Here is a 230,686-nt window from a genome sequence, read left to right as displayed (position 1 = left end):
GGCGAGGTGCTCGAATCCCAACGCTTGGGTGATTTTTATCTGATCAGGCTGGAACGCGCCAAAGGGAAGTACGATATAAAAGCCAATGCCTATGACGGTGTCATCGACTCCATTAAGCGGACACAGGCTTATACAGATGCGAAGCAGGAGCCCCAAGACCACAATCCTGGTAACTCACCAACCAGAGACACATCGAATCCAGCTAATAAACCTGACCCGGTTTCTCTCGTTATTACAGAGAAAGAAGCAGCCAAGCTTGCTGCCAAAGCAGTTAACGGAACATCCGATGATATTGAGCTTCATCGCAACGACAAAGGCCTCTACTATCTGGTTGAGGTTGAGGTAAAAGATGGGCGTGAAGCAGTAGTACAGGTCAATGCAGTATCGGGCTCTATCGACTCTATAACGTGGGAAAAAGAAAAACAGGAGCACAACGAATCATGACGACTTGATGATCATCTCAGCTCATGTTTTCTCATAGTTTTCTCATGATTCTATTATGTTCCTCTCATGTTCAAGAGATAAGCTGTATTCATGCTTATAGCACAAGGAGGAATTATGTAATGAAAAAAAACTATACATTAGGAATTATGGCAGCCACGGTTCTGCTTGGAGTTACAGTTACGGGTGTCTCAGCGAATGCCGTATGGGCCGCTAAACCTACGGGCCTTATTGGAGCGACCGCCGCTGCCAACATTGCCAAGAAGGCTGTGGGGAATAATGCACAAGTTGAAGATGTCGAACTGGAGCGCAAGAACGGAAAAGTCTACTATGAGGTGGATCTCCAGCAAGGGGATAAAGATTGGGATATAGATGTTGATGCTTATACTGGGAAAACCATCCGTTCCCATTCTGAGCTTGATCATGACTCGAATGACGAGTCCTCCCTTAACAAGCCAAATCACATCACCCTGACTGAAAAACAGGCTGGACAAATTGCGCTTAAGCACGTACCCGGGAGTACCCTTTTGTCTTCTAAATTGGATAAGGAAGATGGACAGTTCATCTACGAGGTAAAGGTACTCACCAACGAAGGAACCGTTGAGCTTGAAATCCATGCATCATCTGGCGCAATCGTGGATACAGACGAAGATGATGATGACAACGAATATTAATCACCCAGGTCATAATCAGGGTAACTAAATACAGAGCTAATTAAAACGGAGCAGCGAACTTTCGCTGCTCCGTTTTTTTGACCAATGTGACATAGGAAAAGAACGAAGATGGCTTCATAAAACTGCACCTATTATTTCTTCATGAATAGACTGATAACTAACAGAGGATTACCTTTTTCTTCAATCCAAAGTCAAGTGAGGTTCTTATGGCGAAATCCTATACTAAAGCACAGATTCGCAAAATCACCCGTCGTTTCGGCCTGATCCCGTTAAAATCAAGCTTAGTCTCATCATTATACCGAAAAAATGCAGTGATCCAGGTGAAAACGAAAAAGGGAACTTATGCATTAAAGCCCTTTAGTCGTACAAAGATGGTCCGTTCAAATACGATTCAACAGATGGAACGAGCTGCGAGTCATATAAGGCTTTTGAAAAAGAGAAAGTATACCTACATGCCCGCATGGCTCCCCACTCATTCCGGCAAGTTATGGACTCTACATCAAGGAACGCCATTTTATGTAAGTCAGTGGATCAAAGGACGGGGACTGGAAACCGCTGAAGATTTCGAAAAACTGGGGCGGGCACTTGCCACACTTCACGCCACCTCCACCGGCTTGCATCGGATGGATAAAGGAAAGTCCCCTCCGACCATTCAACAATTGCGGATATGGAAAAACCAGGATCGTCTTTTTCAAAGAAAAATGATAAAAAACAGTCGCCATGATAAAACGTACCGCAACTGGTACAATGCTCACGGCGAAAACTGCAAACGTTTATCCAGGCGAGCATGGAAGGATTTGCAGGATGCATCCATCATAAGGCTGCTTCGGATGGAACATCGGCATCCCTCCTTGATACACAGTGATATCACTACCCCAAATGTCATTATTTCGGATGACGGTCATCTCAAAATCATTGATTGGGATCGGGCTAAAATCGGCTCAATCTATGCTGATTTGGCAAAGGCCCTTATGAATACTACTCAATTCAATCCTGAATTTGTGCAATCCTTGCTGAAGGGATACCAAAAGCGTAAACCACTAAGCCGTACTGAACGGAAGATTGTTACAGCTTTATATAAACTACCACGAGAAGCCTGGCATGCTTCCCGACACCCGAATCGTTCAAGAGATCGCGAAATCCTGGACAATTGGGATCAGTCGTGGCCTCTTCGATTACAAATCATCCATATTTTGCAAGAGTGGGCTCATGTATAAAAGAAAGTGAGGATCAAAATGTCGATTTTATCGAACGTTGAGCAGATGTACGGAATTAAAATTCAGCGTACCCGTCAAATGAAGGACATTCACAAGATTGAGACCGCTAATACGACTTATTGCTTAAAACCCTACAAATTTCCGGAAGAAGAGATCCGTTTTATTACACGTGTCTTGTCCTACTTGGATGAGCGCGGGTTTACACGCAGCCAAAAGGTCTATCCAACAATACAACAAACGGCTTACATGACCTATGAAGGTGTTTCGTATACATTAACCAATTGGGTTCATGGACTCAGACCAGAATTCACAAAAAGAATAGACTTCAAAAAGGGAATTGCTACTTTAGCCAAATTCCATTCCAGTGCCGTTAGCTTTCCTATCACTGAAGCTCCGCCATCCAGAATCCGTTATGAAGGCTTGAGCGATGAAATATCTGGATACAAAAAACGCCTCATCCCATACAGAGGCACAGCACATCTCGTAGCTCTTTGTGAAGAAGTGTCCCATCGCCTACAGCAGCCCAAAGTTAGAGAAGCCATTGCTCAGGAGCAAAAAGCCGCCGCATTTATACACGGCGACTATAATTATCCCAATCTGATTAAAGACAAACAGCTCAAAATCCATTTGATCGACTTTGAAAATTGCTCCCTACATGTAAGGATGAAAGATCTCTCCCATCTTCTTCATCGGAATTGTCTTTGGAATGGGACAAAGATGCTGCGCGCGATAGATTACTATCAACGATATCGTCCATTGAGCACCCATGATTTGCATCTGCTTCACGCACTATTGATCTCTCCCTATCATGTAGTCCGCAATATCAGAATAGGCGGCTTCCGTTCTGCCAAGCGAGTCATTCCGTCGTTCGTGCATTTGAACAAATACCGACGTGAACTTAGATCGTTATTATAATCTGTCAGCTTGGAACTAAACAAAAAAAACAGACCCGCTGAAAAGGTCTGTTTTTTTGTGTTCTGACAACAACTACAGGAAAAGCGCATGCCGCTAAAGCCAATCGACTTGCTGCCCCCATAGTACATTCAAGCCACATCTTACACCTGCAGCATTTCCGAGGAGTGCTGCAGCATTTCCAATTCCTTCACCATGTTTTCGATCAGCTTTGTGAACGAAGCCAATTCCTCTGAGCTGGAAGCCTGTTGCCGGGCACTGGCTGTTGTGGCAGCTGTTTCGGATTGCACACTGTCAAGCATACGGGCAATATCCAGCACCTTGCGCTGAATTTGCTCCTGTGCTTGCTTCGAATTGGATGCGAGCTTTCGCACCTCCTGTGCCACAATTTGAAACCCGCGCCCTGCTTCCTGCGCATGGGCAGCCTCAATCGCCGCATTCAGTCCCAGCAGATGAGTCTGATCGGACAGTTCCCGGATCGTACCGCTCATCTGCTCAATATGCTTAATCTCGTCACTCAAATGCTGTACCAATTCCTCTGTATGTTCCTGCGAAGAAGCAGTGTTGCAGGCACTCTCCGCGATATTATCCGTATTTTCCCTAAGCTCAGCAATCATCCCGGTCAAATTTTGCGCAATTCGGGACACAACGGTCAGCACCTGCGTTTGTTCGTCGGCCAGCTCGTTGATTTGTTCCTTTTCCTTTTCCTGATAAGCTTCCAGTACAAGCTGGGAATCCAGGTTGAACATTTTGGAAAGAGCATGCACAATAAAAAACCAGTCCTCTATCCCCGAACGCTTTAAAATGTCCACTGCAATATCAAGATAAGCAATGTACGTGCCCAAATAATAATCGGAAGACAATCCGATTCGGGAATGTACCTGCCCCACAAAAAGACGGTGTTCGATAAACGGATCATCTATTTTTCCATCTGCGAGAGAAAGCCAGTATTCACGTTGTGTTTGTTTTAGTCGTTCAATATTCGACCATTTGGAAATAATCGACATGAGATGCGGAACCTTTTCTACATGCTCATAAAACCGATCGACCACCTCATTCACAATAGATTGGAATAGTCCCTGATAATGATGCAATAAAGCCAAATCATCATCAGTAATACCAATATATTGTATCTGTTTTAATCTACTCTCCGCGACATGAATCATAAGTTCCTCCAAATAATAGTTTACATAGATTTTACATTACCATATTTATCGGCAACTTTTTAAAAAATGTTAAAAAAGCAGAAGATTGATTATGATTTTTTTCATAGCAATTTCAGAAAATATATAATCACAACTGCCTGATGATACAAAAAAGAATCCGGCAGCACCTGAAATCCCCTGTGCTTGCCGAATTCCCTCTACGAAACACGTTGATCGGATACCTCACAACCGTGTGGCACCATCCAGATCAACCCATGGTTTCACCATACTGTACTTGTTTATTATTTCGTCTTACCGATTCAGGAGGCTACCTACATACCTCAACAGATCGTTAGCGCTGGCTCCTGTGTAGCCATGCTCCTCAATCAATCGCTTAATCACTTCATTCATCCGTTTGAGCTGATTAGCGTCAGGCGTTTTGGTCGAAGTCGTAATCTTCACAATATCCTTCAAATCGGCGAACAGCTTCTTCTCAATGGCTTCTCGCAGCCGATCATGATGATGATACTCAAACTTCCGTCCCTTGCGAGAATACGCGGAAATACGGATTAATATTTCTTCACGGAACGCTTTTTTCGCATTTTCCGATACCCCGATTTGCTCCTCAATAGAGCGCATGAGCCGCTCATCCGGGTCGAGTTCCTCATCTGTGAGTGGATCGCGAATTTTCGCCCAATTGCAAAAAGCTTCGATGTTATCCAAATAGTTGTCAAACAACGTCTTGGCTGATTCCTCGAAAGAGTACACAAAGGCCTTCTGCACTTCTTTTTTAGCCAATTCGTCATATTCCTTACGAGCCACGGAAATGAAATTCAGATAGCGCTCTCGTTCTTCCTTTGTGATGGAGGCATGTTGATCCAGACCATCCTTAATTGCTCGTAAAATGTCCAGGGCATTGATGGATTCCACATTTTGCTTAATCAATGCACTAGAAATACGATTAATGACGTACCGCGGGTCTACCCCGGACATACCTTCCTCCAGAAACTCACTTTGCATTTCTTTCAGATCGGCTTCCTTGTATCCTTCGACCTCTTCACCGTCATACATGCGCATCTTTTTGACCAGATCCATCCCCTGTTTCTTCGTCTCCTTCAAGCGGGTAAGCACGGAGAAAATGGCAGCCGTTCGCAGCGCATGAGGCGCAATGTGGATATGTTTCATATCACTTTGTTCAATGAGCTTGGCGTAAATCTTTTCTTCCTCAGATACTTTCAGGTTATAAGGAATCGGCATTACAATCATCCGTGATTGCAACGCCTCGTTCTTTTTGTTTGCAATAAAGCTTTTATACTCGGATTCATTGGTGTGAGCCACGATCAGTTCATCTGCACTGATGAGCGCAAACCGCCCAGCCTTGAAGTTTCCCTCTTGGGTCAGAGAAAGCAAATTCCACAAAAACTTCTCATCGCATTTCAGCATTTCCTGAAACTCCATCAGTCCACGATTCGCTTTGTTCAATTCTCCGTCAAACCGATACGCACGCGGGTCAGATTCCGAACCATACTCCGTAATCGTGGAAAAGTCGATGCTGCCCGTCAAATCAGCAATATCCTGTGACTTCGGATCAGAAGGGCTGAACGTACCAATACCAATCCGGTTTTCTTCCGATATAAATACCCGCTCCACGCGGACCTTTTCAATATCGCCATCAAATTCCGTGCGCAATCTCATCTGGCAGGATGGGCAGAGATTACCTTCAATCCGTACACCCAGCTCCTTTTCAAAATCGGGACGCAGCTCATGGGGAATCAGATGAAGCGGGTCCTCGTGCATGGGGCAGCCTTCAATCGCGTATACAGCTCCCTGATCCGTTCTCGAAAATTTCTCCAGACCACGTTTTAGCAACGTGACCAGTGTCGATTTCCCCCCACTGACGGGTCCCATCAAAAGAAGGATACGCTTGCGCACATCGAGCCGCCTGGCTGATGAATGGAAATATTCCTCCACCAACTTTTCCAGCGCTCGATCCAGTCCAAAGATCTCCTGCTCAAAAAATTTGTATCGCTTATGTCCCCCAACCTCTTCTACACCAAAAGATTCAATCATCTTGTAAACCCGTGCATGAGCTGTCATCGCCGGCGTCGGGTCTTTCTTGAGTATCTCAATATACTCTCTAAAAGTGCCGCTCCAGGCCAGACGGTTGTTTTCCGCCCGGTACTCCGCAACGCGTTCAAAAATATTCATGCTCGGTTCCTCCCATGACTGCGTAATGACTATCCTCCACTCCTGATGATTATGGCTACACTCGTCACGCCTTTCAGGATATGATGCAATCCCCTTAAAAAAAGTGTAATACATACCTATGCAGATTGATTTAAGAATTGACCTATTTTTTATGACAGGTCTCTCTGCTTTTTCGAAAAAACCAAGGGATACACTGTGCTAAAATATACAACAACGACGCGGACCTGACGCATTATGGTACAATATAAGCTCGGAATAATGGGATAAAGGAGCGGGAGAAGTCATGGCGGTTCGGCATGAGACGGAGCTGTACGCTCCGGTGAAAGCCTTTTTTGAGAACTTGGGATATGAAGTCAAAGGAGAGGTACGCAACTGCGATTTGGTGGGTATCAAGCCAGGGCAACAGACACCACTGATTGTGGAAATCAAAAAGACGTTTAACCTGGCGCTTGTGCTGCAAGGCATGCAGCGTTTGAAACTAAGCAGCAATGTATATGTAGCTGTAGAACGGAATCGTGCCAAAAAAGGGGCAGTCAATCAGCGCTGGAACGAGCTGGTCGGACTGTGCCGCCAGTTAGGACTTGGCTTGCTCACCGTCACCCATTTTAAAACTAAGCCGCCGCTCGTTGAGGTACTGTGTAAGCCTGCGGCGCCTAGCGACAATGTCCACAATGCAGCAAAGGTACGCCCCGGCTCGCGCAAGGAAAAGCTGCTGCGGGAATTTCACGCACGCAGCGGTGACCACAATATCGGCGGCAGCACCCGACGCAAGCTGGTCACTGCCTATCGGGAAAAAGCGCTGCGTGTAGCCGTAGCCTTGCAGAGCTTGGGGGAAGCCGCTCCGGCGCAGCTCGCCCGCATAGCAGCCGTCAGCACAGCTGCTGCCGTACTTCAGCACAACTACTACGGCTGGTTTGAGCGCGTATCCCGCGGCCGCTATCGACTGACTCCGTTTGGCGAAGCTGCCCTGAACGAGTATGCGGCAGTACTGCAAGAGCATGGCATTAAAACGGCCACTGGAATGGATGCAGAGCTTGACGAGGACAGTGGACAGCGCCAGATTGCGGAAGCGCCATTCACTTACTCCACTGTTGCTGCGGAAGCGGAGGATGACTGACATGGGGCGATGGTTTTTGCTAGCTCCGCGCAGTAAATTCACTGATCGTCTCACCGATCAGATTCATGCCCATAAGCAATTGCTCACGGCCCGGATGGCTAAAATTGAGTCGGATATGGGACGCGCCTTCACTGCCAACCGCACATAGCGCACCGGGCATAAAGGCTACGCCTTTGGGTAACGCCGCCTTTAGCAGCAATGCGCTGTCCAGCCCATCGGGCAACTGCACCCATACATACATGCCACCGGACGGAATATGATACGTCACGTCTTTCCAAAACGGGCGCTTGAGCAGCTCCAAGATTAATTGAAGTCGAGTCGAATATTCCTTGTTCAGCATCGCTAAGTGCTCGTGCCATTGAAAACGCGAGCTGGTCAGCAATTGGAACAGCAGCCGTTGGTTCATCGTACTGGATTGCATATCAGCCAGCTGCTTCAAGGCGTACATCCCTTCAATTAACGGTGCAGGACCAGCAGCCCAACCCGTTCTCAGCGCAGGAGCAACTGTTTTATTGAACGAACCAATATAGAGTACTTGACCTCCCTGGCCCGCATGATCCAGCGCAAATAGTGAGGGGTAAGTCTCTGCAAATTTTCGACTCTGACCATGCGGACTCTTGTCATGGGACTCATTTTTTTGCTTCAAATGCAATTCACCATAAGAATCATCCTCAACTACTAGCACCTCATGATGCCTGCACAGGTCCAAAATTTCCTGCCGCCTTGCCGCGCTCCACAAGGAGCCCGTCGGGTTTGTAAACGTTGGCGTGGCAAAAAAAAGCTTGGGTCGATAACGGATCATTAAAGCTTCAAGCTTATCAGGAATGACACCTTCCGCATCTGATTCTACAGGAACGATCTGCGCACCCTGCATAGATAGTACTTGTAAACATCCAGGAGATGTAGGGTTTTCGACCAATACCGGATCACGCTCATCCACCATCAGTCTTATGATCAGGTCAATGGCCTGCTGACTGCCTGTCGTGAGAAGGATTTGACCTGGTGGTACTCTTACTCCTTTACGCTGTTCCCACTCTCCCGCAAGCCATGCCCGCAAAGGGAAATAGCCCTCCGGTTCACCATACTGGAGGGCGTCAGGGCCGGAGCCAAACACATCATGGGCCGCTTCTTCCAGCAACTTCACCGGAAACAGCTCTTGTGCAGGTAGTTCTTCAGCCAGAGATATAAAGGAGTGTCTTCTCGCATTTTCCCGGATATGACGCACTGGAGAAGCCAACATCGCAGCCGTTCGTGAAGCAAAGGAATATTGCATGAACATCCTCCTTCTCCTGAAAAATAGGTCATGATCTCCGGGCTGACGCGTCAGGCATATAGCTGCTTCATCTGACGCGCATATAAGGCATAACGTTCAATCGCCTGCGCCCGGCTGGACACGCCTAATTTCGCATAAATTTTACGTAGATAATTATCAATGGAGCGCCGGCTAACTTCGATCTCGATAGCAATTTTGTCATATGTAATACCTTGTACAATACGTTCCATAATAAACACTTCGGTTTGTGTCAATTCGTCAAAAGGCTCGGATGCCATTAACGGCATAAAGGGCCAGTTTCCACACCGAATCCAGTCCATTGGTAAAGAAGCAAATCCTTCGCGTAAACCGTTGATCAGATGGATTAACTGGCTCGGTGATGCCTGCTTGGATAACATTCCATTTGCTCCAAGCGAAATTAGCTGCTGAAACAACGTAATATTATCCTCATCCGTCATAATAACAATATGGCTGTCCGGAGACAAGGCCCGCATTTGTGTCAAAAATGGTTCCGCCGTTCCCTCAGGCAACCTGTAGTCCATTAAAATGATTTCCGGTCGAATGGAACAAGCCAGCTCCAAGCCTTCCGTTCCGGAGGAAGACATCCCTCTGACAAGCAAATCCTGCTGGTCTTCCAAAATAAGCTTTGTTCCCAGCATACTTGTAGGATGGATATCTATGATGACCACCTGCCATACTTTTCTCATATCTAAACCTCCTGATTTTACAAAAAAATACATAGTTAGTAGTGAAAATAATTCTAAAATTGGGGATTGCATATGTAGAAATTGCGCGAATGTGAACGTATAGGAAGCGAAAAACGTTTAAGGAAATTGTATCCTAGGACTTCCTTCCGATGCAATCTCTTTTTCCAATATTTTTATACGACTATTTCGCTTTTGCGAAATAAATAGGCCCATGATAGAATTGGTACTGCAAATAAAGACTGGAAATTTGACTTTACACGGGAGTTGAAAATCGTATGCAAGCTTCACCTGAACGTCCTCCTACCGAAGCTCGGCGGAGCAATTCAAGAAAGGGGTTACCCGTAAAGGCTTTTCTGCTATTTTGGTTCATTCTTATTATACTAGGTGCTCTCGCAACCTATCTGTATAGCAATCACTTGAAGCAGCAAATGCTAAACGAGATGCAAACCCATACAGACCAACAGATTCAAGCACTCAAATCTGACTATGAAAAGCAACTGACTGCTCTTTCCAAGGAAGTTAGCGGATTGCAGGGAAAAGTCCAGTCCTTCAATGAACTACTGACCTTTACGAAGGATAATGCAAACAATAAGACCGATAACAGCAATAAACTGTATACCCAATTAAACGAAGTCAAGCAGCAACTCAATACACTTCAGAAAAAAATGGACTTGCTAAAATGAATGTAGACGCAAAACAAGTGAACCGGTTCTTTATGTTGGCCCTTGCTCCTTTTATCGGTTTGTTGGGGTGTATTTTGTTAGTGCATCCCTCATTGAGCTTTCCTGGGTCTACTTCTTCGAGTCTGCAAAAAGCTGAAGTCACTCTACAAACGCAATCAGTAGGCAAGCAGCTTGATGAAGCCAAGCAAACGGCAACATACACCTTGTCTACGATTCACCGGACTTCTGAGCTATACAAGCAAACGACCCAAACGATTAATCAGCTTGTCGTGACTGCCTCTACGCAGTCCAAGCGGCCCGCGATCATCTATGATCGACGTATCACCGCCAAACTGGGGGTTCCCTATGAGCGGGTAGATAGCAACCGGATTACCATTGAATTGTTTAAGGTAAACCCGGGAATTTATCATGGCTACGCTATGAAGGTCAAACTTAAAGATCCTACTGCTATGAAAATGTCTTTGGGAAGTGACAAATTGGGTGGCTCCGAAACCACCATGCGTGCAGTCTTGAGACACGGAGCTATTGCAGGCATCAATGCAGGCGGCTTTGCGGATGGAGACGGCAAACGCTATCCATTAAGCACTACTGTCTTGAACGGCCACTACCTTACTGGCTTTCAGTCCAGTTTTAAGGATTTATCCTTCGTCGGACTGAGTAACGATGGCAAGCTTATCGGTGGCAAATTTTACAGTCAAGGTGCTCTTGACAGCTTAAAGCCTGCCTTTGGGGCTACCTTCGTTCCCGTCCTGCTGCAAAGGGGACAAAAAATGCCTATTCCTGACAAATGGAAAGTCTCCCCCAAGCGGGCCCCGCGTACGGTCATTGGCAACTATAAAGATGATCAGTTGCTCATTATTGTCGTAGACGGCTACAATGAAAGCGGGGGTTCGGGCGCGACGCTCGAAGAACTGCAAGGGAAAATGTACAATCTAGGTGTTCAAGATGCCTATAATTTGGACGGAGGCGGTTCCTCGTCGCTTATACTTAACGGTCGAGTCGTAAACAAACCGTCAGATGGTAATTTGCGTCCAGTCCCTACTCATTTTTTGTTCTATAAATAGCTACCTAATAGTCTACTACTAAATTAAATATGCTAGCCGACGTACGGCTCTATCCGAAAAAAAGCATCACGAACGAATGTCGTGATGCTTTTGCCTCATTTAGGAGGAATACTGTGTCATTTCTGTCAGGCATTGAGCACAAATATAACGGTCTTTGAAATCGTTCACTTGTTCTACTGACCCGCAGAATACACATTTTGGACGGTAACGCTCCAAAATAATGTGGTCACCCTGAACCAAAATTTCGACAGGATCTCCCTCATTCATTTGGTACCTTTTACGCAGTGACTTAGGCAAAACTATTCTCCCCAGCTGATCAACTTTACGTACCACACCGGCAGGTTTCATCGTGATCGTACACCTCTCCTATTGAGTAATAACTTACAAATTTCTTACCATGCGAAAAACTAGGTACAAAGACACTATTCTTTATGTAGTATTCGCTGTCTTTTTGTCGAATCCTGCTGATCACAGGAAATTTTATTACATTTTTTCATAAAATCATGAACCATATCAAAGTATGGTACAGAATGTCTATAATATTTTTATCGACCGGAAAGCCAATTATCATTAGCCCTCGCTGAGAAATTTCGCAAATTTTCGACCATACAACCTTTATTTAAGCTCCACTGTCATGTACCTTTGAGCAACAAAGGTGAAACTCTTATTAGCAACTAAGGTCCTGGTTCTTTATTCGCATTTATACTTGTTCACTCGATGCTCTTTATGATAAATCCGGAAAATCCATTTGTCTCAGCGCTTCATATACAATAATCGCAGCGGAATTCGACAAGTTTAGAGATCTTACTTTATCAGACATAGGCATCTTGATACATGTATCTGGATTAGCAGCTAGCAGCTCTGGAGGCAAACCTTTCGTTTCTTTACCAAATACCAAGAAGTCTCCATCCTGAAATGCAATATCACTATATCGCTGATTCGCTTTGGTCGTCGCATAAAAAAAGCGGCCTTCCTGATATTTCTCCTGCACTTCAGCAAAAGACTCGTGATATTCAATGTGGACAGCATACCAATAATCAAGTCCAGCCCGTTTTAACGTGGCATCGTCGGTACGGAAGCCCAGTGGCTTCACCAGATGCAGATGAGTTCCGGTTGCAGCACACGTTCTGGCAATGTTACCTGTGTTAGCCGGGATTTCCGGCTCGACAAGCACAATATGTAATGGCATCACGTTTCGTTCCCTTCATCATTAAATTCATCAGACAAATAACCTACAGTTTAACCAAAGTGTATACATTAAAAACATACACATTCTTTTATTTTAACAAAATCAGACAGATATGAACATCAAACGACAAAAATTTCAACCCACACCACTAAAAGCCTTCCCCTATACACATTCAGGGAAGGCTCTACATTTACTTTTTCGATTTTAAATATCGTGTATCGAAATATATGTCCGCGTAATTAACTGTTACGTTGCTTGAATCCGTCCATAAACTCGGCTAATGCTTGACAGTTCTCCAGTGGAACAGCATTGTAGATCGAGGCGCGAAGCCCTCCTACACTGCGATGTCCCTTCAGTCCGATAAATCCGGCCTGTTCGGATTCCTTAATAAATTGTTTTTCCAGATCCTCATTCGCGAGGCGGAAGGTTACATTCATGATAGAGCGATCAGCGCTGTCCACACAACCACGATAGAAGCCTTCGCTACTGTCAATACGGTCGTATAGCAAAGCAGCTTTCTGCTGGTTCACGCGCTCAATGCCTTCCAAACCGCCTTCTTCCTGAATCCATTTCAGCACTTCATTCACCATGTATATGGCAAAGGATGGGGGAGTATTGTAGAGAGAGTTATTTTTTTCATATGTGCTATAACGCAACATCGTAGGAATATTGTCCGGTGAGGAAGTCAGCAACTCTTCACGGGCAATCACGACCGTCACACCAGAAGGTCCCAGATTTTTTTGTGCGCCAGCATAAATCAATCCAAATTGAGTAACATCAAAAGGCTTGCAAAAAATATCGCTGGACATGTCCACAATCAATGGTACGGACCCCGTATCCGGGAATTGCTTAAATTGTGTACCTTCAATCGTTTCGTTGGACGTCATATGCACATAAGCAGTATTCTCAGGCAAGTCCAAGGAATCCACATTCGGAAGACGCATGTACTTCTCATCAGCGGAGGATGCGGCAATATGAGCCTTGCCCAGTAGCTTGGCTTCTTTATATGCCTTGTCCGACCAGCTACCTGTCATTACATAGCTCGCAGTCTGTCCTTCGCGCAAGAAATTTAAAGGCAGCATTGCAAACTGCGTACTTGCGCCCCCTTGTAGGAATAACACCTTGTAGCCTTGTGGATTGCCCAGCAGAGATAACAGACGTTCCTGCGCCTCATTATGAACAGATTCATACACAGCTCCACGGTGAGACATTTCCATGATCGACATCCCTGTTCCCTGGAAATCTACGAATTCAGCTTGTACACGTTCCAGTACTTTAAGCGGCAATGCCGCTGGTCCTGCATTAAAATTGTAGGCTCTCTTACTCAACAAATTCCCATCCCTTCTCTACTCTGGTGTGGATATTATCGCTATGATAGCAGTATTCATAAATGCGTTCAAGACTTGTATAAAAATGTTTTCAATTTCATTTATGATGTGACAAAGTTGTGAATGTTAACGTATTTAACATCTTTATTTTGTAATTTTCACTTTAATATTAAAAGGTCCCCGGCATAAGACCGGAGACCTATCTTGAATAACAACTGCTACCCGTAAGCTAGTGGTTGTTATTCAAAGCAGCTAAGCAATCAAGTTATTAGCAGTCAAAATACAGGCTATATTCGTGTGGATGAACACGGATGTTCACCGATTTAGCTTCAGAACGTTTGAACTCTACATAGTTATCAATAAAGTCCTTCGTAAATACGCCACCTTCAGTTAAGAATTCGCAGTCAGCTTCCAGAGCATCCAAAGCCTCATCCAATGAACCAGGTACGCTACGGATTTTACCTTTTTCAGCGTCAGACAGCTCGTAGATGTTGGTGTCAAGTGGACCATAACCCAATTCGATTGGGTTCAATTTGCGCTTGATACCATCCAGACCCGCCATCAGCATCGCTGAGAAGGCAAGGTAAGGGTTAGCAGTGGAGTCTGGTGTACGGAACTCGATCCGACAGCCTTTTGGAGTAACAGCCGCTACTGGAATACGTACAGCCGCAGAACGGTTACCTTTGGAGAATACCAGGTTAACTGGTGCTTCGTAGCCAGGAACGAGACGTTTGAACGAGTTTGTGCTTGGATTTGTCAAAGCGATCAATGCAGGTGCATGGTACAGAATACCGCCAATATAATGAAGAGCCATTTCGCTCAGATTAGCATAAGCACCTTTTTCGTAGAACAAAGGAGTGTCACCATCGAAAATGGATTGGTGAACGTGCATACCACTTCCGTTGTCCCCGAAAATTGGTTTCGGCATGAATGTTGCCACTTTACCATATTGACGAGCTGTGTTGTGTACAATGTATTTATAGACGAGCAGGTTATCTGCTGTTTTCTTGAGTGTGTCAAAACGGAAGTTGATTTCCGCTTGGCCTGCCGTAGCTACCTCATGGTGATGGCGCTCAATTCTCAGACCTGCTTCTTCAAGCAAACGGCACATTTCACTACGGATATCTTGTTGGGTGTCTACTGGCGCTACAGGTACATATCCGCCCTTCACTCCCACTTTAAAGCCCAGGTTGCCGCCTTCTTCCTTACGGTTCGTGTTCCAAGCTGCTTCCTCGGAATCTACGAAGAAGGAGGAGCTATTCATGCCGCTTTCGTAGCGAACATCATCAAAGATGAAAAATTCGGACTCAGGTGCAAAAAATGCTGCTGTGCCCACTCCTGCGGATTGCAGAAATGCCTCAGCTTTTTTTGCAATGCCGCGAGGATCGCGGTCGTATTTTTCGCCATCTGGCGTAGCAATGTCACACAGAATATTCAGTGTAGGATGCTGAGTGAAAGGGTCGATAAAAACCGCTTCTGGATCGGGCAGCATAACCATGTCGGATTCCTCGATGCCACGATAGCCGGGAATGGAAGAACCGTCGAAAGCAACACCGTTAACAAATGTTTCTGCATCTACTTCGGAAGCTGGCAATGAAATATGGTGAGCACGACCAGACAAATCTACAAAACGAAAATCTACCCACTCAATATTATTTTCCTGAATTGTTTTCAATACGTTTTCAACGGACATGTCTTCTTCCTCCCAATTTTTCCGAACATTAAGTCTTATACAACCCTGAAATGTTCATGATCGAATGTTTTTTTCTGTCGTCATTATAAATCTCAAACATGACACGGGTCAATAGCTATGTAAGGTATTTTTTAAACTAATGTTAGATATGCTTACGCCCTTGATAACATTTGAATAGCACAAAAAGCCCGAAACATCGGGCTTTTAGGTAATTTAAATCTCATTACTGCGTTGCAGCAAAACTTTTATGCATTAATGTTAAACATTGGTTTTAAGCAATGGTACTAGGCGTGTGAAATGTTTTCCCCACAGCAGGAGCCAATATTTCCAAATCTTTCAGCAAATCTGAAAATTGATCTGGGAACAGGGATTGTACACCATCCCCCGTCATCGAGTTATCGGGATCTGTATGCATTTCAATAATTAGTCCGTCTGCTCCGGCAGCGACCGAAGCCTTCGTCATAGGAACAACCAATTCACGTCTACCCGTGCCATGACTAGGATCAGAAATAACCGGTAAATGGCTCAACTGTTGCAACACAGGGATCGCAGACAAATCGAGTGTATTTCTGGTGTAGGTTTCAAATGTGCGGATACCGCGCTCACACAGCATAACATTCGGATTGCCCCCTGCCAAGATGTACTCGGCAGCATTCAAGAACTCGTCATAAGTCGAGCTAAAGCCGCGTTTGAGCAACACTGGCTTGCCGCAAGTACCCAACTTACGCAGTAGATCGAAGTTTTGCATATTCCGTGTACCTACTTGCAGGATATCGGCATATTCCGCACAAATGTCTACGTATTCAGGTGTCATGACCTCTGTGATGGTCAGGAGGTCGTGCTTTTGGCCTGCTTCAGCCATCATGATCAAACCTTCTACACCAGTTCCCTGGAAGCTATAAGGCCCTGTACGCGGCTTAAAAGCACCTCCACGGAGAACTTGCGCACCTGCTGCTTTGACCAATCCAGCAATTTCATCTATCTGTGCAGCAGATTCAACGGCACATGGTCCACCCATAATGACAAGCTCGCCCCCGCCGATATTTACACCTTTAATGGAGATAACCGTATTTTCCGGATGAAAATCACGGCTGGCCAATTTGTAGGACTTCGATATTTTAACCACATTTTCTACGCCTTTCATTTGACGCAGATGTTCAGCCAGCTTGGGCTCTACGCTACCAATCAGTCCGATGATCGTGCGATCCGATCCCCTTGATACATGAGCCTGCAATCCTTCTTTCTCAATAACTTCAACAATAGCTTGAATATGTTCTTCAGGTGTTTGAACACCAGCGATAACGATCATTTTTTTCTTCCTCTCTATGACACATATTTTATTAACCCATTATAGATTGATATTATGACACTTAGACGCTTGTTCGCTTTTAAGCTTTTATTCGTTAAAGCAACTATACCTGTTTTAGCTATACTCGTCAAGGCTTAATTATCCCGAATTATTCAATATTCTAACTTAGTGAAGCTAACCGAATAATATCTATAAATTAAAACAATTTAAAAAGCCGCTATCCGGATGGTTGTATCCGAATAACGGCTGTAATCAATCACAAACTATTTCGTCGTTTTTGACTTCTCCCGTACAGGAGGCAGCAGTTTTTTCATATCTATGGTTCGCTGAATCTCCCACGTATCCGGGTTAGCCGCATCATACTGCTCCAAATACGTGATAACCTCTTTGGTAATCAGTGTCGGCGTGGAAGCCCCAGAAGTCACAGCCACTTTGACTACGCCCTCAAGCCACTCCCTCTTCAGCTCGGTCACATCAGAAATACGATAAGCTGTTGTACCAGCAATTTCCTCCGAAACCTGAGCCAATCGGTTTGAATTGTTACTGCGCGGATCACCGACAACGATCACCAGATCCGCCTGTCCAGCCTGCTCAGCTACCGCTTCCTGACGTACCTGCGTCGCCAAACAGATTTCATTGTGTATCTCAGCACCTGGGAACTTCTCCAGCAGCTTCTTCATAATGTGCTTGATGTCCCATTGACTCATGGTCGTCTGATTCGTAATAAGGATTTTGCCAGCTGGTAACGTAAGACTGTCGATTTCTTCTTCCTTTTCAATCAGATGAACATGGTCAGGAGCAATACCGATAGCTCCCTCCGGCTCTGGATGATTCTTTTTGCCAATATAAACAATCTGATAGCCTTCGGCAGACTTCTCCCGAATCAGATCATGCGTTTTTGTGACGTCAGGGCAAGTCGCGTCTACCGTAGTCAACCCCTTGTCTCGTGCCAGCTTGCGAACCTCTGGTGATACGCCATGAGCAGTGAAGATAACAGTGCCGCTCTCTACCTTGCTTAAAATCTCCATACGGTTCGGGCCGTCCAGTGTAATAATCCCTTCGTCTTCAAAGGAATTGGTGACATGACTGTTATGCACAATCATGCCTAATATATAAATAGGCCGGGGTAAGTCCAGATTTCTGGCTGCCTGACGTGCCAATACCATGGCATCGACTACGCCGTAGCAGTAACCCCGGGGCGAAATTCTGAGTACTTCCAAAATGAGCCCCCGCTTTCTTCGACACAGTATACAGCTCCAAAACTGGTAGCTGTGGGCTTCCACGCCTCTACCGGCCAATTCTATGATGTAGTTGCCTTCCTATTATAGCCTATTCCAAAGGCGCGGAAAAGCTGACCGGAAGCCAGATGACAAATGTCGTTCCTTCTCCTTGGCGCGTAACCACTTCCACAGACCCGTGATGTTCATCAATAATCCACTTGGCAATAGATAGCCCCAACCCAATTCCCTCCGTCACCCCGCGTGACTCATCTGCCCGGTAAAAGCGGTCAAAAATAAAGGGAACCTCACTCTTATCCATTCCAATGCCCGTATCACTGATCCGTAGCCCCACCTGTCCTTGATAAATAATGGCATCAAATCGGACTGTGCCTTCAGGTGTATATTTGAATGCATTATCAATGAAAATGAATAGCATTTGCTGCAAATAATCCTTGCTGCCATCCATATAAATACCATTCAGCAACGAAAAATCTCCCACATTCCATTCGGCCGTTCGCTCTAAAAACTGAGCACGACGGGCAACCTCACTTACAAGCGGTTCCAACGCAACGGGAGTCTTATCGAACGTTTTCCCTGTGTCCGCTCTCGCGAGTGACAACATATCACTCACCAAACGGCTCATCCGTTTGCCTTCATCCGCCATGTCATTTAATGCCTCCATAGAAAGCTCGCGAATCATCTCTTCATCCATATTCGGTCGCTCTCCTGGTTCGGTAGTCCACATTTTGAGCAAAAAATCAACGTTGCCACGGATCGTCGTTAGCGGCGTACGAAGCTCATGGGAAGCATCAGCCACAAAACGACGCTGTGCACCGTACGCATCTTCCAGCTCCTTGTAAAACACCTCTGTACGCCCCAGCATGTTGTTAACCGTCCCGATTAATTGTCCAATTTCATCTGGTGGTCCGTCATATTCAATCCGTACACTCAAATCATTACTGGATTGAATCTGATTTGCCCCCTCAATGACCTTGACCAGCGGCTTCATAGACTTGCGAGCCAGAAAGAGACCTGAGGTCGCAGCAGCGAGTAATGCAAACAACGAACCGTATACAAGCACATTTTGTAACCTGTTCATGAGTCGATCCTGAGAGCCCGTGAATTGTCCTACCTGTAGCAACCCGACCACCAACCCCAACTCCTCGGACTTAATGGGCTGTTGATAAATCATAAAGGAATCCCCATTTACGTTCACACGTCGAATCCCCTCATTTTGAACTGCTCCTGCCGCTGTAGATGGAACAGGGAAGGTGATATTGAGGTCTTTCATATTTTGGGTGGTTTTGGTAACCCCGGACGTATAATTGTAAATTTGTACATATAGCTGTGAGTCATCTATTCCACGCCCCTGCTCCAATCCTAAATCCAGGTTAGGGACTTCAAACAATCCCCCTTTAATAATAAGGCGTAATTGCTTGTTAATCTGTGGCGCCTGAGTCATAAGCTGACTTTTCACTTCATTATATGTGTAGTAATATACTAGTCCGTAAATAGCCAGACCAAAAATGACAAGTACAATAGCCAAGATGCTCGAATACCAAGCTGTCAGCCGCCACCGAATAGACATATTACACATCACCTCTTAAAATATAGCCAGCTCCCCGAATTGTACGAATGAGTCGTTTACCGCCATCCTGCTCCGTTTTTTGTCGTAGCATGGCAATATATACTTCCAGCACATTCGATTCTCCGCTATAGTCATAGCCCCAAATTTTGTCCATAATCAGATCACGCGACAGAACACGCTTGGGGTTTTGCATGAACAAATGGAGCAGTTCAAATTCTTTGGCTGTCAGTTCCAAGCGTTTGCCGCCACGAACCACTTCACGGGATTCGTTATCCAGTTGTAAATCCTCGAAGGTAAGCCGATTTCCGTTATTGTCCTGTTGTTCGGTTTTACGCCGCAAAAGCGCTCGCACTCGCGCCAGCAGCTCCTCCAGAGCAAACGGCTTGACGAGATAATCATCGGCCCCTAGATCCAAGCCCTTAACCCGATTCTCAACCTCATCCTTGGCTGTAAGCATCAGGACAGGTACCGTGCTTCCACCCTCCCGCATGCGACGGCATACCTCAAAACCATCGACCTGCGGCATCATTACATCCAGCACGACCACATCAGGCTCAGCTGTCAGCATTTTATTTAATCCCTCTGCTCCATTGGCGGCTGTCAGCACTTCATAGCCTTCAAATGCCAGCCCTCTGCGTAGCATGGAAACAATTTTTTCATCGTCATCAATAATCAGAATAGTAGAACGCATACACGATCGAACTCCTTTATCTCTTCTTTTCCCTCTATTGTAGCAGGAGTAGACGCGTGTAGCATCTGGCTGCTCCATACAGCAAGAAACGGAAGGGATCTTCCTCTTCCGTTTCTTGCGTGCACATGTTCATTTTTGTAGAGTTATCAGCTTATTGCTGAAGCGTCGAGCTAAAGTCATTTTTGTTGCCTATTTTCAGCTGAACATCTTTTTTCTGCCCAGCTCGTTCGATGTTAAGCGTCAGTGCTGTACCCACTTTTTGTTTTTGAATGAACTGGATCAGCTCTTGTGATGTGCTATAAGGCGTGCCATTGGCTCCGATAATCACATCGTAAGGACGCAGATCGGCCTGATAAGCTGGCGATTTGTATATAATATCCCGTACTACCGAGCCTTCGGTTAGGGATGTGCCCAATTCTTTGGCTACTTCAGGACTCAAATTTAACAGACTTGCACCAATGAAAGGTACAGGTTCTTTCGGGATAGGCTGGTTATTTTTCAGCTTATCGACGACTTCCAAAATTGTATTGGACGGAATCGCAAACCCGATTCCCTGTGCGTCTGCACTAACAGCTACGTTCATACCGATAACCTGCCCTTGCAGATTTAACAGCGGTCCGCCAGAGTTACCAGGGTTAATGGACGCATCCGTCTGAATGAGATGCTTGTATTGCGTCGGTTTTCCAGTCGATTCACTATTAATGGTGATCGTACGTTCTTTCGCACTTAGCACCCCGGCTGTTACCGAATGCTCAAAGCCTTCAGGGTTGCCGATTGCGACCATCCACTCGCCGACTTTAGCGTTATCGGAGTCACCCAAAGTTACTGTCGGAAAGTTGTTTTTGCCTTCAATTTTAAGTACCGCCAAATCAAGATCAGCATTTTTGCCCAAGACTTTGGCTTCGTAAGGCTTATTAGTTCCCTCTACTGTAACCTGAACCACACTCGCGCCTTCAACAACATGGTTGTTGGTTAGGACGTAACCCGATTTATCAAAAATAAAACCGGAACCAATACCAAGCGGAGTCAGCTGCCCGCTGTTGCTACCTTCATTTTCATTACTGTTACCGCTACTGCCACTGTCACCATACTGATTACCGAAAAAGTATTGATACAGCGGGTCATTGTAATAAGGGCTGCTTTGTCTGCCGCTGCTACCACTGGTTTGTTTGGCAAGCGTTTCGATTTTGACGACTGCCGGACCAGCCTTGGCCACAACAGATTGAACATCAGCGGTACCTGAAGGCATCACAGCCGGAACTGCGCTTGGAGTCGAGCCAGTTGTTCCTGAATTAGTCGTTTCTCCACTTTCAGCTGCCGCCGAAGTTAACGCCGTCTCGGGTGTGAACATATTTGTTCGGTCAGCTGTGTACATCAATACCGTAATGACCAGCATCCCAGCCAAAAAAGATAAGAAAATTGTTTTCACCTGCGACTTGGGCTTATTCGGTTTGAATTGCCAGTTGCCACCATTCCGACCCGAACCATCCTGTTGCTCAGGCATAGCGCGATGGTATGAGGGAGGAAGAGGTCTCACTGCCTGTGGTGGCGTAATCTCAACATCCTTTTCCACCGACTGCCCTTCCTTACGTTGTCCGTCCGATTGAACTGAAGAAAAAGGGCCGTAAGAATAATAATATGAGGAACCGTTCGAATCGTTTTGCCGAGTTGCATTATCGGTATCAACCTGATCGTTGTCGTTCCGGCGTCCGGAGTTATTATTTTTAAATTCGTCCATTGTATATCTCCTCCCAAACCCTATGCTTCAAGGTGGTGTTGTTTAACTGACTTTATTTTGCACTTTAAACCTTAATTCCACCTTAAAAACAATTAAAAAGGAGATAAAACCTTAGACCTATTGTACCTATTCACTTTCACTTAAAACGAAATGCCCCGGATATAATCCGGAGCATTATCAATTGTATATGCTTTTTTATTTCGTGTTAAAGTTTTCGTCGAACTTTTCGTTCGGTGTTTGAGCATTGTTTTGAACTTTGTTGCGACTGGAGTTTTGAACTTTTTGAGCTACAGCGCCTGTACCGCCTTGTTCTGTTGCAAATTCTTCATCATACTTCTCATTTGGTGTCTGAAAGTTGTCTTGAATTTTATTTTGTTCAGACTGCTTTACCTTTTGTGAAACGACACCAACCGTATTGTCTTGTGCAAATTCCGCTTTGAACTGATTTCCTGCGCTTGCCTTGAAGCCTTTGTTCGTGAAAGAACTTCCGCCTTGATTTGGCATAATTCTCAACCTCCCAGTATGTTTTGCGGGATAAGCTCATCCCGCAACATAGTATGTGATGTTGGAAAAAACAATATTCAAGGATTATATGGAAGCATCCAGTGTCGCGGTCGGAATAGTTTTATGCGTTTCTATCACCTTTTGGAGCGATTTGACCATCTTTTCTGTACATTTTCCGTTCCCTTTTTTTATAATTTGAACATCCACATCTTTCTTGCCCCATTCAGAATATACCTGCCGGGTTGTTTTAAAATACAAGTCAATTTTATTGCCCTTAATCGCAGAACCTGTATCTGCTACAATCCCGTATCCATAACCTGGAATGTACAATATGCTTCCCAAAGGAAACGTTTTGGGATCAGCCGCAATCGTAGACAGTGTGTTCTTGTCACGACGCACTTTTACACCGGAATACGTAATACCGTAACCGGGATGACTTGGCCGTTTGCCAGTCGATTCATAGCCTGCTGTATATCCTGTTGCCGTGACCGTCATGGTCGTAATAACCTGCTCTTCGCGTGGAGCTAAAACAGGTGTGGACTGCCATTTTTTATGCTGGACCGGTTCTTTGTGACCGTAAACTTCATTGCCGGGCAATACCAGACAGGTTGCAATTAACACGGTTCCCAAAATCCGTTTCCATACCAACATGGATCTCATAAAAAACCTCCCCTTGAGGCAAAGGCTTTCCAGAAATCCATTAGTTTATACGAACAGATTATTATTTTTGAACATCCTGACCTGGATAAAGTCTGCTCAGTTTCACTTTATCTTCAAAAATATGCAGGAGTGTCCGCACTATGGGGGTGTGTTCATCGTCTGTGTGCAATATAATGGAAGCAGGAGAAATCGAAATAAGGGTGCTCACGATTCGATCCTCGACCTCCATTTCCAATTCAATGCCTGGCATCTCGACAATGATGTCATCTGCATCAGGAATCGGTATGGGCACCATGGCACTATCCAGAATCGTAAAATTATGTCCGCCTTGGTGAAGTACGTGTACGAGCGGAACTTTGCTTTCCTGAAAAAAAACAAAATATTTAAGCAGCCCCATAAATTCTTCGTATTGCCGATCTGCCCAGAATTCTTCCATAGCATAGTCGACGATTTCTTCAAGCTCTTTTTTATACGCATGGAGCCTAAATTGAATCAGCCCTTCCAAATTGATCACACGAAGCTCCTTGAAATCCTTCTCCAGGAGAGTAGTCAGCTTACCATGACGCTTCAAACGACCTCTGGGGCCATCATCGTTTAACAGTGAACGAATCATACTGCGAATTTGCTCTGCATCCTCTTTCTCCAGCAACGAACAGGCTTTGGTGAGAATGAGATTGAGCAGCCCCCACTCCTTGACTTCGATAATATAATCCGCTATTGCCGAAGACATGATGCTGTATACACAGGGGAGAAAGCTTTCAAACGCCGAATTGCTTTCTGTGCCCTTGCAGGTCCATGCCACTTTGTTATCCAGCTGTCTGAAAGTGAATCGAAATCCGCGCCGTGACATATGTAGTCCCTTTGTTCTACTTTTGACCACTTCGTAAAACCGGTCGGTTTCCTGATCTCCGTCTGTATTGGTCCACACTGTAAACAGTTCCATTGGCTCACTCCTTTCGATCACTGCTTTCAGTATATGGCGGCCTCTGAAGGGTTATACGAAGTGAACGACTGGAAACAGAAAGACATATTCAAAAGAGGATGATCTGGTTTCAAAAAGCCGGTTGGCGTGTTATAAACATTACTGTGATATAGGAAAAAAACCGAAAGACGTTTGAATATTTAGGGTGGGGTATGTTAAGGTTATAGTAATATGAATTTTTCACAAGAGGGAGGAGATAAGATGTCAACGATGCTGAACATGCTGCGTACATTCATGATCGTCATATTGAGCCTCGTTCAGATTTTGTCCCTTCCTGTGACGTTTCATGCGGAAGACACCACTCAATCCCTTCAGTTTACGGCGGGATCTTCTCTTATGCCTCATGCTGATATTTCCTCGTTAGAAACAGACTCTCACGGTCTGGAGCATCATTCCAAACCAGCTATACGCAAGTCCTCCCCTTTACTTCATCTGGTGATCGCTGCGGCCAAATCACTTCCCTTTGTCATTTTGATAGCGCTTGTGCTGCTATTGAGCATCCCTAAACTACGTCTGCCTTTTATTCCTGTCATTTGCAAACTAAAGAAGCAATTGTACTTGTTCCCCATCAAATTTACCTCTAGTTATGTGGCTTAACCTCCCTTTGCATGCACATCACCACATTTGCATGTCTATTTGTTAACCTGTCCCAATAAGTGTAATACGTAAAGTCTATTTATCAGGTTTTTTATGTTAATTTATAAAATTTAATACAAAAAGAAAGTTTCCATGTCACTCCCAAAGTATGTGATTTATTTCCCATACCATTCATTTAAATAACGTATCATACAGGAGGCTTTACAAATGGATATTCGAGAGTCTATTTTGCCAGGAATCGGGATTAAGTATCGAATAGATGCAGAGAGTGGCGACCGAATTGTCATTATTATTCATGATGATGGCAGGCGCGAGTTGTATCACTTTGATTACGAGGATCTGGAACAAAGTATTTCTATGACAACCCTGAATGATCAGGAAGCGCGATTGGTAGCCTCCATCATCGGTGGTATGACCTATAAGCCCAAACAGCTTGAAAGTGTAGAAATGACGTTTGACGATTTTATTATCGAATGGTATAGAGTGGAATCTCATTATGCAAGTGTCGGCAAATCCATCGGTGAGCTGGATGTAAGGCAAAATTCGGGAGCCACTGTTATTGCCATTGTGGAGAAAAAAGGAAAGAAATATGTAAATCCTGGTCCTGAAGTGATGATTAACGATGATGCCACTGTAGTCGTTGTTGGGGAACGCGATCAGCAAAAACGCTTTAAACAAATCCTTATGAACGGAAGCGGGTGATTGGATGGATCATCTGGTATTTGAGGTTGGATTGGCTATTGCTCTCATCGCTGCAGCCGGACTTATTTCCTCCAAACTGCGCTTCTCGGTCATCCCTTTTTATATCCTGATCGGAATGGCAGTTGGGCCACATGCGATGGAGCTATGGCATTTTGATTTTCGCTTTATCGAAAGCGCCCCATTTATTGATTTTATGGGAAGAATCGGAGTGCTGTTTCTTCTCTTCTACTTGGGTCTCGAGTTCTCAGTAGGTCGGTTAATTAAATCAGGCCGTTCCATTGCCGTGGGCGGAACCATTTATATTGGCATCAATTTTACACTGGGGCTGGCTCTTGGCTTCCTGAGCGGCTTTCCTGTAGCAGAGACACTGGTTATCGCCGGAATTACAACAATATCATCCAGTGCTATTGCTGCGAAGGTGCTGGTAGATCTCAAGCGGACCGCCAATGCTGAAACTGAAATGATTTTGGGCATTATTATGTTCGAGGATGTTTTCCTCGCCGTATACATCTCCATCCTCTCCGGATTGGTTCTTAGCGATTCATCCTCGCTCGGTGGTGTGCTGCTATCAGCGCTAATCGCGCTAGGCTTTATGCTTGCAGTCATTATTATCGGCCGTAAGGCCGTCCCTCTGTTAAATCGGATTCTCCGTATTCGCTCCAATGAGGTATTCGGACTTGTTGTTTTCGGCTCTCTGTTTCTGGTGGCTGGTTTTTCGGAAACGATTCATGTGGCGGAAGCTATCGGCGCCCTGTTAGTCGGTCTGGTACTGGCCGAAACGGAACATGCCAAACGTATCGAGCATTTAATTGTTCCTTTCCGCGATTTCTTTGGCGCCCTGTTTTTCTTCAGCTTTGGATTATCCATTGATCCACTGTCCCTGGGAGGAAACGCGATATGGCTTGCACTGGCAGCAGTCGTCCTCACGTTGTTTGGTAACATTTGGGCAGGAATGCTGGCTGGGCGTACGGCCTCCTTATCTCCCAAAGCGTCAGCAAATATCGGCCTGACCATTGTGGCACGGGGTGAATTTTCGATTATCATGGCCAACTTGGGTAAAGAAGGCGGTTTGCTTGATATTGTTCAACCCTTTGCAGCCATCTATGTACTCATACTGGCGATTCTTGGACCACTTCTGACAAAGCAGTCAAAACCTATTTTTAATATGTTAAACAAAATATTTAAGTTCAAGGACCCCCGCCTACGAAAGGAAGAAAGTAAATCGGCGTAATTGTAAAAGCTGGATACGACAATCCATAGGAGGGAAGGCTATGCCGCACGCTGTAAAACATGCCGAAACTCTATGAGGCGGCTTGTCAAGCCCGCTTCAGGAGATGCGAGCAGGTTCCCTGTCTTTTATACGGTGATTGGCGGAATTACGGCATCCGTCGGTCTGGAATTGTTTTTGCATCCGCATGATATGATCGCTGGAGGCGTCACGGGGATCTCTAGACTCATGTCGCTTTATACACAAGAGCATTTTGGGTTACTGCTATTCGTTTTGAACTTGCCACTCATGCTGCTGTATTCTCTGTCTACTCACAAACCCATGTTGCTCCGTGCACTACCCGGCTTGTTCGCCTTTTCGGGCTCAGCCATTATTCTTTCGCCTTTTCCGGCAGTGAGTGGCCATCCGGTCGTATGCGCTTTGGGCGGCGGAATCTGTATAGGGCTTGGCGCAGTGCTGGCAGCTCGTCACGGTGGTCTGCTCGATTCACTAGGACTTAACGAGTCAGACGATGGCCGTCCATCCACATTATTGCTAACACATCGCAAGATTCCGTTAATACAGATTGTTATGCTGTGTAATGGTCTGCTGCTCATTACGGCTGGCTTTGTGCTAGGCTGGGAGCCAGCTCTCTATTCAGCCTTATCCTGCCTCGCCGCCTATGAAACGACCCGGCTGATGTTTACTGGTCTGACGCGTATGGTTTGTGTTGTCAGCAAGAAACAGCAAACCATCGAAGATGCCATATATCGCAGGCTGCGTATACACAGCACGCCTGTTGTAGACTCTGCCCAGATAGAGGGCAAGATTAAAAGCGAATCTGAGGATAAAAAAGAACAAATGGTCATCGTTTACAGCGTTCATCTGTTGGATTTGCAGCGCTTTAAGGCAGTCATCCAAATGGCAGACCCGCAGGCTGAGATCATGTATATGAAACGATGGAAAGCTTAGCAAAGTAACACATCAAAAAACGCTTATCTACACTAATCCTTGTACATAGATTAGTGATGGATAAGCGTTTTGTAATTAACAATATATTAACGGATATTAATTTTGCATGATAAAATCATGTTCAATACTGCTGGCACTGTCAAAAGTACGAATAATATCATAACGGGTATTGCGCTGTGCTGGAACGTGACCCGTCTCGCGGATCAACTGTAGAATGGATTCAATGTTAACCTTATACGTTGCGCCTGCAGCGGAAACTACGTTTTCCTCAATCATGGTGCTGCCAAAATCATCGCAACCGTAGTACAACGATTTTTTACCGATTTCAGGTCCCATGGTTACCCATGAAGACTGAATATGCTTGATGTTATCCAATACAAGACGACTGATCGCAACGGTCTTCAAATATTCCTCTGGCGTCTGGCGTTCCTTCTTCAGATTGGTGTTGTCTGGCTGGAAGGTCCAAGGAATAAAGGCCAAAAATCCTTCAGAATTATATTTGTTTTCAATGCATTCGTCCTGAGCATCACGAACACGCAACAAATGCAGCGCACGCTCCTCCATCAACTCGCCAAAGCCGATAACCATCGTAGCAGTCGTGTTCATCCCAACCTTGTGAGCCGTTTGCATCACATCCATCCAATCACGCCAAGAGCCTTTGAGACGGCTAATTTTGCGGCGTGTGCGGTCATCCAAAATTTCTCCGCCTCCACCCGGAAGCGAATCCAATCCAGCTTCATGAATGGCTCGAATCGTGTCTTCCATGGATAGACCGGATTTTTCCTTCATTTTGTGAATTTCAGCTGGCGAGAAGGAGTGCATCGTAATATCGGGAAAACGCTCCTTGATAGCTTTCAGCAAATCCGTATAATAACTGAACGGCAGATTCGGATTCACACCGCCTTGCATTAGAATTTCGGTGCCACCTACATCCTGCGTTTCCTTGATCTTCTGAAAGATCACCTCGTCCGGCAAAACATAACCTTCATCAGAACCCGGTCTACGGTAAAAAGCGCAGAAGCGACAGTATACGTCACATACGTTCGTATAGTTAATATTTCGTCCGATGACGAAGGTTTTAATGGGATCGGGGTGCATGCGATTCATAACTTTATTCGCCGCATGACCTATTTTTTCTACCTCATCTGATTCGAACAAAGCAACGGTATCCTCTAAATTCAGGCGTTCGCCGCGTAGGGCTTTATCTAAAATATGGTCGATTACACTCATGGTGTATCCTCCTTCGCTGTCACAGGGCGACGAAATGAAAGACAGGACTTATGAACGAGAATGCTTTCACAAACCTGCGTTCGAACCCTGCCGTAATGTATGTTCATGACTGGCCTTGTATGTTGTCTGTGCTATTTAGCATAGTAAAACCTAATGATAATACTAACATATCTTTAGGTAAGGAACCATACTTATTCCCGCTTCTTTCTGCTTTTCACCTAGGAAAACAGGCAACTGCCAAGCTTATCTCAACATTGCATATAGACAAGAAATAGGAAAACAGAACTGAAAAGTGCATTTTTTCACACTGTCCTTCATGTCATTCTTATAGAAAACAGCAAGCCTCCTGAATGAATGGAAACTTGCTGTTTAGTACTGTACATATTTGCTCCCTGCCTGAAAACGACAAAGATACTACTGATGTGCTAACGCTCTAGCGCAGCGCCTCATCCAGATCACTAATCAGGTCGTCAATATCCTCCAGACCTACGGAGAAACGAAGTAATCCGTCCGTAATCCCGCGCTCCAATCGTACACTATGGGGCATAGCCGCGTGTGACATCATCGCCGGATACGACAAGATGCTTTCCACAGCTCCCAGACTCACCGCTACAATTGGAATACGTACGCGACTGAGGACTTCTTTTGCACGCTCACCAGAACCCACATCAAACGATATCACTGCACCATAACCGCTGGATTGACGCTCATGAACTTCACGTCCTGGATGATTCTCCAGACCCGGGTAGTACACCGCCTCAATGTCATTGCGCTCGTTCAGCCAATTGGCGAGCTTTGCTGCACTCTTTTCGCTGTGAGCCATACGAGCCTCCAGTGTCTTCATACCGCGCATGAGCAACCATGACTCCTGCGGAGCCAGCACGGTACCCAGTCCATTTTGGAGCTGCTTGATTTGTCTCCCCAGCGATTCGGTACGTGCTACTGCAAGTCCTGCCAGCACATCGCTGTGTCCGCCCAGAAACTTGGTCGCACTGTGCAATACAATATCGACACCCTGCTCAATCGGACGTTGATAATAAGGTGTCATAAAAGTATTATCCAATAGCGTCAAAAGTCCGTTATCCTGTGCCCAAGAGGTTATTCCTGCTACATCGGTAATTTTGAGTGTCGGATTGGACGGGGTTTCCATATATACAGCCCTTGTATTCTCCTGCAACGCCTCTTTCACATGGTTGAGGTCCGTCATGTCAACGAAGGTCGTTTCGATATTCATCCGTTTCAAAATGGAGGTCAGCAGTCGATATGTTCCTCCATATACGTCCTCGGAAACAATGACATGATCTCCAGCAGACAAGAGCATAAATGTAGTAGAGATGGCCGCCATACCTGATGCAAAGGCAAAACCGCTAGCTCCGCCTTCTAATAAGGCGATATAATCCTCCAAAGCTTGTCGTGTCGGATTACCTGAACGGCTATAGTCATGCTGTGGAGGATTAAAAATATCATGATGGTGAAAGGTAGAAGCTTGATAGATCGGGACGCTCGAAGCCCCCGTAACACTGTCAATTTCAGAGCCGAAATGCAGCAGCTTGGTAGCGAACTTCCGCTCTTTGTCCAGATCCTGGCCGATCCTTCTCGCATCCTCTATCATTGCTGCTCCCCTCCTTCTACTTCTTGACGTGCCGCTTCCAGCGCCGAACGCAAATCTTCAATTAGGTCGTCTGTATGCTCAATGCCGACGGAGAAACGCAACAGCCTGTCATCTACCCCGACTGCATCCCGAATTTCTGCTGGTATGTCCGCATGTGTCTGCACAGCGGGATAGGTCATTAATGATTCCACACCGCCGAGACTTTCCGCAAACGCAATGAGCTTAATGTGACGAAGCAAAGGCTCCACATAACGAGCATCCTTTACTTTAAAGGAGAAGATACCCGTATTTCCGCTGGATTGTTTATTTTGAATCTCACGACCTGGGTGGCCTTCGAGAGCTGGATAAAATACTTCCGCCACCGCCGGATGCGTCAGTAAATAGTTAGATAGCACTGTTGCATTATGCTGATGTCGGTCCATACGCAGCGCTAACGTCTTCATCCCCTTCATCAACTGATAGCAGTCGCTCGGGGAAAGCACGGCCCCTATGGAATTGTGCAGGAAGGAAATTTCAGCTGATAGCTCTTTGCCTTTGGTTACGATCAACCCTGCCAGCACATCGTTGTGTCCGCCCAAATATTTGGTTGCGCTATGTACCACAATATCCGCGCCCAGCTCCAATGGCCGCTGGAAATATGGGGTTAGCAGCGTATTATCTACAATGGTAAGCAACTGATGTTGTGATGCCCACTCGGCAACCGCTCGAATATCAGTGATCATCATTAACGGATTTGTAGGTGTTTCTATGAATACAGCTTTGGTATTCGGTCGACATGACTGTTCGAGTGCTTCAAGATCATTCGTATCCACATAACTTGCTGTTACACCAAATTTAGATAAAATACGCTCCAGCAAGCGATATGTCCCGCCATACAGATCCAGCGATACAATGAGGTGATCTCCCTGTCCAAACAATGCAAATACCGTTTGCAGCGCCGCCATACCTGAGCTACATGCAAAACCTGCATCACCCGATTCAAGTGCTGCAGAAGCCTCTTCCAGTACCTTTCGCGTAGGATTGATCGTCCGAATGTAATCAAATCCTGTGCTTTGACCTAGACGGGGATGGCGGAACGCCGTAGATTGGTAAATCGGGTAATTAACAGCCCCGGTTACTGGCTCCTCTACTGAACCGATTTGTGCCAATCTGCTTTCGATTTTCCACTGTTTCTCACTCATATGAATCCTCCTGTTAACTTCCATAGTGGGTGCTATAACATATCCTGCAAAAATGGATGTCAAAGACTATACTGCTGCGCTACTGCAAGGTGGTACTGTACAAGGGTAAACTACAAGCCCCTTTTTAAATCTGGGGCCCGATATCGTAAGGTGTTTCTTGGTATACATAATAGTTCAGCCAATTCGAGAATAATAAATTGGCGTGTGCCCGCCAGATTGAGGGTGGTGTGCGCTTGGGATCATCATTAGGAAAATAATTTTTGGGGACTTCAATATCCATTCCTTTGGCCACATCGCGGTCGTATTCCCATTTCAGGGAAAGCGGGTCATATTCAGAGTGCCCAGTTACAAAAATTTGTTTACCGTCAAGCGTGGCTACGAGGTACACTCCAGCTTCCTCGGATTCGGATAAAACTTCTAATTCGGCAATATGATCAATATCTTCCCGCCGAACCTCAGTATGTCGGGAGTGAGGAGCATAAAACAATTCATCAAAGCCGCGTAGCAATTTTACTTTAGGTTTAATCACGGTGTGTGGAAATACGCCAAAGCATTTGTAGTCGAGCCCGTATTTAGGGACATCGAAATGATGGTATAAGCCTGCCTGTGAGGCCCAACAGATATGCATGGTCGAAGTTACATTCGTTTTCGTCCATTCAAAGATTTGCTGGATCTCCTCCCAGTAGTTCACATCCTCAAACTCAAGCTGTTCAACCGGGGCTCCTGTAATGACCATGCCGTCAAAACGACTGTTCTTGATCTCGTCAAACGTTTTATAGAACATGTTCAAATATTCTTGCGATGTATTTTTGGATACATGAGATTTCATGTGCACCAGCGTGACGTCCACTTGCAGCGGCGTATTGCCGACCAAGCGCAACAGTTGGGTTTCCGTCGTCTCCTTTGTCGGCATTAAATTCAAAATGGCGATACGCAACGGACGAATATCCTGATGATAAGCCAAGCTTTCATCCATTACGAAAATATTTTCGCCCTCCAGCACTTCCTTGGCAGGTAGCGTGTCTGGGATTTTAATCGGCATGTAAACTCACTCCTTGTTCGGTAAGTTTTGCGAAAATCGTCTTGTTGAGATGCCGGGCATATAATAAAAAGACCTTTCTCAGGTTAGAGAAAGGTCATATTTGTATCCATATGCGCCTCTCTCATCTGTCAGGGCAACGCTCTTTGTACAAAGCGCGCGTCCTGCAAGAATTAGCACCGTGCGATTAAAATCGCCGGTTGCCGGGTATCATCGGGCTAGTCCCTCCACCTGCTCTTGATAAGATTTCGCTATATTCATTTTAGGTTCACAAAGTTCTTGTTGTTCACTTTAATGCATCGGCTGGGCTTCGTCAAGATGGGACTTTTAAATTTGTACCCTGCATTCACATTTTGTCTACCTTTTCCATAGGTTAAATCATATCCCTCCTATCGTTGAAGCTCTTGCCACTACTGTTGATTTAGCCCATGATTTTGCGCTTGAAAGGCCGTAGGCCGAGCGTTATACTATACAAGTGCTATTAGGCAAAAATATGGAGCAGTAGTGCAGATTTGAGTGTTTCCTGCGATACTGTGGCAATCTAAAAAAGAACATTTGAGAGGTGAATCCGGAATGGAAGGCGACCCGAGTCCGAATAGGCGGCGATCCCTGAACAACAGCATAGGAATGACTTCAGCTTGCCGAAAGACGGGACGCCAGGCTCTGCATGCTCCAAAAGCCTCCGGCTTTTGATGGGAGTGCACGCTTACCCGCACCGGCTAACTGGCTAACTGAGTCCATTCCTTATGCTTAAGGTAAACGTATTTCCGTTACGACGGAGCATAAGGAGTGACATATATGAAAATCCGTTTGGTCAACAACGGGGTTTTTACCCCTGTCGAAGAAATTGAAATGGCGCTTACTGCACCGGCAGAAGGTTTTTATTGGATTGATGCCGATGTCGATGATTTGGCAGTGCTTCAGCCTTTATTTTCCATGCATGATCTTGCAGTAGAAGACTGTTTGAGTGAAGAAGAACAGCGTCCGAAGATTGAAATTTATGAAAGCCATTATTTTATCGTTGTAAATAGCATTCGTTTTGATGATGAAGAAATATTTTTGCGAGCTTTGAACATTTTTCTCGGCCGCCATTTTATCATTACGGTGACCAAGCAGAAAATAAATGAGCTTCGTACCCTCAAGCCTATGCTGTGGGAGCAAGAAGTCAGCCAGCCTGACCGTTTTATGTATCTGTTGGTCGACTTGATTGTTGACAACTATTTTCTGGTTGGTGACCGGATTGAGGTCCGCATTGAGAAGCTGGAAGAAGATATTCTAATGCATACGAAAAAGTCGCATTTGAACGAAATCATCGGCTTACGAAGTGAGATTCTGTGGCTGAAAAAAGTGCTGGGTCCACAAAAAGAAGTCATCAATACCCTGAACAAACGGGATTTGCGGCTCATCGACGATCAATTGCAAAAATATTTCAGCGACATTTATGAAAATGCTGTGAAAATTTCGGAGACTTTTGAAACTTACCGCGACTTGATGGGTAACCTTCGAGAAGCTTATCAATCCAGTATCGCCAACCGTGCCAATGAAATTATGCGTGTGTTTACGGCAATTACGACCGTATTTATGCCATTGACAGTCATTACCGGAATATATGGGATGAACTTCGATAATATGCCTGAGCTTCATACACGTTATGGCTATTTTGTCGTCATTGGTATTATGGTGGCATTAGGTGTCAGTATGTTCTGTATTTTCCGCAAGAAAGACTGGGTTTAAAAAGAACAGGGGGAAAAGTACCGAGTTGGATACTTTTTTCGATTTTCAGCTTGGTCATAAAAAGCAGCAGCCGTGTCCTGTGTGGAACTCGCTGCTGCTTTTTAGTATGTTGAACCCTGAATGTACTTTAATACTTCAGCTTTATTCAATCAGTTCTATATTATCCAACATGTCGGTCGGGTACCTGCTGATGACGAAACCGTATACGGATCAGACGCAGACGCTCGTAAATTTGATCCAGTCCTGTTTCGGTTGCCTTTTCTTCCCCATACACTTTCAGCATGACGGGCTTGAGCAGCGCATCCCCCAACTCTTCATAAGCAGACCAGATGGCTGCCTGCTCTTCCTCAGATACATTCACCAATTCCTTGCGGATCAGCTTCTCCATATCAATGCCATCCCTGTCCAAATGCTCCACAGCTTCAATCATCTCTCTACGATGCAAACCTGTCTTCATTCCGATATGCTCCAGTGAAAGACCGTCCGAAATGCCTTCGATAATCGTTCTAGTTAGGCTGAATTTGTTCAGCTCCTGCCTGTACTGGTTCTCTTTTTGCTTGTATAGCCATGACAAAAAAACTTCTTCTTCCAGCGTCTCTGTTACCCAGTTTAACGGAAATGGTGTGGTCCGGTCATTTTGTGTCGTAATAGCCAATAGCTCCGTCCCATATTGCGACACTTTACCCTGCCCCATACCAGGCAGTTCCAACAGTTCTTCTTCGGTATGGGGAAGATAGACGCTAATGAGTCGAAGCAGCCGATTCGTAGCGATAAAATAAGGTGCTTTTCGTTCCGTTGCTGCCTTTTGCCGTCTCCACATCGTCAACTGCTCATACACTTCATCACGTGGAAACAAATCACTGTAGCAATACAGCTTTTGCAGCGTTTGTCCTCGTCCTGATGATCCTTCTTGCTCATGAAATACGCCATGGATTAAGGGCCTATAGCCCTCAGCCATTTTGAGCGCCAGCTCATGACGGTATACATGTAGTAATTCCTGCCACAAGCTGCCCTCATACCAAAGGTCGTCTATACTTTCATCCGGGACATGCTGTGTGCTCCAGCCTGCACTCCATCCCCCTTCATGCTGCCCAATCCATACCTGAGCAAAGTCCTCATAGCCCTGTTCATTTCGTTTGGACAAGCGATTTAAAAATACAATATCCATGATTTCTTCCTCCCTCATATCGTTGAAAGACAGTCCCGCACAACACAAAAACGCAAAAAAAAGCACCCATCCTGCGTATTCGCAAGAAAGGTGCTTCCCTTTTTGAGCCGTACTATACTGTTGCCTATATAATAACCGTACCTTGGAGTGCCGTCAACCATAAATTCTAATGATTCAGCTTTTCCTTTGCCAATGCCAGAGCACCGCACAATCCAGCATTGTCACCCAATCCCGGAGATACGATATATTGCTCAATATCTGTTGCCAGACTCGAATGCTGTACGTATCCGTTCAAAAGTTCTTGAAGCTTGGTACGAATGAGCGGGAACAGTTGGTCCTGCTTCATCACTCCCCCGCCCATAATAATTTTTTGCGGTGACAGGATTAATACATAGCTCATTAAAGCCTGTGCCAGATAGTACGCTTCCATTTCCCAGGCCGAGTGATCGACAGAAAGCTCATGTCCTTTAACCTTCCATCTTTTTTCGAGCGCAGGACCTGCTGCCAGTCCCTCCAAACAATCTCCGTGATAAGGACATGTCCCCTCGTAAGTATCTTCTGGGTGACGACGTACCAGAATATGCCCCATTTCCGGGTGGGATAATCCATGTATCAGCTTTCCACCAACCAAAGCACCCGCCCCGATGCCTGTACCTATCGTAATATACAGACAGTTGTCCAATCCTTTGGCGGCACCCCAAATAGACTCACCAAGTGCTGCTCCATTCACATCCGTGTCAAACCCCATAGGCACATCAAAATGCTCTTTCAGTTTGCCAATCAGATTGTAATTTCCCCAATGTGGCTTTGGCGTTGTTGTAATATAGCCATATGTATCACTACCTTCGATAGGATCAATCGGCCCGAACGAGCCTACGCCCAATGCTTCAATGCCCTTGCCTTCAAAAAATGCGATGACATTCTCCATTGTTTCTGCTGGGGTGGTTGTTGGAAAGCTCGCCCGTTCCAGTACCTCTCCACGTTCGTTGCCAATTCCACATACAAATTTGGTACCGCCTGCCTCAATTGCTCCCAATACTGTCATAGTTGCTGTTGTCCCCTTTCGATAATCCGGTTCTCTCTCCACTATATTCACCTGAAATGTACCTGAGGTCAATCCCCTTATTGCAATTGTATATAATCCTTCACATGACTATATAACTCCGTCGACATATGGGTATATAAATAAGGACACTAACGCACCAAGCGTCAGCATCCCTATATTACTTACTTTACTTAAATTGTCCGTATCAAGCCTAACAGCTTTATTAAGATCCGGTTGCGACACCCATCAATGTACACAAGCTTTTCATTTCAAGCTGCTCAAACTTGTCTACAATTTGCACGTGATCCAGCGTCAGCAGACAGCTATCCAAAGCACATGCTACAGGTACACCACAGTGAATTTCAGCAAGTTTGCGTGAAAGATGCAGCATATCCAAATCACTCTCAATTTTTTTACGGACCGAGGGTGTTAATTGATCCAGATTCTCCAGAATGCCCTCAATAGAGTCGTATTCCTGAACCAGCTTGAGTGCCGTTTTCTCGCCAATACCTCGTACTCCGGGATAATTATCGCTTGCATCCCCCATCAGGCCTTTAAGGTCCACCACTTGACGTGGCTTAAGCCCTTTTTCAGTCAGCAGGGTCTCCGGGGTGTATACCATATAATTGCCGTGCCCTTTTTTCATAATAATGACCCGTGTCCGCTCATCCACTAATTGAAGTAAATCATGATCTCCTGAGAGAATCATTACATCCATGTCCTCATTTTGCGAATAATGACGTGCAAGCGTACCGATACAATCATCGGCTTCAAAGCCTTCCGCTCCAATGTTGGGAATGCCGAGGCTGTCCGTCACTTCACGAATCAATGTAAATTGGGGAATCAAATCATCCGGTGCGTCGGCTCGGTTTCCTTTATACGCAGCAAAATGTTCCCCACGGAATGTCGTTCCGCCCATATCCCAGCAGCAAATGACATGTGTAGGATTAAACGTTTGGACTGCGTCCCAAAAATATCGAATAAAACCATATATGGCGTTCGTTGGCACCCCAGCTTTTGTACGACGGATATAACCGTTTGCGGCGGTTGCATAATAAGCGCGAAATAGCAGGGCCATGCCGTCAACCAGCATTACGGATTGTTCATTGCGTTGTGTCACAGATTGTATTGCTCCCATTCATCATAATATTTAACCCCCACAGTATAACATATCGTGAGTGTAAATTGGGCGTTATTGAGCTTCCCATGTGCCCTCAAATGTTTCCTCTTTGAATCCTATCGTTACTTTGTTCCCGTCGGTTACAATCGGGCGTTTGATTAATCTACCATTCGAGGATAAAAGCGAAATTTGCTCTTCACGACTCATGTCTCCAAGTTTATCTTTCAGCTTTAACTCTTTATACACCTCACCGCTTGTATTAAAAAACTTTTTTAGCTCCAGCCCGCTTTTTCGAATTAAATCTTCCAATTCCTCCGGGCCGGGCGGCTGTTCAAAAATAGGAATAAGTTCCGTCTCATGTCCCTTGTTTTGCAGCCATTTCACTGCATTACGGCAGGTACTGCATTTAGAATACTGATATACTTTCAGTTGGCTCATCGCTAGATTAACCTCCATTTGGTTTTGATAGCTTATTTATATTTTATTCTGAAAAATATTGCGCTCTTAATAGCTCCTGCATTTCAGCCATATCTTCAGGTAGAGGAGCATAGAACGTCAGCCGCCCCCCGGTTACAGGATGCTCCAAGGAAAGCTCTGAGGCGTGCAAGGCTTGTCGAGGCATCCTGGCATCAAGCTGATCATATCGCTCACGTTGCGCAGCATCATCGGGTGTAATCCGGTACATTTTATCTCCGATCAACGGACAACCGATATAAGTCATATGCACTCGAATTTGGTGCGTACGCCCGGATTCCAACTTTAGTCCGATGCGACTTCCCCCGTTCCACACTTCCTCCAGCTTATACAGCGTAAGGGCAGGATAACCATCCGGGGTCACCATACGTAAATGCGGATTATCCGGGCTGCGGTCAATTGGTCCGTCTACCTTACCTTCCTGCAGCTCAGGACGCCCATGCACCAGAGCCGTATAGCGCTTATCCACCGTTCCCGCAATCATCTGCTCAGAAATATGCTGGTGTACATACGGATTTTTGGCTACTACCAGCACACCCGTCGTCTCTTGATCAAGACGATGAACAGGACGAAACCGGAACAGTTCTCCCTTGGCCTGCCAATAATGCACAACCCCATTAGCCAGTGTTCCTGTGTAATGACCGTGAGTCGGATGGACAATCATACCCGCCGCCTTGTTCACCACTAACAAATGTTCATCCTCAAACAATATCTCAAAAGGAATGGGTTCAGGTAAAATATCATCAGAACGCTCGCGCTCCATGCGAATTTCTACTTGATCCCCGGACTTTACCTTAACGCTGATGTACACACGTGTCCCGTTCAGCATAATACCTTGCTCGGTCAGCTTGAGTTTGGATATTAACTTTCGAGAAATGTTCATACGTTTTTGTAAAATAGTCTTCAACAGCATGCCCTCCTCCTCAGGAGGGATCGTATATACGATAGGTTCATAGTACAAGCTCATCACAAATTCCCGGTTGCCTCCTTATTTGCGGAACACTTTTTTGCTGCGCACATATTCGACATCGGGCACACCCTGACGGACATTCGCTGTGCGAGCAACGGCAAAGAAATAATCGGAAAGACGGTTCAAATACCGACGTACCGCCGGATTGATGTCCGTATGTTTACCTAGTGTAACAGCACGGCGTTCCGCGCGTCGGCAAACCGTACGGCAAACATGAAGCGTTGAGGATAATGTGCTACCACCCGGTATAATAAAACGCTCCACCTTCGGATTTTCCTCCTGACATGCATCAATCCAGCCTTCCAGTCGCTCTGCCAGCTCGTCTTTCACCTTATATTTGCTTTCACTGATTTTAACAAACGCCAAATCCGAACCACAATCAAACAGCTCCTGCTGTATTTCCTCCAATTGAGTCCGAATATTCGCAAACTTTTCCCCTTCGGCAAAGCTGATCGCTTGTCCTACAAAGCTGTTCAGCTCGTCAATTGTACCGTATGCCTCCACACGGTCATCATCTTTGGACACTCGACCTCCAATCACAGAAGTTTGTCCTTCATCACCTGTTCTGGTATAGATCCCCATATTACTCCATCCCCCTTATCATTCCGTAAGTGCTTTCAGCACCTTGATGGCTTCTTCCTTATTGCTTGTACGAGGCGGCACGGTAGCAAATAATGTTTTTGAGTTATATTTTAGCTCCTTAAACATCTTCATCTGCTCCACCGGAATTCCGAACAAATGAGTTTCCTTGCTTACATCTGTTTCTTCTTCCTCCTGCCCCTTCTTCTTAAATACGCCGCCCTCGAACACGCCCCGAGCGTACGTCTTCTTGTCAAAAGCATCATCTAACGGCAGATTCGAACCATTCTGTCCATACAGCTTCATGTCCTCTTCCGGCAAAAGAAACAGATCATGCTCCCCGGCCGCATATTCTACAACCAACTTCTGCTGGTTATACAGCGGACTGACTGAAATCTCAATAGTCGGAGCCTGTTCGCCCAGCTTATCCTTAAGCTTTTGTGCCAGCTCTTCACGGATGACTGAGGCATCCCCTTTATCCATAATAAAAATGGAGAAGCTGTCCTTGTCCCGTCCCCCACATCCAGCCAATAATACAAGTGTCAACATTCCGATAATCCATGGCGATAGCCTTTTTAGCCCTGTTCTCATATGTACGCCCCCTCTTCCATGCCATTAATATATCATAAGTTGTGAACGCAAAAAAAGAAGGCCCTACGGCCTCCTTCTTACCTTTGGCTGACTTCACACGGTTAAACCTTGCATTCCGTACCATACATTTTCATGTATTCATTGATTTTCAAATCGAGCTTGCAACTAATCTCGATGACAAGATCAGAGGTGAAGGACTGCTCTTCCTGAAACGTCCGCATCATCTCATTGCGCAGGAACAAAATTTCATCTTCTAGGGAAATGTCGTATCCTATTGAACTAGACGAATTATATCCAACATATGACATGAGCATTCCTCCTACAATTGAAAAATTGAACTTCCTGCTTTCGAATTCAAATTATAGCATAGAAATTTAGAAATAAAAGACTATTTTTTATGAATTACCCATAAAAAAATAATTTTAACCTTCTTTTCTTACTTTTTCTACAAAATGACCAATCCGATCCAGTGCCTCCGTCAGCTGAGCAACAGAAGTCGCGTATGAGCAACGAAGATAGCCTTCGCCTCCCAAACCGAACACATTACCCGGTACAGCCGCAACTTTAGCCTCTGCCAATAGACGCTGTGCAAATTCATCTGAGCTAAGTCCCGTGCTTTGAATACTAGGGAAAACATAAAAAGCCCCTCTTGGCTCATGGCACTCCAGGCCGATTTCCCGGAACCCTTCAACCATCAGACGGCGACGCTGATTATAGGCTTCTACCATACGATCTTTCTCACCCAAACCATTCCGCAAGCCTTCCAGTGCCGCAACTTGCCCCATAGAAGGCGCACACATTACGGTGTACTGATGGATTTTGAGCATAGCCGCAATCAGATCTGGATGTCCGCATGTATATCCAATACGCCAGCCTGTCATGGCGAAGGCTTTGGAGAAACCACTGACGAGAATCGTACGATCCATCATACCAGGCATAGCGGCAAAACTAACATGCTTCTCTCCATAATTCAATTCAGCATAAATTTCATCAGAAATGACGATCAAATCATGCTTTTCCACGACTTCGGCAATCGGAAGCCAATCTTCATAAGTCATCGTAGCCCCAGTTGGATTACTCGGATAGCATAAAATCAGCACCTTGGATTTAGGTGTAATTTTTGCCTCCAACGCCTCAGCCGTCAGCTTAAATTCATCCTTAGCAAATGTTTCAATACCTACCGGAATCCCGCCTCCAATTGAAGTGATTGGAGAATATGAAATGTAGCACGGCTCGGGCACGAGAATTTCGTCGCCAGGTACAATTAACGCACGCAAAGCAAGATCAATCGCCTCGCTTCCCCCAACGGTCACGATAATCTCATTTTTAGGATCATAATTAACTTCAAATTGCTCATTCAGATAATCACTAATCGCTTCACGCAGTTCTGGCGTTCCCGCATTAGACGTGTAGCTGGTAAAACCTCGCTCTAATGAATAGACACAGGCTTCCCGCATATGCCAAGGGGTTGTAAAATCCGGTTCGCCTACACCAAGGGTAATAATATCCTTGTTGCCACCCACCAAGTCAAAAAACTTACGAATGCCCGAAGATGGAATTTCGCGCACCAACGGGGACAAATAGGAACTCATGGCTTTGTTACTGTCGGTAAATGCTTCTGTTTTGAGATTCATCATGATCTTCCTTTACGGCGAAATCACCAGACGATTATCTTCCTGATGATCCTCAAAGATAATTCCGTCCTGCTTGTATTTTTTAAGCGTAAAATTAGTCTTGGTGGACAAGACCGAGTCAATAGGAGACAGTTTCTCCGACACAAAATTAGCGACCTCACGGAGGTTGCGGCCTTCAACTTCTACCAGCAAGTCGTATGCTCCAGACATGAGATAAACCGATTTAACTTGCGGATACAAATAAATCCGTTCTGCAATACCTTCAAATCCTCTTCCACGCTCGGGTGTAATCTGTACTTCAATCAAAGCAGTAACCTTTTCGTCGTCGACTTTATCCCAATTGACTACGGCGGCGTACTTAACGATTACATGTTGGTCTTCTAGCTCTTTAATTGAGGTGCGTACATCCTGCTCGTCAACCCCCAGTAAAGTAGCCAACAAAGTCGGTGTTCTTCTTGCATCTTCTTTTAACAATTCCAGCACTTTTAATTTCAAACCATTTAGCTCTGTCATTCTACATAAGGCCTCCATCGAAAGAGATTACTATACATCATACAATACGCACTTTAAACCTGCAAAGAAAAACCGTCCGCCCCGGTAAACCCGGCAGACGGACGGCTGTTATGGGAAATTGCTTCAAAAACGGAATATCCCGTTTACATATAGTAAGGGTTATTTTGGTGAGTAGGCTGCCCTTGCTGATGCATAGGTTGACCATATCCCCCCGCTGATGACGACTTTTGCTGAATGAACTGTTGGCATTCGTGTTGGGTCTTGCGAGCTTCTTGAATCTGTTTGTCCAAATCGATGCGCAGTGCTTTTGACGAAGTGGAGTACATATTGTTTTGACTCATCAGACGATACAAATCGCCTTGTAGGCGCAGCGTATCGTTCGTAAGGTCGGTGAACATCTGACGCACAGACGGACAATTGGATTCCGTTGTCGCTGTTGTATACTCTCCCACCGTGCGTTTCATATCGGCAAGAATGGTATAGAGCAAATCTTCTTCGGGCATAAATGACGTATTGTTCTGTGAAAACATCGTGATATTACCTCCTTTATTGGTTAATCCATAATTACTGCTGCGGTTGCATAGGAGCAAGCTGCTGGTGCTGTTGAAGTGCATTGGAAAGCAGGTTCAGGTGGTTCTCATGAGTTCTCGCGAATTGCAGACAAGCTTGCTGAATGGCTGGATGCTGAATGGATGCTGCTGTCGCCGTACATTGCTTGAGCAGCAGTTCTTCATTGGAAATGGAGTCCACGATGTACTCCAGCTCTTTGCCTGTCAAGGGTTGCATGTTGGTAGATTGCATAGTCTCTGTGCCTCCTTAAATGTTTTGTTGCACGCTGGTTATCTTGTCCGTTTGGCGAAATACTATGTACACATAAGAGATACTACATATTGCCTATAAGGAGTGCTGTTTATATGGAATTGATTAGCGGGAATACGTATTGGCCGAGTACCTTGGAGCAAACATCGGATTTTCCGCCTTTGGCAGAGGATTTAAATTGTGATGTACTGATCATCGGAGGCGGGATGGGTGGGTCCATCTGCTCCCGGCTATTGGGAGAACGACAGGTAGACACCGTGGTTATTGATAAACGCAAGCTGGTACATGGAAGTTCTTCGGCCAATACCGGACTGCTGCAATATAGCAATGATAAGACCTTAACCTCCTTCATCAATACGTTTGGTGAAACGAACGGTGTACTGTTTTACCGTATGTGCAAAGATGCTCTGGATCAGTTGGAAAAACTGTCTACCACGCTGGAAGTTGATCCGTCCTTTATACGCCGCAGTAGCCTGTACTATGCAAGTACATCGGAGGATGTGCAGATCCTTCAGGAAGAGTACAAACAGCTAACCCGGTTTGGATTTCCCGTCGAATACTGGGATGAGCAACAGATTGCAGCCCGATTTCCTTTTCGAAAATCAGCAGCCTTGTACACGCACGAAGATGCCGAGGTTAATCCATTTTTGTTTGCCCAAGGACTGTTGCAATCCGCCAGCCGTCTCGGTGTACGCTTATATGAGCATACGGAAGCCAAGCATTTTGAATTTAATGAAAATGAAGTTGTTTGTTATACCAGCGGTGGAATTATCCGAGCGAAAAAAATCATTTTTGCAACGGGTTATGAAACACAGGAGATTAAAACAGATCGCGGAGCCGTTCTGGAAAGCTCTTATGCTATCGCCACCAATCCCATCGGAGATGTTCCCTTGTGGCATGAGCAGTGTCTGATCTGGGAAACTGCTCGTCCTTATCTGTACATACGCTCAACACCGGAAGGACGCATCATTATTGGTGGTTTGGATGAACCTGTACTGGACGCCAATCAACGTGAAATCAGGCTGCTACACCAACAGCAAAAGCTATTGCAAACACTACAGGAGCATTTTCCCGGTGTTCCATTTCAGATCGACTATGCTTGGGCGGCTGTATTCGGCTCCTCTCACGACGGCTTGCCGTATATTGGTCCACATCCACGTTTTCCAAACTGCTATTTTTTGGAGGGTTACGGGGGAAATGGGACGGTTACGAGTATGATGGCCGCACAGCTATTGGCTGATGAACTGACGGGCACACACCGACCTGAAATGGAGCTTTATTCTCTAAACCGTACTACCAAGCCCTCGCCTGAAACAACGGAACCGATGGTTTAACATATGAATACAAAAAGAACCTCTTTCCCCTACTAATTGGGTCTGGAGGTCTTTTTTAATGTATTTTCAAACTATTCGGTTTGCTTGTGCCAGCGTTGTGCATGGGAATGAGATTTGCTCTGCTTCGTCTTTTGTTCCATTTTCAGCACACTTCGCATAAAAAACCATCCGAGCACTGGCATCAATGCAAGGCCAATCAACAACCAGATCATCGCCGTAGGAGCCTTGCTGATACTTAGGACACCCAAGAAAATGAGTGTTCCGGTCAATCGGCCTACCATTAAGCATAGTTCGCGCAGTACAACCAGTTCCACTCTCTGATTGGCATCTCCTTTACTCGTCCCCATTAAATCAAAGCTCGCAGAAATCATGGGAATTAAATATAAAGGCATAAATAAAGCGGTGCCGATCCCCATAATCAGTAGTGTGCTATACTCCATACGCCACAATAACGGTAATAGCGCGATCACCAACAACACGGCACCCAACAGCATACCCGCCGAACGATAGTGTGGCTTGAGCCATTTTCCGACAGCCCAAAAGCTGAAGAATGATACCGCCGAGGTGATAAGTGAAAACTGTGCCAGCTTCCATTCCTGTTGGGTAGCTACATATACGAGCAGCGTAATCAGGAAGGCAAACACCCCTTCACGGATGCCCTGGGCAATAAGCGATAACGACAACGGACGCCACATACTCCCTTTTTGTGACAATCGTTGCTTGGGCTCTTTCCAATTGTAATTTCCTGTCGGCTTACGTTTGCGAAGAAAGAAACTAAGCACCACTCCTACGACATAAAAGGCCAAGGAAATACTGAATATCACGCGATAACCTGCGTCATCCTCCATACGGGCAATAATCCAACCGGACAGCCAAGGACCCACTATACCAGAAAACGAGCCCAGCAGACCCACCCATCCGTTAAAATGATCACGGCTTGCCTGATCCGTGACTTCGAAAAAAATCACATTAAACGCCAGCCAGAATAAACCTAATGCTGCACCCAGCAGCATCCCGAGCGGCCATATGTAGTTCACAGCCTGCGGTCCCGTATATAACACGATCAGATAAAATAGGCCTGATAATGCGGTCCCCACGCGTAGGGCATTCATTTTGTTATGTTCCTTGACCCACTTTCCAGCCACCCAGACCATAATTCCCAGTGCAATTTGTTGACTGACATTAAACCAGCCGATCATCGCGTAATCCTGCCTGCTTTTCCACAAATACACGTTAAGAAATGTGCCTGACAATGCTGCTGCAAACACAAACAATCCATTCAAGCTTAATAGCAGAATGGATTGTCCGTTCAGGTTTGATTTCAATGCAGTTCCCCCTAACCGAAAAATCACCAATCAGCTTATTTCAAGCCAGCTTGTTCAAAGATTTCTTCGATTTAAGATGCCCGTATTGAGCTTGGGCCTATCCGGGGAATTGCTATTTAATTGTTGGAAATACCGCTGAGCTTCTCCAGCATCCGCAGTCGGTCATTCTCTGACAGTGTCTGCTGGACATGGAAGCAGCTAGGGCACACATAAACATTCAAGACGAACGGCAAATCCAGAACGGGCTTGCCAAGCGCTGGAGACATCGACGGTTCAAAACCTTCTCTGGTTACGGTTTGCGAACCTGCATGCAGCATGTACTCCCCACATTGAGAACATTCAAGAACCTCATCTTGTCTGTCGAGTATTTGTTCAGCGCCTTGTTCATAAGCCATCAGATCCGCACCGCTTTCTTCAAATTTTTGCAAAGTATGCAGCACAGGCAACTTATGAAGCTCATTATCCTGCAACAACGGTGCATCAACCGGTTTTTCAACTACGATTTCATCCTCTGCCTCATATAAAATATCCTGCTCCTCATCATCACCGAGCTGAATACTCAATGTCCGATAACCCTTCAGGTCTTCTTTTCCATGAGAGTGGGGCGCCGGGGTTACAGAAGCCACATGATCATGTTTCGTCTCTTCATGTCCATGCTCACCGGCATGTCTATGAACAGGTGGAGAAACAGACTCATCTTCATCATCGGTGATGTCAGAGTACCCTTTTAGATCATTATGGCAATAAGGACACTCTTCCTCAGGTCCTAATTCTTCATCCCAAATAATTTCCATGTTACACCATGGACAAATAGTCATTTCCAAGCTTTATCATCCTTCCGTTCCAAGCGTATACCAAGCTCTAGTATACAAGATGTGTCAAGTTACACTGGCACCGATCACATAAGATAAAGATATGGAAATAATCATGGAGAACAAGCCGACAGCACGATTATCCTCTTTAATCTGTTGATCGATAGAAAATACTGGTGTCAGAAACTCAAAAAGAAAGTACGCCGCAAGAAGCAGTAAAAAGCCAACGAACGACCAAATCATCGTATCATACACACTGGATTTGGCTTCCATTGCAAAGCGGAGTACGTTGCAAATACCGAACATTTTCCCTCCCGTAGCCATGGCTACCGAAACATTGCCGCGCTTGATCTCTTCCCAGCATTTATAGCGGGTTACCAGCTCAAAACACGACAAAAATACAATTAGCTCCAGCACCGCCACCGAGAAATAACCCAGCATCATCCCCAACGGATGTGACAGCAATTCATCAATCGCCATCTTCACTTCGTCCCTCCCGTTCTACCAATCGTTCCCGGGCAAAGCCGGCAACCCCTAGCTATTCCAATTCAGCAACTGTTACGCCTGTGCCGCCTTCATTGTAATTACCGATACGGTAGCTTTTCACATGCTTATGCTTGCGGAGGTACTCCTGAATACCGGTTCTCAGGACACCCGTACCTTTACCATGAATAATGTGTACCTGACCCAGATTGGCCAGAAACGCTTCATCCATGAAGCGGTCCACTTCCATCAAGGCTTCTTCCACGTTCGCCCCCCGAAGATCAAGTTCACTTCGTACGTTATCATCCCGTGTCCGCTTAACGCCAGTCACTGGTTTTTGAACTCTTGGAGTCGTTGTTTGTGCAGGTTGCAGTAGTTCCAGATCATCCAGACTGACCTTCATCTTCATGATTCCCAGTTGAATCACAGCTTCCTTGGTACCGGACAGTTCAACCACGTGGCCTTTTTTATTTAGACTGTGGACGGATACTTCATCGCCAGCCATGATAGAACGAGTACGCGTAGCAGCCGGGCGTTTGACGGTACTTTTTTTGCGTTGTTTCGGTTCAGCCTCATCCAGTTCTCTGCGAGCTGCAATCAGCTTATGCTCCTTAACCGAGGCCCCTTCTTCCTGAGCCAATTTACGCAAATCAGTAATGATTTTCTCTGCTTCACTACGAGCCTTATCCACGAGAACCCTTGCTTCGTCCTCAGCTTTTTCCAGCATACGGTCCCGTTGGGACTCCAGCTTATCCAGCTCCATCTGATGACGGCTACGCAATGCTTCCATTTCCTTACGTAGCTGCTCCGCTTTTTCCCGTTCTTGCTCAGCTGTCAAACGGTTCTGCTCCAGTGACGCGATCATGTGCTCAACGCGCTGGTCTTCTTCCGTTACCTCACCACGGGCATAGTCTAAAATACGCCCTGGCAATCCCAATCGCTCGGCAATGGCAAATGCATTACTTCGTCCGGGTACACCGACCAGAAGGCGGTAAGTCGGGCTTAATGTAGCGACATCAAACTCCATGCTTGCATTAATAATTCCTTTGCGCTCATAGGCATACGCCTTCAATTCACTATAGTGAGTCGTCGCAACCATGCGGCAACCCATTGCATGTATATGCTCCAAAATGGATACAGCCAGAGCCGAACCTTCCGCGGGGTCCGTTCCTGCCCCCACTTCGTCAAGCAATACAAGACTTTTTGGCGTCATATTTTTCAGGATGCTAATGATATTGGTCATGTGACTGGAAAATGTACTCAAGTTTTGCTCAATGCTCTGCTCGTCACCAATATCGGCATAGATTGCATCAAATACACACAGCTGGCTTTCATCCTCAACAGGTACAAACAGTCCAGACATCGCCATCAAACTAAGCAGACCGATTGTTTTCAGAGTAACGGTTTTCCCCCCTGTGTTCGGTCCGGTAACGATAATAGAGGTGTATGAATTGCCTAACTCCACATCAATGGGAACAACCTGCTCCAACGGAATTAGAGGATGTCTGCCCTTTTTCAGCTTCAAATATCCGCGGTCATTCATTAAAGGTAAGGTTGCCTTCATTTCACGGGCAAGACGCGCTTTTGCAAAAATAAAATCAAGATTGCCCAAAATGTCCACATCATACAGCAACATATCTGCTTGTTCTGCGACGAGTGCGGTCAGCTTTTGTAAAATGACTTCAATTTCACGCTCTTCTCTCAGCCTTGTTTCCCTCAGCTTATTGTTCATGGCTACGATGGATTCAGGCTCGATAAACAATGTTGCACCAGACCCGGATTGATCATGAACAATTCCGCCAAAATAAGAACGGTATTCGGCCTTAACCGGGATCACAAACCGATCTCCGCGAATCGTAATCAACTGATCTTGAAGCATTTTGGAGACAGTTGAGGAACGAATCATGGAATCCAGCTTTTCACGAATACGCACTTCTCCCGAGCGCAGCTCCCGACGGATTTGAGAAAGCTCTGTGCTGGCAGAATCCAGCACCTCTGCATTCTCGTCAATACAGCCTTTAATGGAGTTTTCCAAACCTCTCTGCTCCGAAAGCTGCTCACTCCAATACAGCAATGTTTCGACAGGATTTTCCTCATGCAAACTTGTCACGTATACCTGTATACGGCGTGCGGCCTGAACTGTTGTCCGAATGCCGAGCAACTCCTGCGGGCTTAACGTTCCACCAATACGGGCACGCTTCACCGCCGGAGTGATATCTACTACTCCGTTAAATGAAGGCACTCCTTTGAGGCGATCAGCAGCATAAGCCTCATCCGTGCCTTTCAGCATTTTCTTGATATGCTCCAAATCATCGCTGGGCTGTAGTCGAAGGGCTGTCTGTTGTCCCGTTGCCGTTTGGGCATAGTGACTTAGTTTATTTAGAATTTTTTGATATTCAAGGGTTTTGAAAATTTTAGAGTCCAACTTCACTACTCCTTTCACTTATATCTATATTATACCGAAAGCAGCAAACTTACGCTATTTGCCAACTCTGTTTTACACATAAGAAAGCTCTTCATGCCACACACTAACCTTTGTCTAACCCTGTAAATTCAAAAAACAAAGGAGGTTATTCCGTGAGCATTCTCGGGCACATTGTACGTTTCATCGTTGCCGCTCTGGTGCTGATGGTCGTAAGCTGGATCGTTCCCGGATTTAGTGTAGGCGGCTTTTGGAGCGCGCTGATTCTTGCCATTGTCATTGCCTTGGTTGGTTACATCATCGAGGCAGTGTTCGGCCGACGCGTTTCTCCATTTGGACGCGGTATCGTAGGTTTTCTAGTGAGCGCTCTGGTTATCTGGATCGCTCAGTATGTGGTGACCAATGTCAGTGTTTCCGTTCTGGGCGCATTGCTCGCTGCATTGGTTATCGGGATTATCGACCTGTTCATTCCGGTATCGACACCGTTTGAAGCCGGTCGCAAAGACGGGAAATAATTTCAGTAGACCCTCCCGGCAAAGCTGTCCCGAAGCAGATTTCGTCTGCCAAAGGACAGCTTTTTGCCATAAACACTTCTGAGTGGATACAATAAGCAAACAATCCCCGGCGATGAGCAGCCGGGGATTGCCATACATTTATAATCCGTATCTACTGATCCTGTTCGATAAGTTCAATCCATTCATTGTACTCCGTTTGAAGCTTAGTGTATTCTTCCTGTAATTGACGTAATTCTGTAGAAATCTTCTCCGTATTTTCCCGATCTACGTCCTGTTGTACTTGTAACAAACGAAGCTGATGCGCCGCCATTTCATATTTTTGACCCACTTCGTCCAATTCAGACTGCAAGGCCATTCGTTCCTGCTCTATGGACTGCTGTTCAGCTTTCGCCGTTTTGGCAGCTTCAACCGCCAAACGAGTCTCCTCCTGAAGCTGTTCCTTTTGTTCAACTGTTACCGCTATTTCACGTTCCCAAGATGCAAATTCTTCCTTACGGGCAGCATCTTCAGCTTCCAGACGTTCCGCTTCTGCCTTCAACTGATCGTATTTAAGTTGCCACTCCAGAGATTCTTCCTCAGCACGTTCCAGCTTACTCCGCCGTTCGTGATCTTCCTGTTGAAGCTGCTTGATATTTTGCTCTAGCTGTCCAGCTCGGCTCTTCATGCTTCCATATTGCTCCTGAAGCGATTGATACGCCTTCGCTCCCTCTTGCTCTCGGACTTTGGCTTTCTCAAGCTCATCCTGAACGCGAATCAGCTCAGGTGAAAGCTCCTTGATTCTCGCTTCGAGTTGAACTAGCCGTTGCTGTTGTGAAGCAAATTTATCATTAATAGCTTCGAGCTCAGCCGCTGCGTGCTGTAATTGCTCCTGTATCGCTTCCTTCTGTTCACGTGCTTCCAGCAGGGAGAGCTCCAGCTCATCAACTGCCAACTGGCGTTCTTCTGCAAGTTTCTTCCATGACTTCTCGCTTTCAGCTAGCGTAGCCAGCTCACTTTGCAGCTTGCGAGAAGATACGTGAGCTTGCTCCAGCAGCTTCTGCATCCGCCGCTGTTCTTCCTCCAGCTTAGCCGTCTGCTGCTGCGCAGCCTTGGCTTCAGCTTCTAATTGATCATATCGGCTTTGCAGTTCTTCACGCGCAAGCGTATCTGCCTGCTCTCGCTCTATCGCAACCTGTCGTTGTGTTTCCAGTACAGACTCCAGCTCGGACTGTTGTTGCTTCAGTACTCTTGCTTGCTCTTGAGCCTCTCCCAGACGAGAAGAAAGCTCTGTACTGCCTGCCTGTACTTGTTCTAATTGTTCCTGAAGCTCCTCAACCCGAATCTCCTGCTCCAGTGCAGCTTCATCAGCTCGTTTCTGCGCTTCCTGATGCTGTAGCTTTTCTTCATTCAACGCCAATTCAGCCTGTTTACGTTCCTGCTCCAGCTGCTCATTCAGCCCGGAGCACTTGGTCTGCCATTCGCTTACCTTCTTACTATGCTCTTGCTGCAAAGCAGATCGCAGCTTGTCCAGTTCTGTACGCTTTTGCTCCTGATGAGTCTTCTCTGCAGCTGACAGCTTGGCTTCAGCCTGTTTAGCCGCTTCAGCCACTTCCTTCTTCATCTGCTCTTCTATCTGCCGGATACGAGCATTGGCCGCCTCCTGCTGCTCTTTCAGCTTGCGAGAAGCTTCTTGACGAGACTCCTCTAATTCACGTTTAGCTTGTTTTTGTCCATTTTCAAGTTCAGCCGCTTTTTTCTCCTGCTGTTCCAGCTTTGCCTTCAATTGGGCAATCTCCTTGGCTGATACAGATTCGGTTTCCATCAGCTTCTTCTGCGTTGCTTCCTTTTCTTCCTTTAGTTGAATAAGAGATTGATGCATATCTGTATTTTTTTGCTGCTGTTCCCCTAGAGCCGTCTGGAGTTGCGCCAGATCCCCCCGGAGCTCTGCTCGTTCCGCTGCTAAGCGGTTCATATGACTCTGAATTTCCTGGATTTGTACAGCTTCCTCTGCCATATGAACCGCAGCCAGCACGGCAATTCGGGGCATATCCAGACGCGAATGAGCTTGAGAAATGCTGTGCATACGCTCATCCACGTAATTGGCAACCTGCTTCATATAATCGGTATTGCTGCCGACGAGTTTATAAGAAGTACCGTAGATCTCTACAGTGACGCGAGTACGATCTGGTGTAGTCACAATTATGCCCTCCTTCAATACTACTGTATGTTGATTCTAAGGTGTGTCCGGTACTATGGTAACCCGCCTTCCGTGAAGCGTTCAACCTTATTAGTCCGGCTTCCCCGCAGCGGGTAAATATCAGAGTAAGAGAGCTTCTATGATGATAGGCCAAAAAGCCGTATCGAACCTCTGTCACTAAGATTCGATACAGCTTCCCGCATTTCCTGCTACTTTCTCAATTCCGCTCCAAAAGTTTGTTCCAGAGACGTAACGACAGGAGTATGCGCCGCATTGATCTCTTCATCCGTCAACGTATGTTCCCAATGACGATAGGTCAGAGAGATAGCTACGCTCTTCTTATCTTCACCAAGCTTACTGCCTGTAAATACATCAAACACTCGCGCATCCTGCAATAGCTCTCCGCCTGCAGCGTGAATAACACGAAGCAGTTCACCTGCCTCAACGTCTTTATTTACCACGAGGGCAATGTCACGTTCCACGGATGGGAAGCGAGCCAGCTCTCTGAACTGAATATGAGAGTTTGCGTGTTCAACGACCTGTTGCAACGCAATTTCCGCTACATACGTATCATTCAGCCCATAAGATTGTTGAAGCTCCGGATGAATCTGCCCAATGGTACCGATCCGTTGAGAGTTCCCATTCACATCCAGCCATACCGAAGCGGAACGGCCCGGATGGTAGCTTTGCGGTTGGTCAGCCACATAACGAATGCTGGCACTCAACCCGAAATAGTCAAACACCGTTTCAAGCGCGCCTTTAATATCAAAGAAATCAACCTTTTCAGCACCAATATTCCATTGTTTTTCACGGCGTACCCCAGTCAGCAGTAGACTAAGCACTTGAATTTCCTGCGGCTGACGGGTTAATGTTTGTTCCTCTGTATAAAATACCGTTCCCATCTCAAAAATCGCCAGATTGTCTTGCTTGCGATTCATGTTGTACACTGCTGTATCCAGCATCTGTGGAATGATACTCGTACGCAAAACACTACGGTCTTCGCTCATAGGCATAGCCAAACGTACCGGATGGCTACCTTCTGTCAGGGCATTAAATAACCCCGTACTTTGCGGATGTACAAAAGAGTAGCTGATCGTCTCCTGCCAACCACCATGAGCCAGCAATCTGCGCAGGGAGCGGCGCAATGATTGCGATGCTGTCAAAGCTCCCGGAGTTGTCGGACCTTCAATCGGCGTGGTCGGGATATTGTCGTAACCATACAGACGAGCTACCTCTTCGATTAAGTCCACGTCAATGGTAATATCTCCACGGCGTGTAGGTACTTCAACTTCCAGTACCCCTTGCTCTGCGTCGCCACATCCGAAATGAAGTCTACCGAAAATCGTTTTCACCTCAAGCAAAGACAGTTCGGTTCCCAAATATCGGTTTATTTTATCTAGCGACAGCTTGATAATGCGGTTTTCAGCTTTTGCAGACGCAGATTCTACGATGCCCTGGTGTACAGTGCCTCCCGCATAACGCTGAATCAGCGCAGCTGCACGATTCACAGCAGGCACAACAGCTCCTGGATCAACCTCTTTTTCAAAACGCAGACTTGCTTCCGAACGCAGTCCAAGTTGACGGGATGTTTTGCGAACTGTACCGCCGTCAAACTTCGCAGATTCCAGCGCAATGCTGACCGTCGCATCCGTAACCTCGGAGTTGGCTCCACCCATCACGCCTGCCAATGCAATTGGTTTCACACCGTCTGTAATCAGCAGCATATGCGGCTCCAGCTTACGCTCCTGATCGTCAAGTGTAATCAATGTTTCGCCGGCACGAGCGAGTCGAACTTCAATATTTCCATTTTCCAGCTTATCCGCATCAAAAGCATGCAGCGGCTGACCGTATTCCAGCATGACGTAGTTCGTAATATCTACGATGTTGTTGATCGGACGAACACCTGCCGCCATCAGACGGTTTTGAATCCATAATGGGGAAGCCGCCACTTTTACACCTGTGATATAACGGGCCGCATAGTGCGTACACAGTTCAGGAGTATCTACCTTCACAGACAGATGATCTGCTGCTGCATTGCTAATTTCCACCAGATCCTTAGCCGGGTCAGCCAGCGAAATGTCACGTCCCAGAATCGCACTCACTTCATATGCTGCTCCGTGCATGCTCAGGCAATCCGAACGGTTGGGTGTCAGATCAAAATCCAGCACCTTATCATCCAGCGCCAGCAGCTTCGTAATTGGCATACCAATTTCAGCATCCTCAGGCAGCACCAAAATACCTTCTTGCAATTCCTTTGGAAGCAGCTTGTCATTCATGCCCAGTTCTTTGGCCGAGCAGATCATGCCCATGGATACAACACCGCGTAGCTTGGCTTTTTTAATGTGGAAATCTCCCGGCAACTTTGCCCCTACAACTGCAACAGGAACCTTTTGACCTGCATCCACGTTTTTGGCACCACACACGATTTGCAGATCTTCCTCTTGACCTGCATCGACAATACATACATTCAGCTTATCAGCATCTGGATGCTTTTCCTTGCTTTTAACATAGCCGACAACGACGCCAGTAATCCCTTGATTGCGCTGCTCGACCTCATCAATTTCTATACCCGAACGGGTGATTTTCTCTGCTAGCTCCTCCGCGCTTACCTGATCCAGCGATACATACTCGGACAGCCACTCGAATGATACTTTCATATGGGTTCACTTCCCTTGATATAGTTGTTTATTGACGCGCAAACTGTTTCAGGAACGACAGGTCACTGTTATAAAAATGACGAATATCGTCGATACCGTATTTCAATATAGCAATCCGCTCTACACCCATACCGAATGCAAAGCCGCTGTACACCTCGGGATCAAAACCGCCCATCTCCAGCACTTTCGGATGGACCATGCCACAGCCCAAAATTTCGATCCATACACGTTCGCCATTTTTCTTCACAAAAGTCACGTCTACTTCAGCACTCGGCTCTGTGAACGGAAAGAAGCTTGGTCGCAAACGGATTTCGGTCGATTCTCCGAACATTTCGCGTGCAAATTGAAGTAAGGTTCCTTTCAAATCACTCATACGAATGTCTTTTCCAATGACAAGCCCTTCAATTTGGTGGAATTGAAAAGAATGCGTTGCATCGTCATCATCACGTCGGAAAACTGTACCCGGACAGATAACCTTAATAGGCGTTTCGCCCTTCATCGCTTCCATCGCACGAATCTGAACCGGTGACGTATGGGTACGCATCAACAGATCCTCGGTCAGGTAAAATGAATCCTGCATATCCCGTGCTGGGTGATTTTTAGGCAGGTTCAATGCTTCGAAGTTATAATAATCCGTCTCTGCCTGTGGGCCTTCAGCCACTCGATAGCCCATACCTGTAAAAATATCCTCGATTTGCTCAATCACTTTGTTGAGCGGGTGCAGTCCACCTTGCGGCAACGCGCGTCCAGGCAGCGTAACGTCGATCTTTTCCGCTTGCAGACGCTCATTCGTTTCTGCTTTCGTGAACTCGTCCTGCTTACGGTTAACGACTTCTTCAATCGCCTCGCGCACCTCATTGGCTACCTGTCCAACAACCGGACGCTCTTCCGCGCTCAGCTTGCCCATACCGCGCAAGATTTCAGTCAGTGCGCCCTTTTTCCCCGAATATTTGACCCGTAAATCAGCCAGCTCCTTGGGTGTTGCCACCTTCTCCAATACTTCCAGTGCTTCTTCCTTCAAGGCCAGCAAATGTTCCTTCATTTGGATGGTTTCGCTCATCGCCTGTTCAGTCCCCTTTCTTCATATCCAGCTTTTCAGACAACAAAAAAAGGTCTTTTCTCCCGGTAAGGGACGAAAAGACCGTGGTACCACCCTCGTTAGACAATAAGCTCAGCTCACCCGGCGTCCTGCCTTACGGCAACTAGTTACAGGTGATTGTTCATGCTATGCATCATTGTCTCGCTCTGCACGTTGTAACGGTCGTGAACCGGTATCCCCTACTTGCACATTCGCCATTCACATGGCGCCTGAGGTTCAAGGAACTGCTCCGGAGCGAACTTCAACAGCCCAGTATTTGCAGAAACGCTCTCAATCCTACGGCGCTTCCTCCCTGTTCAATCGGACACTGTCTACTCTTCTCCATCAAGACATTTTCAAAAATTCGAACTATTGTTCATTATTATATGCAAACTACCGCGCTTTGGCAAGCAGGGCAAACGTTTCATTTCTTTAGATATCGAGATCATCCAACCGCTTTAGATTTGCACGAATGCGCCTGATTTCGCTCAACAACTTCTCATTTTCGTCATTCGTGCCCGTCATTCCCATCAACTCTGTAAGACGCAATTGTAATCGAAGACGTTCCTCACGCCGCTCCTGGTCTTCTGGCTCCCGTTGACGGCTCCGCTCATCTTCTTGCTTTTCGTCGGCTGTCCCCTCATAGATTTCATATCCGCCCCCCGGCTTCATATCGAGTAACCGAGTTGCCGTGTACCTCACCAGCTCCCGATCATGTGAGACGAGCACCAGTGCTCCATCATAGTTACGCAAAGAATCCTCTACAATTTCACGGGTTTCAATGTCAAAATAATTCGTCGGTTCATCCAGCACCAGCAGATTGGCTCCACTAAAGTACAGACGCAGAAAAGCTACCCTGCATTTTTCTCCCATACTAAGTGTCCCGATCCTTTTAAACACGTCCTCTTTCGCAAAAAGAAAGCAGCCTAATACCGTTCTCGCTTCTGTTTGGGTCATCGTCGGGAGCGCAAGCAGACTGTCCAGCAACGTTTGATCCTCCGGAAGCTGCTCCAACTCCTGTGAAAAATATCCGATGTTCAACTGTGGGTTGGCTGTGATTTTTCCCGTCTGCGGCTCCAGTTGACCTGTTAATAACCGAAGCAGCGTGGTTTTACCAATTCCATTGGGCCCCCGAACAGACAGACGGTCTCCACGTGCAACGATCAGATTTAGATTTTTCACAATGATACGGTCGTCGTAGCTAAAGTCAACCTGCTCAGCACGCAGCAAATATTTTGCCTGAAACCCGCTGTCACTTAATTTCATGTGCAAAGACGCAGCCTCACGCGGTTGCTCTACTCTATTGGCTTCCAGTCGCTCCAGTTCCTTCTCCTTCGCATGATAACGGGAAATATTTTTTTTAGCCTTGGCCTTATAAAAGCTCTGCGTAACGGCCATCTCAACCTTGGATGCGCCACGATGCGCCTGATGAAACCATTCCCTGTAATTTCGAATCGTTTCCTCCAACGCCTGTTTCGCCAGCTCCTGCTTTCGATAGCTGGCTTCCTGCTCTCGCAGTTCCCGCTCCTTTTGCGCTTTATATTCCTTATAGCCGCCTTTATAGCGCCCAATACCTGTCGATGTGAGCTCAACTATACTCGTAGCCACCCGATCCAAAAAGGCTCTGTCATGCGATACAAACAGCAGCGTTCCCGGATACGTAGACAGCCACTGCTCCAGCCAAAGCAAGCTTTCGGCATCCAAATGGTTGGTCGGCTCATCCAACACCAGCAGCTTCGGCTGCCTGACCATGAGTCCGGCCAATCGCACTCTCGTCTTCTGGCCGCCACTCAGGTCACCATAAGCAATGGACCACGTCTGGACAGGCATTCCCATTCGAGTGAGCGCCTTTTCCACCTCAGACTCCCAGGCAAAGCCTTGCAGGCGTTCGTATTCATCCATTAGCTCGCCGTAACGCTCCAGATGATGCTCCATATCCTTCCCAGCATCGGCTAGGTCAGCTTCCAGCTGTCCCAACGCTTGCTTGAGACGCCAATGCCGAGGGCTGGCCTGCTGTGCGGCCTCCAGTGCGGTTCGAGACCAAGCCACCGTATCCTGCTGCTTCAGCCAGCCCCGCTCTTCCAGTGGCAAATCATGCTCTACTTGACCAGAGGTTGGTGCCTCATCTCCCAGCAATATTCGCAATAGCGTCGTTTTACCTGCTCCATTTCTTCCAAACAGTGCAAGCCGTTCTCCTTCCATCACATCCAGCGACACATTCTCAAATAAAGATGTCCCGTTCCAATCCTTTACTACATTGCGAATACGCAAAATTGTTCTCATACCACGATCATCCTTTCCCAGTCCGGTTTTTTGATCCCGGAAGCAATAAAAAAAGCCGCAGAAGGCTGCGGCTTGCATACAAGGAATATAGAATGACTGTTATGAATCGTTTCAGAACATACGCTTATGAAAAATAACACCGCAAACGAATAAACCAAATCCCGTTCCGGAATAAACGCATACGTCCCTACATTCATTTTCAGACACACTTCTCCCGTTGCAGCTTACAGCCGCCTGCCAGTAACTGTGCAGTTAAGTGGGAAAATCAGTGTGCTTACTTCATCGGACGTATGGTTACCTTCCTTTTCATGGGATACTTACTTGCAGTCAGTATAGCAGATCACAACACATTTGCAAATAACCCGCGTTATTTTCCGAATACCAAAGTTGTATTGGACGAACCTGCATATTTCGTTACAAACTCTTTAGTATATTCAGGAGTCTGTACCTGATAGCTATAGTTTTTGCTTGGGTTCCAGTTGGTTACACGCGATTTTTGGTTGTTGATGGCGGGTAAACTCCCCACATCTTTAAACTCGCCATTGGCTTTATCATCAAGAATACCGCCCTTTTCACTACCTTTTCCAAAGTAGTTGTACTCAGAATAGATTCTTGCATTCGTAGCAATGGTGTAAGCAAGCTGGAAATTATTAATATAATTATTTTTAACATGGAAATATCCATATCTCATAAGTCCTGGGCCACGTACAAGCAAGTTTTCAAAGTAATTATTAGCGATCGTGATATGGGGCATACCATCATAATTTTTATTGCTATCATCAGGGTATCCCAAAATGAGACCATATTTATGATTGGCAAATTTGGAGTTACTAATGGTTACATAATCAGCCGATTGACCTATGTACAAAAGTTTGTCCAGATCCGAGCCATTCGCATTATAATTGTGACCTGCAAATGTAACATGATCAATCCAATAATTTGTACCTGCCGTAAGATAAAGTTGGATGTCATCGTTACCGTTAATGTTGGAACTGTGCTCAAAAGTTAAATTTTGAAAGATCACATTTCCCGAATTATTTGTTGTTTTCAAATGAATGTTAACCAGCTTGTTTTGCGCGTAAGAACCAATGAGTGACTTGTTGGAACCAATGTTGACCACGGTTTTAGAGGAGGCAGAAATATTTTTTTCGATTACCAGAATTTTAGGAGTTGAATCCCCTAACTGGTTTTTCAAATCGTTTAGATTATTGATATAGATGACCTGACCACCTTTTCCCCCCGTTGTGGCAGACTTCGTAGTTCCATTTTCACTTTTAGCCTGTCCGGCAAAACCAGTCATTCCATTCGTCGACGTATCTGGAAAATCAGCAGCGGCGAACGTAGAACTTGCTGGAAAAGTAAACAGCAGCAAAGTTAATGCTAAAAACAGAAAAGAAAATTTCCTCATTGCAGCTACACCATCCTTTTTTTAGTTAAATCCCAACAATGCGACTATACTTATTTTTTAGTAATTGGTAAATAGTTCTTTTTATCTGTTTATTTATAGCATATAAGCTAAATATTTTATATTTTATTTTGTGCAGCAATGTAAAAATAGTTCGTAAGAACGCAAAAAAGCCGTGATACCCCGTTGGCACCCCGGCTATAATGTATTTATCCAGCTCCAAACAAAACAAAAACCCTTGCGTCACAAGGGTTCCGAACTTCTTAAAACAGTAAGCGGGTGATGGGAATCGAACCCACGCTATCAGCTTGGAAGGCTGAAGTTCTACCATTGAACTACACCCGCATTTTATAACATCTCGATTCTTATGTATGACACGCTCAATCTATCGTCAAGCAGCTGAATCAGGATGTTATTTAGTATAACTTACCTTTCAGCAAAACGCAAGCATACTACAAACTATCCTGAGCCAGCCAATTCATAGGTTTACGTAAAAACAATTTTTCAAAGACTTCTGCCGGAATGGGGCGACTAAAGTAATATCCCTGACCCTCATGACAATCCTGTGCCTGCAAAAAATGAAGTTGCTCCTCATTTTCCACCCCTTCAGCCGTAACCTTCAGCTTCAAATGGTGAGCCATGGAAGCAATAGTAGATACAATTGCCGCATTTTTGCTGTCGACCAGTACCTCATTTACAAAGGAACGGTCAATTTTTAGACGATCTATCGGGAGATTCTTCAAATAATGCAATGAGCTATAGCCAGTTCCAAAATCATCAATACTGATTGCGACACCAATAGCCTTTATTTTTTTCAACTGTTCAAAGGCCCGATCCTTATCAAAGGTCATACTTTCGGTAATCTCCAGCTCTAGATAGCGTGCTTCAAGTTCCGTATAGGTCAAAATGCCCCGAATTACATCCACCAGCTTTTTTTGCTGAAATTGGCGCATGGATAAATTGACCGAAATCGGGATTGGTGGGTACCCGAGCTCCTGCCACTGCTTATTTTGCAGACAAGCCTCCCGTAACACCCATTCCCCCAAGGGCACAATTAAACCACTTTCTTCAGCCACCGGAATAAAATCGCCCGGCATCACCATCCCACGATGAGGATGATTCCAGCGCACCAGTGCCTCCAAACTCGTGAGCTCACCACTTTGCAGGTGGACACGTGGTTGATACACCAATGAAAATTCCTCATTTTCAAGCGCTCGCCGTAGATCATTTTCCAGCTGGAGTCTTTCATGCGCTCGCATCTGCATCGCGCTGGCATACCGCTGAAAATTCACTCCCTGCTCTTTGGCACTATGGACAGCCGTATCCGCCTGCTGAATAAGCTGTTCACTCTGATTCGCATCCAACGGGTATAAAGCTATACCAACGCTCACCGTCACATGATAAGACTCTCCATCAATATCGAAAGGCTGATCGAACAGCTTCACCATTTCATCAATACGATTTCTCATAGCATCTGTATCGTCGTATCCCGTTAGAAGAAAGGCAAATTCATCTCCGCCCATGCTAAAGACAGCTTCCCCTTCATGGCTAAAATGCCCCAAGCGTTCGCCTACTGCATACAGCAAATAATTCCCTGCCATATGTCCAAGCGAATCATTAATCGCCTTGAAACGATCAATATTTAGCACTAAAAGCGCTACTGTCTCATCCGATTTTAATGATTTGCGCAATATTTTATCTAAGCGTTGGGAAAGGCGACGACGATTGGGGAGTCCTGTTATATCATCATTATAAGCAATGTGATTAAACTCAGATTCTGCTGCCTGCTTTTCACGATAAGGAACCAGAACCATCAACCGAACCAGCCCGCTCAACATATTATAAAATGCTATCGCGTTGGTCAAAAGTCCCAGAAGGTGATTAATATCGCTCATTTGCTCAGCAAATAAATAGAACAACTGACTCACAACACACAGCCCAATCCCACGAATAATAAGCAACATGCCCAACTCTGCCGGGCGGGCTTTCCGATATTTTCTCACCCCGAAAATAAAAGTGAGCACAAGCAGTAACATCACAGCCAGATTTAACGTCCAGCCCAGGTTGCCTATTTCGTATCGTATACGTAGATCCGGTAAGCCTGCACCAAATGTCTTAATAACTCCTAGAATCAGCAAAGTGCAGCCTATCCCCGCCCACAAAGCCACTGTTTTGTATTCAGACTTCGTCTTGCTAAACGGAAGGAAACAAACACATAAGAGCAAGACAGCGGTAAAGGCACGATTTACAAACAGCAGCCATAACGAAATACCCGGAGACAAAGCAAAGTCCGTCAGGCTTACGAAACTAAACGAAACAATATGAACAAGGTAAAGCAGACCAGCCACCAAAAACGTCGGGGCAATAAGAAGCCTCTGCAAAGATAACTGTTCCAGTAAAACGGACCAGGATTGATAAAAAATAGAAAAACAAATCGCAGCACAGGCAAATCCTACAATCGGATATAACAAGAAAAAAACATTATGGGAGTATATCTTATTCAAAGTTACGTGAAATAACTGAACCAAGACAAACAAAACTATCGAAGCAATGCCGATACCTATCGTTTTTTTTACTTCCAGCCGTATACTCATTCAGCCTCTTCAGCCCCCTGCATATCGGAGATTCCGATCATCTAAGACGTTTGACAGCTTTGGAAGCCGTTGTTTAAGTCTATAGTATCAAAAATAATGTTGTATTCTGGTATATAATAGCATTTAATCTGTGAAAGGTGAATCATTTTTTTGTCTTAAATTCGTGAATTCATTTTCGCATTTACGCAAATAACCGAGCTTACAGCACCAAAAAAGCGCATCATCTTGTCAGATTATGCGCTTCAGACAACCTTTTCCAAAAAGGTGATACCTATACCCCAACGCTGCACAACATAAAAGAAATAGTATGTACAGGACCCCTCTGCGAAAACCTCCCCATATTAAACTACAGGAAGCGTAATTTTAAATTGTGTGCCACTTCCATGTTTACTGTCTACATGTATGAAGCCTCCGTGATTTTTGATAATTCGATAGCTCACAGCCAGTCCCAATCCGGTTCCACTTTCTTTTGTTGTAAAAAAAGGATCAAATAAACGCGCCAATGTATTGTGATCCATACCTAATCCGTTATCTTCAATACAAATGTGAACATAATTGCCCTCAAGCACTGTATGGATATCGATGCAGCCCTCTCGTTCCCCACCGATGCTCTCAATGGCATCCATCGCATTTTTAATCATATTGAGGATAACCTGCTTAATCTGCTTCACGTCAATGGAAACCTTCATGAGCTCATCATTTTCGTCCAATGCAATCTGGCAACCCTTCATCAATGCTTCGCTTTCTGTCAGCATCACTACCTCTTTCAGCAGACCCATCACAGATACAGCCGTTTTTTGCGGAGCCGAAGGCTTGGACGAATTTAAGAACTCATAAATAATGTCGTTCGCACGATCAATTTCTGTTAATATAATGCGAGCATACTCATCCCTGCCCAACTCCACCAAATGCGGTCGAAGCAATTGAATAAAGCCCCGGATTGCGGTAAGCGGGTTACGGATTTCATGGGCGATAGAGGCAGAGATGCGTCCCAGCATCGCCAACTTATCGTTTTGATACGCCGTCTGCTCAATCTGCTTATAATCCGACACATCCTTGACGCTAAACAAAAAATCGCCATCCATCTGATCACCGTAGGTCACTGTTATCAACCAATGCCGACCATACTCATCAATCAACTCATGATAGCGCTTTCTATGGAAGATAGTTTCTTTATAAATCCGCATGATTTTCTTCTTCTTAAACCGACTTAACTCAGGATGATGCAAAATTTGCATCAAATTGCGACCTGCTAGCGAACTCCGTGGTAGCTCCAGCAATTTCGCCATTTGCACGTTAATAAAGGTCAGTACCCCGTCACTGTCAAACAGCATGATACCACTATCCAGGTTCTCCAGCACATTTTCATACTTGTTATTGGCGATCTGTGTGGAAGGACAAGCTCCCACGGTATCAAGCAAGGCTTCTTGGAATTCACTGATCATGCCAGGCTTCCCCCTTGTTTCGGAATGACAAACTGGCCGTATCGGACGCGTAATAATCTTGAAGAAGAGAAAGGCATCTATCGACTACCCTTCAATGGTGTAGAAAACAGTTTCACAGAAATCCGACCATCTGTTTCCAATTCGAGTCTTATTTTATGATAGACAAGATTAAGGATCGCAGTCAATCGGAAAAAGTGTCGAATCCACATTTTTATCCTGTTTTCTTTCGTCATAATATCTGCGCAACATTACCAAAATGAAAGATTACGTTAGGAACAAGCGCCCTACACACCAAAGAAGCTCTCCAGAATTGAGAGCTTCTTTGGTGTGTAGGATGTCAACTGCCGCTCTTATTATGTTGAAGCCGGGATCGTCTTTGGCTCATAACGGCCAGTCTTCTCTTAAGCTCTCCCTGCCATTTTTCATCATTCATCTGTTTGGCTACCATCAATAAATCCAGGGATATGTCAATTTGACGCTTCACAATTTCAAACGCATCTTCACTTTCACGATTCACACAATTTTCAAATATCGTATCATCGTCTTCCATGACATAATCCTGAAAATCAATCTCGGTTGCCCCATCTCCATGTGCATATTCAGCCAGAATTTCATACTCATTTTCGACTTTATAATGAACTTCAATGCGACGACATACCGGGCAAAACAGCAAAGGAACATTATGAACTTGGGTGCGGTAATGCTTCAGCGTTCCCTTGGTTCCTACCATGCTTGCTCCACAGCAATAACTCATCCGGGCTCAGCCTCCTCTGAACAAAACCTGTTCTGCCTTGTTTATCTTCTACAATACCTTATTCGCTTTCATCAGGCAAAATTCCTCCAGAACACAACAACATTTCCATAATTATTTGTTACTTCACTCTGTATTGTCTCATTCAAACAGGCTATCCTCACATCTTCCGCTGCACAGAGCAGGCAAGCAAGCCCCCAATAACGGAAGAGTAACCGCTAGTTGGGGGCTTGCTTGTTTAATTTCAACTTGTGAAGCTTATATTACAGATTTTGATCGCCTGGTTTCCAGTTCATTGGGCACAAGCCACCGGATTGCAAAGCTTGCAGTACACGCAAAGTTTCTTCCACACTGCGGCCTACGTCGTTGTGGTTAACCACTTGATATTTCAATTCGCCTTCTGGATCAATGATGAACAAACCGCGCAATGCAACGCCTTCTTCTTCGATCAGAACACCATAATCGCTTGCTGTTTTTTTCGTGATGTCAGAAGCCAATGGGAAGTTCAGTTTGCCCAGACCGTTGTTTTCTTTAGCTGTGTTAATCCATGCTTTGTGGCTGTGCACGGAGTCTACACTGATACCCAGAATTTCAGTATCCAGCTCTTTGAATTGGTCAGCAGCATCGCTCAATGCTGTAATTTCCGTAGGGCACACAAAAGTGAAATCCAGTGGATAGAAGAAAAATACGAGCCACTTGCCACGGTAATCGGAAAGCTTCACCGAACCAAATTCTTGACCGTCTCCAGTCACTGTTTCCAATGCAAAATCAGGGGCGGGTCTTCCTACCAATCTTTCTGCCATAATATGAAATCCTCCTTTAAAATATGTAAGAAAAACACCGAATGTGCTTTCCTCAATCATCTGTATTGTAATGAACAACTTACTTGATAAATGTTATCATTCGCTGAAATCAAAGTCAATATTGTAACCATTACTTTTTTATAATTATTTTAAACTAGCTCGAAAATTCACAACTTATTCACATTTTGAACTTTCGAATATACAAGTAGCTCCTGATTGCTCAGGAGCTACTGTGCCAAACATCTGCCGAAAAGGCTGTACTGTATAACCTTACTATATAATAGGAAGCTTTTTTTCAGAACGGGTACATTTATGGAGCTTTTAACGAATAGCTGCTGCGATCAGATCGCCCATTTGAGTTGTCGAGATCGCTTGAGATTTATCCACCGCAATATCCGCTGTACGGTGCCCTGCATCCAGTACCTCAGCTACCGCTTTCTCAATGGCATCAGCTGCCTTCTCGTACCCGAAGGTGAGACGGAACATCAAAGCAACGGACAAAATCGTTGCGATGGGATTCGCCAGCCCTTGACCTGCAATGTCAGGCGCCGAGCCATGTACCGGCTCGTATAGGCCGAAGCTGCCTTCTCCAAGTGATGCGGAGGAGAGCATGCCGATGGATCCGGTCAGCATAGCCGCTTCATCACTGAGAATGTCACCAAACATATTTTCCGTCACGATGACGTCAAAGCTAGATGGACGACGCAGCAATTGCATGGCGCAGTTATCAACCAATACATGCTCCAGCTCGACATCCGGGTAGTCTACAGCAACCCGGTTAACTACTTCACGCCATAAACGGGAGGTTTCCAGTACATTAGCCTTATCCACCGATGCTAGTTTCTTGCGACGTTTTTGTGCAATTTCGAAAGATTGGCGCACTATACGCTCTACTTCTGTTACATTATATGCACAAGTATCGACTGCTTCCTCACCCTGAGGACTTTCTCGTCTGAACTTCTCGCCGAAATAAATGCCGCCCGTCAGTTCGCGCACCACGATCAGGTCCGTTCCTTCCAACACTTCCGGTTTCAATGTAGATGCGTCCTTGAGGCAGTCAAAGACGACAGCAGGACGAAGATTCGAAAACAGACCGAGCTCTTTACGAATGCCCAGCAGTCCAGTTTCAGGACGAAGTTCCTTTGGATTGTTGTCCCATTGTGGTCCTCCTACCGCTCCCAGCAGAACAGCATCTGCAGATTGACATACTGCCAGTGTTTCTTCTGGCAATGGTGTGCCCTTCTTATCAATCGCAATCCCGCCGAACAGCGCATGCTCCGTTTCAAATGAAAGGCCGAACACTTCTTCCGTACGTTTCAATATTTTTTCTGCCTCTGCGACCACTTCCGGTCCAATTCCATCTCCCGCTATTACCGCAATCTTTTTAACGTCTGCCATCACGTACACTCCTCTTGTTATACAGCTATACAACTGTATTTTTCATACCTTCTTTGTAACATACATGGCAGGGCTTTGACCAAGATATAGAATCTATCAATTCAATAGGCACAGCCTATAAGCTTGTTTTTTCATCAGAGAAAAAGAAAACAGGACCGGAAACACCCGATCCTGTATATACCCAACTCTAAGTCTACATAAAATTAAGATTTATAATCTACGCGATTACTGTAGTTTTTACGCTTGTCGATCAAACCATTCAGCGCATCCACGTAAGCCCGAGCACTTGCTTCCAGAATATCGGTGCTTACCCCGCGTCCCTGTACAGACAGTCCGTTTTGCGTCAGTACTACATGGACTTCACCCAGAGCGTCCTTACCATGGGTAACAGACTTGATGGAGTAATCTGAAAGTACAACGCTCTCGCTGCTGGCTTGGTCAATCGCATTATAGATCGCATCGACTGAACCATTTCCTTCAGCTTCTGTCTCGATAACCTGACCTTTATCGTCAACCAGACGCACTTGTGCGGAAGGCGTAGCCTTGTTCCCATAGGTAACAAAGATGGTTTCCAGCTTGAAAACTTCAGGTGCATCGGCCAATTTTTCTTCCAGCAATGCCAAAATATCATCGTCCGAAACTTCCTTCTTCTTATCAGCCAAATCCTTGAACTGCCCAAAAGCGCGATTCAGATCTTCTTCGTTCAATTCGTAGCCCAACTCGATCAAACGCTCACGGAAAGCATGACGACCTGAGTGCTTACCGAGTACCAGTTTGCTTTCTTTCAGACCGATACTTTCTGGTGTCATGATTTCATAGGTCGTTTTCTCTTTCAGCATACCGTCTTGATGAATACCTGATTCGTGCGCAAAAGCATTGGCTCCAACAATCGCCTTGTTGCCCGGCACTACCATCCCCGTCAAACGGCTAACCAAACGGCTCGTGCGCGCAATTTCAGACAATTGCAGAGACGTTTTGGCCTGAAAAAATTCCTGTCTCGTCTCCAGTGCCATAGCGATTTCCTCAATAGCCGTGTTCCCAGCGCGTTCACCGATACCGTTAATGGTTCCCTCAATCTGATCCGCACCGTTCAGAATGGCAGCAAGTGTATTAGCGGTAGCCATTCCCAGGTCATTGTGGCAATGTGCACTCAATTGAATCTTCTCCACATCGACCACATTTTCCTTAATGTGTTTGAATATATTTCCATACTCGTAGGGTGTCAAGTAACCTACCGTATCTGGAATATTGACGACAGAAGCCCCTTCTTGTACAGCCATAGTGACCATTTCAACCACAAAATCAAGCTCTGTACGACCTGCATCCTCCAAAGAAAACTCCACTTTAGGCAAATATTTCAACCCATAGCGTATGGCAGCACGAGCGGTTTCCAATACCTGTGCCTTCTCCATCCGCAGCTTGTGCTGACGGTGAATAGGAGAAGTTGCCAAAAAGATATGGATACACGGGTCCTGAGCTCCCTTGAGTGCCTCGCGAACCGCATCAATATCCTGTTCCCTTGCACGTGAAAGGCCAATAACCGTCGAATTTTTTACAGCTTTTGCTACTGCATTAACAGCCGCCAGATCACCCGGAGAAGCAGCCGGGAACCCAGCCTCCATACGATCGATTCCCAGCTTCTCCAACTGATGAGCGATCTCCACTTTCTCACGAGTATTCAAGTTCACGCCAGGTGACTGTTCTCCGTCTCTCAACGTTGTGTCAAATATATATATTTTGCGCAACCTAACGCACCTCCTCAGGATTAGGACCCTTAAATTACAATGCGGCTCACGCAATAAGCAGGGCCGCATTGTAATTAATATTTATAAATAATTCATGTTGTCGAGTTCATAGTACAAAAGATTATTACTTTTTGATCCAATGCATCATTTCACGCAATTGTCCGCCCACCACTTCAATCGGATGGTTAGCTTCATTACGACGAGTAGCCGTCAGGAATGCACGTCCAGATTGATTTTCAAGGATGAAGTCACGAGCAAATTTACCTTGTTGAATGTCAGTCAATACATCCTTCATGGCTTTCTTCGTATCTTCCGTTACCACGCGTGGTCCAGTTACATAATCGCCATATTCCGCTGTATTACTGATGGAATCACGCATCGTTGCCAATCCACCTTCATACATCAGGTCAACGATCAGCTTAAGCTCATGCAAGCATTCAAAGTATGCCATCTCAGGAGCATACCCCGCTTCAGTCAATGTTTCAAAGCCCGCTTTTACAAGTGCGCTCACGCCGCCACACAATACCGCCTGCTCACCGAACAGATCCGTCTCCGTTTCTTCACGGAAGGAGGTTTCAATTACGCCCGCACGTGTACAGCCAATGCCTTTTGCGTAAGCAAGACCGATTTCTTTGGCTTGACCCGTTGCGTCCTGCTCAATTGCGATCAACCCCGGTACCCCAAACCCTTCTACATAGGTACGACGTACCATATGTCCTGGGGATTTTGGAGCAACCAGCAATACATCGCTATCTTTAGGAGCTACGATTTGTCCAAAATGAACGTTGAAACCATGGGAGAACAAAAGAGCTGCGCCTTTTTTCAGGTTAGGTTCAATTTCATTTTTGTACACAGAAGCTTGAGTTTCATCAGGTAACAAAATTTGAACCACATCTGCACGGCTTGTTGCATCAGCTACGTTCAGAACTTCGAAACCGTCGTTTCTTGCGACATCAGCTGATTTGCCTTCACGCAAACCAATAACAACATTCACACCACTGTCACGCAAGTTTTGTGCCTGAGCATGTCCTTGGCTACCGTAACCGATAACGGCCACTGTCTTTCCTTTCAATACGCTGAGTTCTGCATCTTTTTCGTAGTACGTTGTAACTGCCATGGTTAATTTCCTCCTTTTAATTGGACCCTTCATAATGAGCGGGTACTCCAAGAGACTTCCCTCGTGATTAGTATCTAAAAATCTCTTCGAGCCCCCGCTCTTATGCGGGCGGTTCTTTATTGATGTAATGCGCTATAAGCGGTAATTCGTTAAAGCTCCATATTAAGCATTGCCACGTATCATAGCTGTAACCCCGGTTCGAGTCAACTCCCGAATACCGTAAGGCTTCAACAACTCGATCATGGCATCAATTTTTTCTGTATCGCCAATGACCTGTACGATCAAGCTCGTCGTTCCAACATCAATTACAGCTGCTCTGAATGTTTCTACCACGCCCATGATCTCTGGCCGCTGAGGCGGTTCTGCCTTTACCTTTATCATCGCCAATTCCCGAGCTACCATCGGCTTGGAACTGAGATCAATGACCTTGATCACATCAACCAGCTTGTAAAGCTGCTTTTCAATCTGCTCCAGGTTGTTCTCATCCCCTACAGTCACAATGACCATACGGGATAATCCAACTTCTTCCGATTGTCCCACAGTTATGCTCTCAATGTTAAAGCCTCGGCGACCGAACAGGCCGGACACACGTTGCAAAACGCCGGGTTGATCATTTACCAGTACAGCAATGGTATTTTTTGTTGTCATTTTACTCGTCCCCCATCAGCATTTGATCAATTGTCGAACCTTGCGTCACCATCGGATATACGTTCTCTTCCTTGCTGACTACAAACTCGACAACGACCGGTCCGGGTGTATCAAGCGCCTCCTGCCAAGCCCGACGTGCCTCTTCCTTATTCGTAGCACGCAGCCCTTTGACACCGTATGCTTCGGCAAGTTTCACAAAATCCGGACTTCCAGCCAGGTCAATGTGACTGTACCGATTGTCATAGATCAATTCCTGCCATTGGCGAACCATTCCAAGCACCTGGTTGTTGATAATAACGATTTTAACCGGAATGTTATTGATTGCACAGATGGCTAATTCCTGCGAACACATCTGCATACCGCCGTCCCCGTTAATCGATATTACTAATCTGTCGGGATTGGCCATCTGAGCACCGATTGCAGAAGGGAAACCAAATCCCATCGTACCGAGTCCACCAGAGGTGACCCATGAGCGTGGCTGATTGAATTTGTAATACTGCGCTGCCCACATTTGATGCTGTCCCACGTCCGTCGTTACGATTGCGCCGCCCTTGGTCGTTTCATCCAACAACTCAACAACCCATTGTGGTTTAAGCACCGTTTCAGAATCCTTATAAGAATAAGGTTTCTCATTCTTCCAATGCTGAATTTGTGCTCTCCATGCATCAGCTCGATCCGCGCGTTTCACATCCTGATTCAGCAATTCCAGCACTGCCTTCACGTCACCCACGATAGGAATATCTGCTGCAACATTTTTTCCAATTTCAGCAGGATCGATATCAATGTGGACGATTTTAGCTTGAGGAGCAAACCCATCCAACTTGCCTGTTACCCGATCATCGAAGCGGGCTCCGATACAGATCAACAGATCTGACTGTTGAATCGCCTGATTGGAGGTGTATGTTCCATGCATCCCCGGCATCCCCGTCCACAGTTCATGTCCACTTGGGAAACCACCCAATCCGAGCAATGTTGTCGTAATAGGAATTTCCGTTTTACGAACAAACTCGTAAAGTGCTTCATGTCCACCGGAGTATACAACTCCTCCACCTGCCAGAATGAATGGACGTTCTGCTTCGGAAATAGCTTGAGTTAGCTTGTCTAGTTGAATTTTGTTGGGCAGCACTTTCGGGTTATAACCCCGCATGGTCACTGGTCCCGTTTGTGGAACGAACAACGTCTGGGCTGCGGAAATATCCTTCGGAATATCAATCAGCACCGGTCCCTTCCGCCCTGTGTTGGCAATATGAAATGCCTCATGGATGATTCGCGGCAGATCCTCTACATCTCTTACCAGATAGCTGTGCTTCGTAATCGGCATTGTAATTCCCGTGATATCGGCTTCCTGGAAAGCATCCGTACCGATCAGGGAAGATATAACGTTACCCGTGATGACCACCAACGGCACCGAATCCATAAAAGCCGTCGCAATACCAGTTACCAGGTTTGTCGCTCCAGGTCCGGAAGTCGCGATACATACGCCCACTTTACCGCTCGCCCGTGCATAACCATCTGCCGCATGAATAGCTCCTTGCTCGTGACGAGTGAGGACATGCTTGAAATCCTTAAAGCCATACATGGCATCATAGATATAAAGCACTGCACCACCTGGATATCCGAAGACACAATCTACTCCCTCCAGCAACAGGCTACGGAGTAAAATTTCCGAACCTGTAATCACTTCAGGCTTCATCCACTTTTCACGTAATTCATTGGTTGACCTAACTTCAGGAATTTGTGCACTCATTGGTCATCCTCCTTTACAAAATTTACATACATCTGACATTTGTAAAAACAAAAAAACCTTTCATCCCTAGAACAGACTTGCTGTTACTGAGGGACGAAAGGCTGTAGCTTCCGTGGTACCACCCGTGTTTGCCCGATATTTCGCAATATCGAACCTTGGCAGGTACAGAAATCGCAAAGGATCTCCATATCTGGCGTCTGTAACGTAGACCGTACGATTTTCCCTAATAGGTGATTCAGCGCACCGTTAATATCATCGGGCCCAAATACTTTTCAGGAAAACAGCTCCAAGGTGAGCTCGTTAAAAAGGGATTTTGGTGAAGCTTGCAGCTAATGCCTCACTCTCTGAACAAAAGAGCCCTAATCACTTCGTCCTCTTCATTGCCGTTGAGTTCATGTCATTCTTTCAAATGTTTAGACACATTATATGTCTCTCATCTGGGATAGTCAATACCCATATTTCATAAAAATTTATGTTTCTTTTCTGAAGCACCTCAGAGTCGCACGCTTGTAAGAGGTACCCGCATATTATAAAAAAGACCACACGGTGAGACAGTGCACTCCTCCAAAGCCACGTCTTATCTTGTTAAAAGGGTAGAAAAGGAGGCCCGTTTATGATTCGAAAACGCAGCTCTCAAGATGACACCATCATCTTTCGTCTAATCGAGCAAGAGCTTGTCCCCCTATCGCATTTAAGTGCCCAAGAAATGAAACAAATACGCAAAGAATTACCCCGGCGCTTAAACCGGGGCATCACTTTTGTAGCTTGCAGACCGGATAATGCACAGGTTGTTGGCTTCATTCATGTTATGCTGCATGGCGAACTATTATACATTGATTTGATCGCAATCTCTTCGGCTCATCAAGGTATGCGATACGGAAAAAAACTGCTGGAGCATGCCGAACACTACGGACGACTACGTCGCTGCAAGCGGGCTAAAGTTATGGTGGACGAAGACAATATCAGGGGGATCCATTTTTATCTGCGTCATCAATATCAAATACTGCGATACGTAGCTCTGAGCCGATGCCATGAACTCGAAAAGTCACTGTAAAAAGTATCTTTTTCGGGCTCAAGATTTTGTATGACTAAAATAAATTAGGGTAATACGGATATCCTACTCCGGGGTATCCCCCGTCTGTATACGGGCCTGGCTGCGGACCATATCCTGGTCCTCCATAACCTGGACCGTAGCCTCCATATCCCCCACCATAGGCACCAATGTATGGAGCTGTGCCGATGGCAAGCAAGTCAAACAGCACCAGAGGAATAATCGCCTTCGTGTTTACCTTTTTCTTGCGGTTTGGTTGAAGAACCAGTCGGTTACCCGAAATGCGAATCAGCTTGCCGCTGACCTGGGAACCATCCTTACGAGTAGCAAAGATGACTTTGCCGACAAGCTTCTCCACCTGCTTTCTGGTTACTGCCTGTTTCATCGTATTTCCTCCTTCTTTCTCAACGGATGGACAGATTGAACGGCTCCTTGATAGCTCATCACCACCACAAAATAGACCGGAGCTGACAGGGGCCGAGCGTCCCGTCCAATCTGCATAGCACAGTCTATTCCATTCATGCCAGTAGCGTATGTTTAAATGCCTGCACAATATAAAAAAATCTGGTACCTGCACATGCAGATACCAGATTTTTTATACACCAGGATTTTGCGAAATTCGATTCCAGTCGCTCCGAAGCAAGATATAGACAAACTAAACCATTTCGATCTATATCTTGTTCACTGGAAGTCGCTTATGGGATTTTTGCAAAATCCTCACACCAATGTACATTTTTCAAAACATGCACATTAGCTGTCTATAAGTTTTAACGCTTGCTTGGATCATAAAGTTGACCTAAAGCGGCCGGAGCGCGTGAACGTCCGACAGCCGCTACCAGTACAATAATCGTCAGGAGATACGGCAACATAAAAATAATTTCCTGGGGAATACTTTGCGACCATGCGAACAGCTGCACATAGTTGCGAATGGCTTGTGAAAAACCAAAAAACACTGCTGCGCCAAAAGCGCCGAGCGGATTCCATTTACCGAAAATCATAGCGGCAATAGCAATATATCCCTGCCCCGAAACTGTATTGTGCGAGAACATGTTGGTTGTAGTCAGAGTGATTGTAGCTCCACCAATCCCAGCCAACGCCCCACTGATCATAACACCAATATAACGAAGACGATTTACTTTAATACCCACTGTATCAGCCGCTCCTGGATGCTCCCCAACGGAACGCAAACGCAAGCCAAACGGTGTTTTATACAAAGTAAAATAGCCAATAATAACTAATAGAATGGCTAGATATGTCGTTGGGTAAGCTTGGAAAAAGGCTTTTCCTGCAATCGGGATATCCACAAGGTAAGGGATGGATATTTCGTTGAAACCCTGAATCCGACCGGTGTCACCATCTCCCTCAAATAAAAGCTTAACCATGTACAGTGTACTACCTGCTGCCAGAAAGTTAATAACTATACCGCTTATAACCTGATCGGCTTTAAACGTAATAGAGGCTACAGCATGAATTAGCGAAACCAAAATACCGAACACGGCAGCTGACAGCACACCTACCCAAGCCGCAGAGGTGCCTCCTAGTCCAGCTTGCTCGGCATAAAATCCGCCAACACCCGCTGCAAACGCTCCAAATACCATAAGTCCTTCCAACCCGAGGTTCGTTACACCGGATTTTTCTGAAAAAACTCCGCCGAGAGACGCAAAAATAATCGCCGTCGCAAAAACGAGCGTTGTATGGATTAATTCACCAAGTGTTAACCAACTCATTTTACAACACCTTCTCTTTCTTACGCTTGGAGTAGAGCGGCTTCACAACCCAACGTACAATACCTTGGGCCGCAATGAAGAAAATAATCGAGCCAATGACAACCCGGATAATCTCGGGCGGTACATCTGCGCTAAAGCTCATCCCCGCAGAACCATACGTAAGCGTTCCGAACAAAACAGAACCGAGCAGCACACCGAATGGGTTATTCATCCCAATCAGAGCTACAGCGATACCATCAAAACCCGTTCCCGGTGATCCTGCCATGACAGATTGATAATGGAATACTCCCAGCACTTCAAAGGCGCCTGCCAATCCGGCAAAAACCCCACTAATAAACATCGCTTTTATGATATTACGATTTACATTCATACCTGCATAACGGGATGCATCCTGATTAAATCCGACAGCCCGAAGCTCATAGCCCTGCTTTGTTTTCCACATGAAAATGTAGAAAAAGACTGCTGCCAGCACAGCAATAACTGTGCCCCAATGTACCCGAGCATTCCCCATCATCTGGGACAGCCATTCGATGGAAATTGAAGCAGAAGGCTGAATATCCACAGAACGATTTTCCCCATCCATAAGTGCGAACTGATTGATCACCAAATTAGCCAAATACAGACCGATCCAGTTCATCATAATACATGTAATAACTTCATTCACACCTCTTTTGGCCTTCAAATAGCCAGCAATCGCAGCCCACAGACCTCCGAAAACTGCACCTGCAATTACAGCTAGCGGTGCATGAATGATAGCTGGCAACCCATGAAGTTTAATGCCCACAATCGAAGCAGCTGTCATACCTACCAGAAACTGACCTTCGCCGCCGATATTAAACAAACCGGCGCGGGCCGCAAAAGCAAATGCCAACCCCGTTAAAATCAGCGGAGTCATCTCACGGATAGCCTCTCCAAAGTTGTAGGAATCTCCGTATACACGGCTAAACAAAGCAGAATAGGCCACAATAGGGTCATACCCGCCAATCAGCATCACAATAGCACCCAGAAGGAGACCCAAAATAATAGAGACCAGCGCCAGTACAAAGGAGTCTTTTGTGAATATTTTCAATAGATTAGCCATTCTCTACTCCTTTCTTCACTGCACTTCCTGCCATCATCAGTCCCAGTTCCTGGTCATTCGTTTCTTCTGGCAGCACTTCCCCGACAATCTTGCCCTCATAGATGACAGCAATTCGGTCGGATACATTCATAATCTCGTCCAGTTCAAAAGATATGAGCAATACAGCTTTACCTTGGTCCCGTTGGGCAATCAGTTGTTTCTGGACAAATTCAATAGCTCCGACATCCAGACCGCGTGTAGGCTGTGCTGCAATGAGAAGGTCTGGATTTTTATCAATTTCACGCGCAATGATAGCCTTCTGCTGGTTCCCACCAGATAATGCTCTTGCCTTCGTGTGAATATCCGGTGTTCTTACATCAAACTTTTCGATAAGACTTTTGGCCTGTTTCTCTATAGCATCTTTGTTCAAGAAGCCATTTTTACTGTAAGGCGCCTGGTAATACGTCTCCAGCACCATATTTTCACTCATAGAAAAATCGAGCACCAACCCATGCTTATGACGGTCCTCCGGTATATGTGAAACGCCTGCCTCTGAAATTTTGCGTGGTGGCTGATTGGCCACCTCTTGTCCGAGCAAACGAATGCTCCCACCATCCACCTTGCGTAAGCCTGTCAAAGCTTCGATCAGCTCACTCTGTCCATTGCCATCTACTCCGGCAATCCCCAAAATCTCGCCCGCCTTGACCTGCAGGTTCAACTCATTTAGAACATTAATGCCATCCTTGTTTTTAGAAATTACATTGTTCATTTCCAGTACCGTCTGTCCTGGTTGCGCAAGCTGCTTGTCCACTTTAAAGGACACACGACGGCCCACCATTTTCTCAGCCAGCTCATTTGGGGTTGTTTCAGACGTCTTGACCGTATCAATAACCTGACCTCTGCGAATGATCGTAACCGTATCTGCAATTTGCATAATTTCTTTAAGTTTATGAGTAATAAGAATTATTGATTTGCCTTCAGCGACCAAGCGCTTCATAATGTCCAGCAACTCAGTGATCTCTTGTGGTGTCAGTACAGCTGTAGGCTCATCGAAAATCAGAATATCTGCACCGCGATAGAGCGTTTTGATAATTTCTACACGTTGCTGCATACCAACAGATATATCCTCAATTTTGGCATTCGGATTTACCTGAAGGCCGTACTGCTCAGACAACCGCTGTACTTCTGCGGCAGCCTTTTTATAATTGATTTTCAGACCCTTACGTGGCTCCGAGCCCAGGACAATATTTTCGGTCACGGTAAACGGCTGTACGAGTTTAAAATGCTGATGCACCATGCCAATCCCCAGATCAATTGCCTTATTTGGACTATCAATCTGTACGGGTTTACCTCCGATTTCAATTGTCCCTTCATCCGGCTGATACAGTCCGAAAAGAATATTCATAAGCGTAGATTTACCCGCGCCATTCTCACCCAAAAGGGCATGAATTTCTCCCTTATGCAGCTTGATGCTGATGGAGTCGTTGGCAACGATGCCGGGGAATCGTTTTGTAATTTGCTTTAACTCAACGACGGGGGTCGCTGCATCCATGAGATCACCCTTATACACTTTATAGTATGTGCTCCAATGAGCTGATTTTGCCCGTTATAATCCATATAACTCCAGACGTAAGAACAAGGCTAGTCTTATGAACCAGCCTTGTCGCCACCTATATGTTCTTCAAGCCAAACTTATTTCGAAGGAACTGTAATTTCGCCCTTAATAATTTTTTGCTTGTATTGTTCTACAAGATCAAGCACGTCTTTAGGTACGTTTTTCGTTGATGTGTCTGCCAAACCAATACCATTATCCTTCAGAGCCAGTGTCTCGACACCGCCCTTAAATTTACCGTCAATCACTTCTTTAGATACGCGTTTTACAGCTTCATCTACACGTTTTACCATCGAAGTCAATGTTACGTCGTCACCAAACTCAAGCGATTGGTCTTTATCTACGCCAATAACCCATACTTGCTGCCCTTGTTGCTTACGTGCGAGTGCTTCGTTAAATACACCTGTACCAGATCCGCCAGCTGCATGGAAAATAATATCCGCACCGCTGTTATAGATCGTCGCAGCTGCTGCTTTACCCAGGTCCGGCTTATCAAATGCACCTGTGTAGTTAACTTCCAATTTTGCATTTGGATTTACAGCTTTAATTCCTGCTTCGAATCCTTTTTCAAAACGTTTGATCAACGGGCTGTCTTGTCCACCCACAAAACCAATTTTGTTTGTTTTGGTAAGTTTACCAGCTACAACCCCCACCAAGAAGGAACCTTCATTTTCAGCAAAAACAACCGATTTCACGTTAGGCGCATCCACGACACTGTCAATGATCGCCAAGTTTTTGCTTGGGTTGTCTTTCGCTACTTGTCCAATCGCATTCGCCAGATTAAAACCGATTCCCCAAGTCAAGTTAAAATCACCCTTAACAAATTGGTTCAGGTTAGGAATATAATCTTGATCGGATTTACTTTGCAGGTATTTAACTTTAGCGCCTGATTCTTTCTCAGTGGCTTGTAGTGCCTCCCAAGCAGATTGGTTAAACGATTTGTCGTTTACTCCACCCACATCTGTAACCATGCCAATTTGGACATTCGATGTTTTGGCAGAACCACCTGTGTCTCCACCATTTGCGTTGGACGCACCTTGATTTTTGTTACCGCAGCCTGCGAGAATGACCGAGATCGCCAGCAGCATAACCAAAGACATACTGAACATTTTCTTCATGCTGATACTGTTCCCCCTTAGTGTTAGATCCCTGGACTGTCTCTTTTCTTTGAACATGTACATGCTCATGCATGTCATTTACTGACGAGACAGATCGTACAGAAGACTTACTTTAGAGATTATACAATTATGATCGGCTAAAATCTAGACAATTAATAACCTTGGGTCAATTTTTTTTAAAGTTCCATCAATGTAAGCGCTACAAAGTTAAAAAAAACATACATTCTTCCATCTCACGTCATATTTATTCGTATTTTGGAGAAAACGAAGTCTTTACCGTAACATTGAGTATGTACAAAAAAAGGCATCCCTACACAGCGTACTGCTTGGGATACCTTTTTACCACTTTCGCGGTTTCCACGCTTCATTATTAATAATTAAGCGTTGATTTTGCCTTTAGCAACAGTTGCCAAAGAGTTGAATGCATTAATATCATTGACTGCAAGATCAGCCAAGATTTTGCGGTTAATGTCCACACCAGCCAATTTCAGGCCGTGCATCAATTTGCTGTAAGACAAACCGTTCAAACGAGCTGCTGCGTTGATACGCACGATCCACAGTCTGCGGAAGTTACGTTTCGTCTGACGACGGTCACGGTATGCGTAAACAAGCGATTTCATTACCTGCTCGTTAGCTGTTTTAAAAATGCGGTGTTTGGAACCAAAATAACCTTTAGCAAGCTTCAATACTTTTTTATGACGACGACGAACGACGAATCCGCCCTTTACTCTTGCCATATTAATAGACCTCCCAAATAATGTTTATACTTCATTCATTGCAGTGCTAGTGCTATTTCAGGTTAGCAAGACCTTGTTTCAGACGTTTAACGTCCCCAGGTGCCATCTCAGGGTTAGTACCCAGAACGCGTTTTGCACGTTTGGATTTGTGGGAAAGCAAATGGTTTTTGTAAGCTTTGTAACGCATTACTTTACCAGTACCGGTAATTTTGAAGCGGCCTTTAAGGCTGCTATGTGTTTTCATTTTAGGCATTGAACTTCCTCCTTAATTTGTCATTGACTCTTTGGAGCCAATATCATAATCATGCTGCGTCCTTCGAGCTTGGGTTGGCGCTCCACGGTACAAAGATCAGCAACTTCCAATTTCACACGTTCGAGAATTTTTTGACCCACATTAGCATGAGTAATTTCACGACCGCGGAAACGAACGGAGCATTTCACCTTGTCCCCTTCATTCAGGAACTTCACCACATTGCGAAACTTGGTTTGGTAGTCATGTTCCTCGATGTTGGAACGGAACCATACCTCTTTGATGTCAACGATCTTCTGGTTTTTACGGGCTTCCTTTTCTTTCTTCTGTTGCTCATAGCGGAATTTTCCGTAATCCATAATCCGACACACGGGCGGCTTCGCTTGAGGCGCCACGTTCACGAGATCCAAGTTTGCGTCAATCGCCATTTGCAAAGCTTCACGCGTCGGTGTAATCCCGATTTGTTCCCCATTCGCACCAACTAGACGTACTTCTCTCACCCGAATCTCATCATTGATCATATGTTCCTTACTAATAACCCTCCACCTCCAGAACCTGTTATTGTTGTATTGTGTTTAAGCACAAAAAAGGGATGACGACTACACAGCCGACATCCCTGTCTGATACTCAATTCATCATGAAAGTTCAATTCACAAATCATTGGATCATGACCAGCCGGCAATACCGGGCAGGTGAGAAGTCGGACCTTCTACTTGTTAATCCATACTTTTCAATTAACATACTCGAATATCTTATCACGGTGCAATCGAGGTGTCAACCCTTTAATGAAAAATGAATGACACTGATCTTCAGTCCTATTTCACCGTCCAATTAACCTTGCTTACTTTGAACCTCTTCCAAGCGAACGACACGCGTATGCTGGGTATGGCTCCATTGCTTATTGTTCTGTGTAAAGAACGCATAGACCGTAATCGGATACCACGAAATCGCATAGATCGGGAACAGCAATAAGTACAGATATACTTTTTTGAATGTGACCTTTTCCAAAATCATTGCGATCACAAAAGTAGCAACATTCAGACCAATAGCTATAACACCAGTCCAAGCTGGTAACTGTACATAGATGTTCTCGATATTAGGTCCACCAAAGAAGGCGATATCTATCCACATCGCTACTGTCATCAAGAAGGTGAGCAGTACGATATACACGTTCAGACCATAAAGAGCCATATCGAATTTAATCAGGCTTCTATGCTTGATACTTTGCCACAGCAACGGGAAGAAATAACGACGAGCAACAGTGAAGTGACCTTGCATCCAGCGCAGACGCTGTCTTGACGAGGCCTTGAATGTCAACGGCTTTTCATCATATACCTTGGCATCGTAATTAAATCTTGGATATACGTTGCACTGTGTGCAGCGCATGGTGAATTCCAAATCCTCTACCAGACTTGTCGCACCCCAGCCCATTTCCTTAAGCAGATTTGTTTCAAAGCACATGCCTGTACCACCGAGGAAATTAGCCATGTTCAGATTGTGACGTGACAGCTGCCACAAACGGTTGATGTACCAATAAGATACCCCGTATGCCGCTGTAATCCAAGAATCCTCAGGATTCTTAGTATCAATGTACCCCTGAATAACACGGGCACCTGTACACAGATCATTGTTCATTTCACTCAAGAAATTGGTATGCGCCAAATTGTCAGCATCAAACATGACAATAGCATCATATTGGCGCGGCATAGCCCATAATTCCTTGAGCATCCACTCAATAGCGTAGCCTTTACCACGCAGATTCGGATTCGTACGTTCACAAGCATTCATGCCGTGAGCGCGAACGATGTCCGCAGTCTTATCTGTACAGTTATCACAGATTACGAACACATCGTAAAGTTCCTTCGGATAATCAAGTTGCTTCAAATTTTCCATCAATGCTCCGACAACCTGTTCTTCATTGTGAGCAGCGACTAAAATGGCAAATGATTTTTCTGGAGCCGCGTGCTCTTTCCTTTTCTTGCGAACCAATCCGAACAAGGAGAATGCAAACTGATAGACTGCGATCACCGCCAGTATGATCTGGAGCGTCACGAAAATAGCGTCTAACATGATCTCTTGTTACCCCCTTTTTATACCCCTTAAAATCTTGCGTTTGTTTGTTTTCTATCTGTGTAGCGCAAGTTGCGGCGCTTTGCGCGCCTTTTCTGTAGTTTTTGACCCGACCCTTGCTTTCTTCATTGGCTGTGCGCAGCCCCCTTTTGGCTGACACAGGAATGCCATTACGATTTTCGTTGGTTTTCAATCTTTTGTCAAAGCCCTTAAACTGGTCTCAGCAGCAAAAAAACACAACAAACTCCCGTTTGAACCGGGAATGCGGCGCTGGGCTTCTCATTCATGACGCTTAGGTCTTATTTTCATCCATTTGCTAACTTTTTATTTCTTTGGTCCCTCCTTTTTGTGGGCCAATTAGCAACCACTTCTAAACACTCTATCTTATTAGACGGATGAACGCAAAGAAAGTTATACAATTCGGCTTATATTCCATTAACATTTTTGTGTAGAATTGAACCAAGTAATTTATGAATCTTTAGTGATTCTTGAAATGAACAGCGTTTAAAAATATGATGAGAGCAAGAGAATAATTACTTATGGTCTGATTATGTCAAAATGACTCAAAATATTTGCCGACTGACCTGAACCGGCAACCGGAGGAAACCAAATGCAACGTCTAGTCGTAAAACTTGTAAATCTGGAGCAGCAGTTGTTCAAATGGATCAACGGACGCTTACACAACCGTTTTTTGAACTTCTGGCTTTATTATCTCACACATTTAGGTGGGGCTACCTTTACTATAGCCTCCACACTCCTTATTTGGTGGCTCGCTCCGAATCCGTGGAAAGATTCCGGTATGAAGGGAGCCATCGCTCTCGGGGTCAGTCACATCCCCGTAGCTATCGTTAAAAGGCTGTATCCGCGGATTCGCCCGTATTTGGCGCTACCAGGTACAAATACATTCCGCAACCCCTTGTCGGACCATTCTTTTCCCTCAGGGCACACGACCGCTATTTTTTCAGCTACCGTGCCTTTTATGCTACAGTCACCGATGCTAACACTGCTGCTGTTGCCTGTAGCGACAATTGTAGGTTTTTCTCGGATTTATCTGGGTCTCCACTACCCAACGGATGTACTCGCAGGAGCGGTCATCGGAACGTCTGCAGCAATAGGAACGGTTGCATTCTGGCCTTAAAGCCGATATGGTATGATTGAGAACATCCCAGCAGGAACAGGTGAAATGAGAGTGGCTAAAAAACGAGTGTTATTATTATCGGAAGGTTTCGGTGCCGGACATACTCAAGCTGCCTACGCGCTCTCAAGCAGTTTGCGGAAGCTTTCTCCGAATGTGCAGACAAGAGTGCTGGAGCTGGGGAGTTTTTTGAATCCAAGAATGGCCCCGCTTATTATTACAGCATACAAGAAGACTGTTGTATCGCAGCCTCGCCTAGTCGGATTGGTTTACCGTCATCAGTACAAAAAATCATTAAACCGTCTTACAACGCTCGCTTTGCACCGTCTGTTCTACACGCAGACCCGAAACATTCTCCGGCAGCTTCGTCCCGATTTGGTGGTATGTACTCACCCCATCCCAAGCGCGGTAATTTCACGTTTGAAGCGCTTAGGTTTACATGTTCCGCTTTGTACTGTCATTACAGACTACGATGCACATGGAACATGGATTAGTCCCGAGGTTGACCGGTACTTTGTATCTACGCCTGAAGTCATGCGTAAGCTGCGCGCGCGCGGAGTACCCGTCTCGAAAATCCAGGTGACCGGCATTCCCGTTCATCCAAATTTTTGGGAACATCCTGGGCACGATGAAATTAGAGAACAATTTGGACTTAAACCCATCCCGACCGTACTCGTTATGGGTGGCGGCTGGGGCCTTATGAATGACGAAGTCATACATCGTTCGCTTACTCAGTGGAGAGAAAACATTCAATTTATTTTTTGTTTGGGGCATAATGATAAAATTCGTCGTAAAATGCAATTGGATCCTAGGTTTAATCATCCAAATATTCATATCTTCGGATTTACACGGGAAATCGACAAATTAATGGAGGTATCGAATCTGCTCATCACCAAACCCGGCGGAATGACATGCACCGAGGGATTGGCCAAAGGGATTCCGATGCTGTTTCACAAACCTCTCCCTGGACAGGAGGAGGAAAATTGTCAATACTTTACGGCTCAAGGCTTCGGAGAACCGATTACTTCGCTGGATGTTGTCGTTAAATGGATGAACCGACTGCTACACGATTTTCCAGAAATCGTCCGCAAGCGACAGGAGCACGTCCATAATGTAGCGCGATATTATCCTCTTCAGAGCGCACAGAGTATTCTGGATATACTGGAACCGAACAGGGTGCTTTCCTAAAAGGAAGCACCCTGTCTTATTTTATCCGTTTGATCTGTTTTTATTTCCCATACTTTTCGAGACGTGTTTTTCCGTACTCTTCCAAAGCATCTTTGCCGATCAGCACCTCGACTCGATGAATATTCATACCTTTGCCCATGAACTTTTGTTCATATTCCGTCATGACATGCTCTTCGTTGATCCCCTCACGATGAAGGTTTAACGAAATATTCGTCATCTGCAAACCGCTATCGGCAAACGAATTCAGAGAAAACTCAAACAGTGTCTCCGAATCGGTCTTAAAATGAATTTGTCCTTTGCTGTTCAAAAGCTGACGGTACTTGTCCAAAAAACGCGGATGCGTCAAACGACGACGTGCATGCTTGGCTTTAGGCCAGGGATCACTAAAATTCAGATAAATGCGTTCAATCTCTCCTGGTTCAAAAACATTCTCGATCTGTTCAATGTTTGCCAGTGCCAATTTGATATTAGGCGGCGTATCAACCTCTGAATTACTCCAGGCCAGACGAGACTTTTCTGTTGCACGGCGAACCAGCTCATCATACATATCAAAGCCAATATAGTTAACCTCCGGATTCCGGAAGCTCATTTGGCTTATAAATTGCCCTTTACCCATACCGAATTCCACATGAATGGGACGATCATTACCAAAAACCTGCTGCCATTTCCCCTTATACTGTGCCGGCTCCAAGATGACTAGATCCTGCTGTTCTTCCAGACTTTCCCGTATTCCTTTTCTTCCGCGTAAACGCATGTTACTCCTCCATATACTCTGTTATCAAGGAAAAAGGAATTTCACCCCCGCTTGAAGATACGGAAATGAAATTCCTTTTTCAATATATTTGGATTGGGGTCCAACTAATTTAATTGTTCATAGTCTACCCCATCAGCAGGTGAAAAATCAATTGTCTTTTGGCAAGCCGCTCTGATTTTTTGACGTGCGGTCGTTCCAATCTGACGATCCTGCCCAAAACGGACACCAGTCAATGCCAACGCCTCATCAAAGGTTAACTCAACAGTAACTTTATCCATACGCGTCTTATCCTGCGCATTCATAAAAGATCACCTCACGGGTTATTTGTGATGGAACCGACGTGCACTTACCCTAAAACAGGCGATAGAAACAGCATAGCTGCCTCCCTGAAGAATAATCATTAGCAACGGATAACTTTTATCTTCAGGATCGAAAACAGTCCTTTTATTGTATGTCTGGTACCGCTTACAATATAACACATTGTGTAACCTTTTTCAATCCGCAACGCCATAAAATCCGCACATTTTATTGACTTGTTCGGTCAAATGATTCCCAATGAAGACTGATTTTTGTTACAATAGGGTGATCGTAAAAAAAGGAGTACACCCATGAAAACAGATTTATTGCCTGCTCCTCTCCTGTGGGGAGATAAACGGTTCCATACTTGGAATTACGAAATGCGTGAGCAATTTCAAAATAAAGTGTTCAAAGTCATGCTGGATGCGGGTTTTACCTGTCCGAATCGCGATGGTTCCATCGCTAAAGGGGGTTGCACCTTTTGTAGCGCACGCGGATCGGGTGATTTTGCTGGGCGTCGTCGTGATGATCTGGTCACCCAGTTCAATACGATTCGGGATCGGCAGCATCTAAAATGGCCAAACGCCAAATATATTGGCTATTTCCAAGCCTACACTAATACGTATGCTCCCGTTGAGGAACTGCGAGAATACTTTGAGGTTATTCTGGAGCAGCCAGGCGTTGTCGGTCTGTCCATCGCTACACGTCCTGATTGCCTGCCTGACGATGTAGTGGATTACCTTGCCGAGCTAAACGAACGCACGTACCTGTGGGTTGAAATGGGTCTGCAAACTGTCCATGAATCGACCTCAGAGCTGATTAACCGTGCTCATGATACTCAATGCTATCTGGATGCGGTGGAAAAGCTGCGCAAGCGGAATATCCGCGTGTGCGCCCACATTATTTATGGTCTGCCCCAAGAGACGCATGAAATGATGCTCGATACGGGACGTGCAGTAGCGGCTATGGATGTGCAGGGCATCAAAATCCACCTGCTGCATCTCATGCGCAAAACGCCCATGGTCAAGCAGTATGAAGCGGGATTGCTACGCTTTCTGGAAAAGGACGAATACGTTAAGCTGATAGTTGATACGCTGGAGATTTTACCTCCCGAAATGATCGTTCATCGGTTAACCGGAGATGCCCCACGCGATTTGCTAGTGGGACCCATGTGGTCGCTTAAAAAATGGGAAGTGCTTAATGCCATCGATCATGAACTGAAGTCATGTGAAACGTGGCAGGGAAAATACTGGAGGCAACCTTAAATGGGGTTCCTATCCGTCCTGAGCTACGCTCATCAATTGGTGGCTGCGCGGGTGCAGCCAGGTGATACTGCTATAGATGCCACCGTCGGCACAGGAGCAGATACGTTGTTTCTGGCAAAAGCTGCTGGCAAACGGGGCCGTGTCTATGGCTTCGACATCCAGCAAGAAGCACTGCATTGCGCCCGTCGTCGACTGGAAGAAAACGCTTCGCCTTCATTAGCAGAAGTATCGCTACTGCTACAAGGTCACGAGCAAATGCGGGAGGCCGTTCCAGACATGCTGCATGGCAAAGTCGCTGCGGTCATGTTTAACCTCGGCTACTTGCCTTCCGAAGGCGCCGATCCTACTGTCATCACCCATACAGACAGTACGCTCGTCGCACTTGATGCTGCCTTACAATTGCTTCGACCACGCGGCATTCTGACTGCCGTACTCTATCCAGGGCATGCTGGAGGCAGCGAAGAAGCAGAAGCCGTCCTTCAATGGGCTTCAGCTCTCCCGGTCTCCAGCAGTCAAAGCATTATTTATCGTCAATTACAACGAGCCGCTTCGCCTTACGTAGTGGCGGTTGAGAAGAAATAATGTCGGATTTTAAACTCAGGTTATGAGCGGCTTTTTTAGCCGCCTTACATATATCATTTTTCAAACTCGTTTGGGCTCTATTCATCCCAGTTTATTGCCCCAGCGGCACGTTATTGATTTCCCTATTCTGTTAGGTCGCACTCATTACTCATTATGGAGGAGAGAAATTATGCTAAAGCCATACCCGCTGCAATTTCAACCTGAGTTCAAAGAGAGAGTTTGGGGAGGACGGGCCTTAGAGCAATTTGGTCTAACCCCACCAGAAGGACATATCGGTGAAGGATGGATGATTGCCGATCATCCAAACGGAACAACAACGGTCATCAATGGTGAGCTGGCAGGCAAAGGACTAGATGAAATCCGCGAGACCTACGGGCAGGATTGGCTCGGGGCCAAGGGTGTATCGGAAAAAGGCGGACGATTTCCACTTTTGATCAAACTACTGGATTGTAATGATGACTTATCCGTTCAGGTGCATCCGACAGATGATTACGCAGGACTTCCAGCCGGAGAATTAGGGAAAACTGAAATGTGGTACGTGCTTGATGCCAAGCCAGATGCCAAGATTATTTATGGTCTGACCGAAGGTGTAACTCGCGAGAGTCTGCGCACAGCTCTTGAAAGTGGGGACATCCTCGGCAGTTTGCGCCAGGTTCCAGTCGAAGCAGGCGATACGTTCTTCATTCCCGCCGGAACCGTACATGCACTGTGTGCAGGCGTTGTCGTTGCTGAAATCCAGCAAAATTCGGATACTACCTATCGCTTATATGACTACAATCGCCCCGGACTAGACGGCAAGCCTCGTGAGTTGCATATCGAGGATTCCCTCAATGTAACCTCCTACGAGGGTGCAGGTGCAACAACGATGAAAACGGACGGCTTACAGCCTGGAAAATGGCTCCAGCTGGCTGCCTGTGAGTATTTTGTTGTGGAAAAGGGTATCGTAGATGGAAGTTGGGCACTTTCTACAACGGAAGACAGCTTCACCATTCTCGTGATTTGTGAAGGCAGTGGGACCATAACATGGAACAATAATACCGAGTCTCTTTCCTGTAAAGCTGGAGATTGCTTCCTGTTGCCTGCTAACCTGAGCGGTTACACGCTGAATGACGGAATGACCGTACTTAGATCTTATCTTCCTTAAAGCTTAAAGGATGTGATGTCTAATTATGCGGGAATACACCTTCACCATCGCTGAAAATGACGGAACAGAGCTTTTTGCCTACCGCTGGCTGCCTGATCAGAATTTGCCCATTAAGGGGATTGTTCAAATTTCGCATGGTATGTGCGAGACATCCTATCGCTACATTCGACTGGCCGAAAAGCTTACTGGTTGCGGTTATGGTGTGTATGCCAACGATCATATCGGTCACGGGCGCACGGCTGGTGATCCTGATAAGCTGGGTATGCCGGGAGCTAATGCGTTTAATCGAATGGCAAACGGCATGCTGGAGCTAGGCGAAATTGCGGCTAAGGAATTCCCTGATCAGTCTCGTTTTTTGCTGGGTCACAGCATGGGGTCCTTTTTAACCCAGAAAATTATGTATGATGATAGGCAAACGTATCACGGGTTTATTTTATCGGGAACCAACGGACGACGTGGTCTCCTAAAGCTCGGAGAGCAAGTTGCTCTACTGCAAGCCAAGCTGCAAGGAATGGATCATCGCAGCATGCTGCTCAACGCTATGGTCTTTGGCGGCTTTAACCGCGCCTTTCGTCCAGTGCGTACGGCGTTTGACTGGCTGTCCCGTGATCCTGAGGAAGTAGATCAGTTCGTACATGACCCATTATGTGGAGCTATTTGCACGACAGGCTTTTTTCTGGATTTTTTCAGGCTATTGCAAGAAATCCACTGGCCTTCCTCGCTGAAACACATCAATCCCAAACTGCCAGTTTATATTTTTGCCGGGGATCGTGATCCAGTGGGTTTGTTCGGTAAAGGTGTGTTGTCACTAGTGGAAATGTATCGAAGCCTAGAGCTTCAGGACATGGAGTATCGCCTCTATCCTGACGGTCGCCATGAGATGCTGCATGAAACAAACCGCGACGAGGTGATGAGTGACATCGTAGACTGGCTCGACCGTCATGTTAACACAGGGGTGACCTCTGTTTCCGCATTGTCTGGAGCCTTCGAGGCACCTGAACAATCAAACTCGCCCAAGTCATCAGCCTTGTGAGGAAATAAGAAAAGAAACCTTTAAAACCACGATCAAAGTGGGATTGAAGGTTTCTTTTTAATTCCTTTATATTTCATTTGGGTATAGTTTTAAAAATCACCATGCATTTCGTTCTCTCAAGGAAGTAATATGAGCTGTATGATGTTTGCCATGCCAGGCATAGATGCCGATGTTTCGTTCCAGGCGGATCGTCTGGCCCGATTCAGGATGAATAAACGATCGATGTAGCTGATCTTCTCCCAACGATCGCAACACGGTCACCCACCGTTCATGCAGTCCTTCTAGCAATTGCAACGAAGGTTCCAGTGGAAGCTCCCTGGCGTCTGGTATTTCGGCCCAACGCCCCTCATCATATGGCTTGATCGTGGGTGTATCCTCCGTCAGTGCCAGCTTAAAACGGATATAGCTGTTCATATGGCTGTCTGCCACATGATGAACTACCTGCCGAATCGTCCAGCCCCCTTCGCGATAAGGCGTATTTAGCTGCTGCTCATTCAGTCCTTCGACCGCCTGACGTAGTTGTGCAGGCAATTCAGCAATATCGTGAATCCATGCGATAAGCTGTTCTTCTGTAATGGTATCTGGAACAACGAATGATCCTATCGGATAGCGCAAGTCTTTGCCCAAAACAGTTCCCGCCCTTCTCTACATCTACTGCCTGTCATATCAGTTGCCTTATGTTATAACTATGCAGGAAAAAAAGCAGACTCGCAAGAGTCTGCTTTTGTCATACACGTAAAGAGAAGATCCACTTACCTTTATTTTATCCTTCCAGTAACAATGATTCCGGATCTTCCAGCAATTCTTTAACCGTTACCAGGAAACGAACCGCCTCACTACCATCAATAATCCGGTGATCGTAGGACAACGCGATATACATCATCGGACGATTTTCCATGCGTTCCTCGTCGATGGCAATCGGGCGAAGTTGGATTTTATGCATTCCCAAAATACCCACTTGCGGCGTATTGAGAATTGGCGTAGACAGCAGGGAACCGAAAATACCTCCATTGGTTATAGTAAAAGTTCCCCCTTGCAAGTCGGCCAGAGAAAGTGAATTGGAGCGAGCTTTGCCAGCCAAATCTGCAATGCTCTTCTCGATCTCAGCAAAGCCAAGACGATCGGCATCCCGCACAACTGGCACGACCAAACCTTCCTTGGCAGATACAGCGATCCCGATATCATAGTATTTTTTCAGTACGATATCATCGCCATTAATCTCTGCATTCACGGTAGGGAAGCGCTTGAGTGCACCAACCACTGCCTTTGTAAAGAAGGACATAAAGCCCAAACCTACATCATGTTTTTCCTTAAACTTATCTTTACGGCGTTTACGCACATCGAGAATGGCGGTCATATCCACTTCATTAAAAGTGGTGAGCATGGCAGCTGTTTGCTGTGCTTCAACAAGACGCTTAGCGATCGTCGCTCTGCGTCGAGACATCCGCTGGCGTTCCACAGGCTTGCTGTACTCCGTTTGTGCTGGAGACGGAGGCGCAGGCTTGCTAGTAGCGGGAGACGTAGGTACAGATGCTGCACGTGACACTTCAGCGCTGTTATGCGTTTTTACGTCCTCCTGGAAAACACGTCCGAGCGGGTCCTTTCCCTGTACCTGTTCAAGATCAATCCCGCGCTCACGCGCCAACTTCCGGGCGGATGGTGATGCCGTCTGGCCATTCCCGTCGCTATTCGATGAAATAGGCGGTGCAGACTTTTCTTCTGCTTTAACGCCGCCTCCTACGGAAGACGGTGAAGTCGCTACGGACGGTGCTTCAGGCGCTTGAGTCGCTGCAACTTCTCCAGCACCGGTTGATTCCGCATCACCACTGCCGCTTCCGATCAAGCCAACAGCTTCACCGATGACCACAGTATCTCCCTCCTGACGAAGGATTTTCTGGACCACACCTGCTTCTTCCGCACTAATTTCCAGATTAACCTTATCGGTTTCCAGCTCCAGTAGAACATCTCCCTGTCCTACGGAATCCCCTTCCTTCACAAGCCATTTGGAGATTGTTCCTTCCGTGATGGATTCTCCCATTGCTGGCACTATAATATCGCTCACAGCCGCTACCTCCCAAGTGTAATATTGTTTTTGGAATCCTGCTTCAACGCCGATTGAATAATTCGCTGTTGTTCTAGGCTGTGTACTTGCTGATAACCGCTGGCCGGGCTTGAACGATCTGGTCTGCCTGCGTAACGAATTTCCGCTCCCTGTGGCACTACATTCCGCAGACGAGGTTCAATGTAACTCCAAGCCCCCATATTTTTAGGTTCTTCCTGAGCCCATACGAACTCCTTAACATGCGGGAAGCGGCCGAAAATATTCCGAATTTCCTCTTCCGGGAAAGGGTATAGCTGCTCCACACGAATAATATGCAGACGCTCTTCTGCCTCATTCTTATCCTTTTCCAATGCTTCTTCGAGATCAATGGCAATCTTTCCACTGCACAGTACAATGCGCTCTACACGATCCGGACGTGCACCCAGACCAGGCTGTTCCAACACAGGACGGAATGCTCCTTCACTGAATTCGGAAGCAGGCGAAGCGACACGATTATTACGAATCAGGCTCTTCGGCGACATCATCACAAGCGGGCGGGCTTCCTCACTTTCGCTTAATGCAGCCTGACGGCGCAGCAGATGGAAATACTGAGAGGCACTGCTCAAATTAGCGACAGTCCAGTTATTTTGTGCGGACAACTGGAGAAAACGCTCCAGACGTGCGCTCGTGTGCTCTGGTCCTTGTCCTTCGCTACCATGCGGTAACAGCATCACCAGACTGGATTTCTGTCTCCATTTGGCACGGCCTGCGGAGATGAATTGGTCAAAAATAACCTGTGCACAGTTGGCAAAATCGCCGAATTGCGCTTCCCAAATCACTAACGTTTCAGGAGAATACACGTTATAGCCGTATTCAAAGCCGAGGACAGATGCCTCAGACAATGGACTGTTATGAATACTGAACGAAGCACGTGCTTCCGGCAAAGTATGCAACGGGCAATGTGTACGGCCTGTTTCAGGCTCATGCAGCACGAGGTTACGGTGAGCAAATGTAGCTCGCTCCGCATCCTGACCTGTCATACGAATAGGCTTGCCGTCTGCGAGAATGGTGGCCAAAGCCAGCGTCTCCGCCAAGCTCCAATCTACCTTTTCTCCCTCGTTCAGAGCGGTTTTTCTACGCTGTAAAATTCGATCCAGCTTCGGATATACATGAAAAGCCTGTGGCCATTTGAGCAAGTTTTCATTGATTTGGCGCAGCTTTTTCAATTCCACTGCAGTACGTACCATAGAACTCTGATTCTTTTTCGCCTTCACAGGAGTCATTTCCGGCTCTTGTTCCGGTTGATTCTTCACATGCTCATGCGCTTCCTTCAGTCTGGTTTGGACCTTTTCAATGAGGCCGGCACTAAACGCTTCATCCACAACCCCCTGCTTCATCAGCTTTTGAGTATACAATTTGCTCACCGTCGGATGATTCTTCACCTTACGATATACCAGCGGTTGTGTTGTTTCCGGGTCATCGGATTCATTGTGACCATAACGACGGTAACCAATCAGATCAATCAGAAAATCCTTCTTGAAACGATTGCGGTATTCGCCAGCCATACGAGCAGCTGCAATACAAGCTTCGGGATTATCCGCGTTCACATGCACAATTGGAATTTCATAGCCTTTAGCCAGATCACTGGCATAACGGGTCGAACGGGAATCGACACTTTCCGTTGTAAAACCCAGACGATTATTCACAATAATATGGACCGTGCCGCCATTACGGAAGCCACGCAAATTAGTGAAATTAAGTGATTCTGCCACGATACCTTCACCTGGGAAAGCCGCATCACCGTGCATAATAATTGTAGCTGCCTTGCTCACATCCAGCTTCGGATAACCAGCCTCACTGCGGTCTTCCTGTGCAGCTCGTGAAAATCCTTGTACCACTGGATTCACATATTCCAGGTGACTTGGGTTATTCGCCAATGTCAGACGGGCCTGCACCGCTCCCCCATCTTTTACAAAACGATCAGCACCCAGATGATATTTCACATCGCCAGTCCAGCCGTAGTTAATTCCTGTGGAACCTTCCGACGGGATCAAATCTTTATTCGGCGAATGATGAAATTCAGAGAAAATTTTACTGTAAGGCTTGCCCAGCACATGAGCCAGTACATTCAAACGGCCGCGATGCGCCATACCCATCAGGACATGACTTGCTCCTGCATTTGTGGTTAGACGAATAATCTCGTCGAGTACAGGGACAAGCACATCATTACCCTCAATCGAAAAACGTTTCTGTCCGACGAATGTTTTATGCAAAAACTCTTCGAACTGTTCTACTTCTACCAATCTGCCCAGCAACGACTTGCGTTCCTGTGTTGTGAGTGGCTTGGAGGACCAGCCGGATTCTGCATAGCTGTTCAGCCAGCGGCGTTCCTCCTCGTTATGAATATGACTAAATTCATAGGCAATCGGACCTGTGTATGCTACACGTAACCGTTGAATGGCTTCCCATCCGTTAAGTGTTCCCGCAGGAGCGTTATCCCATATTAAAGAGGCTGGAAAAGCCTTTAAGTCTTGTTCAGTTAAACCGTAAGATGCTGGATTAAGCAGGCGTGTATCCTGCTCTGCATCCAGTTCCAGCGGATCGATTTGGGCGGCTAAATGTCCGTATTCACGGATATTCCACACCATTTTCCCCGCTGTAACCGCTTTCTGCAATGTGTTCGAATCAAGGTGCCCCAAAGCACTTGTGGGGGGGCCTTGCAATTTGTTGTCTATCATGGAAGCAGCCGAGTATTCGGATTGTGGCGGCTCACCCCATTGATCAAACAGCTCGCGGTAAGCCGGATCAACTGTTCCGGGGTCCGCTACATACTTTTCATACTGGTCCTGCACATAACCTAGATTAGGTCCGTAATACGCCTGCCAAGGTACCTGTCTGCTGCTCTCTTCCATTGTCATCTCGTTCCCTCCGTCAAATTTTGAAATTCATAGCTGGACGGAAATCATTTTCATTTTTTTATTAAGTCTTCAATTTAAGTTGTTCACAATATGCTCACATTATATGAAATCCTTCATCAAAAGTCGAATTTCACAATTCTTATTCCTCTTCCATTGTATAAAGTTTTCTAGCTATGAGCATTTCCTTTTTCTCAACATATCCATGCGTAAATGAGATGAATCGGGCTATTCTGTAATTCTTACACCCTCATTATAGACGATTACCGTATTGATTATTTCAGACAACATATCGGACAATTAAAAGAGGCCATTCCACAAAAAGAAGAAAAGCTTTGACTGGTATAAAAAATAAAAAAGTAATCGCTACAAATGGCGAGGATTTAGCTTCATTAAGATTGAAGACTGACACCCATTTGTGAGTCAGACTCAAACACCTAGCAACTTAAATAACCAGCCGTCAGATATCAACCGACGGCTGGTTATTTAAGTTTATGTTGCTCCTCATACTACGCCAAACCATTTTGAAAACAACTTCCCAGTCCACCCCAATATGATTACGTTAACAGCAGAATTTAAAAGGTAGAGGGTCCGATACGATGCAAATTCAAACTTAAAGTGACATTAAAGTCACTTTTCTGTACAATATTCCTACTTTTCACTATTATTTTAATTAGGCATCTAAAAACCGCTTTAAAAGCGAAAGGGATGGAACTGTGACTGGATTAAAACAAGTACTCAGAAACAAGAATTATGTCAGGTTTTTTCTGGCAACCTTCGCCTCACAAATGGGAGGAATTATCGGGGTTACTGCATTCATGTTTTATTTGTTGAAACGGTTTACCAATCAGCCATACTATGCAACGCTTGCCGAGTTAATGTATTCGCTCCCGATGCTGGTAGTATTTCTCGTGGTTGGAGTGCTAGCAGATCGGATGGACCGACAAAAAATTGCTGTTAATTGTGACTGGATCAGCGCTTTTTTATCCTTATGTTTGCTTATTTTTATTTGGATCGATTCGATTCCTTTGATATTTGCCCTCCTCTTCATCCGTAGTGCTGCCTCCAAATTTTTCTTTCCAGCCGAAAGTGCCATTATACAGGGGATATTAAACGAAGATGATTACACCATTGCCGCAGGCCTCAATCAAATGATGGGGAGTCTTTTCATGTTATTTGGAGGAACTCTAGGGGCCGTCGTTTACTGGCACTTTGGAATTACTGGAGCCATCCTGATTGATGCTGTTTCTTTTATTGTGTCTGCATTGCTTATTCGTTCCTGCAAAATTCCAAAGGAAGTACGCCTTCCGAACGGGGCACATCAATTTAAACAATTAAAATTCAAACTTGTCATGATCGATTTTAAACAAGGGTTTCTTTACATATTACGCAACAGACTATTGCTTTGGTTGGTTTCAGGCTTTTTCATGTTTGGTATTTTAAATGGTGGTTTTAGCGTTTTACCGATGTTTATTCTTAAATATAAGCTAGCTCCAGACAACTATGAGCAGTATATGGTATGGACAGGTATTATTTTTGGAGCTGGTGTGTTGCTTGGTACCCTAATCGCATCTCTCATCTCCGCCAAGCTAAAGCTACACCAAATGATTGCAGCGGGAGTTCTGGTAGCCGGAATAGGTATGTGCACACTTGGATTTGTTAACCACCTCTATGCTTTTCTGATTATCAACTTTGTCATTGCACTGATACTTCCGTTCATTAACATTGGTATAGGAGGATGGCTTCCTCGTATTGTAGATCCTCAAATGATGGGACGAGTGCAAGGTTTGATTAATCCGTTAATGATGCTGTCCCAGTCTCTTACATTAGGTTTCATTGCTGTAAGCTTCCCTTCATTTATTCCAATTGAGCTCTTGTTTTTATTAGTTGGGGTCTGTACCGTTATTGTAGGAATATACTACACTATTGTGCTTCCCCGTTATGCTGATTACAGCACTTCTTCTAAAGCCCTTCAGGAATCTTTATAGTCAAATTAAAAAAGTCAAACAGCAGACCATTCCGCCAGGGATTGTTGAGTTGCCACTTCTGCCTCCGAATCCAGTGCAGAGGTGGCTTCATACATTCGTTGCATACGACTAGCTCGTCACAACCCAGTAGAGACATAGACCGATAGGATATGTAATATTCAAAAAAAAACGCCCGGCAGACGCATTAGCTGCATCAGCAGGACATTTTGATAAAAATCGGAGTAGCGGGATTCGAACCCACGACCTCACCCACCCCAAGGGTGCGCGCTACCTGACTGCGCTATACCCCGATAACTCAGTGTATGTAGATCGATGCTGTTATTTACCATTATATTCTGGTCATAAAATCCTGTAAAGGGATTATTTTCTCATTCTTCCGTTGCATTTTTAAGTTGTTTTCATTATGGTAGATACAAAAGTTAAGAGGTCAAAGACAGAGATCTTAGGAGCTAACCATGCAAAGCAAAAAAGTGCTTATACCCGTTGCATTACTTCTTTTAATACAGTTAAGTGTTCCTATGTGCTATACCTTTGCACAGGATAACCTTGTCATAGATCATGAAACGAAAGAGAGATTCAAAGAACATTATGGCTTGGATGAACCGGAATTTCCTTCATCAAAGCAGCAGCAAAACATATTATTGGGAGGTGATTTTGGATTTACTCCCTCTGGTGATGCTGTTGTGGTGGAATTGACCATATTGATTCGGTATCCGCTCATTTTTATCAGTCAACAACTGGTACATTCACTGAAATCATAATTTTTTTCTACAAGTTCCATGATATAGAGCATAAGAATCATTTATTTCGTAGCAAGTTGTCTGCCACTCGGGGTCACTTCATCCTTCTTATTGAAAAGGTTTAATTCAATGGGGCCCCTCCCATGTAGCCACAGCAGTTCATCGAATAAAAATGTCAGTCCATCCTTAGCGCGTAAGCGTTCGATGATCTCCGTGACAACTTGCATAACTTCCCCTTGTACACCCTCTGCCAGTTGCAAGCCTCCGCTCTCTCCATCCAGGAAAAGATGCGTATGATATGATTGCTCCACCTTCTTCACATGGCGCAAACACAGTATGTCATTTTCGAGGTAAAAGAAATATTGATGGTCATACAGAATCCCCTCGCATATCTCATACATATGAGGTAAATCATATGGCCCCTGAACCATGGATACCCGTTCCAATCCCATTACCCATTCTGTCATACATCCTCGCTCCATTCCTTTGTTCAAAGTTTCTTATTTGCCAATATACTTTCTTCTACAGGTAGTTTTTCAAACTAGGTGGTTGAACGATAATTAATTGCTAATTGTAAAACGTTTTGGTACGATAAGCATATTACTACGACGTTCACAAATAACATTTCAATAAACCAAATGCACATTACAGTGTTATTTTTGTTGTTTTCAGAATACATCGAACAGTGTTTATTGTCAATACTTTGATGTTGCTTTTTAACACTATAGAATGCATTTAGCTGGAGGAAAATATGATAAAGATTCATCTTTCCCGTATTATGGGCGAAAAACGAATAAATATTGCCGAGCTTTCCCGCATGACTGGATTACATAGAAACGGAATCACCAAACTTTACAACGAAGAAACAGACGGTGTGAAATTTGATACGCTAGATAAAATCTGTAAAGCTCTAGACTGCCATGTTCAAGATGTTATCGAGTATGTAGAGGATGATACAGACTAGATCCCTTCCGTTTATTTTCCCCTCCTCTCGCATTAATTGTTTTAGGATTATCAAAATAGTGACTGTTGCTAAATTTAAAGCATTTTGATACTATGAAGGCATCAACTTAGTTTACTTATAATCTTGTTAACTAGATTACTTGATTACAAATATACACTTATGTTTCATACATGTCAACTAGTTTACTTGATTACTTTTTGGAGGAATTGTTGTGATTAGATTTTCTCTTGATAAAATTATGAAAGACCGTGGACTAGAACAGAAAGATATTGTTTCTATTACGGGAATTAATAGGAATACGGTTAAAGCTTTGGCCTCCAACGCAAACGCCCGAATTGACTTTCCAACCTTGAATACACTTTGTAGAACCCTTGGTGTACTCCCTGGTGAACTGATCGAATACTTGCCAGAAGACGACGAAGAGAGCCGCTAACATGCTTAACGGCTCTTTGTTCTTTATATAATATTCAAATTTTTTACTGATCTTCCCATTCAATTGATTTCGATCATCGTAATCCCTTCCTATCGACGATTTCAAATAAACTCTTTCCATGTATGATAAATGTCAAATAAAGCATTAGGGTTACGTTGTCCCTTTAATACTGCAAACATTTTATTCGATAAAATCATGATCACATCCATATCTTTTTGCTTAGTCAAACCAGTGATAACAGGGCGATTAAGGCTAACATACGACTTGGGTTTAAAAACAACTCCCCAATCCAACCCACTGTGATTACTTTTTACAACCTCACCTAGATAAATGGCAATATCCAGTGTAAAAGCTTGGGATTTTGTGTCGAGTTTATTCTCACATATATAGCTCTTCAATCATTCTTCGGTTTCTGAATGCTCCTCATCTAATTCTGAAGCACTTTTACTTTGAATCTGTACATTCCCTAGATACCATTCCCAAATATCTATGAGCAAAAAGGTGGTTGCATTAATTTATATTCCATTTCAAAAATCCCTTCTTGCTTAGCTATCTTAATTCGAAGAAAAATTCACGGTAACACCACCTGATACTAAGATCGTTAGAAGATCCGTAAAATATTGCTGTGGTAAAAATCTATAACCTCTCTCTTCTTGATCCCATTCTTCCTCGAATCTTTCCAAGAAATAATGTACGTTTTTCCAATGGATCGTGAACGGTCCTACTGTCCCAAAACCTCCACAGAGACAGTCCGATATACTGTCCAAGCTAAATCCATAGTACCCTCCGGGCCCATTAATCGCTTCACCAAGTGCTATGAAAAATGTTGTAAAATCAGATATGTATTCGCCGTCCAAAGTGTAGACTTCTCCTCGTTTATCCAGTCTGACAAAATGATTAGATGCAGAATGTATTCTAGTCACGTTTAGCCACCCAGACCGTTCTTCTTTAGAAAAGCCTTGCCATATATTATTTTCAAGCGACTGAGCGCCCTTTAAAAACTCCCATAATCTTAATTCCACAGGGGAGGGCTTCGTTTCAAGTATACCTGTTAACTCCAGATTGAAGTTTCCTTTATTGTAGTTTAGTTTATGGATTATGTAGGATTCAGGTAGGTGATAATGATAGCTTCCAATCACTGTTTCTTCATCATTTAAAATAGCAATGTACAAGTTGTATATAGATTGTTTTAACTTCATTATGTTTTCTATGAATTCTTCATTAAATACAAATTGATCAAAATTGACCTTTTCATACGTTTCGACAATGATATCACCCGTTAAACCAACCACATCTCTACAATAGCCAACTGTGAGCCCACTTTCATCATCAATGACAGCAAATCTATATTTCATATCATATCTCCTCACAATAATTTTAAGGAATGTAGCATTTAGCATTTCGGAATAGAGCAATAATCAATTAATTTGAAGCCAATAAGGTTTAAAGTCATCTACACTTTTTATTTTTTTTAGATCTTCTGCAGGTATTGCAAAATAAATTTTCTCCTTCTCGGACTTAAATGTTAACGAAGCATCATACTTCTTTTCAACAATCCACTGCTTTATTTCCAACATCTCTTGCAGATAATGAATGGTTGAGAAGTTACCCTTAATATAAATCGAAGCTTCTGAGGAGAGTTTCTGACTAACCATAGAATAGCTTGGAACCTTATCATGGTATGTTATACCATACTCTCTAATAAGATTAACATTTACGATGACTTCGGCATCTGAACCTGTAACTTCCTTTGTTTTTTGTGTTACAGCTTTTTTTAGCTCATCCCTCCACACAGAAGAGGCGTAGTTATCCATCATTTTCCCATAATAGTCTTCATCCACCAAAAAAGAAATCCCTGAGTCAGAGATCACATTAGCTATAAATTTATCATTCTTAAAATCATAATCTATTGAATCAATTTTCCAGTTCATAGTGTACGTTTTATGTAGGTAGTCAGTGACGTTACTCCGAAATTGGACTCTTTCTATCGGACTTCCTGTTGTAATTGATACAACTGTATATGCAATAACAATGATGATCACGAATAAAACAGCTTTTTTCAGCACTCCAACCAAACCTCTCTAATAAAGAATCATGTAAAAAGTTCTAAAGATTCCAGCAAAAAGTCACGCTTATATTTGTTTTTATAATCGGCTAGCTTTCTTCTTATCATTTGTCTACATATGTCCTTTTGAGCCTCGGAGATTTTATCTTGCACGTTACTTATCAATTGATAGGATTGTCTACTCGCTTCAAAGGTATCATCCAATAAATCTACCAGCTCCACAACATGAGTAGATACATCAAAAAATTCTAAAGCATATAACAGTGTTCCCCTATTCCCCTTGGTCTTTGGATTTCTTAACAAGTCGATAAGAGGCAACACCGCTTCACTGTCTCCTAGATCAGCTAACGTAATGGCGATTACATTTCTTAGCAATACACTATCCGTCGTTGCTAAATATCTCAATAATATTGGAGTGAATGTATGATCAAGCTTTTCACCTATCTCCTCTATAATCCTTACCGCTTCCTTTAAATCTCCACTTTCTATGACTTCTTCTAAACGCATTTTGTTCATAGTTTACCACCCCACCTTATTACAATATATAGCAACTATCCAGTCTTAATGCAATTCAACAATTTACATATGATAACAATCCTATGTCTCTTTTGTATATAGCGAACATTGTCGAGACCCTAAAGAGATATCCACTCATTGATTTAAAATAAACAAAATGTTATATTGTCTATAAAATAATCATCATTTAATTGAGGTGTTTGCTAAAATGGATCATTCCGAACTATTCTGGAATGCTGGTATCGAAGAACTGAAGCGAGGATATATTCGCCAAGAAGAGCAGGTCATTTGCCTGCTGGACGGACAGCGATTTGAGCAAGGCATTATATATCAGGATCAAGGGGTATTTTATGATGCCGAGAGGTACATGCGCCTTCATATTGAGCGGACGTATGGTTCAGTCTTTGACTATTTGATCGGCTTGGACAAAAAGCTGACTGGACTGACGGATCATCAGAATCGGTTGCTTCAGTTATTTTATCAAGGCATGGGCGATGCGGATATTCAAAAGGAAACTGGAATCGGCAGCGCATCCACTATACGTAATCATCGCTTTGGTCTCAAAGAAAAAGAACGGCAGGCCAAGGTATTTCTCACATTAATGGAGCTGCTAAAGGAGAAGGACCGCCACGCTCCCGCCATTGTAGAAGTACCCATAGGAGCACGGATGGTGGACGAACGCTACAACATTACGGAAAACGAGCGGCAAAAGGTACTCACGAAGTATTTTCCGAATGGGACAGACGGACGCCTAAAGACCTTTAAAATGCAAGAAAAACACAAGCTGATTGTGCTGCGTGAAATTGCGGACCGTTTTGTAAAGGGACAAATATATCATGAGAAAGATATCAATGCGATTTTACAGGAAGTGTATGACGATTATGTCACGGTGCGAAGATATATGATTGAATACAATCTATTGGATCGTAAGCCGGATGGCAGTGAATATTGGTTGAAGGAATCTTGAATCTCAACGTTTATGAAGTCAGCAATTTGCATAATTCGATTCCCAACGCTCGTAGGTACAATATATAGACGAACTAAATCGTTTCGATCTATACATTGCTGATTTGAAAATGCTCTTGGGATTTATGCAAAATGCTCAAATAGGAGGATTCGACAATGAATCGAAGAAAAGAATTGGTGCAGCAGTACATGGAGATGAAGACAGAGGCAGGAATCTATTGCATTCGAAATACACGTAATGGGAAAATTTTCGTCTCTTCCACGCCGAATTTAAAGTCGCTGAATGGACGGCGTTTTGAGCTGAACATGGGTGGATTTAAGAATAAACAACTACAACAGGAATGGAATGAGTATGGCGAAGTTTCGTTTGAATTTGAAGTGCTGGACGTTTTGAAGAAAAAGGACTCAGCGTTCTTTGATGTCAAAGATGCACTAGCAAAGCTGGAGCAGACCTGGCTTGATCGACTCCAGCCTTACGGGGACAAAGGGTATTTGTAAACTTACCGATCCACGGGATGCTCTTCCCGAAGGTATCCAAAAATAACAGCGTCGACAAATTGACCTTTTTCATAAAAATAGTCTCTCAGGTGACCCTCTTTAGTAAAGCCACTTTTGAGTAGCAGCCGTTTGGAGCCTTCGTTATCTGGATCAATGAAGGCTTCTATACGGTGAACATGCGGCAAATGAAAGCCATAATCCACGACCACCTTCATCGCCTCCGTCATCAGACCTTGCCGCCAATATTCCGGTGCCAGCTCATAGCCGATTTCAATACGGGAGTGCTTCTTCTGCCAGTTATGAAATCCAATTGTACCCACGATCCGCTCAGGAGTTTTTTTTAACGTAATCCCCCAACGAAAGCCCTCTTGCTTCTCATATCTGGTTAGCATCGAACGAATAAATTTTTTGGCTTGCTCTACCTCTGTAAAGCTTTCCAAGTCATAATATTGTGTGACCTCATCCTTGGAGAAATAGCCGAACACATCCTCCGCATCCCCTACTGTAAGCTGTCTTAAACGAAGCCTATCGGTTTCTAAAATCGGAAACGTTTCCATTGACATTATCCATCTCCTTCACATCGAAGAACCTATCTTATCAGCCACCAGCCAATCCCAACCATCACTCCATTTATGAAGAATAATACAATACATGCTCTCCACTTGTTGCTTTCACTTGTTTGAAAAAAAACAGTCACTTTACTACGACACATGAACAACGTAAACAACAAATTCCAAATAATACGCATACCATATTTTACGTAGTATAGAGCAGGGTTTAGCTGTACACCGCCCAACGTTGGAGGGACATCCGGAATAAACAGAATTGCACACGTATAACGCATGGTCTCATATGTAAAATAAAATACTGCCAGCCACCAAGCCCACTTCTTACCAAATAACATGCCGACACCGGCAGTCGTCCCTGCCAAACCGAGTAACGCGATAAACCCTTGAAACATGCCCCTACAAATGCCTACTAACGTAGAAGCCTCATTTAATGCATTAAGCGTCAATAGCTGGGTCACCAACAGAAGTGCTCCATTAAAGATCAATAAAATGGCTGAAATGCTTACACCTAAAGGTCGTTCGAAAACCACGTTCGTTACATAATCTTCTACTTCTTTTTTCGTATACAGATCTGACACTTCTTCTACTCTCCTAACCCAAATTATATACTTCCATTTTCGGGCGGGTATAATGACAGTATGTTCTCGCCTCATTCCCATATATCGGCTTTTAGGAAAATATGATTTAATCTTTCCTGAAAATTCCGTTATCCGTAAGCTAATCATTATTATTCAGTGCAGCCATGCTGCTAATGATTATCCTCTAATGGTGTCAAATTAGCGTCATGAGAATCTCTATCATTAACAGAATCCCAAATAGAGTAATATCTATCCTTATACTACCATTCCAAGAATGAATCTGACAAATGAATAGACTACTACTCGCGCTTATGAATGTATACGCGTTATTTTCGTGGCCCTGTAACCTTCTGATGACTGGATATACTCTACTTGATAACCCATTCGGGCATCCAAAAGCTCTTCCATAAACGGAAGGCACGGACTGTAAATAAAACTCCCTCCTGGCCGAATGGCTCTAAGCAATTCCATATATTTGCGAGCATATTCATGAATATTACCATCTGCCTTCAGATGATGATGTATAAAATGATTGGAGAATGCCATATGTGAAACGATCGTTCCCCATGTACGTTCTCCAAAGGTGATCTCTAACCAATCTCCTTGAGTGACACAACCTTCTGTTTCAGCCAACCGATCTGTTCCGTAAGCCTCAATTCCACAGGCACGTAAATAAGTAACTAACCGTGCCTCAGATCCGCATCCAACGTCTAGAACAGGCTCTTGCAAACGAGCAATGTCCAATCCCAGTAGATTGGCTTGCAACTCCGGCGTATACTCCTCACAAGGTATCCAAAAGGTATACTCACACTCTGCATACTTAGCAAACATTTCACGTCCGTTGGTACGAGTTAAAAAATCTCTCAAATGCCCGTAATGCTGCTGGAGCAGCAAGTCCAGGGTTGCTCTATCTATGAATTTCTTCTGGAACAACTTTTCAATCCGGGTGAAAAGTCGATCATACAGCTCCGTAAGCTCCCTCGCATGATCTGGGTGAAAATGTAGATACTGATTGGTATTTACAAACTGGGACAGTATTTTAGCCGCTACATCCGTCACAAAAGCATTATACGTATGCTGGCGCTTCAAGCTTTGAAGCATGAGGATCAGTTCCGAGCTTCTCTGCGTCAGCCAGTACGTCATTTCCGTTGAAGGTCCTAACAGAACAGAACCCTCGCGCATATAAAATAAACTCCGATGCTGATTGTACAGGAGTTGACCGTTAATAAGATTATGAAGTTGAGCGACTGTCATTCTCGCTTCCTCCTTAAGATCCAGAACATTAAAGCCCTACCCAAGCCTCAGCAATGCTATCTTTGGGTAGGGCCAGCTTATTTTCTAAGTATACCATGACTATGGAAATAATGTTTTATTGCGAATCTTCCGCCTGTACATAAGAGGATAAAGGAATATTCAACTCACGTATTCCCTGAGCTACCAGCCGAGCTATTTGCTCCGCACCGTATTCCTGAAAATGTGTATCATCCTTCACTCCATCAGGAAATGCAGGATACACCCCTGGCTCCACATGTAAAAATAACGGGAGTGTTCCTTCCAGGCCAAGTGTATCATAGTACGCTACACTCAAGCGGCTAAGATCGACCAGTGCAACATTTGTCTCCGATGCTGTTTCCTTCATGGCCTGCACATATTCCGGGAAACTAATCCGAAACGAGACACTTGCCGCATCATAATCCCGGCGGCCAACAGGAGTAATTAGCACAGGTGTTGCACCGCGTTGGATGGCTCCTTGGATGTAGGTTTTTAAGTAAACTTTGTAATCCGCGGGTGAAACATAACGCTCTTGGTTGTTGATCGCGGCATCATTATGCCCAAACTGTATGAGCAGATAATCTCCTGGACGGATATTGCGTAAAATATCATCTAACCGCCCTTGTACCAGAAAGGTTTTCGTGCTTCGTCCACCAATAGAACGGTTCACAAATATAGGCTCATCTGTGAAGAACGGAGCAATCTTTTGCCCCCAGCCCGCCTGAGGCTTCATCGCGGATTTATAGGTTTGAACCGTAGAATCTCCCGCAAGGTATACCGAAGGATGTTCTCCAGCCGTTCGAGCATCCTTTGGAGTAATAACCAAAGCGTTAATCTTCGCTTCATTACCTGAGAAATACAATTCGAGCTGACCATCGATGAGTGCAAGTTCAAATCCAGCCTCGACAAATTGTCCTGCTGTTTTGGTAGTAGGTTCTACCTTGACGATGGACTCGGCTTTAACCGTAATGTCTGTGTTTCCGGCAGTATCTCCGGCAATTAGAGAAAGCGTGTAATCCGCAGGTGGTAAATTGACAACAAATGATGATCCTTGAACACGAACAAAATCTGAGCGTATAGCATCACTTCCACCACGATCCTCTTCATTCACTTTGGAAAGATCGGTAAATCCATAGCCTCGCTCAGGCGTGTAAACATCCTTGGCAGTGACTTGGGTGTAGCCGTCAGCTACGTTCCCAGGGCCAAAGTCAAATCGAAGAGGCGCCGCAAGCTGTCTTTCGGCCAGTGCCTGCCCTGGGATAAGTATGGTTGCAAACAACAAGCTGAACCCTGCGCATAATCCAATCATCTTACCGAACAACCTGTGACGCTTTCCCTTTTGTTTCAAGCGCAACCCTCGCTTTTCAGGTTATTTGAGTGGTTTGTCATTGTCTCTACGTGTATTGCTCCCCGCCAGCTTTTGACAACCTTGATCCAGCGCCCAGGATACCACAATGCCAACCGTGTACCTGATCAGATCCGCGGTCAGGAACCCTTTCCCAAGCACCAAGCCGCCCAGCGTCGTTGCCCGAATGTGGTTAATCCAGGGAGCCTGGTACATCTGGCTGAACTCAATGGCGAAGCAAAACAGCAAGCTGCCCCACAGGGCTACAGACAATTGACGATTCACCCACAACATTCTCAGCCCCAAATAAATCATGCACGCCCACAAGGCATCCCCAAAGTGATCAGCAACAAATTCAGGCAACCGGGAGGAGTAAACCCGGCTTCCCAAACCCAACAAGATCGTGACCAGCACAGCAATTAGGTACGCAGCGCGAGCCTTCCAGCTGAATTTCGCCTTTATTTCCCGATTGGCCTTCCTGATGACGCTCTTACGAACGCTCCTCATGCTAAATCACCTGTCCTAATGCTGGGACATCTCCGCCAAGCTGCTGGAAATTCGTAAAGCATCCTCTCTTGGATAGCGCTTGCAAGATTGCTGAACCTTTTGCTGATGTCATATTGTATGCACACCAACTTGTCTGTATTTTTCATAATATAATTAATCATAATAAGCCTCCGTAATATCGTACAAACGTATCAGCAACTTCCAAACTGTTCGTGTGAGGATACTAAAATTCAATACCACGCACCTTGGCAAAAACCATTTGGTGTACCATGCTTCCCTCTTCATCATACTCGACGTTTCTTAAAATCCCCTCCAGTGTAAAACCTGCACGTTCCGCTACCTTGGCGCTGCGCGTGTTTCTGGAATCACAACGAATCTCCACCCGATTGGCATGCAAATGCTGTATGGCAAAATCCGTAATACCGTGCACGGCCTCTGTTATAATGCCTTTTCCGGTCCATGATGTTCTGAGCCAATACCCAATTTCAAATCTTCGTGCATCCCAATCAATACGATGCAGACCGCTGCTGGCTACAAATTCTCCCGAAACCGTATCGAATATATACAACATCATATCAGACCGATCCAGAAATTTAAGTCTGGCTTGGCGCGAACGGATTTCAGATTCCTCTGCCGTAGGAAGATTTCTTGCAAACGGAAGCCAAGGCCGCAGTTCATTCGCACTCTCTCTCATCGCCTCATTGACTGCCGCCCCATCCCCCCATTGCGGAGCGCGTATGGTCAATCGTTCCGTCTGGAATTGGTCAGGGAACGATAAGAGAATGGGATTCGGTTGCTGCTCCATACTCATGATGCACCCTCCTCCTTATTCGTTGAATAACTGCGACGATCCAGCCAACCTGTGATTTCACGCAAACTCCCAATCTGATAATCCGGTACAATGCCTGTTTCCTGCCACGTCATAAAGCCTTCCAGCCAGATGGTATGCAATCCTGCACTTTGTGCACCACGAATATCATTTGTCGGGTGATCGCCTACATAACAGGCATGGCCGGGATCGACAATGTCCAGCTCATTCAGAGCCAACTCGAAAATTCGAGGATTAGGCTTCTGGATGTTGACGCCGCCCGATACGATAATAGAATCCACATAATCCCTCAGCATAACTCGGTCGATTTTCGCTTGCTGCGTGCGGAGTGAGCCGTTGGTGATAATACCCAGCTTCAAGCCACGCGACCGCAGTTCGGACAACACTTCCTTGGCCCCGTCCATCAACACCGTAAACTTATGAAATTCACCATACCAAAAGCCCAGCATCTCTTGTACTGACGTATCGGAATTTTTCAGTTCCAAGTCTGCATGCAGCTCGGTATACAGTTCCCTCTTATCCCGGTACCCGTCCTGATCCGCCAAACGTATCTGTTCAACAACAGCCGCGCGGCTCGCCGGTTCTTCTGCCACAATAAATCGTTCAATAAAGCGCTCTGTATATGCCGCAAACGCCTGTTTACGATGAATAAGAGTATTATCCAGATCAAAAATAATCGCTTCTATGGACATAAATAGCTCCCTTCCTTCATCTTCTTGCACCGATTAGGCTGAAACAAATTGAATAATTCCTATTAGAAATAAAAGAAAAAAAACAGACAAGAAAACGATGATCATGTACTTCAAGATTCTCTTGGAGGTCGACTTTTGTTCCAGTTTGATCTCGATCTGGGTCAACCTTTCTTTGATTTCTTCCAAATCCTGCTCCACCTTCACATCATGCTCCCCTTCCTTCGTTTCGACTTATTCATCTTCCTGACACTCACTCACACAAGTTGCTCCAAAAACGCACTTTTTTTACGGCATTAAAATCAATTTGTTCATAAGGCTTCTCCCCAAATTCCAGCTTGAAATACTCCTGCAAACATTCCCCATACACGATAATATCCGTTTGATACACTGAAAATACCGGATTTCCTTCTTCAGATGGCTGCTCTGGGATATATCGATGTCCGTTGATCGGGATTAGCTTGGGCACACGTAAAAACTCACGTTTACATATATCAACGGCTTCCGCCGAATCTGTCGGTTTTTCGCCCCATTCGGGAGGCCAGAATATATGCTGCTCTACATCAAAAATCATACCTTCCAGCGGCCAATTCAACCTTTGCCGAATTACCCCCATCCGCTGTGGTGACGTATCTCTCCAAGGAATAAAGCTTTTACCGATGGGAAGAACGCTCATCAGAAGCTCCCGCAAATCGGGTGGGAAGTGAATATCATACCTGCCTTCGACGTCGGTAACCTCCTGCATGGATAAGCCTGGAGCTAAGGTCACATCGTGTTTACGTAATAAATCTATGATATAAGCGATATCCATCTCTTATCGACTCCTCAGCAGCTAGCTAGTTGACCGGATTGGTCAAGAGGCCTACCAGGCTTGTAACTTCAACTTCACCAACACGGCGCGGGCCTTCCATAAAATATCCCCTTGTTCCTACCTGTATCCGGTGTCGGTGTACCTTTTCCCTCATTTCTCCAAACAAAACCCACATTCTCGCCTGTCCTTCCCGGTGAACCGGACGCTCGGTATCCATGATCAATTGACCATCTCCATCTTCAAACTCAGGATGTATGGCGTAAATCCCCGTCGTCGTGATATCATCGCTCTCATAGGCAAAATCGCAGCGGTACCCCTGAAAAGGCAGCTGTTTCCTGCCTCCTTCTTCCGGCGTGTAAAATCGATACTTTATTGTAAAATCGTGCGTATGCTGTCTGCTATTTTCATAGGGGTTCCACATTTCATATCATCCCCTTAGGTCTTTTCCAAAAATATGTACTTCTTTCTAGTGTAATTCAATAGGAAAAGAAATCCAAGACCTATCCGCAATACATTGCTGAATAAGCTTGGATTATATGAGAGTCCTTTATTATAATATATGACTTCTATACTTGCTGTCCGTTCACCTGAACATCTACGGCTACTTGCTGCCCCAACCAAGCCTGCATGCGATTCCACGAAAAAACCTGCTCCATGTGAAATACACCATATGGAAGTTCTGAACGGTACAGGGCGAGCGCTGCAAAGACGGTTGCCTTAGCGGTTAAATCAGATTGATGGTGCCCCCTCAGCCGACATTCGACCTTCGTCTCCTTGCCATTGAGCGTTCCTCGGGCATCTACCTTGACCGCTACAGCATTCCCTCCTAGATGTATCTTGCCAAAGCTGCGAACTACAGCATCACGCACAGTTTTCTGTCGGAGTAAACCTGATACTCCTATCGTTCGAAGCCCTGCCAGAAGCCGGGTGGTCAAGCGCGAATCGAAGCAAAGGCGTGTGCTAACCGTAGGAACTTTGAGCGTACGAGGAAGTGTCTGCTGATCCGAAAAAGGAAATCGATACGCCCGATGACGACCCACTCCTGCACCAAAGTCTGCTACTATTCCGTCGGTAAAGCTTTTTCGAGTCACAGGGCGTCCCTGTTCTATAACCTCCAAATCGGCATGAATCTGATCTACTGTCCACTCAATGGCAGCCTGACCGTGTCGATCCCCCAAGCCCAGCATCAAAGATATATTCAACTCATCCGTCTGATCCATGAGCTGTGTCGCTTGCAGTGCCAACAAATTGGTCAGCCCCGGAGCTAATCCTACACTTAACAGGGCTGTGGCCTGATAAGCTCGAGCCTCTTGATGACACTGCTCCACTTGACTCAAAAAGGCCGCATTCGCGGTAATATCCATGTAATGCACCCCATGTCGAAGACAGGCACGTACCAAGGCCGTATTGTCCTGATCCAGACACATGATAACCATTTTGGCTTGCTCTAATATCGACGGGTCCAACGGCTCATGGATATTAAGCTGCAGGGGCTTTATCTTACCATTCGATTGTCTACTAAATTCAGTGGCACGCTCCAGGCTACGACCTGCGGCAAATACCTTGCCGGGAAACATTTCACTTAACTCCGTGCATATAATTTTTCCAACATGGCCATACCCGCCAATGATGATGATGTTATCCTTTGTCATAAGTCGTCTCTCCCTCTTTAACCGCAAACCATGCATTTACTAAAAAAGCGCCATAATACCGGGTGATGTGGGTAAAGCCTGCCTCTATCAACAGTTCCTGTATTGCCGCATTGGACACCGGGTTTGACTCACGACCGATGGAAGCAGCGAATCGTTCCCAATCCTCGAGTGAAATGCCCTGACTCAGCATATGACCTTTCCATGCCTGCATTTGGATGGAAAAAGAAGGCTCCTGCGGATTCCCATTAATAGAAGCTAGACAAAAAGGTGCACCCGGCTTGAGTCGAGCGGATATCTGGCGTAGCAATGCCTGTTTACTTTTCAAGCTCCGAAGAAAATGAAGCACCAGCAGGCAGGTAGCAGCGTCATAGACCGGTTCTCTGCATGACTCTTCGCCGTGCTTTTCGTGCTGTTCTTCAGGCTGTTCTCCAGACAACACTTCCAACGTACCTGCAACAAACGATATTTTTGAACTGATGCCCGCATGTGTCACACGCTTACGTGCCAAATCCAGCATGTGCTCAGAGGGATCGACTGCCGTAAAGGACCATGCTTCATGGCGCCCTCCGAGTGTTATCAATTCCTGACCGCCTCCAGCACCGACAATTAGCACATTTGGATCTATATTTCTAGTATGAGCTTGTGCCTCAAGCTGTGCGGTTATCAGACAGTCTGTCATCTCATACAAATGAGCATATCCAGGTATTTTTAAAGCAATCGTATCCGCGTACTTATGCACATTCGGATGATTCCAGCTCATAGGTTGGTTTGAGTCCGTATTTCCAATAGGGGTATGTCTCATATGTGCTTTCCTCCAAACATTTAGCCTTGATCTTCTCAGACCATTCGTTTATTGTAGATTTTATTAAGAATCATTCTCAATTATAAAGACAATACGAATATCCACCATCCCATAAATGTGGGATTTAATAAGCGCGCTTGAGAATCTCCAGCTTTCACGATAGGAGTAAATGATGAACGCACACTACACGCAATTTGCACAGCTTAAGGACGCCCGACAGCAAATCATTGATCTGGGGGAAAAAGCACCCTCATCCCTAACGTACAAGCACACCCTAATCGACCGCTTGCGTACTCAGATTGCTTTCGATGCGGCGTGCTGCACCTCAGTAGATCCGCGTACGCTGCTTTCCACGGGGGCATTTACAGAGTCGGGTGTGGAGGACATTCATAACAAACTGCTGGAATACGAATATCTGCACGACGATATGATGAAATATGATCAGTTGGTGCGAGAAGGACAGTCTGTAGCGACGCTACATGGGTCTACACAAGGCCAACCGGATCGGAGCACACGATATAGAGATGTTTTGCAACCCGCCGGATTCGGGGATGAGCTGCGTGTTCCGTTTATGTACAAAGGGAGCTGTTGGGGATTTCTTACGTTGTTCCGTCATCATGGAAAGCCTGTATTCAGCGAGGAAGAGCAACAACTGCTTGAAGCATTAGCGCCGTCCATAGCCTACCATCTGCGTCAGGCCAGTGTCGGTTTATCTCCAGCCCCTGCCATGATTACGGAAAATGAACTTGAGCCAGGGGTTCTAATGCTTTCCGATAAGCTAGAACCGATCTCGTCCAATACAGTAGCAGAGCAGTGGCTACAGCTGCTTCGGCAGCAGGAGGGAATCCATGAAGACAGCCTTCCGGCTCCTGTCCGGGCGGTATGCCTGCGAGCGCTATCCACTGCCACTGCACCAGCCCGACTATGTATCCCTTCCGCAGACGCAGGCACCCCATGGGTAACCATCAGAGCCACCCTTCTGCAAGGCGGACAGGAGCATACGGGTCAGAAGCAGCTAGCCGTATGGTTTGAGGCTGCTAAAGCAACTGACATGCTACCGCTTATGACCGAGGTGTACTCATGGTCCGAACGAGAGAGACAAATTGTCCAACTCATTGTTCAGGGCTTTTCGACCAAGGAGCTGGCTAGCGCACTTCATATTACTGCCTACACGGTGCAGGATCATCTGAAAGCGATTTTCTTGAAAACAGATGTAAGCAGCCGTCGTGAGCTAGTATGGAAGGTATATTCTAGATTCAATTAACCTATGTAAAGAAGACAGATGACCCGATTAGGGATCATCTGTCTTTGCATCACTGCTCTATTTGGACGCAAGAGCCTTATTTCTTCGAAGAGGAGTTCGTATCATCGTATGACACTGGTGAGGGCTTCGCAATCCATTCATCAGCCTCAGGCTCGATATCCACGCCATTTTCCAGCTTCGTTTTCTCCATCAAGGAATCTCCGTCCTCGTCCTTCTTGTTGCGGATTTTCGCTTCGTCTTGAGTGTGGTCGCTCATGTTGATTCCTCCTTTTTTAATTTCATCTGATGGTTGTACCTTACTCATAATTACCCATTGCCGTCCTGTACAAACCTCTACACGACCAGATGCCCTTTTTTCTCCGCCGGTCCAATGGTCGCCTCAATGCCAGCATTAAACTCCAGAAAGTCGCTCTCCACTCCATCGCTGAAAATAACTCCATTTTCCGGCATCTGCGATGCAATCCGTAGCGGTTTTTCGGCTGCTACCTGACCAAACACGAGATCCGCAGCAGTCGTTCGACTGGGGAATGGTTCTCTCACCGTAAAATAAAGCGATGGCGAACTCCAAGTTGCACGATGATCATGACTCATTCCGTCTGCTGCCTCTTCCTGAGTGAAGGCTACACCGGGCATCAGCTGGCCTGGAGTCAGCGAGATTGGATGCCGTGTAGCACTGCCGACAATTCCGGCCGCTCCAGCCAGCACACTGGTCAGCCAGCCTGTCGCTCCCAAACCGGTTGAAACGATAATGCCGCTGGATGATTGTTGCTCTACCTGATCCTCCAGCCTTAGCTCATATCTCGCGGAGACATGAGTTTTGCGCCCAATGAACAAATCATTTACAGCATACAAGGATTGGCCATCATTTAATTGGGCTTTAGCCAGCGTAACCTCCTTAATTGGCCGTCTGTGCACGAACACATCCGGCACCACCCAGCGCAGGTCGGATACAGTAAACGGCAGCAATACCCCGTCCCAGCGCAATGGATCTGGATTCACACCGATAAGTGGCTGCTCGGTCAAATACTTTAACGTGTTGGCTACCAGCCCATCCTGACCCAGCACCACCACTGTATCCTGCTCACCAAAAATAAAGTTCGGCACATGCTCCCGCTCCACAATCTGAACACGACCCAAGGCTGTTAACTCCGACGTTGCCGTTGCCACCGCCCTGCGGTAATTTTCGTCCTCCAGCACATAATCACTGAAATCCGCACCCAACCGTTCCATAAAGAAGCGAGCCTGCTGCACCGTATTGTATCGGACAATCAGTTCCTCCAGTCGCGTTTTACGCTTCACCAAAATGATCTTCTGCTCTGTCATTCGGCTGCTCATCGTGTTCTTCCTCCAGACCCTCTCGATCCTGCTGATCCGCTAGCTCCCGTATCTGACATGAGACCTTGCAGCAGATCCGGCGTAATATTCAGCTGACCGATTTTGCCTGCATTTTCTGCAAGCTCCTGGAATGCAATCGCAATTAGCTTATCCGGGCTCATATCCATGTTGGCCATAGCTTGAAGTACGTTCGGCTCAACATCCTGCAACGATTTCATGACTGCTGTCAGCTCATAGGCCTTGGCATCGGCTTCTGCCTTTTTATTCGTTACGGTCAACTCAATCAGCTCGCGTTTTTTCTCCTCCAAGGCTGTGTCAAATCGTAGCTGCTCCTCTTTCATCTCGCTTTGCTTTTGCTTCACAGAACGCTCGGCATCGAGTTGAGTTTCGCGGATTTGTTTCTTTTTCGTCTCTACTGCAATCTCAGTGTTCAGCTCGTTTTCCTTCACACGCCGCTCTTGCTCAATAGATGCATTACGACGTTCATACAAAGCATGATCCGCGTTGCGAAGAATCTCTTCCCTCGCTTGAGCCTCCAGCGCTCTCATCGTCTCTTTATTGGGTAGAATCGCCAAAATCGACAGCCCCATAACCTCAATGCCGAGCTTTTCCATTTCCGTATGCTGTGCAATATCCTTCGTCATATTTTGGGCCAGACGTTCACTGGACTGAACAGCTTCTTTGAGCGGGACACGCTCCAAATACTTTTTGGTAAGCACCTTGGCGATGTTAATCACCCGTTGGGCCAGCTTGCTCGGGTCATCCGAAATGTAGCGTCGTTCCTTCAAGTCATACGTATAGTTTAAAATCTGCGTCGTTCTCCGATAATCCACAATTCGATAAGTCAGTTGCCCCTGCACCGTCACCGCCTGAAAATCATTCGTCATGTCCTCAAACATGAACGGCGCATCAATGGAAGAGACGGGCACGACAACAACCGAGGTGGTCGGGGCGTAGTAATAAAAAGATAATCCAACACCCTCTCGAACCACCTTCCCGTTTTTCACCTTCATCACATATTCACTGGGCTGAAATTTAACAAAATTAAATCCAAACATAGCCGCTTCCCCGCTTTCATTATAGTTTATGATATTTTGTTATTATCATTTTGTTATTAACAATAAAATAACACACATTTTCAATAATATCAATATGACATTTTTAAAAAAATAAAGGCCATTTCCCCTCCGATATGCTCGGTTAGAGGAAACAGCCTTATTGAAACACTTTATTTATCATCCACATTCCATTCTCTATAAAATTGCTCCAAGTACATCTCCATCCATTGATGCCGAACTTCCGCCAGCTCTCGGGCATAAGCGGTATTCATTAAATCCTTGAGTTTGAGCAGCTTTTCGTAAAAATGGTATATGGCACTTTTACCTGCGGCACGATAATCATGCTGTGAAAAGTCTTTATCCGGGTGATGCATCATACTGCCTTTTGAGCCAGCATACATAAAGGTTCTTGCAATCCCAATCGCTCCAAGAGCATCCAACCGATCCGCATCCTGCACAACTTGACCTTCCAGCGTTTCCATAGGCGGGTTTTGTCCACCATTGTAGGACATCGTAGCTATAATAGTCATCACGTGCGTGATCACATCTGGATCACTTACATGCAGAAGCAGCCACTGCTCTACTTTATCCAGGCCCGCTTGCTTGGAATCATTTAATTTTTCATCCGCTACATCATGCAGCAGTGCTGCCAGTTCACAAATAAACGAATCTGCACCCTCTTTGGCAGCAATTTTAAGGGACAGCTTTCTCACCCGGTCTATATGAAACCAATCGTGACCACTATGATCATGCCCCAACTGCTGCTGTACAAAGGGCTCCGCCTTTTGAATAATATCTGCCAAAATCGCTTCCTGTTGCTCCGTTCGTCTCTCCATATGTCACCTTTCAATCCCGTCCATACTTTCTATGGTAGGTTCGTTTAATTTTTTAATGCTTGGCCATCTGCTTACTGCGAATCATTGAGAGCGCCTTACGGGCTGCCAGTTTCCCATTCGGGCTTCCGTGCTTCACCACTTCTTTTAATAATTCGGTCGCTGGTTCATATCCATGATGTCCTAAAAGGACACATGCTCGTTCCTGTACATACATATCCTCATCGTCCAAATAGGGAAGCAATGAGTCTAGTTCGCAGGTAGGCGTGATCGCCATTAAGCTATAAAGATGCTGACATCTCACATCATCATCCACAGGTGAATCCTTTTCTAGCAAGGCTCTTAGTTCATTCATGCAACGAATATCTTCCGCTAATTGTTCTGTGCTAATGTCCTCGCCGGACGGATAATCCTTACGTAGCTGTTCCCACTCCAGTGCTGGATTTTGCTCCAACTCTGCAATCAGAGAAAACGCACTTCTGTACGCCGGTGACAAATCCGTTTCCTCGTGACTTATATAACACAACTTATATGCTAACGGCCCCTCCACATATATGCCAACATAATTAGAATGGTCATCCGTCCATAGAGGGACGATATGTTTAAATACCTCGATCTGCCCCATCCACTTGATGCCCTCGGCAAGCTCTTGCTCATTCATGAGTTGAAGCTGAACGTTCCGTCCCTCTCGTTCCTTGCTATGTACATGCAAAGCTTCCACCATGTCGTCTGGCAGATGAATTGCTAGCCGTTCAAGTACCTCTTGTAAGCTCATTTTTCACGCTCCTTATCTTCTCTACTCAAAATCTACTATATAAAACCGAAAAGGACAGGCTTTCTTCATTTTATTCTATATGGTGTATGCTATCCAACCTTTAGAACGAGAAGTCAGTAACCTGACAAAAAAAGAACCTCCAAAACCACATGAATTGTAGTCGCGGAAGTTCTTTTACATTTTCCCTGCCCTATTTCTAATCCTATATAACTTATTCCGTATTCTTACTCCACGACACCAAGCTCGCGGTTTTTTTCCTTGAATCGGCTGTTATGAGAAGATACATATGCCGCTTTGTCAGCTGCTGGATCAATGTACAGCTTGGCGCTGTTCAGTGCAAGGGCGGCATCTGTGAACGTACCGGCAATTAGATACAGCTTGCTTCCGTACTCGACAAAATCGCCTGCTGCGAAAATCCCTGGCAGATTCGTTTCCAGCTTTTCGCTCACTCGGGCATGCCACTCACCCATATCCAGTCCCCAATCCCGAAGCGGGCCGAAGTCGGATTTAAGTCCATGATTCACGATGACGGCATCGACATTCAACACCTGTATTTCGCCCGTATCCACATGACTGATCGTAACCTGTTCAATCGTCTCTCCGTTGTTGCTATGTAGCTGACTCACCGCGTATGGTGTGAGAACACGGACCGAGGATGATTTCATACGAGCTACATTTTTCTCATGTCCGCCAAAGTGATCCCGACGATGTACGACAGTCACACTCGCCGCAATAGACTCCAGCTCATTCGCCCAATCCACTGCCGAGTCGCCTCCACCAGAAATCAGGACGTGCTTGCCCCGGAATGGCTCCAGCTCTTGTACAGTATAATGCAGGTTCGTAACCTCATAGCGGTCCGCCCCCTCAATCTCCAGCTTAGCCATTTTGAGAATACCATAGCCTACTGCCAGAACGATCGTGCGTGTCCAATGCTGTTCCCCTGTGGCAGAAGTTAGCAGGAACGTGCCATCCTCTTGCCGATCCAAACCAGTGATCTGCTGTCCCAGCACAATGGCAGGCTCGAACGTCCGCGCCTGCTGCTCCAGCTGATCAATCAGCTTTTCACATAAAACCGGGGTAACCCCCCCGACATCCCAAATCATCTTCTCTGGGTATATGCGCATTCGTCCGCCCAGCTCATGCTTGGCTTCGATCAGCTTGGTTTTCATATCTCTCATTCCACTGTAAAATGCGGTATACATACCGGCAGGACCACCGCCGATGATCGTTACATCATATAATTCCAAGGACACTGTCACTCTGCAACTCTCCCTATCATAACGTAATATGTCTGCTCCTATTATAAGTGATAATAATTATCAATATCAATTAAGAAATAAAAACATGACCATTACAGAGGTTTTTGTGACCTTAGAACTACATTTTATAGGTTTATATAGCTACTGCTTCCATTATTCTCGTAGATTATGCAAGGATTGCTGCACTATCGCATGCAATGCTTTTTCATTAAGTCCTGTCTGTACAAATTGAAAACGGTGATCTGCCAATTTCTGAACTCGGTCTATGATCTGCCCCAGATGATAAGCCGTATGCTCCACCACATGGTATACGTCATACATATTTATCGCCCCCGTATGGTCCAATGCTGCACAGAAGGATGAAAAAGCTTCTTCTACCTCATCCATCAGTTGTTCCTTGTTTTGCATGGAAGGTATAAAGCTATCCTCCATTCCTTGCTTGTATGTAATCGTCGGATCTATGAGCTTGGCTGCGTTTCTGCGCACATGTACCATGATATGGTTGATGATCCCACCAATGCTATTCGTTTCCGTCTCACCTACTCGCCATAGCACCTGTTCATCCAAAAGCACAATGCATGCCCGCAACTTTACCAAATATTGATCGTACATTCTGTGCTTGGATATGATTTTAAACTCATGCATAGAAGAATCCATATATTTATTTCCTCCTTCGTCCTATCAAGTGAATTTCTCAAAAAAATTACTTCCCTCGATCATCCAATACTGTTCAGGTGAAGGTACCTCGTTCAAAAAGTTTTGATATTCCCCTTTCCACCCCGCTGAGACATAGTGTTCAAACGAGGCTGGCTCAGGAAATAGCGAATAGAGAACTTTTTCATCAAAGTTAACATACAGAGCAGGACAGAACTCCAACACTTCATCCTGATGCTGAATAGCACCATCAAGCAACTGGAGCATTGAAGTTAGTTCCCCAGTAGCCACCTTATATTCACAGATGTGATCCAAAAATGCTCCCACTGTGGTTTCATCCAAAATAGGGATACCAAACCGTTCCTCCATCTCGGTATTCAAAAACCAATACTCTCTTTCCGTCACATACCAATTCCATTCCCCTTCAAAGATAACACCAACAATGATGTTTTGCGCATATTCAGGCCATAATTTCATGAGCTTCTCGCGTTCCCTTCTTTCTCACTCACAGTTCGATCCAAAACCGGTTTACACGGTTTCCGTCTTCCTCTATGTAATCCTTGTCCGGCGTTCCGCCATTTTGTATGATTGTTTTTTTGGAGGCAATATTATCGGAGTCGCATACGACCAGGGCTCGGGAAATCCCCAGCTCTTTTGCTTTTTCTAACGCCAAGGCCAGCATTGTAACAGCGTACCTGTTCCCTCGTGCAGAAGGACGGATACCGTAACCGATATGACCTCCGGCATTCATTAGGTGTTCGTTAAGGTCATGCCTGATATTCACTGCTCCCACGACCTGTTCATTCGCATTCACAAGCCAGTATGTTGAGCTTTTGACCCAGCCTTCAGACAGGTTGATTCCATTTTCCTGATTACTTAAAAGCGACAACATACCTTCAAAATCGTACGGCTCTACAGAGATCACCCAAGGCACCATATGCTCCTGGCTCTGTTTCCATTCCTCATAAAATGAAAGATAAGCTTCATTCCAGTCCTGATCCGGCTGTACCAATCTGACGGTCTGCATCCACTCACGGCCTCCTCTTTAAACGTTCAATTCATCTGCTATTGCTTATATTTCAATATCCATGAATTTTTGCGCCCAATCTGCAAAAGAGAGCTTATTATCCCAAGTGACTCGCTTCATCGCTTTGGCACATCCCCAGTTTAGAATCTGCTGATGCAGCATATGCACCCGGAAACGCTCAGTAAATCCTTCTTTGGCTTCCATCCCTTGTGCGTAAGCAGTAAGAAAACCCTTTGCCAACTCTTCTTCGCCGTTCTCCAAATGTCGTCGTCATCTCTACACACCGTAGCTCTTAATCGTTGCTTCCAGGGTTTCATCTGTATCCGCCAGCCAAACGAAACTAACCTCAAACGTTCCCGGCTCAAAAAATAATGGAAATCTCCGCTTAAACCAATCCTGCATCGGCAGATTTAGCGCCTCCTTCATATCCACCCACAGCAATTCTCCCTCAGGGGGATTTTTTAATAGCTCACCTTCAGTGGCTGTAGCCAAATAGTTAAAGACCATATATCTCAGCCCTTGACTTGGGTCACAATATTCGTCGATTCCTTTAAATACAATTTCCTTAACGGTTAAGCCTGTTTCTTCCTTTACTTCACGAATGGCCCCATTCACAATGCTTTCTGGAAACTCTACTTTTCCTCCTGGCGCAATATAACCCGGAAACCCCTTTCGATTGGGTCTATTCATAAGCAATACCTTGCTTCCGTCTTGAATCATACACATGGTATATATTTTGTGTGTCACTTCTGTTGTCAATCCGATCATACCTTTCTTTATTCACGATTCACTATAATCTAGCTTTACTTTCACACCGACAAACTGTGGTTAAATATGGTATTTCTCATACTTTAACTCGTTATTTTGTAGAGCGCAATAACTCTAACCATAGACTAGATTAGCGGGGTAACCTGGAGCGATCACAGTCCCTCGTCAAACAACTGTAGGCCTATGATTTCAAAGGCGACACCATCGCCCACTTTAACGTTGACATCACCATTCATTTCTTCAGAATCCAAAATAAACGTAGTGTCTCCTATTACAATCTCCAGACATTCTATCCCGCCTGCTTCGCCCTGCATCACTTGATGTATCGTTCCTTGAATCCAGTAGTCGCCTAGCTTGGGTTGAGGTCGAAAAATCCCTGTCTCTTCAGTAGACTTCAGCCTTCTGAACCCTTCTATACTGGATTGAGAAGTCTCGACCGAAATGACACAGCCGGGAATCATCTTATTCAAGCTTTGTTCATACGGAACAACATACGCATATCCAGAAGTCAGTTCATGCCAAAAATATGTCCAGTAGCCGTATACTTTTTCCTTGCCAATACTACGAATGATGATATGATGATCTTTATTTATTTCCTTGATCTGTACGCGCATATATAGAGTCCTCAGTAGATACTTTTCTTATAATAATAGTGTTTAAAGCTTCTTGGAGCATCGTCAATGACACCAACGACTTCATAGCCATGCTTTTCATAGAATTCGGGCGCTTGAAAAGTAAAGGTATTAAGTTGTATAAAATTACACCCTTTATCTTTAGCAATTTGTTCGATTTCACCAAGCAGTTGTGAACCGTAGCCCTTTCCTCTGTAGCGCTGATCTACCCACAAAATATCAACCTCCACCCAGTTCCAACATAGTACACTTAGGAGACCGCCGATCACCTGACCATCTTCATCTTTGAGCGTAAGATTAATCTCTTCGTATCGGGTTCGAATATCTGCTGGGACGTGTTTCGCATTAAACTCAATCAACTTGTTTCTGACTAAACGCGCTTCATCTCTACTACTTCGATTCATCTGAGGTTCCAGCGTCATGGCATAAATCCTCCAATTTAAAATGATTACTAGCACTTACTGATTTAAATATAGAAAATAATAGGGTTAAAATACTTTCATCTTCCTACTGTTATATATTGTATATACTTTTCTATGTTTAGTCACATGATTCAATTTAGATGGACAGAATTATTCTAATCTAAATATCGCTGATTGAAAGTCGCTCCCTGGATTCATGCAAAATATTTAGTAAACGAAAAAAGCAGGCCCCTCTGAAACGGAGAGCCTGCTATCGTTTGTATCCATCGTCTGTCCTACAGGAAAAAAGATGGGATGATTAAATTGAAATATCCAGTGATTTCCCAACTCCTGTAATATCACTGCTGTTAGCACTGTTGATACGAGTCGTTTCCATGTTACTTGGAGCGGGCTTTTCCATTTTTGGAGTTGACGTGCTGCTGGATTGCGAACTTTGCTGTGCAATTTGAGCTTCAATCTGTTTAATTTGCTGTTGAAGCTGCTTCATTTTTGTTTCTTTTGTATCTTTATTATCTTTACTTTGCTGTACCTTGTAGTACTCCGCTTCAAGTTGAGCTTTTTGCTTTTCCAGACTAGCTGTATCGTTGGTACTGGATGAAGACGAAGTGCTTGCAATAGATATAGAACTGCTGGATGTGGATGAAATGTTCATACGAGATTTCCCCTTTATAAAAGTATGAGTTTACACGTGTGGGCTAACCGGTTCTAAGCTATGGTATTGCACTCTAATGACTAAGACGACGATGATACAGATTGTTCAAAAATCTTAGCGATTTCATCGAATAAAGCCGATATTTCTTCATCTGTGGCATTCGATTTGTCTGTATTTCCCCACGCGTCTTTTAATGTAGAAAGCAGATCTGTTTCCTGATCTTTGTCCGAAGCTGTTGACCCGGATATAAGACTGGAACTCAGAACGCTTTGCAAATCACTCAGCAAGGATCTTTTTTCATCTACTGTAAGCTCTTTCTCAGATGTAGTGCTGTTATCCTCTTGATTGGAAGTCTCTTGGATATTCCATGCGAATGGAGGCATAATTCCACCCATTGCCTGCATCATAGGAGGCAGACCACTGCTATCCATTTGAGGATGGGACGGGTCTCCTTCAGGCGGCGGTGCAGGACGATTATTTTGGATCGTTTCTGCTATCTTATCGAATAGCTCCGATACTTCCTCATCTGTTGCCGTCGAAAGATCCACACCGGCTAATAAATCGTTAACCGAAGCCAATGGATTCTTCGTGCTATTGGTGAGTTCATCTGTATCAGAGGAAGCACTTGAAGACATCAGATAACTTTGCAGATCAGACAACAGCATTTTCTGTTGGTCTGTAGTTAGTGCAATGGTATCCTGGTCGTCGTACTTGTAATCATTACTGTAGTTTTCCGTAGGAAGCGGAGCCTGCATTCCTCCCGTGTATTCCATAAATTCCTTGCTCAATTCGAGTGAATCGTTAGATTTCTTGTGTGTGGTATGACCCGTGGTATTTAGTCCATTCTCATTTGACTTCACCGTATTCGATTGATCATAGGAAGTCGTGATGAGATGCCTGTTAATGGATAGTGACAAAGTAGATCCCCTCTCAGTGTACATAATGTTTTTAGCTGCCCACCTACCTTTCATCGGCAGCAAATCTGAATGCAACCTGAGGGTATGCTGAATGATAACTGAATAAATACAGACTCATTAATACCACTCTTTTTTTATTTCCTAGACCATAGTCAAGGAAAATCCCCTCCGCAGGACGGGGGGATTAACCCTACTCGAGACAGGAGTAAGTAAAGGGATAATTTGTTACTCTTAGCAAAGAATAAATGAACGTATTCTAAAAATTGAAAGTAGGGGAATGATGTATGATCCGTATTAGCCATTTGGTTCACGAGAGACTTATGTTCCTATTCAAATTTTTGTACTCGCCTGCATATGTGGGTAGTGTAACACCAAGTTCCAGATTTTTAGCTAAAAATATGATAGAATCCATTCCATGGAGTGAAGTTCATGCTGTTGCCGAGCTTGGTGCTGGCACGGGGGCAATTACTCAATACATCCCGTCTGCTGCTAAATTTCAACCAAAGGTCTTACTCTTTGAAAAGGACCAGGCCATGCAGCAGAATTTAAAAAGAAGATTCCCGAATTATCTGTGCTATTCCGACTCGCGCGAGCTTCAGCTTGCTATGAAAAATGCCCAAATAGAACAGCTTGACTGCATAATTAGCGGGCTGCCATTTTTCAATTTTCCACAAGAGATGCGAAATCAAATTGTAGAACAAATTCATCTATCACTCAGGGATGGAGGAATGTTTGTCGCATTTCAATACTCTAAACAGATGAAGCAGCAGTTAGGTGAATGGTTTGATATTGAAGAAATCAAGTTTGTGCCAATGAATGTTCCACCCGCATTCGTGTATATATGCCGAAAGAAAACCTAAGAAAGGAGTACAGGTATGGACGTGGAATATTTAATTTCCATCATCGAACAATACGGCTATGCAGCATTATTCTTTTCTCTATGGCTTGGGATTGTGGGTCTGCCCATCCCGGATGAAGTCATTGTGATGACTGGCGGGGCTGTAACAAGCATGGGCATACTTCACCCGTTACCCGCTTTTTTAATTGTATATCTTGGGGTTATATCAGGCTTGTCCTTAGGTTATGTATTGGGGAGAACCGTGGGTACACCGATTCTAGAACGTTTGCGCCGGAAGAAAAAAATGGACAAGTACATTACGTTTTCGGAAAAATTAGTACATAAGTATGGAAACTTCACTATTTGCATCAGTTATTTGCTACCGATCGTCCGTCACATTATTCCATATATTGTCGGAATCAATAAAATGAGCTTCAAGCGCTATGCCCTCTTCTCTTATTCAACGGGCTTGATCTGGACGCTGATCTTCTTTCTGCTCGGACGTATCTTTGGCGATCATGTACAAGCAGCAGGAGAACTGATCCATCGTTATGGCTTGCAGATGGCATTGCTTCTCATCATGCTGACAATTATATTTTTTATAATGAAATTTGTGTGGGGGAAGAAAACAACGGAGGAGTAAAGGTTGAGCTTATTCGGCATGTTCATTTTGGCGTTACTTACCTACATGAAAAAGAAATAGACCGCCCTAACCAAAGGTCAACGGTCTATTCTCGATCTATCTTACGCGGCCGACTGCTCTTTATGCAGTTGCTGTATGCTGGAGCCGCGTTAGAGCACGGCTCCTTAATTATTCTTACCTCATTATAACCAATATTACGTAATTACGTGTTTTTATTGCTTGGATAATTATATAAGCGAATTTAAAAGTTACCTTAGTGCCACTACGCAGACGGATGGTGCTTCCCACCGCTCCCGGATTCTTCAAGTAAAATCTTTTATAGGTAGAAATCCGGGGAGGTGATGCTTCCGAAGCGAGCTTTCCTACGGAAAGCTTTTAAAGCGACCGCTTCGCTTGTACAGCACCATTCCGTCTACTCCGTTTTCCATGTACATTTCTTCAGTTCAGCTTATATAGACTTTATTCCTCACATGAAAGAACAGAGCTATAGGATCAGCCCATAATGGTCGCTTGCTAACTGCAGTTGGTAAAGATCTCATTATTCTCTTCTGTTCTAAACTCGGTTACTAGCCTCAAAATTATACTCATCCAAATCTCTTGCGTCTTTAAAATAAGCCTTAAAGCTCTGGACTACGGTTTGATCCTTACTGAGAAATAAAGTTAAGGTTGAATCCCAGCAAATAACTTCAATTTTCGCTTTGGGATGTTGCATTGTCGATTCCAGTTGCCACCAGCCCTCATAGGCATTTGAATAGGACTGCATAGCTAATGCACCAACATCTGCAGCCTCAGATTTTTCAAATCCCATGAGCATTCCCCAAATAAATTGAATCTCATATCTATGTACAAGACGTGTCAGTTGTTCCCCAGTCATCCATAACTTCGTGTTTCCATACCCGTTTTCTTCAAAAGCCAGATTCTGCTCGACATACTCCAAAAGATCGTCCGGTATCCAATTCAGTTCTAACCCAGTAAGTAGCCAATTATATTCCGTTTGGATATTACTTATGGATTCGAAAACCAACTTTAGATCAGTAAAAAAGGGAATTTGGCGTGAATTAATTAATATAGCGTTCACGCATATTCCCCCTCACACATCTTTTATTTTTATCCACACTAATTAACCCTAAGTTATTCTTGTGTAATAGAATCACCTTTCTTATCTTTTTCTTCTTTTTCTTCTTTTTCTTCAAACTCTTCAATATGCTGTTCAAGTACATATTCAATCTGTTTAGCAATTGATCGTTTGTTCTTATCAGCTATATATTTGATCTTCTCAAAGTTTTCTGGTTTTAATCGCAAAGTAAATGCTTTTTTATTCGTTGTCATTGTTTAAAACTCCTCACAATAGTGATGTCATTATTATAGCATTGTGATAACCCATTTACGCACCCTATTGACATCAAAGTGATGTCACCTTAAAATAAGATTATGATCTCACTTTGATGTCACCATAATGGAGGAAGATAAATGAAAGCTATACAAGAAGCCCTTAATCAATTCGTTTCTATTCGCCTGGAACATGTAGCTGGGTCGATGCTGGCTAATTCTCCAGAATACAAAGACTTAATGAAAGACTGTAATCAACTCTTTTCTATTTTACATGATTGCTTGCCAAAGGAATACATACAAACTCTTTACGATTATGATACCAATACTACTCTACTCCAAGGCATGGTTGAATCTATTATGTATGAACAAGGCTTGAAAGATGGCGTTTGTTTAAACCAAATTTTATCTGATTAATATTTTCACTTTAAAAAGAAACTTCTATCCCTGTTAGGAGAACTTTAGCCCAAATAATATTCTTGACCAAAACTGCGCACTCTACTTGCGTCAAAATTGTCAATTCGGCTAAATAAGTTGAACTCGAAAAATGAAACACAAAAACGGAGTAGGCGGAATGGTGCTGTACAAGCGAAGCGGTCGCTTTTGTCCCCGGATTTCCACCTTAAACAAAGACTAATTCAAGAAATCCGGGGGCGGTGGCGATGGGAAGCACCATCCGACTGCGCAGTGGCACGACAGGTAACTTTTTAGTTCAGGTTTGTCCTTTTTAGCAATACTATCCATATGATATACTATAAACTAACAACAGAATGGCTTAGATGGGCGGTCGGCTAGTCTCCTGCAAAGGAGGTGATGCCTGTGGAGGTTAAAGATACATTAATGTTGATGATTCAATTTGCAACGTTGGTGATCTTGATTATTTCCTTCAACAAAAAGAAATAGACCGCCCTCCGGAAAAGGTTAGCGGTCTATTTTACTAATCCAACCCTACAGCCACCGCCCTTATAAGCGGCTGTTGTAAAAGAGTGAGGATGTTGGTAGCATCCTTACTCTTTTTTAGTATATACTTATTAGCTTTAGTTTATCACAGGAAAAACCATATTGCCAATATGGAAAATCTTTTTAAGAGGCAGCTTTCACCCTACGTTACTTCTTTAATTGAAGCAGCTTAACCAGCTTGTCATGAATGGCAGTATTCGGGTAATTCCCGCTAAACTGAGAAGATCCGGGACCCATCGCGGTTAACGCCACATCAACAGATGTATGTCCTCCTGTGGTCCAGTCGATATAAAACTTTTCATTAGAGCCTTTTACAGTAAAAGGACCATCCTCTTTGGAGACGCCTTCACCGGATTCATCCTCCGCATCTTCGCCTTCAATCGCCAAACCGCCCGTTTCATGATCTGCCGTCACCAACACTAATGTATCTGGATGCGCTTTGGCATACTCTTTAGCTACTTTAACGGCCTTATCGAGCTGTTGCCCAGCCTTAATCGTTAACTCACCTTCATTGTCATGCGCCATCTCATCCGTTCCTTCTTCCTCTACCATCAGGAAAAAACCTTTTTGGTTTTTGGAAAGAACATCAATCGCTTTAGCCGTCATATCCGGTAAAGAAACCGTTGGGTTGTAAGAGTTACCCAGCTTGTTGTGAGCTTGAAACATCTCTTCATTGGCGAACAGCCCTAACAACTTAGAACCTTTAGCTGCTTTCATTTCTGTCTGATCTGTCACATAGCTATAACCCAGCTTCTTCGCTTGTTCTACCAAATTTCCTTGAGTTCCCTTACTAGCTTCCTCAGGATCTTCTGCCGGAGCATCTGGATGTTTGCCTACTGTTCCTGCAGGGTACCAGAAATCCTCACCACCGCCCAGAATAACATCCACCTTGCTTTTCTCCAGATACTGCTTGGCAATCTCGCTTTGAGCGGAGCGTTTTTCGACATGCGCACCAAAGGCGGCCCCCGTTGCGTCTGTCACTTGGCTTGTCGTCACGACACCTGTAGACATGCCTGCTTTTTTGGCTAGCTCCATAATCGTTGTCACTGGTTTTTTATTCAAGTCCATTCCGATCGCACCGTTATACGTTTTCACACCTGTTGCAATTGCAGTCGCAGCGGCGGCAGAATCCGTAACCAGGTTATCCCCTGAACTTGTGCTAACCAAGCCGGTTACAGGCATGTTGTCCATTTCAAGTAATCCCGATTTCCCTACCGTCGCCAAGCGAATCGCGTTGCGACTTGCTTCTCCCATACCATCGCCGATAAAGAGAATGACATTCTTAGGAGCATCGACTTTCGCTGACGAGGTTTTCAGTCCTTTGGATACCTGTGCGGTAGTAGACTTGGTACTAGATGAGGCTGCAAAAGCGTTAGGGATATTAGCAGATAACAATGGCGCACTCAAAACGGTAATGGCACCGAAAGCAAGGATACTCTTTTTCATCGAACGCTTTTTCACAAGGTCACACTCCAATAAATTTAATATTCATATATGATAAAGTAATCATATATCTGCTTTGTAAAGCATCGTAAAGCAAAAGATTACACGAATGTAAAATTTGGAGTGACCACCTGTTTTTTATAAAACAAAAGAAGACACCGACTCTTGGTTTATCAAAGTCGATGCCCTCTGGCGTCTATATTTAAATGGCGGCGATATTTTTGCCGATCGGCATGGTGTAGTAGAGCGGTTTTTGCTGTCCATTTTGCTGATAGACTACAAGCAGAAGCGTGCGGCCTTCGGCTGTCAATGGGCTTCCCCCACTCAGGATATGATCCAGACTAAATGGCAGTACATCCAGCACCGCGTGCTTTTGCAGTTCCTTTTCACTCAGCTTCAATGAAGCAAAGGCTGGAATAATCTCGCGGTATGGCTGAGGCTGTTGATTGCCTACATTCGCCTCACCTGTACTCTCCTTGCTCGCATCTGCCACTAAATCTGCAACCGCCGCAGGTGACAACAGCGCGTCCGGGTGCTGGAGAATCATTTTCATGTAGCTGGACCAATCGTCCTTCTCCAAGGTATGCTCCCACCAGATTTTACGCGGCTTGTATTTATGGTTCAGGAAATAATCAAGCTTCATCAGTCCAAGCACCATATCCATTCGCTTTGTTCCACGCGATTCCAGAAAGGACTGGAGACGCGTGAACAAGTCTTCGAGCTGATGTCCGATTTTTTGCCAGCCCTGTCCTTCCCAGTAGTCTCCGAATTCCTGAAAGAAATCAAAAGCGGACGAGAATTCACGCTCAATCAGATAGTTGACTGTATGATCCATACGATGAGAGTTCCAGTATTTCTCCAATACATCTTCCAAGCGCTTGAGCCGGACGATATCGGCAAAGGAAAGGACGTCATTGCTCAGCATTTCATACGGCGCAACATCCATATACGTATAGTTATACTTGTCTGCGTCGATACGCAGTCCGGTGCCACGCAGCATTTTGAGGAAGCCAAGTTGAAGCTCTTCCGGGCCGAGCGCAAAAACGTCATTAAACGTTTTACGGAATGTGTTGTAGTCCTCCAAGGGCAATCCGGCGATCAAATCCAAATGCTGGTCGATTTTACCGCTTTGTTTGACCTTGGTAACAGTACGGGAAAGTTTGGTAAAGTTCTGGCGACGCTTAACCAACTCATTGGTGGGATCATTCGTTGATTGGACGCCGATTTCAAATCGAAATACGCCCGGTGGCGCGTTTTCCGCCAAATAATCCAACACCTCAGGACGCATAATATCTGCCGTAATCTCAAACTGGAAGACACAGCCACGGTGATTTTCAATCAAAAATTTGAACATTTCCAGTGCATAATCGCGTTTAATATTAAACGTCCGATCTACGAACTTGATTAGGTTGGCCCCATTGTCGATCAGATACAAAATATCTGACTTTGTGCGCTCGATATCGTAATAACGCACCCCAACCTCAATGCTGGACAGACAAAACTGGCAGCTGAACGGACAACCCCGGCTCGTCTCAAAATAAACAACCCGTTTCCCGAGCTCCGGTATATCCTCTGCAAAACGATAGGGCGACGGAAGCTCGTTCAAGTCCGCTTTCGGGCGGCCGGGCATCTGAATAACCTCTTCTCCCTTACGGTAAGCCAGTCCATATACAAAATGGAACTTGCGATCCCCTTCCAGCTCCTGCAGCAGTTGATGGAATGTTTCCTCTCCTTCACCAACCACGATAAAATCCACATTCGCCAAACGCTTCATCCAGTGATCCGTATCGTAGGATACCTCCGGACCACCCAGAACAATTTTGACCTCGGGCATAATTTTTTTCAACACATCAATGACCTTAATCGTCTCTTCAATGTTCCAAATATAACAGGAAAAGCCGATGACATCTGCCCCCCGTTGAAACAAATCGGATACGATGTTCATCACCGGGTCCTTAATTGTGTACTCCGCCAGCTCGATATCAAAGTCCTTTTCACTGTAGGCTTTGAGGCATCGAATTGCCAGCGAGGTATGAATATATTTTGCATTTAATGTTGATAAAATGACTTTCATAGGTCACAACCTTTTATAGTTTGCATGAACTGTTCTATCCTTACCTTAGTATAGCTATTCAAAATCCTCGTACACATCGTCTGCATAAATCTCGTCCTCGCTTACCGTTCCCCCGATATTCCCCTGATTTTGAAAAAAATCAAGAAACGGCTTGCCGTACTTGCGGAACTTCACTTCGCCGACACCCTTGATCCGCAACATGTCTGCCTCGGATTGCGGGCTCGCTACGCTCATCTCACGCAGCGTCGCATCATTGAAAATGATATAAGACGGTACATGCTCCTGAGCGGCCAGATCGCGACGAATCAGGCGCAATTGCTCGAACACGGTTTCGTTGACTGCAGCCGGGTATGCATCGCGTCCCTGTCGTCCGCGTGAACCTGCTCCACCTGCAAAAGCCGTGGCATGTCGCACCACACGCTGCATGACTTCTCGCTGGCCTTTTAGCACTTCAGCCGCAAGCTGCTGCAAGCGTACGACCGGATATTGCCCCTCGGACAACATCAGATAGCCTTCCGAAACAAGAACATTGATAATTTCAGCAATTTCTTTTTCCGTCCGGTTGCCCATCACGCCATAGGTTGGCAGGCTGTCAAAACCATACTGCAGCACTTTTTTGTTACGCGAGCCTTTCAAGACCGAGGCGACCATCGAGACCCCATAACGCTCCCGCATGCGATGAATGCACGAAAAAATCTTTTGCGCATCTATGGTCATATCAACCAGTTCCCGCTCATCTGTACATGAACTACATATACCGCAAGCTTCATGCTCTTCCGCTTCTCCGAAATACTCAAGCTGTGCCGTACGTAGGCAACGAGTCGTGTAGCAATAATCAACCATCTGCTGGAGCTTGCGGTAGTCGTTGCGCTTGCGGTCTTCATCCTGTGGATTTTGCTCAATCAGAAACTTCTGCGTCACAATATCTTGCGGTCCGAACAGCAAAATACATTGACTCGGGTCGCCATCACGTCCTGCGCGTCCCGCCTCTTGCACGTAAGCCTCCATATTTTTAGGCATGTTGTAGTGAATGACATAGCGTACGTTCGATTTATCTATCCCCATGCCGAAGGCATTGGTTGCTACAATGACACGGATATCGTCGTACAAAAACCCTTCCTGGCTATCTGCACGTTCCTGATCTGTCATCCCGGCATGATAGCGCCCGGCTGCCATGCCTGCATCACGCAGCCGTTGGTATAAATCGTCCACGTCCTTACGTGTCGCCGCATAAATAATGCCCGATTCCCCCTCATGCTCACGGGCATAATTCAGTAAAAAGCTGCGTTTGTCTTCCCCGCGCAGCACACTGAACGCCAAATTGGGCCGTCCAAGGCCTGTAACGAACGTCTCCGGTGAGCGCAGACGAAGCAGGCGCACGATGTCATCCATGACCTGCGGTGTCGCCGTTGCCGTAAACGCAGCCACGATTGGGCGTTCATACAGCCCGTCCACGAATGGAGCCACAGCCAGATAGCTGGTACGGAAATCATGGCCCCACTGGGAAACGCAGTGAGCCTCATCTACCGCAACGCAGGAAATTGGCAACTGAGCCATTTCATCGCGAAACCAGTCCAGTTCCAGTCGTTCCGGTGCGACATACAGCAACTTCAAGTCACCATTTCGTGCAGCTCGTATGCGGTCATTCACTTCTCGACCACTCAACGTACTATTGATGTAAGCAGCAGCAATCCCCATTGTGGTCAGCGCATCCACCTGGTCTTTCATCAGCGAGATGAGCGGTGACACGACAATGGTCAGCCCCTCATGCAACAACGCGGGGATCTGGTAGCATATCGATTTTCCGCCTCCTGTCGGCATGATGCCCAACGTATCGTTGCCCTCCAGCATACTGGCCACAATTTTCTTTTGTCCCTCCCGGAAATCGGGATAGCCATAAAATTTTTGCAGCAAGTCCTGCGCCCGTTCCAATGTTGGTGCTTGTACACTCATAGTTTCAAAACTCCTCATATTTCTAGCGTCCTTGACGCATATCGGCTTTTCTTTCGTTACCTTTAGTTTACCGGGGTTCAGGGTAATGTTCAACCGCTAGAAGACTGCCAATCTGGTTTAGTCCCTTATGGCGCTCGCTGTTTTCTCATGATATAGTGAACACGGTGCCGCAAATTTGTCCATAACTATGAAGAGACACGGTTCCAAGAAGGAGAAAGAATCCATGAACAATCGGAAACCCCAACGGAAAAATCATACAAAATCTACGTCAAACGCAAGCCATTCCAAACGCAGTCATAAACCTGCCGGAAGATCTGGCTCCCATAAACCGGAAGCTCAACGGAGAACGAATGCTTTAGATAAAACCCCTGCCAAAACATACATCGTCCAGGAGCCTGCCGAGCTATTGAGCTTTTTAGTAGAACATGTGACTGGCATGGGTCGTAACTCCATTAAATCAGCACTGGCTCGTGGGCAGGTGTCCGTCAACGGCATTCCGCGTACCGTGCATAATTTTCCACTGGAGCAAGGTCAGACTGTCGCTCTTTCCAAGGAAAAAATAACTCCCGTCGTACCACTGACTGGGCTACGTATTTTGCATGAGGATGAAGCCATTATCGTTATCCATAAGGATGCCGGGTTGCTGTCCGTGGCTTCAGCGCAGGAGCAGGAAGTAACAGCATATCGCCAGCTTACGGCCCATGTGAGGCGCGAACATCCGTACAATCGTATTTTTGTACTGCATCGTTTGGATCGTGATACATCAGGAGTGATGATGTTTGCGAAAAGCGAAGCCATACAGCAGGAAATGCAAAAAGCGTGGAAGGAAGTTGTGTATGAACGAACATACATTGCTCTTGTCGAAGGACAAGTTAAAAAAGCTGAGGGTACAATCACTTCATGGCTGAAAGAAAGCAAGACGCTAAAAATGTATTCCAGTCCTTATCCGAATGACGGACAGCACGCAGTCACTCATTACAAGCTGCTTCAAGCCAATCGGCATTTTTCTTTGCTGGAAGTACGTTTGGAAACCGGACGCAAAAATCAAATCCGCGTACATATGGAGGATATCGGCCATCCAATTGTTGGAGATAAAAAATACGGTTCCAAATCCAAGTCGATTGGGCGTCTTGGCCTACATGCGAGGGTATTGTCATTTATTCATCCCGTCACCGGAGTATTGCTGCGTTTTGAATCCGACATTCCTAAAACCTTTTTGAATCCGTTTCGGGAGTAGAATTGGCAAAGCATACGGAGATTAGATGGAAAAATATAAGAGGAAATGAGGGGGCTGTAGAAGACAGCACCCTTTTTTGATTGATTAAGCGGTATACCTCCGAACACCATCAGCCATTTTCATCAACTCATCCCATATATATATGGGCGTATTACACACTGGACAATCTACCCAACCGTTTAAATAGGGTAATTGGGCAAGCAGCTTGTTCTCTTCAATTTTTTGGGCATATTCGTGTAACCACTGCATATTAGCACCTCTACGGTCCAATGAACGGGGGCTGATCGGATGGGGAACCAGATTGTCTGAATTTACAGGATCTTTATCATAGACAACCAGGGTGTCATTCTGTTCATCAGGCCAAATATAGAGCGGGGTACCGCAATGCGGACAATCCAGCGTATATTCGTCACCTGTATCGAAGCTTTGTAGCATATAAGCTACGCAGCGATAACCCTGAAAAGCAGCACCCGCAGCCAGAACATAGCGTTTACCGATATCTCCTTCGTGTTCCTTCGCATAGAGCACCATTTCTTCAGTCAATTCTGCAAGTCGGACAATGGCACTCCGATATTGCGCATAAATATATTCAGCCAGACTAGAATCCACTTTCACCTGATCCCTTGTAAATTCCAATGGAACTTTGGTATGTAGAGGATTGTTATTCTTCGCTTCGAATATTCCGCAAATGTTATATATATCTGCACGAATCCCTATATCAGAACTTTTTAACGCAATGTCTACAAGGTAAGGTACAGCCGCAAATGTACAAGTATACAACGTATTTTGGTGATACAGTTCCTCCCAATACAAGGTGTCAGCCATTTCGCCGTCATATCCGGCTTGGAGCTGCTTCAACATTTCTGGGACGTATTGAGAAGAACCGTAGGGGCCTTGGAGCAGAGTCCAGGCCGGATCGGACAAAGCCAGCATCTTGATACTCCTTTCACCGTTTTTCTTACAGTAGAGGATTTTGCAAAAATCTCATAAGCGACTTCCAATGAACTTTCCAATGAACAAGATATAGATCGAAATGGTTTAGTTCGTCTATATCTTGCACTTCGGAGCGACTGGAATCGAATTTTTCAAAATCCTGACAGTAACATGGGATCGGTTTGTAAATTAAATTTTGCTATCAAAATTCATTTTAACTTCATAATTCTCAGCTTCTTACGTTTATTTCATTATACGCACATTATTAGCTGAAGTTGCTTTTCTCGATTTACGCAATATACAAAATCACTATTTTTTCGGGTCTATAATCATATTCGGTTAAGCTTTCAGCATTGTGAAGGTGACACACATTAAATTAATGAATTACTAACCCGGTTCTTATGTTTTACTACGAGTCCTCTGTCCATTCAGTTCCTTCGCCCTATGCATAGTCTACATTATAAGTCCTGTTACTTAAAAATCGCTGAGTAAGAAATAAAGTATATATACGTTAAAATTTCCATACATGTAAAAACAAAGACGCTCCCCTGCCTGTTTTTAATTATGCCAAACGGGTAAGACATACTTGTTCAAGGCTTTAATCTAACAGCTACAGAACTGATTTTATGAATCGGTATATGAAAAGGAGTGTTGGGAATATTATGTATGAATACTGCGACTATAAGGGGAAATAGCCTATGACCATAACACCGGAACAGCGGATTACCCTGCACGGATTTAACAATTTGACCAAATCATTGAGCTTCAACATGTACGATATTTGTTACACCAAAACCAAAGAAGAACGCGAGGCGTATATTGAATATATTGATGAACAATACAACTCAGATCGGCTGACAGCTATTTTAAAAAATGTATCTGACATTATCGGCGCCCACGTACTCAACGTAGCCCAGCAGGATTATGTACCTCAAGGAGCCAGCGTAACAGTACTTATATCAGAAGGACCCATTGTGGAGGTACCGACTGAATCTTATGCCGAGTCACCAGGCCCCCTACCTGAATCTGTCGTGATACAGCTGGATAAAAGCCACATTACGGTTCACACCTACCCGGAATATCATCCAGACGAGGGGATCAGTACGTTTCGAGCTGATATTGATGTCTCTACCTGTGGGGAAATCTCCCCGCTCAAGGCACTCCACTATTTGACTCATTCTTTCGACACCGACATTATGACGATTGATTACCGGGTACGCGGCTTCACACGTGATACGAATGGACATAAGCTTTTCATCGACCATGATATCGCCTCCATTCAAAACTATATTCCAGACGAAGTGCGCAGTCAGTATGACATGATCGACGTGAATGTGTATCAGGAAAATATTTTCCATACCAAATGTAAGCTAAAACAATTCGATCTGGACAATTACCTGTTCGGCTACACCAAGGAAAGTCTGAGTGAAAAAGAGCAACAAAATATATCAACACGTCTCAAAATCGAAATGGACGAAATTTACTACGGTAAAAATATGACGTAACAGATCGAATGCGTGAAAATAAAATAGATCATTTTATAAAAAAAAGGATGATCGCTTGGACTGGAATACAGCCGGGCTTTCGTCCTTTTTTAAATACAAAATAATAGATATTACTCAACTTGATCTGTACAAGCGAGAGATTGTTCACTATGATAGGGGAAGAAACCACTAATTTAAAATATCAGCATAGATTTACATCCGTTTCCTATTGTAAGCGCAATCAATTGATCCTAAGTATGATTTTGTTATGGAAGACAAAGGAGGAATTTGTATGCAAGGCGGTATTGGCGGTAAAAACATCATTTTGCGATTGGAAATTTCCACCGGACACATCCAATTTGGTCAATTGATTACGCTGGTAAACGAACATGGCGGAGATGTGATTGCCATTGACGTCATTAGCACCTCTGAGAAGGTCACTGTGAGGGATATTACAGTTACCATTGCCGATCCAGCAGAAATCGACCGAATGATTGCTCGGATTAAAAAAGCACAAGGTGTTAAGGTATTATCCATCTCTGATCGTACCTTCCTATTACACCTCGGGGGCAAAATTGAAATGCAGCCCAAAGTCCCAATTCAAAACCGCGATGACTTATCCCGGGTATATACCCCCGATGTGGCACGCGTATGCATGGCGATTCACGAGGAACCGGACAAAGCTTTCCGCTTGACGATCAAGCGCAACACGGTCGCTGTCGTCTCTGACGGAAGCGCTGTTCTCGGGCTAGGGAACATCGGTCCCTATGCAGCCATGCCGGTTATGGAAGGCAAAGCCATGCTGTTCAAGCAGCTCGGCTCCGTCGATGCCTTTCCAATCTGTCTGGATACGCAGGACACCGAAGAGATCATTAAGGCCATTAAACAAATGGCCCCAGCTTTTGGCGGGATTAATCTGGAGGATATTTCGTCGCCACGATGCTTTGAGATTGAACAGCGGTTACGTAAAGAGCTGGACATACCTGTTTTTCATGACGATCAGCACGGCACAGCTGTCGTTTTATACGCAGGGCTGATCAATGCGCTCAAGGTTGTCGGCAAAGCCCTGTCTGACGTCAAAATTGTCGTCTGTGGTATCGGGGCTGCGGGTGTGGCCTGTACGAAAATTTTGCTATCTGCAGGAGCAGTCAACATCATTGGCGTAGATCGTCACGGAGCGCTTACAGCTGATGAAACATACGAGCATCCGATGTGGAACTGGTATGCGCAGCATACCAACCCTGATCGGCTGTCCGGCACGCTGTCCGAGGTTCTGAAGGATGCTGACGTGTTTATCGGGCTGTCGGCAGGTGGACTACTGCAACGAGAAGACGTGAAACGTATGAAAGAAGCCCCGGTGCTGTTCACTATGGCTAACCCGGTTCCCGAAATTGCGCCAGAGGACGTCGAGGACATTGCGGGTGTCATCGCCACCGGACGTTCGGACTATCCTAACCAAATTAACAATGTGCTTTGTTTCCCTGGCATCTTTCGAGCGGCGCTCGACTGCCGTGCCCGTGAAATCAACGAAGAGATGAAGCTGGCGGCCGCAGAGGCCATCGCAGGCACGATCCGTCCTGAAGAACTAAACAAGCTGTATATTATCCCTGGTGTATTTAACGAGAGTGCAGTTCAACGGGTTCGTGAAAAGGTGATTCAAGCCGCGATTGCGAGCGGTACAGCCAGAAGAGTGCCTCGGGATTTCAGATAAAAGAAAAGGATTGCTCCCCTAAATACGGGTGCAATCCTTTTTGCTATCGAAAGATCAGTCTTCATATCCGTTTTCTTTACAGCGGTTATGACCTCCATTTAGAGAACAATTGACTGGCACGCTGGGCAAACTCCTCCAGATTAAAGTTGGAGTTGTCCAGCTTGTAGTACCATTTTTTAATCGTATCCAAAATCCATGAGGGAACCTTAACCTCCGAGATACCGGAATAAAACGTATGATACGCCCACACCAAATGCTCCCAGCGCTTGTCATCGCCTTCCTTCACGTATTCAGATACATCCAATACCTTGGCACGCCCGTCTTGCATGAGTACATTCTTGAGGTGAATATCACGGGGATTCAGCCCCTTGGATCGGACAAATTCCCTCGCCTTTTCCACATCTAGAATGACCTGCTCTGGCACAGGAATTCCTTGCAGCAGACAATCCAGCAGCGTAATACCGGATTCATAACTTATGACAATATACTTGTCGCCTTTTCCGTAATAATGAGGAAAAAAGTCAGACCCTCGCAAACGCTCATATACGTCGGCCTCCGCATCTTTCTTCTCGATCGCCATGTCTGAGTACACCTTGAACGCGTAGCCTGGCAACGCATCGAGCGTAAATACGGCCGCATCTGTCCCGATGCCAATACAGCGGACGTCTTGAGTGCCTGTTTTAATGGTAACCGGATCATTATCCTCCGTACTGTATACGGTCACTTGACTTATGATGTCTTCTGCCTGCCTCCATTGTTCTACCATGCGCGATCCCCTCCTTCTCTGTTCTAAACCAATACCAATAAAGTTAGTTCTATAACAGATAAATAGTATTACGGGTTATCTTTTGGAATGGCTTCAAAATAGGTTGATTCTTTTATAAATACGGTATGTACCGTGTCTAACGAGCGTCCGGCAGAAGCAACCTTCTTAACTCTGCATAGCTTGCTGCTGTTTTATAGATCCCCAACACGTCAGTCTCCGGGGGAGCGTTCCTGTGATTGAACCAGATCACCTGCCAATTCGCAGCTATAGCTCCCGCCACGTCATTACGCCAGGAATCCCCAATGTAGCAGCAGTGCTCTGCTAACGTTCCTGTCCGTTCGTTCACTACTTCGAAAATGCGCGGATCAGGCTTGGCATAGCCAACGGTCCCAGATACAAAGATATGCTCTGCTGCAACATGATTTTCCAGTGCCATGGCCTTGATCTTGCTCATCTGGTGTTCCTCAAGACCGTTTGTAATTAATCCAACTAAAAAGCCAGCCGAGCTCAAATCATTTATTAACGAGATCGCCCCCTCAAAAGGCTCAATTCGGTACTGACGATCTAAGTATTCTTGTTGAACATGTACTGCCTGCTCACGGGTAATTTCTACCCCGAATTCTTGTAAAGCCAGAATGAAACGGCCTTCCCTCATCTCATCCAGTTCATCCGGCCCTGCCTTCCCCTCCAATAGTCCTCCTTTAGCCGATAGTACATCGCTGTAATAGCGAATACGATGGTAGGCTTTCTCATAAGGAAAACGCTCACTCAATCCTAATACTGTACGCAATGCATCGCGTGTAGGGTGCAAATGATCGTACATCGTATCATCTACATCAAAAAAAACAGCCTTCTTTTGCAAATTCATATGCCCACTTCTTTCTGTTAAATCTTCGGATGACGCTCCTTTTCACCTTGTCCTGATATTATACCCGTTGGCCTGTTACGTTGCACCTTGTCCTTCAACTGCGCATCCTGCAATCACACTTCACGTTTGCTAACATACACTGAAAAGACCGCATTTTCACAAACTCACTTTACTTCTCTACCGAGCTAACATAGGTATCTTGTCCTGCTTTGCCCGAAAGCGTTTTATTTGACAACACACGGGTAAAAGGTCACATTTTTGAAAATATTCGTCATACAGGTTTACATTTCGTGTAAAATCACGTACCTTTTAGGGATGAACGCTTTACGGATGTACTTGGATAAGGGAGGCATACACGATGGATTCCGGTTCTAACCTAGCCTATGGATCAGCTACACCTTTGATTGAGGCACTTATAGAATTTGAAAAAGAGCTCGAAGCGAACCGGCATTCTCTGAGTTTTGATTTGGGATTGATTATGGAGCAGGGCCGCGCGCCACGATATATGGCTACACCACCAGATGTTGTTCCTTTTGCCCACGCAGGGGTGGACGGAATACATTATGGCTTTTTAACGGATTTTGGGCTTGAAAAGGACCTTTCCCGGGCCCCTATAGTATGTGTATCTCCCGTCGATTGGACGGGTGTGTGGGTGGTTGCCCGTCATTTGCAGGATTTTTTAAGCGTTGTTTATACAGAGAACAGTTCATTAAAACGATACTATGCCAGTGGAGATGACTATTCTGGACATGCAGGTCAGCGACTGCCTCAGATTGTAGATGAACGCACCGCGTTTGTACGCGAATGCTTTCGCGAACGCTTTGGTATCGAACCGATTCAGGATATGGCTGCGTATATCGACAGCTTGCGAACAGAACGGAAGCACAATGAAGCAGCTCCTACGCTAAACGGGTTGGGCATTCAGTTATCTTCTTCTGCGAAGAATAGCTCTTCTATGGAGAGTGCCCTCTTGACCGTAACGGAGCCTTTCCTTTGGGAACAACAAGGCGAAGCTGTGCGTGAGTTGTTCCACAACGGTTCGCGTGAAGCCAGGCTGGCTTTTATTCGGGATGCCCAGACACGGCATTTGTTCACCCATTCTGCTCTTCGTGCTTTTGTAGCTGGACAGCTTGAGTTGATGGGTCTGTCTGAGGCCGCAACATATCTGGAAGAGTCCTACTACACCGTTATTCCCGATATGATAGAATCATGACGAAATCCTTGGCTTCCGCCTAACATAACCGCCTCTGAAAAGGCGGCTTTTTGTGCTACAATAAATGAAAATAATAGGGCCGAACGGCCCGGTACGAATGAAAGAGAGCGAGTATGAATAATCATTCCTATCCTACTCCTGAAATCATTGAGGTTTGTCTGTTGGCGGGCAAACTGATGATGCAAAATGGAGCCGAAACCTATCGTGTTGAAGACACGATGTCCCGCATTGCTTCGGCCTATGGCATATCCCAGTCCCATAGCTATGTAACACCAACTGGGATTTTTTTTGCCATTAATGACTCGGAGCCTGCCAAGCTCATCCGCATCGTAGAGCGGACCACCGATTTGCACAAGGTGACAGAGGTCAATTCCATTTCACGTAAAATCAGCACAGGTGATTTGTCTCCTCGCGCTGCCGTCAAGGAGCTTTCGGAGATTGAACGTGGCCCCCTCCGCTATTCCAACCGTGTACAGCTGATGGCTGCTGCGTTGGCCAGCGGTTGCTTCATGATCATGTTTGGTGGAGTCTGGCGAGATTTCCCCGCAGCTGTGTTATGCGGAGGTATCGGATTTGCAGCTGTACAGTATTTTCACAGGCTCGTTAAGGTTAAGTTTTTCTCAGAGTTTTCTGCATCTTTTCTAATCGGCTTGTTGGCGGCTCTATTAACGATAGTAGGCTGGGGACAGATGATGGATAAAATTATTATTGGCTCTGTCATGCCACTGGTTCCAGGCTTGTTAATTACAAATGCCATTCGTGATTTAATGTCCGGGCACCTTGTTTCGGGTCTTTCCAAGGGAGCCGATGCTTGCCTGACGTCTTTCGGCATTGGAGCTGGCGTTGCGGTTATCATTTCTTATATGTGATTCGGAGGAGATTCAAGTCTATGCTTGCACAATTATTCACAAGCTTTATTGCCACCGCTGCTTTCGGCATACTTTTCCATGCCCCCCGGCGTTCACTACTGCAATGCGGTTTTGTTGGTATGCTAGGCTGGCTTGTCTATTATTCAACCACGGACAGCATGGGGCCTGTGAGCGCCAGCCTTTTGGCAACGATTCTCATCGGCATCGTCAGTCAAGGCTTTGCGCGGCTGTACAAAATGCCTGTGATTATTTTCAGTGTGGCAGGCATGATTCCGCTCGTTCCAGGGGGAATGGCCTATAATGCCATGCGCCAGTTCGTACAACAACATTATCCTCAGGCACTGGAGCTGGCCATGAGCACGCTGATGATCGCAGGTGCTATTGCTGTCGGTTTGGTGCTGTCTGAGGTGCTTAATCAAATTTTTCACAGCATACGTTTTAAACCACAGCGCTAAAAGCGATGAAAATAGCAAAGTAAAAGAGGCTGCTCCTAAAATCATCCGCAGTGTTTGAGAAGATTTTGGAAACAGCCTTTTTCTGTACACATTACAAAGAATATTTAACTGTCATAAGCTATTATTCATCCACTCGCTTACCCAATATCGCTAAATCTCGCTCTATGCTGTCGAGCACAGCTACACGCGGATAGTATCCCCATTGCTCAAAACCAAACTTCTGCAGCAGCCCAATACTTGGCTCATTATGACCAAAAACAAATCCCAACAACGTTGTAATCCCCAGTCTCGGACATTCATTTAGCAAGTGCTGTACCAGTCGACTTCCTGTTCCTGTTCCACGAGAATCCTCATGGACGTATATGCTAATTTCTGCTGTACCGTTATAAGCTGGACGCCCATAAAAGGACTGAAGGCTGGCCCATCCGGCAATTGCACCCTTTTGTTTTAATACCCACAAAGGGCGGTGGTTCTCCTGATGAGCCTCAAACCATGGAATGCGACTCTCCACTGTCACCGGTTCCAGATCTGCCGTGACCATTCGTCCTGCGATCGTAGAATTATAAATGTCCACAATATCGGGAAGATCCTCTTTGCACGCAAATTCAATGGAAAAAGATTGGTCCTTATTCATTATTCGTATCCGCCTCCTATTGTGTGATTTATTTATTGTACAAGACAAGCGCCCGATCAGCCATATCGAGTTGTTTTGCGGATTAGTCCCAAAGGGTTTTATAATAGAGCTTGAAGATAAGGAAAAATAAAAACGAGGAAAGCGATTTAACACGATGAGACGGGAGGTATGTTTCGGAGTCAGGGATTCTGAAGCAGCTTAATATGAATATTGGAAATCAACTCTTGATTTTGAAAGTACCTATAGAATCTTTTTTTGGAAAAACGACCATTTATCCTGTGCTGCTCAAGGACGAGGATGGACTTACACTGATTGACACGGGAATGCTCGGCCAATTGGAGCCATTACGCAAGGCTATTTCAGATGTGGGTGAGGATATCAGCCGCCTGAAAAGAATTATTTTAACACATCAGGATATTGACCATATCGGAAATGTTCATGCACTACTGGACTTGCTGCCGAATACTGCCCTGTTAGCCCATAAGGATGACGTTCCTTATATGACAGGAGAGCGACCGTTTGTGAAGCTGACGTCGGAACGGATCAAACAAATGGATACTGTGCTTAAGCAGCAAGCAGAGGATATGATTCGCCGCCTGCCAGATTTGCGCTTTGCTCATATTCTTGAGGACGGTGAGCATCTGCCTTATGGTGGGGGCATACAGATTATTCATACACCCGGTCACACGCCCGGGCATATAAGTTTGTATGTGCCCGCACAAAAGCTACTATTGGCAGCAGATGAACTGCTGGTAGTCGAAGGTGAACTGGTCGGTCCTGCAGAGTCGGCTACGCCGGATATGCCGCTGGCCCTGAAGAGCCTCGATAAACTAACTGTATTGGATGTCGAGAAGGTACTCTGCTACCATGGTGGTTACTATGATCAGAATGTACAGGCACGACTGCAAACATTATGTCAGGAAAGAGAATAAGTCATTCAATGCTATAAATAATTATGTATGAAGAGCTATAATGAATAAATAGACAGAAAGGAATGAGACTTTATGAATGAGAAAATAACCCGACTGTATGATGAACTGAAGTCACAGTCTTGGGACGGCATGCTTGTGACCGATCCTAAACATATTTACTATCTGACGGGCTTTGCCAGTGATCCGCATGAGCGTTTTCTTGGTCTGGTGTTGCTTCGGGACCAAGAACCAGAACTGATCGTACCCGCCCTGGATGCAGAAGCCGCCCAAGCTGCTTCTTCTGTGACTCGTATATCCACCCACACCGATACGGACAATCCATATGATCTGCTGCGTCAACGTACAGGCACCGGTGTGAAAGCATTCGCGCTGGAAAAGGAGCACGTCTCCGTCCTCCGTTACGAACAGCTACATACTGCCATTGGCGCGGCTCAATATGTGGATCTAGGTCCAGTGCTTCAAGAAATGCGTGTGAGAAAAACTCCTGAGGAAGTGCAACGTCTGAAACATGCAGCTCGTTTGGTAGAAGATGCTCTTCGTCACGGTCTCACCCATGTGCGTGAAGGGGTGACGGAAGTCGAACTGGTGGCAGAAATCGAATACCAGATGAAAAAGATCGGCGCAGACGGCCCGTCCTTTGACACAACAGTACTGTCTGGACCCAAAACAGCCTTGCCTCATGGTGTTCCAGGCACCCGCAAGCTACAGCATGGCGATCTGCTCATGTTTGATATGGGCGTATACTCCGATGGCTATGCTTCGGATATTACACGTACTTTTGCTTTTGGAAAGCTATCGACTGAGCTGGAAACGATTTATAATACGGTTCTTCGCTCGAACGAAGCGGGAATTGCCGCCATTCGCCCGGGAGTTTCCTGCGCATCCGTAGATCAGGCAGCACGGGCTGTTGTTGAAGCCGCTGGATATGGCCCTGCCTTTAACCATCGAGTTGGACACGGCCTTGGCATGAGTGTTCACGAATATCCATCTGTACACGGAGGCAATAGCGATCTGCTTCATGAAGGCTTCGTGTTCACAATCGAACCCGGTATCTATGTGCCAGGCCTCGGCGGTGTGCGGATTGAAGATGACGTTTTGGTCACCTCTGATGGTGTTGAAGTGCTTACCTCTTTTCCAAAAGAACTTACGGTGCTGGGATAAAAACATCGCTATTCATTATATCGGTATGTAAAAAGTATGAAAAAAGGAGGGGCAACCCCAAGCCATTATGGCTTGAGGGTTTGCTCCTCCTCTTCTATAAAGCGGAAATTGCGTGCGATGTACAAAATGGGTGTACCCGCCGCGGTCAGTACAAATTTTAAGATGTAGGTGGTGAATAATATCTCGAGCCATATCCCCCACGCATAACCGTAAAAGGCAATAGTACAGAAAATGAGCGTATCTATAAACGAGCTGATCATCGTGCTGCCATTGCCGCGAATCCAGAGCTGATGACGTTCCGGAAAAAACTTGCGAATCCAGGCATACAGACGCACGTCCAGCAATTGACTGACCGCATAGGCTGTCAAGCTGGCAAGCGCAAGCCTTGGCAACAATCCAAACAGCTGTTGCATCGGTGTCTGGGCAAAATCCGTTGCAGTAGGCTGGAACTGCAGCACCATTTGCATCGTTATCGTCGTCATAATCAGAGTAAAAAAGCCGAACCACACAGCTTTACGCGCCTCTTTAGGCCCATATTTTTCATTCAGTAAGTCACTGGCCATATACATAGAAACATACATCGTATTTCCCAATGTCGTGGTAATACCGACCAGATCAATCGTTTTGGTTACCTGAATGTTGGCTAGTACAGTAGCAACACCAATCCAGGCGTACAGCCCTTTTTTACCGAACAACCGAAAACATAACAAAAAGAACATAAAATTGACGAGGACAAAAGCTGCCCCCCATAACAGATTAAACATGAAATCCTCCTAGTTTTGATAGCGCGGGATGGTTGCGAACCGCGGTTCATCCGAAGCAAGCCGGAAAAACATTATTTTAATGTATCATAGATTAGGATTCGTGAACAGCTATAATTTACACTGTCCTAAACTCAATACAAAGAGCCGACCTTATGGCCGGCTCTTTGTATTGAGTACATTCTGTACGTGTGTTATATAGGCTACAGATGCGATAGGGGAATGCATCGTACACCTTTCGTTTATCATTTACTTAGGAGTGTGCCGTTGCATCCAAATCCATGCCATGATTGTTGAACACGTCTTGATCGTTCTCCTTGAGCACCTTGCCTGAAATGAGACCTGCGGTAATAGAATCATTGACATTTAACGCTGTGCGTCCCATATCAATCAACGGTTCGACTGAGATGAGCAATCCTGCCAATGCCACTGGAAGATTCATGGTGGAAAGCACGATCAGGGAAGCGAAAGTGGCACCACCGCCTACACCCGCCACGCCAAACGAGCTGACCGTAACGACCAGAATAAGCGTGAGGATAAAATCCCAGCTCGTTGGATCAATACCCACGGTTGGAGCAATCATGACCGCCAGCATTGCCGGATAAATACCAGCACAGCCGTTTTGCCCAATAGTCGCTCCCAAGGTCGCAGACAGATTCGCGATGCCGTCGGACACACCAAGCTTTTTCGTTTGTGTTTCAACATTTAACGGAATGGTCGCCGCACTGGAACGAGAAGTAAAAGCAAAAACCAGTGTAGGCAATACCTTTTTCACATACGTCACCGGATTGTAGCCGAACAAGGCCAGCAAAATAAGATGAATGATAAACATGACCAACAGAGCTACATAAGAAGCGAGCACAAACTTGATTAGCTTCAAAATTTCATCCGGATTGGTCGTAGCTACTACTTTAGTGATCAGTGCTAAAATGCCGTAAGGAGTCAATCTCAGCACCAGAGTTACAATCCGCATCACTACAGCGTACACTGCATCGATCACTTTACGGAAGGTTTGCGCCTGTTCCGGTTTTTTACGATCCAATCCGAGCACAGCCACACCGATAAAGGCCGAGAAAATGACCACCGCCAGCGTCGACGTACGACGTGCTCCCGTCATATCCTCAAAAGGATTTGAAGGAATAAATTCCAGCACCTGCTGTGGAATGGTCATGTCCTGAACTGTTCCAAGACGCTCTTCCATCTTTAAGCCCTGTGCTTGTTCCTTCTCCCCACCTTGAATCTCAATTGCCTTTAGATCAAACGACAAGCTGGTTACAATACTAACTGAAGCAGCAATTGCCGTTGTAATCAGTAGTACTGCAATAATGGATACGCTGATTTTGCCAAGGTTCTGTCTTCCCTTCAAATTCATAATAGCCGAAATAATCGACACCATGATAAGCGGAATAACTACCATTTGCAGCAAACGGACATAACCATTACCTGCGAGGTTGAACCAATCAACTGATTTTGTAATGACCTCTGAGCCTGCACCATAGGCATATTGTAGAACAGCCCCGTAGATCAGTCCGAAGCCAAGTCCGGCAAATACCCTTTTTGTGAAGGAGATGTGCTTTTTCTGCATCCAGACCAATACGCCTAGCAGCAAAAGCAGCACGATTACATTTAAAATAATAAAGAAGGTATCCATGTATTATTTCCTCCAAACTTATACTTAATATGTTTTATAAGGTGATCCTTCAATCCGAAGATTACTATATCACAAAACCAACTATTTTTGTAGGTTTTCTAACAATAAAATAGTTAAGCAACTTCCAGTCTGGATTTTATCGAAAACGCCAAACAGCAAGCCTTCATCTTTCGAAGGCTTGCTGTTTTTTGTCCTGAACACAACGACATGTATTCATCTTAGGCGTAAAATTTTTATCAGCCGTTAGACGATCACTGTGTATAACAGTTCCTGTTCCTTAACCACTTTATGCTGATTATCAGCGGACTCCAACTCGCTAAACTGAGCTACATTCGTAACAATAACAGGCGTTATCGTTTCGTAACCAGCCTTGCGGATTTCCACCAGATCAAACTCCAGCACGAGGTCTCCTACCTTCACGCGATCTCCTGCTTTAAGATGAGGCGTAAAATGAAGTCCTTTTAGTTTAACCGTATCCATCCCAACGTGAATGAGCATTTCAAGTCCTGAATCACTCACCAATCCAACAGCATGCCCACTTTTGGAAATGGAGAACACTGTGCCATCCACTGGGGAAACAACCCGGCCTTCGGATGGTTCAATAGCCCAACCTCTACCCATGATTTCTTGAGAAAATGCAGGGTCATTGACTTCACTGAGCGGCTTAACTTCACCCATAATCGGGCTGTATACCGGGATTTTCTCACCTTTCGGCAGTGAGGACACAGCAGATTGTGCTATTTCATCTGTGGAGATGTCTCCGCCAGCGTCTGTTGTTGCTTGTGGTGCTTCTTCGTTCTTTTCATCTGTAAAGCCGATCAAATAGGTAACAATCGTAGCAACCACAAATGCAATAATAAGACCCAGGATTGCGTATAAGAAAGTCGGTCCAATAAACATCGCCAGACCAGGCACACCAACCAATCCACCCATGACATACGCTTTTGTACCAAACAAGCTCATGAAGCCCCCGCCGACGGCTCCGCCGATCAACGCAGCAGTAAATGGTTTTTTAAACCGCATATTTACACCATACATTGCAGGCTCAGTTACACCCATAATAGCTGTCAAGCTCGTCGAGAAAGCCACTGTTTTGACTTTGGCATTTTTTGATTTTAAGAATACACCCAGTGCAGCACCAGCCTGTGCCAAGTTGGCTGCTCCCATAATTGGAATCATGTAGTCAAAGCCCAACGTTGCAATCGATCCAATCATAATAGGAACCAACGCATAGTGCATACCTGTCATAATGATCAGGGAGAAGGTACCGCCTAGCAGCAGACCTGCAAGTGCACCTGTATTTTCAAACAACCAAGAGATACCGCCTGACAGGCCATTACCAATAATGGAGCCGAGCGGCCCTACAGCAACCAAAGTCAAAGGTACAATAATCAATAAAGTCAATGTCGGAACAACGAGCAACTTCAGTGATGCATGTGTATACTTATCAATGAATTTTTCAACATAAGATGCCAGCCAGACCGCAATAACGATTGGAATAACGGTCGAAGAATACGTGGCCGCTGTCACCGGAAGACCAATAAAGCTAACCTTCACGTTAGATGCCAGTAAAGCTGTAATCGTCGGGTGCAAAATGGAAGCACCAATCGCCGCACCAATAAACATATTACTGCCGAGTTTTCTAGCAGCACTGACAGCCAGAATAATAGGCAGGAAGTAGAACGCACCGTCACCTATTGCCGCTAAAATCGTATAGGTTTGACTCTTATCGGACATCCAGTTCATTGCCACTAAAAGAGCAATGATCCCTTTGATCATACCTGCGCCGGTGATCGCTGGCAAAATCGGTGTAAACATACCCGCAATAAAGTCGAACAGTTTGCTGATCGGGTTTTGTTTTTTCTTAGATGCAGTACTTGCTCCTGAGTCACTTTGCGGAGCCTTGGACATGTTGCTCACCAACGATTTGTACACGTTAGCTACATCATTACCGATAATAACCTGAAACTGGCCGCCACTCTCCATGACTCCCATGACGCCATCCGTTTTCTGCAACTGCTCTTTCTGAGCTTTCTTATCATCATGAAGGTTGAAGCGCAAGCGGGTCATGCAGTGAATGACCTGCTCTACGTTTTCTTCACCACCAACCAGTGTAAGTATCTCTTTGGATAATTGATTTCGATCCATGAGGTGTTCCTCTTTTCTTTTAAGGTATAAAATAAAATGCGCAAATGGGCAATAAAAAAACCTGAATACAGAAAGCAGACAGCTTTATAAAAAGCCAATCTTCTTTCAGCATTCAGGTTTTGCCTTCTGGTTTAGAAGTAGCAATCCTAAATCCCTGATCATACATAAAATCATTGATTTTTAATGATACGCTCGATATGAATGGTGAGATACAACATCTCATCCTGGGACAAGCTTCGACCATAGATTTTAGTGGTATAATCTCTTATTTTTTCCGCGCAGGCGTAAGCATTCTTATACTGAACCTTAACCATATCATGAAGGGAATTATCTGTATTTTGTACAGGGGTCCCATTCATTACCCGTTGAGCAAAAAATTTGAGATGTGTAATAAAGCGGTAATAGCTTAACGACTCTTCATCCAGATCCATTACAAAAAAGCGACTTACAATATTTATGATATCCTTGACAATGTTAGTCAGGGTTATCGTTTCGCGCATTTCGCTATTAAGCTGTGCATTCACCAAATGTAAGGCGATAAATGCTCCTTCATCATCTGGAAGTGTAACTCCCAGCTTGTCCTGAATCATGTGCAATGCTTTGGTCCCAATCGTGAATTCCTTACGGTACATTCGCTTGATTTCCCAGTAAAGTGCATTTTTGATATCCATACCCAAGCGATAACGCTCTATGGCAAAATGGATATGATCCGTCAGCGAAATATAGATGCTGTCATGCAACTCTACACCAAGTATCGTTTTGGCATATTGGATGATTTCATCAGAAATTTCAACATATTCAATAGGGATATCAGACATCAGGGTCATGAGTTTGCGAGAAACCTCGGTACTTTCAAGTTTGAAAATTTTCTCAATTTTCTCTTCTTCAATCTCATCGCCTGTGTTTTTTTTAAAAGCAATTCCTCTTCCCATAATGACTAATTCTTTCTGCTGTTCATCAATGACCGTTACGACGTTATTATTCAGCACCTTTGCTATCTTCATTCCATCACCTTAAGCCGCTTGGAGTAGTAAAAAAAGGCAATACCAAAACTGACACATAGTGCCTGCTTATGGTTTTGCCCGATACGCTCAGTAACAATCCACGATTGTGCAGTTTTGAATAACTGACACCATAATATCATATAAAGACTGAGGTGACAAGTTTTTTTGTAAACACTTTCATGAGGCTTTTGGGCGTTGGCACGCCTTAGCTGCCAGGGCTCTTTTCCACAACCGAGTTCGGAGAAGGAGAAGCATTCATGCCAGATGTGGACACTACTTGCGAATGCTCATCTTTTTCATCCACAAAGCCCATAAAATACGTAATTACGCCAGCTGTAACTAGTGAGATTAACATTCCCAAAATAGCATATATAAATGTAGGACCGACGAATAATCCCAAGCTGGGCAGACCTGATATACCACCAATAGCCGTTGCTTCAGTTTCAAATAAACTCATAAATGCACCACCGAGAGCCCCTCCGATCAACGCCGCAACAAAAGGCTTCTTAAAGCGCATTGTGACTCCATACATCGCCGGCTCAACCACCCCCATCATGGCAAGCAAGCCTGTCCAAAAGGCCAGCGTTTTCACTTTGACATTTTTGGATTTAAAAAGCACGCCAAATGCTGCACCTGCCTGGGCAAGTACCGCTGCCACTACCACAGGAAAGACATGATCGTAGCCCAGTGTTGCAAGCGAGCTGATCATAATCGGTACCATTATATATTGCATACCTGCCATAATAAGCAAAGACATCGCGCCCCCGAGCAGCAGCCCTGCAAACACTCCTGCATTATCAAATAGCCATGCGAGTCCATCCGATAAATGTTGACCGAGATAACCCCACAACGGGCCAAGAACGAACATCATCAAAGGTATAAAAATCATCAGAGTCAAAGTCGGGACAGCCACTACTTTAAGCCAATAGGGGGTATGCTTGTCTAACCATTTTTCCACATACGACGCCATCCAAACGACAACAAGCATTAGTATTATGGAAGAAGCAGACTGCCCGTCTATGACTGATAAGTCGCCAAAGCGAACCTCCTCACCAGACTGGAACAACTCTGTCAGGCGGGGATGCAATACTGATGCTCCGATGGCAGCCGCAACAAACATATTGCTGTTCAGCTTTCTTGCCGCACTTGCCGCAAATAGAATGGGCAAAAAATAGAATACCCCATCGCTGATAACCAATAAAATGGTATACGCCTGTTGATCAGATAACAAACTAGTAAATACCTGTTGGTCTGAAAACAAAAAACCTAAGGACATGAAAATAGATATTAATACCTTTATCATTCCCGCCCCAATCATTGCCGGCAAGATCGGAGTGAATACGCCTGATACATAATCTAATAGACGACTTATCGGATTTCTCCCTGTGGCAGCTCTGTAACTTCCGGAAGTCTGCTCCTGTTCATCTTCTCCCCTGACCTGCGAAATCATTTCTTTGGAAAGTAAATCCCGATTCATAACTACCTTTTCCCCTTTTTATATGTATATTGAAGACCACTTTCGAACTTACCAAACCAAGCTTAGAAGAATATTGTAATAAAAGCGGTATTCCTTATGCTACTTATATTACTTCTTTTTTACAATAGTTTTAAAGAAGGAGTAATCTATTCGTTTTTATGCACCTGATAATTTACATCTAACTTACATCTAAACACCTAAGACCATAGTTATATATTTTTTGTTTGTTTTTGGGCAAATATGACTATTCAACCGCCTGTTAATTATGTAAAATAGGTCTAACCTACTTTTTAGTAAATCATGGATTACTTCCCTTTCACATTCTTGTCCCTTGAATACAGCTGAAATATACATAGAATCCGAACATTTTCAGTCTTTTCTTCAAGCAAGGAGAGGAAAACAAGTAGATCATGGCGTGCCTAGTATCTTATTGGACAAGCGGCCTACATCAAGCAGGGGAATTCGTCTGATTTTATTACCATCATGTGAGAGGAGAATTTTCATGAAGAGTTTTAATCGTTCCATTGGCGCGAAATTACGAATTATGTTTTTGCTGATTCAGCTCTTTGCATCCCTTTTGTTCAGCATCAGTTTCTATGCAATATCCATGAGTATCATTAATAACAGTGTCATGCCTCAGGTAGACCAATTGCTAGAAACTGGAGCTAAAAATGTGTATCAGGATCTCAATATTTCCTTAGCGGTTCAGGCCCAACAAGGAAGCGGTTCTGATTCCGGCTCCGCTATACAGATGGAATCCTATCTTCAGGACAAGGTCGATACTCTCAAATTAGAATCGGCATATATCGCAGTAGTAAAGGATGGTAAAGCCGAAGTCGTCGCAAGGAATGTAAAATCAGTATACAAGGTCAAGGATGCACTCATTCCTGTAGAGGATATTAAAAAAGCAAAACAAGGCGAGATGAATATCAGTGAAATTTACAGCGATTCGTACGGAGTACACAAAACCGCCTTCTTTGCTATATCGGGTAGTAATCTAGTTCTGGGTGTGAACGAAGATGTCGGATTCGTACAGGAAAAATCCCAACAAATTTTATGGATTTGCATAGGTATTACAGTGGCAACGCTCCTGCTGGGCGGAATTATTTCTACCCTCGTGATACGTAAAGTTGTAGAACCCATTGCTGAATTGGTTCGTCATAGCGAAAAAATCGCTCAAGGTGATCTTTCACAAGAAGCGAAAGTTCATGGAGTCAATGAAATTGCCCAACTTGCCCGCAGCTTCCAATCAATGTCTCATAACTTGAAAGAAATGATCGGCCATGTGCTTTCTACATCCGGTGCGGTTGTTGAAGGATCGGACGAGCTGCTTCGTCGGACTGAGGCTATGAGTGTAAAAGTGCAGGACTCTACAGTTGCCGCAGAGGAAGTAGCAAAGGGCAGTACCAGCATAGCTACAACTGCTGCTGAAAATGCACAGGCTATGGAGGAAATCGCTCAAGGTGTTCAGCACATCGCCTCCTCTGCCAATGATGTATCCGATCAAATCAGTGAAGCAACGAAAGAAACGGTTAACGGTAATACGCTCGCTCAAAAAGCTGTAGCTCAAATGTCACAGGTAGGACATGCTGCCGATGAATCGCTTCGATACATCCATAGTATGAATGAGCGCTCAGAAGCCATTGGCAGTATCGTTTCGGCTATTTTCGATATTACGAAGCAAATTCAAATGTTGTCCCTGAATGCCTCCATTGAAGCTGCCCGTGCGGGCGAACATGGACGGGGCTTCGCCGTAGTAGCTGGAGAAGTACGCAAGCTTGCCGAGCAATCTAAAGAAGCCACACAAGAAATTTCTGACTATTTGGTTACCATTCAAGAAGTATCGCAACAATCTGTGGACTCTGTGACCCAGGTTAGCCGTGAAATTCATTCGGGAACGGAAATGGTTCAACAAGCGAGCTCAGCCTTTAACCAGCTAAGTGAGCTTATGCAAAAGATCAATGCTACGATTCAAACGGTATCTGCAGCAACGGAGCAAGTATCCGCCAGCTCGGAGGAAGTATCTGCTTCCGTGGAAGAGACAGCTCTCATCGCTGCCAATGCACAGCATATGATTCAAGAAATCGGTTTTAACGCCGATGAGCAACTGAATGAAATGGAAAGCCACAGCGAGGTTGTTCGCCAATTAAGCAAACAAGCAACCGAGCTGCAAAAGGCAGTTCAAAAATTTAAAATTACGTAAGCCGATACAATAGAGGATTTTGCAAAAATCCCATAAGCGACTTCCAATGGACAAGATGTAGATCGAAATGGTTAAGTTCGTCTATATCTTGCACTTCAGAGCGACTGGAATCGAATTTTGCAAAATCCTGAATAAAAAGAGGTATCTCACAGTCTTGAAAATGGCTGTAGAGATACCTCTTTATTTTTTAAAAGCGATTTTAATAATCATCCATGAAGTTTATGAATTCATTCCCATAATACGATAAATTTGCTCCATATCTAAATGAGCCCGTACCACCTCTGCGACACGGTCAAACTCTCGTTCCTTGGCTTCACGTACAGTAAAAGTGCTTTCTAAAGGTGCCAAGCCCTTGGTTTGTCGCAATCCATCCAGCCAGCACCGACGAAAACGGTCATTATCAAACACACCGTGCAAATAGGTTCCCCATACTTTACCGTCTGTCGTACCCCAGCCTTCCTCAAAAGCTGTTCCTTCGCCACGCCGGATATGGAATAACCTTTTCATTTCGCTTAGGTTAAAAGTTATATCTGTAGGTTCGTATGGTTCCGTAACATTCTCCGTAACGCCCATATGTATTTCATAGCCTTCAATGCTTGGCTTAGAGGCAGAACCCGAATCAGGCGCAGTACTAAGCAAAAGCGGGCAATGATTAGACAGGGTTCCCTGTACGCGTACGGTTTGCTTTTCCTTTAAAAAGGTCGTGGATAGAGCCAGCCAACCTAACCCTTCTGCCTGCTGCGGCAACCCAGATTCGACGGCTTGGGGATCAAATAGCGCTGTACCCAGCATCTGATAACCTCCACAAATGCCAACTAGCTGTGTGCGTCCAGTATTCATAGCCTGCCGAATGTCTTTCTCCAGACCTCTCTCACGCAATTCCAGCAGGTCTCCAATGGTGTCTTTGGTCCCCGGTAAGATAATGGCGTCCGGTACGCCCAACTGTCCGGATTCTGTGACATAACGAACACTCACATCCGGCTCTGCGGCCAGAGCATCCGTGTCCGTAAAATTGGAGATCCGCGGATATCGTATCACTGCAATATCCAGTTCTTTATCCTCTGCTGATCGCTTGGGCTTCTTATCCAGTACTACCGAATCCTCTGCTTCAATGCGAATGTCTGGTAGATAGGGCAATACACCGAGTACAGGAATGCCCGTCCGTTCTTCCAGCCAGTCTAATCCCGGTTGAAGCAGAGACAGATCACCTCTGAATTTGTTAATGATAAATCCGCGGATACGCTGTACTTCATGGGGTTCCAGTAACTCGATGGTTCCTACGAGAGAGGCAAAAACACCGCCCCGGTCGATATCTGAAATAAGCAACACTGGTGCATCCGCCCAACCTGCCAAATTCATATTTACGATATCTCGGTCCTTCAAATTAATCTCTGCCGGGCTGCCTGCCCCTTCCATAAGGACAATATCATAGGTATCACGCAACCGATTCAGAGCATCCATAACGGTCTGTTTGGCTTTTGGCAAAAAATCCTTCCGGTAATCGGAGGCGCTCATATAGGCATAAGGTACACCGTGTACAACAATTTGTGAGTGCATATCTTTGACTGGCTTAATCAGAATCGGATTCATGTCAGTCGTGGCCTCAATACCGCAGGCCTCAGCCTGCACCCCCTGAGCGCGTCCAATTTCCTTGCCGTCCTCGGTAACATAAGAGTTTAACGCCATATTTTGCGACTTAAACGGTGCGGGACGATATCCGTCCTGCGTAAAAATACGGCAAAGCGCAGTTGTCACCACGCTTTTGCCCACATCCGACGCTGTTCCTTGAAGCATCAATACGGCTGCCGGGTTCGTGCAGGACGGTTCGAAAGTTGACAATTGCCTCTTCCCCTTTAACGAATTCATTTCAAATCTGGTCACAACCCGTACAAAATTACAATAAACAACAATAAAACAGTCTCCAGCAATTCGTTTAAAGTTCCGTATATATCTCCCGTAAGTCCACCCAAGCGGCGGTTAATACGGTTTGCCGTGAAGGTTCCAACACCGTAAGCCAAGACCGGAATCAACACAAAACCTATCGAGATTGGAAGGCTCTCAGAATATGAAAGGAACGTCTGTATGGTTGATCCTGCCAACGACAGATTCCCAGTATCCCTTGTTGCTGTAGCCAAACCTGCCAGAAGATATTGTCCTACGGCAGCACTCAGGGTCACTAATACAGCCCAGAATACGGCTAACCCTACGCGGCCACCACTCATATCAGCAAAACGCGCAGCCAGCCCATCATCATTACGGGCTTTAGGCCAGCGCTTCATTGCATGTACCATAAACCAGCGGCTCCAAACCATGGGAAGCAGCAGTAAGCCAGACACATTCCGTTCAACCAACACTGTATACAGCAAAGAAGCCTTGAGCATGAGTAGCAACACACAAGCAATAACGCCCATTGCTCCTACACGGCTATCCTTCATAATCTCCAGCATCCGCTCACGGGATCGGTAGCTGAACAAGGCATCAGCCGCATCCATCCACCCGTCCAAATGCAATCCGCCCGTCAACCAAACCCAGACAACAAGCGTAAGAATCGCACACGGCAACGGCGGCAACACCATAGAAGTAAGCGCCGCAAAGCCCCAGACAATGATGCCAATAACCACTCCGACCAGCGGATAATAACTTGCACTGCGTTTAAGCAAATCCGGGGAAAAATCCAATTCCGCCTTCACCGGAAGACGCGTTAAAAATTGAAAAGCCGCAGCAACAGCCTGACGTTCGCGGCTCATAGCTTATATTCCAACTGTTTGAGTTCTACGGGAATGCCCGCCGTCACCAAAAATACTTCATCACAAAGACGGGCAATCCGCTGATTCATAACCCCACTCAAATCCCGATACAGCCGACCAAGCGGATATTCGGGCACAATACCGTCACCAACCTCGTTGGTCACGATGACGAGCTGCCCCGGATACTGCTCCACAGCTGCCGCCAGTTCATTAATGGCAGCTCTGGACGCAGCTTCGCCGTCCTCGCCTGCGGCCAGCAGCACGTTCGACAGCCACAGGGTCAGGCAGTCGACTAGCACCATAGGCGCGGGTGATGGCTGCGACGCTTGATCGCCGCCAAGCCGTCGCAGCAGCTCCGGCAGCGCCTGCGCTTCCTCCAGCGTCTGCCAGTCGTATCCGGCAGACTCGCGCTGGACCCGATGAAGGGCGATGCGCTCCTTCATCTCCATGTCATAGGCTTGCGCCGTTGCAATGTAGCAGGCGCCAGGCGCGCGCGACATGCATAATCGCTCGGCAAAGCCGCTTTTCCCGCTGCGTGCCCCGCCGGTCACGAGCGCTTTCATCGCTGCGCGGCTCCCTGACCGTCCGATACGCCTGCATCGGCAAAGGTCGCCATTTCGCGCATAATGCGGCACGCCGCATCAATCAGGTGCAAGCTAAGCGCACCGCCTGTGCCCTCCCCGAGTCGCATGTCCAAATGAAGCATGGGCTCCAGCTTGAGCTGGCGGAGCACCGCCGCGTGCCCGCGCTCGTCCGAGGCGTGCGAAGCGAGCATGTACGCAGCGCTAGCAGGCGCAAGTGCACGCGCTGCGAGGGCGGCTGCGCCTGAAATAAAGCCGTCCAACACGACTGGACAGCGATGTGCGGCTGCCCCGAGGATGACTCCTGCCAAGGCGGCAATCTCCAGACCGCCGACCTTAGTGAGCACGTCGAGCGCATCATTTGCATCTGGCTGGTTCACGTCCAATGCGCGGCAGACAACCGATATTTTACGGGTAAGCCCAGCCATATCTACACCCGTTCCCCGGCCTACGATAACTTCCGGCTCCAGTCCGGTGAGAGCACATACGACCGCAGCGCTGGCTGTCGTATTCCCGATGCCCAGCTCTCCGGTAACGAATAGCCGTGTGCCACCTTTGACCGCTTCTGCTACGGCTTCTGCTCCGACCAAAACCGCCTGTTCCGCTTCTGTACGCAGCATCGCTGGCCCTTTAGCTATATTCGAAGTACCCATGCGTACCTTACGGTCCACCAGATTCGCGTGAGCGACATCCGCATTCACGCCAACATCTACCACCTTGACATCTGCGCCCGCATGGCGTGCCAGCACATTAATTGCCGCGCCACCTGACAGCATGTTATACAGCATTTGTTGTGTAACCTCAGCCGGAAAGGCACTGACTCCCTCTTCACACACCCCGTGATCCGCAGCCATGACCATAACCGTTTTACGATCAAATTCAGGCTTATCCACTCCTGTAATTCCTGCTAGCTGAATGGCCACACTTTCCAACTTTCCAAGACTTCCCGGTGGCTTTGTTAATTGGTCCAAATGAGCTGAAGCTGCCGAGGCCGCCACCCCATCCGGCTGGGCAATGCTATCGATCAGCTGACGCAGCTTGTTGTTCATAACTTCCACTCCCTGCTCTTTTTAAGTGTGTTTCATCGTTTATTTAATCTGCTGTATCCGAAGCACTCCTGCGCAGCAAGAGCTGCGGCACACCGCTATCGGGATGCGGAAGCATCACAGGCTCAACACCGTATACTCGTCGAATCCGATCCTCGGTTAATAACTTCGATGAAGCTCCCAATCCTTCAACCATTCCATCTTTGAGTACAAGCAAATCTTCGCAAAATTGGGCTGTCAAGTTAAGATCATGCAAGACCGCAATAATCGTCACACCCGTTTCTTGGCGCCAATCTGCCAACAGTTCCATAAATTCAAGCTGATAGCGCAAGTCCAGATAGGTCGTAGGCTCGTCCAGCAGCAATATTCGTGGCTCCTGCACCATTACTTTTGCCAAAGCTACACGCTGTCGCTGTCCCCCACTCAAGCGGTCCAATGCTCTGTCCGCCAGCGTGGTAAGACCCAATCGCTCTAGCACGCGATCCGTGATCGCCTCCACATCAACACCCTTTTCCCTGCCTAGCCAGTCCTGATGAGGAAAACGTCCCATTTCTACGACTTCCCTGACGGTGTATCCCACTGGAGGAAGCCCTTCCTGTTGGAGTACGGCTATGAGTCGGGAAAGCTCTTTTCTGCTGTAGCTACCGACCTTTTTGCCATAGATATGAACGTTTCCCGAAGTTGGCTGATCTACACCGGAAAGCAAATGCAGCAAGGTGGATTTTCCACTGCCGTTCGGACCAATAATCCCCCACCAAGTTCCTTCGTCGACGCTCCAGCTTATATTCTTTAACGCATGGAACTCTCCATAGGCACGTGTTAGACCCGCTACCTCTAACGCCCGATCACGTACCTTCTGTGATTCACTTTGTTCTGTCACAGCATTTCCCCCCTGCGCAGCTTCTTGTTCCGGTACAGGAGATATGCGAAGAACGGTGCCCCAACAAAGGCCGTCATCACGCCCAGAGGAATTTCCGTGGGGGCTAACAACGTGCGAGCCGCCGTATCTGCCCAAGCCATAAAAATAGCTCCACCGAGCGCAGATAATGGAACAATCATCCGGTAATCAGGCCCTGTCACCAGACGAATGATATGCGGTACAACGAGTCCCACAAAGCCAATCACTCCACATACCGAGACAGCGGCTGCTGTCAGCAGCGTGGAAATGATCAGAACAGATAGCTTCGTCGCATCTACATGAACTCCCATGTGAGCCGCCTGACGTTCACCCAAAGCCAAAATATTCAGCACACGTGCCCGGTTCCATAGAAATACCAGTCCTATGACCACATAAGGTAAAAGGATTCCTGTATATGACCAACCGCGCAGGCTAAGACTTCCCATCGTCCAGTACAATATTTCATTGACCGTCTCCTTCGACATGGCTGTCAGAAAGGAAACAACCGCCCCCAGAAAGGATTGCATCACCACACCCGACAAAATGAGACTTTGTGTCGGAATTTTTCCACCTTCCCGTGCCAACGTCAGCACCATCCACAGCGTCAGCATTCCGGTCGTAAATGCCACTAGCGGCAGCGTCCATATGCCAACAAATGAAAATTGAAGGCCCCAATAAATCAGTACTGCCGCTCCTACCGAAGCCCCCGAGGATACCCCCAGTGTATACGGATCAGCCAAAGGATTACGCAGCACACCCTGAAATCCGGCTCCCGCCAGCGCCAGCGCTGCTCCTACCAACATTCCCAGTAACACTCGTGGCAATCTGACCTTCAAAATAATTTGCTCTGAGGATGTATTCCAATCCGGTGTAAACGTATCGCCTAACCATGGAAGGTGGTTAACCAGAATGCCCGTGATCTGGCTGACCGGAAGCTTGGCCGAGCCGATGCCAAGACAGAGCAGCAGCGTCAGTAACAGCAGGACAAGACCTGTTCCTCCAAAGCCGATCAGTTTACGGTTCATTTGAAAATTTCAGGATACACGCCCTTGGCCACTTCCTTGAGACCTTCCGTTACACGTGGACCCGGACGACTGATCAAATTATCATCCACGGCAAACACCCGGTTGTGGCGAACAGCCGATATTTGATCCCATCCACTGCGAGCTTTAATAATTTCGCCGAGCGTTTGACCAGTTTTGTCGTCCTTGACACTTTTGCTGTACAAAATCACGTCAGGGTTCGCAGCAATAATATTTTCCTCACTAATTTGGTACCACCCCTTCTGCGTGGCGCCTACATTTTCGCCGCCCGCCAACGTAATCAGCTCGTCCATAAACTCGCCTTTACCAACTGTCCAGCCTGGTGAAAACTCGACGTATACCCGCAGCTTCTGCCCTTTACCGATATTTTTAATTCCTTCTTTCACTTCAGCTACATCTGCTCTCATCTTGTCGGTCACCGCTCTTGCTTCTTTCTGATGATCGGTGATTTTCCCATACAATTCGATGTTAGCCATGACATCTTCAACTGTCTTCGGTTCCGTTTTAAAAATCATAATTCCCATGTCGCGCAGCTTGGTCGTAGCCTGTTCACTAAGTGATATCCCTGCAAAAACGACTTCCGGGTTCGCAGCAATGATCGCCTCTTCGTTCGGTTTCATAATACCGCCCACTTTAGGCTTTTTCGTAGCTGCTTCTGGGTAATCAGAGTAGTCGGAGACGCCAACAATTTCCTTATCCAGCCCGATGGCGAACAGCGCCTCGGTTTCTGCCGGGGAGACGGAAACGATTTTATCCGGCGCTTTTTTGAATGTAAATTCCTGTCCTGTTGCATCCTTAACTGTGAGTGGGTAAACTGTTTTGCCCGGAGGCTCTTGTGCGGTTACGGTCTGTCCCGGCTGCTGTGAAGAATTCTGGTTCTCTTTATTTTCAGCATTTTTCCCATTAGCTCCACATGCACTCAGCACAACTACCAAAATCAGAACCAATAGACCTGTTGTCCAAACCTTTATTTTTTTTCCTGCCATGATTTGCACCCCTTCATAAAAAAATCGTTAAGAGCGTTACTTGAGCATCATCAGATATCTTCTAAATCCAGCCTTCTTTTCCTATCAAAAAAACCCCGCATCCTCATATCAGGACACAGGGGTCACGTTAGCGCAGATCGTGCGCAGGCGGCAGCTTCTTTCCGCACGGACAGTCACTGCGAACACGTCATCCTTTCCTCGAAGGATTATGGTGACAGGCGGACGGGCAGGTATCCTGACTTATGGTAAAATGCATGTCCTGAAATTCTTTCATATGCTTAGTAGCACATAAAGCAGGACTAACGGGCATGTTTCCATTTACAGTGGCGGGACCGCGCCGGACTCACACCGACTTCCCTTTTAACAGCGCAGGCAAGGGAAACCATAGTTTCATCACGCTGCGCCGACCTCGTCTGCTGGATATTTGATGTAGTGGTAGTCAAGCCGTTCTTTTACTTGATGATTATAGGTTAAAAAGAGGCGGCTTACAACCCAAACAGCCTCTTTATCCGCTGGTGTCTAACCTAATGAGGAAGCATTTCTGCTATGTAATTGTGCCGTCCTGCCAGCCTCAATTGAATCCTAAATGCTTCTCCCGGCTTCGGATTCAAACTCCAAAAATCATGGCCCGGTATCAGCATGCAAGCTAACTGACGAATTACGCCACCATGCGTAACGACCAAAACAGAGGGTGGCGCAGCAGTCAAATCCATGGGTTGAACTTCCATAGCAACACGCCATTCATACAGAGAGTCAAGAAATTTCCGTAGACGATTCACAAAATCTGCCCAAGACTCTCCTCCAGGAGGGGTTATCCGTTGCGGCTCATCAATCCAAGCGCGATACAACGACACATCCTTGAGCATGTCATACGTTTTTCCATCCCACTCACCAAAATGAAGCTCTCGCAGACGTGGTTCCATCATAGGAGACATAGTAGATAGGGAACCTCCAGACGTCAATTCTGATTCCGGCACAATGATCTGCAAGGTCTGGCGACATCGCATTAAATCGCTGCAATAGATTCGAGCAAAGGACTGCCCTTGCAATTTTTCTTGCAAAGGCTTTAATTCCTGCTCTGCTCCCGGTAGCAAACCTAAGTCGGAGTGTCCTAGATATCGACGTTCCTTGTTCCATAAGGTTGTGCCGTGACGAACTAACACGAGTTCCATGTCCCAATGCAGATCTTCTTTAGCATCATACGGCACCTTATCCTCCTGTGAGTTCGGACTTTGTGCGTATTCTACTGTCCTTTTTGCTGCTATATCTTGTTTCAAGATCATGTCACTTCCTGCTCGATCATTATTCAGTGTGTCACTCCTCACCGCACCCATCCCAAGGCAAAACAACCTACGGCTCCTAACAAACACAATCCTACAAACATACTGGACACGGCGAACATCAGCTGGATCGTATGCCGTATATCTTTCGACTCTAGCGGTCGTATCCAATCGCCCATGTATGCACGAAAGGAGCGCACGCCATGATACACATTATAACCTCCAAGACGAATCCCCAGTGCACCGGCAACAGCCGATTCCGGGAAGCCACTGTTCGGGCTTGGGTGCAGACGAGCGTCTCGCTTGACTGTGCGCCAGCTTCTTGCAGCATCTCGCTTGTACATCCACGCCGCTACCACAAGCATTGCCGCTGTCAGGCGTGCCGGAATGTAGTTAGCGACATCATCCAGACGTGCTGAAGCCCAGCCTAAATGCAGATACTTTTCATTTTTGTAGCCAACCATGGAATCGAGCGTATTCACAGCACGATAAGCCAGCGCCAAGGGTGCTCCCCCGATCAAGGCATAAAAAAGCGGGGAAATAATCGCGTCCACGATATTTTCAGCGACCGTTTCGACAGTACCGCGTACAATCTCAGGCTCATCAAGCTGTTGCGTATCCCGCCCAACTATCATGCCCAGCTCCCGCCGTGCCGCAGCCAGGTCATCCGCCTGCAACGCTCGGTATACTGCCATTCCTGCGTCCTTTAGTCCTTTGGAAGCAATCGTGGTCGCAATCAGCACCATTTCTACGCCGACAGACAACCACGGATGAATCCAGGCAAGCAAGTGCAATAGCGCCCAGGCGAGCGTAAAGGAGCCTCCCGCCACAATGAGTGGAAGCAGTATACCCGCACGTTTCAACCCCCGGTCACTTCGGGCCTGGCGGCGAATCGCTTTTTCCAATGCTGAAATGGCACGTCCCATACCGATGACTGGATGTGGCAACCACCTCGGGTCACCGATCAGCCTGTCCAAAAGATAGGCTGCCAGGATAATCAAGCTAACTGTCACGCCGCTGCTCCTCCTCCAGCACTTCACCCAATACAGACAGCAGCCTGTCGTTGGCTTCTGCATCCTTGACCGCAATTCGAAAATGGCTCATCGTCAGTCCCGGATACATAGCACAGCTACGTATAAGAATTCCGCGTTGTCCAAGCGCCTGCTGAATCGCCGATGCGCTCCACGTACCCGGCGCCCTTGCCAGCACGTAATTGGCTTCGCCGGGAACAACACCGCAGCCCCATTCCGCCAAGGCGGTCAACAGGCGGTTGCGCTCCGTAGCAATCAGCTCCTGTGTTTGGTGCTCATATGCTTGCCCACTTCTCAAACACGCCTCCCCAGCCAGCAACGCCAATCCATTCACACTCCAGGTCACCTGTTTGGCCGTCATTCGCCGGATATAATCTGGATGAGCAATCGCATAGCCCAATCGCAAGCCAGGAATGGCATAAAATTTGGTCATTGACCGGATCAAAATCACATGAGGATAACGATCCAGCACAGGCAGTAGTGAGATTCGCCGTTCCAGCGGGATAAAATCAATGAATGCTTCATCCACCACCAGCACGGTACCCGTTTTGCCAGCCGCTTCTGCCAGTTCGCACAGCTCCTGCTTACCATATTGCACACCGTTTGGATTATTCGGCTGCCCAAGAAACAAAACATCTACCTGCTCCATGAGCTGAAGGATGTCCTCCACGTCCGCCTTCCATTGAAGCGAGGCCTTCCCGTACACCCGGTTGACCTCAGCTCCGAATGTGCCAGCCAGCTCCGCATATTCTGAAAAACACGGCTCCACTGTACCCACACGCTTAGGAGCCAGTCCCAATAGCAGGAGCGCCATACTTTCAGCCGCTCCGTTTCCGATACTTAACGACTCCGGTGGAACATGCAGTCGCCGTGCGAGCATATTTTTAAAATTCCGATGCCCAGGATCTGGATAGCGAATCACAGTGTCAAATGAGTGTTGCAGCGCCTCAAGCACCTCCGGTGGTGGACCAAGCGGATTAATATTTGCACTAAAATCTACAAAATCCGCAGCAGCTCCGCCGAATGTCGCTGCAGCTGTTTCCCTGTCCCCGCCATGACCGTAAACCTCTATCATTACCTCTCATCCTTTCCGGCCGTTTCCAATCATTTAGCTCCATTATGAGGCTGCTTTTTGCGTCCCGTCAATGCAAATGAGCTTTTGTGTACATGGCTCACTTGGGTTACAATAGAAGGAGGCACACATAAAATTACACAGTTTGTATATACGGAGGAATGGACATGCTGTTCATCGACAACCAGGGCATACACGATCCAGCCATTAATCTTGCCATTGAGGAGTACGCGCTCAAGCATCTTCCGCTGGACGACAGCTATCTGCTGTTTTACATTAATCAGCCTTCTATTATTATAGGCAAGCATCAAAATACCATTGAAGAAATCAATGCCGAGTTTGTCAGAGATAACAATATTCAAGTCGTTCGTCGCCTGTCCGGCGGCGGTGCTGTATATCATGACCTCGGTAATTTAAATTTCAGCTTTATTACCAAGGATAACGGGGAGTCCTTTCATAATTTCCTCAAATTTACGCAACCCGTTATTGATGCTCTGCGCCAAATGGGAGTAGAAGCTGAAATGACAGGCCGCAACGATCTGCAGGTCGGAGAACGTAAAATTTCAGGAAACGCCCAATTTGCCACACGCGGACGGATGTTCAGCCACGGTACATTGATGTTTAACCTGAATCTGGACAATGTGGCTGCATCGTTGCATGCCAATCCCGAAAAATTCAAATCCAAAAGCACTAAATCCGTCCGCAGTCGCGTGGCTAACATCAGCGAACTGATGGACCGTGAGATGACCATAGAGCAATTTCGCGAGGAACTGCTGCGTTTCATATTCGGTGCAGAATTGGATCAGGTACCTCAATATAAGCTCACCGATACCGATTGGGCCAAAATCCATGAAATATCCAAAGAACGCTACCAATCGTGGGATTGGAACTACGGTCTATCCCCCGAGAGCAATATCAAGCACACACGTAAATTTCCGGTCGGCATTATTGATATCCGCATGGATCTTAAGGAAGGCTATGTCCGTGATATTAAAATCTATGGGGATTTCTTCGGCGTGGGTGACGTTGCTGATATTGAAAATATCCTGCGTGGCAAGCGCTATGATGAAGGTGAGGTACGTCAAGCCTTATCCTCTCTCGATTTGAAGCACTATTTTGGTAATATTGAGCTGGACGATTTTGTTGGACTTGTATTTTTGGAAGACTAACCGTTACTTTTTCCCATCGTTTCAAGCCAACACTTCAGTGGTTATAAGGGGACAGGCTCTTATAGGGGCCGTCCCCTTTTCATTGCGATATTGTCATTTTGAATATTATAAGATACAATTTTAACATTGCCCCATGATAGAGATAAAGGAGAGAATACCGATATGTATAAATTAATTGCCATTGATATTGATGATACACTCATTAACGACCAGAAAGAAGTTACACCGGCGACACAACAGGCATTAGAAGCTGCTGTAGCGAAAGGTGTGGTGGTTACCCTCGCTACTGGACGAGCTTATGCCTCCGCACACAAAATTGCTCGACAAACTGGTTTGAACGTGCCAATCATTACGTACCAAGGAGCTTTGGTTAAAAACCTGCTGGACGAAAACGTGCTGTATGAGCGTTATGTTCCACTCGTGGCTGCACGTCGCCTGTATGAATTCTGCGTAGAACGCAATCTGCATCTGCAAACGTATATAGATGACAAATTGTACACACGTGAAGATAATCAGAAAATCAAAGATTACACAGAACTGAACAACACGGAATATTTTGTAGAGCCTGTATTCAGTAAAGTTATAGAGCAGCCGGCTCCTAAACTGCTGATCATCGACGAGCCGGAAGTGTTGGATGAATTAATTCCTGAACTTCGCGAACTGCTTGGCAATGAGGTTCACATTACAAAATCCAAGCCTCATTTTCTGGAAATTATGCATCATGAAGGCACCAAGGGCCATGCGCTTACCTTCCTTGCAAACCATTTTGGCTGTGAACTGTCGGAAACGATTGCTATCGGCGACTCTTGGAACGACCATGAAATGCTTGAATGTGCTGGTCTCGGCATAGCGATGGAGAATGCCATTCCTGATTTGAAAAAGCTGGCTGATTACATCACTCGTAGCAATAACGAAGACGGTGTTAAGCACGCCATCGACAAATTCGTACTCAATGTTGAATAAGCAAAAAGTGCCTGCTCCCATAATACTTAAATAAAGTAATACAACAACAAAGCCTCCAAACGTCGCATGATCAGTAACATACGACAGTTTGGAGGCCTTTTCTGTCAGATCATATAATAACCTGACCGCTATAAAATATCAGGCAGCAGAACGTACCTTGCGCCTGTTCACCAGACGGATAATTCCATTGTTCATAAGGATTAGTCCGGTCACAATGAGCAGCACCCCAGCCAGCATCCACCAGCTTACATGCTCTCCATACAACAACGCTCCCAAGCCCACCGCAATCGGCGGTGATATATACAGCCACGTCGTCGGAAACAGGGGATTTGTACGCTCCATGAGCCAGTAGAACAGTGTATGTGCAATCATTGAACCAAACAGGATCAGATAAAGTAAAGACCCCATGGCAGGAAGGTACTGCCACCCCTCAGAACTCCACGGTTCCGTGATCGCAGACAGTAACAGCAGCATCCATCCCCCATGGATCATTTGCGCCGCATTCAGGGCAATTGGGTTCGTTTCACGAAATACATCCATCACTCGCTTGGAATAAAGAGCTCCCCCGGAATAACACAGCTCCCCCAGCAAAATGACAAGGCATCCCGCCAGCCACAGACCACTGATCTGAACCGCCAATCCGGGCAGCACAACCAGTACCACACCAAGAAAGCTGATCATGCAGCCAACGACCGTAATCCGTGACGTTTTTTGCCGTAGCAGTACAGATTGCAAAATGACGATCATCATCGGCCCGGTAGCTGACAAAATAGCTCCGATCCCCGAGCTGACATATTGCTCTGCCCAATACAAGGCTGAAAATGTACCGAAGGTCGTTCCTGCTCCAATCAGCAACATTTCCTTACGCCATAATAACGACCATCGTACTTTTCCGGTCAGCTTCATAGCAATGAACAATATCGCCCCTGCCGCGAAAAAACGTACACCTGCCGATAGGAATGGTGGAAGTCCGGCTTCCACTCCCACTTTTATGGCCAAAAACGTTGTGCCAAAAATAAGACACATTACTGTAAACGCGATACCTATCATGATACGTCCCTCTCCCTTCAGTTGCTTTTAAGCATACAGGGGGACGAACAGAACAGATGTATAACTACAGAACAGTTGTATACGTTTTTAAAGTGCTATATAGTACAATACACAGAAAGGAGCGTGGACAGCATGGGTAAGAACAACAGCCAACTACTCTTTCCAGCCGATCATGCCTTAAAGCTGTATGAGCAGGTTATCCATTATGTAACTGTGCGGATTGATCGCGGGGATTGGCAAACAGACATGAAGCTGCCGTCCGTACGAAGCTTGGCTCAGGAGCTGGGTGTACATCGGCTAACTGTTTTCCGGGCATATCAGGAGTTGAAGCAACGGGGACTGGTCTATGTAAAAGACAAATCAGGATATTACGTTCATGCTTCCCAAGCGACTGGGCATGCAAAATATGCTGGCTACTCGGGACATTCGTCCATTGACCTCACGATTCACTCCGAATCTGCCCATGCGGCAGATGATCCGTCAGTTTCAGCCTGGAGAGGAATGGATGGACTTAGCCGCGTTCAATCGGTAAATGCGAATTTCCAGTTTTCCAAAGCGCTGATTGACCCCTCTCTCCTGCCCAACCGATTTTGGGGAGAGCTGATGATGCAGGTATTTGAAAAGCATCCAAAAGTAGCGGCCACCTATTCCGCTGTACAGGGCGATGCCGAGCTTCGGGAGGCCATGGCGCAGCATTTTAGCGTGGATAAGCATTTTGCTTTATCACCGGATGAAGTGCTGATTACCTCTGGAGCACAGCAAGCCATTGATTTAATTGCCCGATCTCTGCTCCGTACAGGAGACCGTGTATTGATCGAACGCCCTGCCTATGGCCCCGCTATGGAAATATTCCGTAGACTAGGCGCACGTCTGACTATGACTGATATTCGACCAGAAGGTTATGATATGGACCAGATTGAGTGGTGCATGAAAACGGAAAAACCACGCCTCTTTTATATGAATCCAACATTCCACAACCCGACGGGCTTTACGGTCCCCGATGAGCAGCGCAAACGACTGCCTGAACTAGCCGAGCGCTATGGCTGCCTTATTGTTGAGGATGACAGCACCTATGACATTAGCTTTGGGCAAAAGCCCCCTTCTCCGATTTTCGCCTATGATGTTTCGGGAAGCGTCGTCTACATTCGAAGTTACAGTAAATATGTCGCACCCGGTCTACGAATCGCAGCCGTGACCTGCCGACCACAGCTCATGAACAGCCTGCTGAACGTCAAAGCGTTAGTGGACAATGGATCGCCACTGCTGAATCAAAAGCTGTTTTTAGAATACTTTCAATCTCCACGTATGCAGCAGCATATTAAAAAGCTATGTATCGCGCTCCAGATTCGTAAGGAAACGATGGAAGACAGTCTCCGCGACTCCGGTTGGACGTGGACCAGCCCGGCAGGGGGACTCAACCTGTGGCTCCAGCTGCCTTCTACGTTGAAACCTAATGAATTACTTGCCAAAAGTTTACAAGAGTCCGTATCCTTTGTCACCGGCAATGTGTTTGATCCCATCGGCGCAGAGGGTAAAACGCATATACGGCTGTCTTATTCATACGCCAACGAGCTACAAATCAAAGAAGGAATCTCCACACTTCTACGTATCAGTCAAACGATGTAAAGGTAAAGGGCACCTTTATTCTAACGGCAAACTCATGCCGGTGTGTGCCAAGCTAATCCCTTCCAGAAGCCCATAGTTGCGTGTGACATCCACATCATGGGACATATGTGTAAATACCGTGCTTTCAGGCTTAAGCCTTCCTATAAGCTCCTGAGCCTCCAGCATGTCATATACGGAACGGGTGGCATACTCGGCCTCCTCATGATAAAAACTCGTTCCCAGGACGAGCAAATTCAGATTGTGCAAGGGCAGAATTTCCGCCTCATTCAAGCCAATCGAATCCGAACAGTAAGCCCACGAGAAGCCGTCCTTTTCCAGACGATAAGCGTAGGCATATCCGTTCTTCCCGTGATTCACACGCCATCCCCGGATATTCCATCCGCCAAGTTGGGCACCCTGGTCTACTGGAATAAGATCCAAGTTTCCAGAGAGCCAGGAAAATTGACGCAAGATCGTGTCAATCACTTCCTGTGGCGCGTACAAGCGACCTCTGTTCCCAGTCCAGCGACAGGCATCTGCCCATTCTGGTAATCCTCCAATATGGTCAAAATGTGCATGTGTCACAAGGATCGTAGGGATAAAACGCAGACCGCGCAATTCTAGCTGTCTGCGCCAGTCCGGGCCACAATCAATCATAAAGTCCTCCGTCTCGCTTTCGATCAGCACAGACGATCTCAATCTTACATTCGCCCCTGTCGTGCGAGCTTCTGTGCATACGAGACAATCACAATATACACGCGGAACCCCCATTGCATCCCCCGTGCCAAGAAAAATAAGCCGATTCATGGTTTAACTCCTATCTATATGGGTCTTTTTACTACTATTATAACGAACAGACCGATTCTACGTAAATCATCTGCGTAAATCCTTCCAGCGTCCAACGCCAAAAGGAGCATGCCCAAAGCCGTGAAATCCGGCTAGACATCCCCTCATGCATGATCGTATTTATTTTTAGATGATGATAGGCATTGGATCTTCCTTCAGGCGGTTTTCCACCATCCAGCTGGACTGGTCATTATAGAGATAGGCTCGATGCACCAACACTCGCACCTGCTGACCAGGTTCCAGCGTAGACTTCTCCAGTGAGCGGTATGTCATGAGACGATGATCCCCGACCTGTACTTCAACCATCCACTCACTTCCACGAAAATGCAAATGCTTCACTATGCCTTCCTCGGTCGCCGACAGAAGCGTAAATTCCTCGCTTGGCCCGACATCAATATACTCCGGACGGATCAAGGCACGTGTTCCCACTCCAGCAGCTTCTTCGAAGCCTCTAAGACTGCCTGCCTGTTCAATCACTGTAGATTCCCCAATAAAGGAAGCCACGAACGGGGTACCCGGTTTTTTATAAATATCCCAAGGCGTTCCTTTCTGCTCCAGTCGTCCCTGATTAATCACCATAATTTCATCCGCTACTTCAATCGCCTCATCCTGATCATGGGTGACAAAAATTGAAGTAATGCCCACCCGCTCAATCAACTCTCGCAGCCAGGTGCGCAGCTCCTGACGAATCTTGGCATCAATAGCCGCAAAAGGCTCATCCAGCAGCAACAGTTGAGGCTCTGGTGCCAAAGCACGCGCAAAAGCAACCCGCTGTCGTTGTCCACCTGACAACTGATGCGGATAACGATGCTCAAAACCTTTGAGCCCCGTTAGTTCGACCAACTCTGTGACCCGTTCCTTGATGCGGGTTTTGGAGCTTTTTTTCACTTTCAGGCCAAAGGCAATATTGTCGTAGACGCTCATGTGCTTGAACAAAGCATAGTTTTGAAATACAAATCCGATTCCACGTTCCTGCGGGGACAGCTCGTTTACCCTTTTTCCATGAAAATGAATTTCTCCCGCATCCGGTTGCTCCAGACCCGCCAAAATGCGAAGAATGGAAGTTTTCCCCCCACCACTTGGACCGAGTAAGCCAATAAGATGGCCCGCCTGAATATCAAAAGATACGTCCTTTACTGCATGAAAATTACCGAAATGCTTGTTTAATCCTCTTACTTCCACATGCATATCCGTACACTTCCTTTCCGCTTCTGGACCTGTTCAGGAACAGCAGCAGCCTTGCTTCCCGCAAAGCACGTACCTCATTTGAAATCATTTAATTATTCCAATGTATATACTATGTTTTTTCTTATGTGATACTTTATCAAAGGAAAGTAATTTTCGTCAACTATATATTATATTAGGAATTAAAAGGGTAAAGTATTAAGAAGAAAGGAGATGGAGTCATTGCTGCATACTTTAGAATTATCCACTACACGGCGAGATGAAATGCGCGATATTACACGAGAGGTTGCTTCATTGATTGAAAAAAGCGGGGTACAACAAGGAACCGCACTTGTTTATTGTCCACACACGACAGCCGGCATCGCCATTAATGAAAATGCAGACCCAGATGTCAAACATGATGTGATGTTAAGACTAGATGAAGTTTATCCGTGGGAGCATCCCCAATATCGCCATATGGAGGGAAATACAGCGTCCCACTTAAAATCCATTACGACAGGCCCCTCACAAACAATCATCATCCATGATGGAAAGCTGTTGCTCGGACGATGGCAGGGACTTTATTTTTGTGAATTCGACGGACCACGCAGACGCCAATACCATGTAAAGATCATGGAGGGCTAAAGGACCGGGTAAAAAAAACAGACCATGATGTTTTCCTACTGGATGCATCATCGTCTGTTAAATCCTTAGTCGCTTTCGCAAAGTACCGTAATGATAAGTTACCGTCATGAAGTGCATACACCCAGAAAAGCGCCCTACATGTTCATGGCTGAAGCGTGTGAATGCAGGTACGCTCATAGGTGTCTGCACAGCAGCTTTACATGTGCTAAAGCAGCGGGCCTAATTTCTTCAAATGTTAAACCGTCCTGAATATAAAAGGATACAAAGCCATGCATGGATAAAAACAGGCTTTTCGGTACCCTTGAGCAATCTTCCTCCGAGTGCCCCTGACCACTCAATTCTTGACGGATCATAGACGCAAATAGTTCCACACAACGGTTTTGCTCTGTGCGACAGTATGCAAATAGTTCTTCATCGTGCATCATAAACATAATTTCGTACTGATATGGATTTTCCAAACCAAAACGGATAAATTCCAGCATCAAGTACTCCAGTCTGCTCAAGCCATCATCAGACGTACCTGTTGCTGCTTGCAGTAGAATCCCACGCAATGTATTAAAATCTTCAATCACAATGGCATAGAACAGTTCAGCCTTCTCTTTAAAATGATAATATAACGAACCATGACTGTAACCCAGATGCTGGCCAATGCTGCGCATTGAAATCGCACGGTAGCCCTTGGTAATAAACAAGTGCCTGGCCGCTTCCAGAATCCGCCCTCTTGACAACTCCTGTTCTACTGCTCTTCTAGCCATATTATTTATTCCCCTTCAATAAAGTAAAGCTGCTCTCCCTCCGACACAAGCGATTGCCCCTGCGTCAAGTCTGTTATCCAGTTGCTGAAGGATTCCGCATCACCAGCCAGCGGCAGACAGGTTAAGGTAACTTTATCCGTAAACATTGTTTCTCCAGTGCGGATGCTGCGATTGCGTAATTCATTTTCCACTTTGCCCAACCAGGTATAATCCAATTCTACAAAAACTTCGCGATGCAGCACACGCGTAATTGCATCCCCTGCCTCGATTGCTGCAACAGCACCATCTGAATATGCGCGAATCAGACCGCCTGCTCCCAGCAAAATCCCACCAAAGTAACGGGTAACAACAATAGCGACATTTTTCAGCTTCTGGTTGCGGATCACCTCCAAAATAGGCTTTCCAGCCGTACCACTCGGTTCTCCGTCATCCGATTGCTTTTGGATTTCGTCTCTTTCCCCAATCATGTAAGCAGAACAATTATGGGTAGCGTTCCAATGCTCTTTTTTGATACGTTCTATGAAAGCAGTTGCTTCTTCCTCAGTTTGAACAGGCTGAATATGACCGATAAAACGGGATTTTCGGATCACAATTTCCTTGTTTCCGGCACCGCGTACGGTTCGGTATTGTTCCAACATACACGTATAACCTTCCTTACTTCATTTTACAAGAAAGCAGTCCCCCGCTTCTGGCAGCTGGTGAACTGCTTTCCTGTACTTTAATTGATGCTATACACTATAACACTTCTGACCGAAATCCTGTTTCGCATCAGAGATTACAGCACTCTTATTCAGACAATCTCGCTTCAAGCTCAGCTTTTTCTTTTTCGAAGCCTGGTTTGCCGAGCAGCGCAAACATGTTCTTCTTGTAAGCTTCTACGCCCGGTTGATCGAACGGATTTACGCCCAACAGGTAGCCGCTGATGCCGCAAGCTTTTTCGAAGAAATAAGCAAGATAGCCGAAAGAGTAAGGGCTCAAGTCAGGAATATTTACAATCAGGTTCGGTACTTGTCCGTCTGTGTGAGCCAGCAATGTACCTTGGAATGCTTTTTTGTTTACAAAATCCACAGTTTTGCCTGCCAGGAAATTCAGTCCGTCCAGATCATCCTCATCTGCTTCGATGGTGATGTGACTAGGTACATTTTCAACTTGGATTACCGTTTCGAAAATGTTGCGGCTGCCTTCCTGAATGAATTGTCCCATGGAGTGCAGGTCTGTCGAGAAATCAACAGAAGCAGGATAAATGCCTTTGTAATCCTTGCCTTCGCTTTCTCCGTACAACTGTTTCCACCACTCGGATACAAAATGAAGAGACGGCTCGTAGTTTACGAGAATTTCAATTGCTTTACCTTTGCGGTACAAAGCGTTACGAACGGCTGCATATTGATAAGCCTCGTTCTCAGCTACATTCGGGTTGCTGTACTCTTTGGAAGCGTCTGCCGCCCCCTGCATCATTTCCTCGATGTTAATGCCTGCAGTAGCAATCGGCAACAAGCCTACTGCTGTCAGCACGGAATAACGACCACCCACATCATCAGGAATAATGAAGGATTCGTAGCCTTCCTCGTTAGCCAGTTTTTTCAAAGCACCACGTTCTTTATCCGTCGTTGCATAAATACGCTTGCGTGCTTCTTCTTTACCGTATTTTTTCTCCAGAGCTGCACGGAATACGCGGAATGCGATAGCTGGCTCTGTTGTCGTACCTGATTTAGAAATGACGTTCACTGAGAAGTCTTTTCCTTCAATCAGTTCCAACAGATGATTTACATATGTAGAGCTGATGTTGTTGCCTGCAAAATAGATAGCTGGACCCTTGCGTTGATCTTTAGGCAGCGCATTGTAGAAAGAATGCGACAGCATTTCGATCGCAGCACGTGCTCCAAGGTAAGAACCGCCGATACCGATTACGATCAGTACTTCGGAATCGCTTTGAATTTTAGCAGCAGCCTTTTGGATGCGCGCAAACTCTTCTTTATCATAATTAGTAGGCAGGTCAATCCAACCCAAGAAATCGGAACCTACACCGGTTTGGTTGTGCAGTTGCTCATGAGCCAACTTGATAGGCTCTGCAAAATAATCAATTTCGTGCTGACCTACAAAGGAGAGTGCTTTAGTGTAATCAAAAATAACTTTTTTAGACATGTTTGGAACCTCCTGTTTGGTATTACTAAGACCATGAATACGAACATAAGGACTTAGGAATAGGATACTTTAATTTGCTGGGCCTGACAAGCTTGCGTTACCTGTGTATCCTGTGCTTGACAGCCCTTCTTGTAGATAGGGTAGCATGCCCATGCTACAATTAACTGAGATCAACCTGTTTCAATATTCAATTCAAGCCGAACTCGCAATCTGCATCGGACGGCAACTTCCAACAAGAAAGGTGATTAGCAATGAAAAACATCGGATTTATCGGACTGGGCACCATGGGCGCCCCGATGGCATCCAATCTGCTAAAGCAGGGATTCGGAGTCACAGTTTATAATCGTACCGCTTCGCGCTGCGAACCACTGGCAGAGCAAGGCGCACGTACAGCTTCAACTCCTCGTGAAGCAGCTGAAGGTCAGCACTTGGTCATTACCATGGTCAGCGATGATCACTCCATTCGTGACATCTATTACGGCGAAGACGGCGTGTTTGCCGGTCTTACGGCTGGCATGACTGTGATGGACAACAGCACGATTTCACCTGAGCTGGTCAAACAACTAGCCGCCGAAGCGGACAAGCTGGGCTGTTCCTTCATTGATGCACCCGTAACAGGCAGTAAGCCCGCCGCTGTAGACGGCACACTCGTGTTCATGGTTGGCGGTGATGCAGAAGCCATTGCGGCACAATCAGATGTTTTTGATACGTTGGGCAAAAAGGTACTTCATATGGGACCTAATGGCAGCGGAGCCGTAGCCAAGCTCGCTCATAATACGATGGTTGGTATTCATAACCTCGCTCTGGCTGAAGGCTTTGCTATCGCGGCTAAATCCGGTATCCCGGCAGACAGCTTCCTTGAATTGGTACAACTCGGATCGGCAGGCAGCAAGGCCGCTGACCTGAAAGGGCGCAAAATCATTGAACATGATTTTAGCAACCAGTTCTCACTTGCCTTGATGCTTAAGGACTTGAAGCTTGCTTCCTCACTAACAGACAGCCTGTCCATCCCTGCACCTATGTTATCCATTGCCAAAAGCCTGTTTCAAGCCGGGCAAACGCAAGGCTACGGCGACGAGGATCTATCCGCTGTCGTGAAGACATACGAAGCATGGATTGGCCGCACCATTGGTGGTCAACCTCTCGAATAAGCTGTACCTTTCTTTGTAACCATACGGCTGTGCTTGTGTACATATGGCATAGCTTTAGGGTAAGCACACTTGGCTTGAAAGCTGAGTGTGCTTACCCGTTTTGGCTTATTATTCGGGATAAGAACAACAATAATCAGTTACACTTCGTACTTCCAGCTTAAATGATGACTTTGCAGGTACGTGAAAGGTTGCCGCCCCTTGTATTTCCAGCCATTCTTCAGTACCTGGAAGCAACACTCTCAAATCCCCTGCCAAAATCTCCATGATCTCACGGGAATCCGTGCCGAACTCATACGTTCCTGGCAGCATAATACCCAGTGTAACCTTACTGCCGTCACCCAGGATGACTGTACGGCTTGTAACCTGACCATCGTAATAAACGTTTGCTTTTTTAACTACGCTTACTCCATCAAACTGTGTCATTCGTTATCCCCTCATCTGCTCTCAATGGTTGAATGAATATTTGTGCATCATAACATAGATTTGATTCCAGCTTCAGTATGAAAATACACACTGTATCACCGTATGCTATACACTGGAATTCAATAGTGATTTTTTTGCAAAACATCAACTGTATGAAACAAACAGCCGTAAGCCTTTCTCAGGTTACGACTGTCTGTTTTAGATGCTCCAGTGTTTTATTTCAACAAAGCTTTCACACGGCTAACAACATTCTCTACCGTAAAGCCGTATTCCTTAATCACGCGGTCGCCAGGTGCGGATGCGCCGAATGTGCTGATACCGAGAATGTCGCCTTGGTCGCCAACATATTTTTCCCAGCCCAGTGGATACGCCATTTCTACAGCCAAACGAGCTTTCACTTCTGGCAGCAGAACGGAATCTTTGTATGCTTTGTCTTGTTTTTCGAACAGATCCCAGCTTGGGAAGCTGATAACACGTACTTGAATACCTTGTTCTGCCAGTGCTTCCTGAGCTTTAACAGCCAATTGTACTTCGGAGCCCGTAGCCAGAATTTGAGCAACCGGTTTGCCGTCTGCTGCATCTGCAACCACATAAGCACCGCGTTTGATACCTTCGCGTGCATGCTCAGCACTAGCAGCCAGGATTGGCAGGTTTTGACGAGTCAATACCAGAGCAACCGGGTTTTTCTTGTTTTCCAGCGTGTAAGCCCAAGCAGCAGAAGTTTCGTTACCGTCCGCCGGACGAATTACTGTCAGGTTCGGGATAATACGCAGGGAAGCCAATTGTTCGATCGGCTCATGAGTCGGACCATCTTCACCCACAGCAATACTGTCGTGAGTCAAAACGTAGGTTACAGGCAATCCCATCAGAGCTGCCAGACGAACGGCTGGACGCAGATAGTCTGTAAATACGAAGAATGTACCGCCGAATACTTTTACACCTTGGTGCAACGCCATACCGTTCATCGCAGCAGCCATACCAAATTCGCGGATACCGAAATAGATGTTACGGCCGGCGTAGTCTTCTGGCGTAAAGTTCGTCAGGTTGTTCAAATGTGTCATCGTGGAGCTCTCCAGATCGGCAGATCCGCCTGTCAGGAAAGGTACGTTTGGAGCCAATCCGTTCAGAGCATTACCAGATGCTACACGAGTCGAAACGGCTTTGTCTCCAGTCGTGTATTTCGGAAGATCACGATCCCATCCTTCTGGAAGATCGCCGTTTACAGCTGTTTCGAACTGCGCTGCCAAATCAGGGTGAGCAGCTTTGTATTTCGCGAACTGTTCATCCCATGCTTTGTTCGCCGCGATACCGCGCTCTTTTACTTTAGCAAATTGCTCGCGAACCTCTTGTGGTACGTGGAAGTCCTCTTCGTATACCCATTTGTAGAAATCTTTAGTCAGCTTGGCTTCTTCTGATCCCAGCGGGGAACCATGAGTACCACCGTGTCCGCCTTTACCTTGTTTGTTCGGGCTTCCGTAGCCGATGACTGTTTTCACTTCAATCAGCGTAGGGCGTGTCGAGTCGCCTTGCGCTTCTTCAATGGCTTTTTGGATGGCTGGAAGGTCGTTACCATCTTCTACGCGCAGTACTTGCCAGTTGTAAGCTTCAAAGCGTTTGGCAACACTTTCGGAAGAGGACAGGTTAAGCTTGCCGTCCAGTGTAATATCATTGGAATCAAACAATACAATCAGCTTACCCAGTTGTAAGCGACCAGCCAGCGAAGCAGCCTCGTGGGAAATACCTTCCATCAGATCGCCATCGCCGCAGATCGCATATGTGAAGTGATCTACAACTTTAAATTCGTCTTTATTATATGTTGCACCCAGTTGAGCTTCAGCCATTGCCATACCTACGGACATTGCGAGACCTTGTCCCAGAGGTCCAGTTGTAGCATCTACACCAGCAGTGTGCCCAAACTCAGGGTGTCCCGGTGTAAGGCTGCCCCATTGACGGAATTGTTTCAGTTCTTCCATAGGAAGATCATAGCCGCTCAGGTGCAGAAGGCTGTATAGCAACATGGAACCGTGTCCTGCGGACAATACAAAACGGTCACGGTTAACCCATGTAGGTTGATCGGGATTATGATTCATCGTTTTAGCAAAAAGTTGGTATCCCATTGGCGCGGAGCCCATCGGCATCCCAGGATGTCCCGAGTTTGCTTTCTCGATGGCGTCAATTGCCAACGTACGAATAGTTGTGATGGACAAATTGTCGATCGTGGAGTTTTCATCCTTTTGAATCGCTTGGTTCTGGTCAGTCATGGTTTGCCTCCTCATATTGTATAAAGTATGTCAATTGCATTCGGTCATACTCTCCAAATCACCGTCCGATATAGAAACGATGTCTATTGAAGTGAGTGAATCTGCTTGAATGTTTCAATATGACTTATACATTCTTAAGTATTGTACCATCTGCCGTGAAAGTTTGCCAGATCGTTTATAAAGATGATTGTGGAAATGTAGTACCGAGTCCTCATATAAATATACCCGTAATGTATTAACCTCATTTAAAAAATTATAAAATCACAAAAAAATATTATGTACTGACTGTTTATTAAGGCGAGTAACTCACATGAGGATTTTGCAAAATCCTTACATAAAAAAACAAAGCCCGTTATACAGCGGGCTTTGTTCAACAAAAAATATATACTCACAAATTTTTTCTAAAATTTTAAGATTAGTTAAAAACGACCGTTTTGTTCTCATGAACCAGAATACGATCCTCTGCATGCCACTTCACGGCTCTTGCCAAAACGACCCGCTCTATGGTGCGACCGATCCGTTTTAGCTCATTTACATCATCTCCGTGGCTTACACGCTGCACGTCCTGCTCAATGATCGGTCCGCCGTCCAATTCTTCAGTTACATAATGCGCAGTAGCACCAATAATTTTCACACCGCGATTATAGGCTTGGGCATATGGCTTCCCACCCACGAATGCCGGCAGAAAGGAATGATGGATATTGATAATCCGGTTGCGATAATGCTCAATAAACTTGGGAGAAATAATCTGCATGTAACGGGCCAAAATGATAACGTCAATGTCTTCGCCAATGACCTCTAGTTGGCGGCGCTCCGCCTCCGGTTTGGTATCGGCGGTCACTGGAATATGGTGATATGGGATGCCAAACGATTCCACATACTCCTTCATATCCGGATGATTACTAACCACCAATGAAATATCCGCGTCCAGATCCCCTGCCTGCCATTGCCACAGCAGTTCTACCAAACAGTGATCTTCTTTGGAAACGAAAATAGCCAGTTTTTTCTTGCGGCTAACCGCAGAAATCGTCCACTCCATACGGAATTGCTCAGCAACAGCGGCAAAATCCTGCTCCAACTGTGGCTGGGTTGCACTCAAATTCGGCAGATCAAATTCAATCCGCATAAAAAACATACCGCCGGACGGGTCCATTGTATATTGATCAGATTGAACGATATTGGCCCCATGCTCGTACAAAAAACGGGACACGGCCGCTACAATACCTGGTCCGTCTGGACAAGATACAAGCATACGCGCGCGGTTTTCATGGGCAGACAGAGTGCTATTTGGCTGATGTTTTACGTGAATTTCCATGTGGCTATTAATCCCCCTTAGCTTATACCGTCACTGGCAAATGACTGCCGGCAAACCAGGCAATCAACCGTTGATTAATGTGTTCTTCGCTCAAATCTGGAAATAGTGCTGCTTCCGTTATCATGTCATACAGACGTTCCAACGGCTCACGTGGATCGGCTTTTCTTGCTTTGGCATCATTTTTTAGCAGAGCCCAGGTGTCCAGCACAAATTTACGGACATCCACATCCTGTTTTTTGAAAAACGAATGCAATTGTTCTACCTGACCCAAAAACTCATCCCCAAAGCGTTCCTTTACATTTCCGCGAAGCAGGGCAATTTCAACCTCATACATCGGACGCTGAGTTTTGGCTTCCTTGCCAATCCATGGCGTCTCCAAAATAAACGGACGTCCTTGAAGTGCTTCATGATGCACCACATTATGAATAGTCTGATAGCCAATCCAGCCTGATCCGATCGGAGTATGTCGGTCTTTATGAGCGCCAACCGGATTCTTACTATCATTGATGTGAACAACTGCGATGCGGTTCAAGCCGACAATACGGTCGAATTGCTCCAATACACCGTCCAGATCATTTACGATATCATAACCCGCATCGTGAATGTGACAGGTGTCCATACAAACCGTAAGACGCTCGTTATGCTCTACTTTATCTATAATGGAGGCAATCTCCTCAAAGCTACGACCCATTTCCGTTCCTTTGCCTGCCATCGTTTCAAGCGCAATGTTAACATCTGTCTCCTTCACGCCGTTTAGTACCTCGTTCAAACCATCAGCAATACGCCCGATTCCGTATTCTGCATCCTTATCGGTAAAAGCGCCTGGATGCAGCACGATATTTTTCACACCAATCGCGTGTGTGCGTCGAATTTCCTCCTGAAGAAAGCTGACTGCAAGCTCATAGGTATTTTCTTTGTAAGAGCCAAGGTTGATGATATACGGGGCATGCACCACGATATCTTCCATTCCCTTCTCAGCCATTAACTGCTTGCCTTCCTCCAAATACATGGACTCCATCGGCTTACGACGCGTGTTTTGCGGTGCTCCCGTGTATATCATAAAGGAGCTGGACCCGTAAGAAGACGCTTCTTTTGTAGCGCTGAGCAGACCTTTGTCCGAGAAGGACACATGAGAACCAATTTTCAGCATGATCCTGATTCATCCCCTTATCCTGTTATGCTTGTCTTATTTTAATTTAATCATTTTAACGTGATTATTGAAATCAAACAACATAGCTTTTATGGCAGCTTTCTTAAATGACTCTATTAAGGGAACACGTAGATAAAGTACACATCAGAATTTATGTTAGTCAAACGAGGGTAAATAAAATCATGGATTGACATCCTTAACCGTATAAAGGTACATTCATATGAAGTTTTTTTCTCAAAAAGGGTTATATTCTATAACAGATGTATTTTTTTGTGAATCGGAAGGAGAGCTGGCTCCATGAACATCATCGTATGTGGAGGAACTGGATTGGTGGGGAGTGCACTGGTCAAAAGCCTGCTAGACGACGGATACACCGTGAAAGTCGTTACCCGCAAGCCACTGGTAGGACACGAAGCGAGCCCCCGCTTGCAATATATGAGTTGGAACGAATTAAAACAAAAGCCTGAAGTACTGGAAGGCACAGATGCGGTCGTTAATTTAGCAGGCGAAACGCTGAATCAGCGCTGGACGGATAAGTCCAAACAAAGAATTCTTCAATCACGACTGCTATCTGTTGCCCGGTTGGCTCAAGCATTGAATGCTCTACAAAAAAAACCGAAAGTAATCATTCAGGCTTCGGCTGTTGCCGCCTATGGTACATCCCTGACCGAAACATTCGATGAAACGAGCCCGCGTCGTTCGGAAGATTTTTTGTCTCAGGTGGTTGAGCAATGGGAGGAAGCCGCCAATGCCTACCCTTCTGATGCCCGTTTAATTAAGTTACGCATTAGCCTTGTGCTGGACAGAAAAAAAGGGGCATTCCCACTCATGAAGATACCTTATAGCTTCGGATTCGGCGGCAAAATAGGCAGCGGTCATCAATGGATGAGCTGGATTCATATTGAGGATATCGTTCGTCTGATCACGTACTGCATCCATACGACGGAAATCGTCGGGGCAGTGAACGCATCTTCACCATACCCAGTGACGAACGACCAGTTTGGGAAAACCGTGGCTCAGGCATACCACCGTCCGCATTGGTTTCCCGTTCCAGGCATTCTCGTTCAAAAACTGCTCGGTGAGATGAGCACCCTTGTCTTGGATGGCCAAAAAGTACTCCCGCACAAAGCGCTGGAGCACGGATTTAAGTTTAACTATCCTTCACTTAAGGACGCTCTAAAGGAACTCCATTCTTCCCAAAAACAGCATTGAATTCAAAAAGAGGAACTCCAGGCTGGTAGGTAGTGTCACTACCAGCTTAGGGTTCATTTTTTAAGTCAGACACAATCTATCGAGCAGACTGCAAGTTTTTAAGATGCCTCATTTTATTCCTATGAATAGTCCAATATTCATAAAGGAAGAAGCCCTGAATATAACAGGCCTCTTCTTGACATCTATCCATATAACCTTCATTTATGATGCATTGGAGGATTTAAAAGAGTCCAACCGATAAGTATAAGAGACTCCAGCAATTTTAAAAGTGTCTCCCTCATTCAGGATGTACTCCTTATAAGGCACCATAGGCTCTCCATTCAGAGCAGTTCCGTTCGTCGAGGATAAATCCTTAACAATGTGGCTATGTTCTCCTGTAACTATGCAAAGCTCAATATGAGAACGGGAAGCTCCATCCGTATGCTCCACAAACTGGACCAATTGCGGATCTCTCCCGATGATAAAGCTGCCTGCAACGAATTGGTCTGGCTGCAACCGGATGCGCTCGGTCCCTCCACTACCTGGTGGCTTGCGATCCAGGCAAGCAATCGGTGATTGCTGAACAGGTGAAATCTGTATCTCTTGATCTGGACGAAGCAGCATCGTTTCCTGCTTAGATGCAGCATTTAGCAGCTCCGTTACCCCGGAGAGAGACTTATAATAAGCCTCACTGGTATCACTGGCTTCCAATTCATTTCCCCGTCCCGCACCTTTCCACGATGGCTCGTGTAGGTCATAGTTTGCTGAAGTGTTCTCCCTATCTTCCGTAACTCGGTTTCCCGCGCTTTTAGATTCTGAGTTTGGAAGAGTCCATCTCCAGCTCTCCTGCCCTTGATCACTCGAATCGGAAGATTGCTTGTCTTGATGATGACGTCCCGCTACAAATCCGGTCAGCTTATCTACCTGATAACGATCATTTTTCCGCTGTGCTGAGGAAGAAGTAGTTCCTAACCATTCCGAATCCAATACAGGTACTGAATCGCTGTACATATGAGATGAAGCTCGATTGCGCTCCCATTTCCCCGTCCAGCTTATATAAGCAACAGCGGCAAGTACCAAGGTCAGCACCACGGAAATGATCAACGGTACCGTCTCTGGATGATCCAGATAAATATAACGCCACACGATGGCCGAAGCGAGCAGACATCCGAGAGTAATGTAGGTTTTATATTTTTGCAATCCAGGCTCCACATCTTCTACTTCGTTTTCTGTTACAAGCTCAGAATTCTCCTCTGGTTTCACGAACGGTTTGAGCCGATTGATCCGTTTAAGCTCCTGAATCTCCTGCAGAGTCTCCCGATGCTCTTGCCCGTATGTTCCGCCACGATCAGTATAGTTCCCCTGTGAGGTATGAGCAGATATGATAGGGTCGGCTGATGAAAAAGCTCGCCCTTCCATACTTTCTCCCTTCACGCTAGCACTCTCTGTACCAGCCTTCATTCCTTGCAATAGCAGTTCCTTTAGCAATCCCAATTCAAATTCATTTCTATCACACAGATCGAGTATGCGTTGTATATATTCTCCCTGAAGGTGGGCCACACGAGTCATTAAACGAATAACCATCTGCTTAAATTGACTGCCTGTTTGCCCTGCATACTGTACACTGCGTAAAGGAACATAGGTTAAACTGGCGGTTTCCCTTGTACCTGAACCACTTAGAAAAATATAATCCTCGTGCAAAATAAACTGGCGGATATCTAACATATATTGCGGGCTGCGATGGAGGGCATCTGCCACTTCAAAAAGAATCCGGTAGAAATCAGAAGTCGACACGCTCCCACCTTTCCATAACTGGGAAAGCATGCGTTGCCCCGAAATATCGTAATGTAACTCTATCTGAAAATCGACTTCCTTTATTCTAAGTTCCAGCAGACCGGGAATCCGATTACCAGTCATCATGCCGGTCTGTACGGAATTTAAATCATCGGTCTTGAGCCCGTCTTCCTTGTTTAGAATCATAAATGTCCCGCCGTTCCGGGCAAAATCCCTGCTTAAACCAAACAATTCATGACCTCCTTAACAATTTCCTATCTCCGTGAGGTAGCATGATCTCCCCCAGCGGACATGTCATGGCAAGAAGTAAAGATAAGCACTGATCGCTCCCGGAATGACTGCCGTCATAAAAGGAAACCTGAGGTGCGCTTCATTTCCACTGGTCAGCGCTTTGCCGCTGCGAAATAGAAAAAATCCTCCTAAATTAAAAGCCACGCGCCGCAGTCTCATGATGGTTTCCCTCTTCCATAGCAAAATCCCTATGCCAATAATACCTGCAAAAAAAATCGAATATAAAGCTGCCTGCCATGCAAAAGCAGCACCTGTCCATGCTCCAATCAAGCCGAACAGCTTTACATCTCCTGCACCAACAGCTCCCATCCAGTACAAAATCAGCATGAACCCAAATCCGGTACCCAGTCCAGCAACAGCAAATAAAAAACCGTGCCACCCTCCAAACAAAGTATTGAACACCAAGCCTACCACTATGCCGGGCAATGTAAGCTTATTAGGGATTTTCATGCTACGTAAATCCGTAACTAACGCAATCGCGAGCAGAACTCCGCATACAATATACATCCACGTCAATGCGATCTTCCCCCTTTATAAAATAGAACTAGCAGACTACCAAATCACTTTCCATCGTAGGTATTCCTGTCCGTCTATGTCGAGTCGATTCTATCTATCCATCAGCTGGCTTTTCCACGGTAAACGGAACTTCTATACATTGACCGTCCTCCGTTTCAATCACAAAGCTCCATTGACCGGGTGTTGTGTTCGTTCCCACAAACCAGTTCCATTCAATAATCCCGTCCGCATTGGCAGAGGTCCAGCCCAAATGCTGGGCCGTGCTTTCACCCGACTTATAAAGTACAGAAAGATTAGCAGTCGTCCCAGGCTCAACCTTGGCCTTGATCAAATTGTACACACCCTTCACAGCAGGTTCAGGCTTGACGAGCAACTGTATGGAATGCTGCGCATCCTTATCCGCTGTTGCCTCTCCTGTACCTGTCCCCTCCCCTGTGTCCCCAATCCAGAGACGTTCCTCTGCCGCCGCTTGAAGAACAATGCTGCGATACAAAAAGGGGACCTTCATCGGCAGTTCATACGATAGCTCTACTCTAAAATAAGGGTCCTTAGTTCCTGTAAGAGCAGGTACATGTACACTCGTTATATGAATACTGTCATACTCCAGAATGCTTTCCTCCATAAAAGGCTTTAGCATCGGCTTCAGAACAGGATCGAGTGCAGCTTCCGTAAATCGCCCCCGCAGCTCCTCCATCGGCTTTTGACCGCCCTGAACAGCGCTTTCTACCCAATCACCAATTGGAGGTGGCAACTGGGCAGCGAATTGGCTTGCATATTCACTCACAGATAACTTGGGCAATTCATCCAGCGGTTCACGGACTGCATCTATTTTCGCGGACGCCGCCTCCACGGCTACAGAAACTGGGTAAATTTTAGTCGAAACCTGCTTAACCGCTTCTGAAGCGGTGTTCTGCAAGGCTGTGGATACCAGCGTCATCTGAACCATATAAATGAGAAAAATAATAAAAAACAGAAACATTGGCAACACCAGTGACGCTTCTAAAACAATACTTCCTTGTTCACATTGCTTCTGCCCACAAACTTTCCGTAAACACCGATTAATAGGAAAAATGCGCTGTTTTCGTGACATAGTACACACTTCCCTTAATACTCTCGCCTTCTTTTGAGGCGGTTCCGAGCATCTTCATTACCCCAGGTAGAAACCACAGCCTCATCCCATTCTTGACCTCACCCGTTGCATACGTTTGCCGCTCAGCAGGATTGACATCTGTATTCAGGCGGATCAGAGCAAGCATACGGGACATTTTTCGTTCATTATTGCTATGGAGCATCAGGAACAATCGCAAATGATCCTTGTATGTCATTCGAAATTTCAGAAAATCAGACAATGGCACGTCTCCCTTTTGTGCCAGCATAATCATATCTTCTATCGCTTTTTCTACTCCATATAACAAAGCTGCCGCCAAAACGACCAGCGGATTACCTTTTGAGCTGTTTTTAACCAATCCCTCCATTGTTCGAATGGCAAGTCTCATAGCAAAAATTTCTCCATAGGCGGATGCCAGATTACCCGTCGGATTATGGAAGCCATACAGGATATACTCAACTTCCTGATTATTCACCTCCAGCTGATCTCCCAAAATCTGTGCAGCATTTCCCACATTTCCACCCGATCCGGCCAAACTGCCAAAACGGCTAAAATCCACATGATGGAAGTAAGAAAGTGCGTATTCATTCTGGTAAAACTCGTCTCCCAGTTGAGTCAGTAAATTGGATGCCGACCCGTATAGACCATCCATACTATCCATGGAAGCTCCCGCAGCATCATAGGTGTCATAGGGCAAATCAGCGGATACAGATGGACTGGATGTAGACTGGTTAAACGAAATACTTTCATTGTAATACCGCTCCAGATTTTGGAATTGTTCTGCACTTTGTTTACCTTTGGAAAGAACCTCAATGATCCGATAGGCTTGTTTGAGCTTGTTTTTCGCCTCTTTTTCCATTTTCTTGCGTTCTTTGTCCGGTCCACGTCGCGTATCCATCATTTTGACTTCACCGTCGAGTACATTGGCAGGTCCCGCCCAAGCATACGCATTCAAGTATTTATCTATCTCTTTGAGCGTTGATGCGACTTCTTGCTTGAGCATGTCTGCATTCAAAAATGGATCTGTATAAAAAGATAAGGTACGCATCATGCTCGTTATTCTATTGTTAGCAGTATTTATAGAAGTCCGTTGCTTTTCGATTTCTGCTTCCCATTGCTCAAATTCCTTGTCTGAAATCAACAAATCCTCTGCTTTTTGCCGTGCGCTTCCTACCGACGGATCTGCGTTGAAGCCTGCTCCGCTGGGAGTAGGGGCTGCTGAAACCTCATCGTAGCCTGCATTGGCCGCCCTCTGCTTATATTGGGCAATGACTTTGCGCATCTCTTCATTAATCTGTCGGGCCTCATTTAACGGTTCCTTGGCTTCCAGAAGCAGCTTATCATGTTCTTCTCCAGCCTGAACCATGATCTGACGCAGGCGATCAAGCGCTGCCCTCGCTCTACGTGCATATTTTTCCATCTGCATGATTTTAACGTCGTCCACACTTTTCTTATTGTCTTCATATACATGTACGTAATGCTTATACTGAGCGGCAATATCGGCCACAACCTCAAGCGGGTCCCATATATACTGATTGGGCATATAGGTGCCCCTCTGTTTAATAATCCGCTTGCGAACCTCTTCCATATAAGCTCCTGCCTTACGCTGCTTCTCCAGCATGTCATCCAGTTTGGCCTCTCGTCTGTCGTACAGCTTTTGCAGCCTTTTCAGCAAATCTACCGTATGAGAAGCCTCTTTCATATTTTGAGAGAGCGGCTTTAGCTTTTCGAGCACTTCAAACGTAAAATCGACAGGTGCTTTATACTTCATTTCTTCACGGATCTGCTCGTTAAATATGGCATATTTACCAAGCTCCCTTTCCATTTGCAGGGAACTAGAATCCAGCTTCATATTCATAAGCGGTAGCGTTTCTGCGCGTGCGGTACGCCGCGCGCTGTCATTCAGCACTTTGACCATAATTTGTTCTCCGCCGCCTTCGCCATAAGCAAACAAACCGTACTCCTGTTGTAATATCGGATCATAAGCAGACATCACTGAACGAACCGCCGCATGGGTCAGCCGTTCGGTCTGCACATGCAATGCAGCAATTCTCGCGTAATCAATAAATACAGCAATAAAACCGAACATGACCGCCAAAATCAGAATTAAAAAGACCGTGACAGCACCTGATTCCCCGTCCTTTGTGTTGTGTCTCTTACCAAACACCCGCTTCCTCCTTTCCAGTTACATTCCCGTTACTTACTTCTCACTGACCGTTTTGACCATATTGCATCAGTACTTTCCCTACAACTGCCGAATCTACCTTTTCACCTGATCCTCTGCCCATAAACTTCGCACCATAATAACGGACCAACTCCACCGTACGAATCCATTCCACAGGTTCGACCACACCAGAGCTCATTTCCCCTTGCAAATCTGTCTGATCTAAAAACTGATTCAACAAAGGTACCCTCACTATCTTATTTAACTTTGTGGTCACCTTACGGTGAATCATACTGTTCTCATATGTCATCTGCCCCTGCATGCCCGCAGGCATTCTATTTTCTGCATTGGACAGCTTCTGAGCAGGTAACGAGCCTCCCCCATTGCCGCCCGGAACCTGTACACTTTCCTGATTGTTGGCTCCGGTCCAGCCAAACAGGGCTCCCAGCATAATATCATCCTTCAGGCGCCAATAGAGAGAATCCCGTTGCCCTTGTGTAAATGCTCCCGTACGTGGGTCCTTGAAGCTGTTATCCCAACTGTAAGCGGCCCTTTCCGAAGCAGTAGCAGCGACCTGCACCAATATAGATTTTTGATATATGTACAGGCAAAAAAATAACATCACAAAAATGACCAGCAGTAGAATGGGAAAGACGAGGGAAGCTTCCAAGGAGAAGCTCCCGTCCTCTTTTTGTGCTAATTTACGCAGCATTATGAATCCATAAAATCGTTACTTTTTTTATCCGCCTTTTTCAAAAGCCCTTCTACAATTTTCTTGATCTGATCCTTAAAAATAATTGCCACCGCAATCAGAATGGCAATGATCAGGATCATTTCTAACGTACCCAGACCATCCTCATCCTTGTACAACTTACGAATACTGCCTGTTACTAATATCATCATCGTTGTATTCCTCCTACATATTCATCATCATTAAAGCCGGAGCGCCCACCAGCACAATTACCGTTAGCAAAATCAGCGCCATCGGGAATACTAGCTTAGATGAAGCCTGCTCCCCTCTTGTGCGGCTAATTGAAGTCCGCTTGCCCCATAACGTCTGGGATAACTCACGTAAAGCCATCACGAAATCGCTCCCGCCGCGCCTCATATTCAACAAAACTGTCGTCGTAAATACTGTCATTTCCTGAATACCACAACGTTTGCTCAGGTGCTCAAATGCCTGTTGAAAGGAATAGCCGCTTTCCCATTCCGCCACCGTCTGCCTCAGTTCTCGATACAACGGATGTTCCGTATCCGCCCCTTTACGTTCCACGCAATGTAGCAATGCCCGTTGTACCGTCTCACCTGCACCTACTAAAAGCATCATTTTACTCAACAGTTCAGGCAATTCCATTAAAATTTGCTGATCCCGCTTCTGTACTTTCCCATGCAAATCCTTGATCAGCGCGATGGGTACCAGAATACCAAGTCCCAATCCGAGCACCAGCCCGGTCGCATCCCCGCCCAGCATAAGCGATATTAAAGCTCCACCAGCAGCCATTATATATCCGTAACCCAACATTTCTGTCAGAAAAAGCATCGTTTTTTCTCCGCTGTTGCGCATACCATACAGCTTCTGCACCGAACGCTGGAGCTTGAACATCAGCAAAGGCAGCCTGTGAGTAGCACGTGAAGCATGAATCATGTGTACAAATGGGACTGAAAGTCTTTGCAGCCGCAGTCCCTCCAGCTTCATATGGCGAAAATGCGCATACTTAGCACCATGCATCTGGTTCAGCACCACCCAGCCTCCCACTTGCAGAACCAGCATGACCAGACAAACCAACATCACCATACCCATCTCTCCTTACACTTCAATCTTCATAATGTGGTTGATCCACACAAGACACCCACCAAGCACCAATAAACAAAAGGTTGATAAAATCATACCTGTACCGCTGTATAAGGGCATCATGTAATCACTCGCTGTCATCGTCATAAACAATACAAACAAAAAAGGCGCTGCAAACATAACCCTCGATTCAAAACGTTTCTGCGCAATCATTACACCGATCTCCTGCTGAATTTCCAACTTCTCACCAATGACACTTGAAGCTCGTCGTACGACTTCCACCAGATCACCTCCGGTTCGCTTGCAAGCCGCAAATACGTCCGCAAAATTCGTAATATCCTCCATCTGCGCCCGACGGGCCAAATCCTGCAAAGCAGCCTCTACAGGCTGTCCGATTTCGAGACAGGCGGTAATAATGTTAAATTCAAAAATCAGGTCGTGATCTCCATCCGGGCTAAGCAATCTCAAATCCTCTACAGCCTCACGAAAACCATTCTCCACCGACCTTCCCGCTGAAAGAGAAGACGAGAGCGAATATAACGCCTGCTTGAATTGGATGCTTAGAGCAGACCTGCGTCGTTGCAGCAAAAATTGCCTAAAATAACGAGGCGTCACCACAGCCCCGGCAGCGCACAGCAACGATAATATCCATTGGTGATAAAATAGAAAGCCGATCATCGCAAACAGCACGCCACTAAAGAATATGCACAGACTTTTTTGTACTGTCGATAATGTATACACCGTATAATCTGGCAGAGAAGGGACCTCATGTGATACTTGCTTGGCAGTCGTTTTTCCTGGCTTCACGCTGATACTCCTCCCCTGTGCCAGCTTTCCGGATTGATCCCGGCCATTTGCAGCTTCAAAGTATGTTGCAGACCCTCGCCACAACGTTCCAGACCTCCTACGATTCGCCCGTTACTTTCTCCTCGTTCCTGAAAACGATAAAGGGGATTAAGCGTCACCTCACCATTTTCAAAACCAATCACTTCGCTAATTTCCAGTACTCGTCTGGATTTGTCGCGCATCCGTGACAGATGAACGAATATATCAATGGCCGAGCTGATCTGCTGCCGTACTACTCCAAGCGGAAGCTCTGCCCCTCCGAGCACCATCGTTTCCAGCCGGCTGACCATATCGCGGATATTATTCGCATGCCCAGTTGACAACGATCCATCGTGTCCTGTATTCATCGCTTGAAGCATATCCAATGCCTCACTTCCCCGGACCTCACCCACCACAATGCGGTTGGGCCGCATACGCAGGGAGGAACGAATCAGATCACGAATTGTGATTTCTCCCTTCCCCTCGGTGTTCGCATTCCGTGTTTCCATGGAAACTAGATTAGGGACCGTCACAATTTGCAGCTCTGCTGAGTCTTCAATGGTAATAATCCGTTCAGACGACGGGATAAACTGGGATAATGCATTCAGAAAAGTTGTTTTACCAGACCCCGTTCCTCCGCTTATAAAAATGTTGTACTTGCTACGTACCAAGTCCTTGAGCATAGCAGCGGTTTCTGCATCAAGCGCACCCATTTGTATCAAGTCATCCATCGTCATAGGACGCTCGGGAAACTTCCGTATTGTCATCGTCGGACCCTTGAGAGCAACTGGAGGCAACACAATATTTACGCGTGACCCATCCTTTAACCGGGCATCCACAATGGGGGAAGCCTCATTCACAATTCGGTTCACCCCGGCTACAATCGTCTGGATTAAATCCTCCAGCCGCTCGCGGGACTCAAATTGATCAGGTACCTGCATCACTTCACCAGCCCGTTCCACAAAAATTTCCCGGTGACTGTTAATCATAATTTCCGTAACGGTCGGGTCATCAATCAATGGCTGGAGTACATCCAGCCCACGGAAAGAGTTAAAAATCTTGCGGACGAGTGCATGCTTCTCACGGGAAGTTAAGCCCACCAGCTCTACATCGTGTAAAATTCGATTTTCAATATGCCGTACCAGATCTGCATCCTTTACCGAAGACGTTACGTCCAGCCCGTTTCGGATATCTGCTCGCAATGCCTTAAACCATTCCTCATTCATGTTCATCAGCCCCTTTTAAGACCAAACGGCGGGCGGATGTGTTACACTGTCCACATTCAGCAGCTCGTGGCACAGATGACGAATTTCCCGCTGATAAATCGGTGAACTAAGCAGTAGCTCATGGTGCTGCATCTGCTTCCATGAAGGTATATAGGGTAACGCTCCGTTTATCTCCATGAAGTCACGAGGTAATGAGTTGATCATAGTTCCCATATAGCGGTTCACCACAAAGCTGGTTTTGCATATCATGTCTTCAAGCCCTTCAGGCTGCGTGGTTTCTAAAACATCCAGCCATAATCCGCACTTGTGCATGCTCATTAAATCGTCTGCCAGCAGCCAAATCAGCTTATGACTAGCTTCAAGCACGGCTTGAGCCCGATCACCTTTTTCAGAATCGCCATCTACGATCACTACATCATACTGCCCACTTTCGGCAACCGTTCGAATCAGCTCTTTCGCTTCATCACAAGTCATGTCCGTCAGCTCCTTGCGATTATAGACAGGCTGAAAAGTATCCGCCTGAATTTCAGGGCGACGAATACAGTAGGAAGCCATGGATAATGGAGTGTCCTCACTCCCCTCCGCCTTGAGATCATAGAGCAGCCTGGACAGCCCTTCTCCTTCTGCTCCGCTAGCACTGCCTGAACCAGTGAACAACGAGCTTGAATCCACCGTCTCCAGATTCAGATAGAATACCGAATATCCCTCATTCCCCAGCTGTTTGGACATATTGAGTGCGGCCGTTGTCTTGCCTAGTCCACCGGAAGCTGCTACGATGCCGATAATCATTCCACCTTCCCGACTGTTTACACTTTTCCGACCGTTCGACCTCTGTCTAGCCGTTTCCAAAATAAAACCGACCAGCTCAGATAAAGGCTGATACTTTAATAAAGGCTGTCCATATTCGCTCACTTGTTCTCCCTCATGCAATACCAAACAAGGAATATCAGCAGCTTCCCTGTCTGTCCATAGATTCAAAAAAGCCGCTTCACCTACCACCACATCCGGTCTTTTCATTCCACTGGTTTCCATCATGTATTGATGAAATGCCTCCGGTTGCGAAAAAGCCGTGATTCTCAGCCTTCTGGCGTACTCGCTTCCGTGAACATAATTCAGCAGCGGCTCAATATAATCCCGGCTTTCTACGGCCAATACCACTTTCACTGGAACTATAACGCTCATCCCTTTCCCTAACACAACAACGCAAAAAAGCACCGTTCATCCATCCGTAAGTACATACGGTTGGTGAACGGTGCTTCCGTCACGTGCAATCTATTTACTGGTAGAATAGCATAGCGCTTATATTAGAGCAAGTATTTTTTGTGCAAGTATCTTCCAAAATCCTCGTACTAGGAGAAGGCGGGCAGTCTAGCCCCGCCTCCTAGCATCTTCATCTTAGTAGAATTTGTGGTGACGACGATGACAGTCATGATGACGATGATGGCGGTGATGGCGACGTTTCCGGCAATGACATTTCTTATCAAAATCTTCATGTTTCCGGTGATCATGTTTAAATTTAGGTTTAAACTTAATGACAGTCACCTTAATGATCTTCTTAAAGATACGTTTTTTTGGCTTACGCAAATGACAATGTTTAAACATTTTTAATTCGCCTCCATTTCTTTGAGATAGAATATACTATGGAAGCAGCGAACCATCGGTAACCATCATATGACTATTTATGAATTTACTGGGCGAATTAACGATCTACCTCCAGCTTAATATCCGGATCATAATCCGCCACAATTAGAACATCCATATGACGTGCTTGACGGAGAATCCTCGGCACAACCGCAGCCTTCCCCCAACGGCTACTTCGGGAAGACTGCCCCACGATGAGCTGCGTACCTGAATATCCTTCCACTGGAGCAATCAAAATGTCGGCAATCTCGCTTCGGCTGGAAACAAGCCGTATCTCAAAGGTTCCCCCCAGTCGGTGGGTCAGCAACTTTAGTTGTTCCAGACGAGGGTTCAGTCTCTCGGGCATACGCTCACCGACATGAACATAAGTCACAATCCACACAGCCTTCAGACGAAAGGCGATACGAAAACCGCGGCGAATCAGCCTTTCAGCATTTTCGCTTAGCGTCACGCCTACGAAGATCACTTCCTCCCTGCGCCACGGTCCCCGAAGTGATTCGTGTCGATCCCAGGATTCCAGCCGCTCATCTACGTCATCTGCCAATTCCCGCAAAGCAAGTTCACGCAACGCAATCAGATTGCCCAGTTTAAAAAAATGGCTAAGTGCCTGTTCCACCTTCGCAGGATCGTATATTTTGCCCTCACGCATACGCTGCTGCAACGATTTGGGAGCCACATCAACAAGCTGTACTTCATCGGCCAGACGCATCATATGGTCGGGAACAGTCTCTCTCACTCGTATACCAGTAATCTGTTCTACCGCATCATTCAAGCTCTCCAGATGCTGTACATTCATTGTGGATATCACAGAAATACCTTGTTCCAAAATGGTAAGCACATCCTCATAGCGCTTAGATCTCATACTTCCGGGAACGTTGGTATGTGCCAGCTCATCAATAAGCACCACCTCGGGATTACGCCTGAGAATGGATTCCGTGTCCATTTCTTCCAAGTGTGCGCCATGGCGCTCGATGGACTGACGGGGTATCATCTTCAGAGAGCCTACTTGTGCCAGTGTTTCTGCTCTTCCGTGCGTTTCCAGCAATCCGATAACTACATCGATCCCACTCTCCAGCAGATCATTCCCCTCTCTCAGCATCGTGTATGTTTTGCCGACCCCCGGAGCAGCGCCAATGTATACCTTGAGCTTGCCCCGCAGGATTTTGGCTGCCTCAGCCTGTGCTTCCTCAACGCTCAAACGATGATACGGATCGTTATCTCCCTCCTCCTGTCTCATTGTTGGCAAAATCCGCTCACCCTCCTGCTCGGCCCGGTCCGCAATCAGCAGCAAATCCATATTTTTCATTCGTTTTAAAATCCCGTTCACAAGCGATCCTTTCATCAGCTCCTGCCACGGCGTCTGCCGAGAATGCCCCATAACAATTCGGGTAACATTGTGCGTCACCGCATAATGAATCAGTTGACGAGGCAACCTTCTGCGGGAAAAAAGCGGGATTTCTTCAAATGTTGATCCGATCTTGTCAGCCAATTTCTCAATTGAACGCTTGAAGGCAGCTGATTCCTTGGACAGTTTGCGCTTCGAGCTGACAAAGGAGACCACTAGCATATCTCCACCCAACCGCTTGGCGACCTGTTCCCCCCTACGTACATAAATGGACCCATTCCAATGATATTGGACAGGTACCAAAATACGCTCTGCGGCTCCAGACGCCCCGTGCAAGCCTAACTCTTCCCGGTGCCGTTCCAGCGAATCGTTCACATCCTCTGCTACCAATCGCAGGGCTAGCTCACGCAATTTACCCAGATTTCCCCGGTGAAACATCTCAGGATTGGGCGTATGCATATAGCCTTTCGCCAGCCGTTCCAAAATCATTTCCGGGGTAGCATCAATCAGACGAATTTCATCCGCCAGCTCCAGTGTATCAACCGGAACCGTATATTCCGCTTCAAAGCCTGTCAGCTGATACACCCACTCCGTAATTCCCTCGAGTTCATAAACATTGACCGTCGTAATGACGCTAATTCCCTGCTCCAGCAAATACCGAATATCCTCCAGCCGTGTTGGAAATAGGGCGTCTTTCCGGTTATGATGTGCCAAATGATCCACCAGTACCACCTCGGGATTTCGTGCCACCAAAGCTTCCACATTCAGATCCTTTTGCTCCTCACCATCTTTTATCCAATGAATACTAGGCACTCGCTCCAGCGTGCCGACCTGTTCCACGGTCACAGGCCGCTGCATGGTTGAGACCGCACAAATCACAACATCAATACCTTCATGCTGCAGCGATTGTCCCTCCTGCAGCATATGATACGTCTTGCCCGAGCCACTGACCGCACCCATGTATATTTTGAGTCTGCCTCGATGCAGTTTGTTAATCGAATCCAGTATTTCCTCTGGTGATTTACGTTTGAAGCTCTCCACTTTCGTTCCTCCCCACAGCGTGCCGCTTGTTTGTTCCGTCCATTCTTATATGGTTGTAATGAATGTACTCCCGTGTCCCAATCAATTCAAGATGATCAATCAAGCTTGCCCCAAAAAAAGCCGCACAGGGCAGTATAAGCGCAAAAAAACGTGCATTCAGGTCTCTTATGCCTGAATGCACGCTATTTTGGGTAACTCATATGGGATCACTTCCTACAATCACTTGCTATCTTCGCCAACGATCCCCCGTTGTTGAAATAACTTTTGCCATACCACACCGTGAGACGGGGAAAAGAGAAAAGCTAAAAGCAGCAACACACCCGATACACACAGCATACATGCTGCAATAGAAGCATCCAATACACTTGCTGTGTAAAAGCCTACGACCGAACTGATCGCCCCAAATCCGACGCTGTATACAATCATATGGGACAACTTCTCCGTCAGCAAATAAGCGGTAAGAGGCGGTACAACGAGCATGCCAACCACCAGAATTGCACCCACGCTCTCAAATGACGCCACCGTCGTTAGTGAGACGAGACTCATCAGTAGATAATGAAATAAAACAACTGGAATGCCTAATGAAGCTGCCAAGGCGGGATCGAAGGAAGTGATTTTAAATTGCTTGAAAAAGCCCCCTATCACGAGCAAATTGATCAAAAACATCGCGCCCGTAATCCACACAGCCCTCGGACCGACATCGAAGCCGGCTATTTCTAACGTATTCCACGGCACATAAGCAATTTCCCCATACAAAACGTGATCCATATCCAGATGGGCATTGGAAGCAAACACACTGATCAGCAAAACACCGATAGCAAACAATGTCGTAAACACCACGCCAATGGCAGCATCACTTTGCAGACCGCTTTGTTGGAATAGCTGAATCAGGTACACCGTTAGAAGACCCAGCACAGCCGCACCAAACATCATCCACACCGAATCCCTCGATCCGCTGATGAGAAAGGCAATGACAATCCCCGGCAATACCGCATGACTGATTGCATCACCGATCATAGCCATTTTTCGGAGCACGAGAAAGCACCCAACGATACTACATCCCCCTGCCACTAACATTCCCGTCAAAATTACATAAAATGAACTCATAGGGCACGCTCCTCCCTTGGCTGTGTTCCGACTGTCTGCTCCAGATTTTTTCTGGCGTTCAACCGAACGATAGCCTTGGAGATCATCCCGCGCTGCGGCGCAAAAATCAAGCTCACTCCAAACACCACAGTCGCACACAACACGCATAACGGTCCTGTAGGCAGATTTTGTCCCAGAGAGCTAATGACCGTCCCACCAAGGCCTGCTATAGCACCAAACAAGCCTGATAGGCATACCATGACACCCAGCTTCTCTGTCCAGTATCTTGCCGACACGGCCGGGGTAATCAGCAGGGCAGCCATCATAATGACTCCCACGGCCTGAATGCCAGCAACCACCGCAATGACAATCATTAGCATCAACAACTTATCCAGCAAACCTGCCGGAAAACCAAGTCCGCGGGCAAAGCCGGGATCAAAGCTGAGCAGCTTAAATTCCTTGAAAAATAATATACATATTCCGATGAGTACCACCGAAATTACCGCCATCGTATAGACATCAGACAATACCATTGCCGCAGCTTGACCAAATAGAAATTTATCCAATCCGCTTTGGTTGCCTGCGCCACTATGCTGAATTTCGGTCAACAACATAATGCCGAAGCCAAAAAATACCGACAGCACCGCTGCAATCGCGGAATCGCTTTTAATTCGTGAATACCGGGTTAATGCACTGATGGCAAAGGTAGCAACAATCCCCGCAATAGCGGCCCCAATCATAAATCCAAACACTGATTTTGTACCTGTGATCATAAAAGCCACACATACCCCCGGCAAAGCCGCATGTGCCAAAGCATCTCCCATGAGCGACTGCTTGCGCAAATACATAAAACTGCCAATCACCCCGCTGCTTAAACCGAGCAAAATGCAGCCCAGCAAAATCCACTGCATGTTTGGGTCGGTCAAAAGCGTTGCCAAGCTTGTCATACTGCTCACCTCACTCCGAGTATCGTACCGGAATCCGGGCCTGTTTTGAGTATACTCAGACGTCCGCCATACGTACGCTGCAGATTTTCCTCGGTAAAAATATCTGTCGTCTCTCCAAACGCCATCAGATGCCCGTTCAACAGCATAACCTGGTCAAAATAATCCGTGACCGTAGATAAATCATGATGAACGACAAGCACGGTTTTACCCTGCTGTTTCAGATCGTTGAGCAATGAAATAATGGCTTTTTCTGTTGCAGCGTCCACACCGACAAACGGTTCATCCATAAAATAAAGCTGAGCATCCTGCGCAAGTGCTCTGGCTAAAAAAACACGTTGTTGCTGACCGCCAGACAATTGACTAATCTGCCTGTCTGCATATTTGCTCATTCCAACCTTGTCCAAACTCTCCATCGCAGCCTGACGATCTGCTGCTCCCGGACGCTTAAACCAGCCCAATCTGCCATACCGTCCCATCATAACCACATCCAATGCGTTCGTCGGAAAATCCCAATCCACCGACTCCCGCTGTGGTACATAGCCAACCTTGAGTAGCTGTTGCTTGTAGGGCTTGCCATAGACCAGCACCTCGCCCCTAAGCTTTGGAATCAGTCCAAGCGCTGCCTTGATCAGTGTAGATTTCCCAGCCCCGTTCGGACCGATAATACCAATCAGCTTGCCTTCCGGCACCTCAAAGGAAACATCGAACAAAACGGGCTTTTTTTGATAAGCTACCGATAAATCACGAACGACAAGTGGTGAATGCCCCATGTATCTCTGCCTCCTTATTTAAGAGCTTTAACAATCGTATTAACGTTATGCTTGACCATTCCAATATATGTTCCATCTTCTGTGCCCTCTTCACCCATGGCATCCGAATACAGCTCGCCACCAACCTTAATTATATGACCTTGCTGAGCGGCCCCCTGAATAACCGCATCTATGGCCTTTCTCGGAACACTAGATTCTACGAATATAGCCTTGATTTTATGTTCGACCAGATAATCTCGCAGCTTGGTCACATCTTGAGAACCCGCTTCTGATTCTGTGCTCATACCTTGAAGTCCTCTCACTTGAATGTGGTAGGCATCTCCGAAATAGCCGAAAGCATCATGTGCCGTGACAAGCACGCGCTGGGCTTCCGGTATACTGGCAATCTGCTCTCTCGTGTAATCATCCAGCTCTCGCAGCTCAGTAAGATAGCTTTCTGCGTTGGCCTTATATTCCTCCGCATGAACAGCGTCTAGCGCCGACAATTCATCTCTGACGGTTTCTACCGCAGACATCCAATTCTGTACGTTAAACCAGATATGTGGATCATGCTCAGATCCCATTTCCGGGCTACCTGCACGCAAGTGATCCTGGGCGATGTTTTTGGACACGGATATGACGGGTTTTTGCTTGCTGATTTTCTCCAGAATGTCCTGCATTTTTCCTTCCAGATGCAACCCGTTATAAAAAATAACGTCGGCCTGATCCAGCTTGCGCATATCTCCCTGAGAAGCCTTGTACAAATGCGGGTCAACGCCTGACTTCATAATTCCCGTGACCTCCACATAATCACCGCCGACCTTGCCGACAATGTCAGAGATCATACCGATGGTAGCCGTAGCCTTTATTTTTTGTCCCGCCTCTCTCGCAGTTCCCTGCTCCTTCTTCTTAGCATCGGTACATGCAGTCGCTAGAACTAGAGCTAGAGACAACACTCCAACCGTCGTTACCCATCGCGGCAAAGCCTTCTTAAACTGCTTGTTCATGTTTTAAAATCCTCCTTTGAATATTCGTTTTAAGACAAACTATTTCCTTGATTCAATTATTTTTTATCAATACTATATTTTAGAGTATACACTAAAGTTTTTACCTAGGGAAACATTTTATAAAATATAATTCTTATGTATTTCGTTATACCGTTCGATTTTCGTTCTCCCAATGTGTAATATATAGAAGATATCCAGTCATTAAACCAAAGAATACATATAAAGAGGTGCAGGTCATGGAGCCAACAGGATACAGCCCTTATCGGAACAAACGTCGGCAAGTTCGGATACGAAAAATACTGCTCATTTTTATGCTGGTGTGCTGTCTGCTTGCCCTAACTTCCTGTGCTCGAGGTGACATCCATGTAGATGTTCATCTCGATCAAAGTGTAGATATGGATGCAACGTTCAGTGTAAACAACCAGACACTGATGATGTTGGACAATCCCGGGCTGCTAGATCGATTAGTCAAGCGTATTCAAAGCAACAATGTAGATGTACAGCCGCTAGCTGAACAGGGAAGAAAGGGATATCAAATCAAGGGACATTATCAAGGAGATTGGAGCACAAACAAAAAAAATCCCAGTCAGGGATTAAATCTACCTGAGGGATTAGAAATAAAGCGTACTGTGAGTCAACATTTTTTCACAACGAATATTGATCTTACCATGAAGCTCGATCTACCACGGATGCTTCCTAAAGAAGCTCAAGGACTGAGTGACAAATTTGAGCAAATGAATGTGTTTGCGCGCAAATTACTGGAGCGGCAGCTGGATCTTAACTTCAGCCTATCCTTACCCATCCAACCTGCTACCAATAATGCGGACCGTGTGTCGGAAGACGGAAAAACACTATATTGGGACATTGCTCCTTTGGAATCTAACGAGCTAAAATTGTCTGTTAACGTACCCAATGTACGACATATCGTGTATGTAGCTGTTACGAGCCTGATACTGATCGTGCTCGCTGTGATCTTACTAATTCGTAGACATCGCTCCAAAAAAGAAACTTAAAAAAGCAACTAAAAGTGCGTGTTCAAAAAGTCGGCTTTTCAGGACCGAGAAGGTTGGATGAAGCTAGGGACTGAGTAGCGGAGCGTAGACAGATCTACGTGAGCAACGGAAGGCCCGGCTGAATTCAAGATTCGACGTCGAATCCGCTTCTTGATTAGCTTCGTTATGGAAAGACGACTTTTTGAACAACCTCTAAAAAAATCGTTGTCTAATTTCTGGTGGGGGGATCTGACATTGATCCTCTTCATCCTTGCCAAACCAACGATATCGGTTACGCGCCACCCAGTTATAGACGGCATTGCGCACAAAGCGGGGAACCAGGATGAACACATAGGCCAGCGGATATGGAAAACGAAGACGTTTGGCAATTCGTAAAGCTGCGGTTGACCTTGTATAATACGTACCGTCTTCAATCAGCACGAACGTATCCAGCTGATCTGTAGATAGTCCTCCTGCACGTAATAGTTCTTGTCCTGCCTCAGATTGCAGGGAACCAAAATGAAATGTTCCCTTAGGGTCACGCTTGATAATAAAGCGTGCCGCTCCCTGACAAAAATGGCACACCCCATCCACCAACACAATGGAATGATCTGAATGGGCATGATCAGACTGGTTCATAAATGCATTTCACCTCCAGAGAAATCAACGGCATGAATACCAGCAACGCAATCATATGAATATAAACAAAAAAACGCCGAAAGTATCCGACGCTTGTTTAGAAATGTATAGTCTTTACCTGTTCGAAAAACTAGCTCAATGCTTTCTCAAACAGCTGTTTCGTATTAATTTGCTCTAAAAACTCCTCATGGAACTTATCCATACACTTGCAGATAAAATCCTTATGGCATACCGGGCAAGGCGTCGTTAGCAGTCGACTAATATTCGTCAAGGTCCACTCCGGATTACGTTGAGAAAAAACGCGGCACTCCGTTCCATCGGCCAAACTCATTTTAAACTCATAAAGCCCTTCTTTTTCGTTGCTGCCAGCCAGCGTGAAATTAACAATATTCGGTCTGTAAGACATCATATCACCCGTATTTTTCAAATTTGTTTCGTACCTGATGACCAGAATCACCTAAGCCATCTTAATGAATTTTGGCGATGATGTCAAATGGTCGCGAATCTCAGCTAATCAAGATCTATGTGCAAAAGCCGCCAATAAATCGGCGGCCAGAGTGTAAAAGTTATAGAAATGCAGTCAAATGACATTGAGCTCGACATCAATGTTACCGCGTGTTGCTTTGGAGTATGGACAAAAATCATGTGCTTGGCGTGCCAAATCTTCGGCCTGGGCGCGTTCAATACCAGGTATTTTCACATCCAGACGTACCGCCAGCTGGAAGCCGCCATCGCTTGGGTCCTTGCCGATAGATACGTGGCTGGTGACCTCAACATTGTCCACCTTCACCTTAGCCTTTCGGGCTACATTAGCCAATGCGCTCTCATAGCAGGCACCATAGCCTGCCGCAAACAATTGCTCCGGATTCGTAGCTTCTCCACCTGCGCCACCCAGTTCCTTCGGCGTACTGAGCTTATGCTTCAAAACCCCATCAGATGAAGCGACTGAACCGTCTCTTCCACCATGTACCGTTGCTGATGCTGTGTATAATGCTTCCATGATTTCATCTCTCCTTCTCTATATTATTTGCATTCCGCAGGAATCTATCGTCATGTTAATACATGATTTCCTTCTCGTATGTACTTTAAACGAACTACACAAAATGAATCATTTAAAACATGGAAGTTAACTGATTTATTTACCGTTTAATTCCACCTCACCTTGTTTACACTATATGTTATAAGCCCCTAACTTGATGGGCTGTCAACATGTGTCTTGAAGGTTTACTCGCATCATTTTATTGTACCTGCTCAGACTTCCATGACTGACAACCCTGTCGCACGCGAGATCGTAGGCTACTTGTTGGTGCGGGGTGGAGTCCATGTGATGGCCTATGCCAAAGCGTTGGAAAAGCTTACAGGCGTAGAAATGACCAAAATGCTTCCGATTCCGAACTTGGAGAATAAAGCCTTTTCTGAAACGCGTAAATTCGAAGAAAAAGGATTGCACCGGGCTATTTATCGTTTCAGTCCGAATGACTACAAGGAAATTGATAAAATATGGAACGGCGTTCACCCGGAAGATGGACAACCTTTGTATGTTAAAGACGGTCCTCCCGAAGGAGCTCCCATCCCCGATTTGGAGGAAAAGCCAGAAATGTTCTCCCCAGGACTATCCTCGGAAGAAATTGAGGAACTGGCTGCACGGCTCTCCCGCAATATTTAAAAGATGTAATTTTAAAAAAAACCAAAACGACCAAGCTGCTCCCCTCAGAGCGATATAGCTTGGTTTTTCTATTGTTCTGCTTTATACGATGGCTATATTGCTTCAAAAATACGATTAACTTGCTTGACCACACAAAAGTTGCACTAGACAAAAACTATTGTGGGTGTACAATAGGGATAACACAATCGTTATGTCACTAATAATATATTTCAACATCAATAAAGAAGGTGAAGCGTATGAAAAATACAAAGGGCAACTTCGCGGAAATCGCTTCACTATCGGAAGTGAATCGTTCCTTGAGCGTCCCGAAAGACGGGACTTGGTTTCGGAAGTTTCTTGCCTTTGCTGGACCCGGCTATATGGTCGCAGTCGGCTATATGGACCCCGGCAACTGGGCCACAGACATCGCTGGCGGATCAAAATTCGGCTACACGCTGCTTAGTGTCATTCTAATCTCCAACCTGATGGCCATCCTGCTGCAAGCCTTATCCGGCAAGCTTGGCATTGCCACAGGTAAAGATTTGGCTCAAATGTGCCGTGATGCCTACAGTCGTCCTGTCGCCATCGGCTTATGGCTCTTGTGCGAAATTGCCATTGCAGCCATGGATTTGGCCGAGGTCATCGGTTCAGCCATTGCGCTGAAGCTGCTGTTCGGTCTACCGTTACTATACGGAGTTATCATTACAGCATTTGATGTTATGCTCATTTTACTGCTGCAAAACAAAGGTTTTCGGGCATTGGAAACACTTGTCATTGTGCTAATGGCGACGATTGCCGGCTGTTTTGGCATTAATCTCCTTTTGGCACAACCGGAATGGGGCGGCGTATTGGGCGGCTTTGTACCAGACTCGCAAATTTTGACGAATCCGAGCATGCTGTATATTGCCATCGGTATTATGGGCGCTACCGTAATGCCGCATAACCTGTATCTGCATTCTTCTATTGTACAAACTCGCAAATTTGAGCAGACTTCAGCAGGTAAACGGGAAGCCATTACATTTGCAACTTGGGATTCCAGTATAGCGCTGATGTTCGCATTATTTATTAATGCCGCTATCTTGATCGTGGCAGCTGCTGTATTCCATACGGCAGGAAGAACAGATGTAGCCGAAATTAGTGATGCCTATTATCTGCTTTCGCCACTACTGGGAACCACACTGGCGAGCATACTATTTGGGGTGGCGTTACTCGCCTCAGGTCAAAATTCAACCGTAACAGGCACTTTAGCTGGACAAATCGTGATGGAGGGTTTTTTGAATCTTCGTCTTTCACCTTGGTTGCGTCGTCTAGTGACCCGCCTCATCGCGATCATTCCAGCGGTCATCGTCACTGCCATCGCAGGGGAAAAAGGTGCAGAGGAACTGCTTGTACTGAGCCAGGTCATCCTGTCCATCCAGCTTCCCTTTGCCATCATTCCATTACTGCTCTTTACCAGCGACAAAAAGATTATGGGTGAATTCGCAAATAAAATGTGGCAAAAAGTATTAACCTGGATCGTGACCGCTGTCATTATCATCTTGAATGTGGTGCTCATTGTACAAACGATATCAGGTTGACAGACCGTTTGGATACAACCATTAAAAAGAGGTATTCCACAGGCCAAAACAGCCAAGGAACACCTCTTTTTTTATCGTTTATTTTTCCAATGTGTTTAGAATCAACTCTGCATTCTGTTCAACAAATGTAGCATCAAGCATGCTTTCATGATCTCCATAACCATCACAAATGGAATACTCTCCACTTGTAGAATGCTCCCACATTCGGATATCTCCACGTATATGTTTACTTTGACTCTGAAGAGATTTAATAACATGAATATGAGCGGCAACTTGTCCAGAATTCATTAAATTATCCAAATACGCATAGTATCTTTGAATCTTCTCGCCAACATGATGATGGAAAAAATCCCCTTCACTTTGCAATTGTGGATATTTTTCTAACATAAGATCTACCGTTTCTTTCGCATATTTACGACTCTCTTCCGTTGTAAGCCGCTCTGAATTTATTTCTGTAATGTAAAATGAGTCCAATAAAATGAGCTGGCGAACCTTATCCCCCTGTTTTTCAAGAGCTTTTGTAATTTCAAAAGCCAAATTGCCTCCCGCTGAAATCCCTAGAAATACGTAAGGTCCCTCTGGCTGAACTTCTTTTATAAGACGGATATATTCTGCAATGAGACGGTTCTGTTCGATCTCAAGAAAGTTGAAACTGTACAATCGATAGGAACCAAGGAATTCAGCAAGCCTTTGATATACAACCCCTAAAGCAACTACCGGCGGAAAACAAAATATGTTTCGGTCTCCTTCTCCCTGTGGATTAAACAACATTCTTTCGTTAGAAAGGTCACTAATCTGCGTCTCAGGTGAAGAAACTAGGGACGCCATCTCTCGAATAGTTGGTGTCACAAATATCTGTCGAATTGGAAGCTCTATTCCGTGCCCTGTAGCTAATCTCGCCACAAATTTAATTACACTTGTCGAATCCACCCCCAGTTCAAATAAAGAATCGTCTATGCTAATGGAACTGTACTCTAAAATCTCTTCCCAGATTCGTACCATAATACACTCCATCTCCGTCACTGGAGCTTCATATTTCTTTTGAAATATGGTTTTAGCCGATGGCTCTGGCAGTGCTTTTCGGTCTAATTTACCATTAGGTGTTAAAGGAATTTGTTCAAGACCAATAAAATGGGTAGGCACCATGTAATTTGGCAATGTACGACTAATACCTTCTTTAATATCCTGGATGCTCAAACTTGGTTGGGTCACAATATACGCGCACAGTATTTTATTTCCTCTCGAATCCGGGGTATACAAAACCACTGCTTCCTTTACTCCAATAGTTTGAAGAATTTGATTTTCGATTTCGCCAAGCTCTACACGATAACCACGGATTTTTACTTGCTGATCGTTACGTCCCAAAAATTCAATATATCCTTTTGAATTCAGAATTCCTTGGTCTCCAGTGCGATATAACCTGCCAAACTTCGGATGATTTAAGAATGAAGATGCCGTTTTTTCTTCTTCGTGAAGATAACCTTTGGCTAAACCAGCGCCTCCAATATAAAGCTCACCTTTTACACCTACTGGACAGAGTTCCTGATCGTAATTCAATACATAATAAGTTTGGTTAGCTAATGGCATACCGTAAGGTATGGAGGCCCAGTCTTCATGTACTTCATATACAGGATAATAAATGGACCAAATAGAAGCCTCTGTTGCCCCGCCCATACTTACTACGTTCGCGTGAATATATTGTCTGCGAATTTTATCCGGTAGACTGAGAGGTACCCAGTCTCCACTAAGAATGACCAAACGCAAAGAACTGTTTTTCTTACGCGATCCAGACGACGAAGGGATATTATTCCAGTAATAACATCTTTCCTCTTCTTCTCCAAGCACATGGTTCAACATCAAGTCCATTATAGCTGGTACGGAGTTCCAAATTGTAATTTTATGTTCCTCAAGTGTCTTGGCGACTTCAGTAATATCACGTTGATCATCAATAAGTACGATAGCCGCTCCAACCGCTAACGCTCCAAATAGATCATAAACCGATAAATCGAAACACATGGATGACAATCCAATTATACGATCCTGCTCATTCACATTGAATTTACGATTAATATCCTGCACCGTATTAGCTACTGCCCCATGTGTAACAATGACTCCTTTAGGTTGGCCTGTACTGCCTGAAGTATAAATCACGTAGGCTACATCATCAGGATCATGTTCGACCGGGAGTGCTTCACCAGAATAAACTGCTAATCCTTCCTTAACGTATAGATCCGGTTCAAACGTTAATTTACAACCACTGTGATCCCTAATATATTCACGACGTTCCTCCGGATAATCAGGATCAATCGGCACATAAGCCGCTCCGGCCTTCAATATACCTATTATATTCACAATGGTTTCAATACTCCGATTGGCTAATACACTAATAAAATCTCCACGACACACGCCATGTTCATGTAAATAGCGAGCCACCCTATTCGAACGTTCATTTAACTCCTGATAAGTGATGTGGCTGTTCTTATGAATCACCGCAAATGCCTCTGGCCAACGAACAACCTGCTGTTCAAACAAGGAATCGAGTGTAGAGCTTGGAATTTCTTCACAAGTATCATTAAAAGCTGAAATCAGATGATGATTTTCACGTCCCCATGGGAACCTATTTGCCGCATCTGAGTTTAAGGAAAATTCCAGCAGCATAAAGTACTGGTCAAACATCGCTTTAATTAATTCCGAATCAAACAGTTGTTCAACATAATCCCAAGTGATCGTGAGTCCGCCATCTACTTCCAGAACCTGATAATCTAAAAAAACTTGAGAGGTTTGAGAAACCGCTGTCTTTACATCCCCCATAAAATAAATAGACTCATCTGTACCTTTTCCTGTATCCAGTAACATGCTTGTGAATACGATGGGCATCGCTGCCTTATGGGTTTCAGCACCACGTTGGCGTATAATCTCTCTGATAAATTGAATTCCGTCGTAGTGCCTATGTTCGAGCGCCTCCATCAACACGTTTTGCACGGATTCAGCTTGCTCCCAGAAAGATTTCCCTCCTTCAAGCGTGATGTCAAGCAACATAACAGACGTAAAGTCGCCAATCATCTTATATACATCTTTATGAAATGGATAACGATTAAAAATAGTACAATTGAGCGCTAATTGAGATTGATTGCTCCAGTAAGACAACACTTTGGCAAATACAGTACATAGTACTGCAGTTGGTGTCAGGTGATTCTTTTGTGAAACTTGCTTTAGCTTTTCGTATAGTTCCCTATTTAAGTGTTTGGTTGCCCTTTTGAAGCGCGGTTGTACAATCATGCTTGGAAAGGAAATATACGGCAAGGAAGGTGGATCAGGAAAGTTATTCAATTTGTTCATCCAATACTGCCGATCCCTCTTATATATTTCCGAAGATTTGAATGCCGTATAAGCCATCATATAATCTCTGAAAGTAATATCCACACCTGCCAGATCTAAGTCTGGATCATGGTAAAATTTCATAATTTCCTGGTGAATAAATTGAAAGCTCGCCCCATCCGTTATTAACATGTCATAACCAATAAAAAGATAAAACGTTTCTGCAGAACATTGATAAGCCTTATACTCGAATAGAGGCCACTGATCAGTCTTGAAAATGTAGTGAGACATGCGCTCTCTTTCCGTCAGTATTCTCTGTTCCTGAGCTTCCTTGGAGAGATCCTCAATCGGGATAATCTCAATTTGGTATTCTGGCATATGATCTAATATTTTCTGCTGTCCGCTCGGCAAAATAATCGTCCGAAGCATAGTATGACGTTCAATAACTTTTTGTAGAGCTCGATTAAACCGATTCATGTTCAATGAAGTTTCTAACTCAATATATACGTGTGTCGACACTCCACCCATTTCAAAATGGTTCTCGCGTCCCATCAGATAAGCCATCTGTACATCAGTTAACGGAAACGGTTCGTACATATGTTCCGGATCAGGTGTTAACTCCGGATACACGATGGCCGCTTGTGTATCTACGCCTTCCTCGATCCGTTCTGACAGCTTCGCTATGGTATAATGCTGCAGAAAGTCTCGTAGATTCAAATCTATTCCCATTTCCCTACTTATTCTTGTTCGGATTTGCACCATCAGAATCGAATTTCCACCCAATTCAAAAAAATGATCATGGATTCCAATTCGTTCGACTCCCAATACCTCTTTCCATATTTCCGTCAGTTTCTGTTCCGTTTCATTTCGTGCTTCTTCGTATTTCAACTCCATTTGCTGCTCCACATTCGGCATCGGCAGCTCTCTTCGATTTACCTTGCCATTTGGGGATAATGGTATTTTCTCCAGTTCGATATAATACGACGGCACCATATAATTCGGTAGTTCTCGCTGTAAATATATTCGCAGTTCCTCTGAGGTTACTTCCTCCCCATCTGGAACATAGTATGCACATAGAAATGCGTGATTACGGTCATCCCTTTGTTCCATTACCACTGCATTTTTGATGAATTCATGTGCTAGCAGACGCCCCTCAATTTCTCCTAACTCTACTCGGTACCCCCGAATCTTTACTTGCTGATCCTTCCGTCCCTGAAATTCGATATAACCTGCCGGACGCCATACTCCATAATCTCCGGTTCGGTATAATCGGCCCAGCTCTGGATGTTCCACGAAAGATTCTTGGGTTTTCCGTTCATCATTCAGATAACCTGCTGCAAGCCCCGTCCCACCAATGTACAGTTCCCCTTGTACATGGACCGGGCAAGGCTTTAGCTCATAGTTCAGTACATACACCTGCTGGTTCGCCAGCGGTCTACCATAAGGAATCGAGGCGGTCTGTCCATCCCATTCCCTGATTGGGTAGTAGATGGACCAGATCGAGGCTTCGGTCGCTCCTCCCAAGCTAATCACTTCTGCATGTGGACAATGTCGCTTAATTTTCTCTGGCAAGTGCAGCGGTATCCAATCCCCGCTAAGCAACACCGTTCGAATTCCATCATTGTAAAAGTCAGCCGTGACGTTGGCGAGCACCATTTCCATAATAGCCGGTACGGAATTCCATAGGGTGATGCCTTGATGCTCTATCGTGTATATTACATCATCGACATCCCGCTGATCGTCAATCAATACCAATGCCGCTCCGGCTGCCAAAGCACCAAATAGATCATACACGGACAGATCAAAACACATAGAGGACAAACCTATCATCCGGTCTTGCTCATGAATACCGAATTTATGATTAATATCCTGAATCGTATTGGCTGCTGCTCCATGAGTTGTGATTACGCCCTTGGGTCGGCCTGTGCTGCCCGACGTATAGATCACATACGCCACATCGTCCGGATGATACTCAGTCGGCAGAGCTTCGTCTGAATATCCTGCTACTCCGGCTGTATCGTACAACTCCGGTTCTACAGTTAGCTTACATTGACTGTGCTCGTGAATGTAGTAGCGCCGTTCTTCCGGATAGTCCGGATCTACCGGTACATAAGCTGCTCCGGCTTTTAAAATACCTATAACGTTAGCAACAGTTGCTATACTCCGACTCGCCAATACGCTAACATAATCACCACGACATACACCCTGCCCTTGCAAGTAACGGGCTATTTGATTTGAACGTTTCTGCAGTTCTCCATACGTAAAGCATTCATCCTTGTGCATTAATGCTACTACTTCTGGAGTGCGTACTGCTTGCTCCTCGAACAGGCCATGCAAGGTAGTGTATGGTATCGGTTTCTCTGTATTATTGTAGCTCTCCATCAACTTCGTTTCTTGTTCAGTAATTCTCATGCAATTAGTATTCAGAGTTAGTGTATCAATATATTGCTTGAACATTGAATGAATTACATTTTCATCAAATAGTTGCTCAACATAGTCCCAAACGATTCTCAACGAACCATTGTCCTCAAAAAGTTGGTGATCCAAATACACTTGAGACGTCTGTCCGGCCCCCAATTGTATCTCACCTAGTTCATACCAACTAACTTCGCCTCTTTCCTTGCTCCCCAGCAGCATGCTTGTAAAAACAACAGGCATAACAGCACGATTACCATAATTATGGTATTTAGATATTTCCCGTATCAATTCAATACCATCATAATGCCGATGCTCAAGTGATTCTAAAAGGCGTTCCTGGATCCGTTTAGCTCTCTCCCAATACCCTTTCTCGGATCTGAAATCAATTTCTATTAAAATTACGGAAGTAAAATCTCCAATCATGTCTTTTACATCTTGATGAAACGGCAGTCTGTTGAAAACGGTCAAACTCACGGCTAAATGAGGCTGATTACTCCAAAAAGCCATCACTTCTGCATAAGCAGTAAGAAGAGCGGCCGTAGGCGTTATATTGTACTGATACGCCTGCTTTTTAATTTTCTCCCAGGTTTCTCTATCAATTTCTTGCTCCAGACGGCAAAAACGAGGCTTAGTCACACCGGACGGATCCGCTTTCAAAGGAAGTTCCGGAGCTGAAGGAAAATCCTCCAATTTATTCAACCAATACAGTTTGTCCTTTGTATAGGTTTCTGAATTTTTAAAATGCTGCAATGCCAAAATATAGTCCCTGAATGTGCTCTGTAACTGTGATGGCATCCAATTGGGCTCATGATAGAATTTAACCAGCAGCTTGCCGATCAGCTGAATACTTGCTCCATCCGTAATCAACATATCGTAGCTGACAAACAAATAATGAATTCCTTCAGATAATTTAAAAGCTTTATATTCAAAGAGCGGCCATTGGTCTGTTGGAAATACATAATGAGACATTCTCTCTCTTTCTGACACTATCCGTTCTTGTTGCTCAGACGAACTCAAATGGGTAAGGTCAACCACTGTTATTCGATATTCCGGTACGTTCTCCAGAATAACCTGCTCTCCGGTAGGAAATACGACTGCGCGCATCATGGGTTGATGTTTAATGACCTGTTGTAATGCACAATTAAGTCTGTCTAAATCAAAGTCTGTTTTGATTTCAGTATATCCATGCGTTGACACTCCACCCAGCTCAAAATGGTTTTCGCGTCCCATCAGATAGGCCATTTGCACGTCCGTTAGCGGAAACGGTTCATACATATGCTCCGGATCAGGTATTAACTCTGGATACACGATGGCCGCTTGTGTATCTACACCTTCCTTCATCCGTTCTGACAGCTTCGCTATGGTATAATGCTGCAGAAAGTCTCGTAGATTCAAATCGTTTCCCATTTCCCTGCTTATTCTTGTTCGGATTTGCACCATCAGAATCGAATTTCCACCCAGTTCAAAGAAATGATCATGGATTCCAATTCGATCGACTCCCAATACCTCTTTCCATATTTCCGTCAGTTTCTGCTCTGTTTCATTTCGTGCTTCTTCGTATTTCGAATCCATTTGCTGCTCCACATCCGGGATCGGCAGCTCTCTTCGATTCACCTTGCCATTAGGAGATAACGGTAGTTTCTCCAGTTCCATATAATGCGACGGCACCATATAATTCGGCAGTTCCCGTTGTAAATATATTCGCAGTTCCTCCGGGGTCACTTCCTCCTCATCTGGAACATAGTATGCACATAGAAATGCGTGATTGCGGTCATCCCTTTGTTCCATCACCACTGCATTTTTGATGAATTCATGTGCCAGCAGGCGTCCTTCAATTTCTCCCAGCTCTACCCGATACCCCCGGATCTTGACCTGCTGATCCTTTCGTCCCTGAAATTCGATATAGCCTGCCGGACGCCATACTCCATAATCTCCGGTTCGGTATAATCGGCCCAGCTCTGGATGTTCCACAAACGATTCCTGGGTTTTCCGTTCATCATTTAGATAACCTGCCGCAAGCCCCATCCCACCAATGTACAGTTCCCCTTGTACATCCGCCGGACAAGGCTTTAACTCATAGTTCAGCACATACATCTGCTGGTTCGCCAGCGGTCTGCCATAAGGTATCGAGGCGGTCTGTCCATCCCATTCCTCGATTGGGTAGTAGATGGACCAAATTGAGGCTTCTGTTGCTCCTCCCAAGCTAATCACTTCTGCATGCGGACAATGTCGCTTTATTTTCTCAGGCAGCTGTAGCGGTATCCAGTCCCCACTGAGCAACACCGTTCGAATTCCATTATTGTAAAAGTTAGCCGTGACGTTGGCGAGCACCATTTCCATAATAGCCGGTACGGAATTCCATAGGGTGATCCCTTGATGCTCTATCGTGTAGATGACATCATCAACATCCCGTTGATCGTCAATCAATACCAATGCCGCTCCGGCTGCCAAGGCACCGAACAGATCATATACAGACAGATCAAAACACATGGAGGACAAACCTATCATTCGGTCCTGCTCATGGATGCCGAATTTATGATTAATATCCTGAATCGTATTGGCTGCTGCTCCGTGTGTTGTGATCACGCCCTTCGGTCGGCCTGTGCTGCCCGATGTATAGATCACATACGCCACATCGTCCGGATGATAATCCATTGGAAGAGCTTCGTCTGAATATCCTGCTACGCCGGCTGTATCGTACAACTCCGGTTCTACAGTTAGCTTACATTGACTGTGCTCGTGAATGTATTGGCGCCGTTCTTCCGGATAGTCCGGATCCACCGGTACATAAGCTGCTCCGGCTTTTAAAATACCTATAACGTTAGCAACAGTTGCTATACTCCGACTCGCCAATACGCTAACATAATCACCACGACATACACCCTGCTCTTGTAAGTAACGAGCTATTTGATTTGAACGTTTCTGCAGTTCTCCATACGTAAAGCATTCATCCTTATGCATTAAGGCCACTGCTTCTGGAGTACGCGTTGCCTGCTCCTCGAACAACCCATGCAAGGTGCTAGGCGGTAAAGCCTTGTTCGTATTGTTGTATAATCGGATAGCTTCCTCATTCTCTATTTCAATTTCCAGATTTGAAGAATAAATAGCTTTTATCAAAAGAGAATCAATGATTTGCGTAAACTGTCTGAACATACCTTCAATCATTTCTGGCGAAAACAATTCCTCTACATAATCCCAAAATAACCATAATTCATCCGCTACTAACGTAGCCTGAAAATCAATATAGACCTGTGAGGTTTGCGTTATTCCTGTTTTCAAGTTTCCTAATTGTTCAAGACCGGGTATGCGTTCTGTTTTATTTTCAGAAAGCACAGAGGTAAAAACATACGGAATTACAGCCTTTCCATGTCTAATCCCATGATGTCTCACAATATCCCTAATAAACTCAACACCCTCATAGTGGCGATGCTCCAATGCATCAATTAATACAGACTGAACATCTTTGGCCTTTTCCCACAATGACGTACCAGGTTTAAATGAAATGCCGAGCAACAGGTTTGATGTAAAGTCACCCACAATATGTTCTACCTGTTCATGAAAAGGGTACCGATTGAAGACTGTAAGATTAATGGATATATTTTCCTGATTCCCCCACATGGAAAGAAGATATGAATAAATGGTCGCGAGCAAAGCAGATGGGGTCACTCCATTTTGTAAAGCCAGCTTTTTTAAAGAAATCCACTGTTGTTGATTGTATATCTTCTCTTTTCTTTGAAATTTTGGTGCTGTTATTTGTTCTGGATTACATTGTAAAGGGAGAACAGGCGCTAATGGAAAATCTTCAATTTTATTAAGCCAGTATTTTCGATCCAGCTCATATATTTCAGAATGCTTCAAATCTAAATAAGCAAGAACATAATCGCGGAAGCTGAAGTCCAATTGGGGCAATTCGGCATTCGGATTGTGATAGAAATACATCAGATCACGACCGATAATATCCATACTTGCTGCATCAGCAATGAGTAAATCCCTGCCCATACATAATAGACATTTATTATTCTCAAGCTGAAAAGCCTTAAATTCGAACATCGGCCACTGTTCAGGAACAAACACATGGTGTGACATCCGGCTTCGTTCCAGATGAATTCGTTCCTCTTGTTCTCTTCTTGTCAGGAATCGAAGATCTTCTATAGCCATTTGATATTCAGGCACGTCTTTAAGAATAACCTGCTCGCCGCTTGGCATGATAATTGCTCTTAGCATCGGGTGTCTCTGAATGACTTTATTCAAGCATTGATTAAAACGTACTATGTCAACGTCAGTCTCCACCTCGGTATACACATGAGTGGAAACGCCGCCCATTTCAAGCTCATCATTTCGACCTAGAAAATATGCCATCTGAATATCAGTTAGCGCAAAAGGAGCGTATATTTGTGCTAAATCGGGAAGCGCTGTCGGGTATATTTTTTCACTAAGCTCTCTTGTTCCACATGTTATGCAATGATTTATAATTTCTAAGAGATGTTTCTTGAAATTCAAGGCAACTTCGGTCAGTGTATCTTCATCATATTCATGCTTATTGTATATAAAAGAAATTCTTAGCTCGTCCTCCATGACTGCTGCCGTTATATCAATGGAATAACTTCGCTCTGATTGCGGATCAAGCATTTGTCCCTGAGACATATCAGAAAGAGTAAAAACTCCCTGATCTATACTTTGGGAAAATTCACCTAAATAGTTAAAGCAAACTTCAGGACGAAGTTTCCACTTCATTACTTTATTGTGTTCCAGAGCAGTAACATATCTTAATAAACCGTATCCGATCCCTTTTTTCGGAATTTGGCGCAATGTTTGTTTTACATGTTGAACAGTATCCTGTACAGAGCAAGATAACGGAAGATCAATTACTACAGGATACATTGTTGTAAACCAACCGATCGTCCGAGAGACATTATTATCAGGGACTATATCTTCTCTCCCATGCCCCTCCAAACCGATAAGAATCTGGGTATGATCTGTCCAATCTCGGAATGCACTCCCTAATGCGGCTAACAATATATCATTAATTTCCGTATTGTAAGCCTGGTTGGAATGACGAAGCAGATTGTCTGTGTCCTGCTTGGATAGTTGCATATTAATCGATCTCGTATCCTTGATAAAGTTGGTTGAACATGTGTGATCCTTAGGCAGAGGCTCAATATGCCGCTGATCCATATTCATCCAGTATGGAATCTCATCAAGTAATACCGGACTGTTCGCATACTCCTCCAGTGCGCTAGCCCAGCTCTTATAGGAAGTCGTCCTATACGGTAATGAAGGCTTTTCTCCAGAACTAAGCTGTTTATAAACCTGTGTGATATCTTCCAGCAATATTCGCCAAGAAACACCGTCGATTACTAGATGGTGCGCAACAATAAGGAGATGATCCCCTTCAATGGTTTGGAATAGTCCCAATTTCAGTAGAGGGCCTGTAGTTAAATCCATACTCATATGAATCTTTTCTGAAAAATTTGCGATACGATCCCTTACATCAAATTCACTTGATAGATCTACAACCTGCAACCAAGCTGACTCTTTCATTCCCTGATTTGTTTGTACAATAGAGTCTTGCTCGCTTGCATACATCATACGCAGAGCATCATGATGATAAATAATATAATTCATCGTTTCTTGAAGGATGTCAGGTTCAAACCCTTCTTTTCTATACAACATAAAAGACTGATTCCAATGATGCCGTTGTATCCCCTGATGTTCAAAAAACCACTTTTGAATAGGCGTAAGCGGAATGATCCCTTCAACGACACTCTGATCTACAACTTTTGTTTGTACAGCCAACACCTGAGTTAATTGTGCAATCGTCGGATTCGCAAAAATATCTTTAATTCCGATATGCACCTTATGACGTTGTAAACGTGATGACACTTGAATGGCTTTGATAGAATCTCCCCCAAGCGCAAAAAAATGGTCGTGAATACCCACTTTTTCTACACCCAGAACTTCTTTCCATATCTCTGATGTCACTCTTTCAATATGATTTCTTGGGGGTGTGTAGCCTGTAGATACCTTTACTGTGATGTCCGGTATTGGTAAATTCCTACGATCAATCTTTCCGCTTTGCGATAGTGGGAATCTGTCTAACTTTATAAAATAAGACGGCACCATATAATCTGGAACAGACTGGACAAGATAGTCTTTTATAGCATTTTCATCAATAGATTGAGATCCAATAATATATGCGCATAAATATCTATTATTTTCGCCATCCATACATAATGTAACTAATACTTGCTGAATACCTGCATATTGTAGGAGAACGTTTTCTATTTCTCCAGTTTCAATTCGGTACCCCCGGATTTTGATCTGAAAGTCTTTTCTCCCCATGTACTCAATATTTCCATCATTCATCCATCTTGTTAAATCGCCTGTTTTGTACATATGTTGACCGATTCTAAATGGATCTCTTACAAATTTCTCTTCTGTTGCTTCAGGAAGATTCACATATCCTGCTGATACGCCCGTACCCGAAATACATAATTCTCCTGCTACACCAACTGGCTGTAATTGATCATCCTGGTCTATAATATACATTTGAATATTATCTATCGGCTTGCCGATTGGGATGGAATCCATCTTAAAATCAGAAGGACAATCAAAATAAGAATCGTGTATAGTACCTTCAGTCGGTCCATATAGATTAGAGAAAACAATGCTTTTATCTCTTCTCCATACATCGTTAAACCGTTGAACATGCCTGCATGTCAGTGCTTCTCCACTGGTAAACACTTTTTGTATAGATGATAAACGCTGAATATGTCCTTCCCCATATTCCAAATAGTCTAAAAATGCATGTAACATGGATGGCACAAAGTGGATTACGGTCACTTTTTTTTGTTCAACTGTATGGATTATGCTCTCAGGATCTTTTTCAGCTCCAGGCTCCAACAAACATAGAGTCGCTGCGCCCTGAAAATACCACCAGCACAATTCAAACACGGACACATCAAAAGTGTAGGCTGTTTTTTGCATGATAACATCCGCTTCTGTGATCGAATACTTTCGTTGCATCCACAAAATATTGTTGACAACGGACCGATGCTGAACTATTACCCCTTTCGGCTTGCCGGTAGAACCTGATGTGTATATGATGTAAGCCACATCATCAGGATGATTAACACAATTAAGATTGGTGTTATCCTCGTTATCAGACAAACTTATATCCATGAGCAGGATTTCTATTTCTAAACCTACAAGGCGTTCATTCCATCTTGTCTTTGTTAAGACAAGGTTAGCTCCACTGTCTTGCAGCATATAACGAACACGGTCTTTGGGATAGTCGGGATCAATAGGTATATAAGCACCACCAGCCTTATGAATCGCCAATATAGCTATGATCATTTCAAATGATCTTTCAACCATTATTCCAACGCTCTGGTTACTACATACTCCCTTGCGTCGTAGTATTCTGGCTAATTGATTGGCACGTTTGTTAACCTCTTCATAGCTCATATTTTCTTCACCAAGGATCAGGGCGGTTTTGTCAGGATAAGCTATAGCTCTGTCCTCAAAAAATTCGTGTAAATTTTTCAGGTCAGAAAAAACATGTTCTGTGTTGTTGAATTCTGTTAATATGCGTTCTTTTTCATCTGGTGTGAGAATTGAAATATTTCTAACAAGTATATGTGGATTTTCAGTGATGGCAGTTGTGACCGCACGAATATGTCCAGCAATCTTTTGAATATCTTCATTTGAATAGCAAAATGCATTATATTTTAAGCATACAGATATTTCCTCAGAGGGTATCACAATGATATTGAAATCATAGTTTGTCTGATCTTTTAATTCAAAATCATAGATTTTCAACTCATGTACATGCTGTCCGTCTAATAAATTGAATTCCAAAGGTACATTTTCAAAAACTACAATATGATTAACTAAATTCTCTTTCAGAGGCGTAGGCGCTTGTATCTTCATCAGAGGATAATGACTATGCTCTTGGGACTCAATCATTTGCTCATGGATTAATGACAACAGGTCTTCAAAATGGATATCTTGCTCGAACTTTATTCTTACTGGATTGGTATTGATAAATATTCCGATCATTTGGTCGATTCCGGAAACCGCTGCATGCCTTCCTGAAACGACTGTCCCAAAAACCACATCATTGGTATTATTATATCTTTTTAGCACGATGCTCCAGATTGCTTGAATAACAGCGTTCATCGTTACACGATAGGCAAGTGCCAATTCCTTAAGTTTTTTAGTCATTTCCCGATCGAAGGTAAAATTAACTTGTTCCTGCAAATAACCTTCCTTTTTCTGTTTTGGTTTCCATGGTAGACCAGTGGACTGTTCAATCCCCTCTAAATACTGGTTCCAGTATAAACTTGCAGAATCTTGATCCTGTTGTTTAAGCCATTCGATATAATTTTGAAAAGAGTGGATTTCCTTTAGATCAGGTGATCGTTGCGTAGATAAGGCACTATATATTTCAAAAAGCTCTTGTACTATCGCACTCAAGCTCCAACCATCCACAATAATATGATGAAAGCTTAGAAGTAACCGAAAATGTTGCAGGTCTGTCTGAAATACAGTAAGCCGAACAAGCATTTCAGCAGTTACATCGAAACCTTTAATTTTTTCCTCACTAGCATAATGAGATATAAACTCCATCTGACTATTATGATTCATTTCAGTCAAATCTTGAAAAATCATTCTATTTTCCAGATGGTCTACGACCATTTGAATGGGTCGCTTCGCTTTATCAACATTAAAAAGCGTACGGAAAACATCATGTCGCTGTACAAGCAATTGCATACTCTTATTCATAATGTCTAGTGAGAGAGGCCCTTCCACACTGAAAAAAAGCTGAACTATAAAATTACCCTGATTTTCTTCACGCAATGTATGGTACAGAATTCCTTCCTGCATTGGTGTTAGCGAATAAATCTTTTGTAAAAGTTGTTTAGACGACATGACTAGTTCCCTCCTGTTAATTGATCTTAGAATTCAACTCTATTTGAAGTTCGTGCAGATCACTTGCAGAAATCCCTAATTCGTCATAGCCATTTTGAATCGCAGCAGCATTCACAGACTGCATCTGCTTCGATTGTCCTTTTATAATAAAGGTACTTAAGTCTGCTACACTTGGATGCTGAAATATATCTTTGGTAGTTACTTTAATATCTTTCGCTCGGAGTTGCGCTGAAATTTGAATAGCTTTTATTGAATCCCCTCCCAATGCATAAAAGTCTTCGACCACGCTTACGTTCCCAATGCCCAACACCGTTTCCCATACGTGAGCCACCGTCTCTTCAGTGCTGTTTCTTGGAAGTATAGCTTGATCCTGAAAGAGCTGACTTGTATCGGGCATTGTAAGTTTCTTATGATCCACTTTGCCATTTGCGTTTAGAGGTAGCTTCTTAACTTGTACAAAAAAGGCAGGGATCATGTAGTTCGGCAGTCTTTCAGCAACCCAATGCCTGATTTTTTCGGTATTCATTTCTTGATCTGCAGCAAAATACGCACATAAGCGCTTATCCCCTTGTTTATCTGACTGCTCCATGATGAATACTTCTTTTACAGCTTGATTTTCAAGAATACACTTTTCAATTTCACCCAATTCAATTCGGAATCCCCTAATCTTTACTTGATGGTCATTACGCCCCAGAAATTCAATTTCTCCGTTTGCAAGCCGTCGTCCTAAGTCACCTGACTTATATAATCGTTTTTCGTACAGATAGAAAAATTTCTCTTGAGTTAATGGGTCATTGTTAAGATATCCTCGTGCGAGACCTTCTCCAGCAATGCACAGTTCCCCAATTGCCCCAATCGGCTGTTGATGATTTTCCCCATTAAGAACAAGCACCTCCGTATTCTTAATGGGTCGCCCGATCGGAATTGTATACATATCCTCATTAACTTCTTGAATTTCATGATACATCGCATAAACCGTACTTTCTGTCGGGCCATATACATGAATAATTTTATCTTTCCCCATTAACTGAAATGCTTTTTTTACATGTGCTACTGATGCTCGCTCGCCACCAAAAAGCACCTTTCTTACATTGGTCAAGCAATGAATTTCAAGGTCAACGAGTGTGTTAAACAGAGCAGTTGTCACAAAAAAAACGGAGACATTCTCTTTTAAAATTAACTGAGCTAACTCAGATGCATTAAGCATTGTCTCTTTGTCTACTAAAACAAGTCTTGCTCCATTCAAAAGACTCCCAAATATATCAAAAACAGAACCATCAAAAGCAAAGTTAGACAATTGAAGAATAGTGTCTTGTGGTGCAATTTGTACATAATCCGAGCCCTTCACAATTCTCATCACATTGATATTTTCAATCATGATCCCTTTAGGTATACCGGTCGAACCGGAAGTATACATCACATAAGCCAAATGGTTAGCCTCTGATATGCGTAGTGGATTACTCTTATCACGATCATTTGTTTGTTCCAGTACGTCCTCAAGAACTAAAATCTGACGTCTTGCGGAACCCTCCAGTTGTTCCATTAGCTTTGTAATTAAAGAAAGATTCGATTGCGAAACTACAATGATTGATAAGTTAGCATCCTGTACAATAACCTTTAATCGCTCGATTGTATTTTCCGGATCAAGAGGTGTATAGCCTGCATTTGATTTCAAGATGCCTAGTATCCCACTGATCATCTCTGGTGAACGCTCTGTAAGTAATCCAATTAGTTGATTAGGTTGAACACCCATATCTTGTAAAACGTAGGCAAGCTTGTTGGCTTGCTTATTTAACTCTCCATAAGATATATGTGTTTCTCTACATGTAAGGGCCGTTGCAAGTGGCGAAACTTCAACTTGCCTTTCAAATAAATCTGCAAGTGTTTCTTTTCCGTTACTCTCCATAATCTTTGCACTATTCAATGCAATAATTTCGGTCTCCTCTTCAGCACTCAAAATACAAATATCTTTCAAGTAAACGGAAGGCTCACTACAAATTTTCATTGCAACATTATACATATGATTTGCCATTCTTCTCACTGTATCTTCAGAATAAATATTGGAATTATAGATAAACGTTATATTTGTTTCATCACCCGGAAGCACTGTAATACTTAAGTCATAATTAGTATGTTCTATAACATCAACATCCTTAATGTTTACATTTACTTCAGATAACATATGTTTCCATGTGGAACTTAAAGGCGTATTATCAAACATATAAATATGATTAAACAAGCTTTGTCCAATCGACTGATTTTGAATCTGTGATAGTGACAAATGCTCGTAGGGCTGGGAATTTAAATTTAGATGATGAATTTGCTGCATTAGTGAAACAAAAGTTAGGTCCCCCGCTGATTGTACACGTACAGGAACTGTATTAATAAACAATCCTATCATTTGCTCAACTGCTGATATTTCCGGGGGCCTTCCTGCTACAACAGAACCAAATACAACATCGTTACTATTATTATATTTTTGTAGCACCATCCCCCACAGACTCTGATAGACTGCGTTTAATGTGACTTGATTGTTTCGGGCCAACTCTTTTAAAAATTCGGACAGCGGATGCTCCAATTGAATAGAATATTTACCCAAGCTATAATCTTGAATAGATTTTTTTCCATTACTATGTGTTTGACCTAGCAGGACAGAGCATTCTTCAAATCCGTTTAAATAGTCTTTCCAGTATTTAAGTGCACTTTCTTGGTCTTGTTTTTCCAACCATTCTATATACTGACTATAAGAATGCTCCATATAAGTGAATTTGCTTTGTCCTTCAACTAGAGAAGTATAGATCTCAAATAATTCGCAAAGGAGTAAATCTGAACACCATCCATCCATTAGAATATGATGAAAAGTGAGTACACAAATATATTCCCTAGGGCTTGTTTGCAGCATCGATAGCCTAATGAGCGGATCTCTCGTCAAGTTGAATCCTCGCTGACGATCCTTTTCTAAATATTGCTGAATCCACCGTTTTTCATCCAGACTTGATATATCAGCTCTGCTTTCAAAAACAAATTGAAGAGGCCTTTCCGTTAGCACTACCTGAAGTGGTTGTTTGACTTTTTCCAATAAAAAAGTTGTTCTTAATACATTGTGCCGTTGGATGAGTGTCGAAAAACTTTGCCGCATAAGTTCAACATTAAGATGACCTTCCATAGTTAGGATCAGCTGTACTACATAAGTGTTAGGCTCAGCATCTGATAGAGAATGATATAATATGCCTTCTTGCATAGGTGACAACGCATATATATCCTGAATTTGTTCTTTCGAAAACGGATTCATTCTATTCACCCGCCTAATCTAGTGGTTTAGATATTTAACGAATTGAGAAGCACATCATAAATCATATTTAAATCCTCTTCTTTTAAATTTTTCAATGTAAAATCACTTGGAGTACGCACCTGCTCCTTTTTGTCTATGCAATGCTGAATAATCCTGATAAGCTGCTTTTCATATCCTTCCGCCAAATGTTGGATTTCTTGTACACTAATTCGTGCACTATCATAGCCGATAGAAAGATGCAATTGATCTCCCTCGATATATCCTGTTATTTCAAGTGCATAACACAGTTCATTATTAGGACTGATATTCCCTAATCCCTCAGGTCCAAAGGAAGCTGCACTACTGTAAGGAGAGAGTTGGAAATATGGAGAATTCGAGATTTGGTCAAGTTGACCTAAATAATTAAAATTAATTTCTGGCTCAATAGAAAATATTAAAGGTGCTCTCAGACGTTCCGGGCTAAGATATTTTAGTACCTCATAGTCCAATCCTTTATTTGGAATAGTTCTAAGATTCTCTTTGGTTTTTGTAATCCACTCAGACAAATCGTCAGGATCATGCATGCATAGAAGTACGGGGCACTGAGATGTAAACCAACCGACTGTACGAGTAATATTCATATCAGGTAAAATATCAGTACGACCGTGGGATTCCATATTGATTACAATCTGCCTGATTTCAAGCCAATCATGCAAAGCCATTCCTAAAGCAGATATCAAAACGTCATTTATATCGGTGTTATACGCATGATGAGCTTGACCAAGAAGCCATTTTGTATTTTCTTTTGATAGAGCAAATTTTAAATTACGTTTGTTCCTTTGTGTTGACCTCTGTACTAGTTCTCTCTTCCACAGTATCGATTCCTGATTAACTCTTGCTTCAAAATCCAGCCAATAGGGAATTTGTTTTACTACCTCCTCACTACATGAATAATTTTCTAATGCCTCAGCCCATCTTTGAAATGAATCTGTCTTCTCCTGTAGTACAACCTGTCTCCCCTCAATAAGTTGCTCATAGGACTTTGTCAAATCTTCGATTAATATACGCAGTGAAATTCCGTCCATCACTAAATGATGTATGGACAGCAACAAATGATCTCCTACCTTGGATCTGAACAACTCTAAATGTACTAATGGACCTCTTTCTAGATTTTTACTCCCTTGAATCTCCGAGATTTGGTTGATAATAAATTGTTCTTCATCCTCATGCGGCACGTTGAGTATATTGAAGCTGAATACTTCAGGATTCATGTCCATGTTCATCTGCTTTAGAATGCCACCCTCCATTTGGTAAGTCATTCTAAGCGCATCGTGATGCTCAACCAACGTTTTCAAAACATTGAACAAAACCTCTGGTTCATAACGTGCTGGATTATAAAACAGAACAGATTGATTCCAATGATGTTTATCAGTTAACTTTTTTAAAAAAAACCAATGCTGAATAGGGGTAAAGGGGACATTCCCCAAAACTTTACCTTGGTCACCTTTACGGAGAATCTGTTGAATGGACTGACCAAATTGTGCAATAGTAGGTTGTTTTAAAAGATGATGGCTACTGAGCTTTAGATTATGAGAGTTCAACTTTGCAGATAATTGAATGGCTTTAATTGAATCACCACCCAAATCATAAAAGTTATCATTTATGCCCACCTGGCCTACACCAAGAACCTCACTCATTAGTAAGCATAAAAGTTTCTCTAAATCAGTGCGAGGCTGCTGATGATTAAGTTGCCCCGATAAATCCCTAGTTGGACTGGGAAGAGCTTTTCGATCCACTTTTCCATTAATGGTCATAGGAAGTTCAGATAAATAAACAAAATAGGTTGGTATCATATAAATCGGCAATTCTTGCTTGATAAACTGACGCAGCTCAGTTGTGTTTATCGCATTTCGAGCTACATAATACGCGCACAACTGCAACTGATCCTGCTCGCCCTGAATAGTCTGCACCACTACTTCTGTGATTTCCTTGTGTTTAAGAAGGATGACTTCAATTTCTTCCAATTCAATTCGATGCCCACGTATTTTTACTTGCTGATCCGTTCTTCCGTGATACTCCAAATTTCCATCAGAAAGCATCCGTACTAAATCTCCGGTTCTATATATTGTTGTTTCTGGAATTGTTGGATGTTGGATGAATTTTTGTTTTGTAAGCTCTGGACGATTCAAATAGCCTCTTGCTAGCCCACACCCGCTTATGAAAAGTTCTCCAATTTCTCCACAATCAACAGGCTTCAGTTGCTCATCAAGAATATAAAAACTCGTATTCGGCAATGACAAGCCTATAGGAACCGAATTACCTTCAAAAAATGCTGAAGGAGCCACCCATAAAGAAGCGCATATGCTCGCTTCGGTGGGTCCATATGCATTCACATAAGTTGTATACGGAATCCATTGATTTACCAAATTACCGGATGATGACGATCCTGCTGTTATCATCAACCTTAAATTCGTAATACGCGAAGCCTCCAAATAAACAGCATAGCTTGGAGGCAATGTTAGTACAGTAATCATATTTTCTAAAACATAGGACTCAAAATCGAGGGTCTGATGTATTATTTCCTGAGGAATAATATATAAGGTTGCCCCATTAAAAAGTGCCATAAAAATTTCCCAAACAGAGGCATCGAAAGAAAAGCTGGCGAACTGACCAATTCGATCTTTTGAAGTAATATGGAATTTATTTGCCCAAATTGACTGTAAATTTTCAATTCCCTTATGTTCTAATAAGGTTCCTTTAGGCTGCCCTGTTGAACCTGATGTATAGATTAGATAGGCGAGATCGCTTGAGCAAATATTCCGCTCCAAATTGTTGGTCGAACAATTTGAATACAGCTGTTCAGTCACTGTTAATTTACTTAGTCCCGGATGATTAGGAGATTTTAAGTGCTGTTGTGTAAGTAGCAACTTCACATTGCTGTCACTCAGCATGAATTCAACTCTCTCCTCAGGGTACCCTGGATCAAGTGCCAAATAAGCTCCTCCAGATTTAAGGACTGCTAATACTGCAATGATCATATCGACGGATCGTTCCATCATAATTCCGACAATACAACCAGTACTAACATTGTGCTCAACCAATATTTCAGCTAATTGATTGGACTTTTCATTTAATTGTCGATAAGTTAGGTATTTTTCACAACTGACAACAGCGAGACGATCTGAATTAGCTACTACTTGTTTTTCAAATAGACTGTGGATAGTCATATTGTTTTTCCTCCCTGCCGAGATTCCATCGTTCTATTTACTTGAGCCCAACTTCAATGGAATGCAGCATAACCTGACTGGAATTTAGTTTGAAATATTTTTTAATTTTACGGAAATTCATATCACCAATAGAACACAACCCCACCTGCTCCAGCTCAGCTACTTGGGTCAACAGTTGCACCATAATTCCACAGTCAATAGCGGCATACAAATAGCCCATTCCACCATATTTCGGCATTGTAACCTTGCTGTTATAAACCATAAATACAGAAAAAGCCGATGTGCTAAATATTTCTTGATTTTGGGCATAATGCGCTTCCTGTGTGATAACACAGGCGCTGCTTACCATTTGAAGCATATTACGTACAGGATTATAGTAATATAAACCAGCCTTCACCTTTTCTATCCGGGCATCTTTTACATAAATGAATATATCAATTGGATATAGGCCGCCATCGGTTGCATAGAAATAGCGAATCTCCCGATCGGTTATAGTCTGTTTAAAAACAGAGATTAGCTTTGAAAATGTTTTAAATGGAAGTTTACGGTTTATATCAAAATTACGAAAAGATCTACGATTTACAATTTCTTCTGGAAAAGAAACATCCTCTAAGGGAAGATCGTACTCCATAACATTCGAAAATGTGCGTTCAAGCTTTTTTTGTTTGAAGCGATTGTATCGTTCCGGATCGATGAAAGTGTCTTCGTGGTGAGGGTTGTGTACGAGATAATTATGTGGATAAAGAAGCTCTTGAGGGGATAATATAGAACTTACTAATATACGTTCATTAATTAGATGTTTAATAAAATCAACAAGAAATTCCTGATTTAAATGAGAATAATGCTCGATAAGAGATTCCAGCTTTATGCCTTTTTGCGTTATGTAGTACAATTCAGGAAATAGTTCAAGTGCTATACCAGAGAATACTGAATGCTCAATTTCAACGGCGTCCTCTGTTTTACACCAACGAACGGATGGAGACCAGAAATAATCAGCTTCATCCTGGATTAATTTAGACAATTGAACAGGGATTTGCTTATGCATCATAGTTCCTCCTCTAAATATGATCATTTAAAATATCTGACCACTGACTTAATATGCTGGTTGTTTTTTATGATTGAATATCCGTTCCATTTCACTATGCCTGCCGAAACACCAACAACGGTACAATTAGCGGGAACATTTTTTAATACTACTGCACCTGCTCCTATTTTTGAGTAATCGCCAATTTTGATAGGGCCCAACACTTTGGCCCCAGCACCTATGACAACCCAGTTTCCAATAGTAGGGTGCCTTTTCCCCACATCTTTCCCAGTGCCTCCTAAAGTAACATTCTGGTATATTGTCACATTGTTCCCTATTACAGCGGTTTCACCTATTACAACTCCAATACCATGATCTATAAAAATCCCATCCCCCATCTTCGCACCTGGATGTATATCGATTCCCGTAAAAAAACGGCCCCAATTAGATAATATTCGTGCAAACAAATACAAATGAACCTCAAAAAGTAAATGGGATAAACGATAGACTATCAAAGCATGAAAACCTGGATAACATAATACTATTTCAATCCAACTATGTGCTGCTGGATCCATTTCTCTAATAAAGCGGATATCCTTGATCACCTTGCTTAACATTTCGGATCACTCCCCTTGCAGAAAGTACCTTTCCGATGTAAATGTAAGCATCATTATAAACTGCTCATATGTTCCCTCCTTTCTAATAGAAAACATTAATAACTATACATTTTTTAAAAAACATAAAATACTAAATATTTAGTATGTTTCACAAGAAATATTCTACCTCCATATTTTCGTAAAGTAAATATGAATTTAATGTTTTCCAGGTTAAATTTATATTCGCAAACTATTATAAATTCATCAGACTTTATCAGTAAAAAACTATCCTATAATAAAGGGATTATTTGGACCGCTTATCTAACTCCGATGTTGAGGCCAACCATAGTGTCTCCAAGGCCAAAGCCGATTAATTTCGTTAGTATGGCTCTCCTTTTGATGAGGTACAGTGAGGAATGTATGTAGGGAATAAACCTTTACATCATTGGATTGTAATGATATAATCCGACTATAATCCTTTACTAAATATTTAGTATAAAACATTTAGCAATAAAGTTATGGAGGAGATGTCATCTTGAGTACGACACGTGTAATGGTTCTTGGGCTCTTGTTACAATATGGAGCAATGTCAGGATATGAAATACAGCAGAAAATGCAATCAGCACAAACGGATAAATGGGCTTATGTGCAACCAGCTTCCATATATCATGCCTTAAAAAAAATGGATTCAGAAGGAATTGTACAGTTAGAAACGTTAGAACAGACAGGGAACCGGTCCAAAGCTATATATGCTATCACGAAGGCAGGAAAAAATGAGTTTAGTCGGCTTTTAATCGAATCATTTAAAGAATCTTCTGTTGTGTTTCCAACAGCACTGTACACAGCTTTAACTTTTATGGATGAGGCTGGGCTCCATGAAATTGAAGAAGCTTTAAGTTTTCAGCAGCAAGCCATCGAAAAAATCTATAAGGAAATGAAACTAGGGCAAGAACAAAAAGCTGAAATTATGGATATCCCCGTAAACGTCATGTTAATTTTCAGAAATATTTATGATCAATGCGAGCTTCAATTAAAATTTGTTAAACAAATTAAAGAGGAAATCAGAAGAAATTTATGAGGAGGATGTAATAATGAAACTGAGTAAAGGAGCACAAAATAAGCAAAAAGCTGCACTAATTGTTGTCGGATTAGCTGTATTCATTGATATGTTAATCTATGGATTAGTCGTTCCCATTTTGCCAAGATATGCAGATTCTCTGGGCGCAACTCAAACTGAAATCGGATTTTTATTCAGCAGTTATGCAATCGCATTATTTATAGCTACACCTGTTTTTGGCCTATTAACAGATCGGATTGGGAGAAAGACACCTCTATTATGGGGGTTAATTGGACTCATAGCCTCCACTTTAATGTTTGCCATAGCCCACACGTTCTGGCTGCTTGTAGTGGCACGCGCTTTTCAGGGAATTGCAGCCGCAATGACCTGGACAGCAGGACTCGCTCTCTTGGCTGATCTATACCCTTCTGAAGAACGTGGTAAAGCCATGGGCTTGGCATTATCCGGTCAAGCCGCCGGAACCCTTCTTGGACCGACAATTGGCGGTTGGTTGTATCAATGGGGAAGTTACCAGCTTCCTTTTTACTTTGCCATCTCCTTGGCCGTCATCGATGCTGTACTTCGACTAATTCTCCTGCATGATATTCCGGAAGCGAAAAATGAAAAGTATATTTCCCCTTTCTCGTTCATGAAAAATAAAGATTTGCTTTTGGTTATTGGAGTGGTGATTATCGGCGCATCCATCCCAAGCGTACTTGAGCCAACATTACCGTTACACCTACAGCACAATTTTAGCGCTAACCCAGGAATTATTGGATTATTATTTGCTATTCCCACGCTTGCTTATGGCCTGGCAACACCTTTTATAGGACAGTTTTCTAGTAAAATCGGCTATAAAAATGGAATTCTCCTCGGTCTACTTATGGTATCCATTGCACTTCCTCTGACTGTACTTCCAGCAATATTATCGCTTCAAGCTGTTATTTTAGCTGTTTTAGGAGTTAGCATGGGTATGGTCCTTGCTCCCTGCTTACCTCAACTTGCTGATATCTCTCAACGAAGTGGAATTCATTCTTATGGAATTACTTTTGCACTCTATAACACGGCATACTCAATTGGCCTAATGATCGGCCCTATTTTGAGCAGTACTCTCACGGATCTAATGAATATTAAGTTCTCTTATTTAATCATAGGCATTATTGTATTTATATACATGTTCGTACTCGCTTCAGCCTTAAAGAAAGCCAAAAATTCATCGAGCAATGTAAAGCTAAGTAAATAAGTGAACAAGAATTCATATCCTCATAAGGAATAAAACATTTTCTTGTATATTTTTCTATTTTAGAGCATTCCAATTCCTGAAAAAAAGGTATCCCTCAAGCTTATCGCTCAGGAATACCTTTTTTTTGATCCATCTATGGCTTGGCAGGCTGCTCTACCTTCATTTGCGCCTCAAGCGCGAGATTCAGCTTGAGCACGTTCACACGTGGCTCGCCGAACACCCCTGCGCTGCGGCCTTCTGTCTGCTCCTGCACCAGTGCTCTCAGTCGATCCTGCGGGATACCCGTCAAGCCACTAATGCGCGGAATTTGCACCCGTGCCGCCTGTGGCGAGATGTGCGGGTCCAGACCGGAGCCGGAGTTCGTAATCAGGTCCACCGGAACCTGACTAACGGGTACATCCGGGTTATGCTTCTGCCAATCCGCAATAGAGTCCTTGACTCGCTGTATCAAGGCTGGATTCGATGGCGCGTAGTTACTTGAGCCTGAACCAGCCCCATTGTAATCAACGCTCGATACCCGACCTTGAAAAAACGCCGAATCGGCAAAGGACTGCCCAATCAGTTCGGAGCCGACCACCCGCCCCTCCGCGTCACGAAGCATACTGCCGTTTGCTTGCTGTGGAAACAGAACCTGCGCTACTCCTGTACTGACTAGCGGATATGCCAAACCGCATAAGAGAATCATCAGCACCGAAGTTCGCAAAGCCACTCCAATAACTGTACTTCCTCGCATCTCTTGTCTCTCCGGTTGTCCTTCCGACACTGTCCCGGTCCCTGTACGTTTGTTATGACCTTGCCCGCCAGATTCGGCTTTTTCGTGCGCAGCAAATCTGCGTCCAGACATCATCCGATAAAAACCACTCATGTCGCTCACCCTTTCTGCGC

The 230,686-nt window shown here is 45.1% G+C and carries 205 protein-coding genes, 2 tRNA genes, 1 pseudogene and 2 riboswitches (2 of these 210 only partly in view); of the genes and pseudogenes, 52 read left to right on the top strand and 156 right to left on the bottom strand.

The window, feature by feature from the left end:
* From ACM1ND_RS07915 to ACM1ND_RS07900, 4 genes are all read left to right on the top strand, one after another.
* Window positions 1–444 carry the 3' portion of a PepSY domain-containing protein gene (locus ACM1ND_RS07915; protein ID WP_068940126.1) on the top strand. Its footprint begins 150 nt before the window's first position, so only the last 444 of its 594 coding nucleotides appear in the window; its start codon lies off the left edge, out of view; its stop codon occupies window positions 442–444.
* 119 nt (window positions 445–563) lie between these two features.
* Window positions 564–1,115, top strand: a complete 552-nt coding sequence (locus ACM1ND_RS07910; protein ID WP_023987815.1) for a PepSY domain-containing protein — start codon at window positions 564–566, stop codon at window positions 1,113–1,115.
* A 206-nt stretch (window positions 1,116–1,321) separates the two neighbouring features.
* Window positions 1,322–2,332, top strand: a complete 1,011-nt coding sequence (locus tag ACM1ND_RS07905; RefSeq protein WP_076264328.1) for an aminoglycoside phosphotransferase family protein — start codon at window positions 1,322–1,324, stop codon at window positions 2,330–2,332.
* Between the two features lie 18 nt (window positions 2,333–2,350).
* A complete protein-coding gene (locus ACM1ND_RS07900) occupies window positions 2,351–3,247 on the top strand; it encodes an aminoglycoside phosphotransferase family protein (RefSeq protein WP_076294950.1) in 897 nt (298 codons plus the stop codon).
* Window positions 3,248–3,387: 140 nt separating this feature from the next.
* On the opposite strand, the gene ACM1ND_RS07895 is transcribed toward ACM1ND_RS07900, so the two are convergent.
* Together ACM1ND_RS07895 and ACM1ND_RS07890 are read right to left on the bottom strand one after the other, a co-directional pair.
* Window positions 3,388–4,410 (bottom strand): globin-coupled sensor protein, encoded by a 1,023-nt coding sequence (locus tag ACM1ND_RS07895; protein ID WP_023987812.1) that lies wholly within the window; start codon window positions 4,408–4,410, stop codon window positions 3,388–3,390.
* Between the two features lie 291 nt (window positions 4,411–4,701).
* Window positions 4,702–6,597 carry a PrkA family serine protein kinase gene (locus ACM1ND_RS07890; protein WP_023987811.1) on the bottom strand — a complete coding sequence of 632 codons (1,896 nt, stop codon included), beginning with the start codon at window positions 6,595–6,597 and terminating at the stop codon, window positions 4,702–4,704.
* Between the two features lie 283 nt (window positions 6,598–6,880).
* On the opposite strand from ACM1ND_RS07890, the gene ACM1ND_RS07885 reads away from it, so the two are divergent.
* Complete coding sequence (locus tag ACM1ND_RS07885) at window positions 6,881–7,714, top strand: DUF2161 domain-containing phosphodiesterase (RefSeq protein WP_071558976.1); 834 nt, start codon at window positions 6,881–6,883, stop codon at window positions 7,712–7,714.
* 19 nt (window positions 7,715–7,733) lie between these two features.
* Here the strand turns inward: ACM1ND_RS07885 and ACM1ND_RS07880 are convergent, their stop codons facing one another.
* Both ACM1ND_RS07880 and ACM1ND_RS07875 read right to left on the bottom strand, forming a co-directional pair.
* Entirely contained in the window at window positions 7,734–8,987 is a 1,254-nt protein-coding gene (locus ACM1ND_RS07880) for a PLP-dependent aminotransferase family protein (protein WP_023987809.1), read from the bottom strand.
* A 50-nt stretch (window positions 8,988–9,037) separates the two neighbouring features.
* A complete protein-coding gene (locus ACM1ND_RS07875; protein ID WP_023987808.1) occupies window positions 9,038–9,694 on the bottom strand; it encodes a response regulator transcription factor in 657 nt (218 codons plus the stop codon).
* Between the two features lie 275 nt (window positions 9,695–9,969).
* Between ACM1ND_RS07875 and ACM1ND_RS07870 the strand changes: the two genes are divergently transcribed.
* A complete protein-coding gene (locus ACM1ND_RS07870; RefSeq protein WP_023987807.1) occupies window positions 9,970–10,377 on the top strand; it encodes a hypothetical protein in 408 nt (135 codons plus the stop codon).
* Window positions 10,374–11,441 (top strand): phosphodiester glycosidase family protein, encoded by a 1,068-nt coding sequence (locus ACM1ND_RS07865; protein ID WP_071558977.1) that lies wholly within the window; start codon window positions 10,374–10,376, stop codon window positions 11,439–11,441. The genes ACM1ND_RS07870 and ACM1ND_RS07865 overlap by 4 nt, the downstream gene beginning before the upstream one ends.
* 99 nt (window positions 11,442–11,540) lie before the next feature.
* Here the strand turns inward: ACM1ND_RS07865 and ACM1ND_RS07860 are convergent, their stop codons facing one another.
* From ACM1ND_RS07860 to ACM1ND_RS07805, 12 genes are all read right to left on the bottom strand, one after another.
* Window positions 11,541–11,789 (bottom strand): AbrB/MazE/SpoVT family DNA-binding domain-containing protein, encoded by a 249-nt coding sequence (locus tag ACM1ND_RS07860; RefSeq protein WP_013309439.1) that lies wholly within the window; start codon window positions 11,787–11,789, stop codon window positions 11,541–11,543.
* A 376-nt stretch (window positions 11,790–12,165) separates the two neighbouring features.
* Entirely contained in the window at window positions 12,166–12,630 is a 465-nt protein-coding gene (trmL, locus tag ACM1ND_RS07855) for a tRNA (uridine(34)/cytosine(34)/5-carboxymethylaminomethyluridine(34)-2'-O)-methyltransferase TrmL (protein WP_023987805.1), read from the bottom strand.
* 239 nt (window positions 12,631–12,869) lie between these two features.
* The gene (gene serC / locus ACM1ND_RS07850) at window positions 12,870–13,961 is read right to left on the bottom strand and encodes a 3-phosphoserine/phosphohydroxythreonine transaminase (protein WP_028542950.1); all 1,092 of its coding nucleotides are present in this window, start codon (window positions 13,959–13,961) and stop codon (window positions 12,870–12,872) included.
* A 265-nt stretch (window positions 13,962–14,226) separates the two neighbouring features.
* Complete coding sequence (glnA, locus tag ACM1ND_RS07845) at window positions 14,227–15,651, bottom strand: type I glutamate--ammonia ligase (RefSeq protein WP_028542951.1); 1,425 nt, start codon at window positions 15,649–15,651, stop codon at window positions 14,227–14,229.
* Window positions 15,652–15,922: 271 nt separating this feature from the next.
* Window positions 15,923–16,960 (bottom strand): 3-deoxy-7-phosphoheptulonate synthase, encoded by a 1,038-nt coding sequence (gene aroF, locus ACM1ND_RS07840; protein WP_023987802.1) that lies wholly within the window; start codon window positions 16,958–16,960, stop codon window positions 15,923–15,925.
* Between the two features lie 263 nt (window positions 16,961–17,223).
* Window positions 17,224–18,180 carry a 4-hydroxy-3-methylbut-2-enyl diphosphate reductase gene (locus ACM1ND_RS07835; RefSeq protein ID WP_071558978.1) on the bottom strand — a complete coding sequence of 319 codons (957 nt, stop codon included), beginning with the start codon at window positions 18,178–18,180 and terminating at the stop codon, window positions 17,224–17,226.
* 109 nt (window positions 18,181–18,289) lie between these two features.
* Window positions 18,290–19,768: a sensor histidine kinase gene (locus ACM1ND_RS07830; RefSeq protein ID WP_013309433.1), complete on the bottom strand. Its 1,479-nt coding sequence runs from the start codon at window positions 19,766–19,768 to the stop codon at window positions 18,290–18,292.
* A 1-nt stretch (window position 19,769) separates the two neighbouring features.
* On the bottom strand, window positions 19,770–20,459 hold the full coding sequence (locus ACM1ND_RS07825; protein ID WP_013309432.1) for a response regulator transcription factor: 690 nt from the start codon (window positions 20,457–20,459) through the stop codon (window positions 19,770–19,772).
* Between the two features lie 151 nt (window positions 20,460–20,610).
* Window positions 20,611–22,197, bottom strand: a complete 1,587-nt coding sequence (locus ACM1ND_RS07820) for a S1C family serine protease (RefSeq protein WP_023987800.1) — start codon at window positions 22,195–22,197, stop codon at window positions 20,611–20,613.
* 195 nt (window positions 22,198–22,392) lie between these two features.
* Entirely contained in the window at window positions 22,393–22,701 is a 309-nt protein-coding gene (locus tag ACM1ND_RS07815; RefSeq protein WP_023987799.1) for a hypothetical protein, read from the bottom strand.
* Between the two features lie 84 nt (window positions 22,702–22,785).
* The gene (locus ACM1ND_RS07810; protein WP_023987798.1) at window positions 22,786–23,361 is read right to left on the bottom strand and encodes a 3D domain-containing protein; all 576 of its coding nucleotides are present in this window, start codon (window positions 23,359–23,361) and stop codon (window positions 22,786–22,788) included.
* Between the two features lie 61 nt (window positions 23,362–23,422).
* The gene (locus ACM1ND_RS07805) at window positions 23,423–24,304 is read right to left on the bottom strand and encodes a putative sporulation protein YtxC (protein ID WP_028542952.1); all 882 of its coding nucleotides are present in this window, start codon (window positions 24,302–24,304) and stop codon (window positions 23,423–23,425) included.
* A gap of 240 nt (window positions 24,305–24,544) precedes the next feature.
* On the opposite strand from ACM1ND_RS07805, the gene ACM1ND_RS07800 reads away from it, so the two are divergent.
* From ACM1ND_RS07800 to ACM1ND_RS07785, 4 genes are all read left to right on the top strand, one after another.
* A complete protein-coding gene (locus ACM1ND_RS07800; RefSeq protein WP_025723301.1) occupies window positions 24,545–24,940 on the top strand; it encodes a hypothetical protein in 396 nt (131 codons plus the stop codon).
* Window positions 24,941–25,147: 207 nt separating this feature from the next.
* Complete coding sequence (locus ACM1ND_RS07795) at window positions 25,148–25,642, top strand: cation:proton antiporter regulatory subunit (RefSeq protein ID WP_023987795.1); 495 nt, start codon at window positions 25,148–25,150, stop codon at window positions 25,640–25,642.
* A 4-nt stretch (window positions 25,643–25,646) separates the two neighbouring features.
* Window positions 25,647–26,873, top strand: a complete 1,227-nt coding sequence (locus ACM1ND_RS07790; protein WP_028542953.1) for a cation:proton antiporter — start codon at window positions 25,647–25,649, stop codon at window positions 26,871–26,873.
* 72 nt (window positions 26,874–26,945) lie between these two features.
* A complete protein-coding gene (locus ACM1ND_RS07785) occupies window positions 26,946–27,821 on the top strand; it encodes a YitT family protein (RefSeq protein WP_068940115.1) in 876 nt (291 codons plus the stop codon).
* A 96-nt stretch (window positions 27,822–27,917) separates the two neighbouring features.
* Here the strand turns inward: ACM1ND_RS07785 and mqnC are convergent, their stop codons facing one another.
* The 4 genes from mqnC to metA form a co-directional block, all read right to left on the bottom strand.
* Entirely contained in the window at window positions 27,918–29,051 is a 1,134-nt protein-coding gene (mqnC, locus tag ACM1ND_RS07780) for a cyclic dehypoxanthinyl futalosine synthase (protein WP_023987792.1), read from the bottom strand.
* A gap of 433 nt (window positions 29,052–29,484) precedes the next feature.
* Window positions 29,485–30,663, bottom strand: a complete 1,179-nt coding sequence (locus ACM1ND_RS07775) for an aminotransferase class V-fold PLP-dependent enzyme (protein WP_053325033.1) — start codon at window positions 30,661–30,663, stop codon at window positions 29,485–29,487.
* The gene (locus tag ACM1ND_RS07770; RefSeq protein WP_023987790.1) at window positions 30,660–31,844 is read right to left on the bottom strand and encodes a PLP-dependent transferase; all 1,185 of its coding nucleotides are present in this window, start codon (window positions 31,842–31,844) and stop codon (window positions 30,660–30,662) included. Before ACM1ND_RS07770 ends, ACM1ND_RS07775 begins: the two co-directional genes overlap by 4 nt.
* A gap of 124 nt (window positions 31,845–31,968) precedes the next feature.
* Window positions 31,969–32,886, bottom strand: coding sequence for a homoserine O-acetyltransferase MetA (gene metA / locus ACM1ND_RS07765; RefSeq protein WP_053325031.1), 918 nt, complete (start codon window positions 32,884–32,886; stop codon window positions 31,969–31,971).
* A 118-nt stretch (window positions 32,887–33,004) separates the two neighbouring features.
* A riboswitch (SAM riboswitch) is annotated at window positions 33,005–33,130 on the bottom strand.
* Window positions 33,131–33,681: 551 nt separating this feature from the next.
* On the opposite strand from metA, the gene corA reads away from it, so the two are divergent.
* Complete coding sequence (gene corA, locus ACM1ND_RS07760; protein WP_023987788.1) at window positions 33,682–34,617, top strand: magnesium/cobalt transporter CorA; 936 nt, start codon at window positions 33,682–33,684, stop codon at window positions 34,615–34,617.
* 160 nt (window positions 34,618–34,777) lie between these two features.
* On the opposite strand, the gene ACM1ND_RS07755 is transcribed toward corA, so the two are convergent.
* The 12 genes from ACM1ND_RS07755 to ACM1ND_RS07700 form a co-directional block, all read right to left on the bottom strand.
* Window positions 34,778–35,785 carry an HRDC domain-containing protein gene (locus ACM1ND_RS07755; RefSeq protein WP_023987787.1) on the bottom strand — a complete coding sequence of 336 codons (1,008 nt, stop codon included), beginning with the start codon at window positions 35,783–35,785 and terminating at the stop codon, window positions 34,778–34,780.
* Between the two features lie 166 nt (window positions 35,786–35,951).
* The gene (locus ACM1ND_RS07750) at window positions 35,952–36,830 is read right to left on the bottom strand and encodes an ROK family protein (protein ID WP_023987786.1); all 879 of its coding nucleotides are present in this window, start codon (window positions 36,828–36,830) and stop codon (window positions 35,952–35,954) included.
* Between the two features lie 223 nt (window positions 36,831–37,053).
* Window positions 37,054–37,950: a 5'-3' exonuclease gene (locus ACM1ND_RS07745; RefSeq protein ID WP_013309415.1), complete on the bottom strand. Its 897-nt coding sequence runs from the start codon at window positions 37,948–37,950 to the stop codon at window positions 37,054–37,056.
* A gap of 72 nt (window positions 37,951–38,022) precedes the next feature.
* A complete protein-coding gene (locus ACM1ND_RS07740; protein WP_023987785.1) occupies window positions 38,023–38,388 on the bottom strand; it encodes an arsenate reductase family protein in 366 nt (121 codons plus the stop codon).
* Window positions 38,389–38,431: 43 nt separating this feature from the next.
* The gene (locus tag ACM1ND_RS07735) at window positions 38,432–39,391 is read right to left on the bottom strand and encodes an RluA family pseudouridine synthase (protein WP_023987784.1); all 960 of its coding nucleotides are present in this window, start codon (window positions 39,389–39,391) and stop codon (window positions 38,432–38,434) included.
* 21 nt (window positions 39,392–39,412) lie between these two features.
* Window positions 39,413–39,976, bottom strand: coding sequence for a cob(I)yrinic acid a,c-diamide adenosyltransferase (locus tag ACM1ND_RS07730; RefSeq protein WP_023987783.1), 564 nt, complete (start codon window positions 39,974–39,976; stop codon window positions 39,413–39,415).
* A gap of 18 nt (window positions 39,977–39,994) precedes the next feature.
* The gene (locus tag ACM1ND_RS07725) at window positions 39,995–40,564 is read right to left on the bottom strand and encodes a hypothetical protein (RefSeq protein ID WP_023987782.1); all 570 of its coding nucleotides are present in this window, start codon (window positions 40,562–40,564) and stop codon (window positions 39,995–39,997) included.
* Window positions 40,565–40,665: 101 nt separating this feature from the next.
* Window positions 40,666–40,872, bottom strand: a complete 207-nt coding sequence (locus tag ACM1ND_RS07720; RefSeq protein WP_023987781.1) for an aspartyl-phosphate phosphatase Spo0E family protein — start codon at window positions 40,870–40,872, stop codon at window positions 40,666–40,668.
* A 114-nt stretch (window positions 40,873–40,986) separates the two neighbouring features.
* On the bottom strand, window positions 40,987–42,198 hold the full coding sequence (locus ACM1ND_RS07715) for an aminotransferase class I/II-fold pyridoxal phosphate-dependent enzyme (protein WP_023987780.1): 1,212 nt from the start codon (window positions 42,196–42,198) through the stop codon (window positions 40,987–40,989).
* Window positions 42,199–42,210: 12 nt separating this feature from the next.
* Complete coding sequence (locus ACM1ND_RS07710; RefSeq protein ID WP_023987779.1) at window positions 42,211–42,711, bottom strand: Lrp/AsnC family transcriptional regulator; 501 nt, start codon at window positions 42,709–42,711, stop codon at window positions 42,211–42,213.
* A gap of 143 nt (window positions 42,712–42,854) precedes the next feature.
* Complete coding sequence (locus ACM1ND_RS07705) at window positions 42,855–43,241, bottom strand: spore coat protein (protein ID WP_013309407.1); 387 nt, start codon at window positions 43,239–43,241, stop codon at window positions 42,855–42,857.
* Window positions 43,242–43,275: 34 nt separating this feature from the next.
* A complete protein-coding gene (locus tag ACM1ND_RS07700; protein ID WP_013309406.1) occupies window positions 43,276–43,512 on the bottom strand; it encodes a hypothetical protein in 237 nt (78 codons plus the stop codon).
* 113 nt (window positions 43,513–43,625) lie between these two features.
* Here ACM1ND_RS07700 and ACM1ND_RS07695 point away from each other — a divergent pair, with 113 nt between their 5' ends.
* Window positions 43,626–44,864, top strand: coding sequence for an FAD-dependent oxidoreductase (locus ACM1ND_RS07695; protein WP_338533407.1), 1,239 nt, complete (start codon window positions 43,626–43,628; stop codon window positions 44,862–44,864).
* 71 nt (window positions 44,865–44,935) lie between these two features.
* Here ACM1ND_RS07695 and ACM1ND_RS07690 read toward each other — a convergent pair whose 3' ends face one another.
* The 4 genes from ACM1ND_RS07690 to ACM1ND_RS07675 form a co-directional block, all read right to left on the bottom strand.
* Complete coding sequence (locus ACM1ND_RS07690) at window positions 44,936–46,189, bottom strand: MFS transporter (RefSeq protein ID WP_023987777.1); 1,254 nt, start codon at window positions 46,187–46,189, stop codon at window positions 44,936–44,938.
* Window positions 46,190–46,305: 116 nt separating this feature from the next.
* Window positions 46,306–47,013, bottom strand: a complete 708-nt coding sequence (locus tag ACM1ND_RS07685; protein WP_068940106.1) for a hypothetical protein — start codon at window positions 47,011–47,013, stop codon at window positions 46,306–46,308.
* A 54-nt stretch (window positions 47,014–47,067) separates the two neighbouring features.
* Window positions 47,068–47,481 carry a DUF350 domain-containing protein gene (locus tag ACM1ND_RS07680; protein WP_013309402.1) on the bottom strand — a complete coding sequence of 138 codons (414 nt, stop codon included), beginning with the start codon at window positions 47,479–47,481 and terminating at the stop codon, window positions 47,068–47,070.
* 58 nt (window positions 47,482–47,539) lie between these two features.
* A complete protein-coding gene (locus ACM1ND_RS07675) occupies window positions 47,540–49,909 on the bottom strand; it encodes an endonuclease MutS2 (RefSeq protein ID WP_023987774.1) in 2,370 nt (789 codons plus the stop codon).
* 152 nt (window positions 49,910–50,061) lie between these two features.
* On the opposite strand from ACM1ND_RS07675, the gene ACM1ND_RS07670 reads away from it, so the two are divergent.
* On the top strand, window positions 50,062–50,421 hold the full coding sequence (locus ACM1ND_RS07670; protein ID WP_023987773.1) for a phage holin family protein: 360 nt from the start codon (window positions 50,062–50,064) through the stop codon (window positions 50,419–50,421).
* A 151-nt stretch (window positions 50,422–50,572) separates the two neighbouring features.
* On the opposite strand, the gene ACM1ND_RS07665 is transcribed toward ACM1ND_RS07670, so the two are convergent.
* From ACM1ND_RS07665 to ilvB, 15 genes are all read right to left on the bottom strand, one after another.
* A complete protein-coding gene (locus tag ACM1ND_RS07665; RefSeq protein ID WP_316243466.1) occupies window positions 50,573–52,597 on the bottom strand; it encodes a cell division protein ZapA in 2,025 nt (674 codons plus the stop codon).
* Between the two features lie 209 nt (window positions 52,598–52,806).
* Window positions 52,807–55,254, bottom strand: a complete 2,448-nt coding sequence (gene pheT / locus ACM1ND_RS07660) for a phenylalanine--tRNA ligase subunit beta (protein WP_418027457.1) — start codon at window positions 55,252–55,254, stop codon at window positions 52,807–52,809.
* A gap of 28 nt (window positions 55,255–55,282) precedes the next feature.
* Window positions 55,283–56,314, bottom strand: a complete 1,032-nt coding sequence (gene pheS, locus ACM1ND_RS07655; protein WP_269321413.1) for a phenylalanine--tRNA ligase subunit alpha — start codon at window positions 56,312–56,314, stop codon at window positions 55,283–55,285.
* A gap of 450 nt (window positions 56,315–56,764) precedes the next feature.
* The gene (abc-f, locus tag ACM1ND_RS07650) at window positions 56,765–58,615 is read right to left on the bottom strand and encodes a ribosomal protection-like ABC-F family protein (protein WP_418027455.1); all 1,851 of its coding nucleotides are present in this window, start codon (window positions 58,613–58,615) and stop codon (window positions 56,765–56,767) included.
* A gap of 367 nt (window positions 58,616–58,982) precedes the next feature.
* On the bottom strand, window positions 58,983–60,023 hold the full coding sequence (locus ACM1ND_RS07645; protein WP_418027453.1) for a polysaccharide lyase family 1 protein: 1,041 nt from the start codon (window positions 60,021–60,023) through the stop codon (window positions 58,983–58,985).
* Window positions 60,024–60,294: 271 nt separating this feature from the next.
* Window positions 60,295–60,365: transfer RNA gene (locus ACM1ND_RS07640), tRNA-Gly, on the bottom strand.
* Window positions 60,366–60,472: 107 nt separating this feature from the next.
* On the bottom strand, window positions 60,473–62,614 hold the full coding sequence (locus tag ACM1ND_RS07635; RefSeq protein WP_053324962.1) for an EAL domain-containing protein: 2,142 nt from the start codon (window positions 62,612–62,614) through the stop codon (window positions 60,473–60,475).
* Between the two features lie 341 nt (window positions 62,615–62,955).
* Window positions 62,956–64,059 carry an ATP-binding protein gene (locus ACM1ND_RS07630; RefSeq protein WP_023987764.1) on the bottom strand — a complete coding sequence of 368 codons (1,104 nt, stop codon included), beginning with the start codon at window positions 64,057–64,059 and terminating at the stop codon, window positions 62,956–62,958.
* Between the two features lie 337 nt (window positions 64,060–64,396).
* The gene (locus ACM1ND_RS07625) at window positions 64,397–64,813 is read right to left on the bottom strand and encodes a hypothetical protein (RefSeq protein ID WP_013309391.1); all 417 of its coding nucleotides are present in this window, start codon (window positions 64,811–64,813) and stop codon (window positions 64,397–64,399) included.
* 260 nt (window positions 64,814–65,073) lie between these two features.
* Window positions 65,074–65,613, bottom strand: a complete 540-nt coding sequence (locus tag ACM1ND_RS07620; RefSeq protein WP_023987763.1) for a peroxiredoxin — start codon at window positions 65,611–65,613, stop codon at window positions 65,074–65,076.
* Between the two features lie 321 nt (window positions 65,614–65,934).
* Window positions 65,935–67,011 (bottom strand): 3-isopropylmalate dehydrogenase, encoded by a 1,077-nt coding sequence (gene leuB / locus ACM1ND_RS07615; RefSeq protein WP_076158045.1) that lies wholly within the window; start codon window positions 67,009–67,011, stop codon window positions 65,935–65,937.
* A gap of 203 nt (window positions 67,012–67,214) precedes the next feature.
* Window positions 67,215–68,756 (bottom strand): 2-isopropylmalate synthase, encoded by a 1,542-nt coding sequence (locus tag ACM1ND_RS07610; RefSeq protein WP_068940004.1) that lies wholly within the window; start codon window positions 68,754–68,756, stop codon window positions 67,215–67,217.
* A 124-nt stretch (window positions 68,757–68,880) separates the two neighbouring features.
* Complete coding sequence (gene ilvC, locus ACM1ND_RS07605) at window positions 68,881–69,873, bottom strand: ketol-acid reductoisomerase (RefSeq protein WP_013309387.1); 993 nt, start codon at window positions 69,871–69,873, stop codon at window positions 68,881–68,883.
* Window positions 69,874–70,035: 162 nt separating this feature from the next.
* Window positions 70,036–70,521 (bottom strand): acetolactate synthase small subunit, encoded by a 486-nt coding sequence (ilvN, locus tag ACM1ND_RS07600; protein WP_023987760.1) that lies wholly within the window; start codon window positions 70,519–70,521, stop codon window positions 70,036–70,038.
* A gap of 1 nt (window position 70,522) precedes the next feature.
* The gene (gene ilvB, locus ACM1ND_RS07595; protein WP_023987759.1) at window positions 70,523–72,268 is read right to left on the bottom strand and encodes a biosynthetic-type acetolactate synthase large subunit; all 1,746 of its coding nucleotides are present in this window, start codon (window positions 72,266–72,268) and stop codon (window positions 70,523–70,525) included.
* Between the two features lie 613 nt (window positions 72,269–72,881).
* Between ilvB and ACM1ND_RS07590 the strand changes: the two genes are divergently transcribed.
* Window positions 72,882–73,322 carry a GNAT family N-acetyltransferase gene (locus tag ACM1ND_RS07590; protein WP_023987758.1) on the top strand — a complete coding sequence of 147 codons (441 nt, stop codon included), beginning with the start codon at window positions 72,882–72,884 and terminating at the stop codon, window positions 73,320–73,322.
* 34 nt (window positions 73,323–73,356) lie between these two features.
* Here ACM1ND_RS07590 and ACM1ND_RS07585 read toward each other — a convergent pair whose 3' ends face one another.
* From ACM1ND_RS07585 to ACM1ND_RS07545, 9 genes are all read right to left on the bottom strand, one after another.
* Window positions 73,357–73,704 carry a hypothetical protein gene (locus ACM1ND_RS07585; protein WP_023987757.1) on the bottom strand — a complete coding sequence of 116 codons (348 nt, stop codon included), beginning with the start codon at window positions 73,702–73,704 and terminating at the stop codon, window positions 73,357–73,359.
* Between the two features lie 382 nt (window positions 73,705–74,086).
* Window positions 74,087–75,046, bottom strand: a complete 960-nt coding sequence (locus tag ACM1ND_RS07580) for an ABC transporter permease (protein WP_010349245.1) — start codon at window positions 75,044–75,046, stop codon at window positions 74,087–74,089.
* A 1-nt stretch (window position 75,047) separates the two neighbouring features.
* Entirely contained in the window at window positions 75,048–76,127 is a 1,080-nt protein-coding gene (locus tag ACM1ND_RS07575; RefSeq protein ID WP_013309382.1) for an ABC transporter permease, read from the bottom strand.
* Entirely contained in the window at window positions 76,120–77,658 is a 1,539-nt protein-coding gene (locus ACM1ND_RS07570) for an ABC transporter ATP-binding protein (RefSeq protein ID WP_023987756.1), read from the bottom strand. The genes ACM1ND_RS07575 and ACM1ND_RS07570 overlap by 8 nt, the downstream gene beginning before the upstream one ends.
* 140 nt (window positions 77,659–77,798) lie before the next feature.
* A complete protein-coding gene (locus ACM1ND_RS07565) occupies window positions 77,799–78,836 on the bottom strand; it encodes a BMP family lipoprotein (protein ID WP_023987755.1) in 1,038 nt (345 codons plus the stop codon).
* Between the two features lie 377 nt (window positions 78,837–79,213).
* Window positions 79,214–79,573, bottom strand: a complete 360-nt coding sequence (rplT, locus tag ACM1ND_RS07560) for a 50S ribosomal protein L20 (protein WP_007429517.1) — start codon at window positions 79,571–79,573, stop codon at window positions 79,214–79,216.
* A 52-nt stretch (window positions 79,574–79,625) separates the two neighbouring features.
* Entirely contained in the window at window positions 79,626–79,826 is a 201-nt protein-coding gene (rpmI, locus tag ACM1ND_RS07555; RefSeq protein ID WP_013309379.1) for a 50S ribosomal protein L35, read from the bottom strand.
* A 20-nt stretch (window positions 79,827–79,846) separates the two neighbouring features.
* On the bottom strand, window positions 79,847–80,344 hold the full coding sequence (gene infC, locus ACM1ND_RS07550; RefSeq protein WP_013309378.1) for a translation initiation factor IF-3: 498 nt from the start codon (window positions 80,342–80,344) through the stop codon (window positions 79,847–79,849).
* Window positions 80,345–80,654: 310 nt separating this feature from the next.
* Entirely contained in the window at window positions 80,655–81,893 is a 1,239-nt protein-coding gene (locus ACM1ND_RS07545) for a glycosyltransferase family 2 protein (RefSeq protein ID WP_023987754.1), read from the bottom strand.
* Window positions 81,894–82,503: 610 nt separating this feature from the next.
* On the opposite strand from ACM1ND_RS07545, the gene ACM1ND_RS07540 reads away from it, so the two are divergent.
* Window positions 82,504–83,031, top strand: a complete 528-nt coding sequence (locus ACM1ND_RS07540) for a phosphatase PAP2 family protein (protein WP_013309376.1) — start codon at window positions 82,504–82,506, stop codon at window positions 83,029–83,031.
* Window positions 83,032–83,082: 51 nt separating this feature from the next.
* On the top strand, window positions 83,083–84,216 hold the full coding sequence (locus ACM1ND_RS07535) for an MGDG synthase family glycosyltransferase (protein ID WP_023987753.1): 1,134 nt from the start codon (window positions 83,083–83,085) through the stop codon (window positions 84,214–84,216).
* A 40-nt stretch (window positions 84,217–84,256) separates the two neighbouring features.
* Here ACM1ND_RS07535 and trmB read toward each other — a convergent pair whose 3' ends face one another.
* Together trmB and ACM1ND_RS07525 are read right to left on the bottom strand one after the other, a co-directional pair.
* On the bottom strand, window positions 84,257–84,970 hold the full coding sequence (gene trmB / locus ACM1ND_RS07530) for a tRNA (guanosine(46)-N7)-methyltransferase TrmB (protein WP_023987752.1): 714 nt from the start codon (window positions 84,968–84,970) through the stop codon (window positions 84,257–84,259).
* Window positions 84,971–85,074: 104 nt separating this feature from the next.
* Window positions 85,075–85,272 (bottom strand): hypothetical protein, encoded by a 198-nt coding sequence (locus ACM1ND_RS07525; RefSeq protein ID WP_013309373.1) that lies wholly within the window; start codon window positions 85,270–85,272, stop codon window positions 85,075–85,077.
* A gap of 306 nt (window positions 85,273–85,578) precedes the next feature.
* Here ACM1ND_RS07525 and ACM1ND_RS07520 point away from each other — a divergent pair, with 306 nt between their 5' ends.
* The 4 genes from ACM1ND_RS07520 (at window position 85,579) to ACM1ND_RS07505 (ending at window position 89,291) form a co-directional block, all read left to right on the top strand.
* On the top strand, window positions 85,579–86,532 hold the full coding sequence (locus tag ACM1ND_RS07520) for a TIGR01212 family radical SAM protein (RefSeq protein WP_023987751.1): 954 nt from the start codon (window positions 85,579–85,581) through the stop codon (window positions 86,530–86,532).
* On the top strand, window positions 86,533–87,114 hold the full coding sequence (locus tag ACM1ND_RS07515) for a class I SAM-dependent methyltransferase (RefSeq protein WP_023987750.1): 582 nt from the start codon (window positions 86,533–86,535) through the stop codon (window positions 87,112–87,114). It begins immediately after the preceding gene.
* Between the two features lie 169 nt (window positions 87,115–87,283).
* Window positions 87,284–88,258 carry a type I phosphomannose isomerase catalytic subunit gene (locus tag ACM1ND_RS07510; protein WP_023987749.1) on the top strand — a complete coding sequence of 325 codons (975 nt, stop codon included), beginning with the start codon at window positions 87,284–87,286 and terminating at the stop codon, window positions 88,256–88,258.
* Between the two features lie 25 nt (window positions 88,259–88,283).
* Complete coding sequence (locus tag ACM1ND_RS07505; RefSeq protein ID WP_023987748.1) at window positions 88,284–89,291, top strand: alpha/beta fold hydrolase; 1,008 nt, start codon at window positions 88,284–88,286, stop codon at window positions 89,289–89,291.
* Between the two features lie 96 nt (window positions 89,292–89,387).
* Here the strand turns inward: ACM1ND_RS07505 and ACM1ND_RS07500 are convergent, their stop codons facing one another.
* The 3 genes from ACM1ND_RS07500 to ACM1ND_RS07490 form a co-directional block, all read right to left on the bottom strand.
* The gene (locus ACM1ND_RS07500) at window positions 89,388–89,918 is read right to left on the bottom strand and encodes a YfiT family bacillithiol transferase (protein WP_023987747.1); all 531 of its coding nucleotides are present in this window, start codon (window positions 89,916–89,918) and stop codon (window positions 89,388–89,390) included.
* Window positions 89,919–90,054: 136 nt separating this feature from the next.
* The gene (gene odhB, locus ACM1ND_RS07495) at window positions 90,055–91,353 is read right to left on the bottom strand and encodes a 2-oxoglutarate dehydrogenase complex dihydrolipoyllysine-residue succinyltransferase (protein WP_023987746.1); all 1,299 of its coding nucleotides are present in this window, start codon (window positions 91,351–91,353) and stop codon (window positions 90,055–90,057) included.
* A gap of 5 nt (window positions 91,354–91,358) precedes the next feature.
* Window positions 91,359–94,250 carry a 2-oxoglutarate dehydrogenase E1 component gene (locus ACM1ND_RS07490; RefSeq protein ID WP_023987745.1) on the bottom strand — a complete coding sequence of 964 codons (2,892 nt, stop codon included), beginning with the start codon at window positions 94,248–94,250 and terminating at the stop codon, window positions 91,359–91,361.
* A gap of 713 nt (window positions 94,251–94,963) precedes the next feature.
* Here ACM1ND_RS07490 and ACM1ND_RS07485 point away from each other — a divergent pair.
* Window positions 94,964–96,235 (top strand): MFS transporter, encoded by a 1,272-nt coding sequence (locus ACM1ND_RS07485; protein WP_023987744.1) that lies wholly within the window; start codon window positions 94,964–94,966, stop codon window positions 96,233–96,235.
* A 216-nt stretch (window positions 96,236–96,451) separates the two neighbouring features.
* On the opposite strand, the gene ACM1ND_RS07480 is transcribed toward ACM1ND_RS07485, so the two are convergent.
* Window positions 96,452–96,525 (bottom strand) — tRNA-Pro (locus tag ACM1ND_RS07480).
* A 165-nt stretch (window positions 96,526–96,690) separates the two neighbouring features.
* Here ACM1ND_RS07480 and ACM1ND_RS07475 point away from each other — a divergent pair.
* Window positions 96,691–96,996, top strand: a complete 306-nt coding sequence (locus tag ACM1ND_RS07475) for a hypothetical protein (RefSeq protein ID WP_023987743.1) — start codon at window positions 96,691–96,693, stop codon at window positions 96,994–96,996.
* A 41-nt stretch (window positions 96,997–97,037) separates the two neighbouring features.
* On the opposite strand, the gene ACM1ND_RS07470 is transcribed toward ACM1ND_RS07475, so the two are convergent.
* Window positions 97,038–97,442 carry a hypothetical protein gene (locus tag ACM1ND_RS07470; protein ID WP_023987742.1) on the bottom strand — a complete coding sequence of 135 codons (405 nt, stop codon included), beginning with the start codon at window positions 97,440–97,442 and terminating at the stop codon, window positions 97,038–97,040.
* A 284-nt stretch (window positions 97,443–97,726) separates the two neighbouring features.
* Between ACM1ND_RS07470 and ACM1ND_RS07465 the strand changes: the two genes are divergently transcribed.
* Window positions 97,727–97,939 (top strand): helix-turn-helix domain-containing protein, encoded by a 213-nt coding sequence (locus tag ACM1ND_RS07465; RefSeq protein WP_023987741.1) that lies wholly within the window; start codon window positions 97,727–97,729, stop codon window positions 97,937–97,939.
* 211 nt (window positions 97,940–98,150) lie between these two features.
* Complete coding sequence (locus tag ACM1ND_RS07460) at window positions 98,151–98,372, top strand: helix-turn-helix domain-containing protein (RefSeq protein ID WP_010349271.1); 222 nt, start codon at window positions 98,151–98,153, stop codon at window positions 98,370–98,372.
* 101 nt (window positions 98,373–98,473) lie between these two features.
* On the opposite strand, the gene ACM1ND_RS07455 is transcribed toward ACM1ND_RS07460, so the two are convergent.
* The 4 genes from ACM1ND_RS07455 to ACM1ND_RS07440 all read right to left on the bottom strand — a co-directional run bounded on the left by ACM1ND_RS07455 (window position 98,474) and on the right by ACM1ND_RS07440 (window position 100,953).
* A complete protein-coding gene (locus ACM1ND_RS07455) occupies window positions 98,474–98,770 on the bottom strand; it encodes a hypothetical protein (protein WP_023987740.1) in 297 nt (98 codons plus the stop codon).
* Window positions 98,771–98,926: 156 nt separating this feature from the next.
* The gene (locus tag ACM1ND_RS07450; protein WP_418027441.1) at window positions 98,927–99,727 is read right to left on the bottom strand and encodes a barstar family protein; all 801 of its coding nucleotides are present in this window, start codon (window positions 99,725–99,727) and stop codon (window positions 98,927–98,929) included.
* A 63-nt stretch (window positions 99,728–99,790) separates the two neighbouring features.
* A complete protein-coding gene (locus ACM1ND_RS07445; protein ID WP_418027439.1) occupies window positions 99,791–100,438 on the bottom strand; it encodes a hypothetical protein in 648 nt (215 codons plus the stop codon).
* Between the two features lie 26 nt (window positions 100,439–100,464).
* Entirely contained in the window at window positions 100,465–100,953 is a 489-nt protein-coding gene (locus ACM1ND_RS07440; protein WP_023987738.1) for a HEAT repeat domain-containing protein, read from the bottom strand.
* A gap of 208 nt (window positions 100,954–101,161) precedes the next feature.
* Between ACM1ND_RS07440 and ACM1ND_RS07435 the strand changes: the two genes are divergently transcribed.
* Together ACM1ND_RS07435 and ACM1ND_RS07430 are read left to right on the top strand one after the other, a co-directional pair.
* Window positions 101,162–101,920: a DUF2087 domain-containing protein gene (locus tag ACM1ND_RS07435; RefSeq protein ID WP_023987737.1), complete on the top strand. Its 759-nt coding sequence runs from the start codon at window positions 101,162–101,164 to the stop codon at window positions 101,918–101,920.
* A 155-nt stretch (window positions 101,921–102,075) separates the two neighbouring features.
* Entirely contained in the window at window positions 102,076–102,417 is a 342-nt protein-coding gene (locus tag ACM1ND_RS07430) for a GIY-YIG nuclease family protein (protein ID WP_418027437.1), read from the top strand.
* A gap of 2 nt (window positions 102,418–102,419) precedes the next feature.
* On the opposite strand, the gene ACM1ND_RS07425 is transcribed toward ACM1ND_RS07430, so the two are convergent.
* From ACM1ND_RS07425 to ACM1ND_RS07375, 11 genes are all read right to left on the bottom strand, one after another.
* Window positions 102,420–102,980, bottom strand: a complete 561-nt coding sequence (locus ACM1ND_RS07425) for a GNAT family N-acetyltransferase (protein WP_418027435.1) — start codon at window positions 102,978–102,980, stop codon at window positions 102,420–102,422.
* Window positions 102,981–103,006: 26 nt separating this feature from the next.
* Entirely contained in the window at window positions 103,007–103,564 is a 558-nt protein-coding gene (locus tag ACM1ND_RS07420) for a hypothetical protein (protein ID WP_023987734.1), read from the bottom strand.
* A gap of 309 nt (window positions 103,565–103,873) precedes the next feature.
* A complete protein-coding gene (locus ACM1ND_RS07415; protein ID WP_418027433.1) occupies window positions 103,874–104,818 on the bottom strand; it encodes a class I SAM-dependent methyltransferase in 945 nt (314 codons plus the stop codon).
* Between the two features lie 115 nt (window positions 104,819–104,933).
* Window positions 104,934–106,145: a rhamnogalacturonan acetylesterase gene (locus ACM1ND_RS07410; protein WP_028542979.1), complete on the bottom strand. Its 1,212-nt coding sequence runs from the start codon at window positions 106,143–106,145 to the stop codon at window positions 104,934–104,936.
* A gap of 60 nt (window positions 106,146–106,205) precedes the next feature.
* On the bottom strand, window positions 106,206–106,688 hold the full coding sequence (locus ACM1ND_RS07405; protein WP_023987731.1) for a DUF2809 domain-containing protein: 483 nt from the start codon (window positions 106,686–106,688) through the stop codon (window positions 106,206–106,208).
* A gap of 223 nt (window positions 106,689–106,911) precedes the next feature.
* Window positions 106,912–107,499 carry a GNAT family N-acetyltransferase gene (locus tag ACM1ND_RS07400; RefSeq protein ID WP_053324941.1) on the bottom strand — a complete coding sequence of 196 codons (588 nt, stop codon included), beginning with the start codon at window positions 107,497–107,499 and terminating at the stop codon, window positions 106,912–106,914.
* Window positions 107,496–108,209, bottom strand: a complete 714-nt coding sequence (locus ACM1ND_RS07395) for an HAD family hydrolase (RefSeq protein WP_071558992.1) — start codon at window positions 108,207–108,209, stop codon at window positions 107,496–107,498. Before ACM1ND_RS07395 ends, ACM1ND_RS07400 begins: the two co-directional genes overlap by 4 nt.
* Window positions 108,210–108,459: 250 nt before the next feature.
* On the bottom strand, window positions 108,460–109,017 hold the full coding sequence (locus ACM1ND_RS07390; RefSeq protein ID WP_053324940.1) for a hypothetical protein: 558 nt from the start codon (window positions 109,015–109,017) through the stop codon (window positions 108,460–108,462).
* Between the two features lie 25 nt (window positions 109,018–109,042).
* Window positions 109,043–109,438 carry a hypothetical protein gene (locus ACM1ND_RS07385; RefSeq protein WP_071558994.1) on the bottom strand — a complete coding sequence of 132 codons (396 nt, stop codon included), beginning with the start codon at window positions 109,436–109,438 and terminating at the stop codon, window positions 109,043–109,045.
* Window positions 109,439–109,583: 145 nt separating this feature from the next.
* Entirely contained in the window at window positions 109,584–110,669 is a 1,086-nt protein-coding gene (locus tag ACM1ND_RS07380) for a saccharopine dehydrogenase family protein (RefSeq protein WP_418027430.1), read from the bottom strand.
* Complete coding sequence (locus ACM1ND_RS07375) at window positions 110,656–111,471, bottom strand: class I SAM-dependent methyltransferase (protein ID WP_418027428.1); 816 nt, start codon at window positions 111,469–111,471, stop codon at window positions 110,656–110,658. The genes ACM1ND_RS07380 and ACM1ND_RS07375 overlap by 14 nt, the downstream gene beginning before the upstream one ends.
* A gap of 172 nt (window positions 111,472–111,643) precedes the next feature.
* On the opposite strand from ACM1ND_RS07375, the gene ACM1ND_RS07370 reads away from it, so the two are divergent.
* Window positions 111,644–112,735, top strand: a complete 1,092-nt coding sequence (locus ACM1ND_RS07370) for a LuxR C-terminal-related transcriptional regulator (RefSeq protein ID WP_418028020.1) — start codon at window positions 111,644–111,646, stop codon at window positions 112,733–112,735.
* A gap of 76 nt (window positions 112,736–112,811) precedes the next feature.
* Here the strand turns inward: ACM1ND_RS07370 and ACM1ND_RS07365 are convergent, their stop codons facing one another.
* From ACM1ND_RS07365 to ACM1ND_RS07295, 15 genes are all read right to left on the bottom strand, one after another.
* Window positions 112,812–112,991, bottom strand: coding sequence for a hypothetical protein (locus tag ACM1ND_RS07365; RefSeq protein ID WP_013309345.1), 180 nt, complete (start codon window positions 112,989–112,991; stop codon window positions 112,812–112,814).
* Between the two features lie 77 nt (window positions 112,992–113,068).
* Window positions 113,069–114,070 (bottom strand): sugar kinase, encoded by a 1,002-nt coding sequence (locus tag ACM1ND_RS07360; protein ID WP_053324936.1) that lies wholly within the window; start codon window positions 114,068–114,070, stop codon window positions 113,069–113,071.
* Window positions 114,067–115,128 carry an SPFH domain-containing protein gene (locus tag ACM1ND_RS07355; RefSeq protein WP_013309343.1) on the bottom strand — a complete coding sequence of 354 codons (1,062 nt, stop codon included), beginning with the start codon at window positions 115,126–115,128 and terminating at the stop codon, window positions 114,067–114,069. Before ACM1ND_RS07355 ends, ACM1ND_RS07360 begins: the two co-directional genes overlap by 4 nt.
* A gap of 170 nt (window positions 115,129–115,298) precedes the next feature.
* Entirely contained in the window at window positions 115,299–115,964 is a 666-nt protein-coding gene (locus ACM1ND_RS07350) for an HD domain-containing protein (protein WP_418027426.1), read from the bottom strand.
* A gap of 52 nt (window positions 115,965–116,016) precedes the next feature.
* Window positions 116,017–116,736, bottom strand: a complete 720-nt coding sequence (locus ACM1ND_RS07345; protein ID WP_028542988.1) for a HEAT repeat domain-containing protein — start codon at window positions 116,734–116,736, stop codon at window positions 116,017–116,019.
* A 224-nt stretch (window positions 116,737–116,960) separates the two neighbouring features.
* Window positions 116,961–117,995 (bottom strand): NAD(P)/FAD-dependent oxidoreductase, encoded by a 1,035-nt coding sequence (locus ACM1ND_RS07340; protein WP_076294967.1) that lies wholly within the window; start codon window positions 117,993–117,995, stop codon window positions 116,961–116,963.
* 153 nt (window positions 117,996–118,148) lie between these two features.
* Window positions 118,149–118,652 carry a DUF1572 family protein gene (locus ACM1ND_RS07335; protein ID WP_053324932.1) on the bottom strand — a complete coding sequence of 168 codons (504 nt, stop codon included), beginning with the start codon at window positions 118,650–118,652 and terminating at the stop codon, window positions 118,149–118,151.
* A 24-nt stretch (window positions 118,653–118,676) separates the two neighbouring features.
* Window positions 118,677–119,126, bottom strand: coding sequence for a hypothetical protein (locus tag ACM1ND_RS07330; protein WP_028542990.1), 450 nt, complete (start codon window positions 119,124–119,126; stop codon window positions 118,677–118,679).
* Window positions 119,127–119,154: 28 nt separating this feature from the next.
* Entirely contained in the window at window positions 119,155–119,676 is a 522-nt protein-coding gene (locus ACM1ND_RS07325; RefSeq protein WP_028542991.1) for a GNAT family N-acetyltransferase, read from the bottom strand.
* A gap of 45 nt (window positions 119,677–119,721) precedes the next feature.
* Window positions 119,722–119,937, bottom strand: a complete 216-nt coding sequence (locus ACM1ND_RS07320; protein WP_339201666.1) for a hypothetical protein — start codon at window positions 119,935–119,937, stop codon at window positions 119,722–119,724.
* A gap of 15 nt (window positions 119,938–119,952) precedes the next feature.
* On the bottom strand, window positions 119,953–120,444 hold the full coding sequence (locus tag ACM1ND_RS07315; RefSeq protein ID WP_053324929.1) for an 8-oxo-dGTP diphosphatase: 492 nt from the start codon (window positions 120,442–120,444) through the stop codon (window positions 119,953–119,955).
* A 152-nt stretch (window positions 120,445–120,596) separates the two neighbouring features.
* Complete coding sequence (locus ACM1ND_RS07310; RefSeq protein ID WP_339201665.1) at window positions 120,597–121,058, bottom strand: hypothetical protein; 462 nt, start codon at window positions 121,056–121,058, stop codon at window positions 120,597–120,599.
* Window positions 121,059–121,069: 11 nt separating this feature from the next.
* On the bottom strand, window positions 121,070–121,498 hold the full coding sequence (locus ACM1ND_RS07305; protein ID WP_053324927.1) for a GNAT family N-acetyltransferase: 429 nt from the start codon (window positions 121,496–121,498) through the stop codon (window positions 121,070–121,072).
* A 298-nt stretch (window positions 121,499–121,796) separates the two neighbouring features.
* A complete protein-coding gene (locus tag ACM1ND_RS07300; protein WP_339201664.1) occupies window positions 121,797–122,150 on the bottom strand; it encodes a FlxA-like family protein in 354 nt (117 codons plus the stop codon).
* Between the two features lie 80 nt (window positions 122,151–122,230).
* Entirely contained in the window at window positions 122,231–123,067 is an 837-nt protein-coding gene (locus ACM1ND_RS07295) for a hypothetical protein (RefSeq protein WP_076294969.1), read from the bottom strand.
* A gap of 284 nt (window positions 123,068–123,351) precedes the next feature.
* On the opposite strand from ACM1ND_RS07295, the gene ACM1ND_RS07290 reads away from it, so the two are divergent.
* Both ACM1ND_RS07290 and ACM1ND_RS07285 read left to right on the top strand, forming a co-directional pair.
* Window positions 123,352–123,927, top strand: a complete 576-nt coding sequence (locus tag ACM1ND_RS07290) for a class I SAM-dependent methyltransferase (RefSeq protein WP_068939948.1) — start codon at window positions 123,352–123,354, stop codon at window positions 123,925–123,927.
* 15 nt (window positions 123,928–123,942) lie between these two features.
* Entirely contained in the window at window positions 123,943–124,548 is a 606-nt protein-coding gene (locus ACM1ND_RS07285; RefSeq protein ID WP_023987704.1) for a DedA family protein, read from the top strand.
* A 553-nt stretch (window positions 124,549–125,101) separates the two neighbouring features.
* Here ACM1ND_RS07285 and ACM1ND_RS07280 read toward each other — a convergent pair.
* Together ACM1ND_RS07280 and ACM1ND_RS07275 are read right to left on the bottom strand one after the other, a co-directional pair.
* Entirely contained in the window at window positions 125,102–125,626 is a 525-nt protein-coding gene (locus tag ACM1ND_RS07280; RefSeq protein ID WP_049828510.1) for a hypothetical protein, read from the bottom strand.
* 53 nt (window positions 125,627–125,679) lie between these two features.
* On the bottom strand, window positions 125,680–125,877 hold the full coding sequence (locus ACM1ND_RS07275) for a hypothetical protein (protein WP_068939946.1): 198 nt from the start codon (window positions 125,875–125,877) through the stop codon (window positions 125,680–125,682).
* A gap of 141 nt (window positions 125,878–126,018) precedes the next feature.
* Between ACM1ND_RS07275 and ACM1ND_RS07270 the strand changes: the two genes are divergently transcribed.
* Both ACM1ND_RS07270 and ACM1ND_RS07265 read left to right on the top strand, forming a co-directional pair.
* Window positions 126,019–126,294, top strand: coding sequence for a hypothetical protein (locus tag ACM1ND_RS07270; protein ID WP_028543001.1), 276 nt, complete (start codon window positions 126,019–126,021; stop codon window positions 126,292–126,294).
* A 396-nt stretch (window positions 126,295–126,690) separates the two neighbouring features.
* Window positions 126,691–126,780 carry a putative holin-like toxin gene (locus ACM1ND_RS07265; protein ID WP_007429455.1) on the top strand — a complete coding sequence of 30 codons (90 nt, stop codon included), beginning with the start codon at window positions 126,691–126,693 and terminating at the stop codon, window positions 126,778–126,780.
* A 204-nt stretch (window positions 126,781–126,984) separates the two neighbouring features.
* On the opposite strand, the gene ACM1ND_RS07260 is transcribed toward ACM1ND_RS07265, so the two are convergent.
* The 3 genes from ACM1ND_RS07260 to recQ form a co-directional block, all read right to left on the bottom strand.
* On the bottom strand, window positions 126,985–128,298 hold the full coding sequence (locus ACM1ND_RS07260) for an alkaline phosphatase (RefSeq protein WP_023987703.1): 1,314 nt from the start codon (window positions 128,296–128,298) through the stop codon (window positions 126,985–126,987).
* 184 nt (window positions 128,299–128,482) lie between these two features.
* Complete coding sequence (locus ACM1ND_RS07255) at window positions 128,483–130,354, bottom strand: B12-binding domain-containing radical SAM protein (RefSeq protein ID WP_338533393.1); 1,872 nt, start codon at window positions 130,352–130,354, stop codon at window positions 128,483–128,485.
* 54 nt (window positions 130,355–130,408) lie between these two features.
* Complete coding sequence (gene recQ / locus ACM1ND_RS07250; RefSeq protein WP_025724305.1) at window positions 130,409–132,307, bottom strand: DNA helicase RecQ; 1,899 nt, start codon at window positions 132,305–132,307, stop codon at window positions 130,409–130,411.
* Between the two features lie 223 nt (window positions 132,308–132,530).
* Between recQ and ACM1ND_RS07245 the strand changes: the two genes are divergently transcribed.
* On the top strand, window positions 132,531–133,544 hold the full coding sequence (locus ACM1ND_RS07245) for an RluA family pseudouridine synthase (protein WP_418027419.1): 1,014 nt from the start codon (window positions 132,531–132,533) through the stop codon (window positions 133,542–133,544).
* 84 nt (window positions 133,545–133,628) lie between these two features.
* On the opposite strand, the gene ACM1ND_RS07240 is transcribed toward ACM1ND_RS07245, so the two are convergent.
* Window positions 133,629–134,477: a hypothetical protein gene (locus ACM1ND_RS07240; RefSeq protein WP_023987699.1), complete on the bottom strand. Its 849-nt coding sequence runs from the start codon at window positions 134,475–134,477 to the stop codon at window positions 133,629–133,631.
* A 698-nt stretch (window positions 134,478–135,175) separates the two neighbouring features.
* Here ACM1ND_RS07240 and speD point away from each other — a divergent pair.
* A complete protein-coding gene (gene speD, locus ACM1ND_RS07235; RefSeq protein ID WP_013309324.1) occupies window positions 135,176–135,982 on the top strand; it encodes an adenosylmethionine decarboxylase in 807 nt (268 codons plus the stop codon).
* 271 nt (window positions 135,983–136,253) lie between these two features.
* Window positions 136,254–137,672 (top strand): NAD-dependent malic enzyme, encoded by a 1,419-nt coding sequence (locus ACM1ND_RS07230; protein WP_028543003.1) that lies wholly within the window; start codon window positions 136,254–136,256, stop codon window positions 137,670–137,672.
* An 85-nt stretch (window positions 137,673–137,757) separates the two neighbouring features.
* Here ACM1ND_RS07230 and ACM1ND_RS07225 read toward each other — a convergent pair whose 3' ends face one another.
* Together ACM1ND_RS07225 and ACM1ND_RS07220 are read right to left on the bottom strand one after the other, a co-directional pair.
* Complete coding sequence (locus ACM1ND_RS07225; protein ID WP_418027416.1) at window positions 137,758–138,438, bottom strand: serine/threonine protein kinase; 681 nt, start codon at window positions 138,436–138,438, stop codon at window positions 137,758–137,760.
* A 136-nt stretch (window positions 138,439–138,574) separates the two neighbouring features.
* Complete coding sequence (locus tag ACM1ND_RS07220; RefSeq protein WP_076158147.1) at window positions 138,575–139,306, bottom strand: HAD family hydrolase; 732 nt, start codon at window positions 139,304–139,306, stop codon at window positions 138,575–138,577.
* 358 nt (window positions 139,307–139,664) lie between these two features.
* Between ACM1ND_RS07220 and ACM1ND_RS07215 the strand changes: the two genes are divergently transcribed.
* The 3 genes from ACM1ND_RS07215 (at window position 139,665) to ACM1ND_RS07205 (ending at window position 141,843) form a co-directional block, all read left to right on the top strand.
* Window positions 139,665–140,519 (top strand): hypothetical protein, encoded by an 855-nt coding sequence (locus ACM1ND_RS07215; RefSeq protein WP_418027414.1) that lies wholly within the window; start codon window positions 139,665–139,667, stop codon window positions 140,517–140,519.
* 113 nt (window positions 140,520–140,632) lie between these two features.
* The gene (locus ACM1ND_RS07210) at window positions 140,633–141,388 is read left to right on the top strand and encodes a threonine/serine exporter family protein (protein WP_013309319.1); all 756 of its coding nucleotides are present in this window, start codon (window positions 140,633–140,635) and stop codon (window positions 141,386–141,388) included.
* A gap of 20 nt (window positions 141,389–141,408) precedes the next feature.
* On the top strand, window positions 141,409–141,843 hold the full coding sequence (locus tag ACM1ND_RS07205; RefSeq protein WP_013309318.1) for a threonine/serine exporter family protein: 435 nt from the start codon (window positions 141,409–141,411) through the stop codon (window positions 141,841–141,843).
* A 121-nt stretch (window positions 141,844–141,964) separates the two neighbouring features.
* On the opposite strand, the gene ACM1ND_RS07200 is transcribed toward ACM1ND_RS07205, so the two are convergent.
* Window positions 141,965–142,477, bottom strand: a complete 513-nt coding sequence (locus ACM1ND_RS07200; RefSeq protein WP_023987694.1) for a GNAT family N-acetyltransferase — start codon at window positions 142,475–142,477, stop codon at window positions 141,965–141,967.
* A 203-nt stretch (window positions 142,478–142,680) separates the two neighbouring features.
* On the opposite strand from ACM1ND_RS07200, the gene ACM1ND_RS07195 reads away from it, so the two are divergent.
* Both ACM1ND_RS07195 and ACM1ND_RS07190 read left to right on the top strand, forming a co-directional pair.
* Window positions 142,681–143,409 (top strand): MBL fold metallo-hydrolase, encoded by a 729-nt coding sequence (locus ACM1ND_RS07195; RefSeq protein WP_418027411.1) that lies wholly within the window; start codon window positions 142,681–142,683, stop codon window positions 143,407–143,409.
* A 72-nt stretch (window positions 143,410–143,481) separates the two neighbouring features.
* Window positions 143,482–144,570 carry a M24 family metallopeptidase gene (locus tag ACM1ND_RS07190; RefSeq protein WP_418027410.1) on the top strand — a complete coding sequence of 363 codons (1,089 nt, stop codon included), beginning with the start codon at window positions 143,482–143,484 and terminating at the stop codon, window positions 144,568–144,570.
* Window positions 144,571–144,635: 65 nt separating this feature from the next.
* On the opposite strand, the gene ACM1ND_RS07185 is transcribed toward ACM1ND_RS07190, so the two are convergent.
* From ACM1ND_RS07185 to ACM1ND_RS07165, 5 genes are all read right to left on the bottom strand, one after another.
* A complete protein-coding gene (locus tag ACM1ND_RS07185; RefSeq protein ID WP_023987659.1) occupies window positions 144,636–145,334 on the bottom strand; it encodes a queuosine precursor transporter in 699 nt (232 codons plus the stop codon).
* Window positions 145,335–145,584: 250 nt separating this feature from the next.
* Window positions 145,585–146,982 (bottom strand): L-cystine transporter, encoded by a 1,398-nt coding sequence (locus ACM1ND_RS07180; protein ID WP_025724316.1) that lies wholly within the window; start codon window positions 146,980–146,982, stop codon window positions 145,585–145,587.
* A 243-nt stretch (window positions 146,983–147,225) separates the two neighbouring features.
* Window positions 147,226–149,130: a beta-glucoside-specific PTS transporter subunit IIABC gene (locus tag ACM1ND_RS07175; protein WP_053324917.1), complete on the bottom strand. Its 1,905-nt coding sequence runs from the start codon at window positions 149,128–149,130 to the stop codon at window positions 147,226–147,228.
* Between the two features lie 170 nt (window positions 149,131–149,300).
* A complete protein-coding gene (gene licT, locus ACM1ND_RS07170) occupies window positions 149,301–150,134 on the bottom strand; it encodes a BglG family transcription antiterminator LicT (RefSeq protein ID WP_023987656.1) in 834 nt (277 codons plus the stop codon).
* A gap of 205 nt (window positions 150,135–150,339) precedes the next feature.
* Window positions 150,340–151,611, bottom strand: coding sequence for a PTS transporter subunit EIIC (locus ACM1ND_RS07165; RefSeq protein ID WP_053324916.1), 1,272 nt, complete (start codon window positions 151,609–151,611; stop codon window positions 150,340–150,342).
* A 502-nt stretch (window positions 151,612–152,113) separates the two neighbouring features.
* Between ACM1ND_RS07165 and ACM1ND_RS07160 the strand changes: the two genes are divergently transcribed.
* Window positions 152,114–153,814 carry a methyl-accepting chemotaxis protein gene (locus tag ACM1ND_RS07160; RefSeq protein ID WP_023987654.1) on the top strand — a complete coding sequence of 567 codons (1,701 nt, stop codon included), beginning with the start codon at window positions 152,114–152,116 and terminating at the stop codon, window positions 153,812–153,814.
* Between the two features lie 219 nt (window positions 153,815–154,033).
* Here the strand turns inward: ACM1ND_RS07160 and ACM1ND_RS07155 are convergent, their stop codons facing one another.
* The 10 genes from ACM1ND_RS07155 to cobD form a co-directional block, all read right to left on the bottom strand.
* Window positions 154,034–155,653: a cobyric acid synthase gene (locus ACM1ND_RS07155; protein ID WP_418027407.1), complete on the bottom strand. Its 1,620-nt coding sequence runs from the start codon at window positions 155,651–155,653 to the stop codon at window positions 154,034–154,036.
* Window positions 155,654–155,691: 38 nt separating this feature from the next.
* Window positions 155,692–156,561, bottom strand: a complete 870-nt coding sequence (gene cobS, locus ACM1ND_RS07150) for an adenosylcobinamide-GDP ribazoletransferase (protein ID WP_023987652.1) — start codon at window positions 156,559–156,561, stop codon at window positions 155,692–155,694.
* The gene (cobU, locus tag ACM1ND_RS07145) at window positions 156,558–157,124 is read right to left on the bottom strand and encodes a bifunctional adenosylcobinamide kinase/adenosylcobinamide-phosphate guanylyltransferase (protein ID WP_053324914.1); all 567 of its coding nucleotides are present in this window, start codon (window positions 157,122–157,124) and stop codon (window positions 156,558–156,560) included. The genes cobS and cobU overlap by 4 nt, the downstream gene beginning before the upstream one ends.
* Entirely contained in the window at window positions 157,121–158,191 is a 1,071-nt protein-coding gene (cobT, locus tag ACM1ND_RS07140) for a nicotinate-nucleotide--dimethylbenzimidazole phosphoribosyltransferase (protein ID WP_418027404.1), read from the bottom strand. The genes cobU and cobT overlap by 4 nt, the downstream gene beginning before the upstream one ends.
* A gap of 43 nt (window positions 158,192–158,234) precedes the next feature.
* Window positions 158,235–159,068 carry an ABC transporter ATP-binding protein gene (locus ACM1ND_RS07135; RefSeq protein ID WP_053324912.1) on the bottom strand — a complete coding sequence of 278 codons (834 nt, stop codon included), beginning with the start codon at window positions 159,066–159,068 and terminating at the stop codon, window positions 158,235–158,237.
* A complete protein-coding gene (locus tag ACM1ND_RS07130; RefSeq protein WP_209941360.1) occupies window positions 159,065–160,111 on the bottom strand; it encodes a FecCD family ABC transporter permease in 1,047 nt (348 codons plus the stop codon). The genes ACM1ND_RS07135 and ACM1ND_RS07130 overlap by 4 nt, the downstream gene beginning before the upstream one ends.
* Window positions 160,108–161,115 carry an ABC transporter substrate-binding protein gene (locus ACM1ND_RS07125; RefSeq protein ID WP_418027403.1) on the bottom strand — a complete coding sequence of 336 codons (1,008 nt, stop codon included), beginning with the start codon at window positions 161,113–161,115 and terminating at the stop codon, window positions 160,108–160,110. Before ACM1ND_RS07125 ends, ACM1ND_RS07130 begins: the two co-directional genes overlap by 4 nt.
* 207 nt (window positions 161,116–161,322) lie before the next feature.
* Window positions 161,323–161,517, bottom strand: a riboswitch (cobalamin riboswitch).
* Window positions 161,518–161,639: 122 nt separating this feature from the next.
* On the bottom strand, window positions 161,640–162,398 hold the full coding sequence (locus ACM1ND_RS07120; protein ID WP_370671146.1) for a histidine phosphatase family protein: 759 nt from the start codon (window positions 162,396–162,398) through the stop codon (window positions 161,640–161,642).
* 38 nt (window positions 162,399–162,436) lie between these two features.
* Window positions 162,437–163,408, bottom strand: coding sequence for an adenosylcobinamide-phosphate synthase CbiB (gene cbiB / locus ACM1ND_RS07115; RefSeq protein ID WP_418027400.1), 972 nt, complete (start codon window positions 163,406–163,408; stop codon window positions 162,437–162,439).
* The gene (gene cobD / locus ACM1ND_RS07110) at window positions 163,398–164,501 is read right to left on the bottom strand and encodes a threonine-phosphate decarboxylase CobD (protein ID WP_418027398.1); all 1,104 of its coding nucleotides are present in this window, start codon (window positions 164,499–164,501) and stop codon (window positions 163,398–163,400) included. The genes cbiB and cobD overlap by 11 nt, the downstream gene beginning before the upstream one ends.
* Before the next feature lie 164 nt (window positions 164,502–164,665).
* On the opposite strand from cobD, the gene ACM1ND_RS07105 reads away from it, so the two are divergent.
* The gene (locus tag ACM1ND_RS07105; protein WP_053324908.1) at window positions 164,666–165,667 is read left to right on the top strand and encodes a lipoate--protein ligase; all 1,002 of its coding nucleotides are present in this window, start codon (window positions 164,666–164,668) and stop codon (window positions 165,665–165,667) included.
* 162 nt (window positions 165,668–165,829) lie between these two features.
* A complete protein-coding gene (locus tag ACM1ND_RS07100) occupies window positions 165,830–166,630 on the top strand; it encodes a Cof-type HAD-IIB family hydrolase (protein ID WP_023987642.1) in 801 nt (266 codons plus the stop codon).
* Window positions 166,631–166,768: 138 nt separating this feature from the next.
* Here the strand turns inward: ACM1ND_RS07100 and ACM1ND_RS07095 are convergent, their stop codons facing one another.
* Window positions 166,769–167,680, bottom strand: a complete 912-nt coding sequence (locus tag ACM1ND_RS07095; RefSeq protein WP_013309297.1) for a DMT family transporter — start codon at window positions 167,678–167,680, stop codon at window positions 166,769–166,771.
* A 132-nt stretch (window positions 167,681–167,812) separates the two neighbouring features.
* On the opposite strand from ACM1ND_RS07095, the gene ACM1ND_RS07090 reads away from it, so the two are divergent.
* A complete protein-coding gene (locus ACM1ND_RS07090; RefSeq protein ID WP_418027395.1) occupies window positions 167,813–169,306 on the top strand; it encodes a PLP-dependent aminotransferase family protein in 1,494 nt (497 codons plus the stop codon).
* A gap of 15 nt (window positions 169,307–169,321) precedes the next feature.
* Here ACM1ND_RS07090 and ACM1ND_RS07085 read toward each other — a convergent pair whose 3' ends face one another.
* Together ACM1ND_RS07085 and ACM1ND_RS07080 are read right to left on the bottom strand one after the other, a co-directional pair.
* Window positions 169,322–170,092, bottom strand: a complete 771-nt coding sequence (locus ACM1ND_RS07085; protein ID WP_023987639.1) for an MBL fold metallo-hydrolase — start codon at window positions 170,090–170,092, stop codon at window positions 169,322–169,324.
* Between the two features lie 165 nt (window positions 170,093–170,257).
* Entirely contained in the window at window positions 170,258–171,319 is a 1,062-nt protein-coding gene (locus ACM1ND_RS07080) for a sulfate/molybdate ABC transporter ATP-binding protein (RefSeq protein WP_023987638.1), read from the bottom strand.
* A 219-nt stretch (window positions 171,320–171,538) separates the two neighbouring features.
* Between ACM1ND_RS07080 and ACM1ND_RS07075 the strand changes: the two genes are divergently transcribed.
* The gene (locus tag ACM1ND_RS07075) at window positions 171,539–171,940 is read left to right on the top strand and encodes a secondary thiamine-phosphate synthase enzyme YjbQ (RefSeq protein WP_023987637.1); all 402 of its coding nucleotides are present in this window, start codon (window positions 171,539–171,541) and stop codon (window positions 171,938–171,940) included.
* A 173-nt stretch (window positions 171,941–172,113) separates the two neighbouring features.
* Here the strand turns inward: ACM1ND_RS07075 and ACM1ND_RS07070 are convergent, their stop codons facing one another.
* From ACM1ND_RS07070 to ACM1ND_RS07060, 3 genes are all read right to left on the bottom strand, one after another.
* Window positions 172,114–172,695 (bottom strand): TetR/AcrR family transcriptional regulator, encoded by a 582-nt coding sequence (locus ACM1ND_RS07070; protein ID WP_023987636.1) that lies wholly within the window; start codon window positions 172,693–172,695, stop codon window positions 172,114–172,116.
* 5 nt (window positions 172,696–172,700) lie between these two features.
* The gene (locus tag ACM1ND_RS07065) at window positions 172,701–173,333 is read right to left on the bottom strand and encodes a YigZ family protein (RefSeq protein WP_023987635.1); all 633 of its coding nucleotides are present in this window, start codon (window positions 173,331–173,333) and stop codon (window positions 172,701–172,703) included.
* A 148-nt stretch (window positions 173,334–173,481) separates the two neighbouring features.
* Window positions 173,482–174,837 (bottom strand): glucose-6-phosphate isomerase, encoded by a 1,356-nt coding sequence (locus tag ACM1ND_RS07060; RefSeq protein WP_013369975.1) that lies wholly within the window; start codon window positions 174,835–174,837, stop codon window positions 173,482–173,484.
* A 251-nt stretch (window positions 174,838–175,088) separates the two neighbouring features.
* On the opposite strand from ACM1ND_RS07060, the gene ACM1ND_RS07055 reads away from it, so the two are divergent.
* Window positions 175,089–175,988 carry an NAD(P)-dependent oxidoreductase gene (locus ACM1ND_RS07055; RefSeq protein ID WP_028543020.1) on the top strand — a complete coding sequence of 300 codons (900 nt, stop codon included), beginning with the start codon at window positions 175,089–175,091 and terminating at the stop codon, window positions 175,986–175,988.
* Window positions 175,989–176,096: 108 nt separating this feature from the next.
* On the opposite strand, the gene ACM1ND_RS07050 is transcribed toward ACM1ND_RS07055, so the two are convergent.
* The 4 genes from ACM1ND_RS07050 to ACM1ND_RS07035 all read right to left on the bottom strand — a co-directional run bounded on the left by ACM1ND_RS07050 (window position 176,097) and on the right by ACM1ND_RS07035 (window position 181,137).
* Window positions 176,097–176,411, bottom strand: a complete 315-nt coding sequence (locus tag ACM1ND_RS07050; protein ID WP_023987633.1) for a pyrimidine/purine nucleoside phosphorylase — start codon at window positions 176,409–176,411, stop codon at window positions 176,097–176,099.
* A gap of 215 nt (window positions 176,412–176,626) precedes the next feature.
* The gene (gene tkt, locus ACM1ND_RS07045; RefSeq protein WP_028543021.1) at window positions 176,627–178,672 is read right to left on the bottom strand and encodes a transketolase; all 2,046 of its coding nucleotides are present in this window, start codon (window positions 178,670–178,672) and stop codon (window positions 176,627–176,629) included.
* A gap of 415 nt (window positions 178,673–179,087) precedes the next feature.
* Window positions 179,088–179,987, bottom strand: coding sequence for a formyltetrahydrofolate deformylase (purU, locus tag ACM1ND_RS07040; RefSeq protein WP_023987631.1), 900 nt, complete (start codon window positions 179,985–179,987; stop codon window positions 179,088–179,090).
* Between the two features lie 22 nt (window positions 179,988–180,009).
* On the bottom strand, window positions 180,010–181,137 hold the full coding sequence (locus ACM1ND_RS07035) for a deoxyribonuclease IV (RefSeq protein ID WP_025722686.1): 1,128 nt from the start codon (window positions 181,135–181,137) through the stop codon (window positions 180,010–180,012).
* Between the two features lie 297 nt (window positions 181,138–181,434).
* Here ACM1ND_RS07035 and ACM1ND_RS07030 point away from each other — a divergent pair, with 297 nt between their 5' ends.
* A complete protein-coding gene (locus ACM1ND_RS07030; protein WP_340981466.1) occupies window positions 181,435–182,349 on the top strand; it encodes a TIGR01777 family oxidoreductase in 915 nt (304 codons plus the stop codon).
* A 201-nt stretch (window positions 182,350–182,550) separates the two neighbouring features.
* Here the strand turns inward: ACM1ND_RS07030 and ACM1ND_RS07025 are convergent, their stop codons facing one another.
* The 15 genes from ACM1ND_RS07025 to ACM1ND_RS06955 all read right to left on the bottom strand — a co-directional run bounded on the left by ACM1ND_RS07025 (window position 182,551) and on the right by ACM1ND_RS06955 (window position 199,860).
* Complete coding sequence (locus tag ACM1ND_RS07025; protein ID WP_418027389.1) at window positions 182,551–184,353, bottom strand: DUF6382 domain-containing protein; 1,803 nt, start codon at window positions 184,351–184,353, stop codon at window positions 182,551–182,553.
* A 63-nt stretch (window positions 184,354–184,416) separates the two neighbouring features.
* On the bottom strand, window positions 184,417–184,929 hold the full coding sequence (locus ACM1ND_RS07020) for an A24 family peptidase (protein WP_076264355.1): 513 nt from the start codon (window positions 184,927–184,929) through the stop codon (window positions 184,417–184,419).
* Between the two features lie 94 nt (window positions 184,930–185,023).
* The gene (locus ACM1ND_RS07015) at window positions 185,024–186,019 is read right to left on the bottom strand and encodes a TadE/TadG family type IV pilus assembly protein (RefSeq protein ID WP_418027387.1); all 996 of its coding nucleotides are present in this window, start codon (window positions 186,017–186,019) and stop codon (window positions 185,024–185,026) included.
* Window positions 185,988–188,204 carry a hypothetical protein gene (locus tag ACM1ND_RS07010; protein ID WP_418027385.1) on the bottom strand — a complete coding sequence of 739 codons (2,217 nt, stop codon included), beginning with the start codon at window positions 188,202–188,204 and terminating at the stop codon, window positions 185,988–185,990. Before ACM1ND_RS07010 ends, ACM1ND_RS07015 begins: the two co-directional genes overlap by 32 nt.
* Window positions 188,205–188,244: 40 nt before the next feature.
* The gene (locus tag ACM1ND_RS07005; RefSeq protein WP_028543027.1) at window positions 188,245–188,913 is read right to left on the bottom strand and encodes a TadE family protein; all 669 of its coding nucleotides are present in this window, start codon (window positions 188,911–188,913) and stop codon (window positions 188,245–188,247) included.
* Window positions 188,913–189,104: a Flp1 family type IVb pilin gene (locus ACM1ND_RS07000; RefSeq protein WP_023987623.1), complete on the bottom strand. Its 192-nt coding sequence runs from the start codon at window positions 189,102–189,104 to the stop codon at window positions 188,913–188,915. The genes ACM1ND_RS07005 and ACM1ND_RS07000 overlap by 1 nt, the downstream gene beginning before the upstream one ends.
* Before the next feature lie 13 nt (window positions 189,105–189,117).
* Window positions 189,118–189,996, bottom strand: a complete 879-nt coding sequence (locus tag ACM1ND_RS06995) for a type II secretion system F family protein (RefSeq protein ID WP_028543028.1) — start codon at window positions 189,994–189,996, stop codon at window positions 189,118–189,120.
* 12 nt (window positions 189,997–190,008) lie between these two features.
* Complete coding sequence (locus tag ACM1ND_RS06990; protein WP_028543029.1) at window positions 190,009–190,800, bottom strand: type II secretion system F family protein; 792 nt, start codon at window positions 190,798–190,800, stop codon at window positions 190,009–190,011.
* Window positions 190,797–192,044 (bottom strand): CpaF family protein, encoded by a 1,248-nt coding sequence (locus tag ACM1ND_RS06985; RefSeq protein ID WP_028543030.1) that lies wholly within the window; start codon window positions 192,042–192,044, stop codon window positions 190,797–190,799. Before ACM1ND_RS06985 ends, ACM1ND_RS06990 begins: the two co-directional genes overlap by 4 nt.
* Before the next feature lie 15 nt (window positions 192,045–192,059).
* Window positions 192,060–193,226 carry a ParA family protein gene (locus tag ACM1ND_RS06980; RefSeq protein ID WP_160789642.1) on the bottom strand — a complete coding sequence of 389 codons (1,167 nt, stop codon included), beginning with the start codon at window positions 193,224–193,226 and terminating at the stop codon, window positions 192,060–192,062.
* 517 nt (window positions 193,227–193,743) lie between these two features.
* Complete coding sequence (locus tag ACM1ND_RS06975) at window positions 193,744–196,071, bottom strand: histidine kinase (protein WP_028543032.1); 2,328 nt, start codon at window positions 196,069–196,071, stop codon at window positions 193,744–193,746.
* A 219-nt stretch (window positions 196,072–196,290) separates the two neighbouring features.
* Window positions 196,291–197,178 (bottom strand): metal ABC transporter permease, encoded by an 888-nt coding sequence (locus tag ACM1ND_RS06970; protein WP_023987616.1) that lies wholly within the window; start codon window positions 197,176–197,178, stop codon window positions 196,291–196,293.
* Complete coding sequence (locus ACM1ND_RS06965; protein WP_023987615.1) at window positions 197,175–198,104, bottom strand: metal ABC transporter permease; 930 nt, start codon at window positions 198,102–198,104, stop codon at window positions 197,175–197,177. Before ACM1ND_RS06965 ends, ACM1ND_RS06970 begins: the two co-directional genes overlap by 4 nt.
* 5 nt (window positions 198,105–198,109) lie before the next feature.
* Window positions 198,110–198,874, bottom strand: coding sequence for a metal ABC transporter ATP-binding protein (locus ACM1ND_RS06960; protein WP_023987614.1), 765 nt, complete (start codon window positions 198,872–198,874; stop codon window positions 198,110–198,112).
* Between the two features lie 14 nt (window positions 198,875–198,888).
* Window positions 198,889–199,860 carry a metal ABC transporter solute-binding protein, Zn/Mn family gene (locus ACM1ND_RS06955; protein WP_053324903.1) on the bottom strand — a complete coding sequence of 324 codons (972 nt, stop codon included), beginning with the start codon at window positions 199,858–199,860 and terminating at the stop codon, window positions 198,889–198,891.
* Window positions 199,861–200,096: 236 nt separating this feature from the next.
* Between ACM1ND_RS06955 and ACM1ND_RS06950 the strand changes: the two genes are divergently transcribed.
* On the top strand, window positions 200,097–200,873 hold the full coding sequence (locus ACM1ND_RS06950; protein ID WP_418027380.1) for a DUF3153 domain-containing protein: 777 nt from the start codon (window positions 200,097–200,099) through the stop codon (window positions 200,871–200,873).
* Between the two features lie 192 nt (window positions 200,874–201,065).
* Here ACM1ND_RS06950 and ACM1ND_RS06945 read toward each other — a convergent pair whose 3' ends face one another.
* The 3 genes from ACM1ND_RS06945 to ACM1ND_RS06935 all read right to left on the bottom strand — a co-directional run bounded on the left by ACM1ND_RS06945 (window position 201,066) and on the right by ACM1ND_RS06935 (window position 202,491).
* Window positions 201,066–201,491, bottom strand: coding sequence for a thiol-disulfide oxidoreductase DCC family protein (locus ACM1ND_RS06945; RefSeq protein WP_023987611.1), 426 nt, complete (start codon window positions 201,489–201,491; stop codon window positions 201,066–201,068).
* Window positions 201,492–201,621: 130 nt separating this feature from the next.
* Window positions 201,622–201,948 carry a hypothetical protein gene (locus ACM1ND_RS06940; RefSeq protein WP_025722703.1) on the bottom strand — a complete coding sequence of 109 codons (327 nt, stop codon included), beginning with the start codon at window positions 201,946–201,948 and terminating at the stop codon, window positions 201,622–201,624.
* Between the two features lie 123 nt (window positions 201,949–202,071).
* On the bottom strand, window positions 202,072–202,491 hold the full coding sequence (locus ACM1ND_RS06935; protein WP_013309264.1) for an organic hydroperoxide resistance protein: 420 nt from the start codon (window positions 202,489–202,491) through the stop codon (window positions 202,072–202,074).
* Window positions 202,492–202,752: 261 nt separating this feature from the next.
* Between ACM1ND_RS06935 and ACM1ND_RS06930 the strand changes: the two are divergent.
* Both ACM1ND_RS06930 and ACM1ND_RS06925 read left to right on the top strand, forming a co-directional pair.
* Window positions 202,753–203,157 (top strand): annotated as a pseudogene (locus ACM1ND_RS06930) (manganese catalase family protein); the annotation flags it as partial.
* A gap of 236 nt (window positions 203,158–203,393) precedes the next feature.
* Window positions 203,394–204,713, top strand: a complete 1,320-nt coding sequence (locus tag ACM1ND_RS06925) for an Nramp family divalent metal transporter (protein WP_104496430.1) — start codon at window positions 203,394–203,396, stop codon at window positions 204,711–204,713.
* Between the two features lie 78 nt (window positions 204,714–204,791).
* Here ACM1ND_RS06925 and ACM1ND_RS06920 read toward each other — a convergent pair whose 3' ends face one another.
* From ACM1ND_RS06920 to cysE, 5 genes are read right to left on the bottom strand one after another with little or no spacing between them, the layout of a single operon-like run.
* Window positions 204,792–219,383: an amino acid adenylation domain-containing protein gene (locus tag ACM1ND_RS06920; RefSeq protein WP_418027378.1), complete on the bottom strand. Its 14,592-nt coding sequence runs from the start codon at window positions 219,381–219,383 to the stop codon at window positions 204,792–204,794.
* Window positions 219,384–219,399: 16 nt separating this feature from the next.
* Window positions 219,400–222,675, bottom strand: coding sequence for a non-ribosomal peptide synthetase (locus ACM1ND_RS06915; RefSeq protein ID WP_418027376.1), 3,276 nt, complete (start codon window positions 222,673–222,675; stop codon window positions 219,400–219,402).
* Window positions 222,676–222,701: 26 nt separating this feature from the next.
* Entirely contained in the window at window positions 222,702–225,881 is a 3,180-nt protein-coding gene (locus tag ACM1ND_RS06910; RefSeq protein WP_418027374.1) for an amino acid adenylation domain-containing protein, read from the bottom strand.
* Window positions 225,882–225,918: 37 nt separating this feature from the next.
* Complete coding sequence (locus ACM1ND_RS06905) at window positions 225,919–226,929, bottom strand: SagB/ThcOx family dehydrogenase (RefSeq protein WP_418027372.1); 1,011 nt, start codon at window positions 226,927–226,929, stop codon at window positions 225,919–225,921.
* 20 nt (window positions 226,930–226,949) lie between these two features.
* A complete protein-coding gene (gene cysE, locus ACM1ND_RS06900; protein WP_220027309.1) occupies window positions 226,950–227,522 on the bottom strand; it encodes a serine O-acetyltransferase in 573 nt (190 codons plus the stop codon).
* Between the two features lie 514 nt (window positions 227,523–228,036).
* Between cysE and ACM1ND_RS06895 the strand changes: the two genes are divergently transcribed.
* The gene (locus tag ACM1ND_RS06895) at window positions 228,037–228,579 is read left to right on the top strand and encodes a PadR family transcriptional regulator (RefSeq protein ID WP_071639948.1); all 543 of its coding nucleotides are present in this window, start codon (window positions 228,037–228,039) and stop codon (window positions 228,577–228,579) included.
* Window positions 228,580–228,592: 13 nt separating this feature from the next.
* Window positions 228,593–229,801 (top strand): MFS transporter, encoded by a 1,209-nt coding sequence (locus tag ACM1ND_RS06890; RefSeq protein ID WP_071639947.1) that lies wholly within the window; start codon window positions 228,593–228,595, stop codon window positions 229,799–229,801.
* 133 nt (window positions 229,802–229,934) lie between these two features.
* On the opposite strand, the gene kdpC is transcribed toward ACM1ND_RS06890, so the two are convergent.
* Window positions 229,935–230,666, bottom strand: a complete 732-nt coding sequence (kdpC, locus tag ACM1ND_RS06885; protein ID WP_418027369.1) for a potassium-transporting ATPase subunit KdpC — start codon at window positions 230,664–230,666, stop codon at window positions 229,935–229,937.
* Between the two features lie 19 nt (window positions 230,667–230,685).
* Window position 230,686: a 1-nt sliver of a potassium-transporting ATPase subunit KdpB gene (gene kdpB / locus ACM1ND_RS06880; RefSeq protein WP_069080983.1), read on the bottom strand. Its footprint extends 2,030 nt past the window's final position; just 1 of its 2,031 coding nucleotides falls inside the window; the start codon falls outside the window, past its right edge; its stop codon straddles the right edge of the window (only 1 of its three bases is visible, at window position 230,686).

It is taken from the genome of Paenibacillus sp. JJ1722 (assembly GCF_048282685.1).
Lineage (GTDB): Bacteria > Bacillota > Bacilli > Paenibacillales > Paenibacillaceae > Paenibacillus > Paenibacillus polymyxa_B.
The sequence above is the reverse complement of the archived record's forward strand: the minus strand, read 5'-3'. Positions and strand labels throughout refer to the sequence as shown.

Coding starts and splice junctions, on each gene's coding strand:
- ACM1ND_RS07910 (WP_023987815.1), top strand. CDS start 564: ATGAAAAAAAACTATACATTAGGAATTATGGCAGCCACGGTTCTGCTT.
- ACM1ND_RS07905 (WP_076264328.1), top strand. CDS start 1,322: ATGGCGAAATCCTATACTAAAGCACAGATTCGCAAAATCACCCGTCGT.
- ACM1ND_RS07900 (WP_076294950.1), top strand. CDS start 2,351: ATGTCGATTTTATCGAACGTTGAGCAGATGTACGGAATTAAAATTCAG.
- ACM1ND_RS07895 (WP_023987812.1), bottom strand. CDS start 4,410: ATGATTCATGTCGCGGAGAGTAGATTAAAACAGATACAATATATTGGT.
- ACM1ND_RS07890 (WP_023987811.1), bottom strand. CDS start 6,597: ATGAATATTTTTGAACGCGTTGCGGAGTACCGGGCGGAAAACAACCGT.
- ACM1ND_RS07885 (WP_071558976.1), top strand. CDS start 6,881: ATGGCGGTTCGGCATGAGACGGAGCTGTACGCTCCGGTGAAAGCCTTT.
- ACM1ND_RS07880 (WP_023987809.1), bottom strand. CDS start 8,987: ATGCAATATTCCTTTGCTTCACGAACGGCTGCGATGTTGGCTTCTCCA.
- ACM1ND_RS07875 (WP_023987808.1), bottom strand. CDS start 9,694: ATGAGAAAAGTATGGCAGGTGGTCATCATAGATATCCATCCTACAAGT.
- ACM1ND_RS07870 (WP_023987807.1), top strand. CDS start 9,970: ATGCAAGCTTCACCTGAACGTCCTCCTACCGAAGCTCGGCGGAGCAAT.
- ACM1ND_RS07865 (WP_071558977.1), top strand. CDS start 10,374: ATGAATGTAGACGCAAAACAAGTGAACCGGTTCTTTATGTTGGCCCTT.
- ACM1ND_RS07860 (WP_013309439.1), bottom strand. CDS start 11,789: ATGAAACCTGCCGGTGTGGTACGTAAAGTTGATCAGCTGGGGAGAATA.
- trmL (WP_023987805.1), bottom strand. CDS start 12,630: ATGCCATTACATATTGTGCTTGTCGAGCCGGAAATCCCGGCTAACACA.
- glnA (WP_028542951.1), bottom strand. CDS start 15,651: ATGTCCGTTGAAAACGTATTGAAAACAATTCAGGAAAATAATATTGAG.
- aroF (WP_023987802.1), bottom strand. CDS start 16,960: ATGATCGTTATCGCTGGTGTTCAAACACCTGAAGAACATATTCAAGCT.
- ACM1ND_RS07830 (WP_013309433.1), bottom strand. CDS start 19,768: ATGTCTATTCGGTGGCGGCTGACAGCTTGGTATTCGAGCATCTTGGCT.
- ACM1ND_RS07825 (WP_013309432.1), bottom strand. CDS start 20,459: ATGCGTTCTACTATTCTGATTATTGATGACGATGAAAAAATTGTTTCC.
- ACM1ND_RS07820 (WP_023987800.1), bottom strand. CDS start 22,197: ATGGACGAATTTAAAAATAATAACTCCGGACGCCGGAACGACAACGAT.
- ACM1ND_RS07815 (WP_023987799.1), bottom strand. CDS start 22,701: ATGCCAAATCAAGGCGGAAGTTCTTTCACGAACAAAGGCTTCAAGGCA.
- ACM1ND_RS07810 (WP_023987798.1), bottom strand. CDS start 23,361: ATGAGATCCATGTTGGTATGGAAACGGATTTTGGGAACCGTGTTAATT.
- ACM1ND_RS07805 (WP_028542952.1), bottom strand. CDS start 24,304: ATGGAACTGTTTACAGTGTGGACCAATACAGACGGAGATCAGGAAACC.
- ACM1ND_RS07800 (WP_025723301.1), top strand. CDS start 24,545: ATGTCAACGATGCTGAACATGCTGCGTACATTCATGATCGTCATATTG.
- ACM1ND_RS07795 (WP_023987795.1), top strand. CDS start 25,148: ATGGATATTCGAGAGTCTATTTTGCCAGGAATCGGGATTAAGTATCGA.
- ACM1ND_RS07790 (WP_028542953.1), top strand. CDS start 25,647: ATGGATCATCTGGTATTTGAGGTTGGATTGGCTATTGCTCTCATCGCT.
- ACM1ND_RS07785 (WP_068940115.1), top strand. CDS start 26,946: ATGAGGCGGCTTGTCAAGCCCGCTTCAGGAGATGCGAGCAGGTTCCCT.
- mqnC (WP_023987792.1), bottom strand. CDS start 29,051: ATGAGTGTAATCGACCATATTTTAGATAAAGCCCTACGCGGCGAACGC.
- ACM1ND_RS07775 (WP_053325033.1), bottom strand. CDS start 30,663: ATGATAGAGGATGCGAGAAGGATCGGCCAGGATCTGGACAAAGAGCGG.
- ACM1ND_RS07770 (WP_023987790.1), bottom strand. CDS start 31,844: ATGAGTGAGAAACAGTGGAAAATCGAAAGCAGATTGGCACAAATCGGT.
- metA (WP_053325031.1), bottom strand. CDS start 32,886: ATGCCGATTAAAATCCCAGACACGCTACCTGCCAAGGAAGTGCTGGAG.
- corA (WP_023987788.1), top strand. CDS start 33,682: ATGAAAATCCGTTTGGTCAACAACGGGGTTTTTACCCCTGTCGAAGAA.
- ACM1ND_RS07755 (WP_023987787.1), bottom strand. CDS start 35,785: ATGGATATTGTATTTTTAAATCGCTTGTCCAAACGAAATGAACAGGGC.
- ACM1ND_RS07750 (WP_023987786.1), bottom strand. CDS start 36,830: ATGACAGTATTGGGAGCAATTGAGGCAGGCGGTACCAAATTTGTATGT.
- ACM1ND_RS07740 (WP_023987785.1), bottom strand. CDS start 38,388: ATGAGCCAACTGAAAGTATATCAGTATTCTAAATGCAGTACCTGCCGT.
- ACM1ND_RS07735 (WP_023987784.1), bottom strand. CDS start 39,391: ATGAGCTTGTACTATGAACCTATCGTATATACGATCCCTCCTGAGGAG.
- ACM1ND_RS07730 (WP_023987783.1), bottom strand. CDS start 39,976: ATGGGGATCTATACCAGAACAGGTGATGAAGGACAAACTTCTGTGATT.
- ACM1ND_RS07725 (WP_023987782.1), bottom strand. CDS start 40,564: ATGAGAACAGGGCTAAAAAGGCTATCGCCATGGATTATCGGAATGTTG.
- ACM1ND_RS07720 (WP_023987781.1), bottom strand. CDS start 40,872: ATGTCATATGTTGGATATAATTCGTCTAGTTCAATAGGATACGACATT.
- ACM1ND_RS07715 (WP_023987780.1), bottom strand. CDS start 42,198: ATGAATCTCAAAACAGAAGCATTTACCGACAGTAACAAAGCCATGAGT.
- ACM1ND_RS07710 (WP_023987779.1), bottom strand. CDS start 42,711: ATGACAGAGCTAAATGGTTTGAAATTAAAAGTGCTGGAATTGTTAAAA.
- ACM1ND_RS07705 (WP_013309407.1), bottom strand. CDS start 43,241: ATGTTTTCACAGAACAATACGTCATTTATGCCCGAAGAAGATTTGCTC.
- ACM1ND_RS07700 (WP_013309406.1), bottom strand. CDS start 43,512: ATGCAATCTACCAACATGCAACCCTTGACAGGCAAAGAGCTGGAGTAC.
- ACM1ND_RS07695 (WP_338533407.1), top strand. CDS start 43,626: ATGGAATTGATTAGCGGGAATACGTATTGGCCGAGTACCTTGGAGCAA.
- ACM1ND_RS07680 (WP_013309402.1), bottom strand. CDS start 47,481: ATGGCGATTGATGAATTGCTGTCACATCCGTTGGGGATGATGCTGGGT.
- pheT (WP_418027457.1), bottom strand. CDS start 55,254: ATGAAAGTATCATTCGAGTGGCTGTCCGAGTATGTATCGCTGGATCAG.
- pheS (WP_269321413.1), bottom strand. CDS start 56,314: ATGAGCGAAACCATCCAAATGAAGGAACATTTGCTGGCCTTGAAGGAA.
- abc-f (WP_418027455.1), bottom strand. CDS start 58,615: ATGAGAACAATTTTGCGTATTCGCAATGTAGTAAAGGATTGGAACGGG.
- ACM1ND_RS07645 (WP_418027453.1), bottom strand. CDS start 60,023: ATGAGGAAATTTTCTTTTCTGTTTTTAGCATTAACTTTGCTGCTGTTT.
- ACM1ND_RS07635 (WP_053324962.1), bottom strand. CDS start 62,614: ATGAGTATACGGCTGGAAGTAAAAAAAACGATAGGTATCGGCATTGCT.
- ACM1ND_RS07630 (WP_023987764.1), bottom strand. CDS start 64,059: ATGATCAGTGAATTCCAAGAAGCCTTGCTTGATACCGTGGGAGCTTGT.
- ACM1ND_RS07625 (WP_013309391.1), bottom strand. CDS start 64,813: ATGAGTTATTGCTGTGGAGCAAGCATGGTAGGAACCAAGGGAACGCTG.
- ACM1ND_RS07620 (WP_023987763.1), bottom strand. CDS start 65,613: ATGGCAGAAAGATTGGTAGGAAGACCCGCCCCTGATTTTGCATTGGAA.
- leuB (WP_076158045.1), bottom strand. CDS start 67,011: ATGGCAGACGTTAAAAAGATTGCGGTAATAGCGGGAGATGGAATTGGA.
- ilvC (WP_013309387.1), bottom strand. CDS start 69,873: ATGGCAGTTACAACGTACTACGAAAAAGATGCAGAACTCAGCGTATTG.
- ilvN (WP_023987760.1), bottom strand. CDS start 70,521: ATGACAACAAAAAATACCATTGCTGTACTGGTAAATGATCAACCCGGC.
- ilvB (WP_023987759.1), bottom strand. CDS start 72,268: ATGAGTGCACAAATTCCTGAAGTTAGGTCAACCAATGAATTACGTGAA.
- ACM1ND_RS07590 (WP_023987758.1), top strand. CDS start 72,882: ATGATTCGAAAACGCAGCTCTCAAGATGACACCATCATCTTTCGTCTA.
- ACM1ND_RS07585 (WP_023987757.1), bottom strand. CDS start 73,704: ATGAAACAGGCAGTAACCAGAAAGCAGGTGGAGAAGCTTGTCGGCAAA.
- ACM1ND_RS07580 (WP_010349245.1), bottom strand. CDS start 75,046: ATGAGTTGGTTAACACTTGGTGAATTAATCCATACAACGCTCGTTTTT.
- ACM1ND_RS07575 (WP_013309382.1), bottom strand. CDS start 76,127: ATGGCTAATCTATTGAAAATATTCACAAAAGACTCCTTTGTACTGGCG.
- ACM1ND_RS07570 (WP_023987756.1), bottom strand. CDS start 77,658: ATGGATGCAGCGACCCCCGTCGTTGAGTTAAAGCAAATTACAAAACGA.
- ACM1ND_RS07565 (WP_023987755.1), bottom strand. CDS start 78,836: ATGAAGAAAATGTTCAGTATGTCTTTGGTTATGCTGCTGGCGATCTCG.
- rplT (WP_007429517.1), bottom strand. CDS start 79,573: ATGGCAAGAGTAAAGGGCGGATTCGTCGTTCGTCGTCGTCATAAAAAA.
- rpmI (WP_013309379.1), bottom strand. CDS start 79,826: ATGCCTAAAATGAAAACACATAGCAGCCTTAAAGGCCGCTTCAAAATT.
- infC (WP_013309378.1), bottom strand. CDS start 80,344: ATGATCAATGATGAGATTCGGGTGAGAGAAGTACGTCTAGTTGGTGCG.
- ACM1ND_RS07545 (WP_023987754.1), bottom strand. CDS start 81,893: ATGTTAGACGCTATTTTCGTGACGCTCCAGATCATACTGGCGGTGATC.
- ACM1ND_RS07540 (WP_013309376.1), top strand. CDS start 82,504: ATGCAACGTCTAGTCGTAAAACTTGTAAATCTGGAGCAGCAGTTGTTC.
- trmB (WP_023987752.1), bottom strand. CDS start 84,970: ATGCGTTTACGCGGAAGAAAAGGAATACGGGAAAGTCTGGAAGAACAG.
- ACM1ND_RS07525 (WP_013309373.1), bottom strand. CDS start 85,272: ATGAATGCGCAGGATAAGACGCGTATGGATAAAGTTACTGTTGAGTTA.
- ACM1ND_RS07520 (WP_023987751.1), top strand. CDS start 85,579: ATGAAAACAGATTTATTGCCTGCTCCTCTCCTGTGGGGAGATAAACGG.
- ACM1ND_RS07515 (WP_023987750.1), top strand. CDS start 86,533: ATGGGGTTCCTATCCGTCCTGAGCTACGCTCATCAATTGGTGGCTGCG.
- ACM1ND_RS07510 (WP_023987749.1), top strand. CDS start 87,284: ATGCTAAAGCCATACCCGCTGCAATTTCAACCTGAGTTCAAAGAGAGA.
- ACM1ND_RS07505 (WP_023987748.1), top strand. CDS start 88,284: ATGCGGGAATACACCTTCACCATCGCTGAAAATGACGGAACAGAGCTT.
- ACM1ND_RS07490 (WP_023987745.1), bottom strand. CDS start 94,250: ATGACAATGGAAGAGAGCAGCAGACAGGTACCTTGGCAGGCGTATTAC.
- ACM1ND_RS07475 (WP_023987743.1), top strand. CDS start 96,691: ATGCAAAGCAAAAAAGTGCTTATACCCGTTGCATTACTTCTTTTAATA.
- ACM1ND_RS07470 (WP_023987742.1), bottom strand. CDS start 97,442: ATGACAGAATGGGTAATGGGATTGGAACGGGTATCCATGGTTCAGGGG.
- ACM1ND_RS07465 (WP_023987741.1), top strand. CDS start 97,727: ATGATAAAGATTCATCTTTCCCGTATTATGGGCGAAAAACGAATAAAT.
- ACM1ND_RS07450 (WP_418027441.1), bottom strand. CDS start 99,727: ATGAAATATAGATTTGCTGTCATTGATGATGAAAGTGGGCTCACAGTT.
- ACM1ND_RS07440 (WP_023987738.1), bottom strand. CDS start 100,953: ATGAACAAAATGCGTTTAGAAGAAGTCATAGAAAGTGGAGATTTAAAG.
- ACM1ND_RS07435 (WP_023987737.1), top strand. CDS start 101,162: ATGGATCATTCCGAACTATTCTGGAATGCTGGTATCGAAGAACTGAAG.
- ACM1ND_RS07430 (WP_418027437.1), top strand. CDS start 102,076: ATGAATCGAAGAAAAGAATTGGTGCAGCAGTACATGGAGATGAAGACA.
- ACM1ND_RS07425 (WP_418027435.1), bottom strand. CDS start 102,980: ATGTCAATGGAAACGTTTCCGATTTTAGAAACCGATAGGCTTCGTTTA.
- ACM1ND_RS07415 (WP_418027433.1), bottom strand. CDS start 104,818: ATGACAGTCGCTCAACTTCATAATCTTATTAACGGTCAACTCCTGTAC.
- ACM1ND_RS07410 (WP_028542979.1), bottom strand. CDS start 106,145: ATGATTGGATTATGCGCAGGGTTCAGCTTGTTGTTTGCAACCATACTT.
- ACM1ND_RS07405 (WP_023987731.1), bottom strand. CDS start 106,688: ATGAGGAGCGTTCGTAAGAGCGTCATCAGGAAGGCCAATCGGGAAATA.
- ACM1ND_RS07400 (WP_053324941.1), bottom strand. CDS start 107,499: ATGAGTATGGAGCAGCAACCGAATCCCATTCTCTTATCGTTCCCTGAC.
- ACM1ND_RS07395 (WP_071558992.1), bottom strand. CDS start 108,209: ATGTCCATAGAAGCGATTATTTTTGATCTGGATAATACTCTTATTCAT.
- ACM1ND_RS07390 (WP_053324940.1), bottom strand. CDS start 109,017: ATGGATATCGCTTATATCATAGATTTATTACGTAAACACGATGTGACC.
- ACM1ND_RS07385 (WP_071558994.1), bottom strand. CDS start 109,438: ATGTGGAACCCCTATGAAAATAGCAGACAGCATACGCACGATTTTACA.
- ACM1ND_RS07380 (WP_418027430.1), bottom strand. CDS start 110,669: ATGACAAAGGATAACATCATCATCATTGGCGGGTATGGCCATGTTGGA.
- ACM1ND_RS07375 (WP_418027428.1), bottom strand. CDS start 111,471: ATGAGACATACCCCTATTGGAAATACGGACTCAAACCAACCTATGAGC.
- ACM1ND_RS07370 (WP_418028020.1), top strand. CDS start 111,644: ATGAACGCACACTACACGCAATTTGCACAGCTTAAGGACGCCCGACAG.
- ACM1ND_RS07365 (WP_013309345.1), bottom strand. CDS start 112,991: ATGAGCGACCACACTCAAGACGAAGCGAAAATCCGCAACAAGAAGGAC.
- ACM1ND_RS07360 (WP_053324936.1), bottom strand. CDS start 114,070: ATGAGCAGCCGAATGACAGAGCAGAAGATCATTTTGGTGAAGCGTAAA.
- ACM1ND_RS07355 (WP_013309343.1), bottom strand. CDS start 115,128: ATGTTTGGATTTAATTTTGTTAAATTTCAGCCCAGTGAATATGTGATG.
- ACM1ND_RS07350 (WP_418027426.1), bottom strand. CDS start 115,964: ATGGAGAGACGAACGGAGCAACAGGAAGCGATTTTGGCAGATATTATT.
- ACM1ND_RS07345 (WP_028542988.1), bottom strand. CDS start 116,736: ATGAGCTTACAAGAGGTACTTGAACGGCTAGCAATTCATCTGCCAGAC.
- ACM1ND_RS07335 (WP_053324932.1), bottom strand. CDS start 118,652: ATGGATTCTTCTATGCATGAGTTTAAAATCATATCCAAGCACAGAATG.
- ACM1ND_RS07330 (WP_028542990.1), bottom strand. CDS start 119,126: ATGAAATTATGGCCTGAATATGCGCAAAACATCATTGTTGGTGTTATC.
- ACM1ND_RS07325 (WP_028542991.1), bottom strand. CDS start 119,676: ATGCAGACCGTCAGATTGGTACAGCCGGATCAGGACTGGAATGAAGCT.
- ACM1ND_RS07315 (WP_053324929.1), bottom strand. CDS start 120,444: ATGATCGGATTGACAACAGAAGTGACACACAAAATATATACCATGTGT.
- ACM1ND_RS07310 (WP_339201665.1), bottom strand. CDS start 121,058: ATGCGCGTACAGATCAAGGAAATAAATAAAGATCATCATATCATCATT.
- ACM1ND_RS07305 (WP_053324927.1), bottom strand. CDS start 121,498: ATGACGCTGGAACCTCAGATGAATCGAAGTAGTAGAGATGAAGCGCGT.
- ACM1ND_RS07300 (WP_339201664.1), bottom strand. CDS start 122,150: ATGAACATTTCATCCACATCCAGCAGTTCTATATCTATTGCAAGCACT.
- ACM1ND_RS07290 (WP_068939948.1), top strand. CDS start 123,352: ATGATCCGTATTAGCCATTTGGTTCACGAGAGACTTATGTTCCTATTC.
- ACM1ND_RS07285 (WP_023987704.1), top strand. CDS start 123,943: ATGGACGTGGAATATTTAATTTCCATCATCGAACAATACGGCTATGCA.
- ACM1ND_RS07275 (WP_068939946.1), bottom strand. CDS start 125,877: ATGACAACGAATAAAAAAGCATTTACTTTGCGATTAAAACCAGAAAAC.
- ACM1ND_RS07270 (WP_028543001.1), top strand. CDS start 126,019: ATGAAAGCTATACAAGAAGCCCTTAATCAATTCGTTTCTATTCGCCTG.
- ACM1ND_RS07265 (WP_007429455.1), top strand. CDS start 126,691: ATGCCTGTGGAGGTTAAAGATACATTAATGTTGATGATTCAATTTGCA.
- ACM1ND_RS07255 (WP_338533393.1), bottom strand. CDS start 130,354: ATGAAAGTCATTTTATCAACATTAAATGCAAAATATATTCATACCTCG.
- recQ (WP_025724305.1), bottom strand. CDS start 132,307: ATGAGTGTACAAGCACCAACATTGGAACGGGCGCAGGACTTGCTGCAA.
- ACM1ND_RS07245 (WP_418027419.1), top strand. CDS start 132,531: ATGAACAATCGGAAACCCCAACGGAAAAATCATACAAAATCTACGTCA.
- ACM1ND_RS07240 (WP_023987699.1), bottom strand. CDS start 134,477: ATGCTGGCTTTGTCCGATCCGGCCTGGACTCTGCTCCAAGGCCCCTAC.
- speD (WP_013309324.1), top strand. CDS start 135,176: ATGACCATAACACCGGAACAGCGGATTACCCTGCACGGATTTAACAAT.
- ACM1ND_RS07230 (WP_028543003.1), top strand. CDS start 136,254: ATGCAAGGCGGTATTGGCGGTAAAAACATCATTTTGCGATTGGAAATT.
- ACM1ND_RS07225 (WP_418027416.1), bottom strand. CDS start 138,438: ATGGTAGAACAATGGAGGCAGGCAGAAGACATCATAAGTCAAGTGACC.
- ACM1ND_RS07220 (WP_076158147.1), bottom strand. CDS start 139,306: ATGAATTTGCAAAAGAAGGCTGTTTTTTTTGATGTAGATGATACGATG.
- ACM1ND_RS07215 (WP_418027414.1), top strand. CDS start 139,665: ATGGATTCCGGTTCTAACCTAGCCTATGGATCAGCTACACCTTTGATT.
- ACM1ND_RS07210 (WP_013309319.1), top strand. CDS start 140,633: ATGAATAATCATTCCTATCCTACTCCTGAAATCATTGAGGTTTGTCTG.
- ACM1ND_RS07205 (WP_013309318.1), top strand. CDS start 141,409: ATGCTTGCACAATTATTCACAAGCTTTATTGCCACCGCTGCTTTCGGC.
- ACM1ND_RS07200 (WP_023987694.1), bottom strand. CDS start 142,477: ATGAATAAGGACCAATCTTTTTCCATTGAATTTGCGTGCAAAGAGGAT.
- ACM1ND_RS07195 (WP_418027411.1), top strand. CDS start 142,681: ATGAATATTGGAAATCAACTCTTGATTTTGAAAGTACCTATAGAATCT.
- ACM1ND_RS07190 (WP_418027410.1), top strand. CDS start 143,482: ATGAATGAGAAAATAACCCGACTGTATGATGAACTGAAGTCACAGTCT.
- ACM1ND_RS07185 (WP_023987659.1), bottom strand. CDS start 145,334: ATGTTTAATCTGTTATGGGGGGCAGCTTTTGTCCTCGTCAATTTTATG.
- ACM1ND_RS07180 (WP_025724316.1), bottom strand. CDS start 146,982: ATGGATACCTTCTTTATTATTTTAAATGTAATCGTGCTGCTTTTGCTG.
- ACM1ND_RS07175 (WP_053324917.1), bottom strand. CDS start 149,130: ATGGATCGAAATCAATTATCCAAAGAGATACTTACACTGGTTGGTGGT.
- licT (WP_023987656.1), bottom strand. CDS start 150,134: ATGAAGATAGCAAAGGTGCTGAATAATAACGTCGTAACGGTCATTGAT.
- ACM1ND_RS07165 (WP_053324916.1), bottom strand. CDS start 151,611: ATGAATCGGGATTTACTTTCCAAAGAAATGATTTCGCAGGTCAGGGGA.
- ACM1ND_RS07160 (WP_023987654.1), top strand. CDS start 152,114: ATGAAGAGTTTTAATCGTTCCATTGGCGCGAAATTACGAATTATGTTT.
- cobS (WP_023987652.1), bottom strand. CDS start 156,561: ATGAGCCGCGAACGTCAGGCTGTTGCTGCGGCTTTTCAATTTTTAACG.
- cobU (WP_053324914.1), bottom strand. CDS start 157,124: ATGAAAGCGCTCGTGACCGGCGGGGCACGCAGCGGGAAAAGCGGCTTT.
- cobT (WP_418027404.1), bottom strand. CDS start 158,191: ATGAACAACAAGCTGCGTCAGCTGATCGATAGCATTGCCCAGCCGGAT.
- ACM1ND_RS07130 (WP_209941360.1), bottom strand. CDS start 160,111: ATGAACCGTAAACTGATCGGCTTTGGAGGAACAGGTCTTGTCCTGCTG.
- ACM1ND_RS07125 (WP_418027403.1), bottom strand. CDS start 161,115: ATGGCAGGAAAAAAAATAAAGGTTTGGACAACAGGTCTATTGGTTCTG.
- ACM1ND_RS07120 (WP_370671146.1), bottom strand. CDS start 162,398: ATGATCTTGAAACAAGATATAGCAGCAAAAAGGACAGTAGAATACGCA.
- cobD (WP_418027398.1), bottom strand. CDS start 164,501: ATGATAGAGGTTTACGGTCATGGCGGGGACAGGGAAACAGCTGCAGCG.
- ACM1ND_RS07105 (WP_053324908.1), top strand. CDS start 164,666: ATGCTGTTCATCGACAACCAGGGCATACACGATCCAGCCATTAATCTT.
- ACM1ND_RS07100 (WP_023987642.1), top strand. CDS start 165,830: ATGTATAAATTAATTGCCATTGATATTGATGATACACTCATTAACGAC.
- ACM1ND_RS07095 (WP_013309297.1), bottom strand. CDS start 167,680: ATGATAGGTATCGCGTTTACAGTAATGTGTCTTATTTTTGGCACAACG.
- ACM1ND_RS07090 (WP_418027395.1), top strand. CDS start 167,813: ATGGGTAAGAACAACAGCCAACTACTCTTTCCAGCCGATCATGCCTTA.
- ACM1ND_RS07085 (WP_023987639.1), bottom strand. CDS start 170,092: ATGAATCGGCTTATTTTTCTTGGCACGGGGGATGCAATGGGGGTTCCG.
- ACM1ND_RS07080 (WP_023987638.1), bottom strand. CDS start 171,319: ATGCATGTGGAAGTAAGAGGATTAAACAAGCATTTCGGTAATTTTCAT.
- ACM1ND_RS07070 (WP_023987636.1), bottom strand. CDS start 172,695: ATGGCTAGAAGAGCAGTAGAACAGGAGTTGTCAAGAGGGCGGATTCTG.
- ACM1ND_RS07065 (WP_023987635.1), bottom strand. CDS start 173,333: ATGTTGGAACAATACCGAACCGTACGCGGTGCCGGAAACAAGGAAATT.
- ACM1ND_RS07060 (WP_013369975.1), bottom strand. CDS start 174,837: ATGTCTAAAAAAGTTATTTTTGATTACACTAAAGCACTCTCCTTTGTA.
- ACM1ND_RS07055 (WP_028543020.1), top strand. CDS start 175,089: ATGAAAAACATCGGATTTATCGGACTGGGCACCATGGGCGCCCCGATG.
- ACM1ND_RS07050 (WP_023987633.1), bottom strand. CDS start 176,411: ATGACACAGTTTGATGGAGTAAGCGTAGTTAAAAAAGCAAACGTTTAT.
- tkt (WP_028543021.1), bottom strand. CDS start 178,672: ATGACTGACCAGAACCAAGCGATTCAAAAGGATGAAAACTCCACGATC.
- purU (WP_023987631.1), bottom strand. CDS start 179,987: ATGGAAATTCACGTAAAACATCAGCCAAATAGCACTCTGTCTGCCCAT.
- ACM1ND_RS07035 (WP_025722686.1), bottom strand. CDS start 181,137: ATGCTGAAAATTGGTTCTCATGTGTCCTTCTCGGACAAAGGTCTGCTC.
- ACM1ND_RS07030 (WP_340981466.1), top strand. CDS start 181,435: ATGAACATCATCGTATGTGGAGGAACTGGATTGGTGGGGAGTGCACTG.
- ACM1ND_RS07015 (WP_418027387.1), bottom strand. CDS start 186,019: ATGTCACGAAAACAGCGCATTTTTCCTATTAATCGGTGTTTACGGAAA.
- ACM1ND_RS07005 (WP_028543027.1), bottom strand. CDS start 188,913: ATGCTGCGTAAATTAGCACAAAAAGAGGACGGGAGCTTCTCCTTGGAA.
- ACM1ND_RS07000 (WP_023987623.1), bottom strand. CDS start 189,104: ATGATGATATTAGTAACAGGCAGTATTCGTAAGTTGTACAAGGATGAG.
- ACM1ND_RS06995 (WP_028543028.1), bottom strand. CDS start 189,996: ATGGTGATGTTGGTTTGTCTGGTCATGCTGGTTCTGCAAGTGGGAGGC.
- ACM1ND_RS06985 (WP_028543030.1), bottom strand. CDS start 192,044: ATGAATGAGGAATGGTTTAAGGCATTGCGAGCAGATATCCGAAACGGG.
- ACM1ND_RS06980 (WP_160789642.1), bottom strand. CDS start 193,226: ATGAGCGTTATAGTTCCAGTGAAAGTGGTATTGGCCGTAGAAAGCCGG.
- ACM1ND_RS06970 (WP_023987616.1), bottom strand. CDS start 197,178: ATGAGTTCATTTTATGTAATTTTGACGGGAATGTTAGTGGCAGGGGGA.
- ACM1ND_RS06965 (WP_023987615.1), bottom strand. CDS start 198,104: ATGACAAGCTTGGCAACGCTTTTGACCGACCCAAACATGCAGTGGATT.
- ACM1ND_RS06960 (WP_023987614.1), bottom strand. CDS start 198,874: ATGGGGCATTCACCACTTGTCGTTCGTGATTTATCGGTAGCTTATCAA.
- ACM1ND_RS06955 (WP_053324903.1), bottom strand. CDS start 199,860: ATGAACAAGCAGTTTAAGAAGGCTTTGCCGCGATGGGTAACGACGGTT.
- ACM1ND_RS06950 (WP_418027380.1), top strand. CDS start 200,097: ATGGAGCCAACAGGATACAGCCCTTATCGGAACAAACGTCGGCAAGTT.
- ACM1ND_RS06945 (WP_023987611.1), bottom strand. CDS start 201,491: ATGAACCAGTCTGATCATGCCCATTCAGATCATTCCATTGTGTTGGTG.
- ACM1ND_RS06935 (WP_013309264.1), bottom strand. CDS start 202,491: ATGGAAGCATTATACACAGCATCAGCAACGGTACATGGTGGAAGAGAC.
- ACM1ND_RS06925 (WP_104496430.1), top strand. CDS start 203,394: ATGAAAAATACAAAGGGCAACTTCGCGGAAATCGCTTCACTATCGGAA.
- ACM1ND_RS06920 (WP_418027378.1), bottom strand. CDS start 219,383: ATGTCGTCTAAACAACTTTTACAAAAGATTTATTCGCTAACACCAATG.
- ACM1ND_RS06915 (WP_418027376.1), bottom strand. CDS start 222,675: ATGAATCCGTTTTCGAAAGAACAAATTCAGGATATATATGCGTTGTCA.
- ACM1ND_RS06910 (WP_418027374.1), bottom strand. CDS start 225,881: ATGACTATCCACAGTCTATTTGAAAAACAAGTAGTAGCTAATTCAGAT.
- ACM1ND_RS06905 (WP_418027372.1), bottom strand. CDS start 226,929: ATGATGCATAAGCAAATCCCTGTTCAATTGTCTAAATTAATCCAGGAT.
- cysE (WP_220027309.1), bottom strand. CDS start 227,522: ATGTTAAGCAAGGTGATCAAGGATATCCGCTTTATTAGAGAAATGGAT.
- ACM1ND_RS06890 (WP_071639947.1), top strand. CDS start 228,593: ATGAAACTGAGTAAAGGAGCACAAAATAAGCAAAAAGCTGCACTAATT.
- kdpC (WP_418027369.1), bottom strand. CDS start 230,666: ATGAGTGGTTTTTATCGGATGATGTCTGGACGCAGATTTGCTGCGCAC.